General features: G+C 32.3%; 174 protein-coding genes and 2 tRNA genes (1 of these 176 cut by a window edge). 94 read left to right on the forward strand and 82 right to left on the reverse strand.

All coding sequences use genetic code 11. From position 1 onward, the window contains the following. From EYD46_RS13505 to EYD46_RS13515, 3 genes are all read right to left on the reverse strand, one after another. A protein-coding gene (locus tag EYD46_RS13505) for a GLPGLI family protein (RefSeq protein ID WP_130937704.1) crosses the window boundary here: on the reverse strand, positions 1–314 show its start. It extends 553 nt beyond the left edge of the window; only the first 314 of its 867 coding nucleotides appear in the window; the start codon lies at positions 312–314; the stop codon falls past the left edge of the window. Between the two features lie 118 nt (positions 315–432). Then, positions 433–1,272, reverse strand: coding sequence for a GLPGLI family protein (locus EYD46_RS13510; RefSeq protein ID WP_130937705.1), 840 nt, complete (start codon positions 1,270–1,272; stop codon positions 433–435). Between the two features lie 98 nt (positions 1,273–1,370). Next, positions 1,371–2,195 (reverse strand): GLPGLI family protein, encoded by an 825-nt coding sequence (locus tag EYD46_RS13515; RefSeq protein WP_130937706.1) that lies wholly within the window; start codon positions 2,193–2,195, stop codon positions 1,371–1,373. 165 nt (positions 2,196–2,360) lie between these two features. Between EYD46_RS13515 and EYD46_RS13520 the strand changes: the two genes are divergently transcribed. The 5 genes from EYD46_RS13520 (at position 2,361) to EYD46_RS13540 (ending at position 8,207) form a co-directional block, all read left to right on the forward strand. Then, entirely contained in the window at positions 2,361–3,902 is a 1,542-nt protein-coding gene (locus EYD46_RS13520) for a sensor histidine kinase (protein ID WP_130937707.1), read from the forward strand. Further along, positions 3,895–4,578, forward strand: coding sequence for a response regulator transcription factor (locus EYD46_RS13525; protein ID WP_130937708.1), 684 nt, complete (start codon positions 3,895–3,897; stop codon positions 4,576–4,578). Before EYD46_RS13520 ends, EYD46_RS13525 begins: the two co-directional genes overlap by 8 nt. Positions 4,579–4,611: 33 nt before the next feature. After that, complete coding sequence (locus EYD46_RS13530; protein ID WP_130937709.1) at positions 4,612–5,394, forward strand: hypothetical protein; 783 nt, start codon at positions 4,612–4,614, stop codon at positions 5,392–5,394. 2 nt (positions 5,395–5,396) lie between these two features. Continuing rightward, positions 5,397–6,011, forward strand: a complete 615-nt coding sequence (locus tag EYD46_RS13535; protein WP_130937710.1) for a deoxynucleoside kinase — start codon at positions 5,397–5,399, stop codon at positions 6,009–6,011. 219 nt (positions 6,012–6,230) lie between these two features. Next, positions 6,231–8,207: a protein-disulfide reductase DsbD family protein gene (locus EYD46_RS13540; protein ID WP_165454387.1), complete on the forward strand. Its 1,977-nt coding sequence runs from the start codon at positions 6,231–6,233 to the stop codon at positions 8,205–8,207. A 70-nt stretch (positions 8,208–8,277) separates the two neighbouring features. Here EYD46_RS13540 and EYD46_RS13545 read toward each other — a convergent pair whose 3' ends face one another. Further along, positions 8,278–10,644, reverse strand: coding sequence for a sodium-translocating pyrophosphatase (locus tag EYD46_RS13545; RefSeq protein WP_130937712.1), 2,367 nt, complete (start codon positions 10,642–10,644; stop codon positions 8,278–8,280). A 230-nt stretch (positions 10,645–10,874) separates the two neighbouring features. Further along, positions 10,875–11,402 (reverse strand): inorganic diphosphatase, encoded by a 528-nt coding sequence (locus EYD46_RS13550; protein WP_130937713.1) that lies wholly within the window; start codon positions 11,400–11,402, stop codon positions 10,875–10,877. Positions 11,403–11,585: 183 nt separating this feature from the next. On the opposite strand from EYD46_RS13550, the gene EYD46_RS13555 reads away from it, so the two are divergent. Continuing rightward, positions 11,586–13,802, forward strand: coding sequence for a M1 family metallopeptidase (locus EYD46_RS13555; protein WP_130937714.1), 2,217 nt, complete (start codon positions 11,586–11,588; stop codon positions 13,800–13,802). A gap of 255 nt (positions 13,803–14,057) precedes the next feature. On the opposite strand, the gene EYD46_RS13560 is transcribed toward EYD46_RS13555, so the two are convergent. Further along, positions 14,058–15,593 carry an NADP-dependent isocitrate dehydrogenase gene (locus tag EYD46_RS13560; RefSeq protein WP_130937715.1) on the reverse strand — a complete coding sequence of 512 codons (1,536 nt, stop codon included), beginning with the start codon at positions 15,591–15,593 and terminating at the stop codon, positions 14,058–14,060. Between the two features lie 180 nt (positions 15,594–15,773). On the opposite strand from EYD46_RS13560, the gene EYD46_RS13565 reads away from it, so the two are divergent. The 3 genes from EYD46_RS13565 (at position 15,774) to EYD46_RS13575 (ending at position 17,551) form a co-directional block, all read left to right on the forward strand. Continuing rightward, entirely contained in the window at positions 15,774–16,361 is a 588-nt protein-coding gene (locus EYD46_RS13565) for a Crp/Fnr family transcriptional regulator (protein ID WP_130937716.1), read from the forward strand. 49 nt (positions 16,362–16,410) lie between these two features. Then, positions 16,411–16,737 (forward strand): hypothetical protein, encoded by a 327-nt coding sequence (locus EYD46_RS13570; RefSeq protein ID WP_130937717.1) that lies wholly within the window; start codon positions 16,411–16,413, stop codon positions 16,735–16,737. 232 nt (positions 16,738–16,969) lie between these two features. After that, complete coding sequence (locus EYD46_RS13575; protein ID WP_130937718.1) at positions 16,970–17,551, forward strand: NAD(P)H-dependent oxidoreductase; 582 nt, start codon at positions 16,970–16,972, stop codon at positions 17,549–17,551. Between the two features lie 63 nt (positions 17,552–17,614). On the opposite strand, the gene EYD46_RS13580 is transcribed toward EYD46_RS13575, so the two are convergent. Beyond that, positions 17,615–20,122 carry a DUF5686 and carboxypeptidase-like regulatory domain-containing protein gene (locus EYD46_RS13580; protein ID WP_130937719.1) on the reverse strand — a complete coding sequence of 836 codons (2,508 nt, stop codon included), beginning with the start codon at positions 20,120–20,122 and terminating at the stop codon, positions 17,615–17,617. Between the two features lie 140 nt (positions 20,123–20,262). Then, positions 20,263–21,240, reverse strand: a complete 978-nt coding sequence (locus tag EYD46_RS13585) for a pyruvate dehydrogenase complex E1 component subunit beta (RefSeq protein ID WP_130937720.1) — start codon at positions 21,238–21,240, stop codon at positions 20,263–20,265. 155 nt (positions 21,241–21,395) lie between these two features. On the opposite strand from EYD46_RS13585, the gene EYD46_RS13590 reads away from it, so the two are divergent. The 8 genes from EYD46_RS13590 (at position 21,396) to EYD46_RS13625 (ending at position 29,019) form a co-directional block, all read left to right on the forward strand. Beyond that, positions 21,396–22,142 carry an electron transfer flavoprotein subunit beta/FixA family protein gene (locus EYD46_RS13590; protein WP_130937721.1) on the forward strand — a complete coding sequence of 249 codons (747 nt, stop codon included), beginning with the start codon at positions 21,396–21,398 and terminating at the stop codon, positions 22,140–22,142. A gap of 77 nt (positions 22,143–22,219) precedes the next feature. Then, entirely contained in the window at positions 22,220–23,176 is a 957-nt protein-coding gene (locus tag EYD46_RS13595; RefSeq protein ID WP_130937722.1) for an electron transfer flavoprotein subunit alpha/FixB family protein, read from the forward strand. A gap of 121 nt (positions 23,177–23,297) precedes the next feature. Beyond that, on the forward strand, positions 23,298–23,915 hold the full coding sequence (locus EYD46_RS13600; RefSeq protein WP_130937723.1) for a bifunctional nuclease family protein: 618 nt from the start codon (positions 23,298–23,300) through the stop codon (positions 23,913–23,915). An 8-nt stretch (positions 23,916–23,923) separates the two neighbouring features. Further along, complete coding sequence (locus EYD46_RS13605; RefSeq protein ID WP_130937724.1) at positions 23,924–25,453, forward strand: NupC/NupG family nucleoside CNT transporter; 1,530 nt, start codon at positions 23,924–23,926, stop codon at positions 25,451–25,453. A gap of 139 nt (positions 25,454–25,592) precedes the next feature. Next, positions 25,593–26,933, forward strand: a complete 1,341-nt coding sequence (locus EYD46_RS13610) for a deoxyguanosinetriphosphate triphosphohydrolase (RefSeq protein WP_130937725.1) — start codon at positions 25,593–25,595, stop codon at positions 26,931–26,933. A 210-nt stretch (positions 26,934–27,143) separates the two neighbouring features. Beyond that, positions 27,144–27,968, forward strand: a complete 825-nt coding sequence (locus tag EYD46_RS13615) for a thymidylate synthase (protein ID WP_130937726.1) — start codon at positions 27,144–27,146, stop codon at positions 27,966–27,968. Positions 27,969–28,108: 140 nt separating this feature from the next. Further along, entirely contained in the window at positions 28,109–28,303 is a 195-nt protein-coding gene (rpsU, locus tag EYD46_RS13620; protein ID WP_092574029.1) for a 30S ribosomal protein S21, read from the forward strand. A gap of 92 nt (positions 28,304–28,395) precedes the next feature. Then, positions 28,396–29,019 (forward strand): LysE family transporter, encoded by a 624-nt coding sequence (locus EYD46_RS13625; RefSeq protein WP_130937727.1) that lies wholly within the window; start codon positions 28,396–28,398, stop codon positions 29,017–29,019. 31 nt (positions 29,020–29,050) lie between these two features. On the opposite strand, the gene EYD46_RS13630 is transcribed toward EYD46_RS13625, so the two are convergent. Continuing rightward, positions 29,051–29,845, reverse strand: a complete 795-nt coding sequence (locus tag EYD46_RS13630; RefSeq protein ID WP_130937728.1) for a DUF2797 domain-containing protein — start codon at positions 29,843–29,845, stop codon at positions 29,051–29,053. A gap of 44 nt (positions 29,846–29,889) precedes the next feature. Here EYD46_RS13630 and EYD46_RS13635 point away from each other — a divergent pair, with 44 nt between their 5' ends. The 3 genes from EYD46_RS13635 (at position 29,890) to EYD46_RS13645 (ending at position 33,912) form a co-directional block, all read left to right on the forward strand. Beyond that, positions 29,890–31,404 (forward strand): GH3 auxin-responsive promoter family protein, encoded by a 1,515-nt coding sequence (locus EYD46_RS13635; RefSeq protein WP_130937729.1) that lies wholly within the window; start codon positions 29,890–29,892, stop codon positions 31,402–31,404. A 135-nt stretch (positions 31,405–31,539) separates the two neighbouring features. After that, the gene (locus tag EYD46_RS13640) at positions 31,540–33,141 is read left to right on the forward strand and encodes an OmpA family protein (protein WP_130937730.1); all 1,602 of its coding nucleotides are present in this window, start codon (positions 31,540–31,542) and stop codon (positions 33,139–33,141) included. Positions 33,142–33,393: 252 nt separating this feature from the next. Next, a complete protein-coding gene (locus tag EYD46_RS13645; protein ID WP_130937731.1) occupies positions 33,394–33,912 on the forward strand; it encodes an alpha-ketoglutarate decarboxylase in 519 nt (172 codons plus the stop codon). Here the strand turns inward: EYD46_RS13645 and EYD46_RS13650 are convergent. After that, positions 33,909–34,259 carry a hypothetical protein gene (locus EYD46_RS13650; protein WP_130937732.1) on the reverse strand — a complete coding sequence of 117 codons (351 nt, stop codon included), beginning with the start codon at positions 34,257–34,259 and terminating at the stop codon, positions 33,909–33,911. The two genes, EYD46_RS13645 and EYD46_RS13650, sit on opposite strands and share 4 nt — an antisense overlap. After that, entirely contained in the window at positions 34,259–35,233 is a 975-nt protein-coding gene (locus EYD46_RS13655) for a polyprenyl synthetase family protein (RefSeq protein WP_130937733.1), read from the reverse strand. The genes EYD46_RS13650 and EYD46_RS13655 overlap by 1 nt, the downstream gene beginning before the upstream one ends. A gap of 200 nt (positions 35,234–35,433) precedes the next feature. Between EYD46_RS13655 and EYD46_RS13660 the strand changes: the two genes are divergently transcribed. From EYD46_RS13660 to EYD46_RS13710, 11 genes are all read left to right on the forward strand, one after another. Further along, a complete protein-coding gene (locus EYD46_RS13660; RefSeq protein ID WP_130937734.1) occupies positions 35,434–36,039 on the forward strand; it encodes a TetR/AcrR family transcriptional regulator in 606 nt (201 codons plus the stop codon). Position 36,040: 1 nt separating this feature from the next. Then, positions 36,041–37,363 carry a TolC family protein gene (locus tag EYD46_RS13665; protein ID WP_130937735.1) on the forward strand — a complete coding sequence of 441 codons (1,323 nt, stop codon included), beginning with the start codon at positions 36,041–36,043 and terminating at the stop codon, positions 37,361–37,363. Positions 37,364–37,377: 14 nt separating this feature from the next. Next, complete coding sequence (locus EYD46_RS13670; RefSeq protein ID WP_130937736.1) at positions 37,378–38,550, forward strand: efflux RND transporter periplasmic adaptor subunit; 1,173 nt, start codon at positions 37,378–37,380, stop codon at positions 38,548–38,550. A 27-nt stretch (positions 38,551–38,577) separates the two neighbouring features. Further along, entirely contained in the window at positions 38,578–38,961 is a 384-nt protein-coding gene (locus EYD46_RS13675) for a four helix bundle protein (RefSeq protein ID WP_130937737.1), read from the forward strand. 13 nt (positions 38,962–38,974) lie between these two features. Next, positions 38,975–42,514 carry an efflux RND transporter permease subunit gene (locus tag EYD46_RS13680; protein WP_130937738.1) on the forward strand — a complete coding sequence of 1,180 codons (3,540 nt, stop codon included), beginning with the start codon at positions 38,975–38,977 and terminating at the stop codon, positions 42,512–42,514. A 190-nt stretch (positions 42,515–42,704) separates the two neighbouring features. After that, positions 42,705–44,459: an aspartate--tRNA ligase gene (gene aspS / locus EYD46_RS13685; RefSeq protein WP_130937739.1), complete on the forward strand. Its 1,755-nt coding sequence runs from the start codon at positions 42,705–42,707 to the stop codon at positions 44,457–44,459. A gap of 43 nt (positions 44,460–44,502) precedes the next feature. Then, positions 44,503–45,213 (forward strand): DUF6503 family protein, encoded by a 711-nt coding sequence (locus tag EYD46_RS13690; protein WP_130937740.1) that lies wholly within the window; start codon positions 44,503–44,505, stop codon positions 45,211–45,213. 8 nt (positions 45,214–45,221) lie between these two features. Next, positions 45,222–47,003, forward strand: a complete 1,782-nt coding sequence (locus EYD46_RS13695; protein WP_130937741.1) for a chloride channel protein — start codon at positions 45,222–45,224, stop codon at positions 47,001–47,003. A 5-nt stretch (positions 47,004–47,008) separates the two neighbouring features. Further along, the gene (locus tag EYD46_RS13700) at positions 47,009–47,245 is read left to right on the forward strand and encodes a hypothetical protein (protein WP_130937742.1); all 237 of its coding nucleotides are present in this window, start codon (positions 47,009–47,011) and stop codon (positions 47,243–47,245) included. A 197-nt stretch (positions 47,246–47,442) separates the two neighbouring features. Next, complete coding sequence (locus tag EYD46_RS13705) at positions 47,443–48,903, forward strand: sensor histidine kinase (protein WP_130937743.1); 1,461 nt, start codon at positions 47,443–47,445, stop codon at positions 48,901–48,903. A 14-nt stretch (positions 48,904–48,917) separates the two neighbouring features. Then, positions 48,918–49,700: an enoyl-CoA hydratase/isomerase family protein gene (locus EYD46_RS13710; protein ID WP_130937744.1), complete on the forward strand. Its 783-nt coding sequence runs from the start codon at positions 48,918–48,920 to the stop codon at positions 49,698–49,700. Positions 49,701–49,719: 19 nt separating this feature from the next. On the opposite strand, the gene EYD46_RS13715 is transcribed toward EYD46_RS13710, so the two are convergent. After that, positions 49,720–50,043 (reverse strand): YtxH domain-containing protein, encoded by a 324-nt coding sequence (locus EYD46_RS13715; protein ID WP_130937745.1) that lies wholly within the window; start codon positions 50,041–50,043, stop codon positions 49,720–49,722. 233 nt (positions 50,044–50,276) lie between these two features. Between EYD46_RS13715 and EYD46_RS13720 the strand changes: the two genes are divergently transcribed. After that, positions 50,277–51,350, forward strand: coding sequence for a PA0069 family radical SAM protein (locus EYD46_RS13720; RefSeq protein WP_130937746.1), 1,074 nt, complete (start codon positions 50,277–50,279; stop codon positions 51,348–51,350). An 87-nt stretch (positions 51,351–51,437) separates the two neighbouring features. Here EYD46_RS13720 and EYD46_RS18170 read toward each other — a convergent pair whose 3' ends face one another. Next, on the reverse strand, positions 51,438–52,046 hold the full coding sequence (locus EYD46_RS18170) for a hypothetical protein (protein ID WP_229731305.1): 609 nt from the start codon (positions 52,044–52,046) through the stop codon (positions 51,438–51,440). A 597-nt stretch (positions 52,047–52,643) separates the two neighbouring features. Here EYD46_RS18170 and EYD46_RS13730 point away from each other — a divergent pair. Beyond that, positions 52,644–53,516: an AraC family transcriptional regulator gene (locus tag EYD46_RS13730; protein WP_130937747.1), complete on the forward strand. Its 873-nt coding sequence runs from the start codon at positions 52,644–52,646 to the stop codon at positions 53,514–53,516. Between the two features lie 18 nt (positions 53,517–53,534). Here the strand turns inward: EYD46_RS13730 and alr are convergent, their stop codons facing one another. Together alr and EYD46_RS13740 are read right to left on the reverse strand one after the other, a co-directional pair. After that, on the reverse strand, positions 53,535–54,647 hold the full coding sequence (alr, locus tag EYD46_RS13735; RefSeq protein ID WP_130937748.1) for an alanine racemase: 1,113 nt from the start codon (positions 54,645–54,647) through the stop codon (positions 53,535–53,537). Further along, positions 54,647–55,288, reverse strand: coding sequence for a thymidine kinase (locus EYD46_RS13740; RefSeq protein ID WP_130937749.1), 642 nt, complete (start codon positions 55,286–55,288; stop codon positions 54,647–54,649). The genes alr and EYD46_RS13740 overlap by 1 nt, the downstream gene beginning before the upstream one ends. Positions 55,289–55,398: 110 nt before the next feature. On the opposite strand from EYD46_RS13740, the gene EYD46_RS13745 reads away from it, so the two are divergent. Next, positions 55,399–56,148 (forward strand): hypothetical protein, encoded by a 750-nt coding sequence (locus EYD46_RS13745; RefSeq protein WP_130937750.1) that lies wholly within the window; start codon positions 55,399–55,401, stop codon positions 56,146–56,148. Here the strand turns inward: EYD46_RS13745 and EYD46_RS13750 are convergent. Then, positions 56,145–56,630 (reverse strand): DUF2867 domain-containing protein, encoded by a 486-nt coding sequence (locus EYD46_RS13750; RefSeq protein ID WP_130937751.1) that lies wholly within the window; start codon positions 56,628–56,630, stop codon positions 56,145–56,147. The genes EYD46_RS13745 and EYD46_RS13750 overlap by 4 nt on opposite strands. An 88-nt stretch (positions 56,631–56,718) precedes the next feature. On the opposite strand from EYD46_RS13750, the gene EYD46_RS13755 reads away from it, so the two are divergent. Genes EYD46_RS13755 through EYD46_RS13770 form a run of 4 tightly spaced genes read left to right on the forward strand, consistent with a single transcriptional unit; the run spans position 56,719 to position 58,969 of the window. Next, positions 56,719–57,339 (forward strand): TetR/AcrR family transcriptional regulator, encoded by a 621-nt coding sequence (locus EYD46_RS13755; RefSeq protein WP_130937752.1) that lies wholly within the window; start codon positions 56,719–56,721, stop codon positions 57,337–57,339. Between the two features lie 18 nt (positions 57,340–57,357). Continuing rightward, positions 57,358–58,032 carry a 16S rRNA (cytidine(1402)-2'-O)-methyltransferase gene (gene rsmI, locus EYD46_RS13760; protein ID WP_130937753.1) on the forward strand — a complete coding sequence of 225 codons (675 nt, stop codon included), beginning with the start codon at positions 57,358–57,360 and terminating at the stop codon, positions 58,030–58,032. 1 nt (position 58,033) lies between these two features. Further along, positions 58,034–58,378: a HopJ type III effector protein gene (locus EYD46_RS13765; protein WP_130937754.1), complete on the forward strand. Its 345-nt coding sequence runs from the start codon at positions 58,034–58,036 to the stop codon at positions 58,376–58,378. An 18-nt stretch (positions 58,379–58,396) separates the two neighbouring features. Next, a complete protein-coding gene (locus EYD46_RS13770; protein ID WP_130937755.1) occupies positions 58,397–58,969 on the forward strand; it encodes a uracil-DNA glycosylase family protein in 573 nt (190 codons plus the stop codon). 79 nt (positions 58,970–59,048) lie between these two features. On the opposite strand, the gene EYD46_RS13775 is transcribed toward EYD46_RS13770, so the two are convergent. The 4 genes from EYD46_RS13775 to EYD46_RS13790 form a co-directional block, all read right to left on the reverse strand. Beyond that, on the reverse strand, positions 59,049–63,605 hold the full coding sequence (locus EYD46_RS13775) for a TonB-dependent receptor plug domain-containing protein (protein ID WP_130937756.1): 4,557 nt from the start codon (positions 63,603–63,605) through the stop codon (positions 59,049–59,051). Positions 63,606–63,609: 4 nt separating this feature from the next. Further along, the gene (locus EYD46_RS13780) at positions 63,610–66,441 is read right to left on the reverse strand and encodes a carboxypeptidase-like regulatory domain-containing protein (protein ID WP_130937757.1); all 2,832 of its coding nucleotides are present in this window, start codon (positions 66,439–66,441) and stop codon (positions 63,610–63,612) included. Positions 66,442–66,594: 153 nt separating this feature from the next. After that, positions 66,595–67,107 carry a zinc ribbon domain-containing protein gene (locus EYD46_RS13785; RefSeq protein WP_130937758.1) on the reverse strand — a complete coding sequence of 171 codons (513 nt, stop codon included), beginning with the start codon at positions 67,105–67,107 and terminating at the stop codon, positions 66,595–66,597. Between the two features lie 64 nt (positions 67,108–67,171). After that, positions 67,172–67,762 (reverse strand): carboxymuconolactone decarboxylase family protein, encoded by a 591-nt coding sequence (locus EYD46_RS13790; protein ID WP_130937759.1) that lies wholly within the window; start codon positions 67,760–67,762, stop codon positions 67,172–67,174. 56 nt (positions 67,763–67,818) lie between these two features. On the opposite strand from EYD46_RS13790, the gene EYD46_RS13795 reads away from it, so the two are divergent. Genes EYD46_RS13795 through EYD46_RS13805 form a run of 3 tightly spaced genes read left to right on the forward strand, consistent with a single transcriptional unit; the run spans position 67,819 to position 71,251 of the window. Beyond that, on the forward strand, positions 67,819–68,241 hold the full coding sequence (locus EYD46_RS13795) for an OsmC family protein (protein WP_130937760.1): 423 nt from the start codon (positions 67,819–67,821) through the stop codon (positions 68,239–68,241). 50 nt (positions 68,242–68,291) lie between these two features. Further along, positions 68,292–69,983 carry a single-stranded-DNA-specific exonuclease RecJ gene (gene recJ, locus EYD46_RS13800; protein ID WP_130937761.1) on the forward strand — a complete coding sequence of 564 codons (1,692 nt, stop codon included), beginning with the start codon at positions 68,292–68,294 and terminating at the stop codon, positions 69,981–69,983. Between the two features lie 2 nt (positions 69,984–69,985). Then, the gene (locus EYD46_RS13805; protein WP_130937762.1) at positions 69,986–71,251 is read left to right on the forward strand and encodes an MFS transporter; all 1,266 of its coding nucleotides are present in this window, start codon (positions 69,986–69,988) and stop codon (positions 71,249–71,251) included. 12 nt (positions 71,252–71,263) lie between these two features. On the opposite strand, the gene EYD46_RS13810 is transcribed toward EYD46_RS13805, so the two are convergent. Continuing rightward, positions 71,264–72,022, reverse strand: coding sequence for a UDP-2,3-diacylglucosamine diphosphatase (locus EYD46_RS13810; protein ID WP_130937763.1), 759 nt, complete (start codon positions 72,020–72,022; stop codon positions 71,264–71,266). A 98-nt stretch (positions 72,023–72,120) separates the two neighbouring features. Between EYD46_RS13810 and EYD46_RS13815 the strand changes: the two genes are divergently transcribed. After that, positions 72,121–73,692, forward strand: coding sequence for a hypothetical protein (locus EYD46_RS13815; protein ID WP_130937764.1), 1,572 nt, complete (start codon positions 72,121–72,123; stop codon positions 73,690–73,692). Here EYD46_RS13815 and EYD46_RS13820 read toward each other — a convergent pair. The 5 genes from EYD46_RS13820 to EYD46_RS13835 form a co-directional block, all read right to left on the reverse strand. Beyond that, positions 73,689–74,951, reverse strand: coding sequence for a M48 family metalloprotease (locus EYD46_RS13820; RefSeq protein WP_130937765.1), 1,263 nt, complete (start codon positions 74,949–74,951; stop codon positions 73,689–73,691). The two genes, EYD46_RS13815 and EYD46_RS13820, sit on opposite strands and share 4 nt — an antisense overlap. Before the next feature lie 275 nt (positions 74,952–75,226). Beyond that, the gene (locus tag EYD46_RS13825; RefSeq protein WP_130937766.1) at positions 75,227–75,679 is read right to left on the reverse strand and encodes a 6-pyruvoyl trahydropterin synthase family protein; all 453 of its coding nucleotides are present in this window, start codon (positions 75,677–75,679) and stop codon (positions 75,227–75,229) included. Between the two features lie 124 nt (positions 75,680–75,803). Next, positions 75,804–75,974, reverse strand: coding sequence for a hypothetical protein (locus EYD46_RS17805; protein ID WP_165454388.1), 171 nt, complete (start codon positions 75,972–75,974; stop codon positions 75,804–75,806). A 29-nt stretch (positions 75,975–76,003) separates the two neighbouring features. Further along, complete coding sequence (locus EYD46_RS13830; protein WP_130937767.1) at positions 76,004–77,338, reverse strand: MATE family efflux transporter; 1,335 nt, start codon at positions 77,336–77,338, stop codon at positions 76,004–76,006. Continuing rightward, the gene (locus tag EYD46_RS13835; RefSeq protein ID WP_130937876.1) at positions 77,335–77,835 is read right to left on the reverse strand and encodes a GNAT family N-acetyltransferase; all 501 of its coding nucleotides are present in this window, start codon (positions 77,833–77,835) and stop codon (positions 77,335–77,337) included. Before EYD46_RS13835 ends, EYD46_RS13830 begins: the two co-directional genes overlap by 4 nt. A gap of 61 nt (positions 77,836–77,896) precedes the next feature. On the opposite strand from EYD46_RS13835, the gene EYD46_RS13840 reads away from it, so the two are divergent. Then, entirely contained in the window at positions 77,897–78,691 is a 795-nt protein-coding gene (locus EYD46_RS13840) for a universal stress protein (protein WP_130937768.1), read from the forward strand. Between the two features lie 5 nt (positions 78,692–78,696). Next, positions 78,697–78,770 (forward strand) — tRNA-Ala (locus EYD46_RS13845). A 31-nt stretch (positions 78,771–78,801) separates the two neighbouring features. On the opposite strand, the gene EYD46_RS13850 is transcribed toward EYD46_RS13845, so the two are convergent. The 5 genes from EYD46_RS13850 to EYD46_RS13870 form a co-directional block, all read right to left on the reverse strand. After that, complete coding sequence (locus EYD46_RS13850) at positions 78,802–80,478, reverse strand: glycerol-3-phosphate dehydrogenase/oxidase (protein ID WP_130937769.1); 1,677 nt, start codon at positions 80,476–80,478, stop codon at positions 78,802–78,804. Positions 80,479–80,488: 10 nt separating this feature from the next. Beyond that, complete coding sequence (locus tag EYD46_RS13855; RefSeq protein ID WP_130937770.1) at positions 80,489–81,328, reverse strand: alpha/beta hydrolase family protein; 840 nt, start codon at positions 81,326–81,328, stop codon at positions 80,489–80,491. A 2-nt stretch (positions 81,329–81,330) separates the two neighbouring features. Further along, complete coding sequence (locus EYD46_RS13860; RefSeq protein WP_130937771.1) at positions 81,331–84,081, reverse strand: PD-(D/E)XK nuclease family protein; 2,751 nt, start codon at positions 84,079–84,081, stop codon at positions 81,331–81,333. A gap of 77 nt (positions 84,082–84,158) precedes the next feature. Next, positions 84,159–85,562, reverse strand: coding sequence for an OmpA family protein (locus tag EYD46_RS13865; protein ID WP_130937772.1), 1,404 nt, complete (start codon positions 85,560–85,562; stop codon positions 84,159–84,161). Positions 85,563–85,731: 169 nt separating this feature from the next. Then, on the reverse strand, positions 85,732–88,875 hold the full coding sequence (locus tag EYD46_RS13870) for a UvrD-helicase domain-containing protein (RefSeq protein ID WP_130937773.1): 3,144 nt from the start codon (positions 88,873–88,875) through the stop codon (positions 85,732–85,734). Between the two features lie 122 nt (positions 88,876–88,997). Between EYD46_RS13870 and EYD46_RS13875 the strand changes: the two genes are divergently transcribed. Beyond that, entirely contained in the window at positions 88,998–89,606 is a 609-nt protein-coding gene (locus EYD46_RS13875) for a superoxide dismutase (protein ID WP_130937774.1), read from the forward strand. Positions 89,607–90,364: 758 nt separating this feature from the next. On the opposite strand, the gene EYD46_RS13880 is transcribed toward EYD46_RS13875, so the two are convergent. The 5 genes from EYD46_RS13880 to purN all read right to left on the reverse strand — a co-directional run bounded on the left by EYD46_RS13880 (position 90,365) and on the right by purN (position 95,269). After that, entirely contained in the window at positions 90,365–92,263 is a 1,899-nt protein-coding gene (locus tag EYD46_RS13880) for an amidophosphoribosyltransferase (protein WP_130937775.1), read from the reverse strand. 82 nt (positions 92,264–92,345) lie between these two features. Then, positions 92,346–93,272 carry a PfkB family carbohydrate kinase gene (locus EYD46_RS13885; protein ID WP_130937776.1) on the reverse strand — a complete coding sequence of 309 codons (927 nt, stop codon included), beginning with the start codon at positions 93,270–93,272 and terminating at the stop codon, positions 92,346–92,348. Between the two features lie 79 nt (positions 93,273–93,351). After that, complete coding sequence (locus EYD46_RS13890) at positions 93,352–93,951, reverse strand: START domain-containing protein (protein ID WP_130937777.1); 600 nt, start codon at positions 93,949–93,951, stop codon at positions 93,352–93,354. A 60-nt stretch (positions 93,952–94,011) separates the two neighbouring features. Then, on the reverse strand, positions 94,012–94,653 hold the full coding sequence (locus EYD46_RS13895) for a ribonuclease H1 domain-containing protein (RefSeq protein ID WP_130937778.1): 642 nt from the start codon (positions 94,651–94,653) through the stop codon (positions 94,012–94,014). Between the two features lie 43 nt (positions 94,654–94,696). Then, positions 94,697–95,269: a phosphoribosylglycinamide formyltransferase gene (purN, locus tag EYD46_RS13900; protein ID WP_130937779.1), complete on the reverse strand. Its 573-nt coding sequence runs from the start codon at positions 95,267–95,269 to the stop codon at positions 94,697–94,699. 184 nt (positions 95,270–95,453) lie between these two features. On the opposite strand from purN, the gene EYD46_RS13905 reads away from it, so the two are divergent. From EYD46_RS13905 to EYD46_RS13940, 8 genes are all read left to right on the forward strand, one after another. Then, positions 95,454–95,687 (forward strand): acyl carrier protein, encoded by a 234-nt coding sequence (locus EYD46_RS13905; protein ID WP_009778413.1) that lies wholly within the window; start codon positions 95,454–95,456, stop codon positions 95,685–95,687. Positions 95,688–95,700: 13 nt separating this feature from the next. Further along, positions 95,701–96,951 (forward strand): beta-ketoacyl-ACP synthase II, encoded by a 1,251-nt coding sequence (gene fabF, locus EYD46_RS13910; protein WP_130937780.1) that lies wholly within the window; start codon positions 95,701–95,703, stop codon positions 96,949–96,951. Between the two features lie 7 nt (positions 96,952–96,958). Next, positions 96,959–97,699 (forward strand): ribonuclease III, encoded by a 741-nt coding sequence (gene rnc / locus EYD46_RS13915; protein ID WP_130937781.1) that lies wholly within the window; start codon positions 96,959–96,961, stop codon positions 97,697–97,699. 114 nt (positions 97,700–97,813) lie between these two features. Continuing rightward, positions 97,814–98,299: an IPExxxVDY family protein gene (locus EYD46_RS13920; RefSeq protein WP_130937782.1), complete on the forward strand. Its 486-nt coding sequence runs from the start codon at positions 97,814–97,816 to the stop codon at positions 98,297–98,299. Beyond that, positions 98,300–99,742, forward strand: a complete 1,443-nt coding sequence (gene pyk / locus EYD46_RS13925) for a pyruvate kinase (RefSeq protein WP_130937783.1) — start codon at positions 98,300–98,302, stop codon at positions 99,740–99,742. Positions 99,743–100,044: 302 nt separating this feature from the next. Beyond that, complete coding sequence (locus EYD46_RS13930; protein ID WP_229731306.1) at positions 100,045–100,620, forward strand: RNA polymerase sigma factor; 576 nt, start codon at positions 100,045–100,047, stop codon at positions 100,618–100,620. Further along, positions 100,607–101,356: a hypothetical protein gene (locus EYD46_RS13935; RefSeq protein ID WP_130937784.1), complete on the forward strand. Its 750-nt coding sequence runs from the start codon at positions 100,607–100,609 to the stop codon at positions 101,354–101,356. The genes EYD46_RS13930 and EYD46_RS13935 overlap by 14 nt, the downstream gene beginning before the upstream one ends. A gap of 109 nt (positions 101,357–101,465) precedes the next feature. Further along, positions 101,466–102,551, forward strand: a complete 1,086-nt coding sequence (locus EYD46_RS13940; RefSeq protein WP_130937785.1) for a hypothetical protein — start codon at positions 101,466–101,468, stop codon at positions 102,549–102,551. A 73-nt stretch (positions 102,552–102,624) separates the two neighbouring features. Here the strand turns inward: EYD46_RS13940 and dinB are convergent, their stop codons facing one another. After that, a complete protein-coding gene (gene dinB, locus EYD46_RS13945) occupies positions 102,625–103,725 on the reverse strand; it encodes a DNA polymerase IV (RefSeq protein WP_130937786.1) in 1,101 nt (366 codons plus the stop codon). 114 nt (positions 103,726–103,839) lie between these two features. Between dinB and EYD46_RS13950 the strand changes: the two genes are divergently transcribed. Further along, entirely contained in the window at positions 103,840–104,313 is a 474-nt protein-coding gene (locus EYD46_RS13950) for a CYTH domain-containing protein (protein ID WP_130937787.1), read from the forward strand. Next, positions 104,310–104,873, forward strand: a complete 564-nt coding sequence (locus EYD46_RS13955; protein ID WP_130937788.1) for a YciI family protein — start codon at positions 104,310–104,312, stop codon at positions 104,871–104,873. Before EYD46_RS13950 ends, EYD46_RS13955 begins: the two co-directional genes overlap by 4 nt. Position 104,874: 1 nt before the next feature. Here EYD46_RS13955 and pbpC read toward each other — a convergent pair whose 3' ends face one another. Continuing rightward, the gene (pbpC, locus tag EYD46_RS13960) at positions 104,875–107,226 is read right to left on the reverse strand and encodes a penicillin-binding protein 1C (protein WP_130937789.1); all 2,352 of its coding nucleotides are present in this window, start codon (positions 107,224–107,226) and stop codon (positions 104,875–104,877) included. 158 nt (positions 107,227–107,384) lie between these two features. Between pbpC and EYD46_RS13965 the strand changes: the two genes are divergently transcribed. Then, positions 107,385–108,713 (forward strand): hypothetical protein, encoded by a 1,329-nt coding sequence (locus EYD46_RS13965; protein ID WP_130937790.1) that lies wholly within the window; start codon positions 107,385–107,387, stop codon positions 108,711–108,713. 336 nt (positions 108,714–109,049) lie between these two features. On the opposite strand, the gene EYD46_RS13970 is transcribed toward EYD46_RS13965, so the two are convergent. From EYD46_RS13970 to EYD46_RS13980, 3 genes are all read right to left on the reverse strand, one after another. Continuing rightward, positions 109,050–109,451 (reverse strand): FEKKY domain-containing protein, encoded by a 402-nt coding sequence (locus EYD46_RS13970; protein ID WP_130937791.1) that lies wholly within the window; start codon positions 109,449–109,451, stop codon positions 109,050–109,052. After that, entirely contained in the window at positions 109,435–109,956 is a 522-nt protein-coding gene (locus EYD46_RS13975) for a hypothetical protein (protein ID WP_130937792.1), read from the reverse strand. The genes EYD46_RS13970 and EYD46_RS13975 overlap by 17 nt, the downstream gene beginning before the upstream one ends. A gap of 185 nt (positions 109,957–110,141) precedes the next feature. Next, positions 110,142–115,712 (reverse strand): Ig-like domain-containing alpha-2-macroglobulin family protein, encoded by a 5,571-nt coding sequence (locus EYD46_RS13980; protein WP_130937793.1) that lies wholly within the window; start codon positions 115,710–115,712, stop codon positions 110,142–110,144. Between the two features lie 279 nt (positions 115,713–115,991). On the opposite strand from EYD46_RS13980, the gene EYD46_RS13985 reads away from it, so the two are divergent. Continuing rightward, entirely contained in the window at positions 115,992–116,501 is a 510-nt protein-coding gene (locus tag EYD46_RS13985; RefSeq protein ID WP_130937794.1) for a CAP domain-containing protein, read from the forward strand. Positions 116,502–116,545: 44 nt separating this feature from the next. On the opposite strand, the gene EYD46_RS13990 is transcribed toward EYD46_RS13985, so the two are convergent. After that, positions 116,546–117,595: an isoaspartyl peptidase/L-asparaginase family protein gene (locus EYD46_RS13990; protein WP_130937795.1), complete on the reverse strand. Its 1,050-nt coding sequence runs from the start codon at positions 117,593–117,595 to the stop codon at positions 116,546–116,548. Between the two features lie 120 nt (positions 117,596–117,715). Between EYD46_RS13990 and amaB the strand changes: the two genes are divergently transcribed. From amaB to EYD46_RS14015, 5 genes are all read left to right on the forward strand, one after another. Next, positions 117,716–119,269, forward strand: a complete 1,554-nt coding sequence (gene amaB, locus EYD46_RS13995) for an L-piperidine-6-carboxylate dehydrogenase (RefSeq protein WP_130937796.1) — start codon at positions 117,716–117,718, stop codon at positions 119,267–119,269. A 125-nt stretch (positions 119,270–119,394) separates the two neighbouring features. Then, positions 119,395–120,324 (forward strand): OmpA family protein, encoded by a 930-nt coding sequence (locus EYD46_RS14000; protein WP_130937797.1) that lies wholly within the window; start codon positions 119,395–119,397, stop codon positions 120,322–120,324. Between the two features lie 20 nt (positions 120,325–120,344). Further along, positions 120,345–120,896: a hypothetical protein gene (locus EYD46_RS14005; protein WP_130937798.1), complete on the forward strand. Its 552-nt coding sequence runs from the start codon at positions 120,345–120,347 to the stop codon at positions 120,894–120,896. Between the two features lie 126 nt (positions 120,897–121,022). Next, positions 121,023–122,414, forward strand: a complete 1,392-nt coding sequence (locus EYD46_RS14010; RefSeq protein WP_130937799.1) for a DUF1800 domain-containing protein — start codon at positions 121,023–121,025, stop codon at positions 122,412–122,414. Between the two features lie 108 nt (positions 122,415–122,522). Next, positions 122,523–123,713: a DUF1501 domain-containing protein gene (locus EYD46_RS14015; RefSeq protein WP_130937800.1), complete on the forward strand. Its 1,191-nt coding sequence runs from the start codon at positions 122,523–122,525 to the stop codon at positions 123,711–123,713. Positions 123,714–123,880: 167 nt separating this feature from the next. Here the strand turns inward: EYD46_RS14015 and EYD46_RS14020 are convergent, their stop codons facing one another. From EYD46_RS14020 to EYD46_RS14030, 3 genes are all read right to left on the reverse strand, one after another. Next, positions 123,881–124,348 (reverse strand): hypothetical protein, encoded by a 468-nt coding sequence (locus EYD46_RS14020; RefSeq protein WP_130937801.1) that lies wholly within the window; start codon positions 124,346–124,348, stop codon positions 123,881–123,883. A gap of 472 nt (positions 124,349–124,820) precedes the next feature. Then, positions 124,821–125,954: a hypothetical protein gene (locus tag EYD46_RS14025; protein ID WP_130937802.1), complete on the reverse strand. Its 1,134-nt coding sequence runs from the start codon at positions 125,952–125,954 to the stop codon at positions 124,821–124,823. A 171-nt stretch (positions 125,955–126,125) separates the two neighbouring features. Further along, on the reverse strand, positions 126,126–126,575 hold the full coding sequence (locus EYD46_RS14030) for a nucleoside deaminase (RefSeq protein WP_130937803.1): 450 nt from the start codon (positions 126,573–126,575) through the stop codon (positions 126,126–126,128). Between the two features lie 39 nt (positions 126,576–126,614). Here EYD46_RS14030 and dxs point away from each other — a divergent pair, with 39 nt between their 5' ends. After that, positions 126,615–128,369: a 1-deoxy-D-xylulose-5-phosphate synthase gene (gene dxs, locus EYD46_RS14035; RefSeq protein ID WP_130937804.1), complete on the forward strand. Its 1,755-nt coding sequence runs from the start codon at positions 126,615–126,617 to the stop codon at positions 128,367–128,369. Positions 128,370–128,402: 33 nt separating this feature from the next. Here dxs and EYD46_RS14040 read toward each other — a convergent pair whose 3' ends face one another. Beyond that, positions 128,403–128,759 (reverse strand): hypothetical protein, encoded by a 357-nt coding sequence (locus EYD46_RS14040; protein WP_130937805.1) that lies wholly within the window; start codon positions 128,757–128,759, stop codon positions 128,403–128,405. A 71-nt stretch (positions 128,760–128,830) separates the two neighbouring features. Between EYD46_RS14040 and EYD46_RS14045 the strand changes: the two genes are divergently transcribed. After that, a complete protein-coding gene (locus tag EYD46_RS14045) occupies positions 128,831–129,352 on the forward strand; it encodes a CvpA family protein (RefSeq protein WP_130937806.1) in 522 nt (173 codons plus the stop codon). A 327-nt stretch (positions 129,353–129,679) separates the two neighbouring features. Then, entirely contained in the window at positions 129,680–130,642 is a 963-nt protein-coding gene (locus EYD46_RS14050) for a sodium-dependent bicarbonate transport family permease (RefSeq protein ID WP_130937807.1), read from the forward strand. A 72-nt stretch (positions 130,643–130,714) separates the two neighbouring features. Here the strand turns inward: EYD46_RS14050 and can are convergent, their stop codons facing one another. The 11 genes from can to EYD46_RS14105 form a co-directional block, all read right to left on the reverse strand. Beyond that, positions 130,715–131,356 (reverse strand): carbonate dehydratase, encoded by a 642-nt coding sequence (gene can / locus EYD46_RS14055; RefSeq protein WP_130937808.1) that lies wholly within the window; start codon positions 131,354–131,356, stop codon positions 130,715–130,717. 44 nt (positions 131,357–131,400) lie between these two features. Then, entirely contained in the window at positions 131,401–132,993 is a 1,593-nt protein-coding gene (locus tag EYD46_RS14060) for a SulP family inorganic anion transporter (protein WP_130937809.1), read from the reverse strand. Positions 132,994–133,064: 71 nt separating this feature from the next. After that, positions 133,065–133,373, reverse strand: coding sequence for a hypothetical protein (locus EYD46_RS14065; protein ID WP_130937810.1), 309 nt, complete (start codon positions 133,371–133,373; stop codon positions 133,065–133,067). A 52-nt stretch (positions 133,374–133,425) separates the two neighbouring features. Beyond that, positions 133,426–134,187 carry a tetratricopeptide repeat protein gene (locus EYD46_RS14070; RefSeq protein WP_130937811.1) on the reverse strand — a complete coding sequence of 254 codons (762 nt, stop codon included), beginning with the start codon at positions 134,185–134,187 and terminating at the stop codon, positions 133,426–133,428. A 1-nt stretch (position 134,188) separates the two neighbouring features. Then, complete coding sequence (locus EYD46_RS14075) at positions 134,189–135,961, reverse strand: BatD family protein (protein ID WP_130937812.1); 1,773 nt, start codon at positions 135,959–135,961, stop codon at positions 134,189–134,191. 78 nt (positions 135,962–136,039) lie between these two features. Further along, the gene (locus EYD46_RS14080) at positions 136,040–136,879 is read right to left on the reverse strand and encodes a tetratricopeptide repeat protein (RefSeq protein ID WP_130937813.1); all 840 of its coding nucleotides are present in this window, start codon (positions 136,877–136,879) and stop codon (positions 136,040–136,042) included. 62 nt (positions 136,880–136,941) lie between these two features. After that, on the reverse strand, positions 136,942–137,979 hold the full coding sequence (locus EYD46_RS14085; RefSeq protein WP_130937814.1) for a VWA domain-containing protein: 1,038 nt from the start codon (positions 137,977–137,979) through the stop codon (positions 136,942–136,944). Positions 137,980–138,038: 59 nt separating this feature from the next. Continuing rightward, entirely contained in the window at positions 138,039–139,046 is a 1,008-nt protein-coding gene (locus EYD46_RS14090) for a vWA domain-containing protein (protein ID WP_130937815.1), read from the reverse strand. After that, positions 139,046–140,707, reverse strand: coding sequence for a BatD family protein (locus EYD46_RS14095; protein WP_130937816.1), 1,662 nt, complete (start codon positions 140,705–140,707; stop codon positions 139,046–139,048). The genes EYD46_RS14090 and EYD46_RS14095 overlap by 1 nt, the downstream gene beginning before the upstream one ends. Before the next feature lie 7 nt (positions 140,708–140,714). Next, entirely contained in the window at positions 140,715–141,581 is an 867-nt protein-coding gene (locus EYD46_RS14100; RefSeq protein WP_130937817.1) for a DUF58 domain-containing protein, read from the reverse strand. Between the two features lie 109 nt (positions 141,582–141,690). Continuing rightward, positions 141,691–142,692 carry an AAA family ATPase gene (locus EYD46_RS14105; RefSeq protein ID WP_130937878.1) on the reverse strand — a complete coding sequence of 334 codons (1,002 nt, stop codon included), beginning with the start codon at positions 142,690–142,692 and terminating at the stop codon, positions 141,691–141,693. Positions 142,693–142,934: 242 nt separating this feature from the next. On the opposite strand from EYD46_RS14105, the gene EYD46_RS14110 reads away from it, so the two are divergent. The 3 genes from EYD46_RS14110 to EYD46_RS14120 are packed head-to-tail and all read left to right on the forward strand — an operon-like array spanning position 142,935 to position 145,956. Further along, positions 142,935–143,687, forward strand: coding sequence for an SDR family NAD(P)-dependent oxidoreductase (locus EYD46_RS14110; RefSeq protein WP_130937818.1), 753 nt, complete (start codon positions 142,935–142,937; stop codon positions 143,685–143,687). Further along, positions 143,688–144,788 (forward strand): hypothetical protein, encoded by a 1,101-nt coding sequence (locus tag EYD46_RS14115; RefSeq protein ID WP_130937819.1) that lies wholly within the window; start codon positions 143,688–143,690, stop codon positions 144,786–144,788. Between the two features lie 34 nt (positions 144,789–144,822). Then, on the forward strand, positions 144,823–145,956 hold the full coding sequence (locus EYD46_RS14120) for an ATP-binding protein (RefSeq protein WP_130937879.1): 1,134 nt from the start codon (positions 144,823–144,825) through the stop codon (positions 145,954–145,956). A gap of 194 nt (positions 145,957–146,150) precedes the next feature. On the opposite strand, the gene gldC is transcribed toward EYD46_RS14120, so the two are convergent. Together gldC and gldB are read right to left on the reverse strand one after the other, a co-directional pair. Further along, complete coding sequence (gene gldC, locus EYD46_RS14125) at positions 146,151–146,486, reverse strand: gliding motility protein GldC (protein ID WP_130937820.1); 336 nt, start codon at positions 146,484–146,486, stop codon at positions 146,151–146,153. Beyond that, the gene (gldB, locus tag EYD46_RS14130) at positions 146,486–147,448 is read right to left on the reverse strand and encodes a gliding motility lipoprotein GldB (RefSeq protein WP_130937821.1); all 963 of its coding nucleotides are present in this window, start codon (positions 147,446–147,448) and stop codon (positions 146,486–146,488) included. The genes gldC and gldB overlap by 1 nt, the downstream gene beginning before the upstream one ends. Before the next feature lie 91 nt (positions 147,449–147,539). Between gldB and nadE the strand changes: the two genes are divergently transcribed. After that, the gene (gene nadE / locus EYD46_RS14135) at positions 147,540–148,328 is read left to right on the forward strand and encodes an NAD(+) synthase (RefSeq protein ID WP_130937822.1); all 789 of its coding nucleotides are present in this window, start codon (positions 147,540–147,542) and stop codon (positions 148,326–148,328) included. 113 nt (positions 148,329–148,441) lie between these two features. Next, on the forward strand, positions 148,442–149,068 hold the full coding sequence (locus EYD46_RS14140; RefSeq protein ID WP_130937823.1) for a response regulator: 627 nt from the start codon (positions 148,442–148,444) through the stop codon (positions 149,066–149,068). Here the strand turns inward: EYD46_RS14140 and dnaG are convergent. The 3 genes from dnaG to EYD46_RS14155 all read right to left on the reverse strand — a co-directional run bounded on the left by dnaG (position 149,063) and on the right by EYD46_RS14155 (position 154,366). Further along, complete coding sequence (gene dnaG / locus EYD46_RS14145) at positions 149,063–151,021, reverse strand: DNA primase (RefSeq protein ID WP_130937824.1); 1,959 nt, start codon at positions 151,019–151,021, stop codon at positions 149,063–149,065. The genes EYD46_RS14140 and dnaG overlap by 6 nt on opposite strands. Before the next feature lie 107 nt (positions 151,022–151,128). After that, a complete protein-coding gene (locus EYD46_RS14150) occupies positions 151,129–152,223 on the reverse strand; it encodes an ABC transporter permease (RefSeq protein ID WP_130937825.1) in 1,095 nt (364 codons plus the stop codon). A 7-nt stretch (positions 152,224–152,230) separates the two neighbouring features. Then, the gene (locus EYD46_RS14155) at positions 152,231–154,366 is read right to left on the reverse strand and encodes a carboxy terminal-processing peptidase (protein WP_130937880.1); all 2,136 of its coding nucleotides are present in this window, start codon (positions 154,364–154,366) and stop codon (positions 152,231–152,233) included. A 173-nt stretch (positions 154,367–154,539) separates the two neighbouring features. Between EYD46_RS14155 and surE the strand changes: the two genes are divergently transcribed. Genes surE through EYD46_RS14180 form a run of 5 tightly spaced genes read left to right on the forward strand, consistent with a single transcriptional unit; the run spans position 154,540 to position 159,348 of the window. After that, positions 154,540–155,328: a 5'/3'-nucleotidase SurE gene (surE, locus tag EYD46_RS14160; protein WP_130937826.1), complete on the forward strand. Its 789-nt coding sequence runs from the start codon at positions 154,540–154,542 to the stop codon at positions 155,326–155,328. After that, positions 155,329–155,610 (forward strand): hypothetical protein, encoded by a 282-nt coding sequence (locus EYD46_RS14165; RefSeq protein WP_130937827.1) that lies wholly within the window; start codon positions 155,329–155,331, stop codon positions 155,608–155,610. An 11-nt stretch (positions 155,611–155,621) separates the two neighbouring features. Beyond that, complete coding sequence (gene lpxB, locus EYD46_RS14170; RefSeq protein WP_130937828.1) at positions 155,622–156,734, forward strand: lipid-A-disaccharide synthase; 1,113 nt, start codon at positions 155,622–155,624, stop codon at positions 156,732–156,734. A gap of 7 nt (positions 156,735–156,741) precedes the next feature. Further along, a complete protein-coding gene (locus tag EYD46_RS14175; RefSeq protein ID WP_130937829.1) occupies positions 156,742–157,287 on the forward strand; it encodes a C40 family peptidase in 546 nt (181 codons plus the stop codon). Between the two features lie 21 nt (positions 157,288–157,308). Then, the gene (locus tag EYD46_RS14180; protein WP_130937830.1) at positions 157,309–159,348 is read left to right on the forward strand and encodes a ComEC/Rec2 family competence protein; all 2,040 of its coding nucleotides are present in this window, start codon (positions 157,309–157,311) and stop codon (positions 159,346–159,348) included. A gap of 3 nt (positions 159,349–159,351) precedes the next feature. On the opposite strand, the gene EYD46_RS14185 is transcribed toward EYD46_RS14180, so the two are convergent. The 3 genes from EYD46_RS14185 to EYD46_RS14195 form a co-directional block, all read right to left on the reverse strand. Continuing rightward, a complete protein-coding gene (locus EYD46_RS14185; RefSeq protein ID WP_130937831.1) occupies positions 159,352–159,900 on the reverse strand; it encodes a thioredoxin family protein in 549 nt (182 codons plus the stop codon). A 158-nt stretch (positions 159,901–160,058) separates the two neighbouring features. Continuing rightward, the gene (locus tag EYD46_RS14190) at positions 160,059–161,627 is read right to left on the reverse strand and encodes a peptide MFS transporter (RefSeq protein ID WP_130937832.1); all 1,569 of its coding nucleotides are present in this window, start codon (positions 161,625–161,627) and stop codon (positions 160,059–160,061) included. 42 nt (positions 161,628–161,669) lie between these two features. Continuing rightward, positions 161,670–163,901 (reverse strand): S9 family peptidase, encoded by a 2,232-nt coding sequence (locus tag EYD46_RS14195; protein ID WP_130937833.1) that lies wholly within the window; start codon positions 163,899–163,901, stop codon positions 161,670–161,672. A 236-nt stretch (positions 163,902–164,137) separates the two neighbouring features. On the opposite strand from EYD46_RS14195, the gene EYD46_RS14200 reads away from it, so the two are divergent. Beyond that, complete coding sequence (locus tag EYD46_RS14200) at positions 164,138–165,454, forward strand: hydroxymethylglutaryl-CoA reductase, degradative (RefSeq protein ID WP_130937834.1); 1,317 nt, start codon at positions 164,138–164,140, stop codon at positions 165,452–165,454. Positions 165,455–165,471: 17 nt separating this feature from the next. Beyond that, positions 165,472–166,407, forward strand: coding sequence for a GYDIA family GHMP kinase (locus tag EYD46_RS14205; protein ID WP_130937835.1), 936 nt, complete (start codon positions 165,472–165,474; stop codon positions 166,405–166,407). Positions 166,408–166,473: 66 nt separating this feature from the next. Here the strand turns inward: EYD46_RS14205 and EYD46_RS14210 are convergent, their stop codons facing one another. The 6 genes from EYD46_RS14210 to EYD46_RS14240 form a co-directional block, all read right to left on the reverse strand. Next, positions 166,474–168,603, reverse strand: coding sequence for a peptidylprolyl isomerase (locus tag EYD46_RS14210; protein WP_130937836.1), 2,130 nt, complete (start codon positions 168,601–168,603; stop codon positions 166,474–166,476). Positions 168,604–168,793: 190 nt separating this feature from the next. Beyond that, complete coding sequence (locus tag EYD46_RS14215; protein WP_130937837.1) at positions 168,794–170,083, reverse strand: hemolysin family protein; 1,290 nt, start codon at positions 170,081–170,083, stop codon at positions 168,794–168,796. 260 nt (positions 170,084–170,343) lie between these two features. Further along, entirely contained in the window at positions 170,344–170,898 is a 555-nt protein-coding gene (lptC, locus tag EYD46_RS14225) for an LPS export ABC transporter periplasmic protein LptC (protein WP_130937839.1), read from the reverse strand. Further along, positions 170,898–172,289, reverse strand: a complete 1,392-nt coding sequence (locus EYD46_RS14230) for a tetratricopeptide repeat protein (protein ID WP_130937840.1) — start codon at positions 172,287–172,289, stop codon at positions 170,898–170,900. Before EYD46_RS14230 ends, lptC begins: the two co-directional genes overlap by 1 nt. Positions 172,290–172,307: 18 nt before the next feature. Next, the gene (locus EYD46_RS14235) at positions 172,308–173,624 is read right to left on the reverse strand and encodes a porin family protein (protein WP_130937841.1); all 1,317 of its coding nucleotides are present in this window, start codon (positions 173,622–173,624) and stop codon (positions 172,308–172,310) included. Further along, the gene (locus tag EYD46_RS14240) at positions 173,624–174,352 is read right to left on the reverse strand and encodes a type III pantothenate kinase (RefSeq protein WP_130937842.1); all 729 of its coding nucleotides are present in this window, start codon (positions 174,350–174,352) and stop codon (positions 173,624–173,626) included. Before EYD46_RS14240 ends, EYD46_RS14235 begins: the two co-directional genes overlap by 1 nt. A gap of 147 nt (positions 174,353–174,499) precedes the next feature. On the opposite strand from EYD46_RS14240, the gene EYD46_RS14245 reads away from it, so the two are divergent. Continuing rightward, positions 174,500–174,572: transfer RNA gene (locus EYD46_RS14245), tRNA-Phe, on the forward strand. A gap of 193 nt (positions 174,573–174,765) precedes the next feature. After that, complete coding sequence (locus EYD46_RS14250; protein WP_130937843.1) at positions 174,766–175,788, forward strand: LacI family DNA-binding transcriptional regulator; 1,023 nt, start codon at positions 174,766–174,768, stop codon at positions 175,786–175,788. Between the two features lie 3 nt (positions 175,789–175,791). Here the strand turns inward: EYD46_RS14250 and EYD46_RS14255 are convergent, their stop codons facing one another. From EYD46_RS14255 to EYD46_RS14265, 3 genes are read right to left on the reverse strand one after another with little or no spacing between them, the layout of a single operon-like run. Further along, complete coding sequence (locus EYD46_RS14255; RefSeq protein WP_130937844.1) at positions 175,792–176,337, reverse strand: CopD family protein; 546 nt, start codon at positions 176,335–176,337, stop codon at positions 175,792–175,794. A 21-nt stretch (positions 176,338–176,358) separates the two neighbouring features. Further along, the gene (gene hemH / locus EYD46_RS14260) at positions 176,359–177,396 is read right to left on the reverse strand and encodes a ferrochelatase (protein WP_130937845.1); all 1,038 of its coding nucleotides are present in this window, start codon (positions 177,394–177,396) and stop codon (positions 176,359–176,361) included. Positions 177,397–177,434: 38 nt separating this feature from the next. Beyond that, entirely contained in the window at positions 177,435–178,010 is a 576-nt protein-coding gene (locus EYD46_RS14265) for a hypothetical protein (RefSeq protein WP_130937846.1), read from the reverse strand. A 145-nt stretch (positions 178,011–178,155) separates the two neighbouring features. Between EYD46_RS14265 and EYD46_RS14270 the strand changes: the two genes are divergently transcribed. After that, positions 178,156–181,662 carry a TraB/GumN family protein gene (locus EYD46_RS14270; protein ID WP_130937847.1) on the forward strand — a complete coding sequence of 1,169 codons (3,507 nt, stop codon included), beginning with the start codon at positions 178,156–178,158 and terminating at the stop codon, positions 181,660–181,662. 56 nt (positions 181,663–181,718) lie between these two features. On the opposite strand, the gene EYD46_RS14275 is transcribed toward EYD46_RS14270, so the two are convergent. From EYD46_RS14275 to EYD46_RS14280, 3 genes are all read right to left on the reverse strand, one after another. Further along, positions 181,719–183,074 (reverse strand): MFS transporter, encoded by a 1,356-nt coding sequence (locus tag EYD46_RS14275; RefSeq protein ID WP_130937848.1) that lies wholly within the window; start codon positions 183,072–183,074, stop codon positions 181,719–181,721. 247 nt (positions 183,075–183,321) lie between these two features. Beyond that, positions 183,322–183,477 (reverse strand): hypothetical protein, encoded by a 156-nt coding sequence (locus EYD46_RS17810; RefSeq protein ID WP_165454389.1) that lies wholly within the window; start codon positions 183,475–183,477, stop codon positions 183,322–183,324. Positions 183,478–183,530: 53 nt separating this feature from the next. After that, complete coding sequence (locus EYD46_RS14280) at positions 183,531–184,427, reverse strand: AraC family transcriptional regulator (protein WP_130937849.1); 897 nt, start codon at positions 184,425–184,427, stop codon at positions 183,531–183,533. Positions 184,428–184,618: 191 nt separating this feature from the next. On the opposite strand from EYD46_RS14280, the gene hemA reads away from it, so the two are divergent. The 8 genes from hemA (at position 184,619) to hemF (ending at position 192,541) form a co-directional block, all read left to right on the forward strand. After that, positions 184,619–185,884, forward strand: coding sequence for a glutamyl-tRNA reductase (gene hemA, locus EYD46_RS14285; protein WP_130937850.1), 1,266 nt, complete (start codon positions 184,619–184,621; stop codon positions 185,882–185,884). Continuing rightward, on the forward strand, positions 185,877–187,451 hold the full coding sequence (gene hemC / locus EYD46_RS14290) for a hydroxymethylbilane synthase (protein ID WP_130937851.1): 1,575 nt from the start codon (positions 185,877–185,879) through the stop codon (positions 187,449–187,451). The genes hemA and hemC overlap by 8 nt, the downstream gene beginning before the upstream one ends. Before the next feature lie 2 nt (positions 187,452–187,453). Beyond that, complete coding sequence (locus EYD46_RS14295; RefSeq protein WP_130937852.1) at positions 187,454–187,756, forward strand: DUF1330 domain-containing protein; 303 nt, start codon at positions 187,454–187,456, stop codon at positions 187,754–187,756. Beyond that, entirely contained in the window at positions 187,753–188,778 is a 1,026-nt protein-coding gene (hemE, locus tag EYD46_RS14300) for a uroporphyrinogen decarboxylase (protein ID WP_130937853.1), read from the forward strand. Before EYD46_RS14295 ends, hemE begins: the two co-directional genes overlap by 4 nt. A gap of 212 nt (positions 188,779–188,990) precedes the next feature. Next, positions 188,991–190,346 (forward strand): TrkH family potassium uptake protein, encoded by a 1,356-nt coding sequence (locus EYD46_RS14305; protein ID WP_130937854.1) that lies wholly within the window; start codon positions 188,991–188,993, stop codon positions 190,344–190,346. A 2-nt stretch (positions 190,347–190,348) separates the two neighbouring features. After that, positions 190,349–191,107: an EI24 domain-containing protein gene (locus EYD46_RS14310; protein WP_130937855.1), complete on the forward strand. Its 759-nt coding sequence runs from the start codon at positions 190,349–190,351 to the stop codon at positions 191,105–191,107. Further along, a complete protein-coding gene (locus tag EYD46_RS14315; protein WP_130937856.1) occupies positions 191,097–191,639 on the forward strand; it encodes a GNAT family N-acetyltransferase in 543 nt (180 codons plus the stop codon). The genes EYD46_RS14310 and EYD46_RS14315 overlap by 11 nt, the downstream gene beginning before the upstream one ends. After that, on the forward strand, positions 191,639–192,541 hold the full coding sequence (gene hemF / locus EYD46_RS14320; protein WP_130937857.1) for an oxygen-dependent coproporphyrinogen oxidase: 903 nt from the start codon (positions 191,639–191,641) through the stop codon (positions 192,539–192,541). The genes EYD46_RS14315 and hemF overlap by 1 nt, the downstream gene beginning before the upstream one ends. On the opposite strand, the gene EYD46_RS14325 is transcribed toward hemF, so the two are convergent. Next, the gene (locus tag EYD46_RS14325) at positions 192,542–195,178 is read right to left on the reverse strand and encodes a DEAD/DEAH box helicase family protein (protein ID WP_229731308.1); all 2,637 of its coding nucleotides are present in this window, start codon (positions 195,176–195,178) and stop codon (positions 192,542–192,544) included. It abuts the gene before it with no gap. Positions 195,179–195,232: 54 nt separating this feature from the next. Between EYD46_RS14325 and hemB the strand changes: the two genes are divergently transcribed. Further along, positions 195,233–196,222, forward strand: a complete 990-nt coding sequence (gene hemB, locus EYD46_RS14330) for a porphobilinogen synthase (protein ID WP_130937858.1) — start codon at positions 195,233–195,235, stop codon at positions 196,220–196,222. On the opposite strand, the gene EYD46_RS14335 is transcribed toward hemB, so the two are convergent. Next, complete coding sequence (locus EYD46_RS14335) at positions 196,219–199,110, reverse strand: hypothetical protein (protein WP_130937859.1); 2,892 nt, start codon at positions 199,108–199,110, stop codon at positions 196,219–196,221. The two genes, hemB and EYD46_RS14335, sit on opposite strands and share 4 nt — an antisense overlap. A gap of 16 nt (positions 199,111–199,126) precedes the next feature. Further along, on the reverse strand, positions 199,127–201,895 hold the full coding sequence (locus EYD46_RS14340; protein WP_130937860.1) for a hypothetical protein: 2,769 nt from the start codon (positions 201,893–201,895) through the stop codon (positions 199,127–199,129). A gap of 120 nt (positions 201,896–202,015) precedes the next feature. On the opposite strand from EYD46_RS14340, the gene EYD46_RS14345 reads away from it, so the two are divergent. Continuing rightward, a complete protein-coding gene (locus EYD46_RS14345; RefSeq protein ID WP_130937861.1) occupies positions 202,016–203,119 on the forward strand; it encodes a CNNM domain-containing protein in 1,104 nt (367 codons plus the stop codon). Between the two features lie 69 nt (positions 203,120–203,188). Here EYD46_RS14345 and EYD46_RS14350 read toward each other — a convergent pair whose 3' ends face one another. Beyond that, positions 203,189–203,590, reverse strand: a complete 402-nt coding sequence (locus EYD46_RS14350; RefSeq protein WP_130937862.1) for a hypothetical protein — start codon at positions 203,588–203,590, stop codon at positions 203,189–203,191. A gap of 140 nt (positions 203,591–203,730) precedes the next feature. Here EYD46_RS14350 and EYD46_RS14355 point away from each other — a divergent pair, with 140 nt between their 5' ends. From EYD46_RS14355 to EYD46_RS14370, 4 genes are read left to right on the forward strand one after another with little or no spacing between them, the layout of a single operon-like run. Beyond that, positions 203,731–204,204: a methylated-DNA--[protein]-cysteine S-methyltransferase gene (locus EYD46_RS14355; RefSeq protein ID WP_130937863.1), complete on the forward strand. Its 474-nt coding sequence runs from the start codon at positions 203,731–203,733 to the stop codon at positions 204,202–204,204. Further along, the gene (locus EYD46_RS14360; protein WP_130937864.1) at positions 204,204–204,731 is read left to right on the forward strand and encodes a DUF4442 domain-containing protein; all 528 of its coding nucleotides are present in this window, start codon (positions 204,204–204,206) and stop codon (positions 204,729–204,731) included. Before EYD46_RS14355 ends, EYD46_RS14360 begins: the two co-directional genes overlap by 1 nt. 38 nt (positions 204,732–204,769) lie before the next feature. Further along, positions 204,770–205,918: a serine hydrolase domain-containing protein gene (locus EYD46_RS14365; protein WP_130937865.1), complete on the forward strand. Its 1,149-nt coding sequence runs from the start codon at positions 204,770–204,772 to the stop codon at positions 205,916–205,918. Beyond that, positions 205,918–206,631: a 3'-5' exonuclease gene (locus EYD46_RS14370; RefSeq protein WP_130937866.1), complete on the forward strand. Its 714-nt coding sequence runs from the start codon at positions 205,918–205,920 to the stop codon at positions 206,629–206,631. The genes EYD46_RS14365 and EYD46_RS14370 overlap by 1 nt, the downstream gene beginning before the upstream one ends. Positions 206,632–206,682: 51 nt before the next feature. On the opposite strand, the gene EYD46_RS14375 is transcribed toward EYD46_RS14370, so the two are convergent. Then, positions 206,683–207,576: T9SS type A sorting domain-containing protein (locus tag EYD46_RS14375; RefSeq protein WP_130937867.1), on the reverse strand; the 894-nt coding region annotated here is incomplete at its 5' end.

Consider the following 207,576-nt stretch of genomic DNA (forward strand, 5'->3'; position numbering starts at 1 on the left):
TCTATAGCTCCAGACATAATCGCTCCAAATCTACCACCTCCTCCTTGCGTGGGAGCTTCAAGTTTCTCTTCTAATTTATAAACTGACTCTACTCTATTAAAAGATAAAACAAAGGTTTTTTGAAACATAGTTTTTAACCGACTCTCCATACGTTTTCTTTGCTCTTCAGTCATATTTGGTCGCCCAAAATTGCTCATATCTACTGAGGTTTTAGATGTATAATAGGCTTTACCCTGAAATTCTTGACTGTTTGAAAAAATGGTTGCAAATAGAGAAATAAATAAAATAAGACGCTTAAGGTTATTTGAAGTCATAATGAAATTTTAAATTGATATACTACTCTTGTTCAAAATCACGGTTTTGAACATTCATTAGACATCGCAAACACGATTTAGTTTAAATGTAAACTATTAAAGATATGTTAAAAATTGATTAAGATCGGCTATACCCTCTACCTACTCTGTTATCTCTAAACTCTTTCATCTTTTTAAAGATGATATCTTTGTATTCTTGTTTTGTAACTTCCGTACCTCGTTTAGATACTTTCAACTCTGCTTTTTCTTTTGGGTTAATTACTATCTTAGAACACAACATGGTTGTAGAGCCAGAACTTACTTCTAATATCAATCCTGGCAATCCCCAGAACTCTGAAGGTCCTTGACTTACAGGGATTTGTGGTGTATACCATGCCGTAACCTCTGTCATTGGTTCTTCTTTATCCTTACCACTGTTTTCCTCGTCAGTTTCTCCTTGTTCTTGTCTCAATTTACTCCATGAAAATTCCCAAAATGCCATTTTTGAACTTGGTATCATAGCTGTAGCCTTAAAACATTTATAGTTCCCTATTTGTTTGGTTTCAGTTTCCATTTTCCAATCTATTTCCAATAGCGTATCATTTACCAAAAAGGTCTTACCATAAAACTCTTGTTCTTGAATAAACGCTTTTGTTTTTACATTTTTATATTGTTCTCCCGGTGTAAAGTTTTTTCCCCAAGAATCTGTTGCTCCAGACATCGCATCCAACTTTTCATACTCATCATAAATTGAAGCTTCTTTATTAAATGTAAGGATATACTTTTTCTCTAATCGATTTTTTAAACGTACTGCAATTTGCTTTTTTTGAGCCTCACTCATTTTTGCACCCCAACGCCCTAAATTCATTTGAGCTTTATAAACGTATTCTGCTCTTCCTTGAAACTCTTGAGCACTTATTGAAACAGAACTAATTAGACTACAACAAAAAACTAGAATGGAAATGGCAAATGTTTTCATAATGAGTGTTTTATATTTTTGTTTAACAAATATATGTAATTATTAAACAAAAAATAATATTATAACAAAACACTAACAATTACTCAGTTATTTGTTCTCTAACCACTAACACTAATCACTACTCTTTTAGCATCTTTTCCTCCTCTATTAGTAGACCTAAATTGCTCTAATCTTTCCTTACTTTTCGCCTCTTGTATACTAATAAATTCTTTTTTTGTAACAAGTTTTCCTTTGTTAGGCTCTGTTATTTCAATAGACTTCTCAGGGTTTATTACAATCTTAGTACACACTAGTGTTAGCTTACCATCATTTACTTCTAAAATTAAACCAGGTAAACCAAAATAATTTAAAGGCCCATTACTTACAGGAATTTGCGGTGTATACCACACAGTGGTTGTTCTTGGTTTGGTAACTGCAACAAATTGCCCTTCCTTATTAATTGTTTTAGTTGTAATTTCATCTTTAAATATTGCTTTATAGCATGTATACGCTCCAATAGTTTTGGTTTCGTTTATCAGTTCCCATTTTTTATTGATTAAGGTATCTTTTATTAAAAAGCGTTTACCATAAATTTCAGTTTTGCTGGTATATCGCTGCTCTCTTATATTTTTATACATGATATCATCCCCTTGTACTACCTTAATGTTTATCCCTGAATTAGAAGGTTGAGGTACATCTAATTTCTGATTTTGTTTATAAATCGATTCGTATTTATTAAATTCTAAGGTATATTCTTTTTGAAACTGTTTTCGTAATTGTTCCTGAATACTTTTTTGTTGATCTGAACTTATTTTACTTTCATCCATTTTCAAATCCACTTTTCGATGTGATTTATAGGTAGCAACACCTTGAAAATCTTGTGCGTCTAGTTTTGAAATTACTAGCAATACAACCGTAATAATAATATTTACTAAAGTTTTCATTTTTTAAAATTTATGATTTATGATTCAATTTGAAAAACACAACTACAGTCGTTTTTTGATTGATGTGATACAAATATCTAAACCAAATTCTAAGAAGAAGGTTAACCAGTGTTAACGTGTGTTAACCGATTAGTTTTTAAGGGTTTTTACATTTACATTTGGAATATGAACGATAAAAAATATAAATATCTACTGTATATAATTGTTACCGTTATCCTTGCTATAATTAGCTTACAAGGATATTGGAACTATAAAAATTACACACTAAATAAGCAACAACTAATTACGGATGTACAAACTAGCTTAGACAAAGTTGTAGATGATTACTATACAAATTTAGCCCAAAAAACCACTTTAGGGTTAACCTTTAATGATAGTACGCAAAAGGATGTTTTAAAAAAGAGAGGTATTTTAGAACATATCACAAAATCGATTGATAAAAATAATAGTAACTTTAAAGGTTTAGATTCTTTAAAGCTCGATTCTATTGATGGTATTACAGTCATTAAAGGATTAAAAGCAGATTCTCTACTATTGAAAACAAGAGAAAACAGGCTTCCTTTTTGGCATAAAGACTCTACTAAAAATTTCAATAAATTATATCTAAGTTCTTCTATTGACGAGAAAATTAAAACACTAACTTCTAAAGTATTTATTTCTATAAGTAATGATTCTCTTGATGTTAAAAAAGTGGATAGTCTTTTACGACTTAACTTATCTGGTAAAAAGATTGATTTAAATTATACCTTAAACTATAATAAACCCTTAAAGCGATTTTCAAATTTTTTCGATCCAAAACAAAACACAAAAGAGGTAAAGACTGATGCTATAGCTGCAGACTCAAACTTACTAAGTGTTACTTCAAAATCTACGTTTTTACCAAAAGGAAGTTCATTAAGTGTTCATTTTGAAAATGTCAATTGGATGGCTTTCAAAAAGGGTCTTAGTGCTATATTAATTTCAATGTTATTGATTTTAGCAGTTATTGGTTGCTTATTTTTTCTATTGAAAATAATAAAAGAACAAAAACAATTAGCAGAAGTAAAAAACGATTTAATAAGCAATATTACTCATGAGTTTAAAACACCAATAGCTACGATAGGTGTTGCTTTAGAAAGCATTAGTAATTTTAATGTAATTGAAGATAAAGAAAAAACTAAAAAGTATGTAAACATGTCTTCAAACCAATTATCTAAGCTCAACATAATGGTTGAAAAACTTCTTGAAACTGCAACTCTAGATAGTGAGTCTTTAAGTTTTAATAAAGAGCCATTGAATATTTCTCATTTATTGAATACAATGGTTAATCGTTATAAAACACATCATAAGAACAAAATATTCAACCTAAATCTTCATGCCGAGAAAGCATTTATAAATGTAGATACGTTTCATTTTGAAAATGCAGTGAATAATATTTTAGATAATGCCGTAAAATATGGTGGAAATATAATTTCAGTAAATCTTAGTCAGAAAAATAATCATGTAGAAATTAACATTTCAGATAACGGCAATAGCTTAAACAATGAAAATAAGAATCGTATTTTCGAAAAATTCTATCGAGTCCCAAAAGGTAACACCCATAACATCAAAGGGTATGGCATTGGGTTATATTACACCAAAGCCATAATTACTAAACATAGTGGTAGCATTACACTTGATTTAAATAAAAATTTAACAACGTTTAAAATTTCTATTCCAAATGGCTAATCCAGTAAAATTAATATTAGCTGAAGATGAACCTGCATTAGGTCAAATTATAAAAGAAAGTTTAGAGACTCGTAATTTTGCAGTAACACTCTGCGAGGATGGTGAGAAAGCTTTAAAAAAATATAATGAAATACACCCTGAAATTCTCGTATTAGATGTAATGATGCCAAAAAAGGATGGATTTACCTTAGCTAAAGAAATTAGAAAAGTTGACGATCACATTCCAATAATATTTCTTACGTCAAAATCACAAACACAAGACGTCGTAGAAGGCTTTACCATAGGAGGTAATGATTATTTAAAAAAGCCATTTAGCATGGAAGAACTGATTGTTCGCATTAATAATCTACTTAATCGTACTAAAGAGCAAAAGCAAGCTGAAATTATAGAACTTAGTCATTATACATTTAACTTCCCTAAACAAACACTTCAATTTAAATCTGAAGACAAAATACAACTTACCCATAGGGAGGCACATTTACTGTTTCATCTTATTAAAAATAAAAATCAGGTTTTAGACCGTTCTTTAATTTTAAATAAATTATGGGGAACAGACGATTTTTTTAGTGCTAGAAGTATGGATGTGTTTATAACAAAACTCAGAAAAAAACTTAAAAAAGATTCTGAAATTGAAATTATTAATGTTCGCGGCTATGGGTATAAGTTAATTTGTTAAATTATGGTTTGATTTTTGTATTTTTCAGACCCTATGAGATTCTTTCAAATTATATTTCTTTTAGCATTAGGTACATTAGGTGCTCAACAATCTATTGAAATTACAGCAGTTAATGCTTTAAAGTTTAAAGCAGACAATGTCATTGGAATTGATAATTTTGGAACTATCTTCTACAACAATGCTAATACTATCTATAAAAAAAATAAGGATACCACTATTAGCTACAATAATTTACAACTAGGAAAATTAACTACAACTAATAGTTTTAACCCTTTAAAAATAAATCTGTTTTATCAAGAGCTAAACACTGTAATTGTTTTAGACAATAGGTTAGCAGAAATTTTTAGAGTTGATTTTAATGATATAAATAATTACAAAAATGTATCGCACGTTTCCACTGGTTATGATAATACCATTTGGATATTTAATCAAGACACACAGTTGCTTGAGATCTTTGATTATAAAACCAATACTACAAAAGCCCAGACTTTAAAACCTATTGATAGCCCTATACTAGATTTAAAAAGTAACTACAATTATGCTTATCTACTTACTGAAGATGAACTTTTAGTTTATAATTATTTTGGGAGTTTAGTAAGGAAGATTAAAAATAAAGGCTACACTAGCTTAGAAGAAAATAATGAAGCCGTATTTCTTAAAAAAGATAATGCGTTGTATTATCTCAAGACAGATTCAAACACTATTTTATCGGTAAAAACTGACAATATTTTAATTCCTCAGTTTTTTGTAACCAATGAAACCTTGTATATTTACAACTTTGAAACTCTCCATGAATTCCAAATTAAAATAAATTAACTATGCATATTGCTGTTGCTGGAAATATTGGTGCTGGTAAAACAACACTAACTAAATTACTCGCAAAACATTATAAATGGGAAGCGCAATTGGAAGATGTGGTAGACAATCCATACTTAGACGATTTCTACAACCAAATGGAACGTTGGAGTTTTAATCTACAAGTTTATTTTTTGAATAGTCGTTTTCGTCAAGTTTTACAAATCCATCAAAGTGGGAAAGATATTATTCAAGATAGAACCATTTATGAAGATGCCCATATTTTTGCGCCAAACCTGCATGCCATGGGTTTAATGACCAATAGAGATTTTAATAATTACAGTTCGCTATTTGAACTAATGGAATCGTTAGTAAAAGGTCCAGATTTATTAATCTATTTACGAAGTTCTATTCCAAATTTAGTATCTCAAATTCACAAACGCGGCCGTGATTATGAAAACTCAATTAGCATTGATTACTTGAGTAGACTTAATGAAAGATACGAAGCTTGGATACATGGATATGACAAGGGTAAATTATTAATAATGGATGTTGACAATTTAAACTTTGTTGACAAACCCGAGGATTTAGGTCATGTTATTAATACCATTGATGCTGAGATTAATGGGCTATTTTAAGTTTTATTTTACCTAATTTTTATCACACACATTTTTTTAATTATCCGTGTTAATGAATATTTAACATTTCATTAATAAGAGCAAATTGTTTTTTTTGAGTCTTTTACACGACTATAAGTTTTCATGCAACTAGTTTAATACAAGAACTAACATAAGCAACAAAAGTAGCTATGAATAAATTTTAAATATCTTTATTGTAAGCGCTTTAAAATTTTTTTGATGAAAAACATACTTTTTCTTTTTGCATTAATAGTTTACACCTCTGGTTATGCCCAAGTAATAGCCCCTGTAAAATGGACAACATCTGTTGAAAAAATATCTGAAACAGAATATGATTTAGTTATAAATGCCGAAATTGAAGATGGATGGCATGTGTATTCCCAATATACTGCAGAAGGAGGCTCATTACCTATTGTTATTGATAAAAATGAACCGACGGAGGATTATGAACTAGTTGGTAAAGCTATTGAAAGTGATACTATTAGAAAATATAATGACATCTTTGAGGTTTACGAATCGTATTTTGACCATAATGCCACTTTAAAACAAAGAGTGAAACTCAACAATTCTAATACTTCAACTATTACATTGAATTTAACAGGACAAGTCTGTAAAAAAGCTTGTATTCAAATTGATGAAGTATTTACATTTTCTCTCAGTGGAGTTACAACTAATAATGAAACGCCCACAGTAACTAATTCCAATAACAATGATGTAAACATAATGTTATATGGTATGACACCTGATGAGGTAAAACTTATAGAAAGTTCGTCTGTTGAACAAAAATCACTTTGGACTATTTTTGCTTTAGGGTTTTTGGGAGGTCTTTTAGCCCTATTAACACCATGTGTCTTTCCAATGATTCCGCTTACGGTAAGTTTTTTTACCAAAAGCGGTAAATCCAGCAAAGGCTCTGGAATTTCTAAAGCAGTACTCTATGGCTTTTTTATTTTATTGGTTTACCTAATTTTAAGTATTCCGTTTCATTTACTAGACTCTGTAAATCCAGATATTTTAAATGAAATATCAACTAATATATGGCTGAATATTATATTTTTTGCCGTGTTTGTTTTTTTTGCTTTTTCATTCTTTGGTTATTATGAATTAACATTACCAGCAAGCTGGACCACAAAAACAACCCAGGGAGAAAACGCAGGTGGTATAGTTGGCGTTTTTTTTATGGCATTAACCCTTGCTATCGTTTCTTTTTCATGTACTGGCCCAATTTTAGGTTCATTACTCGCAGGATCTTTATCCTCTGATGGTGGTGCATGGCAACTCACTGCTGGCATGGCTGGTTTTGGCGTATCTTTAGGCCTACCCTTTGCTATTTTTGCGATGTTTCCCAATATGATGAATGCCCTTCCTAAATCAGGTGGCTGGCTTAATACTACCAAAGTTATTTTGGGTTTCTTGGAATTAGCTTTAGCATTTAAATTTTTATCCAATGCTGATTTAGTGAAGCGTTGGGGTATATTAAAAATTGAACCTTTCTTAATTATCTGGATTATTATATTTTCTGGTTTAGCTTTATATCTTTTTGCTAAAATTAATTTCCCCCACGATTCGCCTTTAAAAAAATTAACATTTCCAAGAATAGCAGGTGGTATTCTAGTCACATCATTTGTAATTTACCTAGCTTCTGGGTTTAGAGTAAATAAAGACACCAATACTTATATACCGCTTACTTTACTTAGCGGACTTGCACCGCCTGTTGGTTACAGTTGGCTATTTCCTAGTGAGTCTACTAACAACCTTAAAACCTTTAAAGACTTAAAAGAGGGCATTGCCTATGCCAAAGCGGTAAACAAACCCGTGATGATAGATTTTACTGGATATGCTTGCGTGAACTGTAGAAAGATGGAAGAACATGTTTGGCCTTTGGAAAAGATAGATAACTATTTAAGGAATGAGTATGTGTTAATATCATTATATGTTGATGACAAAAAAGATTTGCCAGATGAAGAAAGGGTTGAAGTAAATCGTGTTAATGGAGGCACAAGACTATTGAAGAATTACGGACATAAATGGGCCAATTTTCAAACGCAGTTCTTTAAATCTAATTCCCAACCTTACTACGTATTGTTTAATCCAAACACTTTTGAAGTACTGAATGAGCCTGTTGCGTACACACCAGATGAAGATGAATATGCCAAATTTCTTCAAAGTGGTATTAACAATTTCAAAACTAGATAAAAAAAGCCATGCTTAAAAAACATGGCTTTCAATTTAATTAAATAGTCTATTTAGTTTAGTTGTTTTTCTTTCAGGCATCATCTTTTTGAGTTAATGCATCAACTTTAGCATCTACCTCTGTTTTAGTTCCTGTTATAGTTTCGTATGTAGTTGAAGCTACTCCATTTTCAGTAGTAACTGTAGTTACAATTGCTTTTACAATACCTTCTTCTTCAGTTTCAGTTAAATTTACAGCAACCTCTTTTTGAATCTCTACCTTTTCAATAGCACTATCCTCTGAGTAAGCCATTACAGTATCAGAAGTCATTGCTATACTTGGTGCTATTACCAATGCTACAACTGACATTAATTTTAATAAGATATTTAATGAAGGACCTGACGTATCTTTAAATGGATCTCCAACCGTATCCCCTACTACAGCAGCTTTATGCGCATCAGTACCTTTTCTTCCTTGTTCTTCAATCATTTTCTTAGCGTTATCCCATGCACCTCCTGCATTAGATTGGAAAATTGCCATAAGCACACCACAAGTAGTAACACCAGCAAGAAGTCCTCCTAGCATTTCAGCACCACCTAAAAAGCCAACAGCTACAGGAACTGCAATAGCTAATAAACCTGGCAATACCATTTCTTTAATCGAAGCCTTTGTAGAGATCGCTACACATTTATCATATTCTGCTACACCATCAGCTTCATCAAATATTTTTCTTTGAGCTTCAGTTGCTTTAGACATATCAGAATCCACAGCTCTCATTACTTCTAAAGCTGCTTTCAATTTAGGAATATCTCTAAACTGGCGACGCACTTCTTCTATCATTGCCATTGCTGCACGTCCTACAGCATTCATTGATAATGCTGAAAACACAAATGGTAACATACCTCCAACTAGAAGTCCTGCCATAACAGTTGGTTTAGATACATCAATCGCCGTTACATTTGCAGTTTGCATAAATGCAGCAAATAAGGCTAATGCCGTTAATGCAGCAGATGCAATAGCAAATCCTTTACCAATTGCAGCAGTTGTATTTCCAACAGCATCTAGTTTATCAGTACGCTCACGTACTTCAGGATCTAATTCTGCCATTTCTGCAATTCCTCCAGCATTATCAGAAATTGGACCATAAGCATCCACAGCTAATTGGATTCCTGTGTTTGCTAACATTCCTACAGCCGCAATAGCGATACCATATAAACCTGCAAAATGATGTGATACCAAAATAGCTGCAGCTATTAAAATAATTGGAATCATTGTAGACATCATTCCTACACCTAACCCAGCGATAATTGTTGTAGCCGCTCCAGTTTCAGATTGTTTTACAATTGAATTAACAGGTTTTGTTCCTGTGCCTGTGTAGTATTCTGTTACTTTCCCAACTGCTAATCCAGCCACTAGACCAGCTACTACAGCTAGAAACACTCCCATTGAAGAAAACTCTGTACCACCAAATGACCAAGTTTCCGGTAACATTTGATTGATAATAAAATATGATGCTACTAACATTAAACCTGCAGAACCAAACTCACCAATGTTTAAAGCAGTTTGCGGGTTTCCGCCATCTTTAACTTTTACAAAAAATGTTCCTATAATTGACATTATAATACCAATAGCTGCTAATACTAAAGGTAAATACACAGCTCCTAAACCATCAAAAGAACCAGCAAAAGCAGGAATCTGAGTAAAAGCTGCACCTAAAACCATAGTACCTATGATAGAACCTACATAAGATTCGAATAAATCAGCACCCATACCAGCAACATCTCCAACATTATCTCCAACATTATCAGCAATTGTAGCAGGATTTAATGGATGATCTTCTGGAATACCAGCTTCAACCTTACCTACTAAATCAGCACCTACATCAGCAGCTTTTGTATAAATACCACCGCCAACACGAGCAAATAGAGCAATAGAAGAAGCTCCAAGAGAAAAACCAGATAGTACATTTAATACTTCACTTATATCCCAACCTTGCCCACTATATATCATAAACAAAGTACTAAGACCTAAAACTCCAAGGCCAACTACACCTAATCCCATTACCGCTCCTCCTGCAAAAGCCACTTCTAATGCTTTTCCTAAAGAAACTCTTGCTGCACTTGTTGTTCTAACATTAGCTTTAGTTGCCACTTTCATACCAATAAATCCAGCAAGGGCAGAACATATTGCTCCTACGATAAATGAAACTGCAACCATTCCATTAGAACCATCTTCATTATTTCCTTTGAAAAATAATAAGACAGCTACAGCAACTACAAAAATGGCTAATATTTTATATTCAGCTTTTAAGAATGACATTGCACCATCAGCAATGTTTTTCGCTATCCTTTTCATTTTATCACTTCCTTGATCTTGCTTGCTTACCCATGCACTTTTTATAAACACAAATAGCAAAGCTAAAACCCCAAAAGCTGGCAATCCTTTAATTAGTAATTCCATATTTCAAATCAGTTAGTTAAGTAATTATTTTTAAACGGAGCTAAAAATAGGAAAATAAAAGTGATAAAAAAAAACCTATTTCGATAAAGATTTAACAACTCAAACCTACATAAATTATATTATTCATAAAACAATGATAAAGGTCATCTAATTTTGAGTGTGCTAATAAAAAAATGCTCGCAACTGCGAGCATTTAATAGTAACTATTTGGTTTATATGTTTTATACCTTTTAGATTGTAAAAGTACGTTTTTTCTTGTGTTCGCTTTCGTCGTAACGCTTTACACATTCATGATAAATCTTACGTGCTTCTTCTGCATTTCCCCATCCTCCTACATCAACTTTTTTCTTCTCTAAGTCTTTATATACCTGGAAAAAATGCTCTATTTCCTTGAGTCTATGTGGGTTTAAATCGCTTATATCACTTCTTTTACTCCAAACCGGATCAGAAACAGGCACACATATTATTTTTTCATCGGGTCCCTTTTCGTCTGTCATGTGAAACACACCTATGGGTCTTACTTCCATAACTACCATTGGAAATGAAGGCTCAGTAGACAACACCAAAATATCTAGAGGATCTTGATCAAGAGCTAAAGTTTCTGGAATAAAACCATAGTCTCCAGGATACATCATTGAAGAAAACAACGTTCTATCAAATCGTATTTTGTGTAACGTAAAGTCGTATTCGTATTTGTTTCTACTACCTTTTGGTATTTCTATTAAAACATCAAACGTCAATTTTTTCTTATCACTCATAGTATGAAATTTGGGCAGTAAAGGTACTGAAGCTTTAGAGTGTAAACAACTTATTACGCATAGAATAACATTGAATTTACATAATTTTAATTTTAGAAAAAACAATCATTTAATTAACAGATATTTACCTCCAGAATTATTAAATTGTAAAACTTTTAACATACTCGACTAATTCAATACAAAATGAAGTATATAACAGCTTTTTGGCTTACATTTTTTATTTTCTCTTTACAATCACAAAATCAGCCATGGAAAGGTAAATTTGAGCCTATTGACAATTTAATATCTCCTCCTAATTCTTACAGAACAGCAAGTGGTGCTCCTGGAAACGCCTATTGGCAACAACGTGCTGATTACAATATAAAGGCAGCAATAGATGAAACAACTAACATTCTATCGGGAGAAGAAACTATAACATACTATAATAATTCCCCAGATGATTTAAGTTATTTATGGATTCAGTTAGAGCAGAATGTAAATAGAAAAGAAAATGAAGATTTTGGAACAATTAACAATAGCTTAAAAGGCGGTATCAACACCCAACAAATGCAATTTTTAACTAGGGCTATTGATTTTCCTGCTGGTTACACCATTAAATACATTAAAGATTCTAATGGAGAACCTATAAGATCTCTGGTAAATAACACCATGATGAAAGTGCTTCTAGACGCACCATTAAAATCAGGTTCATCCATAACATTTTCTATTGGATGGTCTTATCCGATTACAGACAGAAGCATGTTTTTATTATCTAGGGAAGGTTATGAGTATTTTCCAGAAGACGATAATACCGTATACCTTATTGCACATTGGTTTCCAAGAATGGCAGTTTATAACGATACTGAAGGGTGGCAGAATCAACAATTTCAAAAGTTAGGGGAATTTGCCTTAGAATTTGGTAATTATGAGGTGGAAATCACTGTTCCCGCAGATCATATTATTGCATCAACCGGAGAGCTTGAAAATCCTGAAAATGTACTTTCTAAAAAACAACGAAAGCGCTTAAAGGATGCCGCTTCATCGTTTGATAAACCTGTGATGATTATTACAAAAGAGGAAGCGATTGAAAATGAGTCTAAAAAATCTGATAAACAAAAAACATGGAAATATACCGCCAATAATGTTCGTGATTTTGCATTTGCATCATCTAGAAAATTTATGTGGGATGCTCAGGCTGTGAAACTAACCACCAATACGGTAATGGCAATGTCCTTTTACCCAAAAGAAGGACTTCCAGTATGGCAAGAAGAATCTACAAAATCTATAATGCACGCTCTAGAAGTCTATTCTGAAGCTACTTTTGATTACCCATACCCTGTATGTATTTCAGTAAACACCTCAAATATTGGCATGGAATTTCCTATGATAAGTTTTAATGGCGGAAGACCTAAAAATGGTAAAATGAGCAAAAATGCTAAAGCTAGCATGATAGGTACTATTATACATGAAGTTGGGCACAATTGGTTTCCTATGATAGTAAGCTCAGATGAGCGTAAATGGATGTGGATGGATGAAGGTCTTAATACTTTTTTACACCAACGCACAGTGGCAGAACGCTATCCAGAATTTAATAGTGTAACCCCTAAGAGCATAGTGCCTTTTATGAATGGTGATAAAAATATATTACGCCCTATTATGACAACTTCAGACAATGAATTATTTAATCAATTTGGCGCTAACTTTTATATAAAACCAACTGTAGGCTTGCAAATGCTTAGAAATTCTATAGTTGGCAAAGACCTATTTGATGCAGCTTTTAAAGAATATGCAAACCGATGGAAGTATAAACACCCAAACCCTTCAGATTTGTTTAGAACTTTAGAAGACGCCACTGCTACAGATTTGGATTGGTTTTTTAGAGGTTGGTTTTTTACAACCGACAATGTTGATATGGAATTAGCTAATGTAAAATGGTTTAAAGTTCATGAAGAAGACCGTAATGTTGAAGACCAAACTGAACGCACGCAAGTTACTGCTGAAGGCAATAATACATCAGAAGCTCCAAAAGACTTTTCAAATGGCCCTAAGGTTATCAATATGACAACCACACCAGATAAAAGTTATGGCGGATTTTTATCTAGAATGGATGATAGTGCTATTAGAAAACAATTGTCTGGAAAAAACCTATATGAAGTTACTATAAAAAATGTTGGAGGTTTGGTAATGCCTGTAACTATTGAATGGGTTTTTATTGATGGTTCTTCTGAAATAGACACATTGCCTGCACAAATTTGGCGCAGAAATGAATATGAAGTAAAAGAAGTTTTTATAAAAGAAAAAGAGGTAAAAACTGTTAATCTAGATCCTAATTTTGAGTTTGCAGATACAGATATGTCTAACAATACGTTTCCAAAAGCTGAGACTGTATCAGAGTTTGATAATTTTAAAAAGAGCAACTAATAGTTTCATTCTCCAAATTATAATATTTTAATTTCCAACTTGAATAAATTGAAGACTGAAAAGCTTAATACTTCTTGAAATTATCATACTATAAGTTAATAAGTAGACATTGAAATAAAAAAGATAATTCATTTTTAAACAGAATGAATTATCTTTTTCTATTTACTCTTTTTAAAACAGAAAAGCCCTTGCTTACGCGAGAGCCCTTCCATCATCTCAAACTACTAACTAAACTAAATAAACTAACTAATTTTTTTACTCACCTTGCCCAAGAGAAAATGCTCTTTTTCCATTAAACTCATAAAGGTTTTCGGTTTTTATCACATCCATACCTTCATTATGTAATTTTGAAAGTAATGCAATAACTTGTTCATATTCTACAGGTTTGTAAACAGGTTCTTTTGTTTCTATATCAGCATCCATAGCAACAAATCTGCATCGCCAGTGATCTGTACAGTATGTTTCTTTTAAACCTTTTGGATATACTTTAACACCTCTGTTAGTAATCATTTTTAATTTTAATTTAAAAGCACTAATACCCGAAAGCATATCTCCTATTTCCTCTGGATTTGATCCTTTCCAATCTATAAATACATCAACCCCTAATAACTGCTTATCAGCTTCTTTTCTTTTATACTCTGGTATGGTAATCCTGCCTGTACCACTTGTCATTTCACTAGCAGCTAATTTTTGAGGTTTCTCTCCTAAACGCTCAATAATAGCGTCAGCAAATTCTGAAGTTGATACTTTTTTAATACTAAACTGACTGTTGTAAATATCTGCTGTATGATAACCTTCCTCCAAAGTAGTTAACCAAGCATTTTTAATATTATCTGCTATTTGTGTTTGACCAACATAGGCCAACATGTTAGTTGCAGCATTTAGTAAACCTGACGGATTTGCAATATTTTGACCAGCAATATCTGGTGCAGAGCCATGGATAGCTTCAAACATAGCTATATTTTTTCCGATATTAGCAGAACCTGCCATACCTACAGACCCACCAATTTCTGCAGCAATATCAGAAATAATATCACCATATAGGTTTGAAGTCACAATCACATCGAAGCGTTCTGGATGTGCTGCCAAATGCGCTGCACCTATGTCAATAATTTGGGATTCATTGATGATATCTGGATATTCGGCAGCAATTTCTATAAATACTTTATGAAAGAGTCCATCCGTAAGCTTCATGATGTTATCTTTAATCATACAGGTTACTTTTTTTCTACCAAAAGCTCTAGCATATTCAAAAGCATAACGTACTATACGTTCACAACCTGGTCTAGTAATTAGCTTTAAACATTGTACCACATCATCTGTTTGTTGGTGTTCTATACCAGCATATAAATCTTCTTCATTTTCTCGTACAATAACTACATCCATATTAGGAAAATTAGTTTTCACATAAGGATGCAAAGCAGTAACTGGACGCACATTAGCAAATAAGCCCAGAGATTTACGTAGTGTTACATTCAAACTTTTATAGCCTTTTCCTTGTGGTGTGGTTACCGGAGCCTTTAAGATAATTTTAGTATCTCCAATAGTTTCCCAAGCTTCAGTTTTAATTCCAGAAGTATTACCTGACAGATATACTTGCTCTCCCAACTCAATAAAATTAGGTTCTATATTGGCGCCTGCTGCCTCAAGGATTTTTAGTGTGGCCTTCATGATTTCTGGACCAATACCATCTCCTTGGGCAACGGCTATTTTTACTTTTTCACTAGTTTTATATATTGTTTGATGCGATTTGTTCCTTTTTAAACTACCATTTAATAATCCTGTTTCCATGCCTTATGTTTTAATTACAAGACAAAATTAAAATAAAGAATTGATATATTTTTATTTATATTTTTTATAAAAAACATAAATATTATTTATGAACAAACAAAAATACTACCATGAGAAAAGTTGACGTTGATAAAAAAAATGATGAACTTCGTTTAACAATTGTTATTCACAATAGAAGAAATGAATCTTGAAAAAATCGTAAATAAAATAGGAGAAATATACTCACCGCTATCCATTAAATGTCAAAAAGAATTTATTTCTAATTTAGAAATGGTTACATTCAACAAAGGAGAGGTTGTAGTTAGAGAGGGACAATATTCTGAAAAAGCTTACTTAATTATTAAGGGTTGTGCTAGAGCCTATTATTTGAAAGACGGTAAAGATATTTCTGACTGGTTTACCTTCGAAAATCAGTTTATTGCTTCTATAGTAAGTTTTTTTGGTAATGTACCAAGCCCACATTACATAGAATTTGTTGAAGATTCAATAGTACTGAAATTTTCTAAAAACACTGTTGACATTCTTTCAAAAAAACATCACGATTTTGAGCGATTAATTAGAGAAGTGGTTACTGAAACCATGCTGGGGCTTTGTGAAAGATTACACACTATTCAGTTTACTAAAGCGGATGAAAGGTATAGACTTTTAATAAATATCTACCCTGATATTACCCAAAGAATTCCGCTTACTCATATTGCATCTTATCTAGGAATCACACTTGAAACTTTAAGTAGAATACGAAGCCAAAAAAAACCGAATTTGATATAAATCAAATGAAACTTCTTTCATTAAAATAATCTTTGCCAAAAGATTTAAAATGGAAGCAAACAAAAATCAACTAAAATCAATTTGGGGGAAATGGTGGGTACCCATCAGAAAATGGTTTTATCCTGCTTGGTTAATTTATGAAGCGTCAATTCGTTTTTATGATTATGCTCTAGACCTATATAAATATACTATAGGACTACAAGATTATATAGGAGAAACAAGCACACAAATCTTAGCTACTTTTAGTGGAATCATCATTTTTATAATCTGCTCATTTTATTTAACCGTACCTGCTTGCTTAGCCTTATTTAAATTCTTCAAAGAAGAAAAGCATACAAACCATCCTTTTGAAAATAGCATTAAAACATATTTATAAACGCACACATACTGGTATCAATATGACATGAACCCTCTGGTAAAATTTTAGAAGAATGAGAAAAATTATATTACAATAACAGATATCATAAATTTTATAGTTTATTCCATCTCTATTTCAATGTTTTGTTCTTCTATCCTAGTAATATTTGGCACAACAGGTAAACATCCTAGGCAGATGTTTTTTTAATTACAAGTATTTTAACATTAACAAATTATAAAATAATACAAACATGAGTAAACGCATAGCATTAATATATGGACATCCTGATAAGGAAAGCTACAATTACGCCCTAGCTGAAGCATACAAAAAAGGTGCTATAGCTTCCGGTAACGAGATTCAGGAAATAATAATTGCGGATTTGGATTTTAATCCAAATCTTCAATATGGGTATAGAAAACGAATGGAGTTAGAATCTGATTTATTAAAAAGCCAAGAGATCTTAAAATGGGCAAACCATTTGGTTTGGATATATCCTGTTTGGTGGGGCTCTGTTCCTGCAATTATGAAAGGCTTTTTAGACAGAGTTTTACTACCAGGATTTGCTTTTAGCAAAAGAGAAAACTCATTATGGTGGGACAAACATTTTACAGGTAAAACAGCCAGAATAATTTGTACGTTAGATCAACCTAGTTGGTATTATAAGTGGGCGTATGGAGGCCCTAGCCATAAGGCCATGAAAAAGTTAACTATGCATTTTATTGGGGTAAAAAAAGTTAGAATTACTACCATAGGTCCTATTAGACTATCTAAGGAAAAATTTAGAGTTAAATGGTTAAAAAACGTTGAAAAACTTGGTAGATTAAGCAGGTAACATAGTTTGCAAGATGTAAGTTTTGGATGCTTATTAAGAACAGGAGATTGAAGTTAAACCTCATTAAAAGTAAAACCCAAAACTACCTGTTACTCCAAATTTACGTGCATTTGGGTATAGCGTATCATCTTTATAATTTCCTCTGAAATTAAAATCTATTCTAAACACCTTGAATATATTACCTATACCTAAACTATACTCATAATAAGGCTCTTTGTTTGGCGCTACCAATTGGAAATTTGCTGGATTACTTGGCACATTACTTAGAGCAATGTTTTCATCTGAAATGCTAGCAATTACACCACGAACACTTACAATTTCTCTTAAATTGAGTTTTCGTAGAAATGGAATTCTTGAAAATAAGCGTCCGTTAAAATTATGTTCAAAATGGAAAGAGGCATATTGGTCAGATACAAACTCATAAAAGTCTAATTGTGAAAAGGTATTGTAAATTGAAAAATAAGTTTGGTTACCTGGAATAACATTTAAAAGTCCTAACGGTACTTCCCCAAAGGTTTTACCTATCTCTATTGATGTAGCTAATCTACCAAAACCACCAACTTGCCATGGCTTTAAATAAGAAAATTGTACTTTGGTGTAATCGAAATCGCTATTAAGAATACTTCTATCCCCACGACTAATTTGGGCAAAAATACGAGAAAAATCATCATTTGCAATTTTACGCTCCACTCCAAAACCTGTCATTTTTCGTCCTGGAAAAAACGCCGCTGAAAAAGTAGTTTCGTACTGTTTAATTTCAGATTGAATACCTGTTGGCGTATTGTAGTCTAGACTAAAAGTAGGTGATGCAGATTCTAACGTTCGATAATTTCCACCTAATCTCAATATCAAATTCCTAAAAGGTTCTGCCTCTACAGCGACACTTGTTAGGTTTATTGTTGTTAACTTATCATTAGCTCCTGCTGTAACTACAGCTGATGAAGCTAAACTTCGCCCTAAAACATCAGTAGAGTTAGTTAAACTCGCCCCCATTTGTTCTACATCACGACGATTTCCCCCTGAAATAATCAAACGGCTTTTTTTGTCTAACAACCACTTACCTGAAATACCATATTTAAATTTATCATCTCTGGTTCCATAAGCTAAAAAGCCTTCCAAACGCCATAAATCATTTCTACCAAAATAGGTTCTTCCACCTGTTCTTAAGCGTAATCCTTCAACATCATTAAACCCAAATGTTGAAAAAATAGGCCCGTAATCTAAAGGCAAGGAATTAAACTCAATATAACCTGATGCCAAAATACTTCCTAAATTATATAATCGTTTAAATTTCTTTACAGTTTTTAAGGTGTCTAGCATTTTATACACCCCTTTTTCATCCTTATTAAGTGCTTCTAGACGGTTTTGTTCCCAAAATTCATCGCCTCTATCATAAATATCCTTATCATAATTATAAACTTCTTTATCATAGAATTTTTTATCTCTAGGGTTATCAAACTTATAATTATCGTAAAGCGTCGTACGCTTTCCATAAATCCCTCTTGATTTTTCTTTTTTATTAAAAGCAAAATCACTCATCATGTAGTCACGTTTCACAAGAAATAAAGAATCATTCAATACCTCAAACTCTTGTTCAATGTAAATATCCTTTACCCAATTGATATTAGCACTTTTTGATGCTTGAAGATTAATTTCTTTTACAGCATAAGTCGTATCGGCTACCCAAAAATCACCCTTAAAAGTTAATTCGTTTTTACGCCTTGGATAATAGATAATATTGTAACACCATTTGTTATCAATAAAACTACTATCAGATAGCACATAATTATAAGTACCAATACCTGTTCTCGATAATGGGCTCACAAAACTTTTATCAAAAAACTTCAAAAAATTATCATAAACATTGAAATCAGAATATAAATCGTCAACAAAATCTATAATAACTTGATTATCACTAAAGCCTGAATTTTTATTACCTCTAAGCTCTTCTTTTTGTTTATTCAAAATGTTATCGCCATAAACTGTTGAAACAGCTTCATTGATAAACATAGGTAAATAGGTTTTACCTGTTACTCTTGAGGTATCTACTTGATTAAAAACAAATTCCATACCCCTGAACAATTTACTTTTTATAAGAGCACTATCAATGGTATTAATATCAAACTCTACTTTTTCGTATTTATCGTATTCATATTGTTTAAACTGCTTTAAACCATTACTGCGTTTATTTGCCCAAATTTTACGGAGTATATCTATAGCTGGGTTGTTCTTTTTTGGTTGTTTTCCCGAAACAATAACTACTTCATTTAATTGTGCTGCTTCTTCTTTTAGAATAAACTTCAAATTATAGTTTACTTTGTTTTTTAAAGGAACACTTAATGTTTCATATCCAATAAAAGACACTGTAAGCGTAGTACGTGTTTCTTCAGACTCTAAATAAAATTTCCCGTTCTCATCAGTTATTGTACCTTCTGTGGTTCCAGAAAATATGATGTTAGCAAATGAAATAGGCTGATTCTGTTCGTCTAGCACATAACCACTTACTTTTGTTTGTGCCAAAAGCGCGTATACATTCAGTAGAAATAAGGCAAAAAATAGTTTTATTTTCATTTAATTCACAAGTCTCATTAGTATAGACACACAAAATATGCTTTTAGTTGCATAAGATTTAAAAATTAGAGCCTACATATAACAAAAAACTTCATCAACAATTATGCTAATGAAGTTTATATAACGTAAAAAGTACTATTTTATTTGTACATCACTTTTTTAACAGCCTTAATCACATCTTCATGATTTGGCAACCATTCTTTTAGTAATACTGGAGAATAAGGTGCAGGTGTATCTGCTGTATTAATTTTTACAACTGGTGCATCCAAATAATCGAATGCTTCACTTTGCACTAAATAAGTAATTTCAGTAGCAACATTTCCAAAAGGCCATGCTTCTTCTAAAACAACTAATCTATTAGTTTTCTTTACGGATTCTACAATCGCCTTTCTATCCATTGGACGAACAGTACGCAAATCTATAATCTCACACGAAATACCTTCTTTCTCTAATTCATCAGCCGCTTTATAAGCTTCCTTAATAATTTTTCCAAAAGAAACTATAGTAATATCATCTCCTTTTCTTTTAATATCTGCAACACCTATTGGCAAAATATACTCACCTTCAGGCACTTCGCCTTTATCTCCATACATCTGCTCACTTTCCATAAAGATAACTGGATCATCATCACGAATAGCTGCTTTTAATAATCCTTTTGCATCATAAGGGTTAGATGGCACTACCACTTTTAATCCAGGCGTATTTGCAAACCAATTTTCAAAGGCTTGTGAATGTGTTGCTCCTAATTGACCGGCAGAAGCCGTAGGCCCACGAAATACAATAGGACATTTAAACTGCCCTCCAGACATCTGTCTGATTTTCGCCGCATTATTTATAATTTGATCAATCCCAACTAAAGAGAAGTTAAACGTCATATATTCTACAATTGGCCTGTTTCCTGTCATGGTAGATCCTACAGCGATACCCGCAAAACCAAGTTCTGCAATAGGTGTATCAATAACACGCTTATCTCCAAATTCATCCAACATCCCTTTTGATGCTTTGTATGCACCATTATATTCTGCTACTTCCTCTCCCATTAAATATACGCTTTCATCTCTGCGCATTTCTTCACTCATCGCTTCACAAATCGCTTCTCTAAACTGAATTGTCTTCATTTACTTGCTTTTAAATCGAGTTGCAAAAATAGTAATTACGACTTACCTGAGTAAAATATTTATTCAAAAATTTACTATGCATGCATAGTATTTTTCAAATAAAATACCTAACTTCGTAGCTGCGAAAAAAAAAGACATTTAATATAGATAGATTTATGAAAATATTAGTTTGTATAAGTCATGTTCCAGACACCACATCAAAGATTAATTTCACTGATGGGGATACAAAATTTGACACAAATGGTGTACAATATGTAATTAACCCAAATGATGAATTTGGATTAACTAGAGCCATGTGGTTTAAGGAAAAACAAGGTGCTAATGTAACCGTTGTAAATGTTGGTAGTTCTGAAACCGAACCTACACTACGTAAAGCTCTAGCCATTGGTGCAGATGCAGCAATAAGAGTAAATACAATAGCTACCGATGGTTTATCGGTTGCAAAACAATTGGCAAAAGTAGTAGAAGATGGTGGCTACGATTTAGTAATTGCAGGAAGAGAATCTATAGACTACAACGGTGGTATGGTACCTGGTATGTTAGCTGAAATAACAGGAGCTAATTTTGTTAACAATTGTATAGGTTTAGAAGTTGAAGGCACATCTGCAACAGCTACACGTGAAATAGATGGTGGTAAAGAAACTGTATCTACATCTTTTCCTTTAGTAATTGGCGGACAAAAAGGATTAGTAGAAGAGAGCGATCTTAAAATCCCTAACATGAGAGGTATTATGATGGCACGTAAAAAACCTTTAACAGTAGCTGAACCTGTTGATGCTAGTGCTGGAACAACTTCTGTTTCTTTTGAGAAACCTGCAGCTAAAGGTGCTGTTAAATTAGTATCTCCAGATAATTTAGATGAGCTTGTAGATCTACTTCATAACGAAGCTAAGGTTATATAAAGCCTAAATACAAAGGATCAAATTCTAATGATATCAATTTAGAATTTGTAATTTTTAATTAGAAATATTAAAGAATTATGTCAGTTTTAGTATATACAGAATCAGAACAAAATAAATTTAAGAAAGCTGCTCTTGAAGTAGCTTCTTATGCAAAGGCTGTTGCTGACCAATTGGGAACAACAGTAACTGCAGTAACAATTAATACTGAAGAAACCTCAGCATTGGAAAATTATGGTGTAAATAAAGTATTAAAAGTATCAAATTCAGCATTAGACAACTTTAGTGCTAAATCCTATGCTAGTGTTTTAAGTGCGGCAGCGCAAACTGAAAATGCTCAGGCTGTTATTTTAAGTTCTAGTGCAGACAGTAAATATTTAGCACCAATTTTAGCCATTCAGCTTAATGCGGGTTATACTTCTAATGTTGTTGCAGCACCATTAAGCACAAGTCCTTTTACAGTAAAACGCTCAGCATTTACTAACAAGGCATTTGAGGTTACCGAAATAAAATCGGACGTAAAAATTATTGGTGTTTCTAATAATTCATTCGGGCTCGTTGAAAATAGTGGTAGTGCAAATACAGAAGATTTTTCGCCTTCAATCTCAGAATCTGGTGTAAAAGTAGAATCTATTGATAAAGCTACAGATAAAGTAACGATTGCAGATGCCGAAATTGTAGTCTCTGCAGGAAGAGGTTTAAAAGGCCCTGAAAATTGGGGAATGGTTGAAGAGTTAGCCGATGTTTTAGGTGCAGCAACGGCCTGTTCTAAACCAGTTTCTGATTTAGGATGGCGCCCTCACAGTGAACATGTTGGACAAACGGGTAAACCTGTAGCATCAAACCTATATATTGCTATTGGAATTTCAGGAGCCATTCAGCATTTAGCTGGAATTAATGCTTCTAAAGTTAAAGTAGTAGTTAATACCGACCCTGAAGCACCTTTCTTTAAAGCTGCAGATTATGGTGTTGTAGGAGATGCTTTTGAAGTGGTACCTCAACTCATCGAAAAGTTAAAAGCATTTAAAGCTCAATAATTTATTTTTCATAAATTGTACAGTACTCTAGAACTGCTTAAATTAGCATTTCATGCCAAAAACTGTTTTTACAGTTGGTAAAGTTCTAATTTAAGCAGTTCTTTGCGTTTTAAATGAAGATATGAGTTTAGTAAGATTGAATATAAAAGGGATATCGTACAGCCAAACCCAAAACGGCGCTTATGCCTTAATATTGAATGAAATTGAGGGTGACAGAAAACTACCCATCGTAATTGGTGCTTTTGAAGCGCAATCTATAGCTATTGCCTTAGAAAAGGAAATACGTCCTCCAAGACCTTTAACTCACGATTTATTTAAAAATTTTGCTGATAGGTTTGATATTGTAGTAAAGCAAGTTATCATTCATAAATTAGTTGATGGTGTTTTTTATTCTAGTTTAATTTGCGAACGTGACAAGATTGAAGAGATTATCGATGCAAGAACTAGTGATGCCATTGCATTGGCCTTACGTTTTGATGCTCCTATTTTTACATATAAAAATATATTAGATAAAGCAGGTATTTATCTAAAAGTAGACACCAAAAAAGAAGATGAAGACGAAAACGAAGATAGTGTATTAGTTGATGATATTTTAGCAGGAGAATTAGAGCCTGCAGTATCTAAAGAAGACTATTCATCAAAATCTTTGGAAGAGTTGCATCAACTTTTAGAAGAAGCCGTTTCTAATGAAGATTACGAAAAGGCTGCGAGTATTAGAGATGAAATTTCTAAACGCTAAACTTTTTTATGAAGCAATTTTTATGTGGTATTGTTTTCATATTGTATCTGTTCAGTACGCCATTATTCGCTCAAGATAATCTGAATGCTTTAGAAACTACTAATACTGAAGTTTCAAATGAGGTAGAAAGCAAAACCAACACTTTACTTATTGCTGATACCACATCTGCGTCTCAAAAAAACATAAAAACAACTGTTTCTAATACGAAAAACACTGCCATTATTCCAAGTGAAGGTTTTTCTTTTAATAGTTTTTGGCGTGGTATTTTAGGAATGCTATCCTTAATTTTTATAGCTTACTTATTTAGCAGTAACAAAAAAGCAATAAATTGGAAAACCGTAATAATTGGTTTGTCATCGCAATTAGTACTTGCTATTTTAATTTTAAAAGTACCTTTTGTTAAGGCTATTTTTAAATATTTAGGAAAAGCTTTCAATAAAGTTTTAACCTTTACAGAAGCTGGAACAAAATTCTTATTTAGCTCATTTGGCTCGGGAGAAATTGAAAGCCCCTTAATGAATTTTGCCGTTGCAATTTTGCCAACAATTATATTCTTTTCAGCACTCACATCTGTCTTATTTTACTTAGGTATAATTCAAAAAGTAGTTAAAGCTTTAGCTTGGTTACTCACAAAAATATTGGGTATATCAGGCGCTGAAAGTTTAAGTGTAGCTGGAAATATTTTCTTGGGACAAACAGAAGCACCACTAATGATTAAAGCTTATTTAGAAAAAATGAATAAGTCAGAGATTTTATTAGTCATGGTAGGCGGTATGGCAACAGTTGCTGGTGGAGTTTTGGCCGTTTATATCCAATTTTTAAGTGGGGATGATATAGCGCTAAGAGAGTTTTTTGCCAGCCATTTATTAGCCGCATCTGTTATGGCAGCACCAGGAGCTATAGTAATTTCTAAAATACTTTATCCTCAAACTGAACTAGTAAATACTGATGTTAAAGTTAGTAATGAAAAAATAGGTTCAAATATCCTAGATGCTATTGCCAATGGTACAACAGAAGGTTTAAAGTTAGCTGTTAATGTTGCAGCCATGCTATTAGTTTTTGTAGCGTTTATAGCTATGATAAACTACGGATTGCTTAAATTAGGATCTATTTATGGTATCAATGAATGGGTGGCTAATAATAGTCCATATAGCAGTCTTTCATTAGAAGCAATATTGGGAACAATTTTTGCTCCATTAATGTGGTTAATAGGCGTTGCCAAAGAAGATACTATGATGATGGGGCAACTTATAGGTATAAAGCTAGCAGCCAGTGAATTTGTTGGATACATGCAACTGGTTGAACTTAAAAACATATCTAACCCTTTGCATTTAAATTATCAAAAATCCATAGTTATGGCAACTTACATGCTATGCGGGTTTGCTAATTTTGCATCAATAGGTATTCAAATAGGAGGCATCGGATCATTAGCCCCAGGACAACGAAAAACCTTATCTAAATTTGGCATTAAAGCTCTAATTGGTGGCACCATAGCGTCTCTAATTTCAGCCACTATCGCAGGAATGATTATTGGTTAAAATTCATACCTTCAAATTATTCTAAATAAACCAATTATTTTTAGATTTTTATACCGCTATTAAGTCAATCTCATTAAACAAAAAAACGAGTTTGTTAAACCAAATTCTTTAGTATCTTGCTTCATTATTTATTTTTACTATGAATTGGGAACAACTCCTCTCTTTAAAACGCTTTGGCGACACTAATAAAAGATTACGACTAGAACAAGACGAAACCCGCTTGGGATTCGAGGTAGATTATGATCGTATTATTTTTTCTCAAGAATTTAGAAGTTTACAAGATAAGACACAGGTTATCCCTTTGTCTAAAACCGATTTTGTTCATACCCGATTAACTCATAGTTTAGAAGTAAGTGTAGTAGGACGTTCTCTAGGCAGGCAAGTAGGCCAAAAAGTATTAAAAAAGCATCCGCAATTACAAAAAACACATGGCTATCAAGCTAACGATTTTGGAGCTATTGTAGCTACTGCTGCCCTAGCTCATGATATTGGAAATCCACCCTTTGGGCACTCTGGTGAAAAGTCTATAGGGGAGTTTTTTAAAACTGGTACTGGTAAAAAATACAAAGACCAGTTAACCGACAAAGAGTACCAAGACCTATGTGATTTTGAGGGGAATGCGAACGGGTTTAAAATTCTTACTCAAAGTAGAGCTGGACGTGAAGGCGGGCTCCGTTTAAGTTACGCTACATTAGGAGCATTTACTAAATACCCCAAGGAATCTCTACCTAAAAAACCAACAAAACACATAGCAGATAAAAAATATGGTGTGTTTCAATCCGAAAAGCAAGCTTTTGCTGATGTAGCCAACGAATTAGGACTTATAAAAAGAAGTGATAAACATCTTAGTTTTTCTAGGCATCCACTAGCGTATTTAGTAGAAGCTGCAGATGATATTTGTTACACTATTATTGATTTTGAAGACGGTATTAACCTAGGTCTTATTCCAGAGGAATATGCTTTAGAATACCTCTCTAAAGTTATACGAGATAACATTAAACCAGAAAACTATTATGCCCTATCTAATAAAGAGGATCGTGTTGGCTATCTGCGTGCTTTAGCTATTGGTGCACTTATCAATGATGCTGTAGATATTTTTATGAAAAATGAAGACGCTATTCTGGATGGTTCCTTTGATAGTGCTTTACTTGATAAAAGTAAATTTGAAGCACAAATAAATGACATCATCAAAATTAGTATTGAAAATATTTATCAATCTGAAGAAGTTATCGACAAAGAAATTGCTGGGTATCAAATCATCAATAAGCTTCTCACAGTATACACTAATGCTGTAAATAACAGTTTTAATGGCGTAGCTTCTAATTATGATGAGCTTATTCTGCAACGGCTCCCCAAAACCATAAATTTCAGTAATAAAAATCTCTACCAACGTCTACTCTCTGTCTGTCACTATATATCTTTACTTTCGGACAGTAAAGCCATCCAAAACTTTAAAAAAATTGAAGGTGTTACTTTTTAAATATCAATATTATGGTAACCTCAATTGTACAAAGAAGTTTAGCTTAAATAACATTAAAATTATAAAAGCTAACCAGTTAATAACTTTTGATATTTCTCGGGTTTGAAAACTGACATATACTTCTCTTTTTCTTTAAATTCGTAGTTGCTGTTTTTATCTTAAAACAGATGTATAACTTAAAAGTTCGTTCCGCTAAGGCGGATGGTAAACATGAAGCAATATCACGATTTAGTAAGACACGTTTTAGACAACGGAAATGAAAAAGGAGACCGTACGGGTACAGGAACCAAAAGTGTATTTGGGTACCAAATGCGTTTTGACTTAAGCGAAGGTTTCCCTATGGTTACCACCAAAAAATTACATCTTAAATCTATTATTTACGAATTATTGTGGTTTTTAAAAGGCGATACTAACATTAATTACCTTACTGAAAACGGTGTACGTATATGGAATGAATGGGCTGACGAAAATGGAGACTTAGGGCCTGTTTACGGACACCAATGGCGTAATTGGAATAGTGATGAAATTGACCAAATAAAGGAAGTAATACAAACATTAAAAAACAATCCAAACAGCAGACGTATGCTTGTTTCTGCATGGAATCCATCTGTATTGCCTGACACTTCTAAAAGTTTTGCTGAAAATGTTGCTAATGGAAAAGCTGCACTTCCTCCATGTCATGCCTTTTTTCAGTTTTATGTAGCAAATGGGAAATTATCTTGTCAATTATACCAACGTAGCGCAGATATCTTTTTAGGTGTTCCGTTTAATATTGCATCTTATGCCCTATTTACAATGATGATGGCACAAGTTTGTGGCTATGAAGCTGGAGATTTCATACATACCTTTGGTGATGCTCATATCTACAGCAATCACTACGATCAATTAGAATTGCAATTATCTCGTGATATTCGTCCATTACCAAAAATGATACTTAATCCTGAAATTAAAGATATTTTCGATTTTAATTTTGAGGACTTTACACTGGTAGACTATGACCCCCATCCACATATTAAAGGAGCTGTGGCAGTTTAATTTTTACTATATTACACGTAGTTCTTGCAATAAAATTAGAACAGGTAAAACTAAAGCGTTATAAATTAGGTTTTCATAATTAAAAATCTCAACTTTGCAACCCTTTAGAAAAAGCATAGAACAAAAAATAGATTACAAGTATGTTAAAGATTATTGTAAAAGACGGTGAAAATATTGAACGCGCTTTAAAACGTTACAAGCGTAAGCATAGAAATATTCAAGTAATGCAAAACTTGAGAGAAAACCAATATTTTACTAAACCTTCAGTGAAGAGACGTCGTGAAATCCAAAAAGCGGCTTATATCCAAAATTTAAGAGATCAGGAAGATATATAAATCTTTCCTTCAAAATAATACAAATCCCACTTACTAAAGTAAGTGGGATTTTTTATTTGTAAGCTTTTAAACTTTTAAGCTACAAAGTTTCTATGATAATTCTATATCTAATCATAGGGATTTTAACCTCCATACTAAGTGCATTACCACTTGGAGCTTCAAATATTGCTGTAATAAACATTACGTTAAAAGAAAATGCTAAACAAGCATTTAAAATTGCCATTACTGCTGGAATTGCAGAAGTTTTACTATCCTATTATGCATTAGATTGTAACGAAACTATACGAGGCTTCTTTGATAGAAATGTATGGTTACAAACCACTATTGTTGTATTGCTATTCATTATTGGCTCATACTTGTTTTTTAAAAAACAAACAGAAAGTAAACCCAAAAAACTAAAAATAACACAGTCAAAATACATGATGGGCTTTGTTTTGGGAGTTTTAAATCCACCTGTATTAATATTTTGGATTATTGCTTTTGGTGTATTGAATAATAGCGACTTCATGCTATCGCTTCAGTCTTCATTCTCTATCTTATTTTTATTCTTTCTTGGGGTATATTTAGGAAAATTGCTTACACTTTACGGTTATAGTAAACTAAGTATTATTATTAAAAATAGAATTAGTAACATTTCCCTAATTATCAATAAAGTAACTGGTATATTACTTATTTTCATTGCTCTAATACAGAGCATTAATCTTTATGTTTTATAACCTTTTTACCTCCAAAAAGTTTTTAAGAACTTTAAAAAACTGATATATCCAAAACTAACCCTTCATTAGCTCTTATATTAAAAACAGTATCATCTTCGAAAATTAGATATTGCCCTTTTATGCCAACTAACTTTCCCTCATAAGAAAGTTCTTTTTTAATATTCAAACTTTTTGGTTTTTCTGGGTATTTATGTACTGGAAACTCCAAGCTGGTTTCAGAATTATTTTCTATAAAATAATCTTTTGCCTCCTCTGGAATAAAGGATTTTAAACGCTCCCTCCATTCTACCAAATTTTCATCCGTAATTTCGTTCTTCAGCATGGTTCGCCAATTTGTTTTATCTGCTACGTGGTCTTTCAAAGCCACTTCAGTAATTCCTGCCAAATAACGATTAGGCACCTCAACTATTTCTATAGCCTCATGTGCGCCTTGATCTATCCAACGGGTTGGCACTTGATTCTTTCTAGTTACTCCAACTTTTACATTGCTTGAATTTGCTAGGTATACTATATGGGGTTGTAGTTGTGTTTTCTTTTCAAATTCTAAATCGCGATCTTCAATACCCAAATGCGCCTTACTTAATTCAGGACGCATTATCCAATCTGCTGCTTGAGGTACTTCATAAAAACATTGCTTATCAAAACCTTGTCTATAAATGGGTCTATCTAACCCGCAATTCAAGCATTGATACTTTACAAATTGCATTTTAATACGTTTATTTAGTAGCTGATTTATGTTAATAAAATCGTTTTCAAACACTAAATAATATTGAATTGGACTCGCAAATTCAGTCTCCATTTTTCTTAAAACACCTTGGTAGGTCATATAAAAAAAAGTATTATTTTTAAAATCTTAAAGATAGCATAAATATGCCAATTCCCTTAGTTAATTCCATTGCATCCTGGTTTCTAAAGAAGCGATTTCATCAAATTGAATTGTTTTTAAAATACCCTAATGAAGTACAAGAGGAATTACTTTTGAGCTTACTAAATTTTGCTAAAAACACCGAAATTGGCAAGCAATATGATTTTTCATCCATTAAAAATTATAAAACCTTTGCCGAACGCGTTCCTATTAAAAATTATGATGGTTGGCAAGATACTATTGAGCGTTCTAGAAAAGGAGACAATAATTTGTTTTGGCCAACACCTATTAAGTGGTTTGCTAAGTCTAGCGGTACTACACGAGCAAAAAGTAAATTTATCCCAGTGAGCCAAGAATCTCTAGAAGATTGTCATTATGCAGCTAGTAAGGATTTGCTGTGTATGTACTTAAACAATAACGAAGGCTCACAATTATTTACAGGTAAAAGTTTAAGACTAGGAGGTAGTAAAGAGTTGTATAAAGAAAACGGTACTGTATTTGGCGACTTATCAGCTATTTTAATTGATAACATGCCATTTTGGGCAGAATTTAGCAGTACGCCAAGCAGTAAAGTATCTTTAATGAGCGATTGGGAACATAAAATGCAAGCTATTGTTGATGAAACCATAAACGAAAATGTTACGAGTCTTGCTGGTGTACCTTCATGGATGCTAGTTCTTTTAAACAACGTCTTAGAGACCACCGAAAAACAAAGTTTACTTGATGTATGGCCAAATTTAGAGGTTTATTTTCATGGAGGCGTAAGCTTTGTACCTTATAAAGATCAGTACAAAAAGATATTACCAAATAAGCAGTTTAAGTATTATGAAATCTACAATGCTTCGGAAGGTTTCTTTGCTATTCAAGATCAAAATAATTCTGACGAATTATTGCTAATGCTAGATTATGGAATTTTTTATGAGTTTGTTCCTATGGAGGTATATGCTACTTCAGAAGAAAAAGCCATTCCTTTGAGTGAAGTAAAACTAAATAAAAACTATGCTGTAATTATAACCACCAATGCAGGATTGTGGCGTTATAAAGTTGGTGACACGGTAAGGTTTACGTCCTTAAACCCTTATCGTATTAAAATCTCTGGAAGAACCAAACACCATATCAATGTTTTTGGAGAGGAATTAATAATTGAAAATGCTGAAACTGCATTGAAAAAAGTATGCAAACGCACAAAAGCAGAAATTGTAGATTTTACTGCTGCTCCAATTTTTATGAAAGGAAAGGATAAAGGTGCTCACGAATGGTTAATTGAGTTTAAAACACTTCCAAAGGATATTCATTATTTTAATGAGTTATTTGATAATGCACTAAAATCATTAAACTCTGATTATGAAGCTAAACGATATAATAATATTACATTAAATAAACCCACTATCAATATAGCTAGACCTCAACTCTTTCATGATTGGCTAAAACAAAACAATAAATTAGGAGGACAACATAAAGTACCAAGGTTATCAAATACTAGAGATTATCTTGATGAATTGCTAAAATTAAACACTTAAACTCAAACTAATCTTCAGAAAACACTATAATTCAATAGGTTAACGATTTTAACATACGATTTGTCCAAAAAAATTTCTCAATACTACTTTTCATAATACTTTTAAATTCAATTAACCATTAAACCCCTCAACATTATGAAAATTAATGTTTTTATATTGTTTTTATTTTCTTTTGTTTTTGCTTTCAGTCAGGACACTTCAAGTTTTATTGCTGAAAATGATGTTGATAATAATGAAATAACCGCTTTATCTTCAAATATTGGTGCTAACGGCTATAAATTTAGTTTACTTAACGCTGGTGTAAACTCAAAATTTTCAGAGTTTGGTTCTGGTTTTTTCTTGAATAAACTAATTATGGTCTCTTCCAAAAAAATTGGAGCACTCGCTAAAATAGATCCAAATACAAATGAGGCATATAAAGACCTATTTTGTTTAGATATCAAAGAAGATGGAGATTTATCAAGTCCACTTCTTTTCTCCAGAATTTTAAATACTAATAATAGTGAAGATCAGTTAACATTTACTCCTGATGAAAAAACAGTATACTTCACTAGAAGTAACAAAGAAAATTCATTACAATACAAACTATACAGAGCTGATTTAGAAGAAGATTCTCATGGTAATTGGATTAATCAGGAAGAATTATCTATTAATAAAGCTAATATTTCTATTGAAAACCCTTTTGTTAATCCAAAAGGAGATAAACTCTATTTTTCATCTAACATGAACGATTCTTATGGTGGGTATGATTTATATGTATCCGATATAAATGCTGATGGCTCATTAGGCGCTCCTAAAAACCTGGGACCTAATGTTAATACGCCTTTTGATGAAAAATATCCATCTTTATCTTTAGATGGTGTGTATTTATATTTCTCATCTAAAGGTCATAACAATCTTGGTGGATACGATGTTTTTGTAAGTAGAATTTTAGAAAAAGGTGTTAAAGCCCCAAGAAATATGGGAAACACTTTGAATACATCATTTGATGAAGTTGCTTATTTTCTAGCTGAAAGAAATAAAGGTTACTTATCCTCTAATAGACCCAATGGTAAAGGTAGCTACGACATGTATGTTGCTACTAATGAAGAAGTAAAGCAAAATTTAGAAGGATTTGTTGTGCATTCTGAATCTAAAATACACTTACCAAATACAATAGTTGTATTAAAAGATGAAGATGGCAATGAAGTAGCAAAACAATTAACCGATAATAATGGCGCCTATAACTTTGGTGTTTTACCTTTTGAAGTCTATACTATAAGTACTAAAAAAGACGGGTATATAAATAAAACTTTCGACTTTACAGCTAGCGAAGGTATGCCTACTAGCTATAATAAAACTCTAGAACTAGAAACTACACCTCCTGTAATTGAAAAGGTAGATGATAAGTTAGCTATAGTCATTGAAAACATCTATTTTGATTCAGCAAAATGGAGTTTAAAGGAAGAATCTCATATTTCATTAAACAAAATTGTTGAGGTATTAACGGAACGTCCTGAAATGAGATTATCAATAAACGCACATACCGATAATAAAGGTAGAGAAAACTACAATATGAATCTATCAAATAAACGTGCTGCCTCTGCTGTCAAATTTTTGATAAAAAATGGTATTTCCAAAAACAGGTTAGAGTTTAAAGGTTTTGGCGAAACACAACCTAAAATAGATTGTAAATCGAAATGTACGTCTGATGAATTACAAGAAAATAGGCGTGTTGAATTCATAATTTTAGATTAAAATTTTCTAATAAACATCGATGAATAGATAAAATGCATAAACTTTTAGAGTTTTAACGAGTTATTTGTCGCATCATCTAAAAGTGGTTATATATGTTTGTCGAAAACTTCAAGTAAATATATTTTTGATTCCGAAATCGAGACACAAGTTAAAAACATTATATATTAATTAAACATCCATTTAAAAATATACCACGCTTTTTAAGCGTGGTTTTTTTATTTAAAATTCTATTATCTTTAGTGAAAAAAGAACATGTCTGTTTTTAAAACTACACTATTAATATCTGTATTCTTGCTTGTTGGTACTCAACAAAGCAAGGCACAAGAAGCACAAAACGAATTTTGGAAAAACGTTAGGTATGGTGGAGGATTGGGTTTAAACTTTGGTAATGGTTTTTTTGGAGCTACCATTGCACCAAGTGCTATCTACGAATTTAATAGTCAAGTTGCACTAGGTATTGGATTGAATGCTACATTCAATAATCAAAAAGATGTTTTTAAAACCACCGTTTTGGGAGGAAGTGTAATAGGTCTTTACAATATACTACCAGAAATTCAACTTTCTGGAGAGTTTGAACAACTTAACGTAAGTAGAAGATATGATATCAAAGTTAATGCTGATGATGATAAATATTGGTCTCCTGCTTTATTTCTTGGAGCTGGTTACCGAAGTGGTAACGTTATTGTTGGTGTAAGATATAATGTATTACACGATAGTGAAAAAAGTATTTATATAGACCCTTGGGTACCTTTTATTAGGTTTTTCTTTTAAGAATATTTGTGCTTAAACCAAACTTTCTGCCATTCGCGCTTTAAAATTAAAAACGAAACGTCTTCAGAAAGTTTTAAAACATCATTACCGTCCAAAGCCTTCACTTGATGTTCTGACACATCGATAATGTAGAGTAGATTTAAATATTCTGAAAATTTTTCTTGAATCAATTTATAAACCGTTTCATGTAAAATTAACTTTAAACTAGAAGGCAAAACATCTTCATGAAAATCTAAATCAATATTTGCAAGTAGAAAATCCTTATTTAATTGCTGCACCAACCTTTTATAGAGGTTTGCTTTATTAGCTTCTTCTATTAAGCCTTCAAAATTAAGAGGGAGCTGCATTATACTGTTCTATTCATCAGTTTAGTTCCAAAAACCTTCAATAGGGTTTTCTTTTCTTCCGAAATATCTAACGATTCTAAACCCAAAAAAGCCTTTGCTGTATAAACCTCTATGGCTTGCTTTGTACTATCTGCTGCACCAGAATCCAAAAAGATAGCTTTAGCTTCTTCAACTTTTGCTGATGGGTCTTCAGGATTTGAAGAAAATAATGCTTCTAATTTAGCATTGGTTTCTTGGGTAGAGAATTCTAAAGCCTTCAAATACAAATAGGTTTTTTTATTCTCAATAATATCCCCTCCTACTTGTTTTCCAAAAGTTTTCGGATCACCAAAAGCATCTAAATAATCGTCTTGTAATTGAAACGCAATCCCTAAATTCCTTCCGAATTCATAAATATGATGTTGATCTTCATCTGAAGCATCTGCTACAATAGCTCCCATTTTCATTGCTGCTCCAACTAAGACTGCTGTCTTATATTCAATCATTTTTAAATACTCAGGGATAGTGACGTTGTTTCTCGTTTCAAAATCAACATCATATTGTTGTCCTTCACAAACCTCCAATGCGGTTTTACTAAACAATTCAGCTAAAGCTCTAAAAATTTTAGGTTTATAATTTTCAAATAATTGATACGCCATAATCAACATTGCGTCTCCTGAAAGAATTCCTGTATTAACATCCCATTTTTCATGAACTGTTTGTTGTCCTCGTCTTAATGGAGCATCATCCATAATGTCGTCATGAACTAACGAAAAGTTATGAAACACCTCTATACTTAAAGCGGCATCTAAAGCTTTTTTATAATTTCCATTAAAAATATCTGTAGTCATTAAAGTAAGTACGGGTCTTAAACGCTTACCTCCTAAACTTAAAATATAGTCAATAGGTTCGTATAAATTTTTAGGCTCTTTCTCAATTGAATATGCCTTTAGGTAATCAATAAATTCGTTCTGGTATTTTTCTATAGAAAGCATCAAACAAAAATAAAGTAATTCATCCTATTGGAAAAAGCTATTTTAAAAAGTTAGAATAAGAAAATCCTAAAAAACTCAAAATAATGTCCCTTTAAGTATGAACGAAAACGTTTTAGGGTAAAATTGATGTTAAAAAAACATTAAAACTTAGGAAACTTTTATTGTTTCTAAAGTTTCCTATAGTATATTTGCACTCGATTATGAGAGAAAAGATTTTATTAGGAGCTACTGATTTATTTTTAAACTATGGTTTTAAAAGTGTAACCATGGATGATATTGCCAATAAACTTGGTATGTCTAAAAAAACTATTTATCAGCATTTTGATAATAAAACAAAATTGGTAGAAGCTTCAACTTTAAATTTATTCCATTTTATTTCTGAAGGGATAAATCACATTTGTGCCTTAGAAAAAAACCCTATTGAGGAAATATACAGCATCAAACAGTTTGTAATGAAACACTTAAAAAACGAAAAATCGTCTCCTGAGTATCAATTGCAAAAGTATTATCCTACAATATTTAAAAATTTAAAAGAAAAAAAGTTTTGCGTTATGCAAGATTGCGTAATCGACAATTTAAACAGAGGTGTTGCTCTTGGTTTGTACAGAGCGGATATTCATGTAGATTTTATTTCCAGAATTTATTTTAGTGGTATGATGGTAATAAAAGATGATGAGTTATTCCCAAAGGACAAATTCTCAATGCCAATGCTAATGACAAATTACCTGGAGTATCACTTACGTGGTATTTGTACTCCTAAAGGCCTAGAAATATTAAACAATCACATCAATTCTAATCAATCATAAAATGAAACACAAACTAATTCTATACTTTAGTTTTCTATTCTTATGCGCTCTAAATGCGCAAGAGAAACTAATGCGTTTTTCTTTACAAGAAGCCATAGACTATGCTCTTGAAAACAATAGAAGTGCTAAAAATGCGCAACGCGATGTTGAAGCCGCAAAAAAACAAAAATGGGAAACTACTACTATTGGTCTTCCTCAGGTAAACGCTAGTATTGACTATCAAAATCAAATAAAACAGCAATTTGAAGCCATAGATTTTGACATGGATGGTGTACCAGATTTTGGTGCAAAACACTCAATGATTGCTGGAGCTAATATTTCTCAAATGATTTTCGATGGCTCTTATCTTGTAGGTTTACAATCTGCCAAAGTCTTTTTAGAAATTTCTAAAAATGCAAAAGAAAAAACAGATTTAGAAATAAGAAAAGCCGTTATCAATGCGTATGGCAATGTGCTATTAGCTGAAGAGAGTATAAAAATTTTAGAACGGAATATTGAGGTTTTAAAAAACAATCTACATGAAACCACTAAAATCTATGAAAATGGTTTAGGCGAAGAAGAAAGTGTAGAACAGCTACAAATAACATTATCTGGTGTTGAAAATAATCTAAACAATACTAGTAGACTAAAAGATTTAGCCTATCAGATGTTTAATATTACTATAGGAACAGATATTAATAGCGAAACAAAACTTACGGATTCTTTAGAGTTACTTACCACTCAAAATATCGCTTTAAATGCTTTAGATTCCAGTTTTGATATTGGTAATAACATAGATTATAAAATTGCTCAAAACGATAAAAAATCTAAAGAATTACTAGTTAAACTGGAAAAAAGTAAAGCTTTACCAACACTTAATGCTTCATTAAATGGATCGTATATAGCAAATAGAAATGCATTTGATTTTCTAGATTTTCAAAATCGTTGGATTGGTACAGCTACTTTAAATGCGAGTCTTAACATTCCATTATTTAGTTCAGGTAAAAGAAGTGCGGCAACACAACGTGCTAAAATAAATTTAGAAAAGTCTAAAGAAGAGTTAAACGAAACTACTCAAAAACTTAGATTACAAATAGCTTCTGCTAAAAGTGATTATAAATTTTCTATTGAAGATTACAACAACAAAAAACAAAATTTAAACCTTGCTGAACGTATAGAGAAAAAGAATCAAACAAAGTTTTATGAAGGCATTTCTTCTAGTTTTGATTTAAGACAAGCTCAAACCCAGCTTTACACATCTCAACAAGAATTTCTTCAAGCAATGCTTAATGTTATTAACAAAAAAGCTGAATTAGATACCGTATTAAATACTATCAATAACTAAAAAAATCAATCAAAATGAAATATATATATCCACTAGTATTAGCAGCCCTGATTATAACCTCCTGTGGAGGGGATAAAAACAAATCTGTAGAAGATATAATTGCTTCTAAAGATTTAGCACAAATAAGACAGAAAAAAACAGAGTTAGATGCTCAAGTTCAGGACATTTCTGCACAACTTAAATTACTTGAAAAAGAAATTAAAACTTTAGATCCTCAAGAAAAAATTCCATTAGTTACAACGTTTAAAGCAGAGGAACAACTATTTAACCACTTTGCTGAGCTACAAGGTAATGTGAGTACTAAACAAAACGTAGTAATTACTGCAGAATACGGTGGCGTACTCTCTAAGGTTTATGTTCGTGAAGGACAAAAGGTACGTAAAGGACAAACACTTGCAAAAATTGATGATGGCGGTTTAAGTCAGCAATTAGCTCAAATAAAAATTCAGGCTGATTTAGCAAAAACTACTTTTGAAAGACAAGAACGTTTATGGAATGAAAAAATTGGAAGTGAAATTCAATTTCTACAAGCAAAATCTAATTACGAAGCGCAAAAGGAAATGGTAAATCAATTACAACAACAAGTTGGTAAAACTATTGTTCGTGCACCATTTTCAGGAACTATTGACGATGTAATTACAGAACAAGGTAATGTTGTATCACCGGGACAATCTCAACTATTTAGAATTGTAAACTTAGATGACATGTATATTGAAACTGATGTTCCTGAACGTTATGTTTCAAGTATCAGTCCTGGTAAAGAGGTAAAAGTCAATTTCCCTGTATTAGGAAAAAATGTTGATGCTAAAGTACGTCAAGCTGGTAACTTTATTAATCCTGCGAACCGAACTTTTAAAGTTGAAATTGCGCTTCCTAAAAAGGACATTTCTATAAAACCTAATCTCACTGCTAAACTGAAGATTAATGATTACACTAATGAAAAAGCCATTTTAATTCCGCAAAGTATTATTTCTGAAAATGCTGAAGGCGAACAATATGTGTATACCCTTTCAGATAAATCAGGTGAAAAAGCAAAAGCCAAAAGAGCAATCATCACTACTGGAAAAACACAAGGCGACGATATCGAGGTGCTTTCAGGGATCAGTAATGGCGATGAAATTATTGAAGAAGGTGCGCGAAGCGTAAAAGAAGGGCAAGATGTTAAAATATTAGTTGATAGTCAGTAGTAATTAGTCTTTAGAAATAGTAAAATAATGAAACAGATTAAGTTCAACTTTGAAGATTTGAAAGTATATCAAAAAGCTTTAGACTTTGTTGACGACACCTATAAAATGACTAAAAATTTTCCTAAAATTGAAAATTATGCTTTAAGCTCTCAATTCAAAAGAGCTTCAATTTCCATAGCATTAAATATAGCCGAAGGTGCAGGAGACACTAACGCTCAATTTAATAGGTATTTAAATATCGCATCTGGATCAATAAAAGAATGCGTGGTATGCTCTACGATAGCAAAAAGATTAGATTATTTAGATAAAGATGAGGATTACTCTAATAGAGTGAAACTTGAGGAGTTATCTAAGATGACATCTAGCTTACAAAAATATCTAAAGTCTAACGACTCTAGAACTAACAACTAAAGACTACAGACTCATGACAAAAAATAATAAAAATAAAAAAGTGGATAAGGAGTTTCCTTTATCCTCTTGGGCTATTAATAATAAAACTACCATGTATGTCTTAATCACTTTGATTTTGATACTTGGTACAGGCGCTTACTTTAGTATGCCTAGAGAGAACTTTCCTGAAATTAAAGAAACTAAAATTTATATTAGTTCTGTTTATCCTGGGAATACCGCAGAAGATATTGAAAAACTAATTACTGACCCTATTGAGGACAAACTTAAAACGGTAAGTAATGTTGTAGAAATTACATCAACCTCACAAGAAGACTATTCCATAGTGATTGTTGAATTTGATGAAAGTATTACTGTTGAAGCTGCAAAACAAAAAGTAAAAGATGAAGTAGATTCTGAAACTTCAGGCGAAGATTGGCCAACATTTAATGGTGCTAAAGTAGAACCTAATGTATTCGATTTAAGCATGTCTGAAGAAATTCCAATTCTAAACATTAATATATCTGGAGATTATCCTGTAGACAAGTTAAAAGAATTTGGAGAGTATCTTGAAGACGAAATTGAGAGCCTAGAAGAAATAAAACAAGTAGATATTAGAGGTGCTCAAGAAAAAGAAGTTGAAGTAGCTGTAGACATATACAAAATGATGGCTGCTCAAGTGAGCTTTGATGATATTATAAATACAATTAGTAGAGAAAACATGACGATGTCTGCCGGAAATTTAATTACCAGTGGACAACGTCGTACCATAAGAATTATTGGAGAGATCGAAAACCCAAATGAACTTGAAAATTTTGTGGTAAAGTCTGAAAAAGGCAACCCTATTTATCTGCGTGATGTTGCAAACGTAAGTTTTAAAGATGAAGATAAAACTACCTATGCCCGAGAATTTGGACATCCTGTAGTAATGCTAGATGTAAAAAAACGCGCTGGTAAAAACATGGTAGCTGCAGCTGAACAAATACAGGTAATAGTTGACGATGCCATTGAAAATGTATTTCCTCCAGATTTAGAAATCACCATTGCAAATGATCAATCATCTAAAACTATTGGCCAAGTAGACGATTTGGTAAACAATATTATCTTCGGTATCATACTCGTAGTAACGGTATTAATGTTCTTTTTAGGATTTAAAAACGCATTATTTGTTGGATTTGCTATTCCCATGTCTATGTTCATGTCTTTAATGATTTTGAATATGCTGGGTTATACTATGAATACTATGATTCTTTTCGGATTAATCATGGGACTGGGGATGTTAGTGGATAATGGTATTGTTGTAGTTGAAAATGTATATCGTTTAATGAGTGAAGAAGGCATGAGCCGTATTGAAGCTGCCAAAAAAGGGATTGGAGAGATTGCCTTTCCTATTATAATTTCTACAGCAACTACGGTTGCAGCATTTATTCCACTTGGTCTATGGCCTGGGGTTATGGGACAATTCATGATATATTTCCCAATTACGCTTTCAGTAGTTTTAGGTTCATCACTATTTGTTGCTATCTTTTTTAATTCTGTATTGGTATCTCAATACATGACCACCGAAGATAAAGATATGCCAATTCAAAATATCATAAAAATATCAGCAATTGTTGGTGGTATTGGCTTATTAATAACAATTTTTGGAGGAAGCTATAGAGGATTAGGTACGCTAATGATAGTTGTAGTTATTTTACTTTGGATGTATCGTTTATTCTTGCGTTCATGGGCAAATGGCTTTCAAAATAGAATCTTACCAAAATGGGAACGCTTTTACGAAAAAGTATTACGTGGTGCCCTCAGTGGTAGAAAACCTGGATTTATAGCGATTGGCACAGTCGTATTATTATTTATCGCTTTTATGGGGTTTGGTGCTTCAGTTGGAAGTCAGAGAACCAAAGTAGAATTCTTTCCAGATAATACACCAAACCAAATTATAGTATATATTGAATATCCCGAAGGTACTGATATTGAAAAAACTAACGCTATCACAAAGGATATAGAAGAGCGCGTTTACAAAATAATTAACGAGGAAGCCTACATGAAAGGAGATTTTAATTTCCTTACAGAAAGTGCTGTATCTCAAGTTGGTGAAGGTGCTGGGAATCCTCAAACTGATGGTGGTTCGGCAGCAGAAATGCCGCATAGAGGAAAAATTACGGCTACCATGCGTGAGTATAAATTTAGGGATGGCGCTGATAGCAATGTTTTATTGAAGAAAGTACAGGAAGATTTACAAGGCATCTATCCGGGTGTCGCCATTTCAGTAGAGAAAGATGCTGTTGGACCACCTGCAGGCTACCCTATCAACCTAGAATTAGAAGGGAACGATTATGGAGAATTAATTGCTACAGCAGAAAAAATGCGCGACTTTATCAATACTAAAAATATTCAAGGTATAGATGAATTAAAAATTGATGTAAATAAATCTAAACCATCAATGCAGGTTTTGGTAGATCGTAAAAAAGCGGGAGAGCTTGGTGTTACCGCGGGACAAGTGGGGCAACAATTGCGTAATTCTATTTTCGGTGCGAAGGCTGGTATCTACAAAAAAGATGGGGAGGATTACGACATCTATGTACGTTTTAACGAGGAAAACAGATACAATACCAGTGCCATTTTTAATCAGAAAATTACGTTTAGAGACATGGCAACAGGACAAATTAAAGAAATTCCTGTTTCCACAGTTGCTAAACAAAATAATAATTCTGGATTTAGTGCTATAAAACACAGAGATGTAAAACGTGTAGTAACATTGTATTCTGCATTAGCACCTGGGTTTACTGATGCTAGGGCTATCGTTTCTCAAATTCAGAATGAAATGAAGTCATTTACTGAGAAACCTGACAGTGTAAAAGTAGACTATACAGGACAAATAGAAGAACAAGAAAAACAAATGGCATTTTTAATGAGTGCATTTTTTATTGGTTTAGGCTTAATATTTTTCATTTTAATTTTCCAGTTTAACTCAGTTTCAAAACCAGGTATCATTATGCTGGCTATTTTCCTGAGTTTAATAGGTGTTTTTGGAGGAATAGTGATTACGGGTAGTGCATTTGTAATCATGATGACCATGATGGGAATTATTTCGCTTGCAGGTATCGTTGTAAACAATGGTGTGGTACTACTCGATTATACACAATTACTTATAGATAGAAAAAAGGTGAAATTAGATTTAGACGATGAACACTATTTACAAACAGATGATTTAATTGAGGCTATTGTGAAAGGCGGAAAAGCACGTTTACGCCCTGTACTATTAACAGCCATTACAACTATTTTAGGTTTAATACCATTAGCATGGGGAATTAATATCAACTTCTTTACGTTGTTTAGTGAATTTGATGCCAATATTTATATAGGTGGAGATAATGTAATTTTCTGGGGACCATTAGCGTGGACCGTTATTTATGGATTGTTTGTAGCTACCTTCTTAACGTTAATTGTAGTACCTATCCTTTTCTATTTAGTTACTAAATTTAAAATGTGGCTATATAAAAACCGAACTGCTAAAGTAAGTTTAGTAGATAATCAACAAGAGGTTTTTAATATGGACAAACGAATTGAAAATGCATAAAGATTTTTAATTGTCTGACTAATTCAATTAATAGCAGGAAGGAGCCACAATAAAACATGTGGCTCTTTTCGTTTTTATGTGCCATTGTATACTTGTTTCAGAATCCCATTATATGAAAAGTAAATTCAATCCTCAAATACATGTATAATCATAGAACTTATGTAAATTTGCACCTCAATTATACAAGATAATGTACAGAAGTCATAACTGCGGCGAATTAAGAGCAGCACACATAAATACAGAAGTTACCCTAGCTGGTTGGGTTCAAAAATCAAGAGATAAAGGTTTTATTGTTTGGATAGATTTACGAGACCGTTACGGTATCACGCAGTTAGTTTTTGATGAAGAACGCACAAACAAAGAATTAATAGAGCAAGCGCAGAATTTAGGTCGTGAATTTGTAATTCAAACTAAAGGAACCGTGGTAGAACGTGCTTCTAAAAACCCTAACATACCAACTGGAGATATTGAATTATTGGTTTCTGAACTACACATTTTAAATGAAGCCGAGTTACCACCATTTACTATAGAAGATAAAACTGATGGCGGTGAGGATTTAAGAATGAAATATCGCTATTTAGATATTCGTAGAAATCCAGTAAAAGACAGCTTAATCTTTAGACATAAAGTAACTCAAGAAGTTCGCAATTATTTATCAAATGAAGGGTTCATTGAGGTTGAAACACCTTATTTAATAAAATCAACCCCAGAAGGGGCGCGAGATTTCGTAGTGCCTTCACGAATGAATGAAGGTCAATTTTATGCCTTACCGCAATCACCACAAACCTTTAAACAATTGTTGATGGTAGGTGGTATGGATAAATATTTTCAAATTGTAAAATGCTTTAGAGATGAAGATTTACGTGCCGATAGACAACCTGAGTTTACACAAATAGATTGTGAAATGGCGTTTATTGAGCAAGAAGATATTTTAAATGCTTTTGAAGGCTTAACACGTCACTTACTAAAAGAAATCAATGGTATAGATGTTGAAAAATTCCCAAGAATACTTTACGATGATGCCATGCGTTTATACGGCAACGACAAACCTGATATTCGCTTTGGCATGGAGTTTGGCGAACTTAATACAGTAGCGCAACATAAAGATTTCAATGTATTTAATTCTGCTGAATTAGTAGTTGGAATTGCAGTTCCTGGAGGAAATACATACACTAGAAAAGAAATCGATAAATTAATTGATTGGGTAAAGCGTCCTCAAGTAGGTGCATTAGGGATGGTATATTGCCGTTGTAATGATGATGGCTCATTTAAATCATCAGTAGATAAATTTTACGATCAAGAAGATTTAGCCAAATGGGCAGAGGTAACCGGAGCAAAAGCCGGAGATTTAATCTGTGTATTATCAGGAAACACCAATAAAGTACGTGCGCAATTAAGTGCATTACGTATGGAATTAGCAGAACGTTTAGGCTTACGAAAACCTGACGAATTTGCACCACTTTGGGTTATGGATTTCCCATTATTGGAATGGGACGAAGAAACAGAACGCTACCATGCAATGCATCATCCATTTACAGCACCAAAGCCAGGACAAATAGAATTACTAAAAACTGAACCTGGCGCCGTTAAAGCTAACGCCTATGATTTGGTGTTGAATGGTAACGAAATTGGTGGTGGTTCTATAAGAATTCATGATAAGGAAACACAAGCTTTGATGTTTGATTATCTAGGGTTTACTCCAGAAGAAGCAAAAGCACAATTTGGATTTCTAATGGATGCCTTTCAATACGGCGCACCACCACATGGTGGTTTAGCATTTGGTTTAGATAGACTAGTTGCTATTTTAGGCGGACAAGAAACTATTCGCGATTTTATAGCATTCCCAAAAAACAACTCAGGACGTGATGTCATGATAGATGCACCTGCACCAATAGACGATGAACAATTAGAAGAATTAAGTTTAAAACTAAACTTAAAATCATAACTATAAAATCCCGCAATTGCGGGATTTTTTGTTAATTTTAGTCATGCAAATAAAACGCTTTTTCTCTTTTATTTTTATTTTGTTTTCCTGTTTAGGGTTTTCTCAAAACTTAACTGGCGAGCAATTATTAGAAAAGGCCATTGCCTATCACGACCCAAATAATAATTGGCCTACCTTTAAAGGCAACTTCCATATTACTATGGAAATCCCTGGAAAGCCAAATCGAGATAGTAAAATTGTCATAGATTTACCAAATGAATTCTTTTCAGTAAAATCAAAAGTAAACGATACCATTTCAGAATACATCATTGATAAACATAGTATTACTATAGTTTTTATGGGAGATAAAAACCCTTCAGAAACTATATTAAAAACACAAAGTTTAAGTAAAGAACGTGCAAAACTATATCAAAACTATTACACCTATTTGTACGGCTTACCCATTAAATTAAAAGATCCTGGAACTATAATTCATGAAGTAGTTGAAGCTAAAAAATTTAAAGGAAAAAACTATTTAGTTTTAAAAGCCACTTATGAAAAACAAGTTGGAAAAGATACTTGGTACTTTTATTTTGATCCAAAAACGTATGCCATGGAAATATATCAGTTTTTCCACGCTGAATTAGAAAATGATGGAGAATATATTCTTCTAAGTGAAGAAGAAATAATTAACGGTATAAAAATACCAAAATATAGAGCTTGGTACTTAAATAAAGACCACACGCTCTTAGGAACTGATATTTTAAATCCTTAGCAAAAGATATGGGTTTTAGAAGTATACTTCGTAAATTTTTAATTTGGAAATACAAGCACATTTCTGAACGTCAGTTTATTTATGTACTAAGTATCCTAGTAGGATTTCTTGCAGGTTTAGGGACCGTAACACTAAAAAACTTAACACACGGCATCCGTACATTTTTTATATCTAATGTATTTCAAGACTACCAAAGCTCACTTTATTTTATTTTGCCTATTGTAGGTTTACTTTTAGTGTATATCATAAAACAAACATGGTTAAAAAAACATATAGGGCATGGTATTTCTACTACCCTACATGCCATTTCTAAGTTAAATGGTATAATTCCTAGATACAATATTTATGCAGCACTAATAACCGCTCCTTTAACCGTTGGTTTTGGTGGTTCTGTGGGGTTGCAAGGTCCAGCAGTAAGTGTTGGTTCTGCCCTAGGGTCTAACGCTGCACGGTTGTTTCACATGAATACTAAAACACGATTACTACTCGTATCATGTGCAGCAGCAGGAGCTATGGCATCCATGTTTAAAGCACCAATTGCAGCAATAATTTTTGCTATAGAAATTTTTAGTCTAGACATAGCATTTGCATCATTGGTTCCTTTACTTTTAGCATCTGTTTCAGCAGTAGTTACCTCTTATTTTTTCTTAGGTACCGATGTCTTATTACGTTTTGAACTAACAGATAAATTCCAGATTAACGATATTGGCTTTTATGCAGTTTTAGGAGTAGTTACAGGTTTAATGTCAGTATACTATTCAAAAGTATTCTTCGGTATCACAAACTTTTTTAAAAGATTTAAAAGTCGCGCAAAACGACTTCTCATTGGAGGATTAGCCATCGGGACGATGCTTTATGTTATTCCACCACTTTATGGTGAGGGCTACGGTGTAATGAACAACCTTTTAAGAGGAGACCATATAGCCGCTATAGGTAACACTCCCTTTTCGCTAGATTTAGAAAATGTTTGGATTGTTATTGGTTTACTTATCGGTATCGCAATTTTTAAGGCCATAGCAATGACAACCACTTTTGGTGCTGGTGGTGTAGGTGGGGTATTTATTCCTACTCTAGTTATGGGAAGTGCTTTAGGTAATGCCTTTGCCAAAATAATCAATAATCTAGGGTTAGATTTTCATGTTTCAGAATCTAATTTCACTTTAATAGGAATGACGGGTTTAATGGCAGGTGTTTTACACGCACCACTAACAGCAATTTTCCTCATAGCTGAAATCACTGGAGGCTATGAATTATTTGTACCACTAATGCTGGTAGCTGCCATTTCGTTCTCCATTACAAAATATTACATTTCGCATTCTATATATACTCTGAAATTAGCCGAACGCGGCGAGTTAATAACACATAATAAAGACAAAAATGTCCTAATGATGCTGCAAATTGATAAAGTAATTGAGACTAACTTTATCATTTTAAAACCAGAGATGAAGCTTCGCGAAGTACTAGAAAATGCAGTAGCCAAATCTTCAAGAAACCACTTCCCAGTAGTAAATAAAAATGGAGAATTCTTAGGTGTAATTCGCCTAGACGATATAAGGCAGATGATGTTTAATGTCGATTTATATGATAAAGTAGATGTAGAAAGTTTAATGCATGCAGATGCTGGCATCATCAATTACGAAAAAGACACCATGAATGCCATTATGGAAAAATTTAAAACAAGTGGTGCTTGGAATTTACCCGTTATTAAAAACGGTAAATATTATGGTTATATTTCCAAATCTAAATTGCTAACAGCTTATAGACGACAACTTATTAACGTTACACAATAATTTTAATGAAGTACCTCATCATAATACTAACCTTAGTTTCTGCTGGATTAATTGTAACAGGATTTACAATTGAATCTGAAAACTCACAAAAACTTATTGGCTCTGGTGTCGCATTATTATTTCTAGTAGTGTTTCCAATATTCTCTTATTACCGGTGGAAAGATAGAGACGTAAAAGAATACATGCTAACCAAAGAAAACTTAGATAAAATGCGAGAGAGTCAAAAGGAGAAAAAGCACTAAGGGTGTTGCTGCACATTAACACCAAAAAGATAGTGCTTTACATTAGTGTTCGTTTAAAAAGAATAACACCTCTATTGTTATCTTACATTTTAAGCTTAACCATCTTCCTCTTCTATCCCGTCCAACTATCCAATTTTAAAAAATACACATAAGGGTTTGGTGTGATTATTGTTATATTTAATGCATTAAAACTGCAAATGAAACTAAAAAAGCTTTCTTTACGTACCCGTATTTTTATAGTAATGATAGTGTTGGTACTAATAGCCTCTGTACTTATTGCAGCAGTAGCTATTTATCAATACAACGAAGAAACCACCGATTATCATATCCAACGGTTAGAACGTAAAGAACAAAACATAAAAGCGCACTTAAAAAATGTATTAAACGCTAGAGAAAACACTTGGGAGGTAAAAACTAGAAATATTCCACTCATTTTTAAAGATAAAATAAGTAGTATAGCAGAAATACATAAACTTCAAATAAACCTTTATGATTTAGAAGGTAACTTGCTTATTACTTCCAAAGCCGATTTAAAACCAGATCAGGAAGATAAATGCATCGAAACCAAGATACTCAATGCAATTGCTAATACAGCAGACCATAGATATGTAGATAAAATTACTGAAAACGGATTAACATATCAGTCATCATACATCTTTATTTACGATAAAAAGTTTAAACCCTTAGCCATTTTAAACTTACCATATTTAGAACGTGACGATTTCCTTTCTAAAGAGTTAAACGAATTTCTAGGCAGGCTGGGTATCGCTTATCTATTTGTATTAGTTATTGCAATTGCAATTGCCTTTTTATTATCTAAATACATTACAAAATCACTTAAAACAATTAGTGACAAAATTATAGCCACACGCCTTGAAAAACGAAATGAAAAAATTGTAATTCAAGATTCTAGTCAAGAAATTTCAACTTTAATAGACTCTTATAACAGTATGATAGACGAGCTTGAAGAAAGTGCTGTACAGTTAGCCCGCAGTGAGCGCGAACAAGCATGGAGAGAAATGGCAAAACAAGTAGCACATGAAATTAAAAATCCGTTAACGCCTATGCGATTAACAGTACAAAATTTTCAAAGAAAGTTTGATCCCAAAGATGAAAGCATAAATACAAAAGTAGCAGAATATAGCAAAACACTAATTCAACAAATAGATACTATGAGTTCTATCGCATCTGCTTTTTCAAATTTTGCAAAAATGCCAGCGCAACAAAAAGAAACACTTAATGTCGCAAACATTACAAAACTGGCATTAGATATTTTTAATGAAGATTATATTGTATTTACATCTGATGATGATGAAATAATTGCCAAATTTGATAGAACACAACTTATAAGAGTGGTAACTAATTTGGTTAAAAATGGAATTCAGTCTATACCAAAGGATAAAAAACCTCAAGTTTTAGTAAATGTAGGACAGGATGATAAAAATGTGATTATCTCTGTTGCTGACAACGGATCTGGAATTTCTGAAGATAACAGACATAAAATATTCGAACCAAAATTTACCACAAAAACCAGTGGAATGGGACTTGGTTTAGCTATGGTAAAAAATATTGTAGAAAACTATGATGGTACAATCTCATTCACTACAGAAACCAATAAAGGAACCATTTTTAAGGTAGTATTTCCAAAAGAATCTTGATAAATAATATAAAAATGAGCTATACCAATTTACTAGTATATTCGGAGAACGGCATTACAACAATTACCATCAACCGTCCTAAAAAGTTAAATGCGTTAAATCAAGACACCATACAAGAACTGCATCTAGCATTTAAAGCTGCCGATAATGACAATAATACCAAAGCAATAATCATTACTGGAAGTGGAGAAAAAGCCTTTGTGGCTGGAGCAGACATTAGTGAGTTTGCTGATTTTGATGTAGAAGAAGGTACCCATTTAGCAGCAAACGGACAAAAAATCCTTTTCGATTTTGTTGAAAATTTAAGTACCCCAGTAATTGCAGCCATTAATGGCTTTGCACTTGGTGGTGGTTTGGAATTAGCAATGGCTTGTCATTTTAGAGTAGCAAGCGACAATGCAAAAATGGGATTACCTGAGGTCTCTTTAGGTGTTATTCCTGGATATGGAGGCACACAACGTTTAACCCAATTGGTAGGTAAAGGACGAGCAATGGAAATGATAATGACTGCAGGCATGATAGATGCAAATAAAGCTTTAGGCTATGGTTTGGTAAACCATGTAGTGCCACAAAATGAGCTTTTAGATTTGTGCGATACCATTGCAACAAAAATTACACGTAATTCTTCAACAGCCATTAGTGCTGCAATTAAAGCCGTAAATGCTAATTTTAAAGAAGGACTTAATGGCTACCAAACTGAAATTATCGAATTTGGAAATTGTTTTGGAACCAATGATTTTAAAGAAGGCACCTCTGCCTTTCTAGAAAAGCGAAAGGCAAACTTTTTAGGGAATTGATTCTTTCCAAAAAATCTTTCTAGTTTGTTTTCTGTAGTGTCCTATTTTTTTCTTTGAGAATAGCCAATTGTTTCTCAATAAACGTAATTGCTTTTTCTGTCTGGTAACTTGTTTTAGAAGCTACATGCTTCAGCTCTTCTTTTAGTTTTTCTTTACCAGAGGTAGCAGCTTTGGACAAGTCTCCTTTAACTTCAGAAAAATCCTCTGTTATTTTATCCTTTATGTCTTTACCCTCTTTTTTTAGATTTTCTCTAGTATTGCTTCCTTTATCTGGAGCTAATAATACACCTACAGCTGCACCTACTAAAACACCTCCCAATACCAATACACCTTTATAAATCATAATTTTCTTTTTAAATATTAATCTTGTTTACTTATTAGTGGCTAAAACCACCTATTTGTTACAAACAAATTCAATGCCAAGTATTTACATTATAACATTTAGAGTTTATAATAGAATTTTATTAAATATCATGTTTGTTGATAACCCATATTCATTTTAACAGTTTTAAAAAGAAATAATATTTAATTTTATACAGCTTCTCACGAGCAAAACAACCTATATACCTTATTATAATGAACCCAAAATCTGCCATAAAAGGACGTGGTGCCCAGCTTAACGTCCCTAATCGTTTCTTTGAATTACGCCATGAAATGCGTGATGATTTTCTTGAATTTTGTCAAAAACAAGGAGAAAATCCCGACAAAAATAAAACTAAATATTTAGAGGTTTTTCCAAAAACAATAATAAATAAAGTATCAAGTCCTGACGTTGGAATGCTGTATTCTATGAATCCTTATCAAGGTTGTGAGCACGGTTGTATTTACTGTTATGCTAGAAATACACATGAATTTTGGGGGTATAGTGCAGGATTGGATTTTGAACGCCGAATTTTAGTGAAAAAAGATGCTCCCAAACTATTAGAACAACAACTTAAAAAGAAAAGTTGGAAGGCACATCCTATAGTATTATCTGGAAACACTGACTGTTACCAACCTGCAGAACAAAAATTTAAAATTACAAGGCAGTGTTTAGAAGTATTTTTAAAATACAGACACCCTGTGGCTATTATTACTAAAAACTCTAGAATTTTGGAAGATTTAGATCTACTTACAGATTTAGCAAAATACAACTTGATTGGAGTTAATATATCTATTACTTCATTAATAGAAAATACCAGAAGAATTTTAGAGCCAAGAACCGCTACAAGCAAAAAAAGATTAAATACAGTAAAAGAATTAAGTAATAATGGTATTCCAGTAAATGTTATGATAGCACCGATTATTCCCAGTATTAATAGCCATGAAATTCTTAAAATAGCAAAAGCAGCTTCAGATTTTGGTGCAGTTTCTATTGGACATACCATTGTAAGGCTAAACGGTGCTATTGGAGAAATTTTTACAGATTGGATAAAAAAAACAATGCCCGATAGCGCTGAAAAAGTGTTACATCAAATTGAAAATTGTCATGGTGGCTCATTAAATGACTCCCGTTACGGAACAAGAATGCGTGGAGAAGGAAAAATAGCTGAGCAAATTAATAATTTAGTAAAATTAGCAAGACAACAGTTTTTTAAAAACAAAAAGATGCCGAAACTAAATTGCCATTTGCATGATCAATATAAAGAGGAGCAGTTAAAACTTTTTTAAACTATACCAATATCTAAATCAACATAGTAAAAAAAAAGCGGGCTAAAAAGCCCGCTCTTAAAGTAATTAATTGAGTTAGTGCATTACTTAGAAAAATTTCACAAATGTTTTACCTTCAGTCTTGTAAACAATTTTATATTGACCTTCTTTGTAATTGAACAATTTATATACTTTTTGAATTTTCTTAGTATCAGCAACTGTTTCTGAGTGTATTAACTCATAAGGTGAGTAATAAACAGATCCTTCTTGATAAATCTTTATTTCTAAAGGTTTTTTCTCAAGAGATAACTGAGACACATATAAATATCCATCTTTTACCACTGTTAAAGGTTTAAAAACAGTTTCCGAATTCGATTTATCAAAAGTTACATCATTTGCTTTTACTATAAAAGGTATAGTGGTAACTTCCATATCCTTGTCAAGTTCAAAAAAGTAACTACCATCAGGAAGAGATGTTAGATCGAATCCCTTTTTATAGATTCCACTTTGTTGTATTGCTTCCTTATATAGTATTAGACCTTTCTGATTCTTTATTGTAAAAAGATTTCCCTTTTTTACCTTTCTAAAAGTAAGTGTTGTTTTGTCATCGTCACTTTTAGAAATGTAAAATGATTTGTCGTTAGCGTATCCCATAACCGTAGCTAATAGAGCTACCATTAAAAATACTTTTTTTGAATTGTTAATTACGTTTTTCATGATTTGGATTTATTAACGTTTTACACTCCAAAATTACATCAAAAGCAACTAGTGTAAAACATTGATATTGACCAATTTATATGCAAAATTATCCATTAAATTTATGTTATCTTACAAAAGAGTTAATATGCAATAGTGTTGGGTTAATTACATATATTTTATGGGGTAATGTAGTATAGATATATATTTTTTTAACCCAAATATTTTTTTGAAAAAAATGAAATAATCTTGAAAGTTACTTTTAAGTTAAGAACAAAAAAAAGTGGGCCACCACAGCCCACTTTAACCAACTAAACTAAATAAGACATTAAAATTAATTATTAATGTATTTTATTAATACACTATTTACTTATAGTGCAGTATTTTATGTATTTACTTTTTAATATGTTATAATTACTCAAAATGATATATAACATTTACACTACAAAGATACCTTAGAAGTAAATCTAAAAAAACAACAATTTTGGCTTATTTATATGCTATTTTAACCTTTAAATAAATGTTAATTAAATGTTAAGTTAAAATAACACATGTTTGAGGTAATAAAATATATAATGAATGCATAATAAATGGTAAATTTGCATTAAAATTGCCACAATGATTAACAAAAAGCCTACTTTAGAAAAAGTAACCCCCAGTTTTGGGAGTTCCATTCTAGTAAAACAGCACTTAGAACGTGTTGATAAGAATAATGCTTTCTGGCATTTTCATCCTGAACTGGAGTTAGTATATGTGAACAAGGGACAAGGAAAAACACATATAGGGAACCATTTATCTTATTTCAATAACAGTCAACTTATATTAATAGGTGCAAACCTGCCTCATAATGGTTTTGCTGACAGATTAACTGCTAATGGTTCTGAAACAACAGTGCAGTTTAAATCTAACTGTTTAGGAGATTACTTTGTTAATGTTCCAGAAATGGCTAATGTCTCTGCCTTATTTACTCGCGCAGAAAAAGGAATTCGTTTTGGTATAGAAACTAAAAAGATTGTAGGTCCAAAAATAGATACACTTGCTGAGCTTCAAGGATTAAAACGTATTATTATCTTTTTAGAAATATTAGACTACTTAGCTAAAACTGAAGATTATTCTCTTTTGAATGCCGATGGAATAGCTTTTGAAGCCAATCCCCAGGACAGTGATAAGATTAAAACTATATATAAATATATTAATAAAAACTTTCAAGATCATATTGCACTAGAGGAAATTGCTGATAAGGTAAGTATGACGGTACCTGCATTTTGTCGTTATTTTAAAAAAACCACAGGAAAGACCTTTACCCAAATGGTTAACGAGTACCGAATTGTACATGCCACTAAATTACTTAATGAAAGCCAAATGAGTATAGCAGATATTTGTTACGAGTGTGGATTTAATAACTTCTCACATTTTAACAAACAATTTAACGATATTACAGGCAAAAGTGCATCTCAATACCGAAAAGAAATAAGACATATTATTCAATGATGTCTTTAATTATTTATATTATTTGATAATTACGCGTTTTACACGTTGTGATATCCCAGTGATTAATTCATAAGAAATAGTACCTGCTCCTTCTGCTAGAGTCTCAGCAGAAGTAGTTTTCCCATCAAAAACAATAACCTCATTACCTTCCTTACAATCAATACCTGTAATATTTACCATAATCATATCCATGCAAACAATACCTATAATAGGTGCTTTTTTCCCATTTATGGTAACAAATCCTTTACCATTTCCATAAATCCTACCAATACCATCAGCATGACCTAAAGGTAATGTAGCGGTTTTAGTAAATGGCTCATCACTCTTATATGCACGATTATATCCAACAGATTCTCCCTTTTCAATTTGATGTATCTGAGAAATCACTGTTTTTAAACTAGCAATAGGTTTAAGATGGGCACTTTCTTTCGCAGAATTTCCATAGCCATATAGTCCTATACCGCAACGTATCATATCTAAATGAGCCACAGGATAATTTAAAACACCAGATGTGTTACATATATGTAATATAGGTTTATATCCAATAGCTTTAGAAAGGCTTTCAGCTATAGCTTTAAAATTATTAATCTGACTGAGAGTAAACGTTTTTTCATTCAAATCTTCACTAGCAGCTAAATGAGAAAATAAAGATTTTACCCTAACTGTCTTTGTTTGTTTAAGTTTTGAAACGATGTAATCCACATCATTTTCCCAAAACCCTAGACGGTTTAAACCTGTATTAAACTTTATATGAATTGGGTATTCATGTTGCTTCTCCGCTTCAGCGAAAGCAATAAATTCATGTAAAATTTTAGCGTTGTATAGGTTGGGTTCTAAGCAGTTTTCAAGTATAATATCAAAATTAACTCTAAGTGTATGTAAAACTAATATAGGTTTTGTAACACCTGCTTGCCTCAAAGCCACTCCTTCATTGGCATAGGCTACTGCAAAATAATCAATATCAAGATCTTCTAAATAAATTGCAATTTCATCAGCATCATTGCCATAAGCAAATGCTTTAACTACTGCTAAGAATTTTGTATTGCTTTTTAATTTAGATTTTAAATACTCAAAGTTATGTTTAAGAGCTCTTAAATCTATTTCAAGAATAGTTTCTTGCACTTTAGGCATCAGGATTTCTTTTGTTTAGGAGAAACATCTTCTATATCTTTAACCTTCATAGTCTTAATTTTTTCGCTTATTGTAGCCTTATAATATGCAGCTCTACTTAACGGCTCATACTCATCTACTTCTCCTAACATTACAATATCATCGTTTTTAGATTTTCTGTAGCTATATTGCGCTAAATTACCTGTACGAGTACACACTGCATGTACTTTGGTAACATATTCAGCAGTTGCCATCAAATAGGGCATTGGTCCAAACGGATTTCCCTTAAAATCCATATCTAAACCAGCTACAATTACCCGAATACCTTTATTAGCCAAATCATTACATACACGTACTATTTCGTCATCAAAAAATTGGGCTTCATCAATGCCTACTACATCACAATTATCTGCTAAAATAGGGATGTTAGCTGCTGCAGGTACTGGTGTAGAGCGAATTTGATTCTCGTCGTGAGATACTACCATATCTTCATCGTAACGTATATCAATTGCTGGCTTAAAAATTTCAACCTTCTGTCTTGCAAACTGTGCACGTTTTAAACGGCGGATAAGCTCTTCTGTTTTTCCAGAGAACATGGAACCACAGATAACTTCAATCCATCCAAATTGTTCTTTATGATTTACTGTATTTTCGAGAAACATTTTGTAATTTTAACACTAAAACTAAGCTATCGCACGTTTTGTATAAAGGTGGCGTAAATTTATTAAAATCGAAAGTCTAAATCGCATTAATTTTTTAAAATTATATTAAGATGAAGAAGAAGCTGGAATCTGAGTTAATAAGTGTAGCACATAGAATTCTTAAATTAAAAGGAAAAGAAGATGTGTTAAAGATGCATGAAGAAGCGCGTATACTTTATGAAAAGCTTTCGGTTTTAAAATTTGCACATGAAAATTTTGAGGATGACATCCCAACTATTGGTAATAATTCTTCATTTTTTAATATGTTGGATACTGCTTTTAATAATAAAATAAGTGATAATATTGAAGTTGAGGATAAAATCTATATTAATCTTGATGATGTAGTAGATGATGATATTTCTGAGCCTGTGATGAACAAAATAAAGGATATGGTAGAATTCATGCCCGAAGAACTTCCTCAGAAGGAAGTTGATGAATTTGTAGCATCAGTTGTACCTAAAAAAGAGCATCATAAAAGTGAGTTGGAAGACTTGACTGCTGATTTTAAAGATTTGCCTGTGTTTGAACCTATTTCTAAAGTTCAAAAAACAAATGGACATAAAAAAGTATCTTTAAATGACCGAGTTAAAAGCGGAGGGTTAAATATTGGGTTAAATGATAAAATTGCTTTTATTAAACATTTATTTGATGGTAACACAACAGATTATGATCGTGTAATTTCTCAATTAAACACCACACAATCTCTTGAAGATGCCAATCGTTTTATAGAAACTATTATAAAGCCTGATTATAATAACTGGCTTGGAAAAGAAGAATTTGAAGAACGTTTTAAAGAAATTATTGAAGCTAAGTTTAACTAAATCTTATAGGCTTGCTTAACCATACGCTTTACTATAACTACATGAAATGGTCTAATTAAAGCCATATAAATCTTTCCAAATAAATTATTGTATTTTACTAAAGTAGTAACCTTGATATTATGTTGTTGCTCTTTCGAATTAAAAACACTTACTCTAAAATCTAAGTGTTTATCATCAGCACCGAGTAATATCTCATTATCTTCAACACTAAATACTTTAATAAATCCAATATTTTCCCCAGGTTTATATTGCGGCGTAAAGTCTTTATCCATATCTGTTTTTAAGCCAAATACTTTAACTATTGCATTACGTAAACGCATCAGGAAGGCAACCCATTTAGGCATGGTTCCAAAAATTAAATGCGCTATAGTTTCTAGTGAATCTTTATGATTTGTAATTGAAAACGTATCAGTAAAATCTATTTTAGAAAGTGCTTGTTTAATGCCAAGTGTATCAGGACATTTTTCTGTTTTTACAACCATTGATTTTATATTTAAATCTAAAATTAGGTCAAATATACTAATTTTTTAATGATTAGGTCAATGTTACTAAATTTAATATATTTGATTCATGGGTAATACTAAAGATAAAATTCTGGTAACGGCTTTAGAACTATTTAATACGCAAGGAATGGCTAAAGTTACTTTAAGAACTATTGCCAGTAAAATGGGGATTAGCCAAGGCAATTTAAATTATCATTTTAAGAAACGGGAGGATATAGTTGAGGCTCTTTATTTTCAAATTGTTGAAAGTATAAATCAAGTTATTGCAAGTAGCATGCAATTTGAAAATCATTTGGAAAGTGTTTTTAGTGTTTCTAAAGCTATCATGTTTACTTTTTATAAGTATCAGTTTTTCTTATTAGATTTTGTTTTAATAATGCGAGAGCACAAAAAAATTAAAACACATTACGTAAAGTTAATTCAGCAAAGAGAACTAGAATTTTTAAATATGATTGATGTATTAATTGACAAAAACCTCATCCGAAAGCCTCTTTTCTCAAATGAATACAATAATCTTTTTAAACGTTTTCAGATTTTAAGTGATTTTTGGATGTCTTCAGTAGTAGTAGAAAAAGGTAAAATTACTAAGGCATCGGTTCATCAATACTCAGAAATCATTTATCAATCTATTTTTCCCTATTTAACTTTAAAGGGGCAAAAACTATATAAGTCTGTATCTTTAGCGTAATTTTAATTTAAAACTTAAATGAGTAAACTATTTATAGTACCAACTCCAATAGGGAATTTAAAGGATATGACCTTTAGAGCCGTTGAAGTTTTAAAAGAAGCTGATTTAATTCTAGCTGAAGACACCAGAACTTCAGGGAAGCTTTTAAAGCATTTTGAAATTACAACCCACATGCAATCTCACCATATGCACAATGAGCATAAAACGGTGGAGCAAATTATACAAAAATTAAAATCTGAAACTACGGTTGCACTAATAAGTGATGCTGGAACACCAGCAATTTCAGATCCTGGTTTTTTACTATCTAGAGCTTGTATTGAAAATAATATAGCTATTGAATGTTTACCAGGAGCCACTGCCTTTGTGCCAGCACTAGTAAATTCTGGATTACCAAATGATAAGTTTGTATTTGAAGGGTTTTTACCAGTAAAAAAAGGGCGACAAACCAGATTATTATTGCTTGCTGAAGAAACCAGAACTATAGTTTTTTACGAAAGCCCGCATAAACTTGTTAAAACTCTTGGACATTTTTGTGAGTATTTTGGAGAAAACCGACTAGTTTCTGTATCCAGAGAGTTAACAAAACTCTACGAAGAGACTGTTCGAGGAACAGCCAAAGAAGTATTTGAATATTACACTAATAAACCGCCAAAAGGAGAAATAGTTATTGTTGTAGGTGGAAAAAATAAATAAAATGAACATAGAAGAATTTAAAAACAAACTTATAAATAAACCAACCAAAATTGATTTTTCTGAGACTATGGCTATTATAGACTCTAATTACAATTTTATGCCAACCGCTTTTAAAAACGGAAGTTTAGAAAATGTAACAGGGCAAAATTCTGGCTCTTGTAAACTATTTGCTTTTGCAAAAGCACAAGGTTTAACAAAAGATGAAACACTTGCCTGTTTTGGTCAGTTTTACTTTGAAGATGTGCTAAAAGATCCTGATGGAGACGGGCATCAAAATATTAGAAACTTCATAAAAACAGGTTTTGAAGGTTTGAGTTTTGAAAATAATCCTTTAAAAGAAAAATAAAACGCTTTTAAAATAAAGATGAAAAAACTACTAGATGAGATTAAACAATGCACAATCTGCAAAGAGCATTTAGCTTTAGGCCCTCGTCCTGTAGTATCAGCGCACCCTGAATCTAAAATTGTAATTATTGGGCAGGCTCCAGGAACCAAAGTACATGCTTCTGGTGTACCTTGGGACGATGCTAGTGGTAGACAACTACGAAAATGGCTAAACGTTACAGATGATGAGTTTTATGATGAAAAGAAATTCGCCATAATCCCTATGGGATTTTGTTACCCTGGAAAAGGAAAAACAGGCGATTTACCGCCACGCACAGAATGTGCACCTCAATGGCATAAACCTTTATTTGATGAATTGAAACATGTTGAGCTGGTTATTTTAATTGGGATGTATGCTCAAAAGTATTACTTAGGAAAAGCTGCTAAAAAAACATTAACTGAAACGGTAGATAATTTTCAAGAATATTTACCAAAGTATTTTCCCTTACCACATCCATCACCTAGAAATAGATTTTGGCTCACAAAAAACCCTTGGTTTGAGGTTGAGGTTTTGCTGGAGTTGAGGAGGCGGGTAAAAGATTTAGTTAAATAAATTTTCAACCCCATATCTGTAACAAAAAACCTCCCCATTTCTGAGAAGGCTTTAACCAATAAGGCAAAAAAGGAATGGCTTAATTCTTAATTTCTAAAGTATTCCCCGAAATCCAAGTTTTAAACTCATCGCCATAATACAAATAGGCCGTACTTGCAGGTGCTTTGTATCTACCAGCTATATCTGCTTTTAAATCTAAACGGATAGTTTTGGTTTCGGAGGCATCAAATTCTCTCCAGTAAAACACTAAATAATTATCAAAAATCTCGTAGTAGGCTACTTTGTTTTGTTCTAAAATCTCTTTGAGTTGCCAAGGCTGTGGTGTTGCACCAGAAGGTATACCAATAATAGCAGTTACCATACCCAGCTTTTCTACTTTTTTATTTGAAACATTTACGGTCATACTTACATTATCGCCAACATTATATGATGCCTCCGTAATTACAGTTTCTAATTTTAACGGACATTCTCCTGAAGTATCAGGTAAACTACTATCCCACATTACATTCAGAGCATAAGGAAATGTAGTTTTAGGGTTATTAAATTTTACAGTAAGTGTTTGATTTCCGTCTGTGATATAATCGGTAATATTAGGAATTGTTATTTTTCCATTTTCACTCAAATTCAATTTTTCGTGTAGTATATTCCCTTTTATTACCAGTTCAACAACGTCTTTACTAGTTATTATTTTTTGTTTTTCACGTTTTGTATAAGCTATTAGTGCTTTTAATGCCATAGCGGTAGATTGTGTAGAACCAAATCGGTTATACTCTCGTTTTCCTACAATATGTTTAATACCCTTTGAAATTAATGCATCATTATTCGTGTTATCCCGCATTAAGGCTAATAAGGTAAACGCAACTGTTTCAATGTTTTTAGCATTACCATAAGAACGTGTAATTGTATTGGCTACAGGAAGATCTTGAAAATCGTGTGTTTTAATGTTTTGCTTTATTCTTTTTATTAAAGTTTCAGCATTTTCAATTTGATTTAGATTATAGCTTGCCAATGCTAAAAGTGCCATTTTGTAAGTGTCGTTACTTTTTAAAGCGTCTTTGTAAGCGGTATTATATTCCAAGCGGAAATCCTCATTTATTTTAGATTCGCTCAACGCATAAACAATGTAAGCATTGGCCACATCAATAGGCGAGCTTGCAAAACTATCATACCCTTTTTTGCTTTTTTGGAAACCTCCTTTGCCATCTTTTCTGCTCAATAACCATTTTACGGTTCTATCAATCATATTTTGATCCACACCTGTATACACTTCTTTCATTTCAGTAAATTCTAAAATACCATATGCGGTTAAGGTTTCATGTGGTGGTGTGTGCCCAAACCATTCAAACCCACCTTCCTTGGTTTCAAAACTTATTAAACGCTTATATCCTTTTTTGATAAAACCCATCGCCTTTGCCTCAATCTCTGGATTGCTTTTACCTGCTTCTTTTAAATATTTTAACACCATTATATTTGGGTAAGTTGATGACGACGTTTGTTCAAAACACCCGTAAGGTTGCCTAATAAGGCCTTCAATACCATCCATTACATCTCCAATGACATCAGTATAAATATTAAATTCAGCTTTTAAACTATGTTGTACTACATGGTTAATATCAAAGTTGAAAGACTGTGATTTTGAACCTGAAATAGATAACTCAGTTGGAAAATAAGGGCTTAAAATAGTTACATTTCGTTTCACAATATCTGTTGCTTCATCTGATTTCAAACTTACCTGAATCGTAGCATTCTCTCCCTTCTTTATAGGTATTACACTTATGTTTTTAATTGCAGTATGTTTAGCTTTCAAGACCATTTCAGATTCAAAAGGCTTTAAAAGTTTAAGATGCTCTGGTAATAGTAATTTTAAATTAGCAGTAATAGGGCGATCTGTTTCATTAGTTACCGAAATTGGTAAAACCACAGTATCATTTAACGCCATATAATTTGGTGCTTTAAAATCTATATTCAATAATTTATTTGTAGCATACAGTGTTTCTTTTCTACCTACAAGACCGTCAAATCCAACACCTTCAGCAGTAACTTTAAAAGATGTTATAGCATCAGAATTGTAAAACTCAAATTCAGCTTTTCCATGTTCATCGGTTTGTACCACAGGATTCCAATAAATGGTTTGTCTAAAATCGGTACGTTCTTCTGGCAAGGTTTTACTATCATATTTAGGCACATAAAACAACTTTGATCTATACGTTTTAGGCCCATTATAATCGTAAAAATTTGTTGCCGTATAATTGTTATACTTGGCATTATTTAACTTTTTCTTTCCGTAGTTATAAAAACTATTATTCTTTGTTGTAATGATAATTACACCATTAGCCCCTCTACTTCCATAAACAGCTGTTGCTGCTGCATCTTTAAGAACAGATAGATTTTTGATATTGTTTAGGTCAATATCATTAATATCTTGTACCACCCCATCTACAACAACAAGCGGGTTGCTATTACCACTAAAAGAAGCTGCACCTCTTATAATTACTTTAGAGTTGTTTCCTGGAAGAAAACCTTCTGATATTGTAACACCAGAAACACGACCTTGTAATGTTCTCGCCAAATCACTATCAATAGAAATTTCTTCGCTTACAACTTGTGCTACAGCTCCAGTAACTGAGCTTTTTTTCATAGTACCATAACCAATAACAACTACTTCATCTAAAGCATCTACATCTTCTGTTAAGGCAATATTGGCTGTAACCTCTTGTTTAATTTTAGTTTGCAAAGGTTTATCATTCTTTAAAAAGGCTTTGGATTCTGTTGAGTTGGCTCTAGATGCCGCATTTTTATCATCATACATGGTACCTTTTTTAAATTTATCTTTTATAATTTTTAAGGGTTTTCCATCATCAGTATAGGCTACTAATGTTAAGGTTGCCAGTGCTACCGATTTAAACTGAAACTCTCCTTTATCACTTGTTTTAAATGGTAAAACATTATAACCGTCAGTATTAAATAATAATAGATTTGCTTTTACAGGATTCCCTTTTTTATCTACTACAACCCCAGAATGTAAACCTCTTTTTTCAGGTTTAAAATTGGCATTTTCATAAGTTAAGTTTGGTGTATGTATATAATCTCTCCATCCATGAGTTAACATCAAATAATCTAACGCTTTATATGATTTAGGCTCTTTTGGATTGAAATAGAATGATGGCTTATGGATGCGTCCTTTTAATTCTGAAGATACTAACAGATAAGATAAAATATGGTCTTGCTTGTCATCTGCAAAGGACAGTAATTTGTTATCTGAAATAGCTACGGAAAGATTTGATGGAATGGGAGTTCCCTTAAAATCTGTAGTAGTTATACTTGCTTTTACCTTTTCTCTTGTTTTATAAACTGATTTATCCAATTGAATATCAACCTTAAGTTGTTTATGAGCATTAAGAAACACCAAGCGTTCTGCGACAATGTTGCCATTTATATCTAGTATGCTGAATTTTGAAATACCAATAGGGAAATTTCTAGTATCAATATTGATTACTTTTCTAGAAGAGTTAATTCTTTTGCTAAAAAGTAGTTTTGAAGCATTAGAAACTTTAATTTGTAAACGTATATTTTCAGTTGAAAATAGTTTTAGTTTTGTGTTTAAACTATCGGAAATCACTGAAAACCGTGTGCCGTTTTGATGGATTTTAGGAAGTGTAATTTTTCTTTCTGAAACAAAAGGGGTTTTAATTTTAGCATAAAAGGTATTGTTGTTTTCTGTTGAAATTGTGAACGCACCCATACCATCATGAAAACTATTAAATGTTGAGATAACGTTACCATTGTTGTCCACAATATCTCCAGAAACATCCACAGGTTTTCCAAATTCATTCAAAGCTTTAAAAGCAACTCTATTTTTTGTGTTGGCAATTAGTTTTCCACTTTCGGGGAAGAACTGTAAATCAATATTATCCAAAACCACTGGAACACTTCTGGATATAGACTCAGTAGTGCCATTGTATGGCAATAAAACATTTAAAACAACATCAGTAGTACTCAAATCTTTTGGGAGTTTAAATGTTGGTGTTGCCTTTCCATCATCATTGGTAACTATTGTTTTCGAAATAATTTTTTTACCCTTTGCAGATACTTCAAACGTAATATCTTTATGTTTTAAAGGTTTATTTTTTAAATTTTTAGCTTCAAAATTTGCTGTGACTTCAGAGGATTGTCCATAGCCTTCTTTTTCAAATTTTAAGTTTAATAATACATTAGGTTTTACAATTTTTTGAATATTGATTTTCTTTGTGAAAGTTGCTTCATCTCCAAAATTTCGCATCCAATTTGTATAAGTTTTTAGAGTATAAATACCGCCAACCCAATTCTTATTAACATGAAAATCGCCATAAGCATAACCATCTTCAACAGAAAGTTTAATCGTTTTTAAAGTAGCGCCCTTAGGAGATATTAATTTGGCAATCATAATATCACTTACACCAGAAATTGTGTTATCATTAGCTACGATATAAGATTTAAACCAAATGGTTTCTTCTGGAAAATAAAATGGACGATCGGTTTGGGTATATATCTTTTCAATAGGTACTTTTTCAGTAAAATATGTTCTAAAAGACATCAATACAATTGCAGTTAGAACGAATAGGAATACAGTTGAAATAGAATATATTTTAGTTTTCATGAGATTAAATTTTGAAATTGAGTTTTAAACCTACTTCGCTAATTAAAGGTGCGTTAAAAAAGTTGAGACCTCTAGCTGAGTTAGTGTTGAAAAGATTACTATATGGAGATGCACCTCTAAATTTTGTCCAAGTGATAAGGTTATTAGCATACAACCCAACTTCTAAAGTGCGGAGAAATGTATCACGGGCGTTCTTCTTAAAACTATATGTTACATCTATGGATTTTAAATTTACATAGCTACCATCAACAATAGCATCTTCTGCCACACCTTCAAATCCATAGCGCACAAATCGGTTCTCTGAAATATCATTATTAGGATTATAAAAATCTACAGGAATCGTGTTTGTGTTTCCTTGGGTATTGACGCCGCTGAATATAAAATTACTAATGTTACGGTCATTTGCAGATTGTTGGGAGGTGCCGAAATAGTTTAAAACATTTTGAGTGCCATTCCAAACATCTCCTCCCTTTTGGAAATCAATTAAAAAGTTAAGTGTGAAATTGTGCAATTTAATATGATTATTAAAACCAATATTGAAACGAGGTATAGGATTACCAATAATTTTAGATTCAGAAGCCACGACAGGAAAACCATCATTACCTATTATAATGGTATTATTAATATCTCTTTCATAGACAGAACCTATAATAACACCTGCAGGTTGCCCCTCAATTAGATTTTTGGAAACAGTAGAAAATCCTGCAATAGGAAGGCGGTCGTTTTCTAAAAGTAACTTATTAACTTTTGGACGATATGTTGAGAATGTAAGCTTTGGATAATATTTAAAATTATTAGAAAAATTTACATATGAATTTAAATTGATTTCAAAACCATGATTTTTTACATCTGCTACATTTTTGAGCTGAAATGTATTGTTTTCAAATATTGGAAATATTGTGTTTTTAGTATGCGATCTAAAGTGTGTAATATCAAAATCAAAAGATGCACCCAACGCTCTAAATCCAAAACCAAAGTTTACATCAAAGCTTTGTTTTTCTTCAAGTAATAGTTGGTTATCAATAAACAAATCGTTAATTGCTCTGTAGCTTAAGCTTTCCTCTGGGCGGATATTTAAACTATTATGGCTGAGGTTGCCATACAGCAAAGACGCATCGTTTATATCATAAGCAGTACCCGCAGAAATATAAATATTGTAAAAGTCATAAACATTAATAATATCGTCTATTCTCCATTTTACTTGTAGTGTTGGTAAAAACCATTTATTATTTTGAATGGAGGATAGGTAGGAGTTATTGGTAAGTCCCACGACAAGCATATCATAATCTGATTTGAAAATGATTTTGTTTTGTAAGCGTAATATATTTCTATGTAAGTGTCGTTGATTTAATGAGTTCTCCTGTTCATCATTAAAAGTAAAAGCGTCAAATCCTTCTGCCTGAAATAAGGTGTATTTTAAGTCTTCAAATAAGGCATCTGCTTTTGAAATAAAATCGATTTTAGAGTCATTGATTTTTGTTTTGAAATTGAAATCAACTGAGGCGTTAAAGTTATTTTTATCTACAGTTCTATCACTTAAATACCCGTTTTCAAAACCATTAGTGTTTTTAACAAGACCAAAATGTTGCGCATTTTTAAAATTACTATAGTTTACCTTGGTAAGTATTGAAATAGCCTCAGAGACATATAATGTATTGTTTAAGCTCGTTATAAAATGGGTGTTCTTTTCTGAATTTCGATTGTGTTTTAATAACCACTCAGGGTTATTAAATTGACTTGGGCTAAAACTACGCTGAGAGTCATCCAGTAGCTTATCTCCTTGTGTATTTTCAAAACTAGGTGGCGTTACCCATGTATTTAAAAGTAAATTATTCTGAAACCCGTTAATGTTGGGTTGATTATTGTCTTGGTTACCAAATTTAACAAAGACATTCCATGACACTTTTTTACCATTAGCCCTTTTCTCATAGTTAAATAACACATTGTTGGAAGTACTTCTTTCAACATCGTATAAATCTTTTTGAGATGTATTAGTAACATCAAACTTAAAGGATTCTACATCTGTACTAATATTAAAAAAAGCATTATGAGTTGATTTTATACTCGTATTAAAAATGGTATTTTCATAAGTATTTGCTGGTACACCATTTCCATCGCCTATACCAACTAATTTACCATTAATATCAAAGCTGTAATTATTACCATCAAACTCTAATACATTTAATTGAGGTCCATACGAAAACACATTGCCAGTTTCTGGACCTTGAAACACAAATGCACCGTTATTTGAAAGCCCTTGACTATATCTCGTTTGTAATGCCGGTAGATTGCTGGATTGTACAAACTGAAAACTATTTATTGTTTTTAAACCAACTTCAAAGTAAATATCAGGATCAAAATATGAAAGTTTTACCTTGTCTTTTTGAACATCTATAGTTTTGATACGGTTATATTGAAAGTATGAGTTTCTATTATAGGTTTTATCCGAATCAACAATTGAAGGAATTGAAAAGGCATCTTTTTTTAGATTTTTAACTGCATCTTTATAGGCTTTACTCTTTATATCTTTAACTGGGACTTTTAGTTTAGAAGAGATATCTGAAGTGTCTTTGAACATATTTTCAGTAACAGTAACCTCCTGCGTTTTAAAACCGATATAATTAAATTTAAGAATATCTCCTACCTTACATGAAATACTATAATTACCATCAAAATCTGTGGAAACACCTATTGAAGTGCCTTTAATCGTAATGTTTACCCCAGGAATAGGAATACCTTCACTATCTTCTAAAACTCCAGATACAACTCCCTGTTGTGCAAATACTGCAAAAGGCACCAATAAAAAGAATAGTGTTTTGGTTAGTTGTGTTTTCATATGGTTTGGTGTTTTGATACATCAAACCTAATTCTGAAAATAGTATTACAAAACCAAAAATGAGTGAAGTGTCCTTTTTATTGAGTAAACAACAACCATTAAAAAACCTCTCCATTTCTGAAGAGGTTATAACTTTTAAAATGATGAAAATATCTAATCCTTCTCCAAAAACTTATTTTCTTTCTTTAATTTATTGGCTTCCATAGAATTCCAAATGCCATAAACTAAGAACGATACAATAATAATTTTCCACAAAATTCCTCTAAAGACTAGCTCAGGACTGATAAAATATAGCAATCCGTAATAACTCAATATAACAATTAGAGCTAAGGTTAGAAACAGAATGGGTTTCTTAGATGAAAAATAACCAAAAACCCCTAATAATAATCCAAGAATAATATAAAAGGAAGTATCAAATACACTCTTTGTGTTAAAATAAATCAAGATACCATTTAGTATTTGAAACCCAGCAATGATATATAAGATACGCTGCGCTTTTTCTTGAGATTCTTTGGCATCTCCAATTTTTGATTTATTAGAAATTTGTCTTCCTATAAAAATAGCTTTCTCTTTGTCTGTACCTGATAATGGGAAACCACAATTTTCGCAATCTACTTCTACCTGAGAAATTATTTCATTACAGTTTGGGCACCTTAATTCTTCCATGTATACGTTGGTTTATTCAAAATTGATACTATTCTAATTGTTGAGATTACTGCTTTCGCAGGAATCACACATGCTTTCCCTTCTCCCAACCATGTTTGCCTAAATACTGCTCTCCACTTTCCACCGCACCATCTTCAATACTAGTACCCATAGAGTCATTCCATCTATTTAAATACCCAAATAAAGAAATAACACCCAGCATTTCTACAATTTCGCCTTCATCCCAATACTCATATAAGCGTTTTTTAATAGCTTCATCTACTGCATTTGGTACTTGAGAAGCCGCTAAACTAAAATCTAAAGCAGCACGCTCTGCTTCACTAAAAGCAGCGTGTGTTCTATATTCCCAGATATTATCTAGTTGCTCTTGCTCTGCTCCGTAGCGTTCTGCTGCTCGAATAGCATGGGCTTGACAATATCTACAGCCAGTAGAGTTGCTTGACACCCAAGCAATCATACGTTTTAAGGCAGAAGTTACACGCCCCTCATTAGCCATAACCGCTTTATTTAAATTAATAAATGCCTTACTAATAGCTGGACGATGTTGCATCGTTAAGATTGAATTTGGGCAAAACCCCAACGTTTCATTAAAGAATTTAGCAAGTTCTTGGGTTTCTATATCATGCTCCGGAGATAATGGTGTTACTAAAGGCATATTTTTAGTTTTTAAGTAGTATTTTTGATTCTTACAAGAAACAAAATAATTTAATAATGGCAGTTAAAGTTTCCACAAAATGGTTAGGCAATATGCGATTTGAAAGCACAAATCCATCAGGTCATAATTTATTTATTGATGCAGGCGAAGAAAATGGTGGTAAAAGTGAAGGCTATCGTCCTAAGGCTCTAATGCTTTCTGGATTAGCTGGTTGTTCAGGATTGGATGTTGCAGCTTTAATAAAAAAAATGAAGCTAGATGTTGATGATTTTAATATAGATATTGAAGCTAACCTAACAGAAGTACATCCCAAATATTATGATAAAGTTGCAATGCATTTTCATTTTTATGGTAAAGATTTAAATGAAAAAAAATTACAACGTGCAGTAGATTTATCTATTGAAAAATATTGCGGTGTAATGGAAATGTTTCGTCAGTTTTCAGAACTCAACATTAAGACGTTTTTTCATAATAATTAAGTTTGAGTGAACAACTTTTAAACTTTTAACTCAAACCTTTAGACTAAAACATGCGTTGGACGCTTAAACCAAAGCCAGATTTAGAAAAAGTAAAGCACTTACAGCAGGTACTAAAAGTAGGTGCCACTACTGCTGAACTTTTGGTACAACGCGGCATTGAAACCTATGATGCTGCAAAAGCATTTTTCCGCCCAAGTTTAAGCGATTTGCACGATCCGTATCTTATGAAGGATATGGATAAAGCCATAACGCGTATTGAAAAAGCCATTACCAACAAGGAAAATATACTGGTATACGGAGATTATGATGTAGATGGTACAACTGCAGTGGCATTAATGTCTACGTATTTAAAAACAAAGTACAATTTAGTTTACACCTATGTGCCTAATCGTTACGATGAGGGATATGGTGTCTCTAAAAAAGGGATCAACTTTGCATTAGAAAACGATTTTAGTTTAATTATTGCTTTAGACTGTGGTATTAAAGCTATTGAAAAGATTGAATATGCAAAATCTCTAGGGATAGATTTTATTATTTGCGATCATCATAGACCTGGAGATGAAATCCCTAATGCTGTAGCAGTTTTAGATCCAAAACGAGAGGATTGCAAATACCCATATAAAGAATTATGTGGTTGTGGTGTTGGGTTCAAATTAATCCAAGCATTAGCACAAAAAGATGGTAAGACTATCGAAGATTTGATTCCGTATTTAGATTTAGTAGCAACCGCCATAGGTGCAGATATTGTTCCTATTAATGGCGAAAATAGAATATTGGCGTATTTTGGTTTACATGTTATTAATACAAACCCCAGACCAGGGATTAAGGCTATTTTAGATCAAGTTGAAAAAACAGAATTAACCATTACAGATGTAGTTTTTATAATCGCACCAAGAATTAATGCCGCAGGACGTATGGAACACGGTAATTTTGCTGTGGCACTATTAGCTGAAGAAGATTACGAATTAGCTAAAACCCACGCTGCAAACATAAACAACTACAATTCAGAACGAAGAGCCACCGATAAAACTATTACAGAAGCTGCTCTAGAGCAAATAGAAGCTTTAGATGAACAAGACCGATTAACTACAGTTGTGTATGATGAAACATGGCACAAAGGTGTTATAGGTATTGTGGCTTCTAGACTTACAGAAACCTATTATCGCCCTACATTAGTATTTACTAAAAGTGGAGAGAAATTAGCAGCTTCTGCCCGCTCAGTACGAGGTTTTGATGTGTATAATGCTTTAGAGGCTTGTAAAGAACATATTGAGCAATTTGGCGGACATAAATATGCTGCTGGTTTAACCTTAAAAGAAGAAAACTATCAGGCTTTTAAACAAGCTTTTGAGGACGAAGTTTCCAAGACCATAGATAGAAACTTGTTAATTCCTGAGGTTAAAATTGATGCGCAAATTGATTTAAAAGATATTACTCCAAAATTCTACAGAGTATTAAAACAGTTTGCTCCACATGGCCCCAGTAATATGACACCAGTGTTTATGACTGAAAATTTACGAGATACAGGTTATGGTAAGTGTGTTGGTGCTGATAAAACACATTTAAGATTAACCGCTTCTCAACCCGAAACCAATACCATAGTGTGCATAGGTTTTGGAATGGGAGATAAACACGAATTGATTTCAGACCAAAAACCATTTAAAGCTGTGTACTCCATTGATGAAAATGAATGGCAAGGTAATGTGTCTCTACAATTAAAACTACGAGATCTAAAAGCGTAATTATGGCGAAAACTGATCCATACGCAGCCTTACGTATCAAAGAGTTTAATATTTTTTTAGTGTTACGCTTGTTCTTAGTATTTGGCTGGTCTATGCAATTTATAGTTATTGAATGGCAAGTCTATAGTTTAACAAAGGATCCGCTATCATTAGGAATTATTGGGTTAATGGAAATTATTCCTGCTTTTACTATGGCTTTGTTCGCAGGACACATAGTAGATCAAAAAGAAAAGCGAAATCTATTTGCACTTTGTATAGCTGCTTTTTCATTAATTAGTTTAGGCTTATTTCTGTTAACTTATGAAGATGTAGTTGAAGATTGGTCTACTCAAACTATCTTGTATTGTATTTATGCCTTAGTGTTTTTTGGTGGATTTTTACGTTCCTTTTTTGGCCCCATTATTTTCTCTCTAGTAGCACTTATTGTTCCTAAAAAGATATATCCCAATGCTGCTACTTGGAGTACAAGCACATGGAAAACAGCAGCTGTTTTAGGAGCGCTCTTTGGAGGTTTTTTTATTAGTTGGATAGGGGTTGCAAAAACTTTATGTATTGTTTTCCTTTTAGTTATAATATCATTTTGCTTAGTGTTTTTCATCAAAAAGAAGCCTATTTTAAATAAAAAAATAGGCGAGCCAGTAATGGATAGTTTACAAGTTGGTATTAAGTTTGTATTTCAAAATAAAGCAATTTTAGGAGCACTAACTTTAGATATGATTGCTGTGTTATTTGGAGGTACTGTTGCTATTTTATCTGTTTTTGCTCAAGATATTTTAGAAGTTGGCAGTAAAGGGTTTGGTATTTTAAATGCCTCTATTTCTATGGGAAGTATTGTTACAATGTTCGCCACCACTTATATTCCTATTAGTAAGAATACAGGAAAAAAACTACTTATTGCGGTATTTATTTTTGGAGTGAGCATTATTGGTTTTGGATTATCTAATATTTTTTGGTTAAGTGTACTAATGCTTTTTATTAGTGGTGCTGCTGATGGAATTTCTATGATTATACGTCAAACAATTTTACAGTTAAAAACACCAGATGATATGCGTGGTCGCGTGTCTTCAGTTAACTCTATGTTTGTAGGATCCTCTAATGAATTAGGTGCTTTTGAGAGTGGTTTAGCCGCTAAACTTATAGGACCAGTGGCTGCTGTAGTTTTTGGCGGCTCTATGACATTACTAACAGTTTTTACTATAGGTGTAAAAAATCCTATTTTGAGAGACTTAGATTTAACAGAAGATGTTGCTGCTAGTGATGTTGAATAGATGACAGAGTCATCATATTTTATATTCTTTTAACTCCATACGTTCTCCATCAAACTCAGCATAAGTAAAATACTGAATCCAATCGCCAAGATTAATGTATTTTGAGTTATCGCTAAGACTTATATCTAAAGGTAAATGCCTATGCCCAAATACAAAATAATCGCGATGTTTATCTGCTAACTTTCGTTTGCTATATTGTACAAGCCATTCATTTTCTTCTCCTAAAAACGTAGCATCATCATCTCCTGAAATTAGCTTATTCTTTACTGAAAAGTATTGCGCAATACGCATACCTATATCTGGATGTCCCCACTGGAATATCCATTTAAAAAACGGATTGGTAAACACTTTTTTTAAGCGTTTGTAGCCTTTATCTCCCGGGCCTAAACCATCACCATGACCAATAAAAAATGTTTTATTGTTAAAGGTAAATTCTTTGGGTTTGTGATATACTGGGATATTAAGTTCTTCTTCAAAATAGCCATTCATCCACAGATCGTGATTGCCAACAAAATAGTGAATGGGAATACCCGAGTCTGAAATTTCGGCAAGTTTCCCTAGTGTTCTTGTAAACCCTCGAGGCACTACTGTTTTGTACTCAAACCAAAAGTCGAATAAGTCGCCTAGAAGAAAAATTACCGCGGCATCTTTTTTAATCTCATCTAACCATGCTACGAACTTCTTTTCTCTGGGAAACGAAGCTTCTTTGGTTGGTGCTCCCAAGTGATTGTCTGAAGCAAAATATATTTTTTTTCCTTTTGGGATTTGCATGGTGTAAATATAACAAGTTTGATCTCTATAATAAATGTGCTTTTATATATTTGTGTATACTTATATATTATAAGTGGCAACTTTTACCAATCTATTATATGAGAAACTTCATTTTAGTACTTTTTTATGTCTCTACTGTTTTTATAGCAAACTCACAATCACAAGATTTATTTAATCTAGCTAACGGGACTTTTATTGATTTTAATATTCTTTATAATAATTATGATCCTGAAAACACATGTTACATTTGTACTGAAACAGATGATGTTTATGGTTATTACTCTCTATACAATAACGGAGAAGTTTCTGAGAATTTAGAAGAAATTGAATATATCTTATTAGATAAAAACTTAAACAAATTTGCAAATGGTACATTTAAAAAATTGATAGCACCTCGCAAAGCATCATCTAGATTAAGAGTTTTTAAAAAGCAAGACACCTTAGTAATTTACAATTCTGTGTATTCTACAGCTGTTTTTAGCTCATTTAATTTTCTTGGAGTATATCAAAAATTAGTTTTAAAAGATAATACACTTTTACCTGCTTATTACTATGATAAAAAAGGGAAACGAAAAACAATTAGTTTAGATAGTTTAGCAAAAACATTTACCAAAAGAAGATTAAAAGAGCTTGATAATGAAAATGATTATTCAAAAGAAAAAAAGGATTCTTTAGAATTACACAAAACGTTGTTTTCATATAATGATGAAAAACATAAAGTAGTTTTAAATAAAGGAGGAGAGATAAAGAAAAAGTATATAAAGAATAAATATGATAAATCTCTTTCGTTTGTAGATGATGAAGAAACAAAGTGGGATATACCACTATTAAAAGCTGCTAAAAATGATTACATAGGCCATTATCCGTTATTTCTAGATAAGGAAAAAGATAATATAGGTATGATACGTTATCACACCAAAAAAAATGAAGATTTATCAGATATTTTTATATATGATTTAAAAAATGGAGAACAAAAACGTTCTTTTTCATATAACACAAATAACGATTATAGATATAAAGATTACTTTAATTTAGAAAATGAAAGGTTAACCATTTTATCCTCTGTTATTTCTGGTTATTACTTTTTGGGGTTTAATTTTAACAAGTTTAATATTGAAAACGATGATTCTAGAGAAAGTGAGACTTTTAGATGGGAAGATGCTTCTAAATTTATTGAGATTAAAAGAAATGGATTAGTTGAAAACGGATTACGATTACGATTATTGAATTATTTTTTCCTTAAAAATGGAGATATTGGAATTCTAACGGAAAAATATAAAACAAAACCTAATGGAAAAATAATTACTACAGATTATGTATTCTTTATGTTTGACAAAGATTTTAAGCTCGCTGATGCTTCTATTATAGTGAAAGATAAATCTAAGACTTATTCAAGCAATATAGACTATTTGTTCTCACAGGAAGTTGATGGTGGTTCTATTATATTTTATCGTGATTATAAAAAAGATGCTGTAACTAAAGACAGAAATTGGATACTAGGTATTATAACTTATATAGATGGTAAGTTTGGACACCAAACGCTACCCATAACATCTGAAGATTATAATATTATTCCTTTTTTAGCTAAAGAAGGTTATGTGCTTTTAGCAGAATTTAATGCTAAAGAAGAAAAATACAATAAAATAAGGTTAGAAAAAATTAATTATTAGGGGTAAGTTGAAGTGTAATAATCTGCTATGTTCTTCATTTCTGAAAGCCTTAAATTCCATATAAAATTTAAGAACTGATTATAACTCTCACCTTGTTCTTGCGGATTTAACTTTTCAACATAGCGGTTTAGTGTATATGTTTTTTGCGCATTATGTATCTCCTTAAAATTTAGACCTATATATTTTAACAAATACGCATTATCAGGATAGCTTTCTAATAATATAAGTGTAGAGTATAAACTAGCTCCATATTCTTTTAAATCAAATAGATTTGCCACTTGTTGAAATACTGCTTTATACTGCAATTTTGAAAAGCCTTCGTTAGGTTTAACGATTGTAGAATCGTAGTCTTTAGGCATAAAAGACCTTATTTTGGAAATTCTATTAGTTAATTCAGGGTGAGAGGCTATAGAATCTGCACTAATTTTTTCTTTAAAATGACTATAATTATAGGCACTAAAATCTTCTTTTTTTAACCATTTGGCTTTAAATGGTTGATCTTCTAAATGAAACAAACGATAATATATAGTGGAATCTAAAACAAAACTTGAAGCATCTTCAAATTCTTTTAGTCTAAGAAAAGAATTAGCAAAAGATTGTTTTGGCCATTTAGTATTGTTATACAATACAAACCCTAACGAATCTGCTTCTAATTCTTCTTTTTGATTTTTTTGACTTTGGCTAATCAATAGTTCTTTCATTCTTTTGAAAGCCAAACCACCCTTATTATATTTTGCACTATTAATGTCCTCAAGTGCTTTTTTTGAATCGTTAGACAAATTTATTTTGGCAATATTTATAATAGTATTGAGATTGTGTTTTTTCATATCATGCGCTAATTCATGCATAATAACAGAACGCAACTGATATTGATTTTCTAGGTATTTAAATAACCCCATATTTACCATTACAGTATTGTAACCTATGCTAAATGCATTTGGAGAGGGCGATTTTGATAATAAGAGTGTATAATCTTCTTTTATATCAGGATTATATATTAAAATCGTATCTAATGATTTCTCCAAGAATTCATTAAATTCATTATTGAACAACAAACTTTTATCTGAAAACATTTTTAAGATCTCTGTTTGTCGTTCTTCAAGAAGGCGAATAATCTCTTTTTTAAGTTTCCCAGAGTAGCCTTGAGATATAGTTTTATTATACGCTTCAAATTTAGTTTCGTATGTACTTTTTAATGTTTTAGTTTTATCATAGCTTGTTGTATCTAAAGCTGTGTAGTTTTGGGCATTACTAAACATTGTAAAAACTATTACGAATACATGAAATATTTTAATATGAGTTTTGAGTATCAATTATTTGAAGCTATGCGTATTTTATTTTGGTTATTTATGCGATATAAATATAGTTGTTTTATACGGAAGACAGAAGAACTTTAGGTAAAGCAGAACTTTAGCAGATAATGCGCTAGGGATTGAACGGCTTGTTTGAAATCCCCGACGTAGGAGGGATTGAGTAGTGAAAGCCTGCCTACCGGCAGGCAGGCCCGACCCCCTGTGGGTAGCGCCCAAAAAAACTAATCTTGGTCACTTGCATACCACTCTGCATAACTTGTAGCTGTTTCTCTTAATTTTAAAGAGTGAAGCTTAATGTTTTCTGGTAAGTATGCTTGAATTTTTTTTGCAAAATCTATAATCATCATCTCACTGGTAGGTTGATAATCTACCAATAAAACATTGTGTCCTTCGGCTGCTAAATTTCTACCAAGATCGGCGTGTGGTGTATTTTGATTAAATACAATAGCATGATCAAAAACATCAACAATTTCAGTTTTAACAATCTTTTTTAAATCGCCAAAATCTATAACCATACCGTGTTTTACATGTGAAGTATCTGTAATAGGTTTACCAATAACGGTTACTTCAAGACTATAACTATGGCCATGTATATTTTTACATTTGCCATCGTAACCATGAAGGGCGTGCCCAGCTTCAAAAGAAAATTGTTTGGTAATGCGTATGTTACTCATTTGTAAATTATTGGTTGGCAAATATAATATTTAAGACGTTTTATATCTATAAAATAACCGATTATTAATATTAAAATAAGAGAAAACAAGACTATTAACTTTCAGGAAATTCAGAATACCCTTGTTATGTATTAGAATTGCGCTTTTTATTGTAATAGTAAATCATATAAGCAATAATAACCAGTACTACAAAAGGTATCATTGAACCTAAAAATACACCAATTTCATAACTACTATCTGGCGCTTCTTTTAATTTTTCTTCAATGTTGGTGGTTTGTAATATGTTAAGCAGCATTTTAAATTCTTAAAAGGGATACTGTAAAGTTAGTTGTTTTTAGTGAGCGGTATAAATTGTTTATTGAAATAAATTAATAGTGGTAATGCTCTAGCTATCATCCAAAGTGTTAATGCTATGAAAATACCGTTGAGTTTAAAGCCAAAATAATTTAAAGTGTATAGTATTGGAATAAACACTAAAAAAGTGGCACCTAAAAGTACGTTTCTTAGTGTGCTCATTTTTCCAAGCCCCTTAAAAATACCATCAAAGATAAAGGCTACAGCGCATATAGGCTGCATGATGAGTACTATCCAAAATACACTGTAAAAACGTTCTAAAACCTCAGGTTCTTTTGTAAATAGTAGACCAATAGGTTTATAGATAACACATCCAAAGATGGCTAAAATACTACCTACAATTATTCCTATTTTTATTAGTTTTTTATTGAGGGTTACTAAGTCTTTGTAATTTTTTGCGCCAAATAATTTACCTGACATAATATTGCCTGCTCCTGCATATCCATCGATAATAAATGCGCCAAGAAACCATAGGTTTATAGCAATAGTGTAGGCTGCTATATAGTTTTTACCATACCCCGTTGCAAATCGGGTAGCAAAATATAGTGTAATATTAAGAGCTAGGGTTCTAATAAATAAATTAAGAATCATCAGTAAAAACCTAGTAATTTCTTTATTAAAAGGAAATTTTGGCATTAGTGAAATAGTAGTTTTTTTCAACAAGAAATATGCTGAAAATAACGCCATAAGTATTTGAGCAATTACACTAGCATAAGCAGCGCCTTCAATATTCATCGGTGGGATATATCCTGAAATGCCGTACACTAAAACAAAGTCTAAAATAATATTTGTAGCTGCACCAATAATGGCAATTATCATGGGGTAATAGGTGTTTTGCAATCCTCTAAACGTTCCAAAAACTGCAATGGTAAATAACGTAAAGGGAAACCCAAATACTCTAATTTGGTAGTAAATAATGCTATAATCTAAAATGAGACCTGATGCATTGTATAGTCTGAATATTTGATTTGTAAATGGATAGGTGCCAATAATTATTAAAACACTTAAGGATGTTACAATAAAAATAGCTTGTGCCGGTAGATTTTTCACAGCTTCTAAATTATCTGCGCCCAAATATTGGGAAACAATAGCTGATATAGCACTACGGGTTTGCCCTAAAATCCAAATAAGCATAGATAAAAATGTACCAACGATACCCACTGCAGCCAAAGACTCTACCGGATTTATATTGATATTTCCAACTATCGCAGTGTCCGTAATAGATAATATAGGTTCTGATACTCCTGAGATAAGTGCAGGAACAGCTAATTTATTGATGTATTTTAGGCTTATATTACTCTTCACAAGACTAATTCATAACAGTGAAAGGGGTATTTGCTTTGTTTAGGAAAGTAAATATCGCCTAGTTTTTTATAGCCACGAAGTTCGTAAAACTTTACATTTCTTTTGTTTTGTGAAAAAGTATCTAGCCGTATTGATTGGTATTTGTTTTCTTTTGCATATTGTTCTGCAAATTGTATCAATTCTTGCGCATACCCTTTACCTTGGTGTTTTGGGTGCACAGCTAAACGGTGTATATAAATATTATTTTTATTTGCTGTAAGCCACTCTACTGGAATATACTCTTCATCCATTAAAGTAGAAACAGTAATACAGCCAATAATGTTGTTTTCAATCTCTAAAACATAACATTCACTACGTTTTATATCTTTTCTAAAAGCCTCTGCATTTGGATAAAATTCATTCCATTGAAAAATGTTTTGTTGTATCATGTGAACCGCACATGCTTTTGTGAGATTTAAAATAGTATCTATATCGTTAAGAATACCTTTTCGTATCATTAATTGTTTTACTTTTGCCACAAAATTTTATTGTAAATTTAAGTTTTAACTTTCAAAAAAGATGAAAAATATTTTAGTTCCTGTAGGTTCGTCAAAAAATGCAGTAAGTCATTTACAATATGCTATAGATTTTGCTGAAATTTTTGGAGCAAAGGTGTTTGTTGTTCAGGTTTATAATGTATTTACTAAGGCTGGAACAATGATAAAGGTAGATCAAATCATTGAACGTGAAAGTTTGGGTTTTTTGAATGGTTTGGTAGCCCAAGTTGACAAGAAAAATGTTGATGTTTTTGTAAAAACCTTAAAGGGAGATTTAATAGATACTTTAGAGCTTGCTTGTAAGGCTGCTGATGTGGACTTGGTATTGATTGAGCCTAAAACAACATCTATAAGAGAAGAGGTATATTTAGGAAGAACCTCTGGAAAAATAATTAAGCAAATGGATGTGCCAACATTGATTGTACCTGAAGGTTATAAGTTTTCTGTTCCTTCAAATATTTTGATGGCAATAAAATCTGCAATTATTAGAAAAGATAATGTGTTAAAACCGCTTAAGGAGATACAAGATAAATTTAGTTCTATTGTAGATTTATTATTAGTTAAAACCAAATATCATAAAGAGGTAGATTTTATTGTTAATGATGATTTAAAAAGTATCATTAATAAAACTACTAAAACTGAGAATGCAACTACTTTTCAAGGAGTACTAGAGCATTTTCAATCACATAACCCTAGTATGTTATGTGTTGTAAGACGAAAAAGAGGCTTCTTCGCAAAGAAATGGGAAAAGAATACTATTTTGAAAAAGGATTTTCATAGTAGTATTCCTGTATTGGTGTTGAGTGGGTTGAAATAAAAAACGGGGATGTAGCTCAGTTGGCTAGAGCGCTTGACTGGCAGTCAAGAGGTCGTCGGTTCGAATCCGATCTTCTCCACAAAAAAGCAACATCTTAGGGTGTTGCTTTTTTATTTAAAGTCCTCGTTATAATACGTAGTGGCATCTTTAAGTGCTAGATTAAGTTTTTCTTCTTCGGTTTTTATTCTGTTAGCATCCCAACTTAAATATTCTGACATATCTCTTACAATGCAGTTTTTATAGTATTTGACACTCTTAATATCAAAATATAGTCTGCCTGTACGTCTAACAAAAAAATCGGTTAAACCATTTACCAATTCACAATGCACACTATACCATAGTTCTGCACGTATCAAACGTTCTAAACTATCACTATTTTCAAACTCATTTGATTTTTTAATAATAATATCTGCTTGCTTACCATAAGAACTGCATAAATACCAAGCATAATAATGGTCCTTTACTCCTAGCTTTAATAACTGTTTTTCTAAACTTTGCTGATATGCTCTTACCTCATCTTCAGATTTAAGAGGCGGATTAACCAAAGGCATCGTTTCAGTAGTTGGCTGATTAAGTTTTAATGTGTCATCTTTAAGCTTATATGTTTTAAAAACGGCATCTAATGCACGGTACGCCATTTTTCTATAACCTGTTAGTTTACCTCCTGCCATAGATATTAAACCACTCTTGGAGATGAAAATTTCATCTTTTCGAGATAATTCTGAAGCAGTTTTGTCGTCTTCATGAATAAGAGGTCTTAACCCTGCCCAATTTGATTCAATGTCATTCAATGTTAAGTTAACCGTTTGAAACATATTGTTTACGGCTTGTAAGAGATAATTAGCATCTGCTTTAGTGGCAATTACACGATCTAAACTACCTGAATAATCTGTATCTGTAGTTCCTACATAGGTTACTCTACCTCTTGGTATAGCAAATACCATTCTGCCATCTGATACATCAAAATAAATAGATTGTTTTACGGGTAATTTTTCAAAAGGGAATACCAGATGTATTCCTTTTGTTAGATGTAACCGCTTTTTGGTAATTGAGTTATCTTTCTTTCTAATAGTATCAACCCAAGGGCCCGCAGCAGAAATGTAATTTGTAGCTTTTATTGTAAATAGTGTTTTCGTATTTGCATCTTTACAATTAACACTTTCAATTTTTGCTTGCGTATCATAATTAAATGATGTCATTTCACAATAGTTAACAATAGTAGCTCCTAAATGTGTTGCTTTTTTTAAAATTTCAATTGTTAATCTAGCATCATCGGTTCTGTATTCCGCATAAAGTCCGCCACCAATTACAGTTTGCTTATCTAGTAATGGTTCTTTACTTAAAGTTTCTTCTTTGTTTAGCATTTTTCGTCTGTCTGTACTTTTTACATCAGCTAAAAAATCATAAACTCTTAAGCCTATAGCAGTCATAAGCTTGCCGTATGTACCACCTTCAATTAATGGTAGTAACATTTTTTGTGGAGAAACTAAATGCGGTGCTAAATTGTGTACGATAGCACGTTCTGAACCGGACTCCCTAACCAAGCTTATTTCAAAGTTTTTTAAATAGCGTAAGCCTCCGTGAATGAGTTTGGTAGATTTATTACTAGTACCAGAGGCGAAATCATTTTTTTCAACAAGACATACTTTTAATCCTCTTGCTGTTGCATCTAAGGCGATACCTGCACCAGTTATACCTCCACCAATAATAACCAAATCAAACGTTTCAGTATGTAATTTAGCAATTTGCTTTTCTCTATTTAAAATTGAAAAATTTGAAGCTTTCAAACTTAAGGTGTTACTTTATAAAATCACTTATTATCACAATTACACTTTCTAATGTTTTCGACATTTTTTGATCATACCAAGGGTGTTTCGTATTAAACACATGGTCTGCTCCTTTAATTATTTTCAATTCACTTTTAGGATACCATTGATGTAATTTATGTGCTTCATCTAATAAAACACTAGTATCTGCATCGCCATGAATGATAAGATATGGGGTTTTAAGGTTTGAAACGGCACGTTTTATAGTGAGACGTTCTTCATTTTCAATAAAATCTTCATAAAATTGGTAATAATGAGGCATTTGCTGTTTTGTACGTCCATTTAAAATATATTTTACACCATCTTTCTGCCATTGCTTTAAATCGCCAATAGTAGAGCTTCTTTTACCGTAATCGCAAACTCCAGCTAAACTTATAACATTAGAAATCCGATCATCCTCTTCTGCTTTTATAGTAACTATACCTCCACCTCTACTATGACCAATTAGACTAATATTGTCTAAATCAACCTCAGATTTAAAATCAGAATTATTATAAATCCAATCAATTACTGAAGCCAAGTCATCTAATTCCTTGGTATAATTATTATTTCCAAAAGCCTCTAGGTCGGGAAAATCAATAGGTTGTTCTACTGTGCCACCGTTATGTGAAAAATTAAATTTTATAAAAAAGAAACCGTTATTTGCTAAAGACTTAGCCATCAAATCCCAAGCGCCCCAATCTTTAAAGCCTTTGTAACCATGACAAAAAACAACAATTGGTTTGGGCTTTTCATTTTCTTGGTAGAAAACATCAGTTAAGATAGGTTTTGAATGCTTTCCTTCAACACTACTGTTTTTTATAATATTCATAACTAAACTTCTTTTTCGGTAAAATCAATATCAGGATTACAGATTTCTACAATAAGCGCCTTTAATTCGTTTTCAAATGCTAGAATAGTCTCATTTGTTATTAATGTATCTTTTTTGCCTCTCGTACTTTCTTTTTTTGCAAATTTTAAAAATCCTGAATTTAAATTTTTAAAGGAAATTATACCCGCCTCAATAGGTAACTCTATTTGTTTGGATTTACACATCATATAAGCGTATGTTAACACCTGAAAGCTTTTACTGTACTTCTTATAATCTGTTGTTATGTCCTCCCAATCTACAATTTCTACTTGATTTTGTTGAACACTACCTGTTTTGTAATCAATAATTCTAATAACTCCATTATATTGATCTACACGGTCTACTTTCCCAGTTATTCTAACAGGAAAATCAAGCTCAGGAATTACAATTTCTATGGAATTATTAGCTTCAATTTCAATAATTTTAATCTCATTCCCTGCTTTCAAAGCTTCTATTTCAGTATTTAGAAAGTTTAAAACATAACGCTTAGCTATTTCAAAAATAATTAGATTTTTCCCTTTTGTTATGTCGCCTTCTTTGTATTCATTTTTAAAATGGTAGGTTACTTGTTCTTCAATTTTAGGTTTCAAACTTTTTATAGTATCTACAGTTAGAATCTGTCCAATAAAAGGTTTATAAAAATCTTCAAGGGTATTATGTACAATAGTTCCCAAAGTATTTGAAGCTACAATTTCTTCAACATCATCATACTCCCGTATTTTTAAAATCTTCTGGTAGTAAAAATCGATAGGGTTTCTTATATAATTTGTTAAAGATGAAGGTGAGAATCCTTTTTTTGCAACCTTATAAATATCTTGTAATAAGCTATTTGTTTTTTTTATTTCAACTGTAGTCTTTTCAATTTTAGGTACTCTAGGAATGATAGTTTTATGATTAATAGTGTGTATACCTTCCAATTCTAATTGCGTAATAAAACGACTTTTCTCACCTCCAGTAAGTATATCTGCCTCAGTATTATAGAGAATATAAACGTTTTTTGCCCGTTGTAGTAACCGATAAAAATGATAGGTATATACTGCATCTTTTTCCTTATAAGTAGGAAGGTTGTTTTGCAATTTTACATCAAACGGAATAAATGAATTATTACTCTTTCCTGATGGTAAAACACCTTCGTTTACGGATGAAATAATAACAGTTTCATAATCTAAAACACGAGATTCTAACATACCCATAATCTGCAGACCTTCTAAAGGTTCCCCATGAAAATCAAGTGTTTCATTTTGTAATAATTCTTTATAAACGTTATGTAATGCTGAAATATCTTTGATATGCTTATAATCTGAATTTAAGCGTGTTATTTCATTAAATAAAACATTAAAACGATACAGGTATTCCAAAGACAATCGGTTTGAAGACTTGTTAATATCCAATCTCTTTTTGATGGCTAAGATTAAAGCAGAGCATTTAGACAATATATTATTGATTGAAGCATCCCAGTTTGAAAATAACAAATCAATTGTATCACTATAATTCGGAACTATAGTTTTTAATTTTTCAGTTGAAATATAACTAAGGTTATTATTGTTGATATATAGTATAAGTTTATCTGCTACATCTTTACCGCTAGTATTAAGCAATAATCTTATAAATTGATGAGACAAAACAGATTGTATATCTTTATAATAGAAACTATTTGATTTTGTTTTATGAATACGAAATAATTTTTCAAATAAAGAAGCTAAGGGAATGGATTTTAGTGGAAATCCCATGGTAATATTTAATGCTTCAATATCTGAAGGTAGTGAATTTAACACAGGGATTAGAAGATTTTCATCTCCTAAAACAACTGCTGTGCTTTGCAAATTTTTATTTTCTGCTCTTATATCATGAAGTAATTCCCCAATGTATTTCGCCTGTCCTACATTTTTAGGTACTCCAAAGACAGATATTTTTTTTGGTTTAGAATAATTATCTGTAGGCCATTTAAAAGGATGATTTTTAAAATACACCCAGTTTTTATGTGCTCTAGTAAAAAGTGCTGCATCATGCTTATCACTATCTAAAAACACCTTATCTATATCCCAATAAATTTGTGCTAAATCATTTTGAAGTAATTCTTGAATTATAGTTTCCTCTGCTTTGTTTAAAGCGTTAAAGCCCAAAAAAACTAACTTGTTATTGTTAGTATTTTGAACGAAAGATTCAATATTTTCTACTGCTTCTCTATATATCAAACCTTGGTATCCAATGCCATTGTTTACTAATGAGGTTGTAAAATCTTCATAATAACTGCTAAGTTTATTCCAGAATGACAAGTAGTTTTTAATAAATTCTGTTTGCTTATTTTCAGACGACCAATGATTAATTTCTTGTATTGCACTTAAATAATCAAAGATTTGCTGTTGGGGAATAAGATAGCGGTCTATCTCATTAAAATCTTGTAAGAGCAGTTGTCCCCATTTAGAAAATGATTCAAATGTATCCTGTTTTGATTCATCTGTAAGTTTTTGATATGTAGAATAAAATTCAAAAAGTAAATCTGTGTTTGTAACACTTTTAAGTTGAGACAATTCTTCAACAAATTCTTCAATACTTAAAATTTCTGGAGCAAAAATAGGCTGACTAGTGGTCTTTGATATTTCGTGTTTTAAAAATAATCCAGCTCTTTTACTGGGGAGTACAAAAGTTAACTCTGATAAGTTATAATTACTTTCTTGCAGGTCTGTTAAAACATCAAAAATAAACGAGGTCATAGATGTATAAAAATAAAAAACGCTTCGGGATTACCGAAGCGTTTTTTCAACTTATTATTTTATAAAGTAACTCGCTCTTATTTAGCTAAGTTAATTTCAACACGTCTGTTGTTAGCTCTACCTTTTCTAGTTTTGTTAGTATCGATAGGCTTAGACTCACCGTATCCAAGAGCAGAAAGTCTGAATGCATCTATTCCGTGGCTAGTTAAGTATTCTTTTACAGAATTAGCTCTAGAATCAGATAATCTTTGGTTTAATTTTTCACTACCTACACTATCAGTATGCCCTTCTACAGTAAACTTAGCTGTTGGGTATTCTTTTAGGATAGCTATAATATCAGCTAAAACAGCTTCAGATTGAGCTTTTATACTAGATTTACCAGTATCAAATAAGATAGTTTTAGCGTACTCATTTAAAGTTTTTTGAACTTCTTCTGATACTTCAGGACAACCGTTATTAGCAACAGTTCCCTTTACATCTGGACACTTATCATCCTTATCTAAAACACCGTCACCATCAGTATCAGGCCATGGGCATCCTTTGTTAGCGGCAGGACCTGCTTGCTCAGGACATTTATCATCAGCGTCAGTAACACCATCTCCATCAGCATCTGGACAACCAGCTAAAGCTTTTAAACCAGCGACTGTAGGACAGTTATCATCTTTATCAACAACACCATCTCCATCTCCATCAGGACATCCATTAAATTCAGCTGCACCTGCTTCATTAGGACAGTCATCTTTACTATCTTCAATACCATCTCCATCAGTATCAGGACATCCATTGAATGCTTCTAAACCAGCAACATCTGGACACGCATCATCTTTATCGTAAATACCATCACCATCAGTATCTGTACCTCCAAATCTAATTGAAAGTCCAGCAGTGTGTTGGAAGTGAGTTTGTAAATAATCTTCGAATGCATGCTTATAAGCAGTTTGTACTGTTAAACCAATATTGTCGCTAAACCAAACATTAAAACCTAATGTTCCATTTAGTGTACCAGCTCCAACTTCGTCAATCCATGTGTATCCACCACCGATACCAACATAAGGATCAAAAGTACCCCATCCTAAGACTTCTCCGATACCATATTTAATAGTTCCATCTATACCATAATATGATAAATCATCAACATTATTAGTCTGTTCTGGAAGTAATTTAACTCCGTTTGCATCAGTAGCATCTCCCCATTTATCTATTTTATTTAAAGATCCAGCTATTCCAAAAGAGAAACCATCTCCAACGTACTTAGAAACAGAAACAGTAGATAGGGATGGCAAGATGTTGTAGTGATCACTAGCATTAGCAAATTCATCAAAAATAGTTTCACTAAAGTTCCCTCCATCACCAGATGGATATGCATCAACTGCATTTGTCCCAATAGTAATTTGCCATGGGTTGTTTTTGTCTTGCGCATTTATGTTGCTATAACTTAGTACAAACAACATAGCGAACAATAATCGGCTAAGATTTTTCATATTCAAAAGTTTAATTTTTAAGTGTTAATTGTGAACAAAAGTAAGTTGTTAAATGTTATTAACAAAGACAAATATATAAAAAAAATGCAGATTACCTTTATTCATAGGTATTTCAAAATGATTTTAGATAACATTTTTTGTTAATGGGTATAATAAAGGAAAATAAACTTTAAAACCTTTTTACCAAAATATCATCATTAACGTAAACAAGTATTTTTTCTGCCACCAAATATCCCATATCTTTGATTAAAGCTTCATACTTATCTAATTGATTTTTATGTTTGTGATGTTCTTCTCCTGTTTTATAATCAATGATTGTAATGGTATTATTTTCTTTATCTAAAACCAATCTATCAGGTCTTAATATCTTTCCAGAACTTGAAATTATATCTCGTTCGTTAATCACTAAATATTTTAAACTGTAGTATTTTTTAAGTTTAGGATGCTCTATTATTGTTTTAATAATGTTTTCAAGAGTTTTCTTTTGAATTTCTGTTATTTCTGACGAAATATAAAATTGATTTACAGCTACTTCTACATCATTGTTGGTTTTTATATTTGCCATAATATCATGAACTAGATTCCCTTTTTCAATAGCATTCTCTTGGTGTGTATCCCATAACATTCCTGACTTTGTAACTATTGTAATATTTAGATTTTCTTTAGGATTTGAAATAAAAGTATTCTGCTGATGCACTATTTGCTGTTCTTCAGTTTTAGTGATAACTGTTTTAAAATTACCATAACTATAGAGAGTTTTTGATGGATCCCATAATTTTTTTTGTTTTAAAAAATTTATCAGTAATCCGGAGTATTTCTTGTTTTTTGACTCTTCTTTTAAGTTCTCATCGTTTTTAGATATTATGTAAAGTTGTTCCTCAGCCCTAGTTAGTGCTACATATAATAAGTTAATATTGTCTAATTCTTGTTCTGCTTTGTGCTTCTTATAAATTTCTACACCTTGATTCCCAAAATATTCAAAATCATTATTAAAATTTAGCAATGCATATTCAAAACCATTGTACTGTTTATCATCTAAGGAAAACCATTCTTTAGGTTCTATCTCTTGATATAAATTTAAATCTGCAAAAGGAAAAATAACTATAGGAAACTCCAACCCTTTAGATTTATGAATAGTCATTATCTGCACAGCATTTTGTCCTTCAGAGGAAATAATGGTAAGGGTCTCTTTCTTCTTATCAAAGTATTCTAGAAATGCCGCCATATCTGAACCCTTTTTTTGATAAAAATCAAGCACTATATCTAAGTAATATTGAATATATGCATTTGGGGCTATTGTTAAATTAAAACATCTAGCTATAGATTCAGCTAAATCATATAAAGGCAGTTGTACTAAGCTATTGTAGTTTATGTAGATATGATATTGCTCTAGAGACTCAAACAACATGGTTACTGATAAGTTGATATATGTAGAAAAGAACTTATGCTCATCAACAATCTTTAGTAGTTTTGCTAAATATATTAATACTTCAATTTTTACTTCATTATTTTCTGGTTGCGATAAGAGCTTTAAAATATTGTTTATAAAATTAACCTCTTGACTATTAACTATTAATAAAGTTTCTGATGATAAAATAGGAATATTATTTTCACTGAGATAATTAGCAACGGCAATTCCTTCTTTTTTGTATCGGACTAAGATTGTAATATCTGAAAATTGAAATCCTTTAAAAATACAGGTATTAATAGTGTTTAATAATGCGTTACAGTATTTATCGTTTCTATCATCATCTTTTTCGATATCTAAAAAAGATAATTCAACATAACCATCGTTTTCTATATGAGTGTTTTGGTGCGCTTTTTCATAAAGGTTTACATAGTCTAAATTTTGAAATACAGTTTTTGAAATAAATGAGAACAAGCTATTGTTGAATTCAATAATTTTTTGAGAACTCCTGTAATTAGTATCTAAACAGTTTACTTTCTGTTCTATATAAAATGGCTGTACTGTTTTATTAAACAAATCAATAAATTGTTCTGCTTTCCCTCCTCTCCAACGGTAAATAGCCTGTTTAGCATCTCCTACTAACATAGTGCTTCCACTTTCAGCAGAAAGTGCATTATTGATAAGCGGCATTAAATTTTCCCATTGCTTTATTGAAGTATCCTGAAACTCATCAATAAAATAATGTTTAAACTTCTCGCCAATACGTTCGTAAATAAAAGGAGTAGGTTGATCTTTAATTTCTTCGCTTATAATACTATTGAACTCTGAGATCAACATTTTATTTTGGTCTTCTTTTATCAATGCCAATTCTTTATGAATAACATTTAAAACAGATAGTGGTGTTATATTTTTATAAAATGCTTTTAAAAATTTAAGATGAAATACATTTGCCTTTATTGTTTTGTAAAATAGTTCTATTTCTGGAAGGATTTGATCTATCGTACTAGCTAAAACAGGATCTAAAGTTTTATTATAAATACTTTTTCTTTCCGAAATATTTTCTTCAAGTTTATTATCGTATAAACGATAGAAATCTAGTTTTACAACTTTTTTAAAATGATTAGGGAGTGTACCTCTTAAAAAATCAGAATGCTCTAAACCAGCTTGTTCAATCAAATCTAAAGTACTTTCAGCATTTTTTTTTATAATTATTTCAGCTTCAGAGACTTTTACTTTTAGAACTTGCTTTAACACTCTAAAATCTTCAAGCGTTTTATCTTCAAGTTTCTTAATATAAGGCAAGTCATTTTCACTTAATAACAGTTTTGCTATTTTGTTAAAATCTAATGCAACATCCCAACTTTTATCATCATCAGCTTTTTCAATGGCAAAGTCTACCAAAATATTGGTAAGTTGCACATCCGTTCCTGCTTTATTTATTAGACTATCTACAGCTTCATTTAGTAATACATCTTGGTCTAATTCAACTTCAAAATTTAAGGGCAACTTTAAATCGTAAGCAAAGGTTCTTATAATCCTATGTGTAAAACCATCTATAGTAGAAATATCAAAAGCTGCATAATTATGAATAATAGTATCTAAAACTGTTTTTGATTTTTGGTAAAGTGCTTTTTCTGACAAGTCCAATGTTTGACATAAGTCATTAAACATTTCATTATCTGAAGTTTTTAAAATTGATTCATCTGAAAATACTTTCAATGTATCAATAATACGCCCTTTCATTTCAGCTACAGCTTTATTAGTAAAGGTAATTGCCAAAATACGTTTAAAAAGATCTTGGCTTTTAGTTCCTAAAACTAATTTTAAGTAAGACTTTACAAGAGTATAGGTTTTACCGCTACCTGCTGAAGCATTGTAAATAGTAAAATCACTAGGTGTACTCATACTTAAAATTTGCTTACAAGATAAAAACTCTCAATGAGTTCATAACGATTTATTATTTTTAATTGATACCTTTTATGTCTAACTTTGTTGAAATTAAATAATAATATTTTAAATAAATAATTATGGGTTTTGAATTACCAGAATTGGGCTACGCTTACGATGCGTTAGAACCACATATAGATGCGAGAACAATGGAAATACACCATTCTAAACATCACGCAGGATATACAAGTAAATTAAATGCTGCCATTGAAGGTACTGACTTAGAAGGGAAATCTATTGAAGACATTCTTACTAATTTAGATATGAGCAACGGAGCAGTTAGAAATAATGGAGGAGGATTTTACAATCATTCTTTGTTTTGGAGTGTTATGAATCCTAATGACGGTGGGTATCTTTCGGGAGATCTTAAAGATGCTATTGAAGAAGCTTTTGGATCTAAAGACGGCTTCCTAGATGCATTTTCTAAGGCTGCTGCAACTCAATTTGGATCAGGTTGGGCATGGTTGTGTGTTCAAAAAGGAGGTAAAGTAGAAATTTGCTCTACTGCAAACCAAGATAATCCTTTAATGCCAGGAATTGGCTGTGGCGGAACACCTATTTTAGGTATTGATGTTTGGGAACATGCGTACTATTTAAACTACCAAAACCGTCGTCCAGATTACATTAAAGCATTTTTTAGTGTAATTAACTGGAATGAGGTTGAAAGAAGATACGCTGAAGCAAAATAATTTGTACAAAATCTTAAGTCTAAAGCAAATTCAGAAATGGATTTGCTTTTTTTATGGGCGTTACTCTCCTAAGGTCGGGTCTAGTTATTCTCTATACCTGGCAGCCAGCAGGCAGGTCTTTTGGTTTTGTAATTCCTATACAGGTAATCTACTATATTACAAAAAAGGATTTCTTGTAAGTTCTAGGCATTAAAAAATAAAAAGATGCTGCTTCTATTTCTAGTGTACTAGTTTGCCAAAGTATTTTTAATTTGAAGCTGCTTTACTATTTATAAAATGTAGAATTTAATACTAAAAAAGAGCTTCCCATTTTCATGAGCATGGAAAATGAAAAAGGTGAACTTTTTTAAGTTCACCTTTTTGCCCCAAATCTACCATAAACTTAACCTACTTATGTTATGGTGGTTCAAAGATATACTCCAGCTAGAGCTTACAAAAATATTTTGGCTGAACTGCTTATATATTGGCTTAAAAGAAATACTGTAAATAAATGCGGATGAATGGTATTACTAAACGATATAAAATTTGTAAATGCCTTATAATACAATTCTCTTTTCTTAAGAAAAATGTATAAAAAAAGGCGAACAGTTGTTCACCTTTTTTTGCCCCAAATCTACCATGAACTTAACCTACTTATGTTATGGTAAGACCAATTTATATCTATTTAAGATAATCAGAATATTTATTAGATGAATTGCTCATTTATCAGACAAAACGCATCTTTTACGGTTTAACCGTAAGTAAATTATCGAATTGAATTAATAAGCTCTTTCCTTATTGCCTTCATAAAAATTAATAAATGCTCGGTTTACCACTCTATTACCTCCATCAGTAGGATAATTACCTGTAAAATACCAGTCTCCCAAATTGAGTGGACACGCCTTATGAAGGTTTTCAACAGGTTGAAACAATATTTTTACTTCAGCTTTTATTGAATCATCACTAAGCAACTCAGAAATCTTTAAAGAGACTTCTTCATCTGTAAACGGCGCATAGATTTCTTTTACATAATTCTGAACATTTTTATCTTCAAAATTTTCTTGAGCCTTACACTTATTATATACCTCTTCTACTAGATGATATTGACCTCGATCTTTCAACAAAGCTAATGCAGCTCTAAAGGCTACTAAATCTTCTAATCGAGCCATATCTATACCATAGCAATCAGGATAACGAATTTGTGGTGCAGACGAAACTACTACAATACGTTTTGGCTCTAAACGATCAAGCATTTTAAGGATACTCTTTTTTAGTGTAGTCCCTCGTACAATACTATCATCTATTATTACCAAATTATCATTTGGTTTTATAACACCATAAGTTATATCGTAAACGTGTGCTACTAAATCATCTCGACTACTATCTTCAGTAATAAATGTTCTTAGTTTTACATCTTTAATTGCAATTTTTTCTACACGAATTCTTTCAGAAAGAATCTCGGTAACTTCGTCTGCAGAAATATTACGTCTTCCATTTAAAATGGTTGAAGTTTTTAATTTATTCAATTCAGATTCTGCAGTTTCAATCATACCAAAGAAAGATGTTTCGGCAGTATTTGGTATATATGAGAATACAGAATTCTTTAAATCTCCATCAATAGCTTCCAATACTTTAGGCATTAATAATTTACCTAACATCTTACGCTCTTTGTAAATTTCAGCATCACTTCCTCTTGAGAAATAAATACGTTCAAAAGAACATGCTTTTCTTTCAAGTGGCTCTAATATCTTTTTAATAGAAAAATCTCCCGATTTTTTAGTAATTATGGCATGACCTGGAGGCAACTCGTTTACATCTTCAAACTTTACGTTAAATACAGTTTGAATTACAGGGCGTTCTGAAGCTACAACGATTACTTCATCATCACTGTAATAATAACAAGGTCTTATACCAGCTGGATCTCGTAAAACAAATGAATCTCCATGCCCAATTAATCCTGCCATAGCATAACCTCCATCCCAGTTTTTCGCAGCACGTTTTAATATTTTAGAAACTTTTAGACGTTCTGCAATTAATGGAGAGGCTTGTTGTTTATTGTAACCCTCTTTTTTTAAGTCTTTGTATATTTTACTTACAGCGTCATCTAAAAAATGACCTATTTTTTCCATTACCGTAATAGTATCGGTATACTCTTTAGGATGTTGACCTAGCTCTATTAAATTCTGGAAAAGCTCTTTTACATTAGTCATGTTAAAGTTTCCAGCCATAATTAGGTTACGGTGCATCCAGTTGTTTTGTCTTAAAAAAGGATGTACGCTTTCTACACTGTTTTTTCCAAAAGTACCATAACGTACATGCCCCAAAAACAACTCACCTATATAGGGAATATTTTTCTTCTGAAGTGCTACATCCTCATTATATTCTGGATGGTTTTCAAATTCAGTATTTATACGCTTATTTATCTGATCAAAAATATCCTGAATGGGTTGCTGTGCAATAGAACGCACTCTACTTATGTAACGTTGTCCTGGTTTAACATCCAGCTTAATACTTGCAAAACCAGCTCCATCTTGTCCACGGTTATGCTGTTTTTCCATCATCAGATACATTTTATTTACACCATAAAATGCACTGCCGTATTTTTTTTTGTAAAATTCTAATGGCTTTTTAAGTCTAATGAGTGCAATTCCGCATTCATGTTTTAAAGCATCGCTCATGTTTGTATTTGTTGTTTTATCTCGCTTTCGCGGAACTAATCAATATGTAAAACAAAAACACACTCGTTTAGAGTGTGCATTTTTATGTTAATTGTATTTCAAATTGCGTAAGCTGTTTAAATTGAAGCAAACGCTTTTCAACTTCTTTTCTAGATAAATGTTGCATACGCTCTGTACCAAATTTTTCCACACAAAATGATGCTAGGGTTGAGCCATATATTACTGCATTTTTCATATTCTCGAATGAAATATCTTTTGTTTTTGCCAGATATCCTGCAAATCCTCCTGCAAAAGTATCCCCTGCCCCTGTAGGATCAAAAACTTCTTCTAGTGGTAATGCTGGGGCACAAAACACATTATCATTATTAAATAATAATGCACCATGTTCTCCTTTTTTAATTACCACATATTTTGGTCCCATTTCATGAATTTTTCTAGCGGCAACTACTAATGAGTATTCTCCGGTTAATTGCCTTGCTTCTTCATCATTTATAGTGATAACATCAATACGCTTTATAACATTTAGTAAATCGTCTAGAGCACAATCCATCCAAAAATTCATAGTATCCAGAATGACCAACTTTGGTTTTACAGTCATTTGGTCTAAAACACTAGCTTGTACAAGCGGATGCAAGTTACCTAACATAACTATATCGGCATCTACATAATTTTTTGGAACAACAGGATTAAAATCAGCCAACGTATTAAGCTCAGTAACTAAGGTGTCTCTAGAATTCATATCGTTATGATAACGACCACTCCAGAAAAATGTCTTACCGTCTTTTACTATCTCGATACCTGAGGTATCAAGTTTTTTGTTAGCTAGTAAATCTAAATATTCTTGAGGGAAATCGCCCCCTACAACAGAAACTAAGGTTGCATCAATATCAAAATGAGAAGCAGAAAGACCTATAAAAGTAGCTGCTCCACCTAAAATTTTATCGGTTTTACCAAATGGTGTTTCTATGGCATCAAACGCTACCGTACCAACAATTACTAATTTGCTCATGAAGAGGACCTAATTTTGAATGCAAATATAAGTGTTTTGAAAACTTTTGCCACTAATATTAATTTAATCCTTAGGATTTTTAACTGCTACTGTTTTCTAATTTTTTAAGATCTAAAAATGTAGAATAAGGCCCTTTAACCAATAATAAATTAGAAACAAAGGGCGGGATTTTACCTTCAGGGTTTAAATGTAACTGCTGAGTTACTTTTGTAGTATTACCTTCTGTTTCTAGTAACCAATGCCCCATTAGCGTTTTTATTCTCAATGTATTTTTACTTTTTCCTATTTCAGATGGTAATCCTTCTAGAATTAATTTAATCTTAGTTTCGCTTATTCTTTTTACTGTTAGTAAGGTAACAATATCTCTATTTTTAAGAGGCCATGGCAATTCTTTTTTTACATAAAACACATGTTCATTATCCCCTCTTTTTTTTATGTAATAACTTATTCCCGACTCTATCTTTGAATGATTGTATTCTGGAGCACTTAACAATTCGTTTAAAACGTGTTCTATTGAAGTATATAATATAGTTGTTGCTTTATATTCATCAAAGTTTGAATGAGGTGTATTGCGAACAAAAATTTTTATATTATTGGCATCTTTTTTAAGTTTCCATTGTTCTTGTCCATAATGCAGAAATCCACAGAATAAGAAAATTAATAAAACAAATCTCTTCATAACATTTTTTTTGAACTTTAGTTGCTATAAATGAAATTTCATTACAAGAATTAAAAAAAATTATTTCCTCCCAAAATCTGCAGGTATTTCTCCCCAAGCTTTAGTTTCCCATTTTACAATTACAGTATTGTAGGTATTATTTTTCAGCCAATCTACTGCACGATCTACTAACTCAAAAAGCTCTTTATTCTTGATATTTCGTGTCAATTTTGTATTGCATTTTTTTTTATTTACCCAGCTAATTGCTGTTTTAGAATCGGTATATATAATGCGATTACTACTTTTCTTTTTTAAAAATGCTAAGCCATGTACAATCGCTAAAAACTCGCCGATATTATTGGTTCCCTCTTCAAATGGCCCTTGAATAAAGAGCTGTTTTTTAGTTTTAGTATCAACACCACGGTACTCCATTTTTCCTGGATTTCCTGATGATGCCGCATCAACAGCAATAGAATTATAATTAGGCTTACCTATTTTTTTAAGTTGTGCTTCAGAAAGTTCAGAAGTAAATTTTTTGTCCTTTCCTATATAATCTTTGTAATTACCTTTAAGTGCTTTTTTAGCAGCGTCAAATGTAGAAAAGGATTTATATTGTGCGCCTTTAAAGTTTGTTATTTGAGCTTTACAATCGTCCCAAGATTCAAAAACACCTGTTTTATGGCCTTTCCATACGGTATAGTATTTTTTCTTTTTTTTTGACATCTATTTCATCCCAAACTTAATTAAGAATCTTTTAATTTAACAACTATTTATCCTTAAGAAGAAGTGATTCAATTACCTTCGGGAAATGCTCCATCTCTAATTCATGTATTTTATCAGCTACATCTTCAGCACTATCATTTTTAAAAACCTCACATTTTGCTTGAAAAATAATAGCACCTTCATCATAATTTTCATTTACATAATGAATTGTAATACCTGTTTCAGTCTCATTATTATCAACAACAGCATTATGTACATTCATCCCGTACATGCCTTTCCCTCCGTATTTAGGCAATAAAGCAGGATGTACATTAATAACTTTATTAGGAAACGCATTAAGAATAAACTCAGGGAATTTCCAGAGAAATCCGGCTAAAACAATTAAATCTGGTTTTGATGCTTTTAAAACATTTAATACATCATCAGTTTTAGAAAACGCTATTCTATTGAAAGACAAAGTACTAACTTTAAGTTTTTTGGCACGTTCTAAAACTTTGGCATGAGGATTGTTAGATAATACTTGAATAACAGACGCATTATCGCTGTTGTGAAAAAACTTAATTAGATTTTCAGCATTACTTCCACTACCGGACGCAAAAATTACAATACGTTTCATTTACAGACTATAGTGTTAAAATTGTTCAAACAAAAAAAAGAATAATTATTAACAATTAGTAGGCAATTCACAATTACTTCAACGTAATTTTGTAAATTACAGACACATTTTTTTTGCAAAACTATGTATTACAATAAAGTTTTTTATTTTTGCCAACTAATTAAACCTTTAAAATTAAAAGATTATGTCAGACATTGCATCAAGAGTAAAAGCAATAATCGTAGATAAGTTAGGTGTAGATGAGAATGAAGTTGTTGCAGAAGCAAGCTTCACTAACGATCTAGGAGCGGACTCTTTAGACACTGTAGAATTAATTATGGAATTCGAAAAAGAATTCGATATTCAAATACCAGACGATCAAGCTGAAAATATTGCAACAGTTGGTCAAGCTATTTCTTATATAGAAGAAGCAAAATAAGCAAAACATTTTTATGGAAATAAAGCGCGTTGTAGTTACAGGACTAGGAGCTTTAACACCAATAGGCAATACCAAAGATGAATACTGGGACGGCCTTATTAATGGTAAAAGTGGTGCTGCGCCTATTACATATTATGATACAGAGAAGTTTAAAACAAAATTCGCTTGCGAATTAAAAGACTTCAACGTAACCGATTTTATTCATCGGAAAGAGTCTCGCAAGATGGATAAGTTTGCACAATATGCAATGGTAGCCTCAGATGAAGCTATAGCAGATGCTAAACTTAACATTGATGAACTTAATAAATTGCGTGTAGGTGTAATATGGGGAGCAGGAATTGGTGGACTTGAAACATTTCAGCAAGAAGTATTGAACTTTGCTGAAGGAGATGGTACACCTAGGTTTAACCCGTTCTTTATTCCAAAAATGATAGCAGATATAGCACCTGCTAATATCTCCATAAAGTATGGTTTTATGGGGCCTAATTATACAACGGTTTCTGCATGTGCATCTTCAGCAAATGCATTATTTGATGCTTTAAACATGATACGTTTAGGGCACTGTGATGTAATTGTAACAGGAGGTAGTGAAGCAGCCGTAACTATTGCTGGTATGGGTGGTTTTAATGCAATGCATGCTTTATCTACTAGAAATGAAAGTCCAGAAACAGCATCTCGCCCTTTTGATGGTACAAGAGATGGTTTTGTTCTTGGCGAAGGTGCTGGTGCACTAATTCTAGAAGAATACGAGCATGCCAAAGCAAGAGGCGCAAAAATATATGCTGAAGTAGCTGGAGGTGGATTATCTTCAGATGCACATCATATGACAGCCCCACATCCAGAAGGTGTTGGCGTAGTTGAAGTCATGAAAAATTGTTTAGATAATGCAGGATTAAAACCTGAAGATGTAGATCATATAAACACACATGGTACTTCAACTCCATTAGGCGATGTAGCTGAGTTAAAAGCTATTTCCAAAGTATTTGGAAATCACGCTAAAAACATAAATATTAATTCAACCAAATCTATGACAGGACATCTTTTAGGTGCAGCTGGGGCTATTGAAGCCATTGCCAGTATTCTTTCCATAGAAAATGGCATTGTTCCTCCAACTATAAATCACACTACAGTTGATGAGAACATCGATTCAGAATTAAATTTAACACTTAATAAGGCTCAAAAAAGAGATGTTAAAGTTGCAATGAGTAACACCTTTGGATTTGGCGGACACAACGCTTGTGTGTTATTCAAGAAAATAGATTAAATCCCGAATGACATTCATTCGTAACATACTAAATTCCCGTTCCAAGAGAAGCGGGAATTTTTTTATGCAATTACATAAAATTTTAGGTTATAAACCTAAAAAAATGCAGGTGTTTCAAAAAGCTTTTACTCACCGCTCTATGAATTTAAAAGATGATAATGGAAATCCTTTAAATTACGAGCGACTAGAATTTTTAGGAGATGCTATGCTAAGTGCAGTAATTGCATCACATTTATTTCAAGAAGTACCAAGTGGAGACGAGGGATACCTTACCAAAATGCGTTCTAAAGTGGTAAGCAGAGAGCATTTAAACGAATTAGGTAGAGAACTCAACCTTATTGATTTAGTCGAAAGCAAAATTCCGTCAGGGCAATTTGGAGACAATATACACGGCAATCTTTTTGAAGCTTTGGTTGGTGCTATCTTTTTAGATAAAGGCTATAAACAATGTGAAAAGTTTATATACAAGCGTATAATTTCTCCTCACGTAGATATTGAACAATTAGAAGGTAAAGTAATAAGCTATAAAAGCCTATTGATAGAATGGTGCCAAAAAGAAAAGAAAACCTTCAATTACAATGTTTATGAAGACACAGGCAATGATGATGTAAGACATTTTTCTGTTAAATTATCCATTGGCGATAAAATCGTAGCCAAAGCCAGAGCCACTTCAAAGAAAAAAGCTGAAGAAAAAGCATCAAAACGTGCTTTTTTTGCGTTTCAAAATAAGATGTCTAGGATGATTTAGTTTTATCTTGCCAGAACTACAACGTTTGAGTGTGTTTTTAGCGTTAAGAAATCATAAATCCTTTTACATCTAAGTATTTTAAACACTATATTTACAGCGCTAATAAGTCAGGTTATGGCAGTACACAAACTTATATTAGATAATGTTTTCGAGGATGTGTCTTGCACTTTAATTGCCGTACATTGTGCAATTGAAGATTTTAGGTTAGCCTATCTTTTAAATAAATATTTAGATATTTCTTTAACTAGAAAACCTCAAGATTTAGATTTTGACAAAGGCATCACGAGGTATTCGGTTTTTGAGTATGAAGACACCAAAAAACTAGTAACATGGAATTTGGTATCAAATATTTGTAAAATAGAAACAGACTCTACTATAGAAAAACAATCGTTATTTAATGTGCATCATAAAGTAATTAAAACCTATAATTTAATACCAGAATATGGTAAAGTAAATTACTTTTTAAAAATTGATAACGAGTTTAGTAATAGTAAAGAAAAACAAATAATAAATAACCTCCTTAAGATTCCCCAAATAGCAATGGCTTATAACGTAGATTTAAGTACATTGAAATCTAAGGACAATTTAATTTTTGATTAAATGGGATTAAGAAAAAAAACTAAAATAGTAGCAACATTAGGACCAGCAACCAGTACAAAAGAAGTGCTAAAAGGCATGATGGAAGAAGGTGCTAATGTTTTTAGAATAAACTTTTCACACGCAAACTACGATGATGTAAAAGAGCGTATTACTATGATTCGCGAACTAAACGAAGAGTTTGGTTACAACGTAGCAATTTTGGCCGATTTACAAGGTCCAAAACTACGTGTAGGTGTGATGAAAGAAGAAGTAGAAGTAAAACCTGAAGATGAAATTATTTTTGAAACAGGAGAACGCTTTGAAGGCACAAAAGAACGTGTATACATGACCTATGATAGGTTTCCTCAAGACGCAAAACCAGGAGAACGTATACTTTTAGACGATGGCAAATTAATTTTTGAAGTTGTCTCAACAGATAAGAAAACACAAGTAAAAGCAAAGGTAATTCAAGGAGGCCCTTTAAAATCTAAAAAAGGGGTAAATCTCCCTAACACCAATATCTCACAACCAGCATTAACAGAAAAAGATATTGAAGATGCTATTTTCGCTATTAGCCAAAATGTAGATTGGATAGCGCTTTCCTTTGTACGTCATGCAGAAGATTTAATGCAACTTCGTGATTTAATAAATGAACACTCCGATTATAAGATTCCAATAGTAGCAAAAATTGAAAAACCAGAAGCTGTTGAAAACATAGATAAAATAGTAACACAGTGTGATGGTATTATGGTAGCTCGTGGAGATTTAGGAGTTGAAGTTCCTGCCGAAGAAGTGCCACTTATTCAAAAGCAATTGGTATTACGCGCCAAAAAAGCAAGAATACCTGTAATTATTGCAACACAAATGATGGAAACCATGATTTCCAGTTTAACCCCAACAAGAGCAGAAGTAAACGATGTTGCAAACTCTGTAATGGATGGGGCAGATGCCGTAATGCTATCAGGAGAAACATCCGTTGGCCAATATCCAATTCAGGTTATTAAGCAAATGAGCGATATTTTAAAAAGCGTAGAAGGCTCTCCGTTAATCAAAGTACCAGAAATGCCTCCGCATATCCGTACCAATCGCTACATCACAAAATCTATATGTTACCATGCCGCAACTATGGCTAACGAAATTGATGCAAAAGCCATTTCTACATTAACCAATAGTGGTTATACGGCATTTCAAATTTCAGCTTGGCGTCCATCCTGTCACATTTTAGTATTCACATCAAATAAACGTATTTTAACACGTTTAAGTCTCTTATGGGGTGTTCGCGCTTTCTATTACGATAGATTTGTAAGCACTGATGATACTATTGAAGATGTAAATGCCATCGCTTGTAAAATGGGTTATTTAGATGTTGGCGACATGCTTATTAGTTTAGCTGCAATGCCAATACAAGACAAAGGAATGGTAAACACATTAAGAGTTACTGAAATTGAAACATGTAGCTTTTAAAAACTAATAATTTGGGCGTTACCCTGCGGGTCGCGCTTTCCACTGTATCTTTTATACACCAAATGCTGCTTAAAGCAGCATTTGGTGTATAAAAGGATGCCGTTACAATCGCTAACGCAATACTTGCCAACTTTTAGTTACCCCTTTTCTTTTTGTGTATTTACCTACTAAACCTTTAAAGTAAACCTAAGATTTTACAGTTTTATTCTAAATTTTGATTTGGATTTAAGTATTTTTTAAAAAAATTTAAACCTCAGGCAACCATTTTTAAACCATTTGCGTCTTTATAAATAGAAAGCAAAATGAAATCTTTTTTGAAAGTAATACAACTGCATAAAAATGAAGACGCTTTAATCAAAAAAGCGATAAAGCATAACCGTGAAGCACAACATATACTATTTAATATGCATGCTCCAAAAATGTTAAGCATTTGTAGATACTACATTAAAGATATTCAACAAGCTGAAGAAGCAATGCTTAATGGATTTTTTAAAGTTTTTAAAAATTTAAAAACCTATAAAGGCGAAGGCGCTTTTGAAGGATGGATACGACGTATCATGATACGAGAGTCTATTTCATATTTAAGACAAAAAAAAAGACTTGAATTTATTACAGATGAAGATGTAAGTACTAATGCATACAGTGACACTATTCAAACTGATTTAGAAGTTAACGATATTCAAAAATTAATAGACCATTTACCCGAAGGGTACCGAATGGTATTTGTAATGTATGCCATCGAAGGATACAAACATCAAGAGATATCTGAACTTTTAAACATCAGCGAAGGCACATCAAAATCACAACTATTTAAAGCACGAAAGATGCTTCAAGAACAAATAAAGATATTAAATAAAACAAGCTATGGCTCCAATTAATTTTGAAAACGACTTTAAAGAAAAGCTAGATAAGCGTACTATAGCACCATCTGAAAATGCATGGAACACATTAGCAGAACGTTTAGATACAGAAGAAAAAACAGCTAACAATAAAGGCTTTTGGTGGGTAGGAATTGCTGCAAGCATAGTTGGGATTTTGTTTATAGCAACACAATTTTTCAGTAATGATGTAGAGGTAAATATACCAGAAGTAGTTAATACTGAAGAAACAGTAGAACATCCAGAAAAAACCATAGTTACTAAACCCAATTCAGAAGTAGCAATTGAAAACTCTGATAAGGAAAATAATGATAAAGAAGGTAATAATCCAATTCTAAATAAAACTGAAAAATACCAAGAAGCATCTTCGACACATATAGCACAAGAACAAACAACACAAACTATAAATAAGGAAAGAGATATAGAAGAACACAAAAGTATTGAAGCAGTCTCATTTGAAACTAAAAAAGCACAAGAAGTCGCTGATGTTATTTTCTCACTAAGCGAAAAAGAATCTGGTATTTCCGATGCATCTATTGATTCGCTTTTAAAAGCAGCGCAACGTGATATTCTTTTAAGTAGGATGAAGAACAAAGATCAAATTTCTATTGATGCAGCATTATTACTCCAAGAAGTAGAATTTGAGTTGGATGAATCTTTCAGGGAAAAAGTATTTAAAGCCTTTAAAAGTAGCTATGGTTCTATAAAAACAGCCATTGCGCAACGTAACGATTAGTAAATTCCTTTAGAAAAAGGAATTTACTAAAACAATTAAATCATCAATCACTAAATATTATAATCATCATCAGCTGTTGAAGTTATTTCAACACAAAAAACGAACAGTTATGCAAACAATTACAAAGTATTTTATACTAATTATTTTAAGCTTATGTGTGCAACTCATCACTGCACAAGATAGCATTCCTAAAACAGTAAATAACGCTGAAATACAAAAGCTAAAAGAAACTATAAAAAAGGTTGAAGCCGAAGAAAAAGCACTTCTAAAATCTGAAGTAGAAGCTATTGATGTGCGATTAAAAAATGGGGAAATTACTCAAGAGGAAGCTCAAAATCTTAAAATGGAAATGGCAAAAAAACGAGCTTTAAATATTGAAAATCGTACTGCAATTTTAACTAATAAAATTGCTTTATTAGAACGAAATGAAAAAGGATATGGTACTGATGAAGATGAAGAGGTAGATTATATAAGAATAGGTTCTAATGATGAAGATTTAAGTTGGATTTATATAGGAAAAAAGAAAAACGACAAACCAAAGCATAGAAAATACGATAGACGTACTAAAAGTGATTTTGTTCTAGCTTTTGGCCTTAATAATGCACTTATAGATGGACAAAGTTTTGATGATACGCCCTATAAGATTGGAGGTTCTCGTTTTTTCGAAATGGGTTGGGCATGGAAGTATCGCTTATTTAAAAACTCAAACTTTGTGCGTTTTAAATATGGAGTATCCTTGCACATTAACGGCTTAAAACCTAATGATAATCAGTATTTTGTGAAAAATGGTAATCAAACCATGCTAGAGGAATTTCCAGAAAGCTTAAGAAAATCTAAATTAACAATAACCAACTTAGTTTTTCCCATGCATTTTGAATTTGGATCATCAAAAAAAATTGAAAAAGAAACCTATTTTAGATACTCAACAAAAAGAAAATTTAAAATAGGCGTAGGCGGTTATGCAGGATTTAATATTGGTACACGTCAAAAATTAAAATACGATTTGGATGGAGAACGCATAAAAGACAAACAAAAGCGAGGTCTAAATACAACCGACCTAGTTTATGGACTTAGCACTTATGTAGCTTTTGGAGATACCGCACTATACCTTAAATACGACTTATCTCCTATTTTCAAAAACCAAATCATAGATCAAAACAACATATCTCTAGGCGTACGCTTTGATATGGATTAAGTGCTAGTTAATTAGTTACCAAAAACCACCTAACGGTGGTTTTTTTATTTATCTCATCTAACAAAATCAGACTCTAAAATTCAAACTTCAACTGTACACTTACACTTTTCTTAGCTTTAGGTTTTTCTCTTTTTTCAGTATTTAGATTAGATAAAGAGATACCTAATAACCTAACAGAATTTTTAAGTGTTTCTTGGTACAGTAAATCTTTAGCAGTTTCTAAAATAACACTCTTATCACTTATAAAATAAGGTAAAGTCTTACTTCTAGTTTGCAACGTAAAATCGCTATATTTTATCTTTAATGTTACTGTTTTTCCTGCTACATTACTTTTAGATAGTCTACGAGAAACCTCTTCAGCAATATGCTTTAGTTTTTCTAGCATAAAAACTTCAGAAGATAGATTTTCACTAAAGGTACGTTCTGCAGCTAAACTTTTTCTAGTACGATGTGGTTTTACTTTACTGTTATGAATCCCTCGTACGATATAATAATAGTAAGCACCAGACTTACCAAAATTGTCTTCTAAATATTCTAAAGATTTCTGCTTTAAATCCATACCAGTAAAAATGCCTTTTTGATACATTTTCTCAGCAGTCACTTTTCCAACACCATAAAATTTTCTAATATCTAGTTGTTCCAAAAAATCTAAAACTTCCTCTGGATTTACCGTTTTTTGTCCGTTAGGTTTATTGTAATCACTAGCAACTTTAGCGATAAACTTATTAATGGAAATTCCTGCGGAGGCCGTCAAGCCCACTTCATTAAAAATACGCTCCCGAATTTCTTTGGCGATTAGAGATGCACTGGGAGTTCCCTTTTTATTTTGTGTTACATCAAGGTAGGCCTCGTCTAAAGATAGAGGTTCAACCAAATCAGTATAATCATAAAAAATAGCTCTTATTCTTTTAGAAATTTCAGAATAGCGCTCAAAACGAGGCCTTACAAAAATTAAATCAGGGCATAATTTAGCAGCAAGAGTTCCTGCCATAGCACTCTTAACTCCAAACTTTCTAGCCTCATAACTCGCAGCACTTACAACACCTCGTTTTCCGCCACCACCAACCGCAATAGCTTTACCCTTAAGTTCTGGGTTATCCATCTGTTCTACAGACGCATAAAATGCATCCATATCTACATGAATTATTTTTCGAATTGGTAAATCGGCAGACATACAACAAAATTATGCTAATTTTGAGAAACCAAACTACAAAGCCCAAAATCCTAAGGCAAAGAAAAAATACTGTTTTTGGAATTTAGTGATTGAATTTTGGAATTTTTTAGAATTATGATAGAAATAGAACGAAAATTCTTGGTAACTTCAACAAAATATAGAGATGAAGCAAAAACTAAAACAAGAATAATTCAAGGTTTTTTAAATACAGATAAAGAAAGAACTGTTCGTGTGAGACTAAAAGGAGAAAACGGATTTTTAACAATAAAAGGAAAATCATCTAAAGATGGATTATCTAGATTTGAGTGGGAAAAAGAAATATCTAAAACCGAAGCTGAAGCTTTGCTAAAGCTTTGTGTGCCAACAATTATTGATAAAATACGTTATGAGATTATGCTAGGACAGCATATTTTTGAAGTAGATGAATTCTTTGGAGACAATGAAGGTTTGGTAATTGCCGAAGTAGAATTAACGTCTAAAAATGAAGCCATAAAAAAACCCAATTGGTTAGGAGAAGAAGTTACTGGGCAAATAAAATATTATAATTCGCAATTAAGTAAACAACCCTATAAAACTTGGTCATCATGAAAAAAACCACAATCACTTACGTTATCTTATTTCTAATAATTTTAAGTTGTAAAGATGTAACAAGTACATCAACTACTGAAACAAATGAAACCTCCAATAACGTTGAAGAAATTGTTGAGGATGTAAACGTAGTAGAGACAAAAACTACCGAAATTATTGAAGCCCCAAAAAAGACTGCAAAACAGATAAAAGAGGAACTTACAGCCAAAGGTTACAAGATTTTTTATGATATAGATCCTGTAAAAAAAGACACTTTTTTAATGCAGCAATACTATTTGGCATTTCTAAAAAAGGGGCCTATAAGGGGGCAAAATGAAGAGGAATCCGCAGCTTTACAAAAAGAACACTTGGCACATTTAACTAAAATGTATGAGCTTGGATATGCAGATGTCTCTGGACCTCTAGGAGATAATGGTGATATTCGTGGTGTGACCATTTATAATGTGCCAACTTTAAAAATGGCTGATAGTTTAGCCAATTCAGATCCTATGGTAAAAGCAGGACGTTTAGAAATTGAACTGCATCCTTGGTGGGCTGCTAAAGGGTTTGGGTTACGGTAATTTAATTAGAAATCTCTATATACCGCTTCGTCTCATTTCCAAATTCATCTAGGACTGTAATAACGTGTTTCCCTGCTTTTGGTTGTATCCCTAATTCATGAATATCTGTAGTACTCCCTATAAATGTCTCGTCAACATACCAAAACACTGTGCTTTCAGGTTTAGAATGTGCTATTTTTAGAATTAAATCGTTCGTCTCTCCATCAAAATCTTTGGGTAAAAAAATGGTATTATTAGCTTTAGGATAAATAAATTCAATTGAAATAGATGCGTCTCTTAAACAATCCTCTCGAAATTTTGGCAAGGATTTGTAAAACGGATTTTTTGTTTTGTAATAATATGCCATAAGTGGAGGTAATACAAACCACGATTTATGAACCATATTAGAGATATCTTCACAAGACGAATTTACTTGATAGGTTTCGCTACGATCCAAATGAATTAATTGATGAAACGGACAAGGTTTTGTTTTTAATCCGCTTATTTGAATGTACTTGTCTTCTACAACATCGCAATCTGGAGAAGCACGATAGCCACTTAATTTACAAATGGAAACCTCTTGCATTTCATCAAAAGGTGTTGCAAACCAATCGCTGTTGGGCAAAACATCAAATACATCAAAAAGTATGGGTGCAGCAGCCTGAACACCAACCAATCCTGGACGCCCTTCGCCATCTGCATTTCCTACCCAAACGCCAACTACATAATCTTTAGTTGTACCAATAGCCCAAGCATCACGAAACCCAAAACTAGTACCTGTTTTCCAGGCTATTTGTTTAGAACTATCAAAAAACTCCCAACTTTCATCACTTTCAGGTCTGTTTACTTCTTTTAAACTTTCATAGGTCAAATAAATAGAAGCTGCATCAAAAAGTGTTTTATCTTTAATTTTCTTACCAAAATCAACAGTTTCAGAAGCCAAAAGTGTAGGCTCACAAAATTCATTTTCAAAATATTCACTAGAGCTTTCAGTAAAATGATTTAATGAAGAAGACATAGCCGCATAACTTTTACATAAATCCCATAAATTGCTCTCAGCACCTCCTAAAACAAGTGATAAACCATAATGGTTTGCTGTATATTTTAAATCCTTAAGCTTTAATTGTTTCAAATAATGATGAAATCTATCCAAGCCAAACTCCTGTAATAGCCTCACAGCAGGAACATTTAAAGATTTAGATAAAGCTTTGCTAGCTGGAATTGCGCCATCATAGGTTTTATTATAATTCTCAGGATTGTAATTTCCAAACTGTGTAGGAACATCTGCTACTAAAGTATGAGGTAGCATATCGCCACTATCCAACATTGCCGCGTATAAAAAAGGCTTTAAAATACTACCTGTACTACGCGGTTTATCAATAATGTCTACTTGGTTTTGATGTGCCTTATCGGTAGGAGTGTTGCCTACATAAGCCAAAACCTTACGCGTGTGCACATCTAAAACTAACACTGCCGCATTATAAATTTCATTTTGACTCAACTGATTATAATGCATTTTTACAATGTAGTTTGTTTGTTCCTGCAAATGCTTATCAATACTAGTTTTTACAAATTTCCCATGATTATCTTGCGCTATTTTTTGCAATAAATGTGGAGCAATTTGAGGTAAGGGATATGGTTTTTGAGGTAATGTTTCGGCAAGAGATAAATCGTAAGTCAATGTGTCTATTATCCCATTGCTCAAAAGCTTTTTTAACAACCGGTTACGCTTTTCCAATAAACGCTTTTGCCGTTTCCCAGGATAAATTAAACTTGGGGCATTGGGTAACACCGCTAAAGTAGCACTTTCTGCCCAAGACAACTCATACGGACTTCTATTGAAATATCGCCACGATGCCGCATCTAGCCCTACAACATTACCACCAAATGGTGCATTACTCGCATAATAACTTAAAATAGTGGCTTTGGATTCGCGCCATTCTAATCGTGTTGCTAAAATCAACTCCTTAAACTTCTCTAAATACGTGCGCTGTTGTCCTTTTCGCGATAATCTAATAACCTGTTGTGTTAGCGTACTGCCACCACGTTTTATACCATTAGATTTTAAATTCTGTCGCAAAGCCTTAAAAATCGAAACAGGATTAAACCCAGGATGATTATAAAAATAGGCATCCTCAAACTGAATAATACAAGCCTTAAATTTCTCAGGAACCGAATCATTATACGGAAATCGCCATTGCCCATCTCCTGCAATTTGTGCACCCAACAAATCGTTTGTTGCACTTGTAATTACTGTAGCCGTCGGGTCTTTAAACAATTGCTTTGGCAAGCAAAAATAATAAGCTAATAATAGGATGGCTAAGATTGAAAATCTAAGCTTTCTTTTTTTTATGTAGCCTACTATATTGCTCATATAAGGTATCTACTCACTAAAATAAGTATTTGGATGTATTTTAAGATAAGTTTATGAGATTAGATTTCGAAGTTTCTTTACAATTAACAGATTAAATCTGTAACAAATTATCAATTACATTTACATACAAATAAACTTACATCAATCAATACAAAATCATGCAATTAGTTTTGTCAAAAACTACAAAAACAACAGCAATTCTGCTATTTTTTTTATGCTTTTTAAATGTAGAGGCGCAATTAGGCTTTTGTAAAGGAAATACAGGTGATCCTATTTTTACAGAAGATTTTGGCAGTGGTATTGGTAATGTAAAACTTCCATTTGGAACAACCACATATAAGTTTACAAAAAACAGACCAAAAGATGGCTGTTATGTAGTTTCAAACACGCATAAACATTTTAATTGGTATAAGCTTCAGGATCATACTACTGGAGATAAAAACGGGAGAATGCTTATTGTTAATGCTGGTTACGAACCAGGTGAGTTTTTTAGAGTACCCGTTTCTGGGCTTTGTGAAAACACATCCTATGAATTTTCATCATGGATAGTAAATCTAACCAGAGAGTACACAAAAGCATGTGGTCGCGGTATCCCTATTGACGTTACTTTTGAAATATGGAATAAATCAAATAAAACACTACTTGCTAGTGGAAGTACAGGAGCAATATATGGAGGAAATACTCCAACATGGTTGCAATATGCACTAGTATTTCAAACTAGGCCTAATGAAACATCAGTCATTTTAAAAATTAGAAATAATGGAAAAGGTGGTTGTGGCAACGATTTAGCACTGGATGATATTGAATTTAAACCATGTGGAGATAACGTAATAATTGAAGATAGAAATAACAAAAAGCATATTTCTGTTAACAAAAGTTATTTGCCATTTTCAACCACTTTAACGTTAAAGCCAGATTATACTGTTTTTTCCAGTCACTTTTACCAATGGCAAACGAGTAAAGATGGCAAAAATTGGGAGGATATTCTAGGTGCCAAAAAGGAAACTTATAAAATACCTGCTACAAGCTCTAAAGTATTTTACAGGGCAAAAGTTGCCGAAAATGCGCAAAATTTAAATAATGCTTTGTGTTATTCGTATTCAGATTTTTATGAAATACGTATTTCAAAAGAAAAACCTATAGTATTAAAAAGACCTGAAGTTAAAACAATAACCAACTTAGTAAAAAAGGGATTAGCTGGAGTAAACATAGCTATAGAAGTGCCAAAAATAACTCGCATGTATATTGATAGAAAAAGACTTGCCAAAACCTACAAAACTGTTATTATTGTAAAAAACGGATATAAGATTCTCACAGATAAAGTATGGATAGATGGCGCTGTAGGCAAGTATGTTCAAACCACAGAAACGGTAATAAAACAAGGACACGCCCTAGGCGATACGGTTATAAACGAAACCTTATATTACAAATCTGTCTATGGTTATAACTGTATAAAAAGAACGTATACTGTTAAGACTAAACTTTAGGTATTTTAGGGCGTTCCCCGCAAGGGGTCGGGCTTTCACTAGTCGCTCCCTCCTGCATCGGGGATTTCAAACATGCCGTTCATCCCGATAGCTATCGGTACTAACGCGGGTGCGTTTGCCAAAATAATTCTAAAATTCAGGGGCTACTATTTTTTGGGGTTTCGTTTAATGTTCAGTGTAAGAAATATAGTATAAGAAATAAGCCAAATATAATATTTTACTTTTTTGTTGAAAATGCCAAATTTTATATTTGGCAACGTTATAAACAAACACAGACCTTTCGGAAAGCTTAAACCGCCCTATGTTTTTTATACTTCTTGTTAGTCACTGGCTTTTTTATTCATTTTTCAGTTTGATTTCTGAACAATCAATTTCGGAACCAAGTAATTTTTCTTTCCAGTTGGAATCATAAACCTCTGTCATATATCCGTCAATAACATTATTATAGTCATTTATTTTGGACACTAAACTTTCCGTAATCTCACATCCAGTTATTTGGTAAATTTGAAGTCCGTATTTTTTTCTTATTTCATTTTTGCATCTATGATTGTTAGGCTCTCCATACTCTAACCAATACATTTTTGAGTTATTGTGAATGTCATTTATTGCAGATCCTTTTGATATTTCTTGACCTTCAGGAAGTTTTATAGTCTGTTCATTACAACTATAAATTAAGAATAATATGAAAAGTAACAAAACTTCGAATTTATGCAAAGACTTTTTATTCAATAATGTCATATCCAATTTCTTTTATTCCAAGAAAATCCTGTTTAGACTTTCTTTCATTGAGTAATCCACTTTCTTTAAGTTCAGTCAATAGTTTTTTCAACTTTTTAATTCTCGGTTTTTGATTCAGCAACCATGTTTGGTCAGATACAGGTGCTCCATTTAGTTTCATCAAGTTTATTGGTGTAATCACTATTTTCTTGTCCGAATTTTTAAGTTCAATTACCAGTTTTTCTAATAATTTAGATGTCAATTCTCTTGGGTAAATTCTGCTGACATTCGTGTATTTTTTCCAATCAGGAACAGTTTTCGATTCTTCTATTTCCAATTCCGCTCTATCATCAAATTTCAAAAGTCCATCTAACAAATCATCATCCTCTATATTAAATACTTCAGAACAAGGTTCTTTAGGTTTAACTCCAACAACAATTAGTTGTCCTAATCTAAAGTCAGGGTTAGCTCTCCAAATCCGTTCAAGCTCATTCAGTATTTTCGGAATTCGATTTTTATCTCTCACTTTCTTTTGAGTTTGTGTTTTTAGCTTATGCCTAAACCATGAATATACGACGTTTCTATAACTTACATCCAAAGTTAAACGAGTTTATAATTTTTTTTCACAAAATCAAGCTAACCAATAGTATAATATTCTGGATAAGATTCCTGCTTTACTGAAACAAGTTCAGCACAAGTCGCAGGAATTTATCACTTCTCAACCACAACCCATTTCCCTTTAGTCCTAACTAAAAATTCATCATCATACATCGCTTCAGCTTGTATACCAGGTAAATAATAGGTGCCCAAATACGAGGCATTCAGCATTACATTAAAGGTTTTTGTGCTGTGTTTTCCTTTTTTGGGTAAATCAAAATAAAAGTACACACGGTCGTCTCTAATATCGGTATGTCTTGCGGCACTTGTGGTGTTGCTACCAAAGGCTGTAAAACGGGTATTTACGATTTCCCAACCCGATGGAAAAATTTGGGTTAAGGCGACATCATTCACATTACTGTTTTTTAAATTGCTTACACTCACAGTAGCTACAAAATCTTGCCCTTGCATTAATTTAGATATATCAATAGTATTGCCTTGTAGGTCTTTGTATTGTACTGATACGCTTAATCCACGCTGTTCCGCTAATTCTTTACCTAATGGTAATTTACCAGAGTTTAATACACGAACATAAACTACATTGTCTTTAGTGTTTTTCAACGTTAAAGTATTCATGCCATCAACACTATTAAGCTTACGCTGTGCTATCGCATTTTTAGTATCGATACGTTCCGTTTTTCCGTTAATGGTATAGTTGAGCTTTAACGCTTTTCCGCCATTAGCATTAACTAGTTTCGCCATAGCCAACAAACTGTAAGCTGTGGTTTGTGTACTCATCCAACGGTTGCTAGATAAATCTTTTGCAATCGTTTCAGCTAATTCTCGGGTTTTGTTGTTTTTAGTCAACACCATAGTTTCTAAAGCCATGGCACGATTTCTATCTACAGAGCCATAAGTGTAATAATTATAGCGTTGTGGTTTAAAATTAATATTTGCCAATTGCGAAATCGCATCGCTCGCTTCCTTTTGTCCTGCCAAAGCATAGGCCGCTGCTAAACGCCATTTAGCTTCGTTGGATATTTCACTGAATTCGCGTAAACGGTTCATACTTGCTAAATCAGGACTGCCTGCCAAGGCCAAAGTATACAACCTATAAGCCTGAGCTAAATCAGAATTATAGTGTCTGTAACTCGGGCGCCAATTTCTAGCCGTTTGTTTTTGGTATTTCAGCCAATTACTCTTAAAAGTCAATGGCAAAACGTAACCTTTCTTTTCGGCTTCAATCATAAAATGTCCAGCGTAACTTGTGCCCCAATCATTGGCTCTAGCTTCTCCAATCCAATAGCTTAAACCACCATGTGCTCTTTGAAAATGCCCAAGACTCTTAATGCCTTTTTCAACATTATCTTTAATTTTTTTCTTCTTATCAAACGTTAGATCAAAAATATCTTCAAGAAACAATTGCGGAAATACACTTGATGTAGTTTGCTCCACACATCCATGAGGATAGCGAATTAAATATTCCAAACGTCTTGTGAAATCCATTGGAGGCAATGTGGAAAATTCAACAGTTGCCAAATTTGTGCCTGCTACACCAAAGGTTGAAAACTCTAAAGTTTCAGACCCATTTGCCGTGAGTGTTTTATCAATAGATTTTGAAGTAATAGGATTGGTATTTACCACATCCAATTCTACTTTATATCTAGAGGTTTCGCCATGTCCAGTGGCAATTACCTCAACCGAATTAATACCCTTGGCTTTACTTACATCCAATTCAAAATATGCCATTTGCTCATCAGGTTTCTCAAAACTCAAAGTTTGTTTAGCGTTACCAACAACCGAAATACCATTACTTAATTTTAAACTAATATTGACGTTTTTTACTTTGGGTTCCATGGCGAAAACTGTAACAGGTAGGGTTACCTTTTCGCCAGGGCTTAACTTCCGCGGCAACGTTGCCAGTACCATTAAAGGTTTTTTTACAGGAACTGTTTTATCTGTACTTCCGTAAGCTTCATTTGTGTTGTTTCCAGCCACAACCATGGTGCGCACTGAACCAATATAATTAGGCAGTTTTATTTGGTGGGTTTTTGTTTTTCCAGCATCCAATTTAAAAGGGCCTAAATAAGTAACTACTGGTTTAAATCGGTTTGCTTTTTTGTTTTTGCCACCTGCTGCATTGCCATCTCCACCAATAGCAAACACTTGATCTATACTTCCAGAGTATGCACCAATTATATCATCAAAAACATCCCAAGTTTTTACGCCTAAAGCTTCTCTTTTGTAGAATTCTCTCCAAGCATTTGGAGTTTTAAATCGTGTTAAATCCAATAAACCTTCTTCTACCATAGCAATGGTATAGGTCATGGGTTTATTATCTTTTTCAGAAACTTTAACTTCAAAGGTTTGCTCTGGTTTTAGTTTTTCGGGCATTTGTATTTCGGGGTGCAGTTTGGTACTTGGGTTTTCCACCATAATCGGAATCACGCCATACAAACGAATGGGCAAATCATTCGCTGTAATCGCATGTGGTTGTAACAGTGAAATATTCACAAATATATTGGGTGCCATTTCTTTAGTAATTGAAATATCCACTACTGTCTCTCCTTTTGCCGTTTTTACCCATTTATAATCTAATACTTCAGTGCCATTTTCAATGCTTACCAAAGCACGCCCTTCACTGCCTGAAGCAAAAGTAACCTTAGCTGTTTCTCCAACGTTATAATTTTCCTTATCAGCAGAGAACACCAACATTTTTGCAGCCTCTTTATCACGAGACGGTGTTTTTTGCCACCAGTTTTTATAAAAATATGCGGTACGTCCTGTGGCGTGACCACTTACGGGATCTACCACTCGTATCAAATAGCGTCCGCGGTCTTCATCAGGAATTTTTATATTGAAATTTGCTTTACCATTAGCATCAGTAGTCACTTTTAGAGATTTATAGGGTCTATGATAACGGTTAGATACATAACTGGCTAAATCATCGTATGATGAATTCCACCACCAGCGCCATTCTACTTTATAAATTTTAACCTCAAGATTGTTGCGTTTTACTGGTTTAGAATTTTCATCAACTACAACGACATCAAAAGTTTGATTTTCATCTGTAAAAAAAGAACCGTAGGCATTGTCTTTAGGCGAACGCAATCCCACAAACGAACTATAAGGTGCATATTTTTTTCTAAAGGCATCCATGGAAAAATCGCCACCATTTTCAAAGGCTCTAACCAAAAATTGAACGTTTAACATCCCTGGAGCATTCTTCCCTATATTAAGTTTTTTATTGATTGTAGCTACTCCTTCTTCATTCACTTTTCCTTCAAACACAGTAACTTCTTCTGTTTGGAATTTCCGAGTTGGATCGTTAAACGTGTAGTTTTTATAATTCTCAAAAGCCGTATATGCTGAACTGAACTTTGCCTTAACTTCAGCTTTTAAATTCTTTCCTGGAGCTCCATGTAACCATGTTACATCTAAATCGCCCTTAAGAGATTTAGTGCTTGAAAGGATCTCATCATCAAAATCAATTTTAATTTTTAGGCGGTTTGGTTTAACGGTTTCCATTTTAAGCGTTTTATTAAACGTAGCACCACCAACTGAAACTTTCGCGTTATAATTACCTGTTTTATCTTCGGTAGAGGTTAGTACTGTAAAGGTGTAGAAGTTATTAAGGTTATCTGCTGTTACATTTTTGTACACTAGTTTTCCATTAGGGTCTGTCAACTCTAATTTCACAGGATGCCGCTTTGGAAGTGGGTTAGCATTATCATTCAACATAAAAGTTAAATGTAAGGTGTCTCCAGGACGCCATACACCACGTTCGCCATACAAATAGCCTTTTAATCCGCGTTGCAAACGATGACCAGATACATCAAACTTACTTAGTGATAATGAATTCCCGTCTTGTAGCTTTACATAAGTGGTATTATTGCCTTTTGAAACTATCGCGAAATTAGCATGTTTATCCGCATCAATAGTGGTTAACCCTACATCATCAGTGGTTCTACTTGCTAGTTCTTGCTGCTGAAAATTGTAGAGTGTTACTTTAGCATTCGCTTCCGGTTCTGTATTTAAAATATTAGTTACTGCAAAGTAATAAGAATTATTACCTCCTCGTTTTGCAATAACACCAAGGTTTGATGCTAATACATTTTGTGATACAATTTTACGTTCGTTGTAATAGGCATCATGACATGGGTTTTGCTCTTCGCGCCAGTTATAGCTGTAATTTTTATAACGATACAACAAATTATCCCAGTACATTTCCTCACGAAGCTCTTCATCTCCTGAGGCTAAATCATCTTCATTTTCCTCGTAGTAATCTTCCTCGTAATAGTCGTTATAATCATCATTATCAGAATTAGATATACCCGCATTGGCTTCACAATCGTATAAAGAATAATGGCGTTCGTAACTTAGTTCAATACGATAAATAGCACCTGCATCTGCCTGAAAAAACTCAGATAAATCGATGCTATAGGCTTTCCATTTTCCAGTGTTTTCAGAAGGAGTTTGTAGCTGAATGGTTTGTTTTGCAATACGCCTTCCTACTTTTTTAATATCGTATCGGTTATTGCTATTTAGGTTATTGTCCTGTAAAAATTGAAGTACATTGTCTTCAAATATTTTAATCACACGAACATCAACAGCACTTAAATTGACTGCTTCAAAATTGAATTTTAACTCTTGGGAATTTGGCAGAATAGTACCATTGCTTATCAATCTTACCTGTGGTTTTAAATCTTCAAAAGCAATTGTTTCAGAGAAAGGCGTTTTCAATTTATAACCTTCGTCATTTTTGATGCCTTGAAACACATCCACTTGAATATTGCCCACTAATTTGCTGTCAGGATATATCTTAAGCAGGTTCCCTTCAACTATAAACCTTGGGTTTTTTACCTTTTGAATGGACACCAATCCATCAAAATTTTGCTGTTTTTTAAGAGGATCTGAAAAGTTAATGGATAAGAATTGCTCGGGCGACTGCGTTACTTCGGTATCTACTATGGTAAAGTTATTTTTACCTGGAATTAAAACTGTGTTTTCACCTTTATTCCCTGCTTTAATAGAGCTTCCATTCCATTTTACTAAAACTTTACTGTCTTCAACTAATCGATTAATACTATCAATTTTAAATTCGAAATACTTAGAACTGGTATTCAATTCATTAAAGACAATATTTAGCTTTTTACCATTTTGTGATGCTTCAACTAAGGTTTTTGCATCTTCAATAGAAATAATATCAGCAGATTTTATAACACCTTCCAAATATTGCCATGCTTTGCTGTAGGATTGCAAACTATTGGTAACTACATTAAAACTAGGGGTTATGGTTTTAAACTGAAACGTGTAATTCTCAAAACCGTCAGGTATATTATTATAAATATCTTTTAGTTTAACGGTAACGGTATATTCGGTATCAGGCTCTAAATACTCATCTGGTGTTAATAGTAAAGTGTGTTTATTGGTAACGGTTAATTTACCTTCCACATGTGGTGTTATGGAAACAATGTTATTGGTTATTTCCTGCCCCATTTCCCAACCTTCTACATCATGCGCTAAATTAATTTGAATAGGATTTGCTACCGAAGTCATTCCAGAAGTGGTATAACTTACGTAATCCCGGAATTTAAAGATATTATCTGTTTCTACTACTTTCTTTTTACAGGATATAGCTAACGCAATTACCATTACGACAGCAAAGAGCTTTTTTAATGACATAAAGTTTGAAGATTTAGAATGAACAAATTACTGAAAAAACGAAAGCGTAGGTAGAATCTCGTTAATTTAATTACGTTGAAGTTTTAAGGTTTAGCCTTGTGAGAAATGTTAAATAACTCTTAAGGTTTTAGATGTTAAAAATTAACGTATTGCAGCTTTCTCAATCAAGAATCATCGATAATCGGGTATTTTTAATGTGTTTTCATCGAATTTTTAATCTTTCTAAGTCTGAAAATAGTCTATCAGCGTATATTTCACATACCCAAATTTACCTATATTATGAAAGTCTTTTTTTCTAAAACCTACATTTTACTTGTTTGCATTTCATTTTTAATGATTTCTGTTTCATGTTCAAAAGAAGAAGAACTAACTGAAGAGGAAGCTATTGCCATAGCAGAAGTGCTTTCTGTTGCAGACGAAATATTACAATTAGTTAATGACCATAGACTAAGTATTGGCGAAAACCCATTACAAATAAATGATTTAGCGACTACTTTGGCAAATGAACATACAGAATATATGATTGCCCAGAATGATATTAGTCATGATGATTTCGATCAACGTTCTGATCGTTTAATTGCTGAAGAAAATGCATCACGAACAGGCGAGAATGTAGCTTATGGTCAACGTTCTGCACAACAAGTGATGACCGCTTGGTTAAATAGTTCTGGACATAGAAAAAATATTGAAGGCGACTTTACACATATTGGCATTGGCGTTATCAAAAACGATGCTGGTGTGTATTATTTTACTCAGATATTTTTAAAGAAGCGCAATACTAATACTTAACATTAAGCATTTTAAAGAAATAACTATACTGCTAAAAAGGATATTTAGTTTGCAAACATCCCAACATACAATTCGCCTTTATCATCCATTGTAGCACGAAACATACCGGGTGTGTTAAACTCCATAACCATATTACCATTATAATCTACAGCAATAATACCACCGTTACCCTTGCCGTCGCCTACACTTGGTAATTTATTTTGAATAACTTCCTTTGCTGCATCCTCTAAATTAAGGCCTTTATATTCCATAAGAGCAGAAATATCATAAGCTACCATACCACGGATAAAATACTCGCCCCAACCGGTACTAGAAACAGCACACGTATTATTATTAGCATAGGTACCTGCACCAATAATAGGAGAATCTCCAATACGCCCCCAGCGTTTGTTAGTCATTCCTCCAGTTGAGGTTCCTGCAGCTAAATTGCCATGTTTATCTAAAGCAGCGCAACCCACTGTTCCAAATTTTGAGTTTTGAATATCGGTATCATAAAACGAAGCCACTTTTTTATTTTCAAAGGCTTTTACACGCTCTAACGCTTTCATACTTTTTTCAGTATAAAAATAAGAGGGAGCTACAATGTCTAAACCTTCTTCCTTTGCAAATGTTTCTGCACCTTCTCTTGCTAGCATAACGTGTGGTGAGTTTTCCATAATTACTCTAGCCAAATTAATTGGATTCTTTACTATTTTGGTTCCTGCCGACGCTCCCGCATTTAAGGTATTACCATCCATAATTGAAGCATCATGCTCACAAGTGCCTTCATTCGTAAAAACACCACCTTTACCTGAGTTAAAAAGAGGAGAATCCTCTAAAATATTTATGGTTTTTTGAACAGCATCTATACTTGAACCACCGTCTTTCAATATATTGTAACCAACCCGAATAGCTTCTTCAAGCTTTAAACGATACTCTTCTTCTTTTTCTTTTGATATATTATCTTTTCTTATGTAACCCGCTCCACCATGTATCACAATGGAGAACGCTGCTTTATTAGATGTATTTACTATTGGTTCTTGATTAGATTTAACCTCATTTTTACATGAATATAGGGTAATAACTATGACAATAATAGCTGTGATTTTTTTCATGATATGCTTAAATTTTGGCAGTTAAAATTACTAATTTTATCATTAACAAATTTCAACAAAAACAACATTTTATTAGTATATTCGCAAATAATTTTATCATATTTAATAAATCAATAATTAATGAATAAAATAGCGACTGATTTTGGTATAGATAAGGCACTAGAAATTTTGGCTGTAAAACCTATTAACAAAGGCACATCTACGGGATCAAACAATTTTTCTAATGGAGATAGTATTGAAAGTTATTCACCAGTAGATGGACAACTTATTGGAAAAGTAAAAACCACTACAAAAGAAGATTATGAGCAAGTGATGGATGCTGCAACTTCAGCATTTAAAACTTGGAGAACTATGCCAGCACCTCAACGTGGAGAAATTGTGCGTCAGTTTGGAGATAAATTGCGAGAGAAAAAAGAAGCTTTAGGCAAATTGGTGTCTTATGAAATGGGGAAAAGCTATCAAGAAGGTTTAGGCGAAGTACAAGAAATGATTGATATCTGCGATTTTGCTGTGGGATTATCACGTCAGTTACATGGTTTAACGATGCATTCTGAACGACCGGGACATCGTATGTACGAGCAATACCATCCATTAGGTATTGTAGGTATTATTTCTGCTTTTAATTTTCCAGTAGCTGTTTGGTCTTGGAATACAGCTTTAGCATGGATTTGCGGTGATGTTTGTGTATGGAAACCTTCTGAAAAAACACCTTTATGTGGCATTGCTTGTCAAAATATAGCAGCTGAAGTTTTCGCTAAAAACAACTTACCCGAAGGTATTTCGTGCTTGGTTAATGGCGATTATAAAGTAGGCGAATTTATGACAAAGGACTCAAGAACTCCATTAATTTCAGCAACAGGATCTACTAGAATGGGTAAAATTGTTGCCCAAGAAGTGGCAGGCCGTTTAGGAAAATCACTATTAGAATTAGGAGGTAATAACGCAATTATCGTAACTCCTGATGCTGATATAAAAATGACAGTAATAGGTGCTGTTTTTGGTGCTGTTGGTACTGCAGGACAGCGCTGTACATCAACCCGTCGTTTAATTATTCATGAATCGGTTTATGATAAAGTGAAAAATGCCGTTGTTGACGCCTATAAACAATTACGTATTGGAAATCCTTTAGATGAGAACAATCATGTAGGCCCTTTAATAGATACTGATGCGGTAAACATGTATAATGACGCTTTAGAAAAAGTGGTTAAAGAAGGTGGAAATATTGTAGTAGATGGTGATGTTCTTTCAGGAGAGGGTTACGAAAGTGGTTGTTATGTAAAACCAGCCATAGCAGAAGCAAAACCAGGATTTGAAATTGTACAACACGAGACATTCGCTCCTGTATTGTATTTGTTAAAATATTCAGGGGATGTTGAAAATGCCATCGAGATTCAAAATAATGTAGCTCAAGGTTTATCTTCTGCAATAATGACAAATAATTTACGCGAAGCTGAACGTTTTTTATCACATGCAGGCTCCGATTGCGGGATTGCTAACGTAAACATTGGTACCTCTGGAGCTGAAATAGGTGGTGCTTTTGGAGGCGAAAAAGATACTGGTGGCGGACGAGAATCTGGTTCTGATGCTTGGAAAATTTATATGCGTAGGCAGACTAATACCATAAATTATACTACAGATTTACCTTTGGCACAGGGTATAAAGTTTGATTTGTAATTCCAATAAAATATTAACAAATGTTAATTTTGTGACTTTTTTTTGAATTGTGTTTCTTAAATTTGAGATGTAAGGTGTTATTTATAAGACACTTAATTTTAATAATAATTAAACACTAACCAAAAATGAGTAAAAAACTTTCCTATATCTTTGGGATAGGGCTCACCATTGTAATCGGTACTATTTTGTATATCTTTTTTTGTTGCAAGGCATGTTGTGATGATAATGGATGTAAACATGATAAGGACACTGGTGTAGTATCTCCCGAAGTTAAGTCCGCGACCCAGAATGCGTTTACCATTAGCGATCCTGATGGCGATTTTAAACTGAAATTAAATGAAAACTTCAATTTTAAAACATCCAATTTTTCAATTTTAGAACCCGTTTCGGCAAAAGTTGAAGAAGGTATTGTAAAACTAAAAGACTATTTAGTTGGAAATCCACTTAAAGATGTGAAGATTACAGGGCTTTACAAAAGTGATGAGACAAATAATTCAGTATATCCAAATTTAGGTTTAGCACGTGCTAACGCTGTAAAAAACTATTTGGTATTACATGGGGTTCCATCAAAACAAATTGACACCTATGGTAAATTGGAAGATGATATTGTTCCTGACGAAACAGGTACTTTATTTGGCCCTGTTAATTTTGAAATGTTAACCATGGATGATTCGTATAAGGCTTCCTTAGAAGCTTTGGAAAAGGCTTGCGATGCCGTTAGAGATAACCCTTTAGTACTTCATTTTAAAACAGGAAAAGCAGCTATAAGTTTAACACCCGAACAACGCCAAAAAATGGCTGACATATCACATTGTGTTGATAAACTAGGTGTGAAAGTACTAGTTGTAGGGCATACCGATAATACTGGAAATGCATCAAACAATCTTACGCTAGGGCAGAAGCGAGCAGATTTCGCTAAAAGCTATTTAATTACAAATGGCATCTTAAAGGGCAATATAGAGACCTCTTCAAAAGGACAATCAGAACCAATTGCAGATAATGCTACCGAAGAAGGAAAAGCTCAAAATAGACGAACAGTAATAACCATTAATTAAAAATTTAAAACATATAGATTATGACTTTTTTAGCAATACATATACCATGCTGGCTTATCCCAATTTTAGTAGGACTTATTTCGGCAATTTTAGGGTACTTATTAGGAAAACTCTCAGGAGGTGGATCTAATAATAACAACTGTGAAGACAGACTTGTAAAATTGCAAGCTGAATTAGATGCATGCAAATCAAGTAAATTATCTTTGGAAGGCGATTTAAAATCAACTAAAGCATCTTTAGCATCATCTCTTACAGCTGCAACAGCAACTTTAATTCCGTTTGATGCAGCCGCTGCAAAGGCTGTTTTTGGTAAGAAGATTAAAGAAAATGACTTAACGATTGTAGAAGGTATCGGACCAAAAATTCAAGAGTTATTTCACAACCACGATGTAAAAACGTGGAAAGCTTTATCAGAATGCACGGTAGATAAGTGTCAAAGTGTATTGGATTCTGGAGGGGAACGTTTTAAAATGCATAAACCAGGTACATGGCCAAAACAAGCACAACTAGCTTACGAAGGCAAATGGCAAGAACTTTTAAAATGGCAAGACGAATTGGATGGAGGTAAATAAACCACCAAAAAATTAAATCTAAAGAAAACCGTTTCATAGTTATGCAACGGTTTTTTTTGTATTTTAAATAAAAATTAAACCTTTTTAAGTTATTGTAGTCAAACAACTTAGAAAGTCGCTTTTGTTATGAAAACAAGTTATATTCAACATTTATACAGGCGTATTGGTTTTGGAATATTACCTTCAACACTTCAAACTATATCTCCAAAAAGTAAAGCACAAATAGTAGATGATCTCATTAAAGCATCTAAAAACACTACTAAATTGGAAGTTGATATTTCTGAAATCAAAGATATCTTTGGAGGTATGATGATGAGTGGCTCAAAATTAGATGCCGATACGCGACGAAAAATTCAGAAAATAAGTAGAAAGAAACAACTGGAACTTAATGTATCTTGGATAAACCGTTTAGCAAATTCATCAGAAGTACTTCGCGAAAAAATGACACTATTCTGGGCAAATCATTTTGTGTGTGAAGACAATAGTATCGTTTACATTCAACAATTCAATAATACTTTAAGACAGTATGCTTTAGGTAATTTTGGGGATTTTGTAAAAGCTATTTCTAAAGAAGCAGCAATGACAAAATATTTAAATACCAAGCAAAATAGAAAGCAAAAACCCAATGAAAATTTTGCCAGAGAATTGATGGAGTTATTTACTTTAGGAGAAGGGCATTATACAGAACAAGACATTAAGGAAAGTGCTAGAGCTTTTACAGGTTACAGCCACAATCTACGTGGAGACTTTTTATTTAGAAAACGACAACACGACTACACTGATAAAACATTCTTCGGAAAAACAGGAAATTTTAATGGAGAAGATATCATCGACATCATTTTAGAAGAGCGCCAGTGTGCAAAATACATTTGTACCAAAATATATCGCTACTTTGTAAATGATATTATAGATGAGAACCATATTAATGCTATGACAGATGTGTTTTATAAAGATTATAGCATAGAACATTTAATGCGTTTCGTTTTAACATCTAACTGGTTTTACGACGATAAAAATATAGGATCAAAAATAAAGTCCCCAGTAGAGTTTTTGGTTGGATTGAAACATACAGTACCAGTAACATTCAAAAACGAAAAACAAGTTCTGCAAATTCAACGTTTATTAGGACAAATCTTATTGGACCCACCTAATGTGGCAGGCTGGAAAGGTGGCAGAAACTGGATAGACAGTAATACCATCATACTCCGCTTAAAATTACCATCTTTATTACTCAATAACGCTTACATTTCAAATGTTAAAAACGGAAATGATGATGCGATGATAGATATTAAAAAGCAGCAATTCAAGAAAAAATATGGTAAACGTTTTAATACGGTGACCAATTGGGATTATTTTAAAAAGCACTATAAAGAAGTAGCATTGCAAGATATAAATACCCATATCTTGGCGTGCCCATTAAGTGAAGATGCAAAAACCTATTTGCAATCTTTACAAAAAGTATCAAAGCAAGAATATTGCATACAATTGATGTCGTTGCCTGAATATCAAATGTGTTAATGATCAAAAATTCGCCAATATGGAGCATTGGAGTATCAGTTGAAATTGTCATTCTCGAGAATTCGAGAATCTAAAAAGAGGATTTTGCGTTAGAAAAATTATTTATTTATGGACAGAAGAAAATTTTTAAAACAATCGTCTTTAGCTAGTAGCTTATTTTTTGTACCTAGTTTCGTTAAAGCCTTTGAGGAAGTAGCAAGTAGTAAGTTAGGATACAAACGCTTAGTAATTATACAATTATCAGGCGGCAACGATGGTTTAAACACAGTTGTACCCTTTAGAAACGATTTATATTATAAAGAACGCCCAACTTTAGGATTAGCGCAAAACGATATTATAAAACTCAATGATGAGGTAGGTTTAAATGCCAGTTTAGCACCTTTAAAACGACTTTATGATAAAGGCTATGTTTCCATTATAAATAATGTGGGCTATCCAAACCCTATCCGGTCACATTTTAGGTCTATGGATATTTGGCAGACTGCTTCAGACTCTAATCAATACTCACAAAATGGGTGGATAGGGCGTTATTTAGATAATTACGGACAAAACCCCCACAGTGCTATAGAGATAGATGATAGTTTATCACTTGCTATGAAAGGCGAAAACACAAACGCCATAGCTACTAAAGACCCTAAAATCATGTATAACCTATCAAAAGGGCCTTATTTAAAAAACATCAATAAACATTTAGCAGACAAACATTTAAGCGAACATAATTTGGGCTATTTGTATAAGTCTATGATTGCCGCAGAATCTTCAGCTAAATATATTTACGAAACCTCAAAAACAGTTACAAGCAAAAAAGAATATCCAAAGAGCAAGTTTGGCAAACAAATGAAAACCACAGCGCAATTCATCAATTCGCATTTACAAACTAAGGTATATTATACCTCCCTTGGTGGTTTCGACACACACGTTAATCAAAAAGCTACCCAAAAGCGCTTGCTAAATATGTATGCACAAAGTATAGAAGCATTTGTGGAAGATTTAAAAGCCAATAACACCTTTAAGGATACTTTAATTTTAACCTTTTCAGAGTTTGGGCGTCGTGTTAAACAAAACGCTAGTGTAGGCACTGACCATGGTACAGCAAATAACGTTTTTATTATTGGGGAAAACTTAAAAAAGCAAGGGCTTTACAATAATATGGCTAACCTTAGTGATTTAGATGAAAACGGCGATTTAAAATTCGAAATAGACTTTAGAACCATCTACGCTACAGTTTTAGACAAATGGCTTGAGGTAGATGACAAAAAAGTACTCAGCTCATCCTTTAATCAGCTAGAGTTTATATAAAATAATTTGGGCGTTACCCGCAAGGGGTCGGGCTTTCACTAGTCGCTCTCTGTGAGGAGCTCCAACATACCGTTCAATCCCTAACTTGAGGCATGTTTGCTAATTTTATTTTTCTACCTAAAATAATTTTGTTTTACTAAATTTTAAAAAGTGTTGCGTATTCTTTTTTATTTTGTAGTTATTAATAATACATTTCCGCTATAATGATTACATAAATTTAATTTATGCATTTCTTTGTCATTCATAAGTTCAATGTGTTTAATAGCATTTGGATTAATTCTAATATCTTCTTTTAAACGGCCATGAATTAAAAGTCCGTCAATTATTACCAAATTTATTTTGTCCCAATCTTTTCGAATATGGTATAAACTATCTATACTTAAATCTTTAATCTTAAACAACTCTTTTGGAATCAATCGTTTGATATTCAAAATTTTATCTCTTTTATTAATTTTAATATTTTCAATATTTCCTTTGTCTAAAAAAACCATAGGGAAATATATTTCTTCGTTATCTAAAAAAGTTTTATAATCTGCAAAAGTCTTTTTCAAAATTTTATTTCTATCATATTTTATATTACGTGTTGCACAACTAACCGAGAAAAATAGCATAAGTAAAAGTAGAAATAGTCTCATCTTATTGGTTTTGATCAAAAATATTTCAATTCGATTTTTTATAAAAGTGATAATGAGTGAATGATACTATTTGTTTAGTTAAATAGATCCTTAAATGGTGCTCAATGTTTCGAGGATATGAGTCGTTTTAATAGTTTATATAAAATGTTACCGTTTTTCTGGTAAAATCAATACATTTTAAACTAGGTTACTAACCCAGTCTTGACTGGTTAAGTATATAATCAATTATTCAGATATGCTGAGTAAAACACATAAAAAATTGAAATTTATTTATCTATAGAATACGGAGGAAATGTTTACTAGTCTATTTCTTTTAATATGCTTTGTGAAATTTTGGAAAGTTAGTTTATTAGTTTAACAATAAATGGTGTAAAATTTTACCTTGTTAGAACATAGTAAACTAAGAACCCACTATGGTTTTCAAAAACAGTAAACAACAAGTAATTACTTACAAATATTAGTTGTGTAGTAATTATTTAAACTGATATATTTTTAAAGTTTCATCATTTTCATTAACCGCTAAAATATCTCCTTTATCATTTAAAACAACATCTTTTCCTATTAAATCATCCCCTATTTGTTTCCATATGTTATTTTTCAATTCATATGTTCTAACTATTTTCCCTCCAAGAATAGATGAAGCTGTTGAAATGATATTACCCTGATAATTAACACTTATTTTTCTACCTAAACCAACACCTTCTTGTCCTATAATTTCATTTCCAATAGGCTTTAATTCATTATTAATTATTTGAAATAATTTTAATTTTCCATTTTTATTTCCTTCTTCATTATTGTAATCAGGATATCCTACTAAAAGGTATTCTCCATTACCACTTAAAGCAGTACTAATACCATCGTATTTGCCCAATTCTTCGGTTTTGTAAGAAAGCATTTTTTTTAATGAATTTTCATTTATTTCGTAAATATTAATTGTATAATGTAAACTATTGTCTTTGCGGTCGTAAGAATTAAATGCTACTATTTTTCCATCACTTGAAAGATTTAAGTAGTTTCCAGAAATTCTAGTTTGCTTATTTATTGGTATTAGTGTATCCATTTTTTGCCAATACCCATCTCTTTCTTTATAGATAGCAAGTTCATCATAAAATTCTTGGCTTTCTTTATGAAGTTCTGAACTTGTTTGAGATATAGCGATTAAATTCCCTTCTTTATTTGTTTTGATAAGCCCACCATATAGACTATGTTTTTTATTTTCAATTATTTCATGCTGTTCTATCCAGTTATTTTTAGAGTTTTCTAAAATCTTTATGCTTCCTTTATTATTTAAATCATCTTTGTTGTTAGATATAAAAATTTTATTATCACTAATAGTTATATCTTCAAAGAATTTATCTGCATTTATATTTTTACCTATTTGTATCCATTGTTCATTTTGCAACTCTAAAACTTGTACCATCTTACTAATTCCTTTGTGATAAATAGCTATTCTATTTCCTTCAGAATTCATATCGTAAATATCTACACTTGCTTTATATGTAGGATTACTATCATCGGTAATTTCATTACCAATTTGCTCCCAATTTTTAGAGTCAGTGTTACAACTAATAAAAAGTAAAAGAAAGCTGAGTTTTATTATTTTCATTGATTTTTATTTTATTACACAATGATGAGTGTAGTTTAGTGAGGAGTTCTAAAAGATTCAACCAAATATAGCCTAAAATTTTTCGGATATGTTGGGAAAATCATATAAAAAACTTGGCACTCTATTTTTGATTTTGAGGAAAAGATTTTGATTAAATGATCTAATGCAAGACTAGTTTAAGTTACGCTTCATTACAAAAAAGCGTTTTAATAAGCTACTCGCTTCTTCTTCTAAAACTCCACCCTCCATAGTTGTTTTAGGGTGTAATTTGGTTTTTAAATTAATACAGCCACGCTCCAAGTCTCTAGCACCATAAACAACCTTAGAAATTTGGCTCCAATACAACGCTCCAGCACACATTTGGCAAGGTTCCAGCGTCACATAAAGTGTACATCCTTTTAAATATTTACCACCCAAAAAATTAGCAGCAGCAGTAATGGCTTGCATTTCAGCATGGGCAGTTACATCATTTAATTGCTCAGTTAAATTATGTCCTCTTGCTATAACCTTGTTATCTATTACAATAACAGCACCTACAGGAATTTCTCCCTTTTCAAAAGCTATTTCAGCTTCATTTAAGGCTTTCTTCATAAAGTAAGTATCATCAAAAGGTTCTATCATAATTGCTAAAATACAAATTCATTCTTGTACTTTTGTCATGTGCAAAATTCTGTTTTAAATAACATAAATTCTCCAAAAGAGCTACGTCTTTTAAACCCAAAAGACTTACCTATACTTGCACAAGAACTACGTGAATTTATCATCAATATTGTAGCTACAAAAGAAGGGCATCTAGGCGCTAGTTTAGGCGTTGTAGAACTTACCATTGCTTTACATTATGTTTTTAATACTCCAGAAGACGTATTGTTGTGGGACGTAGGGCATCAGGCTTATGGGCATAAAATTCTAACTGAACGAAAAGATAGTTTTCATACTAACAGACAATTAGGAGGCATTAGTGGCTTTCCAAAACGAAGTGAAAGCAAATACGATACTTTTGGAGTTGGACATTCCTCCACTTCTATTTCAGCAGCTTTAGGGATGGCAATTGCCTCAAAATTAAAAGGAGAAGACAAACATCATATAGCAGTAATAGGAGACGCTTCTATTGCAAGTGGTATGGCATTTGAAGGCTTAAATCATGCTGGAGTTACTGATGCTAATTTATTAGTTATTTTAAATGATAATGCTATTGGTATAGACCCAAGTGTTGGAGCTTTAAAACAATATTTAACCAACGTAAAAAAAGGCACGCAAAAAAGAAATAATATCATTGAAGCCTTAAATTTTGATTATTCAGGACCAATTGACGGCCATGATTTAAGTAAAATCGTCTTTGAACTAAAACGTTTAAAAACCGTTAAAGGTCCTAAGTTATTGCATATTATTACTACTAAAGGTAAAGGTTTAAAACAGGCAGAAGCAGACCAAGTAAAGTACCATGCGCCAGGTAAATTTGATGCTAAAACAGGAGATTTAGCTATAAAACCTAATAAAATACAACCACCAAAGTATCAAGATGTATTTGGTCATACTATTGTAGAATTAGCTAAAACTAATAAGAATATAGTAGGAATAACTCCTGCGATGCCAACAGGAAGTTCATTAAAATATATGATGAACGAAATCCCTGAACGTGCTTTTGATGTGGGTATTGCAGAACAACATGCTGTAACTCTTGCTGCGGGCATGGCAACACAAGGATTAATTCCGTTTTGTAATATTTACTCCACGTTTTTACAACGTGCTTATGATCAAATTATTCATGATGTAGCATTACAAAAACTACCTGTTATTTTTTGTTTAGATCGTGCCGGTTTGGTAGGAGAAGATGGCGCTACTCATCATGGTATTTTTGATATTTCTTATTTAAGATGCATCCCAAACTTAATTATTTTTGCGCCTAGAAACGAAATAGAATTACGAAACATAATGTACACCGCGCAATTAGGTTTAAAACTGCCAATTGCCATTCGTTATCCTCGTGGACGTGGGGTAACTATAGATTGGAGACAGCCTTTTACAAAACTAGAAATCGGTAAAGGAGTACAATTAAAACGAGGTAAACAACTCTCCATTTTAAGTATTGGAGCTATTGCTAAAAACGTAACCAAAGCTATTATAGATTTAGACGTTTCTCATTACGACATGCGTTTTATTAAACCTTTGGATGAAAATTTATTGCATCCCATTTTTAAAACTAATGATACTATTGTTACCATTGAAAACAATGCTACTAAAGGTGGTTTTGGTACAACTATTTTAGAATTTGCTACAATGAATAACTATAAGAATACTATTAAAACCTTAGGCATTCCTGATAAGTTTATAGAGCATGGTAGCGTAGAACAATTACTTAACTTAGTTGGGTTAGACGTTGAAAGCTTAAAAAAAACGTTTAGAAATCTTATATAATAATTGAGATGCTTGTTGTTTTTAAGCGTCTATTTAATCTATATACTCTGTTTCTAAAAAGTAATTTACAATTGCTTCTTTCATAAGAACTGATTGTTCTCCTGCTTTTAAAAAGGGAAGTGCTTCAAGCGTTTTGTAATGAGGCCAACCATCATCATCTACAAAATCAAGTTCATAATAACCATAAGGCGTGAGAAGTTTGCATATAGCAATATGCATTAAATCTAGTTTTTGATCTTTTTTAAAGCTTCGGTTTAATTGTCCAAGTTCCTGCACACCTATAAGGTAAATTACAGCATCTAAATCTAGAGTGTCACCATCAGCAAATTGGTTGGATAGCTTTTTAACTACCAACTCCCAGCGTTCTTTTAACTTTTCGTCTCTAGACATAATTTTTATTAAGTTACAAAGTTAGTAAACCTAGATATTAGTATTATTCTATTTTTGTTTAAATTTAGCGTATGGCAGTAATAGATATTATTCTTGGGGCACTTCTTTTATTTGGTATAATTCGTGGGCTAATGAAAGGCCTTTTTGTTGAAGTAGCATCTCTTGCTGCATTAGTTCTAGGTGTTTATGGCGCTATTCATTTCAGCAATTTCGCAGCAGATTTTTTAATGGAAAAGGTCTCATGGGATGAGAAATATATTAATATTGTTGCTTTTGCAATTACTTTTGTTATTATCGTTTTAGCCATAGCGCTTGCAGGAAAAGCTTTAACAAAATTGGCAAATTTTGCAGCTTTAGGAGTTATAAATAAAGTATTAGGTGCTGTTTTTGGAGGGTTGAAAATAGGATTAATATTAAGCGTAATACTTATGGTTTTTGATGGTTTAAATAAAACTATTCCTTTTGCTAGTAGCGAAGATTTAGAAAATTCCATTTTATACAATCCAGTAAAATCTTTAGCACCGACAATTTTCCCCAATATCCTCAATAAGGAAGAAGACTCAGATAATAATAACGAAAACAAGTCTGTTTAGCATTACTCTATCCATTTAACAGTTGGCTTTATAAAATTTATCTTTTCTTATTTTTCTCAAAAAAGCTGAACTTAAACAGGTCTATACTTTCTATTTCTAACTAAATCAACTTTAGAGAATATTCAGTTTAACATTAGCTTTAGCCAACTCATTTACAGTACTTATACTTCTTTATCAATACTTCTATTTCAACAAAAAACACTAATAACATTTGATTAGTCTAATTTTCAATTCATAAAAATAATTTATGCTTCTGATAAAAAGTTTAAATAAAAATATATGGATTAGTTAAAATACTTTTGCCCCGAATTAAAAACAACTTACCGCATGAATGTAGATGTACTAATTAGTAATTTAACTAACCCAGTATTACTCTTTTTTATCTTAGGAATACTAGCTACTTGTTTAAAAAGTGATTTAAAAATTCCTGAAAATTCATCAAAATTTATCTCACTATATCTACTTTTTGCTATTGGTTTTAAAGGTGGACAAGAACTATCGCATAGTGAATTCAATTCTGAAATTTTGTTTTCCATAATTTTTGCTGTACTGCTATCCAGTATTGTCCCTATTTATACTTTTTTCGCTCTAAAGAAAAAAGTAGGTGTGCCTAATGCTGGTGCCATTGCTGCAGCTTATGGATCAGTTAGTGCAGTTACTTTTGTTACTGCTGTTTCTTTTTTAGAAAATCAAGGCATTTCGTTTGGAGGACACATGGTTGCCATTATGGCTATTATGGAGTCTCCTGCCATTATAGTTGGGGTAATTTTAATTATGCTTTATGATGCCAATAAGCAAACCGATAAGTCCATAGGTTCGTTGATAAAACATTCGCTAACTGGGGGTAGTGTTTTAATGCTTGTTGGAAGTTTAGCAATAGGGCTTATAGCAGATGCTAATCAAGCAAGAGGGATAGAACCTTTTACCACAGATATTTTTAAAGGGTTTTTATCCTTATTTCTTTTAGAAATGGGAATGGTTACTGCAAAACGGATTAAAGGATTTAAAAAATATGGATTCTTCTTATTTGCATTTGGAATTTTAATACCATTAATTAACGGCTTAATTGTAGCTTATTTAAGTGGATTTATAACTGAAAGCTCTGGCAACAGATTGTTATTTGCCATTCTAGGGGCTGGCGCTTCATATATTGCTGTTCCAGCTACTATGAAATTAGCAGAACCTAGAGCTGATGCTGGTATTTATATACCTATGGCTTTGGGTATAACATTTCCATTTAATATCACTTTAGGTATGCCAATCTACTATGCTTTTATCCAAATGGTATAGTAGTTTTTATAACTAAAAATTAAAAAGCCACCTTATTTTGGTGGCTTTGTGTTTTGTGATGATTGTTATATGCTAATCTAGATCTAAAGTAAAAATATCATCTAAATGTTGCGCACTATCCATTGATACTTTTAAATCGTGAATAATTCCATCTTTTAAACCATATACCCAACCATGAACCTCTAATTCTCGACCATCTTTCCATGCTTGTTGTACAATAGATGTTTTAGCCAAGTCATAAACTTGAGCTTTTACATTTAATTCTACTAGTCTATCAAAACGCTTTTTATCATCATCTATTTTTTTAAGCTCTGTTTTGTTATCCTTATATACCTCTTTAATATTTCTTATCCATTTGTTTATCAACCCAAGAGATTTATTCTGCATTGCAGCAGCTACTCCTCCACAACCATAATGTCCGCAAACAATAACATGTTTAACGCCTAAATGATTTACTGCATAATCTAAAACACTTAACATATTCATATCAGTATGCACAACCATATTGGCTATATTTCTATGAACAAATAACTCTCCTGGATGAGTTCCTGTAATTTCATTGGCAGGTACCCTACTATCTGCACATCCTATCCATAGTACAGGTGGTTTTTGACCTTTAGATAATTCTTTAAAATAGCCTTTATCTTTTTTGGTCATTTCTTCGACCCATTCTTTATTATTGGCTAATAATTGATTATAATATGTGTTTTTCATGATTTAAATTTTTAATTTTTTTATAAGAATATATGTTTTAAAAGCTATAGTTTAGGCTTAACAAGTTTAAAGAAATCTATATAGCTTTCAGGATTTTCCACAACACCACGCTCTGATACCAACTTAATATCTATGTTTCGTTCTTTTGCCTTAAAAGCAAAATCTTCTAGAATCTCTATAATATCATTATCTAAATATCTAGTTTTTCTAACATCTAGTTCTAAAAATGAATTTGGAGGTAGATTATCTAATTCCTTTAATATAGCACCCTTGTTAAAAAATGTTACTTCTTCTGCTAAGGTCATTTTTATTTTACCATCATCCACATCTTCGCCTTCTTTGTGTAAAAAGTGAGAGTTTTGAAAACTCTTTATTAATATTACAATTACACCTATAGCTAAACCTAACCCTATCCCTAGTAATAAATCACCTGTGATTACCATGGGTAAAACGGTTGCTATGAAAGGTAACCATTGTTTCCAACCTAAACTAAACATTTTCTTAAATGTAGAGGGCTTTGCTAATTTAAACCCCACAATAAATAACACTGCAGCTAAAACTGCTAATGGAATCTTATTTAATAACTTAGGAATTAAAATAATGGATATTAGTAAAAAGAATCCATGGATGATTGCAGACATTTTAGATCTACCTCCCGATTGAATATTAGCCGAACTTCTTACAATTACCTGTGTAATAGGTAGTCCTCCAATCATACCAGATATAATATTCCCTGTGCCTTGTGCAAATAGTTCTCTATTAGTTGGTGTTACATTTTTATGAGGATCTAATTTATCTGTAGCCTCAACACAAAGTAAAGTTTCTAATGATGCTACTAAAGCAATTGTAAAACCTGTTAACCAAATTTCTGGTTTAGTAATAACCGAAAAATTGGGGAAACTAAATTGCCCTTTAAAACTATCAAAACTATCAGGAACTGGGACAGAAACCAATTGGCTTTCAACAAGCCCTATAGAGCCTTCTTTAGTAAAAAGATAAAACAATATGCCTACCACAACTGCAACCAATGGCCCTTGAACTAACTGAAATATCTTACCCTTTTTAGAAAGTACATTAGACCATAAAAGTAAAATAGCTATAGATATAACACCTATCACTGTTGCGCCAACACTTATATTTCCACTTAAAAGCGCATTTATGTCATTTAACAGTCCAGATAATAAATTATCCCACTCAACTTTAAGAAAATCGATATTCCCTTCAACATTTTTATCCATTCCAAAAAAGAAACTTATCTGTTTTAGAATGATAATAATACCAATACCTGTTAACATCCCTTTTATTACGGAAGATGGGAAGAAGTAGCCGATAATGCCCAATCTTAAAATACCAAACAAAAGTTGAATAACACCTCCTATAACTACGGCTAGCAAAAAATTTTCATAGCCTAAAGACGTTATTGCTGCTAAAACTATTGCTGCTAAACCTGCCGCAGGTCCACTTACACCAATATTAGAGCCACTTATAGCTCCAACTACTATACCGCCAACTATTCCTGCTATGAGACCTGAAAACAGTGGAGCTCCACTAGCTAAAGCTATACCTAAACACAAAGGTAACGCAACAAAAAACACAACTATACTAGCTGGTATATCACTTTTTAAATATTTAAACATGTAAATAATAATTTAAAATCATAGCCTAAAAAAGCTATTGATTTTATTTGAAAAAAAATAGTTTGAGATTATTAAGAAACAGAAACCATCTTTGGAGGTGGAAAAGACAATTCTATATGAGGTTTTTGGTATGATTTTAAATAGTAATGTAAATTAGACTCTTTAAAATCTTTATCTGTAATTTTAATAGAAGCTTTTACTAAAAAAGAAACAAATTCTTTATCTATATTTTTTTCTTGACTTTTATCTTTCTCTTCTTCTGATGTATTGTAGAATATTGAAACATCGGTTGAATCGTCTAAAACAATAATTACCGTAGGCATCACTATAATCAATATAAATATTGATGATAAAATTATAGCTAATCCGTTTTTAAACATTTCCTTTTTATATTTAATCAGAAATTAAATATAAACATATTTTCTTAAGCTTTTAAAACTCTTTTAAGATTTTTATGTCCTCAGAAGGTATCCATCCTGTTTTACCATCTAGAAGTTTTATTTTTTTCCAATTCTTTACAGAGTCTAGTATTTGAACTTTGGTGCCTTCGTGTAATCTAAAGGATTCTTCACTTCTTAAGTTTGGCTCTGTTTTTATCTGAGACTCTTGAGCAAATACAATAGCTGGATTATCTTTTTTATCTAATTCGTATTTATTAAAGGCTAAAGCCAGTGCTATGCACAATGACACTAGACATAGTATACTAGAAATAAACGTTATACGCTTTTTAACTGATACGTACGAAAAATAATAAAGTAAAACTAAAATAACATACACAAAGGCTAAAGCTACTGCTATTTTAGCCCAAGTATCAAAGCTAAATGTATTTGTTACATTTTTTATCAACTTTGAAAAACCTACTTCGGGTACATAATCAATAGCATCGATAGTCATATTATTAGCATAGGACAAATTGTTTTTTATATCTTCATCTTCTGGTTTTAAACGTAATGCTTTTTCAAAATAATAAATACTAGGTGCAATATTATTAAGCTTATAATGAGCACTTCCCAAGTTATAATACAATTCTGGAGAGTGTGTTTCTGTTTCTAAAATAGCCATATACTTATCAATAGCTTCAGCATACTTTCCTTCATTATACAACGTATTGCCTTCTTCAAAAAGCGTATTATTTTGAGCTTCAATTTTAATAAAACAAAGCAAAACAATTAATATGTATACAAGATTTTTCATCTTAATTTGCTTGTTTATCTATTAAAGAAATCGTTTTTGCTGCCTTTTCATAATCTTCTTGCATTGTTACGTTTGTAATTGGCGTATAACGTGCTAATTCACAGTTTTCAAAAATGGCAATAAAATCATTTATCACATCAGTTTCAACGTTGCGTTCTAATAATAATCTTTGTATTCTATCCTTACTTAATTCGCTAGTTTCAATGCGTAGTTTCGACTTAAGATAGTTATGCAATGCTTTTTCTAATGCTTCATAAAACGCCTCTTTTTTACCTAATTCCTTTTTCGCTCCTTTTAAATACTTTCTTGCTAATTTATCTGCACGTCTAATTTTATTTCCTGCAATATCTGCATCACGCGTTGCTTTCTTTCTTCTAATTACAATAGCAAGAGGAATCGCTAAAAATGGCCCAAACAACAAACTCCAAAACAATTTAGTTTTAAAAAAATAATTTTTCTGTTTAGGTATTAAATCCGTTTTGGTCTTTATAAAAGCGAATTGATTACTAGTTGTTTTAATTTGCTGTTTAACAACGTTATTAGAAGTATTTGATGCTTGAGATGAATTGTTTGTTGGTCCATCTAGAACATTTATTATAATTTCATCAGAGGATAAACGTTTGTAACTTTCAGTTTTTAAATCAAAATATGAAAATGAAATACTAGGAATTGGATATTTCCCTTTATACTGAGGTACAACAGTATAATTATCTGATATACTGCCTTGCATTCCTCTGGTTGTAGTGCTTACATTTTCCTTATGTTCTGGCTCATAAACCTCTAAAGAACTTGGTAAGTTCATCTTTGGTAAATTGAATAGCTTTAGATTGCCTTTTCCTCTTACCTCAACCTTTGCCTGTAAGGATTCTGTAGCATCCAATTCTGTTTTCGATGTCGTTACTTTAAGACTAAAGTCGCCAACAGCACCACTAAAATCTGCAGGTTTACCTTGTTGGGGTAATGGCTTTACATTAATAACTCTATTACCTGCTGAAACCGTTCTATTTACCCTACTCATTAAGCGACTTCCAAAAATATCACGTCGGTTAGTTGGTACTTGAACAGATACATTTAAGGTTAACGGTTCTATATTAAGTTTTCCTGTTCGTTGTGGGTATAATACTGTTTTTCGTAATACCAAATAACGATAATCTTCGCCTTTGTAGGTTCCATTTTGTACCCGCTGACCTTGGGTATCTATATTCTGGCTCCAAAAATCATCATATCTAGGAATATCTATTTCCTTCCAATTGTCAACCCCAGTAGTAGGTGCTACATAAAGTTTATAAACTACAGTTATGGCTTCATTTAAATAAGGACTAGAATTAGAAACTTCTGCAACTAAGTGAATATTATTTGAAGCAATATAACTAGGATCGTTGGGGTTTTTAGGCTTGTCTATTGCTGCAGTTATTTCTACTTTAATTGGTGTTGTTTTATAGGTTTCTCCTTCAATCTCTATTGTAGCTTGCCCAATATTAAATGTACCGCGTTGTTTTGGCGCTAAAAAATAACTGTATGTTTTCTTATAAGTACGAACACCATTTATCCAGGAGTTACTTACTGATTGATTTGGACCTCCAATTACTGTAAATCCATTAAAATTTGGAGGATTAAAATTGTCTCCATCCTTATCCATCTGAAAATCTATACGTAAGCGCTCGTTTATACCAAGTTTCTTCTTACTTACCTTAGCTTCAAATTTAACTTGAGCTACTATAAAACTTGAAACTAGCAGTAGTAAAACTAATGATATGTGTTTTTTATACTTCATAATCATAATTACGTTTTCAGATTTACGATTTACAGGCTTACTTAAATCTACAATCGTAATTCATGATTCGTAATTCTTTTACCAATCTTTTTCTGTTTTTATTTTAATACCCTTTTGCTTTTCAGCATTCATTTTTTCCTGAACCTTTTGTTCTTGATTATTCATAGCTTCTAGCAGACTTTTAATTTGCTGAGGAGACAACTGCCCAGGTTTAGGCTGTGGCTTTTTCTTATCTTCTTTTTCTTCATCCCCCTTTTTATTTTCATCCTTTTTGTCTTCAGGCTTTTTTTCGTCTTTTTTATCTTCTTCGTCTTTTCCGTCTTCCTTCTTATCTTCTTTATCGTCTCCTTCTTTGTTATCCTGATTATCTTTATTCTTATCGTCTTTATTTTCTTTTTCTTCGTCCTTTTTATCTTCGCTATTATCCTTGTCGTCTTTGTTTTCGTCGTCTTTATTTTCCTCTTCTTGTTGTTTTGCACATTCTTTAGCTAAAGCCAAATTGTAACGTGTTTCATCGTCAGAAGGATTATTTCTCAAAGCGTTTTTGTAAGCGTCAACAGCTTCTTTACACTTTTTGTTTTTCATAAGTACATTACCCATATTATGAAATGCCTTATGCTTAGCGTCTTTTGAAGTAGCTAGCTTTACTGTTTGCTGGTGACGGTATAAAGCTTCTTCAAAGTTTCCTTTTTCATAATAGGAATTACCTAAATTATATAAACCTGCTATATTATTTGATTGTTTTGATAAGGCTTTTCTATATTCCATTTCAGCAGCAACAAAATCTTCGCTTACCAATTCATTAGCTTCATAAACGTAATTATTAGCCTTTTTCTCAGCCAATAATCGCTCTTTGTCCTCCTGCGAAAATCCAAGAAGAGAAATACATGATATAATTAATATGACTAGCTTTTTCATAATTACTATTTTACTTGCTCTTTCTAAATTATAAAACCCTGTTTTTTATGGCGTTAAAAAAATTATAAATTCTCGTTGAACAGATTTAGTTTTTTCAACCATGCTGTTTTTCGTTCCAACAAAAATATGTCTAGTAATAAAAAGAATATTCCAAACCCTAAAAACCATTGAAATTGATCTTTAAAATCCGCAAATTGTTTTGCTTCAAACTCGGTTTTATCCATTTTATTTAAAATTTCTCTTATACTTTCAACCACATCGTTTGTGATTTTTCCATTAATGTAAGCCCCATCTGCTTCAGAAGCTATACTTCTTAACGTGTCTTCATTCAATTTTGTAATAACCGTCTCGCCTTGACTATCTTTTTTATAACTTACAGTTACACCATTTCGTTTTAATGGTATAGGCTTACCTTTCACATCTCCAACCCCTATAGTAAAAATGCGAATACCTTCTTCATTAGCGTCCTCAGCTATATCAACTGCTGCTTCGCTATGATCTTCTCCATCTGAAATAATGATAAGCACTCTATTAGTTTGCTCTTCATCATCAAAATAAGTTGTAGCTAATTTTATAGCCTCATTAATTGCTGTCCCTTGTGAAGACAACATATCTGTATTCATGTTATTTAGAAACATTTTTGCAGAAGCATAATCTGTAGTAATAGGCAACTGCGGAAATGCTTTTCCTGCATAGGCTATAATACCAACACGGTCGCTAGCCAAATTATTTATAATTTGAGTTACCAATTGTTTTGCTTTTTCTAGACGGTTAGGCGCAATATCCTCAGCTAACATACTTTTAGAGACGTCCACGGCAAATACAATATCTACACCTTCACGCTTTACAGTTTCTAACTTTGTTCCTATTTTAGGATTTACCATAGCTATGGTTAAACATAGAAAAGCGAGGCATAAAAAAATGATTTTTAATACGGATTTAAAAACAGATTTATCTGGGCTAAGCTTTCTTAATAACTCCTTATCTGCAAATTGTTTCTGCTTTTTATACTTCCAAAATTGGAGCACCAAAAAGAATACGACAACTACAGGGATGATTCCCAATGCCCAAAACCATATTTTTTCATCTATTTGATACATCTCTTCGTATTCAGTTTACAATGGCAGTAATAGCTCTACCACCCATCTTCAAAATATTATTACACAAAACTTCTAAAAACAGTAAATCTTAGTAGCAATTCTAATAGTAATAGAAACCCAGCTAGCAATACTAGCGGACGGTATTTTTCCTCGTAATTATAAAACTTAAACTCTTCTATTTCTGTTTTTTCTAGTTTATTTATTTCTTTATAAATTTCCTCTAACTTCTTATTATTAGTAGCTCTAAAATACTTACCGCCTGTAGCTTCTGCTATTTCGTTTAACAATTCTTCGTCTATTTCAACTTGAATTCTTCCATATTGAAATCTACCTGTTCTAGAATCTATAGCTACTGGAGATAACGCCATACCATTTGTACCAAGACCAATAGTATAGGTTTTTATACCATATTCAACTGCTAATTCACTTGCTGTTCGTGGATCGATAAAACCTGTATTATTTACACCGTCTGTCAATAAAATGATAACTTTACTTTGTGCCTTGCTATCTTTTAATCGATTAACCGAAGTAGCTAAACCCATCCCTATTGCGGTTCCTCCTTCTATAATCGTATTATATTTTATACTTTTTAATGAGCGCAACACTATGCCTTTATCACTTGTAATCGGTGTTTTTGTATAACTCTCTCCAGCATACTCTACCAGCCCGATACGATCATTAGGGCGTCCCTTGATAAATTCGGATGCTACATCTTTTAATGCTTCTAATCTGTTAGGCTTTAAATCTTTTGCTAACATACTAGCAGAAACATCAATAGCCATAACAATATCTATACCTTGTGTAGTTTTAGTTTTGCTAGATACATCAACAGATTGTGGTCGCGCCAAAGCCGTAATTAATAAAGCTAATGCTAAAAGACGAAAAACAAAAAGGATATGCCTTAGTTTTGGCAACCATGAGTTAGTAATTTTAAACCCTTTTAAACTTGATATTTTTAGTTCTGCGGTTTGCTTTTTGTTTTTAAAAATATACCAGATTATAGCTACTGGTAATAATAACAGCAACCAAAACAATTCTTTATTTAAAAACTGAATTCCTTCTAACATTATTTCTCTTCAGTTTTAAGTTCAACTGAATTTAAGATACGCTCTTCAATCTTATCGGCATAAATATCTTCTTCTTCAGTAGTAATAACAATTTGCTGAAAAACATTATCAACATTGAATAACAAAATCGTATACTCTCCTTTTTGCTTCTTCCCTTCGACTAAAGTTGGAAAATCGCCTGTGCCATGAATTTTTAAGCCTTCTGCTCCATTTGGAGTGGTAAACTTATCTTTTTTTACTAGCATGTTTTCTATACCCTGCTGTTCTATCATCTTTATGCTCTGCTCAGCAATTTTCTCTAGTTCAATTTTATTCTTGCCTAGATTTTTAATCTTGGTTGTGATAACATAAACATGAAATCCTTCTAGGATACTACCATAACCAAACATTGTCATGTCTACCTGTTGCTTAGCTTCTTCAGGAACTGGCGCAGGCATTCGTTTTAGAACTTTAGGTGTAGCAATTGTTACTGGCGGCACACCGTATTGACTTGTTACCCACTCGCCTTCTAATAATTCTTTACTTTCATGGCCAATAATAGTATCCTTAACGTAATTAAACCCATACTTTAAAGAAAATCCTGTTACAGCAGCCAGCAATAAAAACAGACTAATACCTACAGTTAACCAAACTTTTTTACGCTTCTTTTTACGTTCTTGTTCCTCTCTATACTTTTCGTCCAAAAGCTTTTCTTCTTCAGTAGGTTCAGGTAATACCTCTTTTACATGATCTATTTCTGCATCAATGGTTTTTCTGTCTAACTCTGCCAAAGCTACATCTGGTGCAGATTTTGCAAATTTTACCAAATCTGCTCGTCTCAAAATACTTTCCAGATTCTTAATAGTTTCTGTACTTAAGTCAATTTGGTTCCCGTCTTTTAATAATCGTAATTTATAAATCAACTCATCTGTTGTGCTTTCCAAAGAATGATCGTATACTTTCTCATCTAAATACTTTCTGATTATTAATGTTAACTCAGAGTAGTACTCTTTTAATTCTTGATGTTCTAAATAATGTGTTTCATCTAGTTTTTGCAATGCCAATTTAGCACGATCATATGGTGGCAATAAAGCGATTTTTTCTTCTTCTGTTAATGGCTTTTGCCTCCAAATAAACCACCAAAGCATAGCTGCAATTATACCTATAACTAAAAGTGTAATTAATAAATATTTCCACCAGTTACCGCCTTTTTTATTTACTTCAATAATTGGTTTTATATCATACAATCCTTGCTTTGTAGTATCAACAACAATATTATTTACCTCAACCTTAAGAGAATCTGTAAAAACTGTTTTTTGACCTATTATAATTTTTTGACGTGGTATTGTATATGCTCCAGAATCAAATTGTGTTAAGCCATATTTTTTTATGAGGTTAAACTTATCTGCATTCTTAATAGTATCTATTGGGTAAGATTCTATCATCTCAAGAGGCGTAAAAGTTTGTCCTTCAGGAAACACTACAAGGTTGGTTGTATCAGTTTCAACTTGAATTTTATAGGTAATCTGCGCTCCTATTTTTATAGAAGTAGAATCAATTGACGAAGTGACTTGAGAGAAACTAAAAAATGATAAAAAACAGAAAACCAAAGAAAAGACAACCGAAGACGGTGGACCGAATACAGTACGTTTTGCTTTTATAAATCGTAATTTGTTATTCATAAATTCTTTATCCTCTTCTTTTAAAATAACCCAATAGTTTTTTTACGTAGCTTTCATCTACACGACAATCTATTGTTCCTGCTCCTGACCGTGAGAATGTTTCTTTATAATAGTTTACTTTATCTCTATAAAACCTCGAATAGTTTTGTCGTACTTTCTTAGACGTAGTATTAACCAACATTAACTCTCCTGTTTCTTCATCTTGCATTTGTACTACTCCAAGATTTGGAATGTCTTCTTCTCGTTTATCATAAATTCGGATGCCAGTTACATCGTGTTTACTAGACACAATTTTCATAGTACGTTCATAATCGTCTGCAATAAAATCAGAAAGCACAAATACAATGGCTTTTTTCTTCATTACATTGGTTAAAAATTTCAATGCTTCGGCAATATTAGTTTGTTTACTCTCTGGCTCAAATTCTATCAACTCTCTTATAATACGAAGTACATGTGAGCGTCCTTTCTTTGGCGGGATATACAACTCTATCTGATCTGAAAATAAAATTAAACCTATTTTATCATTATTCTGAGTAGCTGAAAATGCTAGTGTTGCTGCAATTTCAGTAACTATTTCATTTTTAAATTGTTGCTGAGTACCAAATAATTCAGAACCCGAAATATCCACCATTAGCATCATAGTAAGTTCGCGCTCTTCTTCAAACACTTTTACATAAGGCTCATTGTATCTTGCTGTAACATTCCAATCTATACTCCTTACATCATCTCCAAATTGATATTGACGAACCTCGCTAAAAGTCATACCACGCCCCTTAAAGGTAGAATGGTATTCTCCTCCAAAAATATGATCAGACAACCGCCGTGTCTTGATCTCAATTTTGCGTACTTTTTTTAGTAATTCTTTAGTATCCATCTTTTCAGTTTGCAGTGTTCAGTATGCAGTTAGCAGTCCTAAATTAGCATTCAGTATAAGTTTTCAGTGGATTGAATACTGAAGACAAAGACTGAATAATGCCGACTATTTATGGTACCTCTATTTCGTTTACAATTTTGTTGATGATATCTTCTGAAGTTACGTTTTCAGCTTCTGCTTCATAGGTAATTCCTATTCTATGACGAAGTACATCATGAACCACAGCACGAACATCCTCTGGAATAACATAACCTCTACGCTTAATAAAGGCATAGCACTTCGCTGCAGTTGCTAAATTAATACTTCCACGAGGCGAAGCTCCAAAAGAAATTAATGGTTTTAAATCGGTAAGTCTATATTTTTCTGGGTAGCGCGTAGCAAATATGATATCTAAAATATATTTCTCAATCTTCTCATCCATGTACACCTCTCTTACTACTTCTTGAGCCGTTAATATCTGTTTTAGAGACACTACTGGGTTTACTTTTTCAAAGGCACCTTTCAAATTGGCACGAATAATCATTTGTTCTTCGTCCAGTTTGGGATAATCAATTACAGTTTTCAGCATAAAACGGTCAACTTGCGCTTCTGGTAACGGATAAGTTCCTTCTTGCTCTACTGGGTTTTGTGTTGCCATTACTAAAAATGGCTTATCTAATGTAAAAGTTTCATCTCCAATAGTAACTTGCTTTTCCTGCATAGCTTCTAATAAGGCTGATTGTACTTTCGCTGGTGCACGGTTTATCTCGTCTGCCAAAACAAAGTTTGCGAAAATTGGTCCTTTTTTAATAGAGAAATCGTTCTCCTTCATATTGTAAATTAGAGTACCTGTAACATCAGCAGGTAATAAATCTGGTGTAAACTGTATTCTACTAAAACTACCATCCACAGCTTGAGAAAGGGTGTTAATAGCCAAAGTCTTTGCTAATCCTGGCACACCTTCTAATAAAATATGACCGCGACCTAAAAGCCCTATAAGCAAACGTTCTACCATGTGCTTTTGCCCAACAATAACTTTATTCATTTCTAAAGTCAGCAAATCAACAAATGCACTTTCCTTTTCTATCTTCTCGTTAATAGACTTAATATCAATTGTACTCGTTTCTTTCATCATTTTTAAGTTTTAAACTCTACTTCTATGCTATTTTTTAGCGGAATGCAAATTGTTAAAATTTTTATTTTAATTCTGTTAAAAATAGGTTAAAAAAAATGGTAAAATAGGATGAATCCTGACTTTAACCAATTATTATGATAAGTTTATCTTAAATAAAATTATATCGTGAATAACTATTAATTAATTCTTTTTACTCGGATTTGTTTTACTTGTATTTTAGAGACAATTAAACTATTAAAATGAAGAAAACAGCTTTTATTACTGGCGCTACTAGCGGTATTGGGGAAGCCACAGCTTACGAATTTGCTAAACACGGTATCAGATTAGTACTTTGTGGTAGGAGATTAAACAGACTAAACACCATAAAAGAAGCCTTAGAACGATTAACCGATGTACATATTTTAAATTTTGATGTGCGTAATAGAGCTGAAACTTTAAATGCAATAAGTACACTCCCTGAAGATTTTAAACAGATTGATATTCTTATAAATAATGCTGGAAACGCCCATGGCTTAGACCCTATTCAAGAAGGTAACTTAGATGATTGGGATGCCATGATGGATATAAATGTAAAGGGATTGCTCTATGTGAGTAAAGCGATAATCCCACAGATGACAGCCAGAAAATCTGGGCACATTATTAATATAGGATCATCTGCAGGTAAGGAAGTGTACCCAAAAGGGAATGTATATTGCGGCAGTAAACACGCTGTTTTAGCAATTACGGAAGGTATGCGAGTAGATTTAAATCCGTTTGGAATAAAAGTAGGAGCTGTAAATCCAGGACTGGTAGAAACTGAATTTTCTCAAGTACGATTTAAAGGTAAGAAACAAGCTGATAGTGTATACACTGGCTTTAAAGCTTTGCAAGCAAAAGATGTAGCTGAAGTAATTTATTTTGCTGTATCGAGACCTCCACATGTTAACATAGCAGATGTTTTGATGTTTTGTACGGCACAGGCTAATAGTGTAACGGTTAAAAAAGAGTTTTAAATGGCTAAAAATATCACGTATTTACTTGGAGCTGGCGCAAGTTTTAATGCTTTACCTTTGGTTGAAGATATACCTAGACGACTTGAAGGTTTCTCATACGCATTCCATATAAACAATTTTGATCATACAATTAAACATCAACAAAAATCAAATATAGCCGAACAACACTTATTTAGGTTTAAGACAATTGACGAACAAAAGATAGAGTTCGAAAAGATTAAAAACTTTCACAGAGATATTCTTTGGTTAAAAGATGAATCTCGCAATCATACCAGTATTGATACTTTTGCCAAAAAGCTATACCTACAAGAAAATACTAGTGATTTAAAGAAACTAAAGTATATTTTGTCATGTTTTTTTATATATGAACAGACTTATTATTTTGATAATAGATATGACAGTTTTTTTGCCTCAATATTAGAAAGTCTCACTGAAATACCTAATAATTTAAAAGTTTTATCTTGGAATTGTGACTCACAATTAGAAATAGCTTTTAGTAGATTCTCTAACACAACCATTAAAGAAAGTAGAGAAATTTTAAATATTTTTTCAAAGGGGAATAAGGTTGATTCTTCGAAAACAAATCTTGTTGATGAGCTAAACATCTTTAAAATTAATGGAACCACAAGTATATTAGATAAGGAAAGTAAAAACTATAATTTGATTCTGGATTATAACATTGACAAAGTTAAACTTGTTTCAAGTTTTTTAGAGATTTATGGTAGTAGAACATTGTTTTCAACTCATGAACCTAATATGTCTTTTGCTTGGGAAAATTTTTATGAAGAATTGAAATTTTATAGTAATCTTCGAGATTCTATTGTAAATACAGATATACTAATAGTTATAGGGTATTCATTTCCATTCTTCAATAGAAAAATTGATAAATTCATTTTGGATTCAATGGACAATTTGAAAAAGATATATGTGCAGGATCCATATAATGCTGAAGAAGTAATCGAAAAAATAAAAGAATTAAAACCATGGCAAGAACAAGCCTCATCCTTTAATGGCTCAAGTCTAGAGACAACAACAGTGAACAAAATACAATTTAAACCTATAAAATTTGATAAACAATTTTTTATACCAATAGAATTTTAAAAATAAGATTCCTGCCTCCCCAGGAATGACAGCTATGATCAACAAACGCCTTCTAATAAAACACCTTTTAGCTCATAATGATGAAAACAGTTTTTATGATAAAAAACGAAAAATAGACATCAGCCATAAAGAAGGTAAAGCTAAGTTTTTAAAACATATTTGTGCATTATCCAATAGTAACCCAAAAAACAATTCATACATCGTTATTGGTGTTGAAGATGAGGATAACAAAATTATTGGTGTAGACTTTTTTGATGATAGTAAAATTCAAAATCTTATTAATGCGTATTTAACTCATCCTCCTATTGTACAATATGAGAATATTCCTTTCCCTCATTTACCAGATGATAAAGTAATAGGTTTAGTAACTATTAGACCTACAGGTATACTAACCTCTTTGCGAAAAAATATATGGAAATATTATGGTGGTGCTGTATTTTTTAGAGATGGGAGTATGAGCATGCCCAAGGTATTTGAAAGCGATATTAAGGATGTGAATTCTAAAATTGTAGAAGCGATTGAAATAAATGCGCAAAACAATATAGAACATACTTTGGATGGCGTAATGGATTTTATGAATACCCGTAAAGACTTTAATGCCCAATACAAAGTGTTTAAAGAATATTTTGTGGTATGTTGGGCAGGACAAAAAAAGACTATTAAAAATGAAAAATTTTACTCAAGAGTAGATATTGAATTGATAAATGAACAGGTTCGTTTGTTTTTTTCTGCACTAGATGAAGTTTCTATAAAAATAACCGAGAACACATTTGAAATTATAGAGTTTGTTAATTTAGGATTCCAAAAAAGTTATAAGTATTATCCACTAGAAGAAACCATTATTAATTTTCAAGATAATGCTAACTATAATATTGAAACCAAATTACTATTTGAGCCACCTCAATTTAATAAAAAAACATTACATCATATTTACAACACAAATAATGCGCTTTTAGAAAAATTAAAAAAAGGATTACGTTTAACTGAAACCGAAACTTTGGATCTAAACAGTCTTCCTTCTACATATTTAATTTGTTATCTAAATGATTTTGAAGATGCTATTGATAGATTACAAGAGGTAAAACCTTATTTAAAAACACAAAATAAAGACACCTATTTGCTATATAAAGAAGCCATGCGAATTTTAAGAAAAGTGAAGTACAATTAACATTTGTTAATAAATTTAACTCTAACTTAACATAAAACTGTCTCAAAACATAAAAAAAGCAGTACATTTGCACTGCTATTAATCATTTAATCAAACCTTGTGCTCCAAATCGAAACAGAGTATCAAGGTTTTTTCTTTATTAAGGTCCAATTATTTTTGTAAATATTAGAGTGTAGATATAATTAAATACCCAATTACTTCTTCAGTTCTAACTTCTCAGCAAAATAATCGCAAAAATCTTTCATTGTAGCCGTCATTTTTTCATCTTGTGTTGCCCGATTAAATGTATTAGCCATAGCTACAAGAGTTTGATGGAAAAATATTTTCATATCATCAACCGGCATATCTTTAGTCCATAAATCGATACGTAGCATTTCTTTGGCTTTATCATCCCAAACAGATAGCATCATTGCTTTTGCTTCAGCATTAGTTATACCTCCATCTTGTGCAGTCCAAAATAGCTTTTCTGGCACACGATTTTCATCTAGTTCAACATTCAACTCTATCTTTGATTGTATTGTTTTTGCCATTATTTACGTGGTTTAAACTTAGAATTATTAAAAATATCCTGTGGTTGTGTTTGCAGCATTTTCTTTAAAGAAATAGTATTGTTTTTCATATATGCTCTTACTATTTGCCAGCCTATGTACTGACCAATACGTCCAGGAGAATTAGTATCTATTTCTTCTAAATAAAATTTACTAAAAGGAGCGGAATTTATAAATCTATTCGGCAACTTACCATCAGTGCTATAAAGTAACTCTCGCTCTACAAAATAACGCCAAATATAATGTTCATTTGTTCTCGCCCAATCTAGCTCTTCATTTGTATATCCAATGCGTTGAGCTTCTGTTTTGTTTGGCACCATTACATCTTTAAAATAAAGCTGCTTTCCAAAATAAATCATTTCACTCAATAAGGTTTTTCTCTGAGGCTGATATATATACCTTTTTGAATACTCCTTAGCCATATCTACTACAATCAAATCATCCTGAAAATCACGTTTTATAAAATTCTGAATACCTTCGTAGAAATAATGTTCTTTTCCTAAATATGTATCCAGAGCTATTAGCGCAATAGTATCAGTAATAATTACCTTATTTCTGTAATCTACATTTGAAGTTGTTGTAATAATGCGCGGTGGTTTAAATTCAGGAAAATAATATTTTAAATGATTAAATAAAGTTTCTATCTCAAGTTCAATATCATCAAGTCTTTGAAATTTTTCTCCTATTTCCCTTACTAATTCTTGTTGCAGCGTATCATTCATTTTGGTTATCCAAAACGAATCTTCATACTTCCCTGAAAACATAAACGGATAAGCTTGCTTTATTTTAGGCAAATCACTCTCTTTAGCATTTCCGAAAAATTGATCAAAACGCTCAACAGCAATATCAATATTTATATCGGCAATGGCCTTTTCTTGTTTGTTTTCATCCTTACATGAAAATATAAGAATAGTAACAAAAACAGCAAACAATATATTTTTCATAAAAATCTAAACGCTCTAAATTTTTATAAATTGAGAGTATAGGTTATTTTTGTTTGCAAAGGTAGTATTATCATATTTAATTTCCCCTGCTATGCAAACAGAAAAAGTTGTAAATCATATTGTAAACTGGTTAAAAGAATACGCTACAAATGCTGGTGTTAATGGTTTTGTAGTTGGTATTTCTGGAGGTATTGACTCTGCTGTTACTTCAACTCTTGTTGCAAAAACTGGTTTAAAAGTGTTATGTATTGAAATGCCTATTCATCAAGCCACAAGTCATGTTTCCCGAGCCCATGAACACATAGCTCAACTTAAAAAACGTTTTAATAATGTTGATGATACACGTGCTGACTTAACTCCTGTTTTTGAAGAGTTTAAAACCGAAGTGCATCTAGACGGAGACCAAACTACAGTTGATATGGCTTTAGCGAACACTAGAGCTCGTTTACGAATGACAACACTTTACTACTATGCGGGTTTATACGGTTTATTAGTAGCTGGCACTGGTAATAAAGTTGAAGATTTTGGTGTTGGTTTCTATACTAAATATGGAGATGGTGGTGTAGATTTAAGTCCGATTGCTGATTTATTAAAATCTCAAGTATACCAACTTGGCAAGTTTTTAAAAGTGCCAGATACTATTATTAATGCTGCACCAAGTGATGGTTTGTTTGGTGATGCTAGAAGTGACGAAGACCAAATAGGTGCTTCTTATCCTGAATTAGAATGGGCTATGAAAATGGATGATGAAGGAAAAACTGAAAGCAATTTTTCGGGTCGAGAAAAAGAAGTTTTTAAAATATACAAGCGCTATAATACTAATAATAAGCATAAGATGATTCCTATTCCTATTTGCGAAATCCCTAGTGATTTAATGTAAGTGTTGTAATATCAATATTTTTTTTAGTATTTTTGTGCATTGGGGCATATTCCCTAACCTTACGCTATGATTCTCTCAAAAAAAAACCGTCATAGCTAATAAAACCCTAAGATATGATTAAATTATTGATAGCGGACCCTCATCCTATTATCAGAAAAGGACTTGAGCATTTGTTTTCCGCTTCTTCTGACATTGAAATTGTTGGGAGTGTTGACAACGGCGAAGCCGTATTAGAATTTCTGAAAAAGGAATCAGTTGATGTACTTCTCTCTGAAATTGATTTACCTAAACTTAATGGATTAACTGTTTTAAGACATTTAAAATCTGACTTCCCTGACATTAAAGCATTAATGCTTAGTGCACAGCCAGAAAATGTTTATGGTTTTAACTCCATTAAAGCAGGTGCTTCTGGTTACATTTCAAAAAATGAAAATGTAATTACCATAAATGAAGCTGTAACAAAAGTACATAATGGAGGGATTCATTTAAGTAACGAACTAACTCAAGAGTTAGCTTTTGGTACTAGAACAAACAAAAACGGTAGGTTCTTTAAAAAACTATCCACTAGAGAAACAGAAGTTTTAAAACTTTTGGCTATTGGAAAGAAAAACAAAGAAGTTTCTAAAGAATTAAACATTAACGAGAAAACAGTAAGTACTTACAAAGCTCGTTTAATGAAAAAGCTGAAAGTTGACAACTTAGTAGATTTAGTAAATCAGGCTAAGTTTTTAGACTTATAGTACACGATTAAGTTTTCTAGATAACAACATTTTTAAACTAGAATACTCTTTAACTTCTTCGAGCACAGATTTGTTTATTTCAGATTTGTGCTCGATTGTTTTTTGCTGAAACTCAACCACTTTTTGTTCTATTAAAAAACAACGTAAACTTAGAATAGTTTCTGCAACTAATTGGGCAACTGTTTGTGTTTTTTCTTTAGGGAAAATATTTTTACGATGCCAATCGCTCAAACTATAACGCTCATCTTCCATTAAGATATTGGTTATCTCGTTTGCCATAGAAGCATCAACGGTATTAATAAAAGTTTTAAGTTCAAATTCTGGACTTTGATTTAATTTATCAATAATTGTATAATACAAATGCTTAAACTGTGGATTAGAGAATTCCATTTCGTCTTCTTGTAAGTCTAAATAAATTTTCTCAAAGACTTTTGCTTTCTGAATTACAGGCTCTAAAAGTAATTCGCCTTCCTCTGTTTCTTTTAGTACTAAATCCTCAAAATCCTCTGTTCTATCTCCATAAAGTAATAGCACTTCTATTATTTTTCGTTCTAATAGATATTGAACATCAACTTTTTTAATGGGCTGCTGATGTTTTATTACTTCAAAACTTTTTTGCTCTTGTTGAAATTTTTTGGTTTCGGTATCTCGTTCCTTTTGGTTGATTTGAGCTAAAGTAGTAAATAGCACTTCTTCGCTAATGTCCATAATGCGCGCACATTCTTGAACATAAACCTCCTTTTTAATTGTATCTGGTATTTTAGATATGCTATTTACAATATCTCTAATAGTCTCCGCCTTTTTAATAGGATCTGATTTAGCATCCTCATATAAAATAGAAGCCTTAAACTGAATGAAGTCTTTAGCATTTTCCTCAAGATATAGTGTTAATTCTTCAAGTGTATTCTGCTTTGCAAAGCTATCTGGATCCTCTCCTTCAGGAAACGTACATACTTTTACGTTCATGCCCTGCTCCAAAATTAAATCAATACCCCGAAGCGATGCACGCATTCCTGCTGCATCTCCATCAAAAAGCACAGTAATATTTTTGGTTAGGCGATTTATTAAGCGGATTTGTTCTGAAGTTAATGCTGTCCCAGAAGAAGATACCACATTTTCTATTCCTGCTTGATGAAATTGGATGACATCGGTATACCCTTCAACCAAGTAACAATTATCTTCTTTTGCAATTTTTTGCTTAGCATCATAAATACCATAAAGCACTTTGCTTTTATGATAAACAAGACTTTCTGGAGAATTTAAATATTTTGCAGCTTTTTTATCATTCACTAAAATACGACCGCCAAACCCTAAAATACGGCCGCTCATACTCTTTATAGGAAACATGACACGCCCCTTAAAACGATCAAATTGTTTTTCTCCCTTTACAATGCTAAGTCCTGTTTTTTCTAAAAATTCTAATTGATAGCCTTTTTTTAATGCTTCGTCTGTAAAGGCTTGCCATTCATCAAGCGAATAACCTAAGTCAAATTTCTTTATAGTCTCTTCGGTAAAACCACGCTCTTTAAAATAGCTTAAACCAATAGATTTTCCTTGATCTGTCTTATGTAATATCTTTTGAAAATAGGTGTTTGCAAACTCGTTAACCAAATACAAACTTTCCCGTTCATTAGCAGCTTCTTTTTGTTCGTTACTCTGTTCGATTTCCTCTATGTCAATATTATACTTTTTTGCAAGGTACTTTATAGCTTCTGGATAAGTAAAATGTTCATGCTCCATTAAAAAAGCAACAACATTCCCTCCTTTGCCTGTACTAAAGTCTTTCCAAATCTGTTTTACAGGAGACACCATAAAACTTGGAGTGCGTTCATCACTAAACGGACTCAAACCTTTATAGTTGCTCCCTGCTTTTTTTAGCTGCACAAAATCTCCAATAACCTCTTCTACTCGAGCGGTTTCAAATACTTGATCTATGGAATGTGCTGCTATCAAATTTTTAAATTTATAGGAAATGTAAATGTACTACTAAAGTATTGATTTTTGAAATTTGACTCTACAAGAAAAAAGAAGCATTCTTAAGGTAAAAGTATTTTTAATACTTACCCCTTAACATCCAATGCATCCCTCAAAGCATTACCAATAAGCATAAATGCCATAACCAAAGTCATGATACAGAGTCCTGGTATCATTGCTAAATAGGGTTTTCCTAGAATAATATAATTATAGTGATCTTTTATCATTGCACCCCAACTTGCCATTGGTGGTTGTGCACCTATGCCTAAAAAGCTTAATCCGCTTTCAATCAAAATAGCGGCAGCAAAATTTGCAGCAGAAATCACAATAATTGGAGCCATAATATTAGGTAAAATATGCTTAGTAATAATTCTATAATCGTTGTAACCCAAAGCTTTTGCTGCAGTTACATATTGCATTTCTTTGGTGCTAATTATTTGCCCTCTTACTACTCTGGCTACCTCAACCCACATGGTTAACCCCACCGCTATAAACACTTGCCAGAAGCCTTTTCCTAAAGCTAGAGTTATCGCAATAACCAATAATAGTGTTGGGATAGACCAGGTTACATTAATTATCCACATCACAATAGCATCTATCCTACCTCCAAAATAACCTGCTAGACTCCCCATTATAACACCAATAATTAATGAGATAAACACCGCTACAAAGCCTATGAAAAAAGAAATTCTTGCGCCTACTAAAATCCTACTTAATAAATCCCGACCATATTTATCTGTACCAAAAAGAAATGTTTTTTCTTTAATAAACGTTTTAACCTCCGCATTGGGAAAATTTGATAGTGGGATTACTTTTTCAACACCTTTTAATCCGTCTGAGGCATATTCTATATAGGACAGATTACTATCTATGATACTATACTCAGATATCGGCACTTCAGTATCTGTATTTTTAATACCAAAGAATAATTTACTTAATAGATTTTGCTCATTTTTGATCTGAGATGGTACGGTAAGCATAGATGCTTTAAATCCAGGTGGTTTAGAATGTATAGACAAGTGCATTTGGTTGGCATACTGTGAGTTATCTGGCGCAATAACATATGCAAAGATGGATATTAACCCAACACATACAATAAAATAAAAACTAAAAACGCCCCAAAAGTTTTTTTTAAACTTTTGGAGCGCTAGTTGTCTCAGTGAATTTGGTGTATTACCCATTTAAGGTTTAGTCTTTTACCTTAGCTACCTTTTTTATACTGTACGCCATCTTTAAGTCTTCAAGTACATTTACAGCTTCTTCAACATAAACATCCTTACTTAAATTCTTATACCAGCGTTCTCTTTTATCTTTTAAACTAGTTGTATCACTTTCAAATAGTTGCTTTTCAAAACTTGTTGGTAAAAAGGTTAAATTGGTTTTATATTTTGAAATTGCATCAAAACGCTTTGCTTCTTCTTCATTCAACTCAATTTGTTGCTTATAAGTATTATAGTTCAAAGAAAACTCTGTCTCATCAATTTGATTTTTAACCCACTTAGCATTCTCTTCTATTAGTTTTAGCTGATTATTATTACTCATACGCTCCTTACTTTTACTTATAGCTTTGTCGTAATCAAAATAATTATCCCAAGTTTTATAACTAGCTGGATCTATTTCATCATAAGGTAATGGATTGTCTTTTTCTTTTTCTCCTACTTCAATAAAACTAAAACGTCCAGGGACTTGCACATCACTCTTTACGCCTTCTAATTGTACTGAACCACCGTTAATTCTATAATACTTTTGTGTGGTAAATGCTAAAGCTCCTAAATCTCCACTAGTATTATTCCTTACTGCATTATTTAAGTTGTATACATTTTGAACGGTTCCTTTTCCGTAGGTTTGCTTACTACCAATTACTATAGCTCTTTTGTAGTCTTGCATTGCAGCCGCCATAATTTCAGAGGCAGAAGCCGATAATTCATTTACTAAAATTACCAATGGACCATCCCAAGCAATAGATTCATCTCTATCTCTAAGTACTTCTTTAGGTGCCCCTGTAGATCGTACTTGTACAACTGGTCCTTCTTTTATAAATAACCCTGCCATATCTACAACAGCTGGTAGAGAACCTCCACCATTATTTCTTAAATCTAGAATTAATCCTTCCATACCTTCAGCTTTCAAACGTTCTATTTCTTTTCGAACATCAATAGCTGCATTTAAATTTTTATAGTCTTGAAAATCTACATAAAACCGTGGTAAGTTAATAATACCATATTTTTTTTCATCCTTTTCAACAACAGAAGCTTTAGCATAGGTTTCTCCCAACTCTACAACATCACGTACAATGGTTACATCTTTTATGGTACCATCTACTTTCTTAATAGTTAAAGTTACTTTTGTCCCTTTAGGTCCTTTAATATATTTTACGGCATCACTAATACGCATACCAACTATATCTATACCTACTTCTTCATCTTCTTGCTTTACTTTTAATATTATATCTTCAACTTCTAGTAATTGACTTCTCCATGCTGGACCACCAGAAATAAGCTCAACTATTTTAATATAATCCATACGCTTAGTTAAACGCGCACCTATACCTTCTAGTTTACCAGACATTTGGGTATCAAAACCTTCCTTATCTGTAGGAGCCAAATAATATGTATGTGGATCAAATTCTTCTACAATGGCATTTACATACATTGAAAACCAATCCTCTCTAGTTAAATCATCAACATTATCGTTAAAATAAATATCTATAGATTTTAATGTGGCTTCTCTTGCTTCTTTTTCAATTTCAGCTTCAGTTTTCATGACATACGATGGATCTTTTTCTTTTGCTTGCTTCTCTTGCTGCACTATATCATCATAGTTAGAAAGTGTTGAAAACTTCAATTGTTTTCTCCAACGTTCTGTCATTTCCTTTTTACTATTTACAAAATCTATTTTATCGTAATCTGTATCAAATGTCTCATCTATAGTGTAATCAAAAGGCTTTGATAATACTTCTTTATAAATAGTTTTCGCCTCTTTAATACGCTCTGTCATACGCACATGTACTAAATTAAAAAACGAAATATCATAAGCTTTTAATTGATCGTCTATTTTGGTTTTGTATTGTTGAAAGTCCTTGTAATCAGATTTGTAGAAATAGCGCTTTACAGGATCAATCTTCTCTATATAATCGTTAAACAATCCTTCTGAAAAATTATCATCTAATCTAATCGGATCAAAGTGCCCGTTTTGCAATATATAAGTTATTACCTGTAATAATAATTTATCTTTATCAGTATCATCAAATCTTTTCGAAGTGAAACTACAAGAAGCGAATGCTAAAAGTAGTACCAATAATAAAACCTTATAATTCTTTTTCATCATATCCTTCATAATCTTAAATAAAGCTATTTAATTTATTTATCAATTCACTAAAGTACAGAAAAAACCGTGCCATTGAACGGATAAGCCGCTAATTTTTTGTTAAAGCAAACAAAACAAGGGTTTACATAAGAATTTATGTATTTTAGCACTGCTTAATAGCAAGCTTATTTATGTTAAAAAAACCTTTGATTTTAGTAACAAATGATGATGGTATTACCGCCCCAGGTATTAGAACTTTAGTTGATGTAATGCTTTCTATTGGAGATGTTGTAGTGGTTGCTCCCGATAGCCCCCAAAGTGCAAAAGGGCATGCTATTACTATAGATTCTACCTTGTATGTTGAACAAATTGAAGTCCCCAACAAAACACACTTGGAATACACCTGCTCTGGCACACCAGCAGATTGTGTGAAATTGGCAGTTAGAGAAATTTTGGATAGACGCCCTGATATTTGTGTGTCTGGAATTAATCACGGTTCAAACTCATCAGTAAACGTTATTTATTCTGGTACGATGAGTGCCGCTATAGAGGCAGGTATTGAAGGTATTCCTGCTATTGGGTTCTCTCTTTTAAACTATAAATGGAGTGCTAAATTTAATGCATGTAAAACCTTTGTTAAAACAATTACAAAAAACGTATTACAACATGGTTTACAGGAAGGGGTTGTACTAAACGTAAATATCCCTGATATTCCTGAAACTGACATAAAAGGCGTAAAAGTGTGTAGACAAGCAAGAGCCAATTGGCTAGAGGAGTTTGATAAGCGTAAAAATCCCCAAGGGAGAGATTACTATTGGCTTACTGGTAAGTTTGTAAATTTAGATGGTGGTAAGGATACAGATGAATGGGCATTAGAAAATAATTACGTTTCTGTTGTACCGGTTCAGTTTGATTTGACAGCGCACCACTTTATCAAAGATTTAAACACTTGGAATTTAAATGACACTGAAAATAACTAAATGAAAAAAGAACTTACAATAGGTATTTTGATTGGTTTAATAGCCAACGCTATCGGATTATTTATAACAGCTAAAATCCTTGGTAATGGTGACGACTTTACTACTGTTGTAAAAGCAGCTTATAATGAAGGCTTCTTAGGAAAACTTATTAGTTTAGGCGCTGTTTTAAATCTTATAGCATTCTTTATTTTTATAAAGAAAAAACAAGACTATCGTGCCAGAGGTGTTTTACTTATCACAGTATTTATAGCTGTATTTACGTTTGTAATTAAATTATTTTGATTCTCTTTTAAATGAAATATTATATTCTTGCAGGAGAAGCTTCAGGAGACCTTCATGGCTCTAACCTTATTAAAGCATTAAAAAGTGTTGATGACAATGCTGAGATTAGATGTTGGGGAGGCGACTTAATGCAAGATGCAGGAGGGGAATTGGTAAAACATTATAAAGAACGAGCTTTTATGGGGTTTACAGAAGTACTGATGAACCTCAGGAAAATCTTCAAACTTATTTCTTTTTGCAAAGAAGATATTACAGCTTTCAACCCTGATGTAGTTGTTTTTATTGATAATTCTGGTTTTAATCTTCGTATTGCTAAGTGGGCAAAAGCTTCGGGGTTTCGTACTAACTATTATATCTCGCCACAAGTTTGGGCATCTAGGGCAAGTAGGGTAAAAGCTATAAAGCGAGATATTGACAACATGTTTGTTATTTTACCTTTTGTAAAACCATTCTATAAAACTCATAATTATAATGTTGAATTTGTTGGTCACCCCTTAATAGATGCCATTGCAAATAGAACACAAGTAAACCCAAAAGCATTTAGGATAGCACATAAACTTGATGACAAACCCATCATTGCTTTATTGCCTGGCAGCCGTAAACAGGAAATAACAAAAATGCTATCTGTAATGCTGAGTTTAATTGATGAATTCCCAGAATATCAATTTGTAATTGGAGGTGCTCCAAGTCAAGATTTTGAGTTTTATAAACCATTTATAAAAAACAAAAATGTCGGTTTTATTCCGAATAAAACTTACGATTTGCTAAGTGTTTCCTATGCTGCTCTAGTTACTTCGGGTACAGCCACTTTAGAAACAGCATTATTTAAAGTACCGCAAGTGGTTTGCTACAAAGGAAGTTCTATATCGTACCATATTGCAAAACGTATCATTACCTTAAAATTTATTTCTTTAGTGAATTTGGTCATGGATAAAGAAGTAGTAACAGAACTCATTCAAAACGATTTTAACAAGAAACGTTTAAAGAAGGAACTGGAGCATATTTTAGATGATCAACAGCGCACAGTAATGTTCAATAATTACTACGAACTAGAGAAAAAGCTTGGAGGTAAAGGTGCTAGCAAAAAAACGGCAACATTAATTTACAACGCCCTAAAAGCTTAATTTGTTAATGAAAAAATATATCTTTTTATTAATACTGGTTGTTGGTTTTTCTAATTGCAAATCTTCTAAACGGACAAATGTAGTTACCAAAAAATCTAAACTAGAAAAACCAGATAGTTCTAAATCAACAGACCTTTCTAAAAACCGTACCAATACAGCTAAACCCACTAAAGCAGACCAAGTTATTAGCTACTCAAAGCAGTTTTTAGGTACACGTTATAAATGGGGAGGCACTACAAAGCGAGGCATGGATTGTTCTGGGTTAGTATTTGAATCTTTTAATGCACATAAGGTTTACCTTCCAAGGATTTCCAGAGACATGGCTAAAAAAGGGAAATCTATAAAACTTAAGGAAACCCTTAAAGGAGATTTATTGTTCTTTAAAACAGGCAAGAATAGACGAAACACCATTAATCATGTTGGCCTTGTGGTAGAAATTAAAAATAATGACATATATTTTATTCATGCTACTTCTTCAAAAGGGGTAATTATTTCTTCCTTAAATGAATCTTATTGGAAAAACAGTTTTGTAGAAGTTAGGCGAATTTTATAAGTCTTTATTATCTTGTAGCTTATGAAGCTGCTTAACTTTACCGTAATAAAACTTACCGTTTTTCTTATTATTGGTATCTTATTGGGATATTACATATCTGTAGAACTATCAACTTCAATAGTTTTTACTGTATTAGTTTTAGGGCTTTTAACAGCATCTTATTTTATTCAAAATAAAAAATTAACTAAAACTGTTTGGTTTGGCATAATGGTGTTTATAGCTATGATTTGTGTAGGAATATTAACCGTAAACCTTCATAATCAAAAGAACTTCACTAATCATTATTCAAACTATATATCTGAAGATTTAGACACATTACATACCATAAATTTCAGAATTAAAGAGGTATTAAAACCCAGTAAATTTTACGATAAATACATTATAGAGGTTTTAAAGGTCGATGCTGATGTAGCAGTGGGTAAATCTCTATTGAATATTAAAAAGGATTCTCTTCATAAAAGCTTAACTGTAGACGAAAACTATATTATTAGAACAGCATTTAAAAACCTAATTCCTCCACTGAATCCAGGACAATTTAATTATAAGAGCTATTTAAATAAAAAATATATTTACCATCAGTTATCTGTTGAGCCCCACACACTTTTAGAACTTAAAGACAAAACCACTACAATTTTTGGCATAGCTAACACCGTAAGAGCTCATATTAATTCTAAACTGATACTTTACGATTTTAATAAAGACGAATTAGCCATTATTAATGCCTTATTACTTGGTCAAAGACAAGATATTAGTGAAGAGATATACACAAGTTACGCCAATGCTGGCGCAATACACATACTTGCCATATCGGGTTTACATATTGGTATTATTTTAATAATACTCAATTTTATATTTAAGCCTATTGAGCAAATAAAAAATGGAAAACTCCTTAAAGCAGGCATTCTTATTTTCATTTTATGGAGTTTTGCTATAATTGCAGGTCTTTCAGCCTCTGTTACTAGAGCCGTAACCATGTTTAGTATTGTTACCCTTGGACTGAGCTTAAATAGACCAACAAATATTTACAATACACTTGCTATTTCTATATTAGTACTATTGCTGTTTAAGCCAATGTTTTTGTTTGATGTTGGTTTTCAGTTAAGTTATTTAGCAGTATTTGCTATTGTAAGCATTGACCCTATTTTTTATAAGCTATGGCAACCAAAAAACTGGTTATTAGATAAATATTGGCATACCATAACCATAACTTTTGCTGCTCAATTTGGTATTATACCTATCAGTTTGTTTTATTTTCATCAATTTCCGGGGTTATTTTTTATGTCTAACTTAATAATTATTCCCGTTTTAGGAATCATTTTAGGCTTTGGTATTTTAATAATTCTATTAGCTGTTTTAAATGCATTACCAAACTTTATCGCTTCAATATATGGTACAATAATTAGTTACATGAACTATGTTGTGACTTGGATAGCACGCCAAGAGCAATTTCTATTTAAAGATATTCCATTCAGTTTTATCCATGTAATAACCTTTTACTTGTTAATTATTTTCCTATTTAGATTATACTTTAGAAAAAATCTAAAAAACTTAAAATTATTTTTGCTAGCAGTGATCGTTCTCCAATGTGTTTTTATTTTTTCAGAATACCAAAAACCCAATCATAAGTTTATTGTGTTTCATAAAAGCAGGTATAGTTTGATTGGAAATGTAACTAACAATACTATTAAAGTTTCTCATGACTTTGACAGTCTTACTAAACGAACCAATACCATTATCAGAGATTTTAAGGTTGAAAATTATATAGGACATTCCGTTTATGATAGTTTGCCTTCATTTATTGTACTAGGATCAAAAAAGGTTTTAATTATTGATAGTTTAGCAGTCTACAAAACCTCAAAACTTCAACCTGATTATGTGCTCTTAAGGCAATCACCAAAACTAAATCTAGAAAGAGTAATAAATACTTTAAAACCAAAAATGATTATTGCGGATGGTAGTAATTATAAATCTTACGTAGAGCGTTGGGAATCTATTTGCAAAAACAAAAAACTCCCTTTTCATCAAACTGATAAAAAGGGAGCCTATGTTATTAACTATTAATTCTTAACCTTCAAATTCTGCTTTAAAAGCTTTGTAATACTCATTAAAATCTTCTTGAGTTTTAATGTCTTTATGATCATCGTTTTTAAATAGTTTCAAATACAACTCTAATTGTTTAGGTTGTTGATATCCCTTTATTGGAGCAATTACATTAGCTTCTTCATCAAAAAACACAATTGTTGGATACGCATTTACTTGCAGGTATCTCGCTAATTCGTGAGCGCTATTTCTTGTTTTAGCTCTAGCCTCGTTATAGTTGGGGTTAGTAAATGATTTATCCTTGTACTTTACTACTTCATTTCCTTCTCCATTAAACTTCACTGCGTAGTAGTTTTTGTTTACGTATTCTACAACATCAGCATTATGAAATGTATTTTTATCTAACATTTTACAAGGTCCACACCATACGGTGTATACATCCATCATAATTTTTTTAGGGGTCTCTTTCTGCAGTTTAATTGCTTCTTCTAGCGATACCCAATTTATCTCTTGCGCTATTCCTGATAAGGAACCTAAAAACGCAATTGCTACTATTAAAACTAAATTTTTCATATTCGATTTGTTGCAAATGATATGCCGAACTTACAAAAAAAGCACCTAAACAGGTGCTTTTTGATTGTTTTTTAACGGTTTTTTCGATGAAACTAAAAAACAATATGAATGTAATCGATCAAATTAACATTCACGAATAATCTCGTAAAAAGATAAAACTATCTTATACCTTTCATTAATTTTTTTAGTACTGGTACCAAACACAAAAGTCCTAAAGCACATCCTAAAACTACATATACACCCCAATTTAAATAAACATCAATATAAGGTTGAATTTGTGCTTCCATTGAAGAACTCTCGCCTATATTACCAACACTAATAAGTTTACCAATTTCTGTTGCCATTTTATTTCCTACGGAATAAGATAGAAACCAGGCCCCCATGGAAAAACCAACAATATCTCCTGGAGAGAGTTTAGTAACCATAGACAACCCTACTGGTGATAAACATAACTCTCCCAGAGTGTGAAATAAGTACATGAAAACAATAGCCCAAATTATAATTTTTTGACCTGAAGCAATTGCTGAGGTAGCTCCCATAACAATTACCAAAAATCCAATGGCAAGTAATACCAGTGAGTATACAAATTTCAGTGGTGTACTAGGTTCTTTTTTGAGTTTGTTTAACTTCATCCATAACCATGAAAAAACTGGAGCAAACACAATGATAAAAAATGCATTGAGTGCCTGAAATTGAGAAGCTGGTATTTCAGAGTTGCCAATAGAACGATCAACAAACCTATCTGTGATTAAAGTAAGGGATCCTCCTGCTTGTTCGAATAAAGCCCAAAACATAGCATGAAATAAGAAGAGTATTAAAACTACTAATAAGCGTGATCCATTTTCATATTTGGTACTCAAATAGATTAAATAAGCCAATACCGCTATAGTAATTCCTGTTAAACCAAATTTAAAAACCACATCATAGCTAAACAGCAAAGCCCACAATGGCACTGCTATAAAACTTAAAAGTATAATCAATTTATTTAAGCTAAAACCTGCAAATACACTTTCGTCGTCATATTTCTTTTGAGGAACAAGCCCTTCTTTTCCAAAATGCTTTAAATTCTTCCAAAACACAAATAATCCTAATAACATCCCTATTCCTGCTAGTCCAAACCCCCAATGCCAACCAACCTCTTCTCCTAGATAACCACATGTTAATGCTGAAAGAAAAGCACCTACATTTATACCCATATAAAAAATATTATATGCAGAATCTTTTCTAGAATCATCTTGGTCATAGAATTTACCTAAAAAACTTGATATATTTGGTTTAAAATAGCCAGTACCTACTACAATGAATGATAAAGCGACAAAAAAGAATAATTCATTGGTTTCAGCAACAATACCTTGAGCCGCTAATACTATATGCCCAATACTTATAAGAATACCTCCAAGCAAAATAGCTTTTCTAAATCCTAAATACTTATCAGCCATTATCCCTCCAATTATTGGTCCAAGATATATTGACGCAGTATATGATCCATAAATAGCCAGAGATTTTACATCTGCTTCACCACTGGAAATTTGCTGAAACACAACCTTTACCATATAAAGCGTTAACAATGCTCGCATTCCATAGTAGGAAAAACGCTCCCACATTTCAGCAAAAAAGCAGACAAATAGTGCCCTAGGATGAATTTTCCAATTTGCTTTAATTACAAGAGGTATCCAGATTAAACAAAAAAGCCATCCTACAATAATTAATCCTAATACAAAATCCATAAATATCTATTTTAGAGTTCTAAGAAAAATAAAATTTGAAAATCATCCCTTAATTTTTGATTTTACCTCTTCAACTTTTTCAGGTTCATCAATTTTATCCCCAAGGGTTTCATTAATAAAATTTGTCATTTTTTTATACAAATGCAATCGTGTATTTCCGCCGTAAATACCATGATTTTTATCTGGGTACATCGCCCAATCAAATTGTTTATTTGCTTGTACTAATGCTTCTACTAATCGCATAGTGTTTTGAGCATGTACATTATCATCTGCAGTACCATGCACCAATAAAAATTTGCCTTTAAGTTTATTAACATGATTAATTGGAGAATTGTCATCATATCCACTCGGGTTATTTTGAGGAGTCCCCAAATAACGCTCAGTATAAATTGTATCATAAAAACGCCAACTGGTTACTGGTGCTACTGCAATAGCCATTTTAAATACATCATTTCCCTTAAATAAGCAATTGCTACTCATAAACCCACCGTAACTCCAACCCCAAATACCTATTCTGGATGCATCAATATATGATAATTCGCCTAATTGTTGTGCTGCCTGAATTTGGTCTTCAACTTCATATTTACCCAAATCGTTTTGTGTTACTTTTTTAAAGGCTGCACCTTTAAAACCAGTACCTCTTCCGTCTACACAAACCACAACGTATCCTTGCTGCGCTAGCATTTGAAACCAATAATCATTTGTACTGTTCCAACTATTGGAAACCGATTGTGAACCCGGACCCGAATATTGTGTCATGAAAAGAGGGTATGCTTTTGAAGCATCAAAATTTGCTGGTTTAAGCATCCACATGTTTAAATCGTTACCGTTTACATGTATGGTACTAAATTCTTTTTTTGATGTTTTAAAATCTGATAGTTTTTGAGCTAGCTTATCATTGTCCTTTATACTCTTGATAAGATTACCTGATGAAGCACTATTTAAAGTATACTCTGGTGGGGTTGTAGCACTTGAAAATGTATTTATAAAATATGAGAAATCTGCACTAAAAGCAGCACTATTTGTCCCATTTGTTTTAGTTAATCGTTTTTTATTACGTCCATTTAATTTAACGCTATATACATCTCGATTAATAGACCCGTTTTCGGTGGATTGATAAAAAATACTTTTGTTACTCTCATCATATCCATAATAATTAGTAATCTCCCAATTTCCTTTGGTAACTTGGTTAATTAAACTGCCATCTTTATCATAATGGTATATATGATTATATCCATCCTTCTCACTAGTCCAAATAAAGCTATTATTACCTAAAAATGTTAGGTTGTCAGTAATATCAATATAAGCCTTATCCTTTTCAGCAAGTATTATTTTTGATGTGTTTTCTTTAGTATTAATAAACCACAAGTCTAATTCATTCTGTTGACGATTCATAAATTGAGCACTTAGTACATCAGCATCATTAGTCCATTCAATTCTAGGAATGTAAAAATCAGTATATGTTTTATCAACTTTTATGTTAGACAATGTTTCTTTACTAACATCATAGAGATGTAGGGATACATCAGAATTCTTCTCACCTGCTTTTGGATATTTAAATACTTGCTGGGTTTGATACAACCCTTTTCCGTAAATATCCATAGAAAATTCAGGTACATCAGTTTCATCAAAACGTATAAATGCAATTTTATTACTGTTTTTATTCCAACTAAAAGCACGTACTATTGAAAATTCCTCTTCATAAACCCAATCTGCAATGCCATTAATAATCTTATTTTTTTCTCCATCGAAAGTAATTTGTTTCGTCTCTTCTGAAATTAAATCTAGGATATACAGATTGTTATTAAAACCATAAGCCAGTTTTGTGCCATCAGGAGAAAACGTTGGCTCTTGTATTTTTTCATCTGATACTTTAGCAATACTTTTAGTACTTACGTTATATACATAATAATATGCTAGAGATGATCTTCTATAAATTTTCTCACTTTCTGTTGCCAGTAGTACCTTTTGTTCGTCTTCACTAAAGGTATAATCTGTAAAATAATTAAGCTCTGGAATATCAGATGAAGACACTAAGGTTTGCACTTTTTTTAGCGTTTTGTAGTCATAAATATCTACCGAAGTGGTTCTTGCAGCTCTGTCGAAGTTAAAAACCGAATATTGCTGTCCGTTTTTCATAGAATGTAAAACATCTATGCTTTCCGTTCTAAATCCACCACTCCAAATATCTTCTAAAGTAATTTCTTTGGTTTGTGCTATTAATGAGAGTGAGAGAAACAGAGAAACACCAAGGGAGAATTTTAAATATTTCATACGCATTTTGCTATCTTTTTGATAGTTCTTTAACTTCCATTTCAGTCTGTTTATTCAAATTAAAATTACAAATTATAGACATTTAGTCTAAAAAACCATCTATTTTATAAAGCGATATCAAGTTTACTAAAAATTATGTAATTTACCATAATTATTAACAGTAAATCGTGCTGTTTGCATACTTGCTCAATTTTCGCATCAAGAGTAGTATCTTTGCACTTTAAATGCATGCCACTATGAGCGAAACGATTTCTGGTTTTTCTAAACTCTCAAAATCTGAAAAAATTGATTGGATAGTTAATACTTATTTATCCAAAAATGATAAGGCAAAACAAATTTTAACACAATATTGGAATGCTGACAAAAAACTGCAACAGCTTCATGATGAGTTTATTGAAAACACCATTACCAACTACTACTTGCCCTTAGGAGTAGCTCCAAATTTTTTAATCAACGGGAAAGCATATACCATTCCCATGGCTATTGAGGAAAGTTCTGTTGTGGCAGCAGCAAGTAAAGCCGCCAAATTTTGGTTAGATAGAGGAGGGTTTAAAACTAAAGTAATTTCTACAAAAAAAATAGGCCAAGTTCATTTTAAATTTGGTGGGAAGTTTGAACATTTAGTTTCGTACTTTACTCAGGTAAAACCGAAATTAATAGAAGATTCAAAACACATTACTGCGAATATGGAAAAACGTGGTGGAGGTATTTTGGATATAGAATTACGAAACAAAACACAGGATATAGAAGGGTATTACCAATTGCATGTTTCTTTTGAAACTTTAAATGCCATGGGTGCAAACTTTATCAATTCATGTTTAGAGCAGTTTGCCAAAACGTTTAAAAATGAAGCGTTGTATTTTGATGGATTTTCTGAGGACGAAAAGTACATTGATATTGTGATGAGCATTTTATCTAATTATGTTCCTGATTGTTTGGTTAGAGCAGAGGTTAGTTGCCCTGTAGAACAGTTATCTGAAAATAATGGTGTTTCTGGAGCATCTTTTGCCAATAAATTTGTTGAGGCTGTTAAGATTGCAGAAGTGGAGCCGTACCGTGCCGTAACCCATAATAAAGGTATAATGAATGGTATTGATGCTGTTATTTTAGCTACAGGTAACGATTTTAGAGCTGTTGAAGCTGGTGTACATGCTTTTGCATCTCGAAACGGTTCATATAGTAGTTTATCCCATGCTGAAGTTAAGGACGGTATATTTACATTTTGGATGGAAATACCATTAGCTTTAGGTACTGTTGGCGGATTAACTGGTTTACATCCATTAGTAAAATTAGCTTTAGAATTATTAGATAAACCTTCTGCAAAAGAATTGATGCAAATTGTGGCTGTTGCAGGCTTAGCACAAAACTTTGCGGCATTACGTTCGCTCACTACAACTGGTATTCAACAAGGCCACATGAAAATGCATCTTATGAATATCTTAAACCAATTTGAGGCTACTGACACTGAGAAACAAAAAATAGTGGCGCTTTTTAAAACAAAAACGGTAACTCATAATGCTGTAGTACAAACCTTGGAAAACCTACGTAATTAATAGCTTAATTTATTGTATTGAAAACATTTAAAAGCAACGGCAAATTATTACTAACAGGAGAATATGTAGTGCTTGATGGTGCTATTTCCCTTGCTATTCCTACTAAATATGGCCAATCACTTAATGTTAAGCCTATTGATTCTAAACATATTCACTGGAAGAGCTTTGATGAAAAAAACAAGGTGTGGTTTGAAGATAAATTTCATTTAATTGATTTAAAATCAAACAAAACTGAAACTAATACGCCAAATTTAAGGCTATTACAAATTTTAAATGCAGCTCAACAACTAAGCCCAAATTTTCTTGATACTAATACAGGTTTTTCAATTGAAACCTATTTAGATTTTCCAAAAAATTGGGGACTTGGCACTTCATCAACACTCATAAATAACATTGCTGAATGGGCAAATATAAACCCGTATGAACTCTTAAAACTAACATTTGGGGGTAGTGGGTACGACATTGCTTGCGCACAACACAATACTGCGATTACATATCAACTATTAAATGATGATACTCTAAAACAACATCAGGACACTAATAGAATGGTTTTACCGGTTAATTTCAACCCTCCTTTTAAAGATCATCTTTATTTTGTATATCTCAACAAGAAACAAAATAGCCGTGATGGTATTACGCATTACAAAGCTTTAGATCAAAATTTAAAATTGACTATTTCAGAAATAAATACCATTACCGAGGCGTTAATTTCTTGTGATAGTATCATGGAATTCCAAAAACTAATAATTAACCACGAAGAGATTATTTCTAAAACTATCAATCAATCTACTATCGCATCTAAATATTTTAATGATTTTGATGGGGCAATAAAAAGTCTTGGTGCTTGGGGAGGCGATTTTATTTTAGCCTGTTGTGAAACCAATCCAACAAGATACTTCACAGATAGAGGTTATAATACAGTAGTACCATATAAAGAGATGATTCTAAAATAAAAAAGCCTCATTAAAAATTAATGAGGCTTTTTAGTTATAGTTGTTTAAGTTAGTTTGAGTTGTATTTTATTGAATTTGAAGTTCAACTCGGTTATCTTCAATATCTGCAGCATCTTTAAGTGCATTGTATAATTTAGAGTTTACAACACTTGATTTTTGAGTTTCTACTCTATTTGCAAACGACTGATAATTATCTAATTCTACTGCTGGTGTCTTTTTGGTTACTTGTACCATATACACACCTCTTTCTCCAGCAACTAATGCTGAAGTTTCTCCTTCTTCTAGAGCAAATGCAGTACCTACTACTAGGGGCTCTCTACCAGCTCCAGAAATTGTAGGGTTCTTCATATTTACTGCTAATGCTGTTCTAACTGAAGTACTTTCTGCAGTTGCTACATCCTCTAATGCTGTAGCTGTTACGCGTTGTTTTATTATTTCAGCCTTACGTTCTTTTCTTATTTTAGGTAGTACAGTCGCTGAGGCATCTTCTACAATCATTAAACCTTCTTCATGCTTTGCTACTAATTGTGCTATAACATACCCACCGGAAACGGTAAAACGCTTTATATCTCCTTCTTTAACCTCTTCCTCAAACGCCCAACGTACAATTGGTCTTTGATTTCCTATTCCTGGAATATTTTCGTCTAACGCTTTCATACCGTTTACAGGACGCACTGTATAATTTTTAGATTTAGCTATTTCCTCAAAATCGCCTTCTTTCGCTTTTATTTCAAAGTTTGATGCATCTCTAAAAATTGCGTTTACTGTTGCTTCTGAAGGCTCAACCTTTCTAGCTATTGTACCTACTTTAACAGCTTTCTTTTTGTCTTTTAACCCTTCTATTTCTACAATATGAAATCCGAAAATTGTTTTTACAACATCAATATCTCCAACTCTTCCATTAAATTCAAAATCGTTAAATTCAGGAACCATAGTACCGTAAGCGTGCCAATCGTAGCGACCTTCATTAGCTACACTTCCTTGGTCTGAAGAAAACTCCTTGACAAACTCTGGAAATTTAGATTTGTTTCTTTTAAGAATAGCTAATAAACTATCTGCAGTTGCCTTTGCTTCTTGTTCTGTTTGTTTAGCTGGCGCGCCAGAACTTTGAGATCCAATGAAAGGAATTAAAATATGTCTAACTTTTGCAGAATCTGGAATATTCTTAGTTTCAATAAGCTTAGTTATCTTGAAAAACTCTCCATCTCTATATGGTCCGTAAATCTCTCCCTTACTTAGACCATATATACTATCGGAAACTTTAGCTGGTAAACTTGATTTGAATACAAAACGGTCATCAAATTTCACATCAGATGCCGCTATTAAATTAATATATTCTTCATTATTTTCTATAGTTGAAAATGCATCAATTGGATCAGTTCTCCCATCCTTATCTTTAATTCTTCCCGTTATAAAAGTTTTTAGATCTTTTTGAATGGCATCTTCATCTGCTACAGTTGCTACTTCTTTAAATTCAACAAATTTAATATCTCTTGAAGCTTCAACTTCATATTGGCTTTTATGGTCTTTAATATAAGCTTCTATATCAGATTTAGTTACTTTGATTGTACTATCAGCAACTTTGGTGTAAGGTATTTGTACAAATTTCATATCTACCTTATTACCTTCTAATTGATGTTCTAGCTTACCTTCAGCAAGCGTACCAACTAATCCTGCTTTTACTAGGTTGAAGTAATTTTGTTGTAGTGCATTAGAAGCTACACTTTTTTCATAATCTATCCAACTTTGATATTGTGCTTCTGATGTGTTTTTTAGATTAGCAATATATTCATTAAGCTTACCTTCATCAAACAATCCTGCTTCATTCGAAAACTGAGGATTTCCAGTTAATGCCGTTTTTAATAAATCGCGCATTTGGTCTTTCTCTATTGAAATACCTAATTTCTCATATTGTGATGACAATACAGCTTCTCTTACTTCTTGATTCCAAACACGATTAATAACCTGAGTATTAGTAGCATTTGGACCCATTTGGCGTTGTGTATTTTCTACCTTTTTTAGGAAATCTTCTCGATTAATATCCTTCCCATTAATAGTTGCCACTGTATTTTGTGATCTCGCTGAAAGGGCATCGCTATTTCTAAATAAATCTGCTAATACAAAAGAGAATAATGCTAATGCAATAATTAGTATAAGAAATAATGAGCGTTGTCTAATTTTATTTAAAACTGCCATGTGCTTTATAAATTTTAATCTTTAAGCTATTTAATAAAAAAATTGATAAAAATTTAAATATCAAAGTGTCAGAATAGCTTTTATATTGAGATTTGATAAAAATATCGTGCGCGAAAATACCATTTTCTATCTAATAATAAAAGGAGAAACAGGCAATAATTACTACTACAACCTAATATGCGGTAAACATTTAATCTTCACTTATAAGTTTTACCTCTACTAAATCTATTTTAGTATTGGAAACCTCTAATATTGTGAATTTAAAAGTATCAATTTCTATAATCTCGCCTTTTTGAGGAATTTCTTCGGTATGATTTACTATCAACCCTCCTAGGGTTTCGTAATTTTCATCTTCTGGAAGATTAATTTTATACGTTTCATTTATATAATCTACTTCCATTCTTGCTGAAAAACGGTATGTCTCCTCATCAATTTTCTGTTCTTCAAGTACTACAGTATCATGCTCGTCTTCAATTTCCCCAAATAATTCTTCAACAATATCTTCTACTGTCATAATACCAGAAGTACCGCCATACTCATCTAAAACAACGGCTATACTTTTTCGCTTTTTTGTTAAAATGTTTAGCACATCACTGACTAAAACAGTACCCGGAACAAACTCTACAGGCAATAACATAGATTTTATAGTTTTTGGCTTTTTAAAAAGCTCGAAAGAGTGCACATAACCTAAAATATCATCTATAGAATCTTTGTACACTAATATTTTAGAGCATCCTGTTTCAGAAAATAAGCCGTTTAAGGATTTTACTGTATCATTAATATCAACAGCTATTATTTCTGTTCTAGGCACCATTACCTCCCTTGCTTTTACTTCTGAAAATTCTAATGCATTTTGAAAGATTTGAATTTCAGAATCTACCTCATCATGTGCTTCAACAGACTCCATTTGCTCACTGATATAATTTCCTAGTTCAACCTTTGAAAATGCCATTTGAATATTGTCACCCTCTGTTTTGAAAAAATATTTAAGAACCAAATCTGATATCCAAATTACAAAATTTGAAATCCAAGTAAACAGCACATAAAAAATATACGCCGGTATTGCCAAAACCTTTATAAGTGTGTTGGCATAAATTTGAAAAAACACTTTTGGCAAAAACTCTGCAGTCATTAATATCACAAATGTTGAAATAATGGTTTGCGACAACAAGCTTAAATCGGTTAGTAAATAATTAGCAAATGCTGAACTGGTTGGCAACATTGACTGAAACCATTTAACCAAAACATCTCCCATAAAAAACCCATAAATTACTAAAGCTATATTGTTTCCAATAAGCATAGTAGTAATAAACTTTGATGGTTTTGCTGTTAATCGTCTTAAAACTGTAGCAAGAACACCTTCTTGCTTTTTCTCAATTTCTATATGAATTTTATTTGAGGACACATAAGCAATTTCCATTCCTGAAAAGAATGCTGAAAGCAATAAAGACAATACAATAACAACAATGGAAAGTGTCATTTATTTGTCTCTATTTTCAAATTTCTTCATAAACTTTCTTCGAAAGAAGAACATAAAAATTGCTGTAACCCCTAATAAAATTGAAGGATAAGCAATCTCGCCATTAGCTGTGTATTTGGAGATAGCATCATAAATAAATAATGCCGCAAAAACTAAGTAGACAAACTGGAAGAACTTAGCGTATTTCATAAACTTTGATAATTATGATACAAAGATACTTAAAATAGCGGTTTTCAATTTGGAATACGCTGATTCAAACATTATTCATCTACCGTAATAAGACCTGTAATTTCTAAAACCTCAGCATTTGTGAATTTTGAATTAGAATCAAAACCATTACCGTTTATTAAGTCTTGTCCTGTTCTAAAGGTAACAGGCTTATTGGTAAACAACCATTCTTTATTTTGATCGTAATACAATTGTTCTGCAAAAAGTGTGTCATTACTATGGGTTGTAACCTTTACATTTCCCTGTAAATCGATCATATTGGTTTTATTGTAAATAATAGCATAATCTGATATTACTACACTTTTTTTACCATCTTCAAACAATTCTAAATTAACGCCATCTGTAAATTCGTTATATGCAAATTTCATATTGCTATAATCGTACATTTTTGGGCTCTTTAAAATTGCTTTAACTTTACCTGAGTCCGTATATGTTAAGTTAATATTTTCTGCAACACCAATTGGTTCATTATCGGAAACATCAATATTCTGTATCTTCTTAAAATTGTTATTACATGAAAAAAACATAGTCATAACTAATGCTATGACTATGTTTAAATTTTTATATTTTAATATGTGATTTAGCATTAAATACTTGGCACTGTTACAGAACCTCCAATCCAACAACCAATTTGAATTACTTGACCACTATTACCTTCTGTAAAGATTTCAGATTTTTGAGGTGCTTTAGCTTGGTAATTTGCAGCACTTTGCGACGCAGCCTTCTTTAAAGTAGGGTCTACACGAGACGCTTTTCTTGCTTCTTGAGCTGCATACCAATATACTGCTCTTTTATTAAAGTTAGTAGTTCCACAATTCTTAGCACTTGCTGCATACATGGCTGCAATAGAAAGGTGAGGACGTCCGTTTGATGGATTCAGTTTTAAAGCATTTCTAAAATAACCTCTTGCTTGTCCATATCTTCCCTTTTTCTTTAATATTAACCCAATTCTGTTAGCTAATTTAGCTTTCTTGAATGTGTCAGACTCTAAATCGTAAGCTTCTTTTAAATACCCTTCAGCCTCTGATGTTTTTCCATTTTTAAGAAGAATGGTAGCTACGAAATATTTTGTATCTGCTGATGGTGCTGTTTCATCATAAGCTTTTACTAGCTTTTCATATAATGGATCATCTGTACATTCCTTGTAAAACATTCTACTTACTGCACGTTTTAACCAAACAGCGTTATTAGAATTAGCTTCAAAATCTTTAGTATATAGAGGAATTAAATTTGCACAATTTGCACGATCTCCTAATTGTGTATCAACACTACCAGATATTTGTCCAAAGGCATTTAAAACTTGTCCATAATACTTTTTATATCTACCATCTTTTGATGTAAGTGGCGTACCTGCTTCTTCTTTCTCTACAAGTTTATTTAACTTTTGAGAAGCAATTTGTACCTCTTCTTCAATTTTTTCAACTACATCGTCATATTTATTAAATAAGTCTTTTGCTGGTTTCTTTCCTGCATCATACAACTTTACCATTAAGTAAAAGTAAGTGTACAAACTTTTAGGGTTTTTAAATGTTTTCTTATCTGCATTGTAAGCGGCATCAAAACAATCGTATAATTCTTCATCTGTTTTTCCTAAAACAGATTTATTATCAAACATTAGCTGACAAGCCTTAGCAGCATATTCTCCTTCTGGAGTTTTAGATGCAAAATGAGTTCTTCTATCTTTCCATAGTTTCATTAAGTCATTAAGATAACCTACTTTCTCGTCTCCAGAAGACTTATCCATCTTATAATCTAAAATTTTCTCTCCATAAACATATATAGCACGATTAAATTGAGGAGTATTAGCCCATAATTCTTTGAAAGGTTGATAAGCCGCTTCATAATTCTTTGCTTTGGCATACTCTGTCATTATAGACAATTTTGCCATATTCTCTTCTTGTGTTTGCCCATTCACACCGCTTACTCCAACAATTAAGAAAGCGAATAAAAAAGTTAAAAATGTAATTTTTGTTTTCATGATAATCCTGTTACTCTGTTAATCATATTTTCGTTTTTGAAACCATCTATCGTTCAAAGATAAACTAATCTGAAAATTTATAAAGTTCTCTTCTATTAGGTTATTGTTGGTGGTACCTCTTTTTCCAATCTCAAATCCTATATTTGCGTTAGAACCAAAATCTCCAACTGGTATACCTACTCCAAAAGATATGCCAAACTCTTTAATCTGTTCTTTATTACCTCCATTAAAGATAACCAAACCTGTATCTTCAAATCTAAAACCTGCTCTATAAACTAATCGTTTAAAGTAGCCAGAAAACGCATTATACTCTGGAATATAGAACCCTCCAACGGAGTAACGATACCCATCGTCATAAATTGTAGCACTAGATGTGTAAAATGGGTTATTAAAGTTGCTTAGTTGTTGTGACTCATATTCGGCACCAACAAACCATTTTCTTGGAGCTCCTATACCTGCTCCAATAGAAAATTTTGAAGGTAAAACTAAATCTGTCTCTAATAAGCCCTGAGTTTCTAAATCTACATCTATAGTGCTTACCACTACTTCTTGCCCAGCTGTACCTATATTTACTGTTGAAAACGACCTTACATTTTGAGACGTAATATTACTTTCTGGCGTAAATGTAAATGCTGCAGTTAACTCTAAAGATTTATTAAGCTTTGATTTATAATACATTCCAAAGTCAAAATTCAAACCACTTAAATCAGAACGATTATTTTCTCTAGATTGTGAAAATAAAGGTACGCCATCGTTATCAAAACGAAATTCAATAGCACTATTCTGGATGTTTCCAAAATTGTATTGTGCGTTAATACCTATACTTAAATTATCTAAAATACTGTAACCAATTCCAAAAAAAGCTTTATTTAATCCTCCTTCTCCATTAAATCTGCTAGCTGTTTGCCCTTCACTATTCTCACTTTCAAGTCTATATCCTACCGCAGTGTATGGTAGTAACCCTAATCCTACACCAAATTTCCCAACAGGAAAGTTTAATGCAAAATAATCAAATGTTGTTGAAGACACATTTGCTGTACCAGAATTGCTTTTTAAATCCGTAGAAGCGTATCCACCTCCAACAGTATATTTTACTGGTCTATTTTCATTATTAAACATCAATAAATTTGGACCTGTAAATGAAGCTGGGTTTCGTAGATTCATGTGGATACTATCAGTATAAATACTAATTCCTCCCATACTTCTATTTTCAACAGTGCCTTTAAATTTTAAGCTTCCTATTCCATAAAATGAATACGGAGATGCCGTACCCTCTTGAGCATAAGACGAGAGCGTAAAAACAGCAACAAAAACTACTAAAAGTTTTTTTATCATTAGTTTGAATTAAATTCTAAAATATAATTTAGACCTTCCAACAGAAAATTTGAGTTGGCAAATATGCTACTTTTTAATTGTTCTGACAAAAAATTAGCATCTCCGCCTGTTAAAATAACTGTTAAATCTGAATATTTTTCTTTATAGGCATTTATAAACCCATCTATTTCATTTACAACACCATTAACAACTCCTGAATGTATTGAGCTATTAGTTGAAGATCCTATTATATCTTCAGGCGATTTAGTTTCTAACAACGGTAAATTTGCTGTTAAATTATTAAGCCCTTTGTAGCGCATTCGTATCCCAGGAGAAATTGCCCCTCCTAAATATTCGTTTTTATTAGTAATAAAATCATAAGTTATACAGGTACCTGCATCTATAATTAACACATTATTATCTGGATAATGGTACACTGATGCACTTACTAAGGCAATTCTATCAATGCCAAGTGTTTTAGGAGTATCATAATTATTTTTAAAAGGAACTTTGGTATTATGCGTAAGTTCTAACAGATTAAAGCCTTTACTGATTGTATTTATTTGATTTTTTTTTAACCTCCCAACAGATGATACAATACCTTGTTGTAGTGTTGGATATTTTTCTTTTAGTTTACTTATTCCTCCAACTACTGCTGAAAGCTTTGTAACTTCTCTAAAAATCAATCTATCTTTTTCAAAACCAGCAAGTTTCACAAAAGTATTTCCAACATCTATAATTAAATTCATCTTCTTAGAAAAACGTAAAACTACAAAACCGTATTTACTTAAATCTTAAAAAACTTATAATTGTTAAGATAAAAAATAGCGTACTTTTTATTATTTTTATTTTGGTGGATAATAAAATTGAATTTATATTTGCAACCGCTTTGGCGAGGTACCTTAGCTCAGTTGGTAGAGCAAAGGACTGAAAATCCTTGTGTCCCTGGTTCGATTCCTGGAGGTACCACAAAAAAATCCCGAAACATTACTGTTTACGGGATTTTTTGTTTTCACTTAAATATTTTACTGATAACAATTACCAATCTTTGGTTAAATAGAATTTCCGTTATTAATTCTTAGTTTTGTACTCGTTGTTTAAATAACTTATACTTTAATATTTTATTCAAACTACTTAATTAGATCAAATCTTAACTTATTACATGCCCAAACGTATTACATTAAAACATATCGCAAACACCTTTGGAGTATCTATTGCCACAGTGTCTAAAGCATTAAGTGATAGTTATGAAATAAGTACGAGTACTAAAGAAAAAATTGTAGCCTATGCCAGGAAAAATAATTATAAATCTAAAAGTATAGATCTTAGTCTATTACACAAAAAGACTAAAACTATTGGAGTAATTATCCCTAATATTATGAATAGTTTTTTTGCTAAAGTATTTGTAGGCATTGAGACTAAAGCTACAGAGCATGGTTACCACCTAATATCATGTATTTCTAACGAGTCTTATGAAAAAGAAGTTAAAACTATGGAGTTACTGAAAAGCGATACGCTTGATGGGATTATTATCTCGTTAGCTGAAGAAACTCAAGTAAAACAACAGTACGCCCATTTACAAAACGCTATAAATGAAGGTGTACCTATAGTAATGTTTGATAGGGTTTCCGACACCATTGCTTGTGATAAAGTTATTGTTAATGACATGGAAAGCGCTTTTGAAGCCACAGAACATCTTATTAAAACAGGATGTAAACGTGTAGCTCTAATTTCTGTAATTGATAATTTAAGCGTTGGAAAACTTAGAGTTAAAGGTTACAAGGAAGCATTAGAAAAATCTAATATTCCGATTGAAGAAAAGCTTATTATTAGAATAGGAAAATTTGAAGATTTTGATACTGCTTTAAAAATTGTACTAGCCGATAAAACTATTGATGGTTTATTATGTTTAGAAGAAAGTGCTGCGATAAATGCATTACGTATTGTAAAACACATGAAATACAAAATTCCGGAAGAGATGTCCATCGCGTGTTTTACAAATGGAAAAATGCTGCAACATTTAACACCTTCAATTTCTGCGATTAGTCAACACGGTAAATTTATTGGTAAAACCGCTACAGATATTTTAATTGATCGTATTGAAAATGAAGATCAAAACAAACCATTTATTACTAAAGTGGTTAAAACAAGCTTAATTGCTAGAGATAGTACAAAACGAATATAAAGCCTAAGCTTCAGGATTTTTTTCTCGGATGTTCTTATACATCTTAAAACCAAGCATAATTAAAATACCTAGAACAACAATACCTATAACACCCCAAATCCAATTAATAGCACTTTTTAGGATGACTAAAAAAATGACTGCAAATAAGATGAAAGTTGCCCCCTCATTCCAAATACGCATATAGCTAGATGATTTTTTTACCTCATCTCTTTGTAATTGTTTATAGTACTGATGCGTTTTTAAGTGATACGCAAATAACAAAACTATAAAACCCAATTTAACTTGCATCCATGGCATGTAAAACAATGTAGGGTTGATGTAAAACAGGGTTAAACCAAAAATTAACGCTAGAACCGCTGATGGCCAAGTGATGATAAACCACAGGCGCTTTGCCATAAGTTTTAGTTGCTTTCCCAAAATTTCTTTTTCAGGCGAAGGTTTATGAAATGCTTCTATTTGATATACAAAAAGTCGTGGAATATAAAACAAGCCAGCAAACCACGTAATTACAAATATGAGATGAAATGCTTTTAGGTAAAAATATGCCATTGCTTATTAGTTTTTATATAACTACACGGTTGTAGCCTTCTCAACGGCCACCCAATCCTTTGCTATGTTAGCAACAACTTGAGCGAAATCCTCACGATCATTCAAACAAGGAATAACCGTAAATTCTTTTCCTCCAACTTCATGGAATATTTCCTCACCTTCCATGGCAATTTCTTCTAAGGTCTCCAAACAATCACTAACAAAGGCAGGAGTTACAATAGCCATTTTCTTTACACCTTCTTTTCCCATACGTTCTATAGTACGATCTGTATAGGGTTGTAACCAAGGATCAAAACCTAATCTAGATTGAAATGTTGTAGAATAAGTCCCATTTTTTAGCTTTAATTTTTTAGCAACATTCACTGTAGTAATTTCACATTGGTGTCGGTAGCAAAATTCATGCTGTTTACTTCCTTTCTTAAAACAACATTTACCGTCCATTTTACAATTGCCGTTGGTAATATCGCTTTTTCGAATGTGCCGCTCTGGCACACCATGATAGCTAAACAAAATATGATCATAATCTAACCCATCAAGCTTTTCGGCAATACTTTTAGAAAGTACATTTATATAATCCTCACGTCCATAAAATGCAGGTGTTCTGGTAATGGTTACTTGAGGAAAATAATCTGAAACAAGTTCATCAACTTTTACATCAATAGTCTCAGTAGTGGCCATTGCAAATTGAGGATAAAGTGGTACAGTTTTTATTTCAGTACAACCCTTATCTACCAATTCTTGAAGCCCTTTTTTAATTGTCATACTTCCATATCTCATAGCTAGAGCTACGGGATATTCTAATTTTTCTTGTACTTTTTCTTGAAGCTTTTCAGAAAGTACAATTAATGGAGAACCTTCATCCCACCATATTTTTTTATAGGCCTTTGCAGAAGCTTTTGGTCGTGTATTCAAAATAATACCTTTAACAAGTAACGTTCTTGCCCATAAAGGCACATCTATTACACGCTCGTCCATTAAAAATTCGCCTAAATATTTCTTTACATCTTTAGGTTCTGGGCTATCAGGAGAACCTAAATTCACTAAAAGAATGCCTTTCATTTTTCTTTTTGCTTTACAGTTTTACAGCATACACTGCTTTAATCCTTTTCCGAAAGTCTAGATCTAACTGCTTCTGGTATTATAGAGTTTACCATTGCAGCCATATTCTTTTCATTTCCTAAAAACTTCCATCCATCATATTGTGGGTCGTTATTAACTACTACAGATGTTGTTGCCACATCCACTGTTACATTTTCAGCCCCAAATTGGTTTGCCATACTGGTCTTCATCATATCTAAATATGCTTTTCGCTCCTCTTCAGAATTGTCTTTTATGGTTAAAAACGTCATTCGCATCTTGCTGTTGTAGTACACCATAGCATAATTTACACCATCTACTTCCTTTTGATCACTAACACTTTTCACTTCATTAGAAATAAATTCAATCTTCATTTCTGGCGAATTGAACATTTGCTCCATTCCTGTTTTCATTTGTTCCTTCGGCACCATATCAAACACTTTTGGATACATGTAGTCCAAAAACCCATCAATGTTCATATTGGTCATAAGGTCATAGTAGGCCTGCGCTTCTTTTTCGATCTCTACCTTATGGGATTGCGAAAAAATTGAAGTTGTAAATAAAAATAGAAGTACTAGTGTTGTTAAAAATCTCATAAAGTATTTATTTTCAACAAAAATACGACACATATTTTACAATAGCCTCATGAATTACGCGTTCGCTCATTGAAAAAATCTATTAACTCATTTGTACTACTTTACAGTCTTTTTATTTCTATATTTAACAATTCAATGCTTTAAAATGAAAAAAATACTGCTCCTTCTATTAGTTTCACTTATCTGTAATTTCTCCTTGTCGCAAGAAAAAAGTCTACTTTGGGAAATCTCTGGAAACGGACTAAAACATTCATCGTACATCTATGGCACTATGCATGTAAGTAGTAAAGTAGCCTTTAGATTAGATGATGTTTTTTATGAAGCATTAAATAAAAGTGAGTGTATTGCTTTAGAGTCTGACCCTACACAATGGTTGAAGTTTATGCATGAAGATTTCGGATTCAATTATGATTTTGACAGTTTTATGTATGGAAATGATTTTTACACCAACTTGTTTAGGTTATCGCCATTGGATCCCACACAAATGCGTAGTGTGATACGATTTGATAATTACCTAATAAACAGCCACCTATATAGAAAAAATTCTTATGTTGATGATTTTGAAGAAGAAACGTATTTGGATATGTTTATTTTTCAAGCAGGCAAAAAGAACAACAAACCAGTAATAGGGCTGGAAGATTTTAGAGAATCACGCTACCTTACCACAAAAGCAAGCTTTAACATGAATAAACGTAAGCCTGATGACTGGTTTATAAAACTCATGGAGAAGAAAAACATGTTTATGTTTCAAGAAGATGTATACCGCGACCGAGATATTGAATTATTAGATTCTATAGGAGCCGCTACAAACACCAATTACTACCGCGAACATATGTTATTTAAGCGTAATGAAAATATGGTAAATGTTTTAGATTCCTTGATACACAAAAAAATAGTATTTTCTGGTGTAGGTGCAGCTCATTTAGGAGGAGATAAAGGCATGCTGAATATGCTAAGAGATAAAGGATTTACTGTTACTCCTTTAACATCTAAACAAACGAATTACGCAAGGATTGAGAAAGATAAGCTAGAGCAAAAGTTTACAACGCCTAAGTTGTCTCTACAATCTACTTCTGATGATTTTATAAGCATTAAGAGCTTTGATGAATTAAGAGAATTTAATACAGAGGGTATAAAATATTATGTAGCCCCAGATATGACTAACGGTGCATACTTAACTATAAACCGTTTAAATACCTTTAAATATTTACCAAGTAAAGATAGTAAAGTAGATTTAGCCTTTATTAAAAACCTACTCTATGAAGATGTTCCCGGAACCATAATTGAAAAAAAAGAGTTTAAAACACCCTATCCTGGTATTAGTATTTTGAATAAAACGAAAAAAGGAGACTATCAAAAATACCATATATACAAAACGCCTTTAGAGATTATAGTTATAAAGTTTGGAGGTAAAAAAGACTTTGTTTTACTACATGAATCTGAAATTTTTAACTCAATAAAGTTTAAACCCACAACTTATAATACGACCACGTTTAAAGAACCTTATGGGAAATACACTTTTGAGTGTCCTGATAATTACATTACCGCAAATCTAGAACATACAGGTAAAAAATTAATACAGGCTCTAGGTAAAAATAATGCGTTTTACTTTTTCCAAGAATCGCCTCAACATGATGTAGAATACATTGAAGAAGATACTTTTGAAGCTAAATATATCCATACTAGTTTTTACAAAAACTTAAACATAAAAGACAGCATTAATATTATAGCAAAAAACGGTATTTATAAAAGTGCTTTATCATCAATAACTATAGATTCTACATCAAAAGATAAACTTTGGTTAAAATCTACAGTAAAGGATGGCAGTTACTATTTAATGGGATATTATGGAAATAAAGAAGATGAAGCAACTGCATATTTTCAATCTTTAAAATTTAAAAAAGTTAACTACAACGATTTTAAAAAAGTTACTGACACGTCTCTATTTTTTACGGCAAATTCTCCTGTAAAAGCGCCTTTAGCATTCAATGAATTTTATGATAATTTTAAACGTAAAAAAGCTTATGAAGAAACGATAAAAAACACCGTTTATACCACCAAAGCCAATGAACAAATTACCATAAAAAGAACTAAGTTTCACGATTTAAAAATGTTTAAGAATACAGATAGTCTTTGGAACCAATTACACAAAAAACCTGGCTTCTTAGCACTTGCACCCAAATCATTTGATGCAAAAAATTTAAAACCTGTAGATAAAAAACGTTACAGTGAAAATGATTATAATTACTACACTTATAAACTTAGGGATTCCCTTAGCTCTAAAGAAATTCTCTTAAAGTACATTCAAAAAAAGGGGGTTTTGTATCAATTGGCAGCACTTACAGACTCTATAAACAAACCTTCAAAATTCTTAACGGAATTCTATGACACGTTTACACCAATGGATACCTTGCTTGGAAAAGACATTTTTGAAGACAAAACCAATGTTTTTTTTGAAGCACTAAAAGCGGATGATAGCATTGTTTTAAATGGTTACAATGAGTTAGAATTTTCTAAAAAACATAGCAATAAAGTTATCAACCTGTTACAACATTTTGATTTTCCTGAAAACAAAACCCAAATTAAAAACCATTTAATCCGCCAGCTTATAACAAACGATAAAAGTGAAAAAGTTACCCAGTTTGCCAAAACGCTATATTTACAATCTTACTCAAAACCCGCCATACAAAACATTATTCTTAATGCTTTTTTTCAACGAAAAGATAAAGCATCATATATGTTTGTTTTGGAATTACTAAATGACGATTTACCTCTAGGTTCTAAAACCCCTTATTTTTCTTCGTACAGTAAAACAACCGATTCTTTAAAATCGGTTAAAGTGTTGTTTCCAGAATTACTAAATTTTTCAAGTATTGAAGAATATAAAGCGCCTATATACAGATTACTTGCAAATTCACTAGACAGTAATCTTGTAAAACCAAACGTTTATAAAAAATTTAAGAAACAAATTATTAACGATGCTAAAATTCAAGTAAAGCGCAGCTTAGGAAATAAACAGCGGTATTCTTATAGCTTTAAAAACATGTCGTCATTAGAAAATTACGTGAAATTATTATTCCCTTACAGGCATGAAAAAAATGTAGATGTATTCTACCAACGCCTCTTAGAAACTAAGGATTGGGAAAGCCTTACAACATATTATGCGTTGTTAAAAAAGAACAAAGAAGTAATTTCTAATCCATTAAAAGATAAAACGCTTTTAAATGATGCTGCCCAATATAAACTAATACCAAAACTTAAAAGCTATAACATTTTAACTGACGCAGAAATTAATGTTGTGGATTTAAAAGTTTATGCGAAATCTAAATTGTTTGCTAATAGTTATTTTAAAGATTCTGAGAACAACATTAAACTCTTAGAAGAAAAACGTTTTAACACAGATAACAATAAACCTATTCGGTTATTTATCTATAAACGTACTGACAAACGACAGAATGAACAAAACGAGTTTTTACATGTTATTGCTTTTGAAGACACTAAAGACAATATGTATAAACTACAGCCTTACTATACAGGGTTAAAACGAGGTATTTCAATATCAGGTTATAAAACAGAGAAAGACATTATTGAAGATATCATTCTACAAATAAAACACAAAACGAGACAACGTATAAAAATAAATATGTACTAACTATCTAGTTAGTACATATTTATTTTATTTTTTTAAGTATCTACTTACTTTGTTTGTTATGCTGCTTTCTGTAGATTATCAACTTCTTTCTGTAAATCTTCCAAACGCTTTTGCTCATCTTTAGCAGCTTGCTCTTCAGCAGGAGAGAACTTTACTAATAAACCTAAGAAACCTACAATAGCCACTACAAAACCAAAGGCAAAAAATGCCTCTTGTAAGCTAGAACCACTTCTTAGTAAATACTGCGCATATAATACAGCACCTACATTACCACCAGCACCTACAATACCAGACACAGCACCTAAAGCTTTTCTATTAATAAAAGGTACTACAGAATACGTAGCGCCTTCTGCCATTTGTACAAATAAAGAGAAAAACACCATAGAAGTTACAGCAAATGTTAAAGAATTCATTTGGGAAAATAATAATAGAGCTAAACCTTCAGCTACCACCACATACACTAATATTTTTACCCTACCATTTAACCCCGAGTTTTTACCAAATTTATCAGCAATCCAACCACCTGTAGAACGGGCAAACAAATTCATAGCACCAAAAAATAGTACAATAAACCCAGCAGTTTCTTGACTTAAGCTAAATTTTTCTTGGTAATACGTAGATGCTTTTCCAGTAACAAATAACTCCATTCCAAAACAACCCGCATACATAAAAAATAAAATCCATACACGTTTATCTGAAGCAGCAGTTAGGAATAAACCTTTCTCACCTTTTTTAGTTTGTGGTCTTTCTTCTGGTAGGTCTACGTAATTTCCTTTAGGACAATCCGTAGTGTATTTCCAGTACAAAAACGCAACGAATAACATTATAACTGCAGGAACATACATAGCAATTCTCCAAGACTCTGTAGCCTCTGCCAAACCAAATGCTGCTACTCCAGCCGCAATTAGTGGCATGGTAGCATTTGTAACACCTCCACCAAGATTACCCCAACCAGCAGTAGTAGCATTGGCGATACCAATTACATTAGGTGCGAACATCACAGAAGTATGATATTGCGTAATTACAAACGATGCTCCAATAACACCAATAGCAAGCCTAGAAATTAAATAGGTTTCCCAAGTATTGGCAAAAGAAGAACCTGCTACAGCTATAGCTCCAAAAACTAATAAATATACGTAGCTTTTTCTAGGGCCTATTTTATCACATAAAGAACCTATAAGTAATCGTGCAAAAATAGTAACCCCAACCGACGCTATAAAGGCCAAAGTGGTTTGCGCCTTAGTTAATTCTAAATCTACAGCTATAGTAGATTTCATTAAAGGTGCATGGGAAAACCAACCAAAGAAACATAAGAAGAATGCAATCCAACTTAAATGAAAGGTTCGCATTTGAACCGTTTTAAAATCTGTGAGTTTAATTTTAGTAGCCTTACTTGTACTTAGTGCATCCATGTTTTATGTTTTTAATTTAAGTATTAATACGTAGTTAAATACTTAGATTCGGCAAACATAGATGTTTTACACAGTTTAAATACTGTAATTTAACAGCTTATTTTATGTTTTTTCGCAGGTTTTTAAAAATAATTACTTATTACAATTTAGAAAAAGAACAAAAACAACAAATACCTTGGTATAAGTACGTAAATATCAGAATCAAATTATTTATATATCTATTTTCTGAAAAAGAAAGCAAATAGCCCTATTTACGAGCTGTTTTCCTATAGTAATAGCTCATTGAAGGCTTAGAATTTGGATTACAATCTTGAAAAATACCACAAGAAGTACCTAGTTTTGCAAGCGACTTTGTTTGTGTAAATTTTGATAGAGCTTCTATCTCTGGGGTCAAGAATTTCATAATGTATAGGTTTTGGGGTTTAGTCAAAAATAATAAAAAAAACTTACATCACTCTAATTCAATGACATGACATACTTTTTAGGAGTTGTACCATACTTCTTTTTAAACGCTGCTATAAAATGACTTGAGGTACTATAACCCACTTTAAGTCCAACTTCATTTACATTATTCTCACCACTTTCCAATAGTTTCCTAGCTACTTCCATCTTATAGTCGAATAAAAAACTAAAAACAGAATCCCCATAAATTTGCTTAAATCCTTCTTTTAGCTTTTTAATATTTAGCCCTATTTCATCGGCTAATTCTTGTAGCGTTGGTGGCTCTGCCATTCTAGCAACTATAATATCTTTTGCTTTTCGTATTTTAATAACATTAGCTTCATCAACTAAAAACGGACACTGCTCCACATTAGCATCTTCACTCCTATTAAAATATAAACTCAATAATTCGTAAGCTTTCCCCTTAAAATACAATGATTTTATAGAGATATTTAGACTAAAATTTATTAATTGATTTAGAACGATAGCCATAGATGGTGTAATGGCACCATCCTTATAATATTTCTTATCCTTATTTTCAGAATTCAAAAACGAGATATAATCTGCTTCTTGAGAAAATAAACTGTGGAATTTTTTTATAGATATTAAAATAGATACAATCCACGAATTAGGTAATACTTTTAAATCTATCGGTAATTCACGTTGCGGGTTATAAAGCAATAAAGAGTTTTCTTCATGTATATCTAAACTATAACGTCCTTGATTAAATACAAATGTAGTACCACCTTTAATACAAAAATGAAATTGAATAAATGTGCTATCTATATCTTTAGCAACATGTTGCGTCTCACTTTCATCATTCTTATAAGTCAATATTAAAAAACCAGCTTCAACTAGCGTTTCATTAAAAGTACTTTTAGCGACACTTTTTAAGTTGTTTTTTTTGTTCATTTTTTCTTTTTATTTAGAATTGTTCTAAATTAAAGCATTCAAAACTGCCAAATTCACTACTAAAATATGACATTTATCATATTTTTTATCGAAATGAGCTTAAAAAACCACAAACGATATTAAAAGTTCTTCAAGCGTTATTTTTTTATTAGCAATCCATCTACTTTTGTTTCGCAATATCAAGTAAAGTAATGCAAAAATACAACATTAGTAAGGGCAGTTCTTTTTATGCCATTGGTTTAAGTTACAAAAAAGCCGATGCGGATACAAGAGGTCGTTTTAGTTTAGATAACGACACCAAAGATGCATTACTAAATCAAGCAAAAGCTAATGGTATTGAAAGCTTAATTGTAACATCTACATGTAACCGTACCGAGATTTATGGTTTTGCACAACACCCTTTTCAACTTATAGAATTGCTCTGTGACAATACCAATGGAACGGTTGAGGAGTTTCGCGATGTAGCGTATGTATACAAAAACAAGGAAGCTATTGCACACATGTTTCGTGTTGGGTCTGGTTTAGACAGTCAAATTTTAGGAGATTTTGAAATTATTAGTCAGCTAAAAACAAGTACTAAACTGTCTAGAAAACATGGTTTGTTAAATCATTTTTCAGAACGTCTGGTAAACGCTGTAATTCAAGCCAGTAAACGTATAAAAACAGAGACAAATATTTCTTCTGGTGCAACTTCAGTATCCTTTGCTTCAGTTCAATACATTTTTAAAAATGTAGCAGATGTTTCTAATAAAGATATCTTACTATTTGGAACAGGTAAAATAGGTAGAAACACCTGTGAGAATTTGGTAAAACATACCCAAAACGAACACATTACTCTTATTAACAGAACAAAAGATAAAGCTGAACAAATTGCTGGTAAATTTAATTTAGTAGTGAAAGATTATGCGAATCTGCAAGAAGAAATAAGTACATCAGATATTTTAATTGTTGCTACAGGTGCTCAACGCCCTACTATAGACAAGCATATTATTCAAACAAAAAAGCCACTTCTAATTTTAGACTTATCTATTCCAAAAAATGTAGATGAAAATGTAAAAGAATTAGACAATGTCTCTTTAGTACATTTAGATCATCTATCTAAAATTACTGATGAAACTCTTGAAAAGCGAAAGGAACATATTCCTTTAGCAGAAGACATTATAGAAGAAGTAAAAGCTGAATTTAGTGGTTGGTTAGAAACAAGAAAGTTTGCTCCAACTATAAAAGCTTTAAAACATAAGCTTACAGATTTTGCTTCAGCTGAGTTGGATACACAACGTAAAAAATTATCTGATTTTAATGAAGAACAAGCTACATTAATCAGTAATAAAATCATTCAAAAAATCACCAATCATTTTGCACATCATCTAAAAGATGACGCTATTTCTACTGATGATAGTCTAGAACTCATTAAAAAAGTATTTCAGTTAGAAGAACCTCAAAAAACAAATGTCTAAAACCATAAGAATTGGCACACGCGATAGCGAATTGGCGCTATGGCAAGCCAAAATAGTACAAAGTTTACTTGAAGACGAAGGGCATAACACCGAATTAGTTCCTGTAAAATCTACTGGAGATTTAGTACTAGACAAACCGCTTTATGAATTAGGTATTACAGGTATCTTTACTCGTACCTTAGATATCGCAATGCTGAATCACGATATAGATATTGCGGTACATTCCCTTAAAGATGTACCTACAGTACTTCCAAAAGGTATCATACAAGCGGCTGTTTTAAAGCGCGGCAACGTAAATGACACTTTGGTTTTTAAGGATAATGAAGAGTTTTTAAGCGCTAAAGAAGCTGTAATCGCTACGGGAAGTTTACGCCGAAAAGCACAATGGCTAAATCGCTACCCAACACACACCATTACAGATTTACGTGGCAACGTTAATTCCCGTTTACAAAAACTTCAAGATAACGACTGGAATGGTGCCATTTTTGCTGCTGCAGGCATTGGTAGAATTGGTATTAGACCAGATGAAGCTATAAATTTAGACTGGATGATTCCTGCACCTGCGCAAGGTGCTATTATGATTACTGCTTTAGATGAGGACGAGTTCGTAAAAGAAGCTTGTGCCTCGTTAAACCATGAGGAAACTGAAATTTGTACCACAATAGAACGTAAGTTTTTAAACCGACTAGAGGGAGGTTGTACTGCGCCTATTGGTGCTTTAGCTAGAATTAAAGATGAAGAAGTAGTCTTTAAAGGTATTCTTTTAAGTAAAGATGGTTCAAAAAAAATACAAGTAGAACGTTCTGAGAAACTGGGCAAACATGAAGATTTAGCTGTTTTTTGCGCCGATTATATTATAGAACGTGGCGGTAAACGTTTGATGGATGAGATTAAATACTCAAATAAGGTTACCAATGTGTTTTCTACTAAAAAGCTTACTCAGGATCAGCAAAAATTATTTCATGAGAAAGTAGTTGTTAAAAGCGACGATTTCATAAAAATAAGTTTAAATCGTATTCGTCCTCAAATTTTAAAATCAGAAATTGAAAATGTAATTCTTACAAGCAAAAATGCTGTTGAAGCGTTAACAACAAACTACTCAGCAGAAGAATTACAATTTAAAAATATTTATTGTGTGGGTCGCAGAACCAAGCGTTTAATAGAACGTAAAATAGGTCCTGTAAAATATGCTGCTAAAAACGCAAAAGCGTTAGCAGACTATTTAGTGGAGTACATTGAAGGTACTAAAGCAACCTACTTTTGCAGTGATATTAGGTTGGATGCATTACCTACTATTTTAAGCGAAAATAATATAGAGGTAAATGAAGTAGAAGCTTATCAAACTAAATATGATGGCAGTAAAGTGGAAAACTCTGTGGAGAGCGCTATGTTTTACAGCCCATCAACAGTAGAAAGTTTTGTTCGCAGTAATAAAAGTGATGTTATTGCATTTTGTATTGGAGAAACCACAGCAAAAGAAGCTAAACAGCATTTTAAAGATGTTAGGGTGGCAAAAGTGCCAACTGTGGAGAGTGTGATTGAGTTGGTAAATTTGCATTATATATAATAATGATTTATATAACAGCATTTCTTTTTATTAATGAAGAAAAAAAAGATTTATACAACCAATATGAGTCTGAAGTACTTCCGTTATTAAAAAATTATAAAGGAAAACTCATTTATAGGATACAACCTAACGACGATAATTATATAAACGTCGAAGAAGAGAAACCATTCGAAATCCATTTTATTTCTTTTGAAAATGAAAAAGGATTTACCAGATTTTTAAACGATAAAAAACGCCTAAGTTTTAACCATTTAAAAGAAGCATCCATAAGAACATCTTTTATAGTTAAAGGAAAAAAACTATGATTAAGAACGATTTATTTTTAAGAGCATTAAAAGGAGAAACAGTAGATCGCCCACCAGTGTGGATGATGCGTCAAGCAGGGCGCTACTTACCAGAATTTATGGAGATTAAGGCAAAATACGATTTCTTTACACGTTGCCAAACTCCAGAATTAGCCAGTGAAATTACCGTGCAACCTATCCGTAGATACGGTATGGATGCTGCGATATTGTTTAGCGATATTTTAGTTATTCCTCAGGCCATGAATATCGAGGTACAAATGAAACCTAATTTTGGTCCATATTTACCAAACCCTATACGCTCACAAAAAGATGTAGACAATGTTATTGTACCCGATGTAACAGTAGAATTAGATTACGTATACCAAGCCATAAAAGCCACCAAAGAGAAGCTTAATAATGAAATTCCATTAATTGGTTTCGCAGGGTCACCTTGGACTATTTTATGTTATTGCGTGCAAGGTCAAGGCAGTAAAAACTTTGATAAAGCTAAAGAATTCTGTTTTACCAATCCTATTGCTGCACATCAATTACTTCAAAAAATTACAGATACCACTATTGCCTATTTAAAAGAAAAAGTAAAAGCAGGTTGTAATGCAGTACAAGTGTTCGATTCCTGGGGAGGTATGTTATCCCCTGTCGATTACCAAGAATTTTCATGGCAATATATTCAGCAAATTATTGATGCTTTAAAAGACGATGCCCCTGTAATTGCCTTTGGAAAAGGCTGTTGGTTTGCTCTAGGAGAAATGGCAAAATCTGGTGCTTCTGCATTGGGTGTAGACTGGACTTGTTCTGCCAGAAATGCACGTTATTTAACGGGAGGTAACATCACGCTGCAAGGGAATTTCGATCCCACACGTTTATTCTCTCCACCAGCAGAAATTAAAAAAATGGTACACCAAATGATTAACGAATTTGGTAAAGATAAATACATCGTAAACCTAGGTCATGGTATTCTACCTAATATTGGTTTAGATAACGCCAAAGCATTTATTGATGCTGTAAAAGAGTACGGAAATTAAAATAATTTGGGCGTTACCTACTTTTTAGTGTAACATTTGGTTTTAACTATCAACTAATCGCTGTAAAAAGTAGGTCGGGCTTTCGGGAGTCGCTCCCTCCTCCGTCTGGGAGCTTCAACAAATCCCTCAATCCCTAACGCAGAGCTTAGGTTTAATAATCTAATTTTTAGTTTCAAAAGATTTATTTTTACATAATCAACCACAAATACGTTATGCCAAATAAATTTCAGCAACTATCCAAGAAGTACACCTTATTAAAAAAGGGATGGTCGCCGCAGCAAAATTTATTTTACGGCTTTTCAACCTATATTATTTTAGGTTTTTTACTGTTATGCCTTCCAATAGTTCAAAAACAAAGCGCATCTGCACTAGACCATTTATTTATTTCAACATCTGCAGTTTCAACAACAGGTTTGGTAACCATTTCAATTTTTGATACGTATAATTTTTTCGGTCAGTTTATTATCATGATACTCATCCAACTAGGTGGCATAGGGTATTTAAGCTTTACAACCTTTATGTTATTATCTACGACTAGGAAAATGACTATCTGGCACAAAAAAATACTATCTACTGAATTTACACTACCAAAAACCATCAGAATAAACGATTTTTTAAAATCGGTAATACTATTTACATTTATTATGGAACTCATTGGTGCTATTCTTTTTTTTATAGCGTTTAATAGTGAAAGCGCTCCGTTTTGGGAAACGCTTTGGTCTTCTATATTTCATAGTGTAAGTACATTTTGTACCGCAGGTTTCAGTCTTTTTAATAGCGGATTTACAGAATATGTAGAAAATCATTTTGTAAATTTCATCATCTCCATGCTAGCCATTTGTGGCTCTTTAGGGTTTATAGTAATTACAGATTTCGGCATGTTCATTAGAAAAAAATCACACAAATTAAGTTTCACTACAAAGATTATCCTTTACGGGTTTTTAATATTGCTAAGTTTTGGGACGGTTTTCTTCTATTTTTTTGAGCCTTCTATATCTAACTTATCAGGAAACTCTAGATTTCTGGCGTCATTTTTTCAAACCATGACAGCCATGACCACAGTAGGTTTTAATACTGTAGATTTTGGTATGTTCTCTCAAGCTATGATGCTTATATGCATTTTTTTAATGTACATAGGTGCGTCGCCTTCTGGTACCGCAGGAGGGATAAAAATAACAACACTTACAGCTGTTTTTGCCATATTAAAAAGCCAATTAAAAGGCAGTAAAAACATCACATTTTTAGGGCGTATTATTCCTTATGAAAGATTGTATGTAGCTACTTCGGCATTTATTTTTTATACTATAATCATTTTAATAGGCACGTTTTTAATCACAATTACTAACGATTTAAAATTTGAAGAAATTCTATTTGAAGTAGCCTCCGCATTGGGTACAGTTGGTATAAGTACAGGGATTACGAGCGATATTAATACCTTTGGAAAAATAGTTGTGATTTTATTAATGTTTATAGGACGATTAGGTGTACTAACTTTCGGTTTAGCCATTTGGGCACGAAGTAAAAACGAAGAGGGCACCCCAACTTTAAAAGGAGATATTGCAGTTTAACAATGATTAAAAACATCATTTCAGGAATAAAAGCATACTTCGGGGCTTTTGGTTTAATATCAAAACTAAAGCTTTGGAAGTATTTTGCAATTCCTATGCTTATAAGCTTTATAACAGCCATTATCGTTTTTGGTTCAGCATACGCCTTATCCGATAATATTGGTGCTTTCATCTCTAAAATTTGGATTTGGGATTGGGGCAAAGAAACGTTTTTAACTATTAGTTCATTTATTGGCGGTATCATCGTTTTAGTTATTGGTCTTATTTTATTCAAACACATCATAATGGCATTGTCTGCGCCATTTATGAGTCCCGTTTCAGAAAAAATAGAAGCTCATTTTACAGGACAACCAGCGCATTCTCATAGAGACACTACATTTACACAACAACTGTGGCGCGGTATAAAAATTAATGGGAGAAACTTGTTAATGGAATTGGTTTTAACCATTCCTATTTTACTCTTAAAGTTTATACCCGTAGTCAATATATTTTCAACGGTGTTGTTATTTATGGTTCAGGCGTACTACGCAGGCTTTGGAAATATGGATTACACGCTGGAGCGTCATTATCAATATAAAGAAAGTGTACAATTTGTGCGAAGATATCGCGGATTGGCTATTGGTAATGGTATTGTTTTTATACTGTTTTTATTAATTCCAGTAATTGGTGTAATTTTAGTGTTGCCATTATCGGTTACAGCAGCTTCTACAAGAACCGTAGAAGTATTACAACTTAAAAATAAGCCTGTATATGCAACTTAATTTAGAGCAATATTATATATCTCCAATTAACTTAAAGGACGCATGGGCTGTTTGCAATTTTTGTGTAGCTAATGAAGATCGTTTAAAGCGTTACTTTCCAAGAACTTTGGAGCAAAATCTAACCCCAGATTTATCAAAAATTTTCGTTGAAAAAAAAACAAAACGATTTGCTACAAAAGAAGAGTTTTTGTTTACTATCAAAGAGACTAAACTTCATAAATTAGCAGGATTAGTTTATATCAAAGCTATAGATTGGATTAAAAAACAAGGCGAATTTGCTTATGCTATAGATTATAATATCGAGGGCAAAGGTTTCATGACAAAATCTATAGAAAAATTATCAGATTATGCTTTTGAAATTTTGGGTTTAGAAACTTTGCAAATCATCGTTCATAAAAATAATATAGGGAGCCTAAAAGTTGCTGAAAATAATAATTTCACTTGGATAAAAACACTCAAAAATGAGTTTACACCTCCTGGAGGTGCACCACTAAACATGGAGTTATACGAATTGTATAAAGAGATTGAATAATGAAAGACAAATTCTACCAATACATACAAGATTTACAAGATAGTATCACTTCCAAATTGGAAGAAATTGATGGTAAAGCCAAATTTCAACAAGATATTTGGAAAAGACCAGAAGGTGGTGGCGGACGTACACGCGTTATCGAAAACGGAAGCGTTTTTGAAAAAGGCGGTGTAAATATTTCTGGGGTTCATGGTAAGTTACCAAAATCTATGCAAGCTTATTTTAAGGTTGGAGATGTAGACTTTTTTGCTTGTGGATTAAGTTTGGTATTGCACCCAAAAAACCCAATGGCACCAACTGTACATGCCAATTGGCGGTATTTTGAAATGTATGATGTAAATGGAAGCATTATTGATAGTTGGTTTGGTGGTGGACAAGATTTAACACCGTATTATCTGTTTGAAGACGACGCAAAACACTTCCATCTAACTTGTAAAACAGCTTGCGATAAGTACAATCCAGAATTTTACCCAAAATACAAAGCGCGCTGTGACGAGTATTTCTATAATGCCCATAGAAATGAAGGCAGAGGTTTAGGTGGCTTATTTTTTGATTACTGCAAAGCAACCGATACTATGACTATGGAAAATTGGTATAACTTTGTTACCGAAGTTGGTAATAGCTTTTTAGAAGCTTATGTGCCCATAGTTGAAAAACGCAAAGATTTACCATATACGCAAGCTCAGAGAGATTGGCAAGAAATAAGAAGAGGCCGTTATGTAGAATTCAACTTGGTGCATGATAAAGGAACGTTATTTGGGCTAAAAACCAACGGACGTATAGAAAGTATTTTAATGAGTTTGCCGCCTCATGTGCAATGGGTTTACGATCATCATCCTGAAGCTGGAAGTGATGAAGAAAAATTAATTGAGGTATTAAAAAACCCTAAAGAGTGGGTGTAATTATTTCCAAATAACAACCTCTTTAGATACCTTTTTAAAAGCATTATGTATATGATAAAGCCTTGCTTTTAAAAGTGCTTTTCTACCATCTGGTTGTCGTGTAAAAATAAGTTTATTTCCTCCAAGAAATTGGGTCCAGTATTTCTGAAAAATCTTAGCATTTTTCTTTTTGTCTCCAAAAATTTCAGGAACAGGATAAAAGTTCTCAATATCTAAATGCGCTTTTAAAAAATTTGTTTTTACGATAAGATAACGCGGTGAATCTATTGGGTTTACTAGTGCTGTTAAGGATCCTGAAAAAAGGGAATTTTCGTAATCTGTAGCGCCGATTAAATGGCAAATAATATCGCCACCTTCAAGACGCTTAGAAACTACTTGTATATCATTCATATTAGTATTCAAAAAACCTAATTCATTTAAAGTATTAAGTATTACTAATCCGAATTTATGAATCTTCTTATTCAAAAAACCATATCTGATATACAGTTTAACGGCCTTATAAAATTTAAATCCAAACGTAGCGAAAAAAGCGGCCACTAAAGCATAAACAAAATATGTTAATCCTTTTGTCGCAATGATGTTTAAACCCTCTAAAATAAATTCAACGTAAAAGAAAAATATAGCTAAAGATAATTCTGCTACAAAAAATCGAAGTACATCAAAATAATAGATCTGTTCTTGTTCCTTAAAAGGCTTTTCTCCATCATGCAAAAGCTTAACTTGCTTAGTCATCTTTGTTCCTATACCTATTGAGAGAGTCCAACGTTTTATGGTTATTGCTCTATTACTCGCTCTTGCCAGTGTTTGTTGATTCAAAGTTTCAACATCATCAACATGAATATCTTCGGGAAAGTTTAATCTATCAAATCCATTAGAAATAAACGGAATAGTAGTATTTGTAATACCAACAAAGGCGTCAAACCTTCGCCTTAGTATTTCTATCTCTCTGCCACCGCTAAAATCGGTTGGGTCTATACATGCTAAATGCCAAATGTTACCAGTTTTATCTGGATTATCTGTATCCTTTCTAATAGCTCTTCCTCTCATTTGATTTGATGACACAAAAGAACCAACTGAGGATGCTAATATTAAACTATTTATTGAAGGCGCATCCCAACCCTCGCCAAGTAAAGATTTTGTACCTATTAAGACTTTAATAATACCTTTTTCAAAAAGTTTAGTAATGATACCAACTATTGATTTTTGAGTTTTTCCCTTAGGGGATATTTCAAGAAAAGAAGCATCTGAATCTAAAGGCAAAAGCGAGAAACTTGAAAGAGGCTCTAATTTCTCTAATGCTTTAACACTGGATTTATGAAGTAAAATTATACTTCCAGTTAATACGGCAATATCCTTTTTGAAAGCATAAAGACTCCTAACATATTGAAATATAGGAATTACGCCTATCTTATTAATCTTGTATAGGTCTTCTGAAACTGTGTTTAAAAACTCTTTTCTTATGTAGTCAGTTAAAATAACACAACTTAAATTCTCTTTTAAAGATTTTCTTTCTGCTGAAACAATATCAACAATACTTCTTAGTTTACTTGGACTAAAAGCCAGAGATTTATAAAGTAATTGTTCGCCAATAAAATTAACACGATTCTTTTCAAAAACATTCAGCTTTCTAAGTTCTTTCTCTAAATTGTTTAGATAATTCTCATCACTAATTAAAGTCTCTCTATCATCTACTAATATATTTTGAAATAGCAATTCTAACCATTGCAATTCTAAATCCGGAAAACGAATCTTTTCACTTTTATTAAATCCTAAAATCTTCAATTTTTCTATATCAATCGAAATGCCACATGTCTTTAGGAAGATTAAAATTGAAGAAAAATAAGAAGTATTCGAGTAGATATCTTCAAGATGAACTTTAGGGTTTTTGTAAAACCTATGATTCAGTATAAAATTGATAAACACATTATCATTGAGCAAAGCCTCCTTAAAATCGGCAATTTTACTCCTGTAGTCTGAAATAAAATTGATTTCTGCATCACTGGGTTTTGAAAAATAAACGAAATCTTGATGTGGACATAAATCATTTTCTCTTACTAAATCTGGCACTGCAATTTCATCGTCTATCTCACCGCAAAGGTTAAAGTACTTTGTTATTTCCGTTCTACTACTGTCATAAGGTGGTGTTGCCGTTAAAGCAACCACAAAAAAAGACAGGTGTTCTTTTAAAGCATTTAAACACTTCCACCATTCATTTTTAAGATGATGCGCCTCATCTAAAACTATGGTTTCAATCTGATGCTTTTCAAAAAACTTAAAGTAATCTTCCTTATTCTCAAAAGACTTATAAAACGCGTGCAATGATTGATATGTGGAAAAAATGATATCGTTAGGCAATTTCAAATCAAAAGAAAATGCTTGAAAATCTTTATTCTTAGAAAAAAACTCTTGAGTTCTTTGTTTCCATTGATTTCTAATGGTTAATGTTGGTGTTAAAACCAAGGTCTTTTTCCCTAATCGCCTAATAATTTCAATACCTAATATTGTCTTTCCAGATCCCGGAGGCGCAATTACGTGAAAGTGTTTATCGGCAATATGGTTATCAAAATTCTTTAATAGCTTGTTTTGATAGTTCCGCCATGGAAACTTAAACTGCAAAAGACTTAAAGATTCCAGCAATGTAAAGTAGGTTTTAATGATTAACTTTGCGCTTGGATAAAAGTAATAAAAACTATGTTCCCTTTACGAAGAAACCGAAGATTAAGAACCAACGAAACCATTCGCGCTTTGGTTTGTGAAACCATAATAACACCAAATGATTTTTTAGTGCCACTATTTGTAGTGGAAGGCAAAGGCGTAAAAGATGAAATTCCATCTATGCCCAACTACTTTCGGTATAGTTTAGATTTACTAGAACACGAGGTAAAAGAGCTCTGGAAACTAGGTTTAAAATCGGTATTGCTTTTTGTAAAAGTACCTGATAATTTAAAAGATAATGCAGGAAAAGAAGCCTTAAACCCTAACGGACTTATGCAACGAGCTATTAAAACGGTTAAAAATGTGTGTCCTGATATGTTGGTAATGACGGATGTGGCTTTAGACCCTTATTCAGTTTACGGACATGATGGTATTATTGAAAACGGACAAATAGTTAACGATGAAACCGCACAATTTCTAGCAGAAATGAGTATCTCTCATGCCGCAGCTGGTGCTGATTTTGTGGCACCTAGTGATATGATGGATGGCCGTATTTTAACTATTCGCGAAGCTTTAGAAGACGAAGGTTTTACTAATACGGGAATTATGAGCTATTCTGCTAAATACGCCTCGGCGTTTTATGGGCCTTTTCGTGACGCACTAGATTCTGCGCCTGTAGATATTCAAGATATTCCAAAGGATAAAAAAACGTATCAAATGGATTATGGCAATCGTTTTGAAGCCATCAGGGAAACCGAAATGGATATTGATGAAGGTGCCGATATTGTTATGGTAAAACCAGGAATTTCGTATTTAGATATTCTTAGAGAAATTAAAAATGAAGTAGATGTCCCTGTAGCGGTATATCAAGTGTCCGGTGAATATGCCATGATAAAGGCCGCTGCCGAAAAAGGCTGGCTAAACCATGACCAAATTATGCTAGAAACCACAACAGCTTTTAAACGTGCTGGGGCAGATATTATAGCATCTTATTTCGCTAAGGATGTTGTAAAATTGATCTCTTAATTATTTTCCAATCGTTTTTCTATAGTATAGGAAGTTTCAAAATAGCCAATTTTACCATCAGGAGAAATGGCCTCTATGATAATGAGTTTATCGCCAATAGTATCATCATTATAAAATTCCAATTGTGCTTCTCCCTTTTCGTTAGTGTAGATTGAAGGTACCCAATATGTTACCGAACGTAAATCTGGAATGTCCCAATCCTCTGGTTTTAACGTCTCGTATTTAGGTGCATAAAATTCGCGTTGGGTTGAAAAACCTGCTATAGTACCTTTAAATACTCCCTTAGGAGCTCCAAGAGCAGCAATGCCATTACTGCCATAGGTGTATATGCTAATAATGCCAACAATGGCTAATGCCCTCTGCTTTGCTATTTCAAAAGGGTCATTACGCGGAAATGCTTCTTGATAATATTGTAAAACATTAGCTTTAGGTCTTTTTAAAATCTCAACACTTTTTATGTTTTCCACTGCTAAAAAAGGTAATAACGGATAATCTATACCTTCAATAAGTTCTCCATCAATAAATACAAAAGCAACATTAGTTTCTGCAATTTTGGGAACTTCAATGTCTTTAACTATAGTATCTTGGGGCGTAAACGAAGGATCTGTACTAAGCCCAAAAGCCTCCCCAGGGAAACTTACATTTTCAAAGTAAACATCATCAGGAAATTTAGTTCTAAGAAGATCATAAAGTCCAGACATCCAGTCTTCTTCTTCTTCAACCAGTTCTTCGTTATCAATTACTATATCTGGTGCCCCATGTAACTTAAATAGCTTTTCACGCTCTGGTGTCACATTATATCCTGTTAACTCTACTGTGCCTAGTTCCACTGTATCATCTGAGAGATTAAAACCTCCTGATGCACGTCTTTCTTCTGTCTTTTTCTTCAAAAATGCTGTAACAATAGTATCTGGCAATGCTATAACTTCTTCTCTCTTATAAGCTATCTTTGGTATTGGTATGGCTTTGTCTAGCTCAAAACTAATTTGTTTAGCCTTTCCTTTCTTATTTGAGGATTGTATCAGGATATCTAGCTCATCAGCATAATGATTACCTAAATTAAATACAAAATTCCCTATGCTATCAGTAGTTTGCATATAAAGCCCTTGAGGTTCTCCTGAGGTAAGCATGGTTAAATTTACTTTTTTCTTAGGTGGTTTTTTATCATTAAAGGCAGATCTTACTTTACCCGAAACACTTAAAGCTGTCTCTGGCTGTATATCAAAATTATAACTGGTATCACTTTTACTAAATACATAATTACGCCAACCCTGTGTTAACATCAAAGCATCTAAGTCCCGCTTTCTATACATGTTATTAGTATCAAAATAGATACTGGGCTGCTCTATAAAACCCTTTAATTCTGAATGTAACAAGAAATAAGATAAGATGTTGGGGTGCTCATTTCGATTTGGGTTCAGTTTGGCCTTGTCTATAACTAGTGCAGAAAAATTGGTTACAATTGCCTGATTTTCCTTATCAGTAAAATCCAAATTTAATGTGGTCTTATCCCGCTGCGCATAAATTGTTTTATCTTCTTTTACTGCTATGTTTAATATGCTTTTTTCATCTAAATTGAAAAATAAACGTTCACTTATTGGTACTTTACTATTGTTAAAAAGCGTAACACTTATAATACCATTGGGCAATTGTGCTTTTTTAATTAAAGCCTTATGAATCCCTTGTTCTAATGTAAAGTTATGTTGCTGAATTAACACTCCTTTACTTTTTACTTCAACATAAAGGCTGTCCTTTGTTTTTATCTTGCTTTTTATACTTAAACTTAGGTGTTTACTGGTTTCTGATACACTTAAAAGATAGCCAAGCGCCATTACTTTAGGTAAGGGGTATTTATACTCAACTCCGTTAGCCCTTATTATTTTACCATAGTAAGTTTTTTGTTTATCTGGTTTAAAGTACACAAATCCCATCCCCAATTTATTAGTGGTAAAAGGGGTAACTATACTATCTGTTTCATCAACTATATGTCCACTAACTACTTTACCTAGGCCTTCATAGTCAATAGATTTATAGGCTATCTTGTTTGTAAACCCTTCTAACATTTTTCCTCCTTCAGGGAAAAATTGAACGTCTAAAAAATCCTTATTTAGAGCAATGGTTTTGGAATAGGTGCTTTCAGTCTTACGTTTTCGGTTTTTTAATTTGGTGTCTTCTAACTGTACCTTTAATTCCACCTTAATTAAATCTTTAGGAATACTATATTCTAACACATATTGTTTATCTACTCTTTTTACTTCTACAGAATCCTTTAGATCTTCTGATAGAATGTATATATTTAAATCTTTATTATAACCGTCCTTTATACGTTCTGGATGTATTCTTACAGTTATTTTTAATTGATCATTATTTGTTTCACTTAACACAATATCGGTTATAACATCTTGTTTGTCTATAGGTTGTATAGAAAATACATCAATATATTGCTTGAAAATAAAGTCCGCTTCAAAATTTCTATTCCATTTAGTATAGGCTCTTATCAAATACCTGCCTGATGGTAACTTTTCATCTAAATCGAAAAAACTTTCTGCTATACCATTTTCTAACTTAAGCTTTTTTGTGCTTAATACATTTTCATCAAAATCTATAAGCTCTACATGTAAAATACCACTTCGCTTTGATGGAACATTTAAGGTATTAGTAACAATAGCCTTAAACCAAACGGTCTCCCCTGTGGCACAAATAGTATTACTAAGTTGAAGATATATTTTTTCTGCATAGGTCTTTTTGTCAACTTGTTTATTGGCAATAGGTGTATTGGTTTGTGATTGAGAAATACTAGTAAAACATAGTACAAAAATGAAAAAGAAGTACTTAAATTTTAAATAAAAATTATTAGAAATATTTCTTTCAAGATATAACGTAATCATATATACAAATGCTCAATTAATTATTTTCTTTACGCTCACCAACTGTATACTTACTCTTAAAATAGCCAATTTTACCATCAGATGAAATAGCCTCAACGATTATGAGTTTATCGCCAACAACATCATCATTATAGAACTCCAGTTGTGCTTCTCCTTTTTCGTCAGTATACATTGAAGGCACCCAATGTATTACCGAACGTAAGTCTGGAATCTCCCAATCCTCTGGTTTTAACGTCTCGTATTTAGGTGCATAAAATTCGCGTTTGGTTGAAAAGCCAGCTATGGATCCTTTATAAATCCCTTTTGGAACGTCTAGAGCTGCAATACCATTACCGCCATGGGTATATATACTAACAACCCCAATATAAGATGATGCTAATTGCTGCATAGCCATTGGGCTCATCCTTGGAAATGCCTCCATAACGTGTCTCATAAATGTCCCTTTTGGCTTTTTTAAAATTTCAACACTCTTTACATTTTCAACAGGTAAAAGAGGTAATAAAGAATAGTCTACTCCTGGAACCACTTCTCCATCAATGTAAAATAAAGTAACATCTGTTCCATATACATGTGCCCTATTTGTGGTTTTAATGAAAATATCATCGCGGAATTTAACTCTAAGGAGGTCATACAACCCAGACATCCATTTTTCCTCGACTTCTACCAATTCTTCACTATCTATAACTATATCTGGTGGTCCATGCAGCTTGAATATTTTTTCTCTTTCTGCAGTGACTTTATAACCTGTAAGCTCTACCACATCCAGTTCAACGGTGTTTTTATTCAAATTAAAACCTGCCAATGCTTGTCTTTCCTCTGTTTTTATCTCCAAAAACGTATTTATAATACTATCTGGAAGTTCTATTATTTCCTGTGTTTCATAGTCAACCCTAGGAGATGGTACTCGTGGGTCTAGTGCAAGTTGAAACTCTTTCGCTTTTCCTTTTTTATTTGTTGATTGTATCACTATGTCCAGTTTATCTCCGTAAGGGTCAAATAAATCAAAATTGAAGTAACCCGTACTATCCACTTCTTTAATATACGCACCAGGTGGTTTACCTGAAGTCAGTAAGGTTAAATTTACATTATTTTTAGGGGCTTTATTTTTATTCCATATAGAACGTACTTTCCCAGAAATTCGTAATGCAGTCTCGGGTTGTATGTCAAAACTTTTATTAGTGTCTTTTTCACTGAAAACGTAGGTACTCCAACCTTGTGTTAACATTAAAGCATCTAAATCACGTTTTCTGTACATATTAGTTACATCAAAGTAACGCGTTGGGTTTTCAATATGTCCTTTTAGTTCTGAGTTTAATAAAAAATAAGATAAAATATTACCTCTTAATTGGTCTGTTTGCTCAAACTGATTCTCATCTATTACTAAAGCAGATAAATTTGCTATTGTAGGTTCGCCATTAGCATTAGTAATCCCAAAATTTAGTTGTATTTTATCTCTTTGAGTATAATAATCTAATTGAGGTTTCGCACTAATACTTAAGTGTTTTTTTTCATCAAGATGAAAAAATAAACGCTCACATAATACGCTTTTATTACTGTCTAAAAGTGTAATATTAATAATCCCTTCTGGAAGTAAATGTTTTGGTAAGGACATTTTATAGGAATCATCGAGTAATTGAAACGTAAATTCCTTGAGTAAAATCCCCTTTGATTTTACTTGAACCCTAAAGTTATCTGTAATTTGAGTTTTGGATGCCACTTGTAAATTGATAAAGCTTTGCGTTTCAGAAACACTTAAATTATATCCTTCGGCATGTGTTTTTGGAATCTCGTATTTTAAAGCTAGCCCATCTTTCGAGATAGTTTTGCCATAATATATTTTGTGTAACTTTGGCGTAAAAAGCATGTAACCCATACCTAAGGTATTGGTTTTAAAAGGCAGTATTATACTATCCTTTTCATCTACAATAACACCATTAATCTCTTCTCCTAAACCTTTATAGTTTAAAGCTTTAAAAGCGAGTTTACTCGTTAAATTATCAACTAACTTCCCACTTTCTGGGAAAAACTGTAGATCGATAAAGTCTTTATCTATAGCAATAGTTTTGTTGTATGTTTTTTCTACTTTGGTTTTAAAGTTTTTTAATTTAGTGTCTTCTAACTTCATCCTTAAGTTTACAGCTATAGCATCTTTTTGAAGCTGATATTGTAGCTTATAAATGCCTTTTTTTGGTCTAACCTCAACAGAATCCAATAATTCATCTGCTTTAATATAAACCCATAAATCTTTCTTATAATCTGTTTTTATAAACTCTGGAAAAAATTGAGCGGAAATTTCATATTGCTCGGTGCCAACCTTTGATAATATTATGTTTTGAATAGGAGATGCTTCTTGTTTTCTATTGGGTCGAAAAAGGTTAATATATTGTTTAGAAATAAAATCGTCGCCAAAGTTTTTGTTCCACTCTGTGTAAGCTCTTACTAAATAACGTCCTGAAGGATATTTTTCATCTAGTTGAAAAAAATTATCAGCAATACCGTTTTCAAGCTTAAGCTTTTTAGTAGCTACAACTTGTTTATCAAAATCAATAAGTTCCACATGCAAAACACCACTGAATTTAGTAGGCACATTTTTAGCATCAGTCACAATAGCCTTAAACCAAACTATTTCGTTAGTAGTAAAGACTGTATTATTAAGTTGAAGGTAAATTTTTTCGGCAAAAGTGTTTCTAGTCGTTTTTTTGAGTATTGAGTCATCTTTAGATTGTGAGCTTATAGTATCTACTAAACAAAAAAGAAGTACAAAGAACAGAGACTTTCGTATCACAATGTAAAGTTTTAAGATATTTCCTTCAATATACAGCTTATTTGACAATCTAACAAGATTGTTACATCCTTAAATTAGTTAAATTGATTTTGTAAATTAGCCCGAAACTAAAACTTAGCCATGGCCTTACTTATATTCTACGGCATTATTTCTATATTTTTTTCTTTTCTATGCTCTATACTAGAAGCTGTTTTATTAAGTGTTACACCAACATTTATTAATTTAAAAAAACAGGAAGGTAAAGCCTATGCCATAGAACTTGAAATACTTAAAAAAGATGTTGACCGTCCGTTAATTGCGATATTAACCTTGAATACGATAGCTCATACTGTTGGTGCTATTTTAGTTGGTGTACAGGCAAAAGTGGCTTACGCAGAGATGTATGGTACAGAGACAAAAAGTATTTTGGGATTTGAATATACTGAAGATGTTATGGTGGGTGTTGTTTCTACAATCATGACCATATTAATCTTAGTTGCCTCAGAAATTATTCCGAAAACTATTGGAGCTACTTATTGGAAAGGTTTAGCCAATTTCACAGCAAAAGCATTAAAAATACTCATTTTCCCTTTAAAGTGGACAGGGATATTATGGCTACTCCAACTCACAACTAAATTAATTGGAGGTAAGGGTCATGGAAGTGTATTAAGCCGAGAAGGATTTATGGCTATGACTGATATTGCGCATGAAGAAGGTGTATTTCAAGAAAATGAAAGTAAGATTATAAAAAACTTACTTACGTTTAAAGAAGTATTTGCCAAAGATGTGATGACACCAAGAACTGTTATGAAAATTGAGGATGAAGCTACTACGGTTGAGGATTTTTTCAAGCGTAATTTAAATCTACGTTTTTCTAGGATACCTGTATATTCAAATGATTCAGATAACATTACAGGGCTAGTTTTAAAAGACGAAATCTTTAAAGAAATGGCCTTAGATAAGGGTTCCAAAAAACTCTCAGACCTAAAACGAGATATTATTGTTGTTAATAGAGGTTTACCTATTCCTACTTTATTTGAAAAACTAGTAGAAAGCCGTAACCACATGGCTTTAGTTGTTGATGAGTACGGCTCTGTTAGTGGCTTAGTAACCATGGAAGATGTGATTGAAACGCTTCTTGGAATGGAAATTATGGATGAAAGCGATAATGTTTCAGACCTTCAAAATCTAGCGAGAAAAAGTTGGGAAGCACGCGCCAAAAAATTGGGGATTATAGAAGATTAATAAAAAATCCTCATAATGTATAGTAATACTTACAAGGATTTTTTAATGTTAAAAACCACATAAATCCACTTACTGTTCATCCTTAGTTCCTGTCCAAGTACCAGATAGGTTTAAATTGGGGTTATTCCAAGTACCAGAAGATGTTGTTGCTCTAAACTTTCCGGTAAAAGACGCACCATTCGCAGCAGAACCTACAACTGCGTCTAAATTCCCATCATCATCTATAGTGCCATTAAGAGCTAAATTTTGTTGTAAATCGTTAGAAAAAGCCGTGCCGGTAACCGTACCATTTGTACTTACAATAACTGAATACGTCCCAGAATCACCACCATCGAAAGTACCAGACCATGGTCCAGCAATAACAATAAGGCTAAATTCTTCTTCTGTATCATTATCATCGCTACCTGAGCAATTAAAAACAGATAGAGTTAAGCATAACAATAGGACAGATAAAATTTTTGTTTTTTTCATAATAAAATTTGATTGTTTTTAGGTACATCGGTATATATTTAAAATGTCATCACTTTTTTATTTATTGAGTATGATTATCTTTGATAACGACTTTTAATATTTTGCATATTTAATCTCTTGAATAAGAAATAGTATATTTCATGGAAGAATGCATCATCAAAACACCTATAGGGTTTACTAAAATTATTGGTAGTGCTGATGGTATTTGTTCGGTTACTATTCTAAATTCAGAAGAAACAACTACTGATATTATTCCTGAAGTACTAGAAGATTGTGCTATTCAACTCAATGAATATTTTGAAGGATCACGTAAAGAATTCCAATTAAAATTAGATATAAAAGGCACTGATTTTCAAAAAAAAATTTGGAAACTTCTTCAAAATATTCCTTACAGCAAAACGATGTCTTATTTAGAACTTGCTAAAGCCTTTGGTGATGTAAAAGCCATTCGTGCTGTTGCCAGTGCCAACGGCAAAAACCCACTTTGGATTATTATACCTTGCCATCGTGTTATTGGTAGCGACGGCAGTTTAACAGGCTATGCAGGTGGTTTACATCGAAAGCAATGGCTCTTAGAACATGAAAGCCCCTATAAACAACAATCGCTTTTTTAATGTATCGTACCCTCGCAAATATTGCAAAACGGTTTCTAACTGATGCTCAAATCTATAAATATGGCTTTAATTGGTCTCCTATGTATCGTAGAACTACTGCTAAAATCATAGAGGTTTCTGAAGATTTACATTTTGTAAAAATTAAAATTCCTTTAAATTGGAAAAACAGAAATTATGTAGGGACTATTTTTGGTGGAAGCATGCTATCAGCTACTGATCCTATTTACATGATTCAACTTATGAATATTCTGGGAAGTGATTATGTTGTATGGGATAAAGCTGCGACTATAAACTATAGAAGACCTGCTAAAGAAATGGTGTTTTGCGATTTCATATTCTCTCCAGAAGAGATTGAAACTATCAAGGAAGATGTTAAGATAAGAGGTGAAATAGATGTTATAAAAACTCCTAATATCATCACTAAAGATGGCACTTTAATTGCGGAGTTACACAAAATCATTTACGTTGCCGATAAGACTTTCTACAAAAAAAAGCGACAGCGAAAAGCTAAAAATAAAAAGCAATAAGAATTTTCATATCTTAGTTACAACTTCAAAAACTAAATATGCGACTCCTAAGAAAATTCATAAAATGGTTAGTAATACTAATTGGCTTACTAATTATTATCCTTTACATTACTGACACTGATTACCTTATTAAAGCTGTAAGAACAATTTACCTTCAAGGGTATACTACTGCTTATCTTGAAGACTATAAGAAGTTTGATAATCAAGTTATTGAAAACGGAAGGCCACAACCTTGGCCAAATCATAAAGATTACAACTCAGTCAAAGAGACTAAAGGGTTAGACTCTATTAACGAAGCTAATGGTACTGTTGCTTATGTGATTATAAAAAATGATAGTATTTGGTTTGAAAACTATTATGATGGTTTTAATGAAAACTCTAAAACCAATTCTTTTTCGATGGCAAAAAGTTATGTTTCTGGACTTTTAGGAAAAGCGCTTATGGAAGGCCACATTAAAAGTCTAGACCAACCCGTTAGTGATTTTTTACCTACGTTTAATGAAGGGTTAGCGGCTAAAATGACTGTTGGAGATTTATCCAGTATGTCATCTGGTACAACTTGGGATGAAAAATATTATTCTCCATTTTCAATAGTAACTCGTGCTTATTTTGATGACGATTTAGAAAAAGTGATGCTAGGTTTAAAGGTTGAAACAGAGCCAGGAAAATCATTTAAATACTCAAGCGGAGATACTCAAATGTTAGCTATGGTTATTGAAAAAGCCACAGGCAAAAAACTCTATAATTATTTAACTGAAAGCTTCTGGAAACCACTAGGTTGTGAAAATTCTACACTTTGGCAAGTTGATAGTGAAAGTCACGATTTAGTAAAAGCATACTGTTGTATTGCAAGTAATGCTAAGGATTTTGCGCGTTTTGGCAAACTTTATAAAGACCATGGAAAATGGAATGGTAAACAAATTTTAGACTCCACTTTTGTTGCAAAATCTATAAAACCTGTTCATCCTGATGGAAGCATGTATGGATATGGTATGTGGTTAAAAACTATAGGTAGCAAAAACTTTTTTATGATGCGTGGTCACTTAGGGCAATATGTTATAGTAGAACCAACAGATAATGTTATCATTGTTAGACTTGGACACTCAAAAGGAGATAATACCATGGTTGGTCAATTTACCTCAGATATTTTTACTTATATTCAAGAGGCTTATAAAATGCTTGACTAATGATTTCAAAATTAAATCTCGAAAACATATTATTTCTTGATATTGAAACCGTACCTGAAACACAATTCTTTTCAGATTTAGATGAAACAAAGCAATTGCTTTGGGAACACAAATCGCAATATCAACGAAAAGATGAGTTTACGGCAGAAGAGTTCTATGATCGTGCTGGGATATGGGCAGAATTTGGGAAAATTATATGTATTTCTGTAGCTTACTTCAATTTCCAAGGACAACGACGCATGTTAAGGGTTACTTCTTTCTATGGAGATGAAATTACAATTCTTAAGAATTTTAAAAATCTACTAATTACCCACTTTAGCCAAACAAATCATTTATTGTGCGCTCATAATGGTAAAGAATTTGATTTTCCCTACATAGCACGCCGCATGATTATTCATAATATAGAACTACCGTATAAACTAAATCTTTTTGGCAAAAAACCATGGGAAGTCCCGCATTTAGATACTCTAGAACTCTGGAAATTTGGAGATTTTAAAACTTATACTTCTTTAAAATTATTGACTAATGTTTTGGGTATTCCATCTCCTAAAGATGATATTGATGGCAGTGAAGTGTATAGCGTTTATTATGACGAAGGAAATATTGATAGAATTATAGATTATTGTGAAAAAGACACTATAGCTGTAGCTCAAATATTTTTGAGATTAAGAGGTAATGCCCTTTTAGAGGATAATGAAATTATTCGTATATAAAAAACGTCTAAGTTTAAAAACTTAGACGTTTTAATTGTTTTTAGCTATTAATTACTCTTTGATAAATCGTTTTGTCAGTAATTCGTCTCCATCAAAAACTTGCAACATATATACACCACTCTCAATTCTATCAACATTTACCTTACCAGTTGATTTTCCTTCTGCAACAATTTGTCCTATCATGTTCATAATTTTGTAATCAAAATTTGATGTTCCAGGTACACTAACATTTATAAAATTACCCCTAACCGGATTAGGATAAACTATAAACTCCTCTTCCTCTTCAACTTGTTTGTTTATTTCTGTTTTTGTTGTTCCTCCTAAATTCACTAGAGAATTTCCGCTTCCAGTGGCTGATCCAAATCCAGTAATTGTAACTTGATCAATAAAAATTTGATCTGCATTTCCTGAGGCATCGCACTGGAATCTAAATCCAGAATTTGATGCAAAATTATAAACAGATGCAGGTATGACTACCGTAGCATTATAAAATGTATTATTATTAATTTCTATAGTTCTAGCCCAAGTTTCAACAGTGATCCAAGAAGACCCATCAAAGAAGCGTAACCAAAAATCTTCAGTGTTTTCAAAACTAAACACATAGAAATAGAAATCTACTTGTACTTCAGCAAATGATGTTAAATCTACATTTGAATAAGTCATCGATGAAGCAGTACCTGAATTATCTCTTATTCTTATTGAAAAATTACCTTCATAGGACCTAGAATCAGATCGTCTTGCACAATCACTTCCACCATCAATCCATCCATCTAAACCAGTCTCAAAAAAGCCTTGATGTATTACAACATCTGTCGGCACACTATTTACATTTACAGTTCTACTTACTAGTGTGGCTGCATTGCCTGCCGCATCACTTACATTATAAGTGACTACATACGTGCCTGCGATACTTGTGTCTACTACATCCCCAGCAATAACAATGTT

The organism is Hyunsoonleella pacifica, assembly GCF_004310335.1.
GTDB lineage: Bacteria > Bacteroidota > Bacteroidia > Flavobacteriales > Flavobacteriaceae > Jejuia > Jejuia pacifica.

Bases quoted from the DNA above. Each gene is read 5' to 3' on its own strand.
- EYD46_RS18170 (WP_229731305.1), bottom strand. From the start codon at position 52,046: ATGAAAAACGTAATTAACAATTCAAAAAAAGTATTTTTAATGGTAGCT.
- EYD46_RS13565 (WP_130937716.1), top strand. From the start codon at position 15,774: ATGAATCTTGAAAAAATCGTAAATAAAATAGGAGAAATATACTCACCG.
- hemC (WP_130937851.1), top strand. From the start codon at position 185,877: ATGTCTAAAACCATAAGAATTGGCACACGCGATAGCGAATTGGCGCTA.
- EYD46_RS13820 (WP_130937765.1), bottom strand. From the start codon at position 74,951: ATGTTTAGTAATGCCCAAAACTACACAGCTTTAGATACAACAAGCTAT.
- EYD46_RS14050 (WP_130937807.1), top strand. From the start codon at position 129,680: ATGAATGTAGATGTACTAATTAGTAATTTAACTAACCCAGTATTACTC.
- EYD46_RS13840 (WP_130937768.1), top strand. From the start codon at position 77,897: ATGAAAAATATTTTAGTTCCTGTAGGTTCGTCAAAAAATGCAGTAAGT.
- EYD46_RS14310 (WP_130937855.1), top strand. From the start codon at position 190,349: ATGATTAAAAACATCATTTCAGGAATAAAAGCATACTTCGGGGCTTTT.
- EYD46_RS14010 (WP_130937799.1), top strand. From the start codon at position 121,023: ATGAAAACAAGTTATATTCAACATTTATACAGGCGTATTGGTTTTGGA.
- EYD46_RS14045 (WP_130937806.1), top strand. From the start codon at position 128,831: ATGGCAGTAATAGATATTATTCTTGGGGCACTTCTTTTATTTGGTATA.
- fabF (WP_130937780.1), top strand. From the start codon at position 95,701: ATGGAAATAAAGCGCGTTGTAGTTACAGGACTAGGAGCTTTAACACCA.
- EYD46_RS13890 (WP_130937777.1), bottom strand. From the start codon at position 93,951: ATGAAGAGATTTGTTTTATTAATTTTCTTATTCTGTGGATTTCTGCAT.
- EYD46_RS13530 (WP_130937709.1), top strand. From the start codon at position 4,612: ATGAGATTCTTTCAAATTATATTTCTTTTAGCATTAGGTACATTAGGT.
- EYD46_RS14090 (WP_130937815.1), bottom strand. From the start codon at position 139,046: ATGTTAGAAGGAATTCAGTTTTTAAATAAAGAATTGTTTTGGTTGCTG.
- EYD46_RS14070 (WP_130937811.1), bottom strand. From the start codon at position 134,187: ATGAAAAATCTTGTATACATATTAATTGTTTTGCTTTGTTTTATTAAA.
- EYD46_RS13585 (WP_130937720.1), bottom strand. From the start codon at position 21,240: ATGAAGACAATTCAGTTTAGAGAAGCGATTTGTGAAGCGATGAGTGAA.
- EYD46_RS13895 (WP_130937778.1), bottom strand. From the start codon at position 94,653: ATGTCAAAAAAAAAGAAAAAATACTATACCGTATGGAAAGGCCATAAA.
- EYD46_RS14360 (WP_130937864.1), top strand. From the start codon at position 204,204: ATGTATCGTACCCTCGCAAATATTGCAAAACGGTTTCTAACTGATGCT.
- EYD46_RS14165 (WP_130937827.1), top strand. From the start codon at position 155,329: ATGAAAAAAGAACTTACAATAGGTATTTTGATTGGTTTAATAGCCAAC.
- EYD46_RS14215 (WP_130937837.1), bottom strand. From the start codon at position 170,083: ATGACACTTTCCATTGTTGTTATTGTATTGTCTTTATTGCTTTCAGCA.
- EYD46_RS13665 (WP_130937735.1), top strand. From the start codon at position 36,041: ATGAAACACAAACTAATTCTATACTTTAGTTTTCTATTCTTATGCGCT.
- EYD46_RS14235 (WP_130937841.1), bottom strand. From the start codon at position 173,624: ATGATAAAAAAACTTTTAGTAGTTTTTGTTGCTGTTTTTACGCTCTCG.
- EYD46_RS13605 (WP_130937724.1), top strand. From the start codon at position 23,924: ATGAAGCAATTTTTATGTGGTATTGTTTTCATATTGTATCTGTTCAGT.
- EYD46_RS14370 (WP_130937866.1), top strand. From the start codon at position 205,918: ATGATTTCAAAATTAAATCTCGAAAACATATTATTTCTTGATATTGAA.
- hemB (WP_130937858.1), top strand. From the start codon at position 195,233: ATGTTCCCTTTACGAAGAAACCGAAGATTAAGAACCAACGAAACCATT.
- EYD46_RS14350 (WP_130937862.1), bottom strand. From the start codon at position 203,590: ATGAAAAAAACAAAAATTTTATCTGTCCTATTGTTATGCTTAACTCTA.
- EYD46_RS13745 (WP_130937750.1), top strand. From the start codon at position 55,399: ATGAAGAAGAAGCTGGAATCTGAGTTAATAAGTGTAGCACATAGAATT.
- EYD46_RS13535 (WP_130937710.1), top strand. From the start codon at position 5,397: ATGCATATTGCTGTTGCTGGAAATATTGGTGCTGGTAAAACAACACTA.
- EYD46_RS13815 (WP_130937764.1), top strand. From the start codon at position 72,121: ATGAGAAACTTCATTTTAGTACTTTTTTATGTCTCTACTGTTTTTATA.
- EYD46_RS13570 (WP_130937717.1), top strand. From the start codon at position 16,411: ATGGAAGCAAACAAAAATCAACTAAAATCAATTTGGGGGAAATGGTGG.
- EYD46_RS14305 (WP_130937854.1), top strand. From the start codon at position 188,991: ATGCCAAATAAATTTCAGCAACTATCCAAGAAGTACACCTTATTAAAA.
- gldC (WP_130937820.1), bottom strand. From the start codon at position 146,486: ATGGCAAAAACAATACAATCAAAGATAGAGTTGAATGTTGAACTAGAT.
- EYD46_RS14180 (WP_130937830.1), top strand. From the start codon at position 157,309: ATGAAGCTGCTTAACTTTACCGTAATAAAACTTACCGTTTTTCTTATT.
- EYD46_RS13650 (WP_130937732.1), bottom strand. From the start codon at position 34,259: ATGCAGCTCCCTCTTAATTTTGAAGGCTTAATAGAAGAAGCTAATAAA.
- EYD46_RS13990 (WP_130937795.1), bottom strand. From the start codon at position 117,595: ATGAAAAAAATCACAGCTATTATTGTCATAGTTATTACCCTATATTCA.
- EYD46_RS13775 (WP_130937756.1), bottom strand. From the start codon at position 63,605: ATGAAAACTAAAATATATTCTATTTCAACTGTATTCCTATTCGTTCTA.
- EYD46_RS14015 (WP_130937800.1), top strand. From the start codon at position 122,523: ATGGACAGAAGAAAATTTTTAAAACAATCGTCTTTAGCTAGTAGCTTA.
- dinB (WP_130937786.1), bottom strand. From the start codon at position 103,725: ATGTCTGCCGATTTACCAATTCGAAAAATAATTCATGTAGATATGGAT.
- EYD46_RS14025 (WP_130937802.1), bottom strand. From the start codon at position 125,954: ATGAAAATAATAAAACTCAGCTTTCTTTTACTTTTTATTAGTTGTAAC.
- EYD46_RS14065 (WP_130937810.1), bottom strand. From the start codon at position 133,373: ATGTTTAAAAACGGATTAGCTATAATTTTATCATCAATATTTATATTG.
- rnc (WP_130937781.1), top strand. From the start codon at position 96,959: ATGACATTCATTCGTAACATACTAAATTCCCGTTCCAAGAGAAGCGGG.
- EYD46_RS13655 (WP_130937733.1), bottom strand. From the start codon at position 35,233: ATGCTTTCTATAGAAAAATACCAGAACGAATTTATTGATTACCTAAAG.
- EYD46_RS13640 (WP_130937730.1), top strand. From the start codon at position 31,540: ATGAAAATTAATGTTTTTATATTGTTTTTATTTTCTTTTGTTTTTGCT.
- EYD46_RS13540 (WP_165454387.1), top strand. From the start codon at position 6,231: ATGAAAAACATACTTTTTCTTTTTGCATTAATAGTTTACACCTCTGGT.
- lptC (WP_130937839.1), bottom strand. From the start codon at position 170,898: ATGCTAAATCACATATTAAAATATAAAAATTTAAACATAGTCATAGCA.
- hemA (WP_130937850.1), top strand. From the start codon at position 184,619: ATGCAAAAATACAACATTAGTAAGGGCAGTTCTTTTTATGCCATTGGT.
- EYD46_RS13600 (WP_130937723.1), top strand. From the start codon at position 23,298: ATGAGTTTAGTAAGATTGAATATAAAAGGGATATCGTACAGCCAAACC.
- EYD46_RS13965 (WP_130937790.1), top strand. From the start codon at position 107,385: ATGCAATTAGTTTTGTCAAAAACTACAAAAACAACAGCAATTCTGCTA.
- EYD46_RS13610 (WP_130937725.1), top strand. From the start codon at position 25,593: ATGAATTGGGAACAACTCCTCTCTTTAAAACGCTTTGGCGACACTAAT.
- EYD46_RS13865 (WP_130937772.1), bottom strand. From the start codon at position 85,562: ATGAAAAATCTTAGCCGATTATTGTTCGCTATGTTGTTTGTACTAAGT.
- EYD46_RS14280 (WP_130937849.1), bottom strand. From the start codon at position 184,427: ATGAACAAAAAAAACAACTTAAAAAGTGTCGCTAAAAGTACTTTTAAT.
- EYD46_RS14120 (WP_130937879.1), top strand. From the start codon at position 144,823: ATGATCAACAAACGCCTTCTAATAAAACACCTTTTAGCTCATAATGAT.
- EYD46_RS13630 (WP_130937728.1), bottom strand. From the start codon at position 29,845: ATGACCTACCAAGGTGTTTTAAGAAAAATGGAGACTGAATTTGCGAGT.
- EYD46_RS13625 (WP_130937727.1), top strand. From the start codon at position 28,396: ATGATAATTCTATATCTAATCATAGGGATTTTAACCTCCATACTAAGT.
- EYD46_RS13595 (WP_130937722.1), top strand. From the start codon at position 22,220: ATGTCAGTTTTAGTATATACAGAATCAGAACAAAATAAATTTAAGAAA.
- EYD46_RS13695 (WP_130937741.1), top strand. From the start codon at position 45,222: ATGGGTTTTAGAAGTATACTTCGTAAATTTTTAATTTGGAAATACAAG.
- EYD46_RS14210 (WP_130937836.1), bottom strand. From the start codon at position 168,603: ATGGCAGTTTTAAATAAAATTAGACAACGCTCATTATTTCTTATACTA.
- surE (WP_130937826.1), top strand. From the start codon at position 154,540: ATGTTAAAAAAACCTTTGATTTTAGTAACAAATGATGATGGTATTACC.
- EYD46_RS13980 (WP_130937793.1), bottom strand. From the start codon at position 115,712: ATGTCATTAAAAAAGCTCTTTGCTGTCGTAATGGTAATTGCGTTAGCT.
- EYD46_RS13950 (WP_130937787.1), top strand. From the start codon at position 103,840: ATGATAGAAATAGAACGAAAATTCTTGGTAACTTCAACAAAATATAGA.
- EYD46_RS14085 (WP_130937814.1), bottom strand. From the start codon at position 137,979: ATGTATCAAATAGATGAAAAAATATGGTTTTGGGCATTGGGAATCATC.
- nadE (WP_130937822.1), top strand. From the start codon at position 147,540: ATGCAAACAGAAAAAGTTGTAAATCATATTGTAAACTGGTTAAAAGAA.
- EYD46_RS14095 (WP_130937816.1), bottom strand. From the start codon at position 140,707: ATGAATAACAAATTACGATTTATAAAAGCAAAACGTACTGTATTCGGT.
- EYD46_RS13765 (WP_130937754.1), top strand. From the start codon at position 58,034: ATGAACATAGAAGAATTTAAAAACAAACTTATAAATAAACCAACCAAA.
- EYD46_RS13940 (WP_130937785.1), top strand. From the start codon at position 101,466: ATGCAAACAATTACAAAGTATTTTATACTAATTATTTTAAGCTTATGT.
- EYD46_RS13710 (WP_130937744.1), top strand. From the start codon at position 48,918: ATGAGCTATACCAATTTACTAGTATATTCGGAGAACGGCATTACAACA.
- EYD46_RS14355 (WP_130937863.1), top strand. From the start codon at position 203,731: ATGGAAGAATGCATCATCAAAACACCTATAGGGTTTACTAAAATTATT.
- EYD46_RS13875 (WP_130937774.1), top strand. From the start codon at position 88,998: ATGGGTTTTGAATTACCAGAATTGGGCTACGCTTACGATGCGTTAGAA.
- EYD46_RS14240 (WP_130937842.1), bottom strand. From the start codon at position 174,352: ATGAATTTAATTATAGATGTTGGAAATACTTTTGTGAAACTTGCTGGT.
- aspS (WP_130937739.1), top strand. From the start codon at position 42,705: ATGTACAGAAGTCATAACTGCGGCGAATTAAGAGCAGCACACATAAAT.
- EYD46_RS13555 (WP_130937714.1), top strand. From the start codon at position 11,586: ATGAAGTATATAACAGCTTTTTGGCTTACATTTTTTATTTTCTCTTTA.
- EYD46_RS13750 (WP_130937751.1), bottom strand. From the start codon at position 56,630: ATGGTTGTAAAAACAGAAAAATGTCCTGATACACTTGGCATTAAACAA.
- EYD46_RS14270 (WP_130937847.1), top strand. From the start codon at position 178,156: ATGAAAAAAATACTGCTCCTTCTATTAGTTTCACTTATCTGTAATTTC.
- EYD46_RS14155 (WP_130937880.1), bottom strand. From the start codon at position 154,366: ATGAAAAAGAATTATAAGGTTTTATTATTGGTACTACTTTTAGCATTC.
- EYD46_RS13680 (WP_130937738.1), top strand. From the start codon at position 38,975: ATGACAAAAAATAATAAAAATAAAAAAGTGGATAAGGAGTTTCCTTTA.
- EYD46_RS13905 (WP_009778413.1), top strand. From the start codon at position 95,454: ATGTCAGACATTGCATCAAGAGTAAAAGCAATAATCGTAGATAAGTTA.
- EYD46_RS13715 (WP_130937745.1), bottom strand. From the start codon at position 50,043: ATGATTTATAAAGGTGTATTGGTATTGGGAGGTGTTTTAGTAGGTGCA.
- EYD46_RS13705 (WP_130937743.1), top strand. From the start codon at position 47,443: ATGAAACTAAAAAAGCTTTCTTTACGTACCCGTATTTTTATAGTAATG.
- EYD46_RS13985 (WP_130937794.1), top strand. From the start codon at position 115,992: ATGAAAGTCTTTTTTTCTAAAACCTACATTTTACTTGTTTGCATTTCA.
- EYD46_RS13515 (WP_130937706.1), bottom strand. From the start codon at position 2,195: ATGAAAACTTTAGTAAATATTATTATTACGGTTGTATTGCTAGTAATT.
- EYD46_RS13670 (WP_130937736.1), top strand. From the start codon at position 37,378: ATGAAATATATATATCCACTAGTATTAGCAGCCCTGATTATAACCTCC.
- EYD46_RS13785 (WP_130937758.1), bottom strand. From the start codon at position 67,107: ATGGAAGAATTAAGGTGCCCAAACTGTAATGAAATAATTTCTCAGGTA.
- EYD46_RS13675 (WP_130937737.1), top strand. From the start codon at position 38,578: ATGAAACAGATTAAGTTCAACTTTGAAGATTTGAAAGTATATCAAAAA.
- pbpC (WP_130937789.1), bottom strand. From the start codon at position 107,226: ATGAGCAATATAGTAGGCTACATAAAAAAAAGAAAGCTTAGATTTTCA.
- amaB (WP_130937796.1), top strand. From the start codon at position 117,716: ATGAATAAAATAGCGACTGATTTTGGTATAGATAAGGCACTAGAAATT.
- EYD46_RS13560 (WP_130937715.1), bottom strand. From the start codon at position 15,593: ATGGAAACAGGATTATTAAATGGTAGTTTAAAAAGGAACAAATCGCAT.
- EYD46_RS13920 (WP_130937782.1), top strand. From the start codon at position 97,814: ATGGCAGTACACAAACTTATATTAGATAATGTTTTCGAGGATGTGTCT.
- gldB (WP_130937821.1), bottom strand. From the start codon at position 147,448: ATGAAAAATATATTGTTTGCTGTTTTTGTTACTATTCTTATATTTTCA.
- EYD46_RS14140 (WP_130937823.1), top strand. From the start codon at position 148,442: ATGATTAAATTATTGATAGCGGACCCTCATCCTATTATCAGAAAAGGA.
- EYD46_RS13870 (WP_130937773.1), bottom strand. From the start codon at position 88,875: ATGAGTACACCTAGTGATTTTACTATTTACAATGCTTCAGCAGGTAGC.
- EYD46_RS13690 (WP_130937740.1), top strand. From the start codon at position 44,503: ATGCAAATAAAACGCTTTTTCTCTTTTATTTTTATTTTGTTTTCCTGT.
- EYD46_RS13520 (WP_130937707.1), top strand. From the start codon at position 2,361: ATGAACGATAAAAAATATAAATATCTACTGTATATAATTGTTACCGTT.
- EYD46_RS14175 (WP_130937829.1), top strand. From the start codon at position 156,742: ATGAAAAAATATATCTTTTTATTAATACTGGTTGTTGGTTTTTCTAAT.
- EYD46_RS13635 (WP_130937729.1), top strand. From the start codon at position 29,890: ATGCCAATTCCCTTAGTTAATTCCATTGCATCCTGGTTTCTAAAGAAG.
- hemF (WP_130937857.1), top strand. From the start codon at position 191,639: ATGAAAGACAAATTCTACCAATACATACAAGATTTACAAGATAGTATC.
- EYD46_RS14200 (WP_130937834.1), top strand. From the start codon at position 164,138: ATGAGCGAAACGATTTCTGGTTTTTCTAAACTCTCAAAATCTGAAAAA.
- EYD46_RS13855 (WP_130937770.1), bottom strand. From the start codon at position 81,328: ATGAATATTATAAAAAACAGTAGTGTTGAAGGAAAGCATTCAAAACCT.
- EYD46_RS13805 (WP_130937762.1), top strand. From the start codon at position 69,986: ATGGCGAAAACTGATCCATACGCAGCCTTACGTATCAAAGAGTTTAAT.
- EYD46_RS13575 (WP_130937718.1), top strand. From the start codon at position 16,970: ATGAGTAAACGCATAGCATTAATATATGGACATCCTGATAAGGAAAGC.
- rpsU (WP_092574029.1), top strand. From the start codon at position 28,109: ATGTTAAAGATTATTGTAAAAGACGGTGAAAATATTGAACGCGCTTTA.
- EYD46_RS13545 (WP_130937712.1), bottom strand. From the start codon at position 10,644: ATGGAATTACTAATTAAAGGATTGCCAGCTTTTGGGGTTTTAGCTTTG.
- EYD46_RS14315 (WP_130937856.1), top strand. From the start codon at position 191,097: ATGCAACTTAATTTAGAGCAATATTATATATCTCCAATTAACTTAAAG.
- EYD46_RS13970 (WP_130937791.1), bottom strand. From the start codon at position 109,451: ATGACATTATTGAATAAAAAGTCTTTGCATAAATTCGAAGTTTTGTTA.
- EYD46_RS13550 (WP_130937713.1), bottom strand. From the start codon at position 11,402: ATGAGTGATAAGAAAAAATTGACGTTTGATGTTTTAATAGAAATACCA.
- EYD46_RS14365 (WP_130937865.1), top strand. From the start codon at position 204,770: ATGCGACTCCTAAGAAAATTCATAAAATGGTTAGTAATACTAATTGGC.
- EYD46_RS14275 (WP_130937848.1), bottom strand. From the start codon at position 183,074: ATGGATGCACTAAGTACAAGTAAGGCTACTAAAATTAAACTCACAGAT.
- EYD46_RS14005 (WP_130937798.1), top strand. From the start codon at position 120,345: ATGACTTTTTTAGCAATACATATACCATGCTGGCTTATCCCAATTTTA.
- pyk (WP_130937783.1), top strand. From the start codon at position 98,300: ATGGGATTAAGAAAAAAAACTAAAATAGTAGCAACATTAGGACCAGCA.
- EYD46_RS13955 (WP_130937788.1), top strand. From the start codon at position 104,310: ATGAAAAAAACCACAATCACTTACGTTATCTTATTTCTAATAATTTTA.
- EYD46_RS17810 (WP_165454389.1), bottom strand. From the start codon at position 183,477: ATGAAATTCTTGACCCCAGAGATAGAAGCTCTATCAAAATTTACACAA.
- EYD46_RS13590 (WP_130937721.1), top strand. From the start codon at position 21,396: ATGAAAATATTAGTTTGTATAAGTCATGTTCCAGACACCACATCAAAG.
- EYD46_RS14075 (WP_130937812.1), bottom strand. From the start codon at position 135,961: ATGAAGTATAAAAAACACATATCATTAGTTTTACTACTGCTAGTTTCA.
- EYD46_RS13935 (WP_130937784.1), top strand. From the start codon at position 100,607: ATGGCTCCAATTAATTTTGAAAACGACTTTAAAGAAAAGCTAGATAAG.
- hemH (WP_130937845.1), bottom strand. From the start codon at position 177,396: ATGAAAGGCATTCTTTTAGTGAATTTAGGTTCTCCTGATAGCCCAGAA.
- EYD46_RS14190 (WP_130937832.1), bottom strand. From the start codon at position 161,627: ATGGATTTTGTATTAGGATTAATTATTGTAGGATGGCTTTTTTGTTTA.
- EYD46_RS13780 (WP_130937757.1), bottom strand. From the start codon at position 66,441: ATGAAAACACAACTAACCAAAACACTATTCTTTTTATTGGTGCCTTTT.
- EYD46_RS14100 (WP_130937817.1), bottom strand. From the start codon at position 141,581: ATGGATACTAAAGAATTACTAAAAAAAGTACGCAAAATTGAGATCAAG.
- EYD46_RS13860 (WP_130937771.1), bottom strand. From the start codon at position 84,081: ATGACCTCGTTTATTTTTGATGTTTTAACAGACCTGCAAGAAAGTAAT.
- EYD46_RS14250 (WP_130937843.1), top strand. From the start codon at position 174,766: ATGCCCAAACGTATTACATTAAAACATATCGCAAACACCTTTGGAGTA.
- EYD46_RS13730 (WP_130937747.1), top strand. From the start codon at position 52,644: ATGATTAACAAAAAGCCTACTTTAGAAAAAGTAACCCCCAGTTTTGGG.
- EYD46_RS14000 (WP_130937797.1), top strand. From the start codon at position 119,395: ATGAGTAAAAAACTTTCCTATATCTTTGGGATAGGGCTCACCATTGTA.
- EYD46_RS14030 (WP_130937803.1), bottom strand. From the start codon at position 126,575: ATGATAGAACCTTTTGATGATACTTACTTTATGAAGAAAGCCTTAAAT.
- EYD46_RS13885 (WP_130937776.1), bottom strand. From the start codon at position 93,272: ATGAGCAAATTAGTAATTGTTGGTACGGTAGCGTTTGATGCCATAGAA.
- lpxB (WP_130937828.1), top strand. From the start codon at position 155,622: ATGAAATATTATATTCTTGCAGGAGAAGCTTCAGGAGACCTTCATGGC.
- EYD46_RS13645 (WP_130937731.1), top strand. From the start codon at position 33,394: ATGTCTGTTTTTAAAACTACACTATTAATATCTGTATTCTTGCTTGTT.
- purN (WP_130937779.1), bottom strand. From the start codon at position 95,269: ATGAAACGTATTGTAATTTTTGCGTCCGGTAGTGGAAGTAATGCTGAA.
- EYD46_RS14150 (WP_130937825.1), bottom strand. From the start codon at position 152,223: ATGGGTAATACACCAAATTCACTGAGACAACTAGCGCTCCAAAAGTTT.
- EYD46_RS13580 (WP_130937719.1), bottom strand. From the start codon at position 20,122: ATGAAAATAAAACTATTTTTTGCCTTATTTCTACTGAATGTATACGCG.
- EYD46_RS14060 (WP_130937809.1), bottom strand. From the start codon at position 132,993: ATGTTTAAATATTTAAAAAGTGATATACCAGCTAGTATAGTTGTGTTT.
- EYD46_RS14295 (WP_130937852.1), top strand. From the start codon at position 187,454: ATGATTTATATAACAGCATTTCTTTTTATTAATGAAGAAAAAAAAGAT.
- EYD46_RS14110 (WP_130937818.1), top strand. From the start codon at position 142,935: ATGAAGAAAACAGCTTTTATTACTGGCGCTACTAGCGGTATTGGGGAA.
- EYD46_RS14345 (WP_130937861.1), top strand. From the start codon at position 202,016: ATGGCCTTACTTATATTCTACGGCATTATTTCTATATTTTTTTCTTTT.
- EYD46_RS13770 (WP_130937755.1), top strand. From the start codon at position 58,397: ATGAAAAAACTACTAGATGAGATTAAACAATGCACAATCTGCAAAGAG.
- rsmI (WP_130937753.1), top strand. From the start codon at position 57,358: ATGAGTAAACTATTTATAGTACCAACTCCAATAGGGAATTTAAAGGAT.
- EYD46_RS14040 (WP_130937805.1), bottom strand. From the start codon at position 128,759: ATGTCTAGAGACGAAAAGTTAAAAGAACGCTGGGAGTTGGTAGTTAAA.
- EYD46_RS14185 (WP_130937831.1), bottom strand. From the start codon at position 159,900: ATGAAAAATTTAGTTTTAATAGTAGCAATTGCGTTTTTAGGTTCCTTA.
- EYD46_RS13720 (WP_130937746.1), top strand. From the start codon at position 50,277: ATGAACCCAAAATCTGCCATAAAAGGACGTGGTGCCCAGCTTAACGTC.
- EYD46_RS14020 (WP_130937801.1), bottom strand. From the start codon at position 124,348: ATGAGACTATTTCTACTTTTACTTATGCTATTTTTCTCGGTTAGTTGT.
- EYD46_RS14230 (WP_130937840.1), bottom strand. From the start codon at position 172,289: ATGAAAACAAAAATTACATTTTTAACTTTTTTATTCGCTTTCTTAATT.
- EYD46_RS14115 (WP_130937819.1), top strand. From the start codon at position 143,688: ATGGCTAAAAATATCACGTATTTACTTGGAGCTGGCGCAAGTTTTAAT.
- EYD46_RS13880 (WP_130937775.1), bottom strand. From the start codon at position 92,263: ATGAGCGATGCTTTAAAACATGAATGCGGAATTGCACTCATTAGACTT.
- EYD46_RS13525 (WP_130937708.1), top strand. From the start codon at position 3,895: ATGGCTAATCCAGTAAAATTAATATTAGCTGAAGATGAACCTGCATTA.
- EYD46_RS14255 (WP_130937844.1), bottom strand. From the start codon at position 176,337: ATGGCATATTTTTACCTAAAAGCATTTCATCTCATATTTGTAATTACG.
- can (WP_130937808.1), bottom strand. From the start codon at position 131,356: ATGAAAAACACATATTATAATCAATTATTAGCCAATAATAAAGAATGG.
- EYD46_RS13755 (WP_130937752.1), top strand. From the start codon at position 56,719: ATGGGTAATACTAAAGATAAAATTCTGGTAACGGCTTTAGAACTATTT.
- EYD46_RS14335 (WP_130937859.1), bottom strand. From the start codon at position 199,110: ATGATTACGTTATATCTTGAAAGAAATATTTCTAATAATTTTTATTTA.
- EYD46_RS14195 (WP_130937833.1), bottom strand. From the start codon at position 163,901: ATGAAATATTTAAAATTCTCCCTTGGTGTTTCTCTGTTTCTCTCACTC.
- EYD46_RS14265 (WP_130937846.1), bottom strand. From the start codon at position 178,010: ATGAGATTTTTAACAACACTAGTACTTCTATTTTTATTTACAACTTCA.
- EYD46_RS13810 (WP_130937763.1), bottom strand. From the start codon at position 72,022: ATGCAAATCCCAAAAGGAAAAAAAATATATTTTGCTTCAGACAATCAC.
- hemE (WP_130937853.1), top strand. From the start codon at position 187,753: ATGATTAAGAACGATTTATTTTTAAGAGCATTAAAAGGAGAAACAGTA.
- EYD46_RS14080 (WP_130937813.1), bottom strand. From the start codon at position 136,879: ATGAAAAAGCTAGTCATATTAATTATATCATGTATTTCTCTTCTTGGA.
- EYD46_RS13790 (WP_130937759.1), bottom strand. From the start codon at position 67,762: ATGCCTTTAGTAACACCATTATCTCCGGAGCATGATATAGAAACCCAA.
- EYD46_RS14105 (WP_130937878.1), bottom strand. From the start codon at position 142,692: ATGAAAGAAACGAGTACAATTGATATTAAGTCTATTAACGAGAAGATA.
- EYD46_RS13740 (WP_130937749.1), bottom strand. From the start codon at position 55,288: ATGTTTCTCGAAAATACAGTAAATCATAAAGAACAATTTGGATGGATT.
- EYD46_RS13510 (WP_130937705.1), bottom strand. From the start codon at position 1,272: ATGAAAACATTTGCCATTTCCATTCTAGTTTTTTGTTGTAGTCTAATT.
- EYD46_RS17805 (WP_165454388.1), bottom strand. From the start codon at position 75,974: ATGCTGCTTAACATATTACAAACCACCAACATTGAAGAAAAATTAAAA.
- alr (WP_130937748.1), bottom strand. From the start codon at position 54,647: ATGCCTAAAGTGCAAGAAACTATTCTTGAAATAGATTTAAGAGCTCTT.
- EYD46_RS13795 (WP_130937760.1), top strand. From the start codon at position 67,819: ATGGCAGTTAAAGTTTCCACAAAATGGTTAGGCAATATGCGATTTGAA.
- recJ (WP_130937761.1), top strand. From the start codon at position 68,292: ATGCGTTGGACGCTTAAACCAAAGCCAGATTTAGAAAAAGTAAAGCAC.
- EYD46_RS13660 (WP_130937734.1), top strand. From the start codon at position 35,434: ATGAGAGAAAAGATTTTATTAGGAGCTACTGATTTATTTTTAAACTAT.
- EYD46_RS13835 (WP_130937876.1), bottom strand. From the start codon at position 77,835: ATGATACGAAAAGGTATTCTTAACGATATAGATACTATTTTAAATCTC.
- EYD46_RS13825 (WP_130937766.1), bottom strand. From the start codon at position 75,679: ATGAGTAACATACGCATTACCAAACAATTTTCTTTTGAAGCTGGGCAC.
- EYD46_RS13930 (WP_229731306.1), top strand. From the start codon at position 100,045: ATGAAATCTTTTTTGAAAGTAATACAACTGCATAAAAATGAAGACGCT.
- EYD46_RS13700 (WP_130937742.1), top strand. From the start codon at position 47,009: ATGAAGTACCTCATCATAATACTAACCTTAGTTTCTGCTGGATTAATT.
- EYD46_RS13615 (WP_130937726.1), top strand. From the start codon at position 27,144: ATGAAGCAATATCACGATTTAGTAAGACACGTTTTAGACAACGGAAAT.